Source organism: Acinetobacter sp. YH12064 (assembly GCF_013419735.1).
GTDB lineage: Bacteria > Pseudomonadota > Gammaproteobacteria > Pseudomonadales > Moraxellaceae > Acinetobacter > Acinetobacter amyesii.
Window position 1 is genome coordinate 1 of sequence record NZ_VOZP01000004.1, and the last position, 230,686, is coordinate 230,686.

Here is a 230,686-nt window from a genome sequence, read left to right on the forward strand (position 1 = left end):
TGTTCAAATGGCGATTCAGCGTTTAATTGGTTTTGGGAAAAAAGAAGAGTTTAAGGAAATTTTGGCAATTTTAAGAAAGCAGAATCCTGATAGGATAAGGGTTCTGTGAAATTTGTCGTGTACAGAGTTAAACGGATTAAGGTACTTTTGCCTGCACCACTGTAGCCAATTAGACCGAAAATACAGCCATCTGGAATGTCCAGATTAATCTGATCCAGTGCTGTAACGGTTTGGCCTTTTAGCTCAAAATGCTTGGAGATATTTTTAAATTGGATCATAGCGTCAAAAAAGGTTCAGAAATGAAAAAACAGGCAAAGTAAACTTTGCCTGTTTATTTGAAGAAATTATATTACTATTTTGCTTCAGTGAGGTAGCTAGTTGGTTTGTTTACATCAATTTTAGTACCACCAAAATGTTCATCGATGTAAGTTTTAACTGCTGGAGTGTGATAAAGCGCGCCTACTTTTTGTAGAACTGGGTCATTTTGACGGTCAGCAGCAACAGCAAGAATGTTCACGTTCATTTTTGTACTTTGGTCGATTGGCTCATAGTAAACTGCATCTTTCAGTACGTTTAAACCACCTTCCATCGCAAGGGTATTACCCAAAACAATCGCATCAACTTCGTCTTTAACACGAACCGCAGTCGCCATTTGAATTGGTTTGATTACGATTTTTTTCGCATTTTCAGTTATGTCAGCAGGTGTGCCTTTTACATCGTCAAAATCAGCTTTAAGTTTGATTAAGCCAGCAGATTGAAGTAGCAACAATGCACGTGATTCGTTTGCGCCATCATTTGGAATCGCAATTGTTGCACCAGTTTTGAACTCTTCAAGTTTTTTGACTTTGCTTGAATAGATACCCATTGGCTCTAAATAAGTAGTCGAAAGCGGTGCGATTTTATCTTTATTATTGTCATTAAACGCAACCATATAGGCATATGACTGGAATGCATTAACATCAATTTCTTTGTTCGCTACAGCAGTGTTCATAGACACATAGTCAGTAAAGTTTTTCACTTCAAGTTTAATGCCAGCTTCTTTGGTTTCAGGAAGCGTAGCAATATAGCGCCAAATATCAGCATCTGAACCAGTCGAAGCCATGGTAACAGTTTGCACTTCTGCAGTGTCTTTTTGTTGTGCGGCGTCAGTTGCAGGAGCTTCTTGTTTACCACAGCCTGAAAGGCCCACAGATAAACCGAGAACTAATCCTAGGAGCTTTTTCATATATTCACCCGAGTAAATTTATAAAATTAATAAATTCACAAATCATATTATGGAGAGATTTACTTAAGTCTTTTATCAGACAGGCTGATAGATGCTTAATAATTTAAAATGCTACACAGACTTATACAATTAGATCTGAGTCTATTTCCAAATGGGAAAAGATAGCCATTGCAAGCTGCTGTAAACAAAAGATTTAATAAAGCAAATCTCTATATTTCGCTAGGCATCATATCAATTTTTTATTATTCAATATAGTGATTTAAAAAGTTATGCTTAGCAGCAAAAATGTATATGGAATATGTTTAATTAAATAATTTAATAAGTAAAAACAATATATTATTTATAATTAAACTATTTAAGTACTTCATTTGTAGAAATTTAGGTCTATATAACAAATTTTAAAATGTATTGCTGAAAAAATGATAAAAATGAAATAAGTCCTGTCATACACAAAATTTGTAACATTCATATGTGAAAATAACGGAGAGCTTCAATCTAATCTGCATTGAAATCTTTATTGATATATTTGAAGTTCAACTCTGATTCATGGTTTTTCAAAATCTTAGATCTAAATCTGAGGAAGATTGAATCCGCTACAGCAGTTTAAGATGGGCTGATTAATAATTGATCATAATAAATTGCTATGTGCGGCACGCTATGTTAAATCAGTTTGATTTCGTCTCATTTGTAAAAAAGCCTACGGTTCATTATGGTGGTAGATCGGTGAGCCATGTTTAAAAAATGGAAGATGATAGCCAAAAAACTATCGCTGTATTTTTGATATCAGAACAACCTATGACGTTTGAGGTGCATGTGAAAGAACGTGTTGAAATCACATCGGGGTAGTGTGTTGTGCAAATTGGGGAGCAGGTCGAGTTTGTTCAATATACTTCTGGCGAAAGCTTTATTGTTCCACAAGATTCTATTTTTAAAGTGCAATGTACTGATGTCGTTGATTATGTATGCCATTTTGATTAAGCATGCTTAAACAGTTTGGAGTTGCTTTAGCATTGTGACTTATGATTTTTACTTCCAAAGCCATAGTAATTGATATGTTTAGAGTTTAAACCCCGCATTTAGCGGGGTTTTTTATATGATTTAATGAATGAATTAGCTTTCTTATACGAAATCCTGTAGTTACTAAAATTAAAGAATTTAACATCACCTATAACCACTGTTTGGCAGAGTTAATGTGCTTTGGTTTTGCTGTGAATAATTATTGAATTAGCAAAATGGAATGTGCAAATAATCACTGCGCTGAATTTCATAGAGTACATGACGGTTTAATGGATGATCCGCTGGTACATGCAGATGATTAAATTCACGGACTTTTTGCATACCAATGCGTTGCATGACATGTTCTGATGATGTGTTTAAGCTTGCTGTAAAGGAAATAACTTTATCTAATCTTAAGTTTCTAAAAGCATGCTTGAGTACAGCTTTTGCACCTTCGGTGGCATAGCCTTGATGCCAATATTTTGGCAGTAGTCGCCAACCAAGTTCAGGGGCATCAGCTATTTCGAACTCGGGTGGATGTACGTGTAAGCCGATAAAGCCAATAAATTCGCCAGTGGCTTTAAGCTCGACGGCATATAAACCCCAACCACGTGTTTCTATTACATCGCGTAGGCGTTGCATAAATGCAATGGCTTCGGACGCATCAAGTTTGTTAGGGAAATAGCGCATGACGTCGTCATCTGCACACATTTGGATAAATGGGGGAGTGTCGGAGTCTTTCCATTGGCGGAGGATGAGGCGAGGGGTTTGGATAGGAATCATCAGCAACTGAATTATCATTAATAAGCTTAAGTCCTTGACATTATAGTATATAAAGAGAAAAATAAATTTTATTTAAAAATAATCAAAAATGAGCTCATTTAACCTTTTTAAAATGTTTATAGTTTTAATTTCTGTAGGTTTGATTTCTTGCTCAAATACAGAAAATCTCGAACCAGATTTTCAATTTTTATTGGCTAATGAGCCTAACTAGGTTGAAGTAAAAAACGAGTCAGCCTATTCCGATCTAATGATCACAGAATATATGGATATCAGTACTATAAGTAGATGGACCTATAAAGAACCATTAATTATTAGAACAAAAACATCCTATAGAACGATAGGAGGAATAAGTACTGAGGATAGGGATGAAATAATCTATTCGTTAGTTGAATGTTTTAATTCTCGTTCGGCAACTGTAAGTAATGAGGTTGTACTAATGATTCCTAATTCGGAGCCAATTATTCATTCGAATCGTTATTTGATACCTGACTATAGTTTTGATCTATCTGATGAAATTTGGCAGCAAATTCCAAAAGATACCTCCATATCAACTTATTGCTCTAAATTAAAAAAAACTAAAAAACTCGATGACTTTGTAAATAAAACTCAAGAAAAATTGGGTTGGATACCTATACGAATTGAAAACTCACCAAGATATCATTACTTAAATATTAATGATTTAGATAAGATTTCTAATTTTGTGCCTTTTAGATTGGAGGTAAAGGTTTATAAAGTAGAAGAATACTTAGACAAAACATCTACATCAACGACTTATAGTGTGATATTTGATTGTAAGAATCATCGCATGGCTATTTGGAATAAAACGCTTAATATGAATGATTTTGAATATAAACCTAGCCCTAATCCAATAGTGCTGGAAAAATATAATTACTTTAAGGATTTAAGTGAGATTGATGACTGGCAGCTTATAGATACCGATAGTTTTGTATATAAGGAAAAAATATGCCAAAAATAATGGAGAGACCTTTAAAACCATATGTAGAAATAGTTCCATTGATTAAGTAAGGCAGATATTTTTGAATAAATATTTATGTTTATCTCAAAAAAGCATAAGCAATACTTAGTGTTAGATAAGTAACGAATAAAGTAGTTTATAATATTTAATTTTTTTATTTAGGATTACCAAATACATATAGTTCTAAAAAAACCCCGAACGAATCAGGGTTTTTATTTAATTCGATGAATGATTAAGCATTTTCACGTGCAATCGCACGGTAACCAATATCTTTACGGTATTGAACACCATCAAAAGTCACTTTTTGGCAAAGCTCGAGCGCTTTTACTTGCGCTTCACCAATCGTATCACCTAGTGCAGTCACGCAAAGAACACGACCACCAGCAGTCACAATATCACCATTCTCAAGTGCTTTAGTACCAGCATGGAACACTTTCGCATCCGCCATTTCAGTGTCTAAACCAGAAATCACATCGCCATTGCTAGACGTTTCAGGGTAGCCCTTAGATGCAAGTACAATACCTACAGTCTTACGCTCATCCCATTCAGCTTCTTTTGGTAAGTTACCTGCAATGCCAGCTTCAACCAAATCAACTAAAGATGATTTTAAACGCATCATGATTGGCTGAGTTTCAGGGTCACCAAAACGACAGTTGAACTCGATCACTTTAGGTTGACCTTGTTCGTCAATCATTAAGCCTGCGTATAAGAAACCTGTATAAACATGACCGTCTTTTTTCATACCTTCAACGGTAGGACGCATCACTTCATTCATGGTTTTTTCAAATACGTCAGCAGTCACAACAGGCGCAGGAGAGTAAGCACCCATACCGCCAGTGTTTGGACCTTGGTCGCCTTCAAATATGCGTTTGTGATCCTGTGAAGTTGCCATCGGTAATATGTTGTCGCCATCAATCATACAAATGAAAGACGCTTCTTCACCAGCAAGGAATTCTTCGATTACTACACGTGAGCCTGCATCACCAAATTTGTTGCCTGCAAGCATGTCATCAATTGCATCGAATGCTTCTTGATTGGTCATGGCAACGATCACGCCTTTACCAGCAGCAAGACCATCAGCTTTGATCACGATCGGCGCACCATTTTTTTCAACAAATGCTTTCGCTGCATCTACTTCTGTAAATACATCATAGAAAGCAGTTGGAATGTTGTGGCGTTTTAAGAAGTGCTTAGCAAATGCTTTAGAGCCTTCAAGCTGCGCTGCAAATTGAGTCGGACCCCAAATTTTAACACCAGCTTCGCGGCAAGCATCGACTACACCATTGACTAGTGGTGCTTCTGGACCAACCACGATTAAATCAACTGCATTGCTTTTTGCAAAGTCGATAATCGCAGCATTGTCTAAAATATTTAGTGCAACATTTTCGCATTTATTTTCAGTTGCAGAACCCGCATTGCCCGGTGCTACAAATACTTTTGCAACTTTATCATCTTGTGCGATTTTCCATGCTAATGCATGTTCACGACCGCCATTACCCAAAACTAAAATATTCATCGGTTCATACTCCATGAATCGAAAATGACATAAAGTCCTCAACCCGAAAGCAGGAGAGGACTTTATGCAAGATTATAAATCTAGTGTATTAAGCAAAAAACTGTGCTTAATTGTCATGATCACGTTGCCAACTTAGTGACGGAAATGACGCATGCCAGTGAAGACCATTGCAATACCCGCTTCATCAGCAGCAGCAATTGTTTCTTCATCACGCATAGAACCACCCGGTTGGATAATGCATTTGATACCCGCTTTCGCAGCGTTATCAATGCCATCACGGAATGGGAAGAATGCGTCAGATGCCATTACCGCACCTTCAACCACTAAACCAGCATGTTCAGCTTTAATTGCAGCAATACGAGCAGAGTTAACGCGGCTCATTTGACCTGCGCCAACACCAATGGTTTGACGACCTTTTGCATAAACAATAGCGTTAGACTTAACGTATTTCGCAACTTTCCAAGCAAAGATCATGTCATCAATTTCTGCTTCAGTTGGTGCACGTTTAGTCACAACTTTAAGGTCATCTTTAGTGATCATGCCTAAGTCTTGGTCTTGAACCAACAAACCGCCATTCACACGTTTGTAATCTAACTGAGCTTTACGTTCAGTAATTGCAGGAAGCTCGCCGCATACGAGTACACGTACGTTTTTCTTCGCGCCAGTCACTTCAAGCACGCCTTCAGCAACGCTTGGAGCAATGATCACTTCAACAAATTGACGGTCAACAATGGCTTGCGCAGTTGCAACATCTAATTCGCGGTTAAATGCAATGATGCCGCCGAATGCAGATTCAGGGTCAGTTGCATAAGCAAGGTCATAAGCCGCTTGAATGCCGTCTAAAGATACTGCTACACCACATGGGTTTGCGTGTTTTACGATGACACATGCAGGCTTAGCAAATGATTTTACACATTCAAGTGCTGCGTCAGTGTCTGCGATGTTGTTATAAGATAATTCTTTACCTTGAAGTTGTTTCGCAGTAGAAACAGATGCTTCAGTTGCTGTGTCTTCTACATAGAAAGCAGCAGATTGATGCGGGTTTTCACCGTAACGTAAGTCTTGAACTTTGTTCAATTGAGTATTGAAAGTACGCGCAAATTTATCTGCTTGACCTTCTTCCTTACCTACGCGAGCGCCTAAGTAAGATGCAATCATGCCGTCATACTGTGCACTATGTTCAAATGCTTTAACTGCAAGGTCAAAACGGGTTGCATGTGATAATGCGCCTTCAGCTTTTAACTCTTCAACAACAGTTGCATAGTCAGATGCATTTACTACGATACCTACAGATGCATGGTTTTTCGCAGCAGCACGAACCATAGTCGGACCACCGATGTCGATGTTTTCAATCGCATCATCAAGTGAGCAGTTCGGTTTAGCAACTGTTGCAGCAAACGGATAAAGGTTAACAACTACAAGATCGATTGCATCGATGTTGTGTTCAGCCATCACAGCTTCGTCTAGACCGCGACGAGCTAAGATACCACCATGAATTTTCGGATGTAGCGTTTTTACACGGCCGTCCATCATCTCTGGGAAACCTGTGTGCTCTGAAACTTCAACTACGGCAACATTATTGTCTTTCAACAATTTGTATGTTCCGCCAGTAGATAAAATTTCTACCCCTAGAGCAGCAAGTTCTTGTGCAAATTCAACAATTCCAGTCTTGTCAGACACAGAGATTAAAGCGCGTTTAATAGTCATGATCTTCGTCACAGTTTTCAAGGAACAGATTAAAACAAAATTAGCAAAATGCAGGTTAAAAAAAATGCCTGCGGAAGCCGCAAGCATTTTATCATTTATTCACTCATTAAACCGTGAGCTTTCAACTTTTTACGTAAAGTACCACGGTTTAAGCCGAGAATCTCAGCAGCGCGGGTTTGATTACCACGTGTATATTCAAGAACTACAGATAGAAGAGGCTTCTCCATTTCCGCCAGCACCATATCGTATACCTGAGATGGTTGCTCGCCTTGCAATTGTGCAAAGTAATGGCGAACTGCGCGATCTACGTGAATACGAAGAGCGACATCAGATTGTGCAGTAAAAATAGGAGATTTGCTATTCATGCGAATTAATCCGAAAAATCAAATATCACTTGGGTAAAGTGATTTGTTAAAAGTGGTCTATAAACTTGAATGAACTCCGTTTTAGTTCCTAATGCGGAGTTCTAAAACTTGTACATTACTTGTAGCTTGACACAACTCGCAAAATTGTTCGAAAAATAAGCGTAACAATAGATTAATAATTGTTACAGCCTAAAAAACAAACAAAAAATCTACTCAATACGCAATAAATATTAAAGCGCACGGTTGGGATTGTATTTGTTGTGAAAAATTAGCGAGGAGTTTGCAGCACAAAGCTTTCGTGGCGCGTATCATACCATTGTCTAGGAAAAAGTGAGCAAGAAAACTGCATTTTTTTTATGTTTTTTTTACTTTTTTAATAGTTTTTTCCAATATTAGGGGCGAATCAACTCAATTGAAGAATTATCGAAGCTCTTGCGTGCAATTGGTAGACTAAATTGGAATTTAAAAGGACTACTTTTTGGGATCCGTTGGATGCCATGCAGACTTTTGTCCAAATACTCTTCAGGTAAAAGCGTATAGTTTGCTATTTCAGTACCATTTTCTTTTAGTGAAATTTTCATATTGGGTAAGGCAAGGCTACGGTCATGAAAATTGATCATTTCACCTGTAAAACGTGTTTCATTATTTCCAATGCTACGAATTTTGACTTTTTTGGTACTAATTAAACTGTAATGTTCCTCTAGACGTGAACAATTGAATACATCACAGACCGCAGTAAATGCAGCACCCATCACTGGACTATTTTTTAAATATTGAGGATTGAACCAGAAAAACTGGAATATAAGTGCACCAAATAAGAAAGCATTAATACAGAACCACATAAAATAGTTCAGTGGGGTACGTTTTTTATCTTTTTCAGCCTGTTCTGCCCAATTTACAGCAGGAAGGTTGCCGATCGGTTCGGTGCTGAAATAATTTAAGTTATTTAAATAAGTTTTTAGATCGATATTAGAGTTTTCGACTTTTTGATCAAATAGTTTTAATAAATGGTGGGTTGGTGTTTCTTCAACAGTCACTGGTGTAAGCGTATTATTAAATTCGCTGACATTAATAATAGTATTGGAGTTTTTTTGCGGTGCATTTTCTTGCTCAGGGGTAGAAAAAGACAACGCTTTATCTACCACCAAATGAGACAGTGCATTAAAAGATGTAGAGCACTTTGGGCAACAAACCATGCCCTGAGCGACAGTAAGCTGCGGAACAGTTACTTTATATGTTGTAAAACAAGTTGGGCAGTTAGTTAATTTGTCGCTCATAAGTACACATTTTAAATTTTAATACTGTTGGCGTTTACCCGAAATTCGGCACCATGTTTCGTCACGTTTTTCTACGTCTAATATATCAAAAAATTCAGAATAAACACTAGAAACATCAGAAACTTGCTCTTCAATTACACCTGCAAGTGCGAACTCTCCCTCAGATTTAATTAAAGTTGAGAATTCTGCAGCCAAGGCCATTAGAGGGCCTGCAAGAATATTGGCAACAAACACATCGGCTTTTTGTCCAGCGAGCTCTTGGTTGAACTCTTCAGGTAGGCCTACATACAGATTTTCGAGTACACCATTCAATTCGGCATTTTGTTGTGTTGCTAAAACCGCTTGTGGGTCAATATCAGTGGCATAAACTTTTTTTGCACCCAAAAGTAAAGCGGCAACACCTAAAATACCAGAACCACAACCGTAGTCGATTACGATTTTATCTTTAAGGTCAACTTTACCTAACCATTGTAGGCATAAGAATGTTGATGCATGGTTACCAGTACCAAATGCCAGACCTGGGTCTAGTTTGATGTTTACGGCGTCTGCTTCTGGCGCTTCCATCCATTCTGGTACGATCCAGTATTTTTCACCAATTTGAATAGGCTCATAAGCATCCATCCATGTGCGTTCCCATTCTTGGTCTTCAATGAATTCGCTACGCATTGGTGCTTCAGGAAGTTGAGCTTTAATAAATGTTTCTAATGCAGCAACATCAATTTCTTCATCATCTTCTTGTGCATAGATACCAGTAACGATCACTTTATTCCAAAGTGGTGTTTCACCTGGAAGTGGTTCAAGTAAATCCTGATTTTCTGCATCATCTAGCGTGACACTGACTGCACCTAAAGAACTGAGCAGCGTTTCAGTGTAATCAACTTGAGCTTTTTCAACAGTAATATGAATTTGTAACCACTTCACGGACATAACCTAAATGAGTTTTATAAAAAGCTATTGTAACGGAACTCGGCAACTTGCAGCTAGCGATTATCAAAATTGACAAAAAATAAAAGGATGCAAGTGGCATCCTTTTAAGTTTTTAGCGCCTTAACTTTTAATTGTTTCTGTTGTAGTTGTCGAGAGCGGTGCAAAACGTGTAATCAGGAAGCCAAATACAGCGGCAAAGATGTACATAAAGATTGAATAAACCGCCGCAGGCATTGCGACGGCTGAGCTTGCCATCACTGTTAAGGCGATGGTCATGGCTAGCGTGCTGTTATGAATACCGATTTCAAATGCACATGCACGTGCCTGAGCACTATTGATGCCAAATAGTCTCGGAACAAAATAACCGATACATAAGCTAAAGATGCAGAATAGAACCGTTGCTAAGCCAACTTGGGTTAGATAAGCCGCAATATTATGTCGTTCAGAGTAAATAGCACCGATAATAATTAAGATGAGAAAGACCACAGCAAAGATACGGAGTGGTTTATGCAGTTTCTCAGTTAGTTTAGGTGCATAGTGACGAAGTAACATACCTATACAGACGGGGATGATAATGATGCCGAAAACTTGGAGGATTTTTCCAAATTGCAGACTGATTTGTTGGCCTTCTTGCATGAAGTGCATGATCGAAAAATTCACGATCAATGGAAGGGTTAATGCTGCAATGACAGAGTTGATGGCGGTCAGGGTAATATTTAAAGCCAAGTCACCTTTAAATAGATAGCTAAATAAGTTCGCTGTACTACCACCAGGTGAGGCTGCGAGTAGCATCAAGCCGACAGCAAGCAGTGGTGGTAATGCTAACAGTTTACATAGTAGAAAGGCGATACCGACAAGCAACACGAGTTGGCAAAATAATGCGATCAACACGGCTTTAGGATGTTTGGTGACACGTGCGAAATCTTTGGGGGTAAGTTCTAGCCCAAGCCCGATCATAATAAAGGCCAGTGCTAATGGCAAAAGAACCGTAATAATTCCAGAATCCATCGTATTTATTCTCCTTGAGCATATTTAATGGTTTTTCACCAAAGTCCTTATGGTGATTACGTTTGAAAAATAGTTTAGGTTTTCACTTGTTGAATTAGGTGGCTGCCACGGCGTGTCAAAATAAAACCAAATAAGGTTGCCAATAAATACATAAAAATAGAATAAACACCGGCAGGTATTGCGACTGTGGTGTTTTCAAGCACACTCAGTGCGATGGTTAGCGCGATACTGGTGTTATGAATACCAATCTCAAAGGTACACGCACGAGCCTGCTTTTCAGGCACATCCGAGAGGAATGGAATTAAGTAACCCAAAAATAGTCCACTGAAACAGAGTAAACAGGTTGCAATGCCGACGCTGGCAAAATACGTAATAATGTTGGATTGTTCACGCAAAACTGCGAGTGTAAAGATAAGAATTAATAAGAAAATAGATAACATTCGCATCGGTTTGTTGATGTGATATGCAATGGTCGGAAAGGAGTTGCGAATAAACATACCGAAACATACCGGTATCAAAATAATCAGAAATACATGTGTGATCTTATCAATAGGCATGCCAATACTGGTACTTTCACCAACAAAATGCAAAATGGATAGGTTGACAATAAACGGCAGTGTAAAGCACGAAACAACTGAGTTAATGGCCGTTAAGCTAATGTTTAATGCAACGTCACCTTTATATAGGTAGCTGAATAGGTTTGCTGTGGGGCCGCCGGGTGAAGCCGCAAGCAACATGAGCCCGACCGCGAGTAAAGGGGGTAACTCAAGCAACTTACACAGGAAAAACGCAATGCTGGTCAGTAGAATAAGCTGAGTAAATAAAGCGATGAAAATAACTTTTGGATAGCGTCCAACGCGTAAAAAGTCTTTGACTGAAAGTTCAAGTCCCAAACCCATCATCATAATGGCTAAAGCAATGGGTAGAAAAAATGCAAATAATCCCGAATCCATGGAATTTCCTGATATTTTTATCCTTATAGTGTTTTTGAGTTTATCTCAGTTTAATAAATAAGCAATAAATAAAAGCGAGTAAAAACTGATGTTTTACCCGCTTTATTTTTGATCTGTTAATTGGTCGATATTTTCATCGACAACTGATTATTTAGGACGAGGAGGAGTAAACCCTAAAGCACATTTTCCTTTAATTTCTTGTCCATTAATCGTTGCAGTAGTGGCTTTTGCATCTGCACTACATGTGCTTAATAATTCGGCTTCTTCGCCATGAAGATTTGCATTTTTGGACGAGCTAAAAAATTGTGGTTCGCAAGTACCATTCCAGATAATACCGCGATAGGCAAATGATACTTGAGCGCCTTGGCTTTTACCTTTACAGACTTGTTGATATCGCTGTGCATCATACACTTTCTCAACTTTATCATTGGCTGAGGCAGCAAGTGGTGATAAACATAAACCACATAAAACCGTGGATAGCAAAATATTCTTATTCATGCTTATAGTCCTTATGATTCTCATGGGATCTATAACAGAATAAAAAATCATCAGAATAAAACAACAATCTTCGAGTAACATTTGCTTGAGAAATGTATATTTTTATGTGGAATATGCAAAGTATGTATGTTCATAAAGAAATATATAGGCACAAAACAGTAGCCAATAACAATAAAATCGAGTTAATCAGTCAACTTATCGATGAATTTTTGCTATAATCTTCCGTCATCCTTTTTTAATCTCCTTTACCACTATGCATTATCCTAAAGTTTACGATGTCATTGTTATCGGCGGCGGTCACGCGGGTACTGAGGCAGCTCTTGCTGCGGCACGTATGGGTCGACAGACTTTACTCTTAACTCATAATATTGAGACTTTAGGGCAGATGAGCTGTAACCCAGCCATTGGTGGTATTGGTAAATCACATTTAGTACGCGAAATTGATGCGCTTGGCGGTGCAATGGCATTGGCTGCTGACAAAGGTGGTATTCAATTCCGTATTTTAAACTCACGTAAAGGTGCAGCAGTGCGAGCGACTCGTGCCCAAGCTGACCGTGTACGTTTTAAAGCTGCGATTCGTCATACTTTAGAAAACCAGGCGAATTTGGATATTTTCCAACAAGCCGCTGATGACCTTATTGTTGAGGGCGACACTGTAAAAGGTGTGGTTACTCAGATGGGTATTCGTTTTGATGCGAAAACTGTTGTATTGACTACAGGGACATTCTTGGGTGGTGTGATCCACGTAGGTCTAAATAATGCTTCAGGTGGTCGTGCGGGCGATCCTCCTTCAATTTCATTGGCTGCGCGCCTTCGTGAATTGAACTTACCTGTAGGTCGTTTAAAAACTGGTACACCACCACGTATCGATGCACGATCAGTTGATTTCTCTGTGATGACGCCACAGCCGGGTGATTTCCCATCTCCGACTATGTCGTTCATGGGTGATGCGTCGATGCATCCTGAGCAAATCAATTGCTATATCACACATACCAATGAGAAAACTCACGATATCATTCGTGGTGGCTTAGACCGTTCACCAATGTATACCGGTGTGATTGAAGGTGTGGGTCCACGTTACTGCCCATCGATTGAAGATAAGATTCATAAATTTGCTGATAAAGATTCGCATCAAGTGTTCTTGGAACCTGAAGGTTTGGACACACATGAGCTTTATCCAAACGGTATTTCAACTTCTTTACCATTCGATGTTCAGTTTGAATTGGTTCGCTCGATTCGTGGTATGGAAAATGCGCACATTTTGCGTCCAGGTTATGCGATTGAGTATGACTATTTCAACCCACAATCATTGAAATTCTCTTTAGAAACCAAATCGATTAATAATCTGTATTTTGCAGGTCAAATTAATGGTACAACAGGTTATGAAGAAGCGGGTGCGCAAGGTTTGCTTGCAGGCTTAAACGCAGCACGTCGTGCATGGGATCAAGAGCAATGGACACCAAAACGTGATGAAGCGTACATGGGCGTGTTGGTTGATGACTTGATTACTCTCGGTACTAAAGAACCGTACCGTATGTTCACGTCACGTGCGGAATACCGTTTGATGCTTCGTGAAGACAATGCGGATCAGCGTTTAACAGCAATTGGCCGTGAAATGGGTCTGGTGGATGATGCGCGTTGGGATTCGTTCTGCCAAAAAATGGAAGCTGTTGAAACTGAAAAAGGTCGTTTACAACACCTTTGGGCAGCGCCAAACAATCCACTAGGCAAAAAATTTGTTGAAATGACAGGTGATGATCTGTCTAAAGAAACCAATGCGATTGATTTGCTCAAACGTCCAAATATCAACTTTGCGCAAATTGCAGAATTGACGGGTTCTGAAGTTTCAGCATTTGTGGGTGAGCAAATTGAAATTGCTGTGAAATATGCAGGTTATATTAACCGTCAGCAAGAAGACGTTGCGCAAATGAAGCGTTTGGAAGATACGCGTATTCCAGCTGATTTTGATTATGATGTCGTTTCTGGTCTTTCACGTGAAATCACCATGAAGCTGAAAAATGTATTGCCTGAAACATTGGCACAAGCAAGTCGTATTCCGGGTGTTACACCTGCGGCTGTTCAATTGGTGATGATTACCATCCGTAAGAATAACCAAGCGAAAAAATCTGCATAAGATTTTGAGTTAAATAAAAAACCCGCTCAGTTGCGGGTTTTTTATTGCCAATAAATTATTGGCTGTTGGTATTTGATCGGATTAAATGAATATTTTGATCATCATTAGTTTTAGCTATGGTTTGATTATTAAAATCTTTCATAAACCTAAGTGATTGATAATTAATTATAAATACAAAAAATAAGATCTAAAAACTATTGATATACAAAGTTTTAGGTCTTAATGGTGGGCTTTGGGTCGTGTGAATTCCGACCTTTGTAGTGGTATTTATTTTACCCAATAAAGCCGAAACTTCAGGGCATGGCGTACAAGTGGGTTTACGCTACATGAATGGAGTTCGATTATGGCAAATCAACAATCGGGAAAAATGCAAAAATTTCTAACGGTATTTTTGTGTTTCTGGGTAGCATTTTTTGAAGGTTTTGACCTGCAAGCGCCCGGTATCGCAGCAAAAGGAATCGCAGCGACATTTTCCTTAGATCAAGTGCAAATGGGCTATGTGTTTAGCTTAGGTGTGTTTGGTATGTTATTTGGCGCGTTCTTTGGGGGGCGTGTCGCTGACTATTTGGGGCAGAAGAAAGTCCTAATGTTGTCGATTTTTATCTTCGGTGTATTTATGTCGATTACGGCAGTTGCACCAAGTATTGAAATTTTATATATCGCACGATTCTTTACAGGTTTAGGTTTGGGTGCTGCGATGCCAACGATGATCTCGGTGGTGGGTGATGAAGCGACGGATGCTAACCGTGGGCGCTTAAATAGTTTGATGTACTGTGGCTTACCCGTAGGTGCAATCTTTGTTGCTGGCTTGGGTATTGTTTTTAAAGATATCTCATGGCATACACTATTTTTAATTGGTGGTTTAACGCCTTTAATCTTGATTCCATTCATGGCGATTATCTTAAAAGATAAGCGTACAGAAAAAGTTCAGGCAGAAACCAAAGAAGCTGTTCCAGCGATGGGGCAAATCCTGTTTGCTGAGCAGCGTTATAAATATACATTGCCGCTTTGGCTGAGTTTCTTCTTTACCTTAATGGTGAACTATATTCTGATCAGTTGGTTGCCTAACTTGCTTATGGAACAAGGGTTGGAAAAGCAACAAGCTTTTATGATCATGTTGATGTTCCAAGTGGGCGCAGTGATTGGTACGCTGGGTTTAGGCTACTTGCTGGATCGCCTAAAATTATGGCAAATGGCAGTGATTATCTATTCAGGTTTGTTTGTGGCATTGTTTGTGCTGTTTACAACAAATTCCATTCCTGTACTCATTGCTGCAGGCATCATGGGCGGAATTTTCTCTACAGGTGGTCAATCGATTTTGTATGGGATCTCTCCAATTTTCTATACACCAGCTGGGAAAGTGACAGGTGTGGGAAGTGCAATTTCATGGGGACGTTTGGGTGCAATGACAGGTCCATTACTTACAGGCAAGATTTTGGCGCTAGGTCTAGGAACGACAGGTATTTTAATTGCAAGTGCGCCGGGTATTGCTTTGTCGGCTATCGCGGTGGCTGCATTGTCAGCCTATAAATCATCCCTCAAGAAATAATCGAAATCAGTCATATTTAAAGGAGCTACGGCTCCTTTTTTATTGAATAAATATCTTTAGCTGAAACTAAGTTTTGTTAGAATAAATCTAATATTCATGAATAAATTTACTTTTATGTCTTATCAATTGATCGAACTTGATATTTCTCCTTCAGATAACATTCAGTGTCCACATTGTCAGCAGCAAGTGATTGATTGGTCAGAAGAGCAGTATGTACAGCCATGTGAGCATGTGCTGTTTATTGCAATGGATATTGGTTTTGAGTTTATTACCGATGAATTTGAGCAAACCATGCAGCATACAGTCGATGACTTGCATGCCAATGATGATCAGTATCATATGTTTACTGAAATTACCGCCTCAAGTTTCCCTGAGTTTCTGATTTATAAGTCTGACTTGGGTGTGGAAGGTTATTCACGTTATGTCGGCTTTACGGCATAAAATATTGCTAAAAAATCTCTAAATAAAAAAAGCCAGTCAAGTGACTGGCTTTTTTAATGTTAATCAAAAAAATTAACTTTCTAATTCTTCTTCGACATCATCTTCGGCACTGTCCATACCGAGTTCTTTAAGTTTACGGGTTAAGGTATTACGACCCCAACCTAAAAGTTCTGCTGCATGGCGCTTACGCCCACGTGTTTGCTGTAGTGCAGCATTGATGAGGGTGCGTTCAAACATTGGTGTGGCAATGTCGAGAATTTTCATCTCACCGTTTTTCAGTTTTTGTACGGCCCATTGACCAAGTAATTCATCCCAATGATGCACACCGATGCGATCAATCCCTTGAGCAGAAGGGTTGCCATCTGTACCTTGAATTGGAATCTGTTTTAATTCAGACGGTAAATCTTCTGGATAAACTTCACGGCCTGTGATCATAACCGTTAACCAACGACAGGTATTTTCAAGCTGACGCACATTACCTTGCCATGGCAGTTTTTGCATGTATTCTTGCGTTTCAGGACGCAGAATCTTCGGACTTACCCCAAGTTCTTTACCTGCACTTGCAAGGAAATGCTGTGCAAGCATCGGAATATCTTCACTACGATGTGCAAGTTTTGGAATATGAATACGAATCACATTTAGACGGTGGTACAAGTCTTCACGGAAGCGACCTTCATGTACTAACTTTTCTAAGTCTTGGTGCGTTGCTGCAACGATACGGACATCCACCTTGACTGGGATGTGACCACCAACGCGGTAGAATTCGCCATCCGCTAAAACACGCAATAAGCGGGTTTGGGTTTCAAATGGCATGTCGCCAATTTCATCAAGGAAAAGAGTCCCGCCATTGGCTTGTTCGAAACGCCCTTGACGCTGCGTGTTGGCACCGGTGAAAGCGCCTTTTTCATGACCAAATAATTCAGTTTCGATCAAATCTTTTGGAATTGCTGCCATATTGAGCGCAATAAAAGGCTTATTGCCACGTGGTGAGTGTTTGTGCAACGCATGCGCAACCAATTCTTTACCCGTGCCTGATTCACCATTAATTAATACAGTAATGTGTGATTGAGAAAGACGGCCAATGGCGCGGAAGACTTCCTGCATAGCAGGTGATTCACCAATAATCTCTGTAGATTGAATCGGTTGAACGGTTTTTGCAGATTCTTGTTGTTGTAATTTGGCAATATGTAAAATTGCACGGTTTACAAGTGCTAAGGCTTCATCAATATCAAAAGGTTTTGGTAGATATTCAAAAGCACCCGTTTGATAGCTCGACACAGCAGATTCTAAATCTGAATGTGCGGTCATGATAATTACAGGTAAGTCAGGGTGGTTGCCTTTGACTTTACCTAAAAAGGTCAGTCCATCAATACCCGGCATACGGATGTCTGTCAAAATAACATCTGGCGCATCGACACTTAACTGATCTAAAGCGGATTGTGCTTCTTCAAAACTGGTAACATCAAAACCTTCTTCTTTGAATGTTTTTTCCAGCACCCAACGCATGGCGCGATCATCATCGATGACCCAAATCTTATTACGCGACATGATCTGACTCCCAAGGTAAATATAGGCTAAATACTGTTTTTCCAGGAACTGATTGGCATTCAATCATTCCGTTATGTTGATGCATAATATTTTGTGCAATGCTTAGACCGAGACCTGTGCCTTTCGCTCGTCCTGTCACTAATGGGTAAAATACGGATTCTAATATTTCTTGTGGGACACCTGGTCCATTGTCCTCGATATCAATGCGTACCGCAGAGCGTTTTAATACACCGTTGATGGTGACTAAACGTTGAATACGTGTGCGCAAAGTGAGTTCTGGTTGGTGCTCAACAAAGAACTCTTTGTTTTCCGTCATTGCCTGAACGGCATTAACACTGATATTCAGCATGACCTGAATCAATTGATCACGATCTGCGAAAACATCCGGTAAAGAAAGGTCGTAATCACGGGTGATCTTAATTTTCTTCTTGGTTTGGTTGACGATCAGTGAACGAACACGTTCAAGGGGTTCATGCACATTGACTGGCTCGTAACTTGGCAATTGTCTTGAACCCAGCATGGTGTCAGCAAGATTTCTTAATCGATCCACTTCACTAATAATAATGTCGGTGAATTCACTGTACTTCGGATCATTTAAGCTACGCGCTAAAAGTTGTGTCGCCCCACGGATACCACCAAGTGGATTTTTAATTTCATGGGCAACACCACGAATCAGTTGTCGTGCGACTTGATGCTGTTGAATCAGGTTTTCTTCTTTAGAGATTTTCAACATCCGGTCGATTTGATTGAGTTCAATCAATAGCAACGGGTGGTAGGGTTTGCCAGAGTTGAGTTGTGACACGGTGTAATCAACATGAATGTCTTTAAAGTTGACATTAATCGTTGCTTCTCGGCGCGTATAGTGCTGGCCAGAAGTTAATGTATTCATTAATGCATCATGCGTATTGAATTCATCATCGGGCATATGGAGTAAATTTAATACAGGCTGACCTGATGCACGAAGTAAGCTGATGTCAAAAAGCGCTTCACATGATGAATTTAAATAAAAAATATTCAGGTTGCTATCGACCAATAAAATGGCAGTGGTTAAATTATCCACTAAAAGCCGGTAATCAATCGTCATAGTCTGATCCATTAGCGAGAGGTTCCTGTCTTAAAATGGCGCAATGGCATCTTCATAAAGCAAATCGTTCAATCTAATAAGGTTCGAATTGATGCAAGTTATGCAAGATATAAGCCAACTATTTCAGAAATACGCTAAGTTTTGATGCTTATTTGAATAAATGCGCTTATTTAAGACTTTAAATAAAGTGTATAGCTGATTAAAAACAGGCTGTAAATCTAAAATGCATTAAAATGGTGCAAATGAAATTATATGGATGAATTTATAGCATTATTTTGGTGCGTGATATAAAGAGTGGCCTTTTCACCTGTTTTTATGTTTTGAAAAGACATACAATACGCGGATTATAGTGGAGCGCAGATTCATGAAATCCCCCAAAGTCGGTTTTGTTTCTTTAGGTTGTCCTAAGGCATTGGTAGATTCCGAACGAATTTTAACTCAGTTAAAGACTGAAGGTTATGATGTAGCATCAGATTATGATGGTGCCGATTTAGTAGTTGTAAATACCTGTGGTTTTATTGAATCTGCAGTACAAGAGTCGCTAGATGCCATTGGCGAAGCGATGAGTTCAAACGGTCGCGTAATTGTGACTGGTTGTTTAGGTAAAGACGAAGACAAAATTCGCCAAATGCACCCAAATGTCTTAAAAGTGACAGGTGCTGCGGCATATCAAGAAGTGATGGAAGCTGTGCACGAATACGTGCCTGAGCCACCGAAACACAATCCGTTTATTGATCTAGTACCTGAACAAGGTATTCGATTAACACCAAAACATTATGCTTATTTGAAGATTTCAGAAGGTTGTAACCATCGTTGCACATTCTGCATTATTCCGAGCATGCGTGGTGATTTGGTTTCTCGTCCAGTAGGTTCAGTATTGACTGAAGCTCAAGCGCTGAAAAAAGCAGGCGTAAAAGAAGTCCTTGTGATTTCTCAAGATACATCGGCTTATGGCGTAGACACCAAATACAAATTGGACTTCTGGAACGGTCAGCCAGTTAAAACCAAATTCTATGACATGTGTGAAGCATTGGGTCAATTGGGTATCTGGGTGCGTCTGCACTATGTATATCCATATCCACATGTGGATGCTGTGATTGACTTAATGGCACAAGGCAAAATCCTGCCGTATTTGGATATTCCATTCCAACATGCAAGTCCTAAGATTTTAAAACTCATGAAACGTCCTGCGCACAGTGAAAATACACTAGAGCGTTTAAAAGTTTGGCGTGAGAAATGTCCTGATCTTGTGATTCGTTCTACATTTGTTGTGGGCTTCCCGGGTGAAACTGAAGAAGACTTCCAAATGTTGCTTGATTGGTTAAAAGAAGCGCAGCTTGATCGTGTGGGTTGTTTTACTTACTCACCAGTTGAAGGCGCGACTGCAAATGATTTGCCAGATCATGTGCCTGAAGAAATCAAACAAGAGCGTTATGAACGTTTCATGCAAGTTCAGCAAGAAATCTCTGCTGCGAAATTGCAAAGTCGTATCGGTCAGAAAATGACAGTACTGGTGGATGATCTTGAAGAAGAGTTCCCAGTTGCTGTTGCGCGTTCTTATGCAGATGCACCTGAAATTGATGGTAATGTTTTTGTTGAAGATATCGATAAGTCAGTGATTAAAGCAGGTGATTTACTTGAAGTAGAAATCACAGATGCAGATGAATATGACTTATTTGCAAAACTAATCTCGGTTAAGTCTGCTTAAACGATTCATTAAAAATAATTGAAATTAAATAATTCGGAGTTGATGATGCTTGATTCTAAAAAACCACGTTTTGGTCGCATCCTGCTTAAGCTTTCAGGTGAAGCTTTAGCGGGCAATAAAGAGATGGGTATCGATGCACAAGTGCTCGATCAAATGTCACTCGCAATTGCGCACCTTGTTGGTTTGGGTGTTCAAGTGGGTATCGTTGTCGGTGGTGGTAACCTTTACCGTGGTAGCCAATTACAAAAAGATGGTTTGGTTGGCCGTGTAACAGGTGACCAAATGGGTATGTTGGCCACTGTGATGAACGGTTTGGCACTGCGTGATGCTTTGGTACGTCGTAATATCAAAACTCGTCTAATGTCAGCTTTACCCATTGGTGCAGTAGTTGAATCATACTCTAGCCGTGATGCTATTCGTCATTTAACTCGTGGCGAAGTTTGTGTATTTGTCGCAGGTACGGGTAACCCATTCTTTACGACAGATACAGCAGCATGCTTACGCGGTATCGAGATTGAAGCCAATCTTATCCTTAAAGCGACGAAGGTTGATGGCGTATACAACAAAGATCCAAGTAAATATGAAGATGCAGTGAAATACGATGCATTAACATTTGACCAAGTTTTAGATGAAAAACTGGGTGTGATGGATTTAACTGCGATCTGCTTATGCCGTGACCACAACGTTCCACTTCAAGTATTTGATATGAACAAATCAGGTTCATTACTTTCAGTGGTAATGGGTGAAAAAGAGGGTACTCACGTTACTAACTAATGTACGTGGGCCCTAAAGCTCTTTATACTACAAGCTATTTTAGAATTTACATCTTTTCGAATTAAGTTAGGAAGATCACATGATTAACGATCTTAAAAAAGACGCAGAAGACCGTATGAATAAATCTCTAGATTCTCTAGAGCATGGTTTTGCCAAAGTTCGTACAGGCCGCGCGCACCCATCAATTTTAAATGGTGTTATGGTTCCTTACTATGGCTCTGATGTGCCATTAAACCAAGTGGCGAACGTGGGTGTAGAAGACTCTCGTACTTTACTTGTTCAGCCTTTTGAACGTTCAATGGTTGCTGCAATTGATAAAGCAATCCGTGAATCTGACTTGGGCTTAAACCCGATTACTGCTGATGCGATCCGTGTTCCTATGGCTGCATTAACAGAAGAAACACGTAAAGACATGCAGAAAATTGCACGTAACGAAGCTGAAAATGCAAAAGTTGCGATCCGTAACATCCGTCGTGATGTTTTGGGTGATATCAAAGCATTGTTGAAAGAAAAAGAAATTTCTGAAGATGATGAGCGTCGTGCGGGTGATGACATTCAAAAAATCACAGACAAATTCGTTGCTGAAGTTGAAAAACGTCTGGCTGCAAAAGAAGCTGAATTGATGAAGGTCTAAGTTTTAATGACCTCATCTGAAGAAACTTCCCGTCTTCCAAAACATGTTGCCATCATTATGGATGGCAACAATCGTTTTGCCAAAAAGAATCAAATGCAAAAAGGTGAAGGGCATCGTTCTGGAAAGGACATCCTAGATCCCATCGTTGAACATTGTCGTAAAAGAAATATCCAAGCACTGACGGTTTTTGCTTTTTCGAGTGAAAATTGGAATCGTCCTCAGTTTGAGGTTGATTTGTTGATGGCTCTTCTTGAAGAAACCATTCATGAACAGTTGCCACGCATGGAAAAATTTAACATTTCCCTACGTTTTATTGGTGATCGTTCTCGTTTATCTCCTAACTTACGTGACTTAATGTTGCAAGCTGAACAAAGGACTGCTAATTTCGACAGCATGACTTTAACTATTGCAATTAGTTACGGTGGTATGTGGGATATGACACAGGCTGCAAAACAAATCGCAGCAGATGTTTTAACTAACAAAATAAATCTTGAAGCAGTGGATGCTGAAGTCTTTGGTCAATATGTCAGTTTAAGTGATCTACCTCCGGTAGATTTGTTAATTCGTACAGGTGGTGATTTCCGTCTTTCGAACTTCTTGCTTTGGCAAGCTGCGTATGCAGAACTTTATTTTACCCAGACATTATGGCCTGAATTTACCATTGAAGAATTTGATGACGCACTAGCAGTATTTGGTGGTCGTGAACGTCGTTTTGGTAAGACCTCAGAGCAGATTCAACAAGAGCAGTTTGAGAATAAATAAATGTTAGAGCGGATAATAACCGCATTGGTACTGGTTTCAGTTGTATTGAGTTGCATGTTTGCAACCGAGTCTAAATACCCAATGCTTGTGCTGATGATTATTGCATCAGCTGTCGCGGGTTATGAGTGGTTTAAACTCATGCCGCGTAATACACAAAATGTGATTAAACCTTTCGCTTGGGGCTATGGTCTAGTCACTGCTATTCTTTCAGCACTAGCATTGCATTTTACAGATGTTGCATTACTGCTTTGGGCGGCTTCGATCTTTACTTGGATCTTAAGTGTCTATTGGGTGAAGTCTTATCCTGATTACGATAACTGGTATAACCCGAGTCTCAGTGGTATTGGTTTAGTCTTAGTTCCTGCTGCGGTAACTGCTATTTTTTCTGTGTGGATGAACTCACCGTGGTGGCTCATGTATCTGTTCCTTTTGGTATGGGGTGCAGACAGTGGTGCATACTTCGTGGGACGTAAATTTGGTAAGAAAAAACTTGCACCAGATGTGAGCCCAAATAAATCGATCGAAGGTTTATATGGCGGTCTATTCACTGCAATGCTAATTGTTATTGTTGTTGAAATTATTTATCTTGATTTAAGCATCGCTGAACATATTTTATTTTTAATACTTTCAGTAATAACAGTATTTAGTTCAGTACTTGGTGATTTATTTGAATCGATGATCAAGCGTCGTGCAGGGATCAAAGATTCTGGTCGTATTCTTCCCGGACATGGTGGTGTGCTGGATCGTATTGACTCGTTGCTTGCTGCAGCACCTATCTTTGCGGCAGGTATGTATGTTTTAAAATTAATTGGCGTAGATTTATAGATGTCACAATCTGTTTGTATATTGGGTGTAACAGGATCCATTGGTCAAAGTACTTTAAAGATTCTGCAACAGCACCCCGAAGAGTATTCAGTTTTTGCAGTCACTGCACATAGCCGAATTGTTGAACTTGTCGAAATATGCAAACAATATCGACCGAAAATCGCAGTTGTTCCATACAATAAAGTGGATGAACTGCGCCAATTACTCGTAGCTGAAAAATTAACTGATATTGAAATCTTGCATGATGAAGCCGGATTAATCGCAGTAGCAGAACATCCACAAGTTAATGTGGTCATGGCCGCTATTGTCGGTGCAGCAGGGTTGCTACCGACATTGGCTGCTGCGAAAGCGGGTAAACGTGTCTTACTTGCAAATAAAGAAGCGCTGGTGATGTCGGGTGACATCATGATTCAGAGCGCACGTGAAAATAATGCTTTGTTACTGCCGGTCGATTCTGAACATAATGCAATCTTCCAATGCTTGCCTGAAACTTATCTACAAGGTGAGCGTCATGGTCAGCCAAAGCTGGGTGTCAAACAAATCTTACTCACCGCGTCTGGTGGTCCATTTTTACATCATAGTTTGGAACAATTACAAAGTGTGACGCCGGCCCAAGCCTGTAAGCATCCAAATTGGTCGATGGGGCAAAAAATTTCTGTTGATTCTGCAACACTAATGAATAAAGGCTTGGAATTAATAGAAGCCTGTCATCTTTTTGCAGTTGAAGAACAATTTGTAACAGTTGTTGTCCATCCACAGAGTATCATTCATTCAATGGTTCAATATGTAGATGGTTCGACTTTGGCACAAATGGGTAATCCTGATATGTGTACGCCTATTGCTCATGCATTAGCATGGCCGAAGCGTATTCAAACACATGTGCCTCCATTAGATTTATTTGTTCATTCACAGTTAAACTTTGAACAGCCTGATATACAGCGATTCCCAGCGCTAAAATTAGCACGCCAAGCCATGAAGGCAGGTGGCTTAGCTCCAACGATTTTAAATGCAGCCAATGAAATCGCCGTGGCAGCATTTTTGCATGAGAAAATTGGCTTTACTCAAATCCCTCAAATTGTGGAACATGTGTTGGGGCAAGTTGAAAACTCAGCTGCAAATAATATTGATGTTATTTTGCATGCAGATAAATCGGCACGTATGGTTGCTGAAAAAGCAGTATTGAATTCAGGAAGTTAAGACATGAATGCCTTGTTTATGATTATTGCAGCAATATTGCTACTTGGACCGCTGATAGCGATTCATGAATTTGGGCATTATTTCGTTGCACGTAAACTGGGCGTAAAGGTTTTGGTGTATTCGATTGGTTTTGGCCCAACACTGCTCAAGTGGACGTCGAAGAAATCAGGTATTCAATATCAACTGTCTGCATTGCCACTCGGTGGTTATGTCAAAATGTTGGATGAACGCGAAGGTGATGTCGCAGCAGAAGACTTACCAAAAGCATTTAACCGACAACACCCTTGGAAACGTATTGCAATTGTTGCGGCAGGGCCACTCATTAACTTGGCTTTTGCAGTAGTGTTGTTTTGGATTTTATTTTTACCAGCTCAGGAACAGCTCAATACGCGCATAGGTAAAATTTTACCGAATACGCCAGCAGCGGCTGCGCAAATGCAGTCTGGTGATAAAATTACTGCCGTAGATGGCACTCAAGTATCCACTTGGGAGCGCTTGAATTATGCCTTGGTTGATCGTGTAGGTGAAACTGGCAATATTCAAATTCAAGCTGAACGAGCAGGGCAAATTCAAAACTTCAGTTTACCTATTCAAAGTTTCTTACGTGATCAAACTCAGTCACCACTCGATGTTCTAGGTTTTACACCGTATCGTCCTGAAATCCCTGCAGTGGTTTCAAAGCTTAGTGAAGATGGTGCAGCAATACGCCAAGGGATGCAGGTGGGTGATCGAATTGTTTCGATCGATGGCGTAAAAATGAAAGACTGGTTTGATGTTGTACAAGTTGTACAAGCTTCTCCAGAAAAGTTACTTAAAATTGATGTTTTACGACAAAATAAAATTGTGCATTTAAGCGTGATGCCGCAAGGTAAGCGTGACCAAATGGGTAAAGTCACAGGGCTTTTAGGTGTACAAAGTGATCCGGGTAAAGTCAATATTCCAGCCGAATACAAACAAACCATTCAATACACGCCTGTAGAGGCGATGGGCAAAGCGGTAGAAAAAACAGGTCAGATATCTAGTATGATCCTGAATTCTATTGTAAAAATGGTGCGTGGTTTGGTTGGTTTAGATAATTTATCTGGTCCGATTACTATTGCGAAAGTGGCTGGACAAAGTGCTGAGATGGGGTGGCAAACTTTCATTTCATTTATGGCACTGATGAGTGTAAGTTTGGGTATTTTAAATTTACTACCGATTCCTATGCTCGATGGCGGTCATTTAATTTACTATTTTATTGAATTAATTCGTGGTAAACCTGTTTCTGAACAAATACAATTGGTTGGATTAAAAATTGGTATGGTATTGCTGGGTAGCATGATGCTACTGGCTCTATTCAATGACATTATGCGTTTATAAGAACGTTATACGAAATAAATTAACAGCGGAAAAGATTGGCATGCAGCACAAACATTTATTTATGCCATTGGCACTGGTTAGTGCTATGGCCGTAGCACAACAAGTATATGCAGCAGATGATTTTGTAGTACAAGATATTCGTGTTGATGGCTTAGTGCGTTTAACTCCTGACAATGTAGCCGGAATGATCCCATTCTCCGCTGGTGATCGTGTCAATGATCAAATCATTTCAAACTCAATTCGTAGCATGTTTGCGTCGGGTTTGTTTGATGATGTGAAGTCTTCACAAGTCGGTAATACACTTGTATATACAGTGGTTGAACGCCCAGTAATTTCTAAAGTTGAGCTAAAAGGCAATAAACTTATTCCTAAAGAAGCCTTGGAAGAAGGCTTAAAGAAAATGGGTCTGTCCGAAGGTGAAGTTTTAAAGAAATCATCTTTGCAAACGGTTGAAACTGAATTAGAACAACAGTACATGCAGCAAGGTCGCTACGATGCTGATGTCAAAGTGATTACAACCGCTCAACCGAATAACCGTGTCAATGTCTTAATTGAGTTTGAAGAAGGTCAATCTGCCAAAGTATTTGATATTAATATCATTGGTAATACGGTCTTTAAAGAAAGCGAAATTAAACAAATTTTTGCATTAAAAGAAAGTGGTTGGAACTCGATCATTTCTCGTAATGACCGCTATGCACGTGAAAAGATGGCTGCGAGTTTAGAAGCTTTACGTGCGATGTATCTCAATAAAGGTTACATCAACTTCAACATTACCAATTCAAGTCTGAATTTGAGTGAAGATAAAAAACACGTCTTTATCGAAGTTTCGGTGGATGAAGGTGAACAATTTAAGTTTGGTGAAACCCATTTCTTAGGTGATACGCTTTATACGCAAACAGATTTAAACGCTTTAAAACTTTATAAAGATGGCGATTTATATTCACAAGAAAAAGTGAATGGTGTGAAACAACTTTTACTTCGTAAATACGGTAACGCAGGTTACTACTTTGCAGAAGTGAACATTGTTCCTGAAATTAATAAAGACACCAAATTGGTTGATTTAAATTACTATGTGAATCCGGGTCAGCAAGTCACTGTTCGCCGTATTAATTTCACAGGTAACTCGAAAACAGCTGATGAAGTTCTACGTCGTGAAATGCGTCAAATGGAAGGCGCATTAGCAAGTAACGAAAAAATTGATTTGTCTAAAGTGCGTTTAGAACGTACTGGTTTCTTTAAAACCGTTGATGTTAAGCCTGCACGTATTCCGGGCACGCCAGATCAAATTGATTTAAATGTAAATGTTGAAGAGCAGCATTCGGGGACAAGTACTTTAGCTGTTGGTTTCTCACAAAGTGGCGGTGTAACTTTCCAAGCAGGTTTGAGTCAAACCAACTTCTTGGGTACAGGTAATGCAGTTTCTATCGATTTGTCTCGTTCAGAGACTCAAGATTATTACAACCTCAGTGTAACTGACCCATACTTCACTATTGATGGGGTACGCCGTGGTTATAACTTGTACTACCGTAAAACCAAGTTAGATAACGACTATAACGTTAACAACTACGTCACTGATAGTTTTGGTGGTGGTATAAACTTTGGTTATCCGATCGATGAAAACCAAAGTATCAGTATGGGTTTGAATATTGATCAAACTGATGTAACTACAGGCCCATATGTATCTACGTATGTCCGTGACTACTTACTTGCTAACGGTGGTAAAGCTACAGGGAAAGGTTCTTACTGCCCAAAAGATGCTAATGGTGAGTCTCAAAATACTGTACCTGTTTATAATGATAAAAACGAAATAATTGGTTATAAATGTGCTGTTGAAGAAATTACTTATGACAATGAATTTAAAGGTGATTTCTTAACTTATAACCTTAACTTAGGTTGGTCGTACAACACCTTGAATCGCCCGGTATTCCCTACATCGGGTATGTCACACCGCGTCAATGCCGAAATTGCATTACCAGGTAGTGATGTTGAATATCAAAAAATCACTTACGACGCACAAGCTTATTTCCCACTAGGTAAAGACTTTGTGTTACGTGGTTACGGTAAGTTAGGCTATGGTAATGATTTACCATTCTATAAAAACTTCTATGCAGGTGGTTTTGGTTCAGTACGTGGCTATGACAACAGTACTCTAGGGCCGAAATATCCTGGTGTGTATTATGATGCGCAAAATCAGGTTGACTACGATCCAGAAGAAGTCGGTGGTAATGCTTTAATTCAATTTGGTACTGAATTGGCTTTACCTGTGCCATTTAAAGGCGATTGGGCGCGTCAAGTTCGTCCAGTATTGTTTGCTGAAGGCGCACAAGTATTTGACACTCAATGTGACGTTCCTAAATCTAGTGAAGACCGTCAATACTGTAAAGATAACTACGGCTTTGATATGAATAACATGCGTTATAGTGTTGGTGCAGGCTTTACTTGGATCACGATGATTGGTCCAATTTCACTGAGTTATGCATTCCCACTGAATGACAAAGCTGGCGATGAAACAAAAGAAATCCAATTCGAGATTGGTCGTACGTTCTAAGTAGGACCCTTCTGGGAATAACAAAATTACAGGTTGATAAGATGAATAAATTATTTGCTGGTTTGGCGGTATTGGGTGTGTCGTGTTCTGCTGTGGTACATGCAGCGGGTTACGGTGTGGTTGATTTAGAAAAGGTTGTGGATCAAAGCACTTATCTAAAACAACAAAATGCTCAAATTCAACAGCAGTTGAAACCACAAACCACTAAAATTGAATCACTGGCTAAAGAGCTGGAAGCAATGCAACAGAAAGCTCAGCAGGGTGGTGATAAGTTGACTGCTGCGCAAAAGCAGCAAATGGGTCAACAGTATCAAACTAAACTCAAAGAGCTGACTGATTTACAGCAAAAAGTTCAAGCTTCGGTTCAAGGTAATATCCAGTCCTTAAATCGCACGATGGATAGTCGAATCAAGCAAGTTGCAGAACAATTGCGCACAGAAAATAAGTTAGATGTTGTTTTGAATAAAAATTCAGCACTTGCGTATGACCCTAAGTTTGATTTAACTGATAAAATGATTCAAAAGGTTAATGCAATTAAATAATCAATGAATTCTCAAAAATTCAGTTTAGAAAAGCTTGCTCAACTTGTTCAAGGTCAATGTATTGGCCAGCTAGACTTGCAATTCAGCGGAATGGCAAGTTTGGAGAGTGCTCAACCACATCAGCTTGCATTTTTAAACGCAGATAAATATCTGAATGAAGCTCAACAGTCTCAGGCTGGTGCGCTGATTGTGACTGCAGACATGCAGTCACAAATCCCTTCACAGCAAAACTTCATTGTCGTATCCAATCCGTATCTGGCTTTCGCTATTCTAACGCATGTTTTTGAAAAGAAATCTGTAGAAATAGGAATTGAAAGTACTGCCCAAATTCATCCTTCCGCAATCATTTCTGATACTGCTTATATTGGGCATTATGTGGTGATTGGTGCGAATAGTGTGGTGGGTGAAGGAACGCGCATTGAATCACAAGTGAAGATTGATCATGGTGTTGAAATTGGTAAAGATTGTTTTATCGATTCGCATGTGACGATTACTGGTGAAGCCAAGTTAGGTGATCGTGTACGTATCCATGCAAATACGGTGATCGGTGGTGAAGGGTTTGGTTTTGCACCTTATCAAGGGAAATGGCATCGTATTGCTCAATTAGGTTCTGTACGCATCGGGAATGATGTGCGTATTGGTTCAAATTGTAGTATCGACCGTGGTGCTTTAGATGACACAATTTTGGAAGATGGTGTCATTATTGATAACCTTGTGCAAATCGCGCATAACGTCAAAGTTGGTGCAAATACGGCAATGGCTGCGAAATGTGGTATTGCCGGTAGTACAACTATTGGCAAAAATTGTGTGCTAGCAGGGGCTGTTGGTATCGTAGGTCACATTAATATTGTAGATAATGTGACAATTACCGGTATGTCAATGGTCACAAAAAGTATTTCCGTTGCTGGGAGTTATTCTTCAGGTACGCCAATGCTTGAAAGTGGTTCTTGGAAAAAGGCAGCAATCCGCTTTAAACAATTAGCAGATGTGCCATTGACCCAATTGGTCAAACGACTTGATCATATGCAGTCTCAAATTGAGTCCCTTGAATCAACATTTAAATTGCGTAAATAATTATGATGACAGAGTCGAATACCCCAGCTTTCACAAAACCTGAATTACCAATGACTATTCAGACTATTCGTGAATATTTGCCACATCGTTATCCGTTTTTATTGGTTGATCGTGTTGTTGAAGTGACTGACAACGGGATTGTAGGCTATAAAAATGTAACGATTAATGAAGAATTTTTACAAGGCCATTTCCCTGAATACCCAATTATGCCGGGTGTGCTGATTGTTGAAGCATTGGCGCAAGTATCGGGTATTTTAGGTTTCATCATGAATAATGAGAAACCTTCAGCGGGTTCGCTGTTCTTATTTGCTGGTGCAGAGAAGGTTCGATTTAAAAAACAAGTCGTTGCAGGCGATCAACTTGTATTAAAATCGGAATTAGTGATGCAAAAGCGTGGCATTTACAAATATAATTGTGTTGCCACTGTAGATGGCGTAGTCGCAGCAACCGCGGAAATTATGGTTTCGCATCAGAAAACAGAGACAGCATGAGCAATAACGAATTAATTCATCCTACCGCCATTATTGACTCATCAGCAGTAATTGCTCCGGATGTGCAAATTGGACCATATTGTATTATTGGTCCTAAAGTCACAATTGGAGCGGGCACTAAACTGCATTCACATGTTGTGGTGGGTGGTTATACCCGTATTGGTCAACATAACGAAATTTTTCAATTTGCCAGTGTTGGTGAAGTTTGCCAAGACTTGAAATATGCTGGTGAAGAAACGTGGTTAGAAATCGGTGATTATAACTCGATTCGTGAACACTGTAGTTTACATCGTGGTACTGTTCAAGATCAGGGTCTAACTAAAGTTGGTAGTCACAATTTATTGATGGTGAATACACATATTGCACATGACTGTGTAGTAGGTGATCATAATATTTTTGCTAATAACGTCGGCGTTGCAGGCCATGTCCACATCGGTGATTATGTCATCGTAGGTGGTAACTCTGGTATTCATCAATTCTGTAAAATCGATTCTTACAGTATGATCGGTGGTGCATCGCTTATTTTGAAAGATGTACCTGCTTATGTCATGGTATCTGGTAATCCAGCCCATGCTTTTGCAATGAACATTGAAGGTATGCGTCGTAAAGGTTGGTCAAAAAATGTGATTCAAGGTTTACGTGAATCTTTTAAATTGATCTATAAAGATGGTTTAACGACAAATGAAGCGATTGAGCGTATTCGCACTGAAATTTTGCCTGAAGTGGCAGAAGCGCAATTGTTGATTGACTCACTTGAGCAGTCTAAGCGCGGTATTGTGCGCTAAATGCTGCGAATAAAAAAAGACACCTTATAAGGTGTCTTTTTTTTGCGTTAAAAATAGGACTATTTTTTAACAAAGCCTGCTTCTTCAGATTTTGGATACTTTTGGATAAGCTTGCTTTTGAGCTGCGTTGCTAAACTGCTATTTCGATCGACGTCTTTTGCAATGCTATACAGTTGATATAACGCTCTAGGCGCACGGGTCGACTCAGGGTATTGATCTACTACGATACTATAGTTCTTTTTCGCTTCCGCGTAGTTGGTCGGTTCAACAGCAAGGTTGAACTCAGCTAGCCAAAAATATGCATTGCTAATATAGACACTGTTAGGATTATTCTTAATAAAGTTTTTCATCGGTGCAATGGCTTTTTTCGCACCACCTTGTTTGTATGCATCTAAAGCAACGGTATATGCCGCTTTCTCGAGCTCAAGTGAGTCACCACCTGCATTTACAGGTTGGTTTGCAGATGAGCTTAATGTTGCTTGGGTCGTAGGTTGTTTAATAGGTGTAGGCGCTGTATTAGCTGTTACTGGGTGCAGTACCTTGTTGGTTATCCTCCGCAGCCTCTGTGTCTTCACTTGGATCTACTTTTTGTTGGAGTAGTTCTAAACGTTGATCTAAATCTGCATAGCGGTTTGTAAGTTCACTTTTTAATTGTTCGATAATATTGTCTTGCTCTTCCATTTTACCGCGTAAGCTACGCAATTCATTTTCGAGCTGTTGGTTCTTCTGCATAAGCTGCCAATTCAAATTGGTTGGAATAGGGGTAGAGCCAGCACCTGTTTGAATGGCCGTATTATTTGCTGTATACACAGTGCCATTATTAGCGCCACTCAAACCACGAGATTCAATTGGAATATTGGCAAATAATGCACCTGAGCAAGTCAATGTAAGGGCACACAATACATGCTGTTTAAACATCATAAAAATTCCATGTAGTTACAAGCATGTCCGTATAGAATAGTTTTATTACAGACAGCTTTAGATAAAACGATAAGCACATTAAAAACGCCAAAGATCTGAATTGCAATAAGCTTTTACAATCTTGCTGTGTATTAAAGTAAAAATATAGTGATGCAGTTTCACGTTTTCTACATCATCGACCATCATATTGATTTATAAATAATCAAACAGTTTTTTCTATTCAGGAATTCTTGGTTTTAGGCTTGCATGTTTATTAAAAATCTCTATACTCTGTTCTTGCAATGGTAGCCCTGCCGGTTACTTCGCAATTGTACTCTATAAACCCCGCCAGGACCGGAAGGTAGCAACGGTAGTAGAAATATGATGTGCCGAAGTCTTGCTGGTAGGGTTGCCACCAGTTTCAACAATAATAAATTAAACGTCCTCTCATTTTTTCAATCCTAGATTCTTCTTTATTTTAGTTTTATTAATTCTTCATTTAGATCTATATCTTTGTTATTCGTCATCAAATTCTTTACGTGCAATCACTTTAAAAATCGTATCGAGATCAAAGCCTCGATATTGCAAAAAACGTATTTGTTTGGCTTTTTGTTTTGGATCACGTTCAACAGCTTTGCCAAATTTTTTTATTTTGAGCTGGTAGGCTTCATTGACCCAATCTGTTTCTTTTAATTCATCCTGAATTAATTCACTGTCTACTTTTTTATTTTTTAACGCGAGCTTTATACGATTAGGGCCTTTACCTTTACGTTTTTGACTCGATAGCACCATCTCTGCTACACGTTTATCGCTTTGATAGTTCTCACGTGCGAGTTCTTCCACCAAGTGTATGACTTCTTCACGACTATCCGCATAAAGTGCTAATTTTTCGATTAAATCCGCTTTTGAGTATTCTTTACGTGTGAGTACTGCAAAAGCGTACGAGCGTAGACGAGAGCCGCGCAGTCCTGGTTTTTTTTCAGCATGAACATCTTTACCATTGGTGTCAAAATGCAACGCAGTGTGATCGATCACCGAAGTATTGTCATGTGAAATGTCAGTTTGTGCAGCATGATTTACGCAGGTAGTTTCTTCAGCTTCTGCAAACTGTTGTTTCAGTGCTTCATAATCAAGCAAGAGTGGAAAATGGTCTTTAGTCATGGGGTCATTTTAATACAAATTTTGAGTGCAAAACAAAACGCCCCGTAGGGCGTTTCGTCTGCTATTAAAGTATGCTGTAATTAAGCATCTAAAAAGTCTGGTTCTTCTTCGTCTTTGTCTTCTACAGGTGCTGTACCCGTAGTCAGAAGTTGTTCACGAATCAGTTTTTCGATAGTTTGCACAAGTTCAGGGTGTTCTTCTAAGTGGCGAATGGTATTGTTTTTACCTTGACCAATCTTGTCACCTTGGTATGAATACCAAGCACCTGCTTTTTGAACAATTTCTTGTTGTACTGCGAGGTCAACAAGCTCACCTAAATGGTTCACGCCTTTACCATAAAGAATTTGGAAAATCGCTTCACGGAATGGAGGAGCCATTTTGTTTTTCACAACTTTCACTTTGGTTTCTGAACCAATGATTTCGTCGCCTTCTTTCACTTGACCAATACGGCGGATATCTAAACGTACAGACGCATAGAATTTAAGTGCATTACCACCAGTTGTGGTTTCTGGGCTACCAAACATTACCCCAATCTTCATGCGGATTTGGTTAATGAAGATCACCATACAGTTCGAACGTTTCGCATTACCAGTAATTTTACGCAGTGCTTGGCTCATTAGACGAGCTTGTAAGCCCATATGTGAGTCACCCATTTCGCCTTCAATTTCGGCGCGAGGGGTCAGTGCAGCTACAGAGTCGACAACGATCAGGTCAATGGCACCTGAACGTACCAGCATGTCTGCAATTTCAAGTGCTTGTTCACCATTGTCTGGCTGTGAAACAAGTAAGTTATCAATATCTACGCCAAGTTTACGTGCGTATTGAGGGTCTAATGCATGTTCAGCATCGATGAATGCACAAGTACCGCCAGCTTTCTGACATTGTGCAATAGCTTGTAATGTCATAGTCGTTTTACCAGAAGATTCAGGACCGTAGATTTCTACGATACGACCTTTAGGCAAACCACCAATACCTAGTGCGATATCTAATGTTAAAGAACCTGTAGAGACAGCTTCAACTGCCTGTACGGTATTATCACCAAGACGCATAACGGTGTTTTTACCAAACTGCTTTTCAATTTGGCTTAAGGCCGCATTTAACGCCTTGCTTTTATTATCATCCATCTTACAACCTCAATACGATGTCACGAAACAATATACTCAAGTGGATGTATTCAGTTTAGATCTGTTCCACGAGGGTATAGTGACAGAAATCATCCTTTTGTTCTATGAAAATCACAACAGGTGCGACATGTTGTGACGCTTTAACTTAATCATCATTATAAGACCATTGCTGGTCAAACTGTTGATCATTTTCTCTTTTAAATTTACCAATATCTCGACGATCTTTTTTACTTGGTCGATGATCTGGCCGAGCTAGATTATGCAACTTTCTTTGGGATGCGAGCAATTCCCGTTTTGCAATACTGACCTCAGTTTCATCATAAAGCAGCTGAGCGGTGGGGGCAGGCCCACGAACATCCGACAGTGCTTTCACCACCACGGTTTTTTTCTCAAGGCCTTGGGCAATGGTTAATTCCATGCCTACACGAACTTCACGAGAAACTTTAACGCGTTCGCCATTATGATGAACTTTACCGCCTTCAATCGCATTTTTGGCAATAGAGCGTGTTTTAAAAAAACGTGCAGCCCACAACCATTTGTCTATACGCATACCAACCGCATCTTCGGCTAGATTTGATTTACGCATATTTTTTCTGTTCCTCGGCTTGCTCAATCATTTGAGCTTCTAAAATAGGGATTAAATCTGTTAATGCGGACAGCATTGGGTAATTGCAAGTCTCGCGAGGCGCTTTGGCAGATGAAGGCTGCTGAATCGAATAGAGCTGTTCAATCCCAAAAAGTTTTGCACCATTGAGCACTTTTTCTGTGTCATCAATGAAATAACAGTTTTTTGCATCGAAGAGATGTTTGCTTGCTAATATTTGCCAAAACTCAATAAACTCTTTGGCATGACCGAGAGTTTCTGAACTGACGATAACATCAAAATAATCACGAAGACCGGTTTCTTTAAGTTTGAATTGTAAGCCTGCAAAGTCGGCATTGGTTGCAAGCCAAATAGGATAGCCATTTTCTTTTAGATACGTGAGTAGCTCAATGCAGCCTTCGCGTTTAGCCACTTTGGCTTTTTGTTCTATTTGCATTGCCAAAACATCAACGCCAACTTGTGACGTCCAAAAGCGAGAGGAGTACCATTTTAGGGTATGATTATGTTGTTGATAAAAACTAAATAGCGTTTGCTTGCTTTGTTCGAGTGAGCACTGATGCTGTTCAGCATAGCGAATTGGCAGCAACTCATTCCAGATAAAATCATCATAAGCAAGATCGAGTAAAGTACCGTCCATATCGAAAATTATAGTCGGTTTTTGCATTCAAGATTCTCCAAAGATTTTCAAAGTTTAACAAAGCATATAGAAAAGCTTTAGATTCAATGAAATTGCTCAACTTTCGCGTTTATTAACGATGATCAAATAATTTCAAAGTTTAACAAAGTTATTTACCTTTCAAGAAAAAATATGTACATATGTGTGTACATATTTTTGCTCTGCTTGAATATGTACAGAGTATAAAGTATTTGGACTGGAAAATTTAAATGTCTTTAAGTGATAGTTGGCTAAAATCAAATAATGGGAAACCGCGAGAAAAAGTCGAAGTTGTAACAGATAGAGATGGTTTGTCAGTCAGAATATCCCCAAAGGGAAAAGTCGTTTTTCAATATCGCTATCGTTTTGGTGGTCAAGCCAAAAGACTAGATCTAGGTACATACCCATTATTAGGTCTAAAAGATGCTCGTGCTCAGGTTCATAAATATAAAATTGAGCTAGATCAAGGCAAGGACCCAATGCAACTTAAGCTAAAAGGGGAAAGCGACTATCTGAAGCAGCTGACCGTCAAAGAAATATGTGACCTCTGGTTTAATACAATTGCCGTAAATAAAGTCTCAAAAGAATATGATTTAAGGGCATTTGAAATTCACGTTTATCCACGTATAGGTCGTAGAATTTGTGACGATGTCACCCTACAAGAATGGTCATCGCTATTATTTGAAATTACAGATGGTGCTAAAACGGTAGCAGTGAAAATACTTGGTAATCTCAAAATGATTATGCGCTGGGGGTGTGTACACGGGAAATTAATGAATCAGCCTATTCAGCATCTTAAAGCAGCTGATTTAAACGTAAAGAAAGTGAAGCGTTCCCGTTATCTTTCAGAACAGGAAATATTCTGGGTGGTGCATGCTTCTCTGAGATCCAATGCCATATCACCAAAAAACAAAGCCATTATTATTATGCTACTGTTCTTTGGCTGCCGTGTATCAGAATTAAGGCTGGCCAAGAAATCTGACTTTGATTTTCAGGAAATGATTTGGCATGTACCACCAGAGAATCACAAGATGGGGGACCGTACCCACAAGCCGATTATCCGACCCCTCATTCCGCAAATTGTGCCATTCATTAAGTATGTTTTTTCACTGTCGCCTGATAGCTGTGAATATGCTTTTCCAAACTTAAAAGGTAAAGCATATACGAAGCTTTCAAAAAGCTTTCAAACAACAATTCCACCATACGTGAATGACAATGTGCGTAAGCGATTTGAAGTAGAGATGCAGCATTGGACTATGCATGATTTGCGCAGGACGATGAGAACACATATATCCGAATTAGCGCCACCGCATATTTGTGAAATTATGCTGGGTCATGGGTTACCTGCTGTATGGGGAACCTATGATTTACATGAATACATGGATGAACAGGCGCAGGCTTATGAGAAGTGGTTCCATAAACTCTGCACCATATTGAACAATCACGAGCGTTTCGATATTAAAGGCTGTATTTCTAATGACTCAAGCAACCCTTTACTTCTTTCCCAAGCATCTACAGCCTTGATGCCATAGCGACTACATGAGCGCCCATGTGCTTTGATCAATGGCTCTGGAAAATCCTGTTTATCACGCCAATTGATCAAAGTGCCTTTGGTAATACCGTAGCGCTTCAACAAATCAGGCGTTGAAATATATAATCCCATCAAGACACCTCCTTTAAAATTTGTTTCACTGATTCAAGAAAATCCTCAGAAATACATTCATGTCCTATATCTGTATCTTCGCCGTTGGGATCCATCACACCACCTTCAAAATAAGGGCCTGGGCTTGAAGGCGAAGAATAAATTCTTTGCCATTCTTGAGCCATAATTTAAGAAAAAGCTCATAACGCTTTTGAGCGGCACCATTCATGTTTCCTGCATTATCAATCTTCAAACCAGGCTTATTTGCTTTAGTGAAAACAGCTTCACCAACAATTTTATTAATTACGCATTGATATCCATCACTTGCTAAAAACATTGTGAAGGCCGGGACTAATGATTTAGGACAAATCATGAGCTCACCTCACTTGCTTGATTCTCCAGCTCGAAGCGACGCTTTTTAACATAGTCCATTAACTTTGGTTGTATTTCAGGACTACGCGCGGAAACATCAATTTCCAAAGCATCCAATGCAGTTAAGTCTGGTGCATTCTGAATCTGAACCATCAGTGAAGGGGGAGTTTTAATTTCAGCTTCTGCAGGTGCAAGCTCACGTAGGCGCTTATGAATAGCATCCAACAATGGTTTACGCTGTGCTTCTGTCCAGTTGCGTGTATAGCCGGTAAGGGCGGTGGCTTCCCTTGGTGTTTTCGCATTTGTAGCACGGCTTAGTAGATCTTTTAAAAGATTTTGATATTCATCATCTGTTGATTCACTAGCTAACTTATTTTCCGCTACTAACTTTTCGGCTTCAACCTGCAAACGTTTGAGTTCTTCAACACTCAAGTTATCAGCGGTATGTTCTGGCTTAGGTGTATATTGCTCAGGATCTAGTTCAAGCAGCTTGACCTTAGTTAACTTACATAGGTGCTGAGTGTGTTCACGTTCTAAATGACCATTTGCCATGAACACCGGACGTAATGCCAAGACTGCTTCGTTGGTGGTACATGCATTAATTTGCATAGTGAACTTTTCAACCAGTTTCAATGGATCTGTTTCAATCTCTTCAACTGTAGATTGCTCTGATGTCTTTTCTTCCACATCATTTGAAGTTGAATTTTGAACCTTATCCGACTCATCAATTTTAGATTTACGTGTTCGTTTTTTAGATTGCTCCGGTATCTCAATAACATTGGATGCACGATATACACGATCAAATAGCTTACAAAAAGCTTCGGCTTGTAACTTTGCATTTTCCAAATCACGCTGGGCAAAACCTCGAGCAATCGATTGATTCAAAATTTCATGGCATACCACATATTTATAGTGATGAATTTCACCGCTGGCCTGGACAATATAAATATCATCATCAACCTGAACTTCATCCAGCTTAAGAGGTTTAGTAAAGGTGATACCTGCAACTTCTATAGTTTCAATTTTGATGCAGAACTCATAACCCTCTTTAGCAAAAATTGTCGCTGGAAATTGATCCAAGTCATTAAAATCTAACATGTCACCAATTGGGCGACACATAACATGTTTGCCAGCCATTAGTGCATCGTATGCATTTTGACTATTTAAAATTATCATGCTGACCAACCCTCCATATCTGCCTTTGCCTGACATGCATTCAAAATATTTTGCTCATATTTAGTGCCCTTAAAGTATCCAGCAGGGTATTCTAGATCTGCTGCAACTTGAGCACTTTGAATAGCTTGTAGTGCTTTTTGGTAATCTGACTCTAGTAAGGCTTCATGCTCATTTTGTAATTGCTGCTCAGATTGTTGGTTGGCCTGGGCTTTTTGCTCAATGACTCTTCTGATGCCTGCACAGGTTTCCTCAAAGACTTGCTGACGTACATCCTGAAGACTATTTAGTTTTCGCTTTGCACAGTATTTATCAATATCAATGCCAGCTTCTGTCATGAGTTGCTCAAGTTCTAAAAACTGATTGCCGTTGATAGTTGAATCAGCGGATCCTGAGGAAAGCCATTGAGCTAATTTGACACCTGTTTGCTCGGTAATCTGTTCAGGTTGAATAAATAAGCCAGTACGATCTTTTGTAGCTACTGCATAGTTATCGCCATGGGTAATATCTAAAACAGTAGTGAACTCATACTCAATGCCATCACGCTGTTCAGACTTTAGACCTAACTTCTCGACCTTTTTCTTACCGCCACCTGCATCAACTTGCACGGTATCCATTTTGCTGCGCATGGTCACAATCACGTTGATACTCGAGTGAAGCATGGCATCAATAAATTTGCGGTGTTTAGGGGTAATTTCACTCCAAGCACCCCACGTATTCCCTTTAAATTTACCTTTGCCTAGAGCATCAACCATTTCTAAACAGCCACCTACACCTGACCATTCATGTGTGATGCTATCTAAGATAACAGTGGTGTAACCTGCATTTTCTGCAGCTTGAATTGCCGCAATGAATTTATCAGGGGAATATGGAGGTTGTAGGTTAGCACTGTCAAAATCCATAACATCTGCATAGAGTTCAGCGCTACTATTTTCAGTATCAACTACAGCTACTTTGCCGCCCATTCCTTTAGCAATCAGAAGAGCACCTAAAGTTTTGCCTGCACCTGTTGGACCAGCTAATGCTAGGCGTAACTTTGCATTTTTACGTTCAGCTTTTTTGAAGAAAACAGTCATCACACTTCTCCCAACAAACGATTTTTAATCATGTGCTGCACCAACATTTCATTGATGTTGCGGTGGTCGTTGTAGTCCGTGAAGTCGGGGAATGGGTTGCCGTATTCATCGGTGATGTGGTCTACAGAGAGCTGGGTAATTTCAGCGGTATCAAATTCACTACCGGGTACGCCGTAACTGTCCTCAAATGGTTCAAAGTCAAAGCTTACGTCTAGGGTGAAGTTATCTAAACGGATAACAGCACTACCTGAAGTTTTAGAAGTGAGTTCCATTGCTGCGACGGTAGTAACTTCAGGAATGCTTTTGTGAAGTGCTTGAGTATTGGCAGCATGAGGCTTATAAGCGAATGCCAATGCACCGATTGTTACGGTTGCAGCGACAAGTGTTACCTTGAGGCTATTGAAAGGGGTTAAGGTTTTGTTCATACTTATCTCGCAGTTTGCAAAGCACATCAGGAGTTAAGAGGTCTGGTGTGCTTTTTTGTTGTCTGATGAGATGAATACTACTTTAAGTAGAATTATTGTCAATACTTTGTAGAATTATTTTCTACTTTTAATAGTTTTGCTTTGTGGTAGGCAAAAAAAACCCACCGTAGTGGTGGGTTGAAGGCTATAAATTTTTTTCCGATTAGAGTTCGTAAATTTGCTAAATGGAAAAAATAATATTATTTATCATTGGTTATTTTAGTTATTGCTACAGTACTACCAGCTGTTGTTGCAGCTGTTGTACTAGCTATTACAATTTTTCCACCAGCTATACCTTTACCTCCAATAGAAATAGCACCACCTCCAATTTTTGCTAATGAAGCATTAACTAAAGGAGCTCCGGTTAATTTACTAATTACAGCGCCTGTTGTTGCTGTTTTTCCTAAAACGCCTGATTTTGCTATAACTGCTGCTATAGTAGGGGCGTATATATATGAAACACCAGCTGAAAGGACAGTTGTAGTCGCAATGGCTGTACTTTTTACAGGGTTTTCTTTAGTATAATCGATTGTTTTATAAATTTTTTTTTCCGCAGACCATGCGGCATCTTTAATAGAACATTTTAAATCATAGATTTTGCAATGCAAATTTGACACATGAAATTGCAAGGAATCAAAAAAACTCATTTGAGCAGCCTCTTTTGTAGAATATTTTTTATACCATACCAAATAATAAAGTACAATATTAGTGTACTTTATTATTTAAATTTACTTTTGATGTATAATTGATAAATTATTTTGTGGTTTAAGTTATGAATAGTGAAATTAATACATCTGTAGATGCTGTACTTGGTTTAATTCTTTCAAACATTAGAAAAGATAAAAAAAAATCTCAGGATGAAGCTGCTTTGTTTATAGGAGTAACAAAGCAAGCTATTTCAAATATGGAAAATGGTCGATCTCGATTTGCAGTTGTTCAGGTTTATCAACTCTGTGCTTTCTACAGTGTAGAGCCTTGCAAGGTTTTTAATGCTCTAGATGAGGCATTAAAAAATAACGAGGTAAATGTTATTGGAGTTGCTGGGGAGAGTTTAGCCTTTATAGGTCACAGTATAGTTAGTAAGAATGACGCTAACACTAATGATTTAACTAATATTGGGGCTTTAGTTCAACCACTCATTGCAGGCGTTGCTTTAGCTGGTTTTTTGGGTTCTCGATTTATGAAAAAAGTTAAAGAAGCAAGTCAAGATGATCAACTAGAATAATTGTAAGGTTCAGTATTTTAAAGGGGGGCCACAATTAACTTAATACAATAATTTCGAGATCTTATAAAGACAAAAATAGATTATCAAAAGTCGTTTCACTAAACAGCGCACTGGAACGGCTTTTTGTGATTATTTATGTTTTACGTCTATTCTTTGATCTTAGCTCTTTAAGCTAAGTTTGTTTGTGTACTTATTCGATAATAAAAAACCTCTGCTGGGGTGGGTTAGATGAAGCTATGCTAAGCTCTCACTGTCCCTAATAAAAATATGAGTATTTATGTTCAAATTCTACTCTTTAATCATGATTGGCTGTACAACAGTGATGACGTGTCATGCGAATGCTGATCAATCAACTTTTGATGAAAATGTGCAAGTTAGATGGTATGAAGCTGTTAAGCATTATGATGATGTTATGAAAAGAGCAAGCATAGCCAAACAAGAATACGACAATTGCCAGAAAAAAATAAATTGTGATGCAGTTAAAGCAAGAACATCTGATGCGTATTATGCAAAAGTTATCGCTGATGCCAAAGCAAGACTAGACGCTGCAGAACGCGATCTTTATCCTAAGATAGAAAAAACTGATGCCGGAAATGGCCAACAAACGTTAACTTCTAAACCTTAGTTACATTGAATATTATATTTCGATTTGTATGAGTCGAAAGCATTCATTAGATCTTTAGAATGGTCTGTTTCATGAGTACCCTCAAGCTTGATCATTAAAGGTTTGTATTCTTGTTCATATGCAGTAGGGAAGTCACTACAAATAATTTGCTTACGAAGCTCATTTTCTGTTGCGGGACCCACCAATTGAGCTTGATACCACATAAACTTTGAATCAAGTTCTTTATACTCCAGTAGTAATTGTTCACGCTCAGGACCTAGCTGCTCAGGCTCATAGCAGCCAAAAATTCCAAAAGTGATTAAACATAAAAATGAGATGGTTTCCATAGGTTCAAATTCTTCTAAGTTGTGGCTAGTCTAGTAGGGCACGTGATAAAAGAAAACCCACTTTAATGAGTGGGTTTATCAGGTCAACTTTCTCGATGTAAAAGTATTTCATGTATATAGTTGAAGATTTCATTTCCATTTAAAGAAAGAGATTTGTCGAAACATTTTGTTTGCAAAAAACCTTTCCTATTTACTGTTAAGTCAATAGTTTTTATTAAATTTTTAATATTTAAGCTTACTTTATTAATTAAAATTTTTTGATTAGCAATTAAATCTTCAGAATCTGATATTGCATTTTCTGTGGAAAAAATTTCTAAGTTTGCATAGGATCTATGATTAATACTTAATTTTTCAACAGATATATATTTTATATCACATTGGTATTTATTAAAAAAATATTGAGAAGCGGCATTTAAATTTACTATTACTGCTTCGATTGTATAACCAACCCCTACAATTTGTGATAGTAAATTAAAAAAATTACGTACAGATCTTGGTGGGTTTGAAAGTGCTAAATAACTTTCTTCCTGGCTTTTAAATATTGCAAAATAAATATTTTGATAACTTTCATATTCAATTACTTTTTTTTCACCATCAGGCGAAAAAAAAGTAATTTTATTTTGTATCTTTTCATAAGTTTTAACTTCTAATAAATGGCTATTAAAAGTAGTTATATCAAATGAAAATTTTTTGTCCTCAAAGTTTTCAAGGGCCAGATGTAAGTTTCCAATGCCTTTGGGGATTTTTATTTTATACAGATATATTTTATGCATATCACACCTCGGTAGAAGTGATTTTATTTAAACTACGAATAGCAGCGAAATAGATCTCTCGGTTCATTTTCATAGTTTCAGTCAACGAGCATTGTTCAATTTTATCATTATTAGTTTTACGACCTTTAAGATAATAAGAGAATCCTGTACATTCATCAGGTTGTAAAAACTTTGCCTCAAAAACAAAAATATCCTCATCATTTTCAACTGAACGAGATTGCCAAATAACTCTATAAATATGGAAACCTTTAGCTAAAAGCGTGTCTAACTCTGGCACATCCATTAAACCATGCCCACTGAAAGATGCTTTTCTAATAGAGGCTACTGAAGTAACTATGCTGGGAGGATCATCTGTAGATGAGCTTTCCTTTGTTACATAAATATCTAGCACAGTATCATAATCAAATTCAGAAATGTCTCTAATTAAAGTATCAAAAAATTGTTTCCTTAGAATATTATCAGTTATTCCTAACAATTCGATTTTAGTTTTTGATGGTTTTGAGAAGGAGTCAGAAATTGCATCAATAACCTGTGATTCAACTAATTGCCCTAATTCCTTTGTGTTTGGAAATTCCACATAAAGTGAGTTTGAACCATCAACAGGTTTGATATAAATTGAGGCCTCTTTTCTTTCTCTACGATTAAAGGCATTTTTAGTAAAATCATAAACAGAATAATTAACGGTAATTTGTCTTGATTTAGTACCATTTCTCTTATAAATAACCTTGTCGATATCTATTTCTTCTTGTTTTTCAATATCTTGTGTTATTTTTGTTTCAAGTGCATCTAATTTTCCCAATATTTGCCTGTTGTTAAGGCTGTCAAGGTTATCTATAACTAGGCCGGAAACGGCAGCACTACGTTTATTCTCTGTCGCTAATGAGGCTTCAATGAGATGATAGTCATAGCTTGAATGAAAAAATGATGAAAACTCTTTTGCTAATAATTCACGGGATGTGTTTTTCCCATAAATAATTCCCCGCTTAGCAAATAAATATGCCACTTCATCATTAGTTAAAGCTCGATTTCTATTAAGAGTCCCGAAAAGATCAATATCATTAGGGTTTATAAATGAAAATCTTGAAAAATTCATGAGAGATCTCTAGCCCCATTTAAAGGTGACGGTAAGAATTTCTTTTCTAGGTTTACGATTTGATTAAATGTTAACTGGCCATCTGAAATGGGATTTAATCCATTAACACTCCAAGTTTTATTATATTCAATTAGAGCATTATTAAAGTTCTTTTCAGCATTTTCATCTGGGTTTAAATGAATCTGTCTAATATTTACTTTTTTCTGATTATTAAACATTTGATATCGAGATAGTTGATCTATTAAAAATAAAAACTCCTCATGTGACCCCCCATCCAATCTATAGTACACAATAAAACCAGGTTTAAATTTTATTGGCTCACCACTATCGTGATTTTCCTGTTCTGTAGCAAAATTACCTATTATGAGATAAGGTCCACACAAAACCTCAACAGTAGCTGGAAATTCAATTTCCTCACCTTGTGTTCTATGTAATTCCAAATTAGGGTAATAAAAATAATAATTTTTACTACCTAAAGGAAATTTTTGTGATCCTCTAAGCCCATTCAGATCCTTTATGATTGTCTGCATATATACAACTACAGTTGGATCCATAATATGAACAAATTGATTAGGATCAATGTGTAAATTTTCTACATTTAGTGTTGATCTTCCACCTCTATGCGCTTCAGGTTCAAATTTAGCCACAACATTTAATTTCTGAAGAATGTCTTGAGAATAATCTCCATCATAATTTAATAGAAATAATAATCCTCTAACTTCACCACTAAAATCTGGATTAGAAAAATCTACACGCCATTGCTCATTGTCTCTTGCACAGGCAATTGATTGACCAAGTGATTTTAAGGCTTCTCTAAGTTTTGAGGGGGTTAGAGAAGGGCAACTATAACTTTTTAAATCACTGTAAAAAAAGATTTGCTTACCTGTATACGGATGAATATATGAGAAAACTAGATCAAGTGGGTGTTTATCATATTGTCCATCTGGGAAGTGTCTTTCTACATCCTGACATAAATAGTCAGTATTCTCCAAAGTATCTGAGTAAGTTTTCCATTTAAAAAACTTCAACATTTTTTTAGATTCTATTTCTGCAATTTTTGCAGTAGATGCTGTTTCTACCATTTCTACCCCCAATTTATTAAAAATCAAACATCCCTATACAACCCAACAACTTTCCCAACCAACTTGCAACCATCTTCTAAAGCAATGGTTTTCTCTGGCCAGTCGGGATTCAAAGGTTGCAAATACATATTCCCGCTCTCGACAATAAGCTTCTTAAACGTCGCTTCACTATCGCCTTGGCAAGAAACAATAACTAAATCACCTGTTTTTAAATCTGTTATTTGAAAGTCAGGATTTACATAAATCTTATCGCCAGGCCGAAAGTCGGGGAGCATTGACTCACCAACAACTTCCAAACCATAGCCATTCTTTCCGCATTTAGGGTTCGGCGGTAACCATTCTTCAAACTGAGTACCTGCGGGAACAGAATCTACAGTGGTCCATGAGCCAGCTTGCACCCATGAAATAACTGGAACTAATCGACCTGCAACTGGAAAAGGGGCCGTTACATTTGGTTCTAAACCAGTGCCATGATCTAGATAACTAATATCAACATTAAATTTGTCAGCAAGAATTTGCATTTTTTCTTCACGTGGCTTTGCAATACCAAGCGTGTATCTACGAGCCATCTCATACGTCACATCAATAGCATCTTTCAACTGATTAACAGTTGTAATAGGAGATCCTTCCTTATCCATAAGGCCTTTAAGTCTTGATGCAAATTCAAGATATTTTGCTGTCTGCACTTTGGATTTCTTTCCATTTTCTACCAATGGTAGAAGTTTACCTCGTATTTTTAGTTGCACCAATTCTATTTTAGGTAGTATATTATCTTCTACTTTAAGTAGTTTTAATGAGTGCATTATGTCAACTCCAAAAGATGCTTTAGAAAAAGCGATAAAAATTGCTGGCAATAAGTCTGCATTAGCCCGTGGATTAGGCATAACACCTTGGGCTCTAAGTAAATGGAACTTCGATAAAATTCCTGAAGAACGTTGTTTGCCAATCGAAGAATTAACTAAATCTAAAGTTAAAGCTGAGCAATTGCGCCCAGACATTAATTGGACTTTCATTCGTTCTACTAAAAATAGTAATAACCCAGCCCTCCAATAACCACGTTCAAAGGACACCGATATGAACATATTGGATGCTGCTTACAACACTGTTCACGACTACCAAGGTGGAGCGAATGCATTAGCGCCACGAATGGGCATAAAAAGCCCTGCGGTACTGAACAGTAAAGTGAATCCCAATACGGAAACACACCACATCACCTTGCTTGAGGCTTCAAAACTTATGGAGCTGACAGGGGATTACCGAATTCTGCAAAGACTGAATGCTCAACACGGAAAAGTGGCCATCAACTTGCCATGCATACCCGAATGTCGAGATACAGCGCTCACAGACCTAGTACTGAGTATTGGAATGGGTGGTGGGGATATATGTGCGCAGTTCAAAGAAATGATGGCAGACGGTCGGATCACTCGTGGTGAAGCGATAGATATGTCAAAGGTCATTCACATGCTGCACGAGATCTTGGCAGAGCTAGAAATGCAAATAAACAAATGCGTCGAGCAATAAAAAAGCCTGATCTCGAACATCAGGCTTCCAATTCAAAATATGACGGAATCACATATGAATATGAAATCTAATTTACCACAAAACAAAGGCATACGCACAGACAAAAATGCCGACTACCTATCGGGCGACGTCGTGGTCTTCACTGATCCAATCAAACCAGACCACTTGATGACCGTACACAAAGTACAGAGTGATGGCGTACTACTGGATGGAAATCACAACTTTTCACTGAGCCATCTAGTGCGACCGGCAACAGTTGCAGAGGTCTTGGCCAAACGTCGATTGACTACTGCTGAACAAGCGCTTGCGGAGGTTCCATGATCACCAACAAGGCAATTAAAAAGCAGCCTGAGCATAAACACCTGCAAGGCGTTCAGAGTTGGTATGACCCAGCGCTTCGCACCTTAAATGGACTAATTGATATTCGTAAGGCCAACTTACGCAAGATTAATCGTGATGAAGCCAATGCTGCAGTCACACGTGATGAGTTTATCGAAATGCTCACCAATCAACATCGGATCTCGGCCTGGTATGCCGGTGAAATTATCTCAAGCTTACTGCGTTCAGAAATGATTTTGATGTTTGGACGCTTTATATGGATTAATGAAGGTGGTGTATGACGAATGTAGAAAAATACATATCCACTTATGTAGATATTGAAATCGAGATTGACGATGTACTCGAATTTATTGGTAGTGCTGAGGAGGATGAAAAAGACAGAATTCTGGTAGCTTTGGGTAGGCACAACGAATGCGGCCAACTTGTTGAAATGGATACTGAAACACTTAAGTATCTTATTGATCAAGCTAATAAATTTGGCATAGAGGACATGCTTGATCAACTTAAATGTGAAGGCATGCGTGTAGGGGCTTATTTAAACCCTAAGGCGGTGGTTGAATGAGCCATATTCTGTCACTACGTGGCACAGGGCAACCTATTGCCTATTTCCCCAAGCTGGGTAAATACATCGGCTGTGTGAAGGCAGGAATCTTTCTTGGCCAAATGGTTTTTTGGTCGGATAAGACTGATAGCCCATTAGGCGTGTACAAGACTTCTGAGCAAATTGAGGAAGAAACTGGCTTGTCATATCGAGAACAAGTGAGTGCTCGAAAGAAGCTTGTTGCCTTAGGTTTAATCTCAGAAACATACAAGCGTTTAGATCATCGTTTGTACTTCAAATTTAACGAAGAACGCTTTGACGAGTGGCTTTCAGAGATGATTTTGGCGAACTCACAAAATGTAATTTCCCCAACTGACGAAAGCGCAGTTCGGGAGCAAACAAAAGCGCAATTCGTTCCTACAGAGAATACAACAGATATAAACACACACAGTAACGCGCACGTTGAAAATCAAAACGTGGATTCGTGGGCACCAGATCTTGAGCAGCTGGCATTCGCTTTGAAAACCACAAAATATTCTCAACGAGTTTCTGAAATTCTTGGCATGGCAGATTTTCAATTCCATCTTGGGAACTTCAACGCTCACCACGAAAATAATCACCAGATCACGAACAACCAAAAACTTCGCAAGTTTGCACAATGGATTTTTCAGGAATTTGAAAAACAATTGGCCAAAGCTGAACGTGAAGCAACAAAAACGAAAAACCATACCACTGAAAAACAAAATTCTCGAAACGTAAATGATGCTTGGGGTGAAGTACAGCAGTATGCACCTGCAAGTGATATCGACTGTGGAGGACTGCTATGAACGCCTCAATTTTAAATGCGCAGATCCAGTTGAGTTCTGAATACTGTGAAACACACCGAGCTCAAAAAGTCATAGTTGGTCGTACTGCAATTTGCAAGCAATGTGCAACTGAAATATTGAATAAAGCCCATCAGGACCACGAGATTGAGGTAAATCGCATGGTTCGTGAAAAGCATTTTGAAGGAGCTAAGTTACCGGCTCGTCATGCAAACAATGGCTTTAGAGACTATGTGATTAGCAATAACGGACAGATGAATGCAAAGCAGCAATGTATGTCGTTTACCAGTGATTTCAAGAAAGACATAAAACGCAATTTAATCATGGTTGGCCGTACTGGTACAGGTAAAACACATCTAGCGTGTGCCGTTGCTAGAAATGTCTTGGAGAATCGTAAGTACGCTCGTTACATCACATCTGAAGATATCGCCAACGAAATTGCGAATGCTTGGAAAAAAGCCGATGACAGTGAGGCTAATGCAGTACAGCGCTTCGCTGACTATGACTTGCTGATTGTAGATGAATACGGTTTGCACGACCGTCATGAAAATAGACTTCAGTTGGTGCACAAAGTTTTATACGAACGTTATGACCAGGCCAAACCAACCATGCTGATTTCAAATATGACAATTGAGGATTTGCAAAAAGATCTGGGTGATCGTCTTTGGTCTCGTTTTCAACATGATGGCCTGGTCACAGTGGAATGCAATTGGGAAGATCAACGTGTAGGAGGTGCTTCATGAACACCTCATTCGTTAAAAAATTTGAAGAGATTAAAAACGTACTTGTATACATCGCATTTTCTACTGCTGAGGTGACTGCTTTAGAGCTTGAGGAAAACGTGACTGATTGGGGCCGTTGCCAATTAAATTTACATCTTAAAAAACTTGTTGAAGCTGGATATCTACAGAGTAATGGCAAGCAAGCAGAACGTGCTTATACCGCTACTGAAAAAACAAAGCAGTTATTTGGAGTGAAGTAGTGACCAGCTACTCAATTGCTGAATACAAACAAATGATCGGGGGTGCCAAACCTAAAAGAGGTACCAAGAGACCTAAGGTTAAAAGTCAAAAGGTACCCAATGAGTTTGAATCGAAACTGGCGCTGGAGCTCAAGGCATTAAAGATAGATTTCGAGCAAGAGTTTAGGTTCCACCCGAGTCGTAAATGGAGAGCTGATTTCCACCTAAAGGGAAGAATGATTTTGATTGAGGTTGAAGGTGGTATTTGGAGTGTTGGAAGGCATACAAGGGGTAAAGGGTTTATCGGTGATATGGAGAAATATAACGCGGCAACAATGCTGGGTTATCAGGTAATACGATTTAGTACAGAGCAAGTGAAGTCAGGTTTAGCAATTCAGCAGATTGAGAAGATGGTAGGGGATTTGGGATGAATGCAGCGGTAACAATTATGCAGTCGGTAGATTGGACACGTTTTGATTTAGAGGGATGGCTGTACCAGTTCGGGGCTTGGATGAATTCTGTGTCAGGTACTTGTGGGAAAACCGTCAATCCTATTGCAGTGGCTATGGATCAGGCCGTAGTGAAGCAGAAAATCAAGAAACTTACGGAAGAGCAAAAGAAAGAAATTATAGCCGCTCATTTCTTATCTGAAGCTCAGCCAAAGTTATCTCGCACTAAAATAACTTGTCAGATTGATGACAATGAAGCTCGCGCAGTGCAGCGTTTAATATTGGATATGCAAGGTCAGTCAGAGGTGTTGGATGAATGGCTTGATGCCATCATTTGTCGGTATTTTTATGGGAATTCATGGTCTGCTATGGCAAATGAAGAACGTACACAGATGGATGCTCGCATGGATGTTAAGTGTGGCCTGGCGGCGTTACATGTGCGGTATGGGTTTATTAGAATTTGACTTTACTGCAATAAGTTATTAATTTTTATATGTCTTTTGGTTGTTGTAAAAAGGGTATTAATGGAAATTAATGAGGACATTATTGCAGGCTTGCTTAAATCATCCCATCTATTGGAAGGGCAATTTATCTTTCCAATTACGTCAACTCCATTGTACGACAATTCGCCAAAGATTAAAGCTGCGGACTCATTGGGATTCATTTCAATGGAGCATGCTGCAAGTTTAAGATTCTTAATTGCGCATGCGAAGTGCAATACCTCTGCATTTGCATTGTTTAGGCTACAGTATGAGGCTTTGGTAAAGGGCTTTTGGTCATTATACGTAGCTAATGATGAGCAGTTAGACTTAATTGTTGGCGAATTGAGTAATGAAAGGGCTGAAAGAAACAATAAGGAATTGCCTTCTATTTCTAAAATGCTTATTGAGCTTAAAAATGCAAATTCACCAGCTCAACAAGCGATTGAAATGTTAATTCAATTTAAAGAAATTTCTTGGAAAGCATTAAACTCTTTTGTTCATTCGGGAGTGCATGCTGTTTATAGAAGTAATAATGGTTACCCCGATGAGCTTGTATTCACGATCGTTCGACAGTCAAACAATTTAATGCATCTGGCTACATATATGCTAGCTGTTATCACTGGTGATCAAAGAGTTATTGAAAATGTAAAACAGACTGCTAAAAATTTTAGAGACTGTTTTCAAGAGTGATATTGACCCTGTACAAGCGATATGGCATATTTCTGTTATAGTGGACGAAGTTATAGTAATTCACTAAGTTTAAAAGCTCGCCAAATGGTGGGCTTTAATTTTAAAAGAAGGGTGTAATATTTTGGAAAACAACGAGCTTGAACAAAACCCTCAGCAAGAAAATAATCAATCAAACTCTATTGTTGATACTATAGGTCACGCAAACCCGGTGGATGTGATCGAAGTCTTGGTAGAAGCAGGAAAGTCTGTTGTTAATACAAGTAAAGATATTATTTCGAGTATTGTTGACAATATCGATATTAATTAATAACTCAGAACAAATTTTAAGCTTAAAAATTGATGTACATTGATTTCTTACCTGCAAATTATAAGTTATAAATTTATGAAAAAAATATTAGTTGGTCTTGTTAGTTGTTTAGCTGCTTTTGCCAATGCTACAACTTTAGATTGTGAAAACAGTTACCCATTATTTAAAGAAATAATTCAGAAAAAGTCAGATGCTGAGAACACTGGTGGTATAGATGATATACATGACTATATTCAGCATTATGATTACACATACATATTTAGTAAAAATCATCCAGATAAGCAATTTTGGGTAGATAAGCATTTGTCTTTTGCAAAACCTTCCTGGAGTAACAATGAATGGATAAGTAGAAGGGAATATAGTAAAAGAATTAAAGAAATTGCTAAGCACAATGTCAAAGATTCTTCAAATCCTTACATCCATGAGTTGTTACCATCTAAAGCTAATCTTTTAAGTAAGTCTGGTGAAATTTGTGTGGTGCCAGTTCAGGCATTTCTTGAGGTGGAGGTAGATGAAGGAGAAAGTCTAAATACTTCAGGAACTGTTGTGGTTGAAGCTATGCTAATTGATCATATTTTTGTGCGAGATATCAATGACAATAAGTGGCGTGTTTTAGCGTTTAATCGATTTATCACAGATAATGATTTTAACGAATTTTTCCCAGATATGCCTGATCATATAAAAAATGAATTAAATGATGGGATTGTTGAAGCGCAGGAAGCAGAATTAGTAGATTAAGTATTGAAAAACTTAAGCTAAAAAATTAATACAGCCTCCTTCTGGAGGTTTTTTTATAGCTCAAAATTATGGACGTTGAAAAATACAAGGCTCTAACCAATAAAAAGCCATACAAGCTCAAACTCCGCACCAAGCCATTACCTAAAGCTTCGGAAAGGTACTTGGAAGCATTTGATCGATTGAAAGAAATATTGAATCGAATGGAAATCAAGTACGAAGAATATTTTCATTTTAAAACGACCAAACACTGGCGTTTTGATTTTCATTTAATTGAGCATCGAATTTTAGTTGAGATATCTGGCGGACCTTGGTCTGGTGGTCGCAGCGGAAAATTAGCAAATAAAGGCTGGAGCATGGATCGCTATGATGTCGCAGTTGATATGGGATACACCGTTGTGCGCTTAGAATCGGCTAGCAGATACAAGATAGATGAGTCTGGCCCACTACAGATAGAGGCTAATCTTGCATCGCAGTGGCTAAAGAATTTGAAGAGACATGCTTTTGATTAAATTTAATCGTTTGGTATATTTTACCATTCCAAGTATTAGCAAAACCTAGCAGAATACTCGGAATAAGTATTCCCCAATACCTGTTATTTTAATACCCACAATTTTCCCCAAAGTTGTGGGTTTTTTTATGGGTGCTTTATGGAACAGATCAGACCATTCCCACCGACAGACTTGATTGATCAAGCTGGGGAAGAGGACGCTATACGTCTAGCGCCAGCTCCGGATCTAAAGGCCTGGGTAATGCAGAATTGGTTAACCTTGGGTAGTGATTTGCATAATCCAGACCATGACCATATTGCTGAGCTGATTCATGATAGTGAAGAGTTTTTGGCATTTGCGTGGGCATCGTCTGCTGCAATGGCTAAAAAGCGCATGGTACTCGGTCAATGTGAAAAAGTGATGTTTAACCAAGGTGGGTGGAAGAAAGCTCGTCAAGAACAACAAATGCGAGACTGGTTTGGCTTTGTACCTCAGTACTTAATCACGATTGATGCTGCATTTTGTGAGCAAACCTCTGATCGTGAATTCTGCCGTTTGATTGAACATGAGCTTTACCACATTGGGGTTGAGCGCGATGAAGACGGTGAGATCATTTATAGCGATGTAACTGGCTTACCCAAGCACTACTTAGCTGGCCATGATGTTGAAGTTTTCTTTGGTGAAATACGTCAGCACGGAATCGATAGCTCAGTACAACGACTATTGAATATTGCTAAAAATGCTCCATTTGTATCGGAGACAAACATTGCAGCGTGTTGCGGAAACTGTGTGATTAACTGAGCCGAAAGGCTCTTTTTTTTGCCTATCTTGCGACACGTAGCGACACAAAGAGGAATTTATGGCAACACTTAAAGAGCCTGTGAAAATTTTTATAATTCAGTCTCTTGCTTGCCGTGACACCCCTCAAGAAGTCGCGGATCTTGTGAAGCAAGAGTTTGACCTGATTCTCGATCGATCTCAGGTGGCTTTGTACGATCCAACCAAGCGACGTGGGAAAAACCTAAGCAAGAAATATGTCCAATTGTTTGAGAAAACCCGTCAGGATTTCGATGCAGGATTAATCGATATTCCAATTGCGAACAAGTTCTACCGCTTGAAAGAAATCCAAAAGATGTATGACGACTCTGGGAAGAACAAAGTCGCAAAACAAAAGTTATTAAAGCTTGCACATCAAGAAACTGATGGCAGGACAATTCGTCAGGAGCACACTGGTAAAGATGGTGCTGACTTGGAAATCAAAGTTATTCGAGAGTTTATAGATTAGAAGGATTCCACTGTGGAGCTTAGAATCAAAACTCCACGTTGGTCAAAACCTTGGTTTAAGACAGCACGATATAAGGGTGCTCATGGGGGGCGTGGATCAGGTAAGTCACATTTTGTAGGTGAGCAGCTGGTAGAGGAATGCGTCATTGATAAAGATCTTCGCGCTGTATGTATTCGTGAGATTCAGAAATCGATTAAGTACTCAAGTAAGCAGCTTATTGAGGACAAGATTAAGGCTCTAGGCGTATCACATCTGTTTGATGTGCAACGTGACCTAATCAAGCGAAAGGGTGGTGAGGGAGTAATTCTTTTTCAGGGTATGCAAGACCACACAGCTGATTCAATCAAATCCCTTGAGGGTTTTAAAATAGCTTGGATTGAAGAAGCTAATAGGCTTTCAGCAAAATCCCTCAGACTATTACGTCCAACAATGCGTGCTGAGGGGTCACAAATTTGGGCGACATGGAACCCCGAATCGAAAGACGACCCTATAGATGATTTTCTACGTGGTGAGTTTGCACCTGAAGACTCCATCGTTATTGAAGTTAACATCAACAACAACCCATTTGCTCCGCAAACACTGTTGGACGAATACGAGGAAGATCGTAAGCGTGCAATTAGGATGCAGGCTGCAGGTGATGAAAATGCATGGCCTATGTTTGAGCATGTTTGGCATGGTGCTTACCTTGAATTTAGCCAGGCCATTATCTTCTCTGGTCGTTATGTGGTTGATGAGTTTGAACCTGATGCTGACTGGACAGAAGTGTACTACGGTTCCGATTGGGGGTTCTCACAAGATCCAACAACACTAAACCGTATTTTTATTCATGACGATATTCTCTATATACGTAATGAAGCTCATCAAGTGGGTTGTGAGATTGATCATCTTCCGAAACTTTTTGATGAAGTGCCGGGCGTACGTACTCACGAAATCAGAGCTGATAATTCGCGACCTGAAACTATTAGCTATATGAAACGCCAAGGTTTCAAGATTAAGGCAGCAGACAAATGGCCTGGATCTGTAGAAGACGGTGTGACGTATATGAAGAAATTCAAGCAAATCATTATTCACCCTGATTGCCCTGAAACAGCTAGAGAGTTCAAGTTGTATTCATACAAGGTCAATCGTGCAGGTGATGTACTGCCGGATATTTTGGATCTCAACAACCATCATATGGATGGTATTCGCTATGGCTTACAGCCATTGATTAAGGGTCGAAGCAGCAAAAAACCTGCTGGTGCAGGTAGTCGAACTTATTGATAAGGAAAACACATGGCAAAGTCTAAAAAAGACAAAGCGTCAAAGAAGGCTTTGTCTCTTGGCAACCTATACACTCAAGAAGCGGTAACGCGTTTTTTAGTTAATTTTGGCAAGCAACCAGATACCGATGAGGTGCTTCGTAAGGCTGGCATTACACGTCACAGATTACGAGTATTGCTAGATGATGATGAAGTTGCCCAGGCGGTTGAGACTCGCATAGATGCACTACTGGCTACACCGCTAAGAGTTGAACCAAGCGATACAGATGAGGCCGAAAAATTAACACTTGTTCTCAAAGAATGGTTTCATGAGATTGCAGCCGGTTCTTTGAATGCCTTGTTTTTTGGCTATTCGGTTCAAGAAGCTGTTTATGAACTTAAACCAGAGGGTTACATCGGCCTGGAATGGATTGGTGAAAAGCCAATGCAATGGTTTGAACCTAAAAATGATGGTCGACTAATTTACCGTCAGGAAGGGACTGCTAATGAGCAGGAGGTCGATCAAGTATTTAAATTCTTCCTAACGCGTCGTAAAGCTTCATATGAACAACCTTATGGAAAAGCATTGCTAGCAACACTGTATTGGCTATTTTTCTTTAAGCAGAATGGATTCAAATTTTGGGCTAAATTCTTAGAGCGTTTTGGTACGCCAATTCTTTTAGGTAAATGTAAAGATACCGAAACTGAAGACATGAATAGAGCATTATTAAATGCTCATGCTCAAAGTGTATTGTCGATCGATGCTGAAGACGATGTTCAGGTACTGGGTACATCTGGTGCGAGTGGTACTGCTGGAGCTGCGTTTGAGTCTTTCAATAATCAGCTTGTACGACAGATTCAAAAAGTCATCTTAGGGCAAACACTTACTAGTGGGACTGATGGTGTTGGTAGTAGGGCATTAGGTCAAGTCCATGAAAATGTAAGGATGGATAAACTCAAATCTGACATTCGACTGGTTACGCCTACTTTGCAAGCAGTGGTGAATGCGCTATGCGCTCTAAATGGTTGGGGTGCGTATGAGGTTATGCTCGGTGAAAAACCTAAACCACTCAATAAGGATCAAGCCGAGCGTGATGCTCATCTTAAGAATGCTGGTGCAAACCTAACGCCACAGTATTTTCAGCGTGAGTACGGGCTTCAGGATGGTGATATCGCTGAGTCAAACCAACCTTTTCTAAACACCCAATTCTCAGCTATACCCAAACATGCATTTAGCTTTAAAGCCCAGGCCAATAAACTTTCAGCTGAACAGCAAGAAGTTGAGGAATTAACCGATGGCCAAAAGGATCTGCAGCTTTTAAGTAATGAGCAGATTAAGCAGCTTGTTGCTGAGTCGGATAGTCCCGAAGGCCTGGCATTCAATTTAATGCAGTTGATTCCGTCTGTATCTGAATCTCAGTTTAAGGCCAATTTAGATCAGGCTTTATATGCTGCAGATGTATTGGGGTATGCGACAGCAGCCAAGGGGAAATAGATGCAACCAGTCACATTCCTTGAAGCGCTTCAGTACGCGCATGACAAAAAGATTGTGCTACCTGATGAGTTTTACTCAATGGACTTAAAGACTCGGCAGATGGCGACAACAGTGAGCTTTCTATCGAGTCTTGAGCAAGTTGAGACAGTGATTAAGTCATTGAATAGGACTTTGGCCAATGGTGGAACGTTTAACGATTTTCAGAAGTTGATTGAAGAATCAGAGATCATTCTACCTAAGCATTATCTAGATACCGTATTTCGTTCTAATATCCAAAGTGCTTATGGTCATGGGCGATGGCAGCAGCAGAATCGAAATAAAGCCAAACGTCCTTACCTGATGTATTCGGCTATCGATGATAGTCGTGTACGCCCAGCACATTTGGCATTGAATCGAATTGTATTGCCGATTGATCACCCATTTTGGCTGACACATTATCCGCCATTAGGATTCCGTTGCCGCTGTACTGTTATCGCACTCACAGAGGCTCAGGCACTCAAATACGGTATTACCCCGGAGGATAAGTTGCCAGAAGTTGCTGAGGCATTGGACTGGTCATCGCATCCTTTGCAATTTGGTGATCTGGAAGCGTTGGTTGATAAAAAGATCAATGTGTCAGTACTAGATAAGGAATACCTATTCGAGCAGAAAGAAGTTATCAAGGCTGAATGGACTGCATCGAAAAAGCTTACGAGTTTATTTGCTCCTATGGATGATAAGACTCGGGACTTATTCGATACGGTGGCCAATACAGTGATTCCATTAGATCCTTCGATTCGACCAAGTGCTATTCGTACTTTCTTGGATTACGTACAAGGCAATGACCAGGCCATTACAGGCTATTTGAATAGCAAAACCTCATCCAAGGCTGACCAAGTGCTTAAGCAATGGTTGGTTCAGGATATGGAAGCGATTCATGTTGTAGCTAAAAACACCTCAGACGTTATTACCGGCACAACCACACTGGCTTACGCAGCTTCACTTGAAGTGGGTAAGGTGGTGACATTGGATGCACCAATGCTTTTGGCAGGTCAGTCAAACATCATGATTCAGATTGAAAATGCGAGTGGCCTGGGGATTGATCTTGAAAAGTTGAATGCTGGTGAAGGTGTCTTGCTACCTTTAGGAATCTCTTTTGAAGTTGTTTCGATAGAGATGATTGAAGGGGTGATGGTTTATAAATTGAGAGCTTTAATGAACTGATTATATGTATTAGATTAAGGCACCATTTTTTATTAAAAATAATATGGAACTTATTTTAAAAACACTAACAGTACTTGCTTCGATTATTGGCCCTTTAGTAATTGCCTTTTGGAACAATCGTCATTTATCAAAGAAACACACGAAAGATGAATTTGAAGAAGATGTAAAAATTGCTGAAAGATTTGAGGAAATTCATCAATCGAAAACTTCTCATTTAGTTAAGGACCGACTTGCTCAGCAATTATTTATGACTAAGAAAATCACGTACTTTGAGGTCTTATTTTTTTATCAGTACAGTGATATGGAACGATGGATTAAAGATTACATTCGATTCAAAGACAAAGTGAAGTTAATCCAAAACAGTAATGGCAAGATAATAAAAATTCACCATCCTCATTCCAGATTAAAGGTATTTGGTTTTGCTGCTGGTTATATTGTATTTGTAATTTTAGCTCTTCTGCCGTTTCTATTTATCAATTCATTTATTGAAATCTATGAAAGTCAGATGGCCTCGAAGCAATATTTAGTTGTTTTCAATATGATGGCGTGGCCAATTCTATTTGGAATGCTAGCCTTAATATTTCTAATTGAAGGAGCAAAATACAATGAAATCAAACGTTTCATAGACAAGTTCGAGAGTAATGCAATTAAGGTTTAATAGAGAATTACACAAAGCCGCCCACGAGGGCGGTTTTTTTATGGAGCATGAAAATGCCAGATCCAAATGAAGAGCGATTGAAGTATCTATTCAATGCTGCAGCTATTGAAGTCCCGAAGGCTGAAGAGGGGCAAAAACGAAAATTTAAAGGCACTGCTTATGCAGGTGGCCGTGTAGATGGTCATTGGTATTGGGGCCGTTCTGGTGTGGTCTTTGATCTTGATGGGATTGAGATTGATAAGCCAGCAGCCTTACTTGAAGAACACTTTAGCTCAAGTCGAATTGGTGTTGTTCAGACAGTAGATACAAACGGAAAGATTGATGTTTCAGGCGATTTTCTTACGAATGCTAAGGCGCAGGAAATCGTTCAGGACTCTGATGATGGCTTTCCATTCCAGATGTCAATGATGATTGATCCTGGATCTATTGAAGAAGTCTCACAAGACAAGACAGTCACTGTGAATGGTCAAGTATTTGAAGGTCCTATCACAATCTTCCGTCAAAACCGCATTCGTGAGTTCACGATCTGCTCGACTGGTGCCGATCGCAATACCTCAATTAAAGCCTTCTCAGGCAAAGCCAATCCAAACCCAACCAAAGAGGACACCGACGTGACCGAATTAGAAAAAGCCCAAGCCGCATTAAAGCAGGCTGAAATTGATCGTGATGCAGCTCAAGCCGAACTTAAGAAGTTCAAAGCCGATAAGCGTGAAGATGACATCAAAGCACTTGAAACTGCGTTGAATAAGCAATTCAGTGCTGAAGAAAAGAAATCCTATACAGATATGGATGATTCTGCATTCGCATTTATGGCACAGCAATTAAAGCAATTTTCTGCAGGTAGCCAGCAACCACCATCTGGTCAGCAACAACAGCAGATCCCACCGCAATTCGCACACTTATTCACTCATCAAGCGAGTAGCAATCAAAGTGGGCAACAAGGCAAAGGCGATCAGCAAGGTACAGCCTTAGATTATGCGTTTAACCAATTTGCTGCAGCGCAACAAGGAGCAAAAAATTAATGGGAACCATTACTCAAACAATCACGACTACACAGCTTGTAGTGGGTGATGGCGTTCGTACAGAAAACGCCAAAGTAAAAACGGCGACTGCATATAAACGCGGTGATTTGTTGAAGGTGGCTACAAACAACCTCGCAGATCACCCCGTGGTAACAGAAGGTGTGGTTGGTGATTGGAATGCCATTGCCAATACAGATATGACTGTGGAGCAGGCTACGTACCATGCAGCCAATGGTCTGGAAATGCCAATTTACGTACAGGGTGCATTTGATATTGCTGTGGTAACTGTGAATGGTACGCCGTTAACGGAAGCTCAATATGATGCGGTACGTGCCCAGGCCTTAATTAACAAAATTGAACTTCGTAAAGTCGTGGGGAAATAATCAATGAGTCAAACTTTTACATTTCAGAACGCTCCGGTTGAATTACTGGATGTACCTCAGTTGGTGTTATTAACGGATACTACTCAGAAGGTAGACACGTGGTTAATGGATCGCTTCTTTCCTCAACGTGTCTCGTATACCAAAAAAGAAGTTCCTGTAGGTGAGTTAAATACAGCGACACCGCTTGCACCATTTGTAACGCCTACAGCTGCTGGTCGCCAAATTAAAGTAGGTGAGTCTGGTAACGTTAAATTCGTTAAGCCGGCATATTTAAAGCCGATGATGACAGTATTTCCAAGCGATGTTCAAAATACCGCACTGATTACCCAGTTGCGTAAATTTGGTGTGATTGCCACAGGCTCAAACCGTTTAAGTGATGCAGATCTATTGCTGATTGACCAAGCACAAAAGGCTTTATATTTACGTCAATCGATTGAAAACCGAAAGTTGCTGATTGCCCGTGATGTATTGCTATATGGCAAGACAACCTTCGCTTCTGCTGACTTCCCAATGTATGAAGTAGATTATGAGCGTAATGCAGCTTGTACATTTGCTCCATTGATCAAATGGGGGCAGGTTGGTGCAACAGCGGTTAAAGATATCCAGACCATGATTGATCTATCAGTGGAACATTCAGGTACTTCTCCAATAATGGCACTTACAACATCTAAGGTGTACAACACTTTAATTAAAGATCCAGAGTTTAAAGAGAAGTTCATTGCACCATATGCGGGTATTAGTGTTCCTTTAACTCCAACCTTTGATCAAATGGATAAACCGCAGTTCCGTGGTACGGTCGACAACATTGAAATTTGGACGTATGACGTTCAACACAGTATTGGCGGCGGTACACCGGAACGATTTATTCCAGAAGACTTCTTTGGACTGATCTCTGATGCTAATGGTTGGATCGCTCACTGTGCTATCCAAAACGTAGAGGCTTTTGGTCAAGCTCTAGAGTTCTATCTAAGCCAATGGCAAGAAAAGAACCCTTCAAGCATTCAAATGCTTGCTGAATCATCTCCACTGGCGATTCCAAACAATAAGAATGGCCTGGTAGGCGGTCGCGGGTTCGTATAAGGAAATTATTATGACGAAGTACATTGCAAAGCAGTCACTTGGACCTTTTCGTCCAGGCCAAGAAATCACAGGGCTTGAAGCTAAACAACTTCAGGCCCTTTTAGCATCTGGGGCTATTGAAGAAGAAAAAGCTCCAGACGAACCTAAAGCTGATGGTTCAGCTGCACGCTTAGCTGAGCTTGAAAAAGCTAATACTGATCTTATTGCAGCAAATAAGTTGATGACTGATGAAAAGGTCAAATCAAATCAGGAGAATGGTGAGCTTAAAGCGAAGGTTGCAGAGCTTGAAAAAGCATTAGCTGCATCTGAAGCTGCCCTGAAAAAAACAACTGCCGAAGCGAAGAAGGCTGCTTCAGAAGCTAAGTAGGTGACCTATGTATGCGACTAAATCTGACTTGGTAGCGCGATTTGGTGGTGAGTTGGAGCAATTGTTAATGATGCTACCCAATGTCACTGCTGTAGAAGATGCAATTCAAGACGCGACAGAGGAAATTAACGGTCACATAGGTGGCCGTTATTCTTTGCCGCTACCTAACGTGCCAAGTAACTTGAAACGTATGGCATGTGATATTGCACGCTATCGCTTGTATTTCCAGCAACCAACGGAAGAAGTCCGAAAGCGCTATGAGGATGCAATCTCATTCTTAAAGCGCGTGGCTGAAAACAAGGCGCATTTACAGATCCAGTCTGAGGAATCGGACGAGATTATTGATGATGAGCCTACAAAGAAGCCAAGTACTTTACCTATTGGTAGTACTTATCGTGGTGGGGTATTTGGTGATGATGTCTTAAATATGATGCCTAGCATCAAGTGAGGCTGATATGTCAGGCGTAGCAATTACCATTGAGGCAGATGGTGAGTCTGCTGTGATGCAGGCTTTGGAGCGCTTATCTAATTTCGATCAAAGCAAACCAAAGCTGTTTGATGCGATTGGCCATTCTGTCGTGAGTAATATTCGTGGTCGGTGGGCAAATGGAGAGGGCTTAGAAGGAAAGTGGCGTTTATCAGGTCGAGTCACTCGTAAAGGTGGTACCACTTTGCGTAATACATCAAGACTCATGAATTCTATTACCCATAATGTGCTGCATGGTGGTGTAGAGATTGGGACAGATGTGGAGTATGGCGCAATTCATCATTTTGGAGGTGAAATCCATTATGAAGCGCGTATGCGGCGCACCTACTTTCGACAAAATCAACGCACCGGCCTGGTTGGCAATAAGTTTGTACGTAAAGCGCGTTCCAATTTTATGCAGGAAAGCATGAGTAAGGCTTATAAGGTGAATATGCCGCGTAGACCATTCCTAGGCCTAACCGAAAGCGATGAATTGCAAGTGATGGATTTTATTGTGGAGCATTTAACAAATGACGGATGAAGATAATTTCTTTGCTGTGCGAAGTGAAATTGAAGAAAAGCTAAAAGAAATTCCTGATTTCAAGGAGATCTATACACCGGCTAATTCTGCAAAAGTAACAGAGCTCTCACAGGTCACACCAAATGCTCAAATTTATTATCGTCGTGTACGTAAGTCAGATGATGTTGGGCGATCTGCAATGATGAGTTTGGGGCAGCAATGGGAAGTCACAATTTGCGAACGTCATGCTGCTTCACAGCAAAAAGATGGCTCGGCCGTATTAGATCGTGTAGGCAAGTTAACGATGAAAGTATTAAAGCTTTTATCAGGATGGAAACCTAATTCGAGTAATCGACCACTAAGCATGGTTGCAATCGAAGAAGATTATTCACCAACGTGTGTATATATCACCTTGGTGTTTGAATCAAAAATGTTTGTATAGGAGCCATTCATGGCAAAACAATATAAAGCCCGGCAACCCGTCGGGCGTTTTTCTGCCGGCGATATTGTTGGTGGGCTGACAGAGAATCAAATCAGCAAATTACTTGCAGATAAAATCATTGAAGAAGTGAAGCCATCTGCTCCAAATAAACCCGCTAAAGAGGTAAAAACCGATGGCTAAAAATTATATTTCACTCCAAGGTAAATTCTATTTATCTGAGATTGCAAATGGTGTTGCAGGTGCGATGCGCCATATTGGTAACGTGCCTGAATTTGAGCTTGAAATTACAACTGATCAGGTTGAGCACACAGAAAGCACATCCGGTCAACGTACAACAGACTTTGTGCTTACAAAGACCACTGGTGTGAACTTTTCAGGACAACTTGAAGAAGTGGATGATGCTAACCTTCAGTACATCCTTTCTGGTATGAAGTCAGAAGTTGCTAGCGATACAGTGACGGATCAAGCACTGGGTACCGTGAAAGTCGGTGAAGAAATTAAGCTCAACGGCTATAGCCTTACAACAGTTTCGTTTAAAGCTGGATCTGCAGCTATTGATGAATCGAAATATGAGCTTGATGCTGTGTTTGGTACCGTGATTTTTAAAGAAACGATTGCAGAGCCAGTCACGGCTACTTACACCACTGGTGCAGTAAGTCACACCACCATTGCGAGTGATTTCAATAAAGAATATGAATTGTTCTTTAAAGGGATTAACACTGCAACTGGAGACAGTATGGCTATTCGTTTATGGCGTACTAAAAAATCACCAGAAACTACATTCCCATTAATTCATGAAGACCTTGGCCAATATGAAATTTCAGGTCAAGCCTTATCTGATGTGACCAAAGGAACGGATGCAACACTCGGTCTATATGGCCACGTTGTGACAATTCCGAAAGCTTAAACCTATTCAGGCACAAAGAACTCCACGGCGCATAAGCGTCTTTTTTTGTGCCTGAGTTTTAGAGATTCAATCATGAATGATTTCTTTTTAGCGAATAATCGCTCGATCACAATTAAAGTGCTTGCCAATGATGTGGAAGTGAAGCAGCTGCAGATGCAAAACTTTGATATCTGGTCACCGATTGCATCAGTTATTCGTGACAGACTAAAGCAAAGTGATTATTCAGATTTAATCGGCGCAGGCCTGGTTAAAGATTATGGCGCGCATGTATTTCAACTTTGCTCAATGTGTACAAACACTGAAATAGAGACGCTATTAGATCTCGCTGAATCAGATCCGTTGGAGTTTAGCCATCTTCTTAAACATGTGATCGAAGTAAATGGTGCATATTTCAATGAAGACATTAAGCCAGGCCCTAAAATTCGTAAGAAGAAAGGTGGTGTTGAACAAACTTGGTTTGATTCATTCCAGTACTTGATAGCTTATGGCCATCGTCATGAAGATATTCTGCAAATGACCTATGGGGCTTTTATTGGCTACTTAAAAGCGGCTGAAAAGTATCAACGCAACCGTGGTAAGTTTGATTCGAACATTATTCGGGCAGCTCACCATGCGGATAAAAAAGACTTTATAACGTTCCAAGATGAGCTAAGTAAACATTGAGGTAAGTTACTATTTTCACTTAATATGTGATCAATAATTATATATTGAGGGTGTTGGGGTGAAAAAGTTAGTTTTAATATTGGCTCTATGTGTGTCTGCACAAGCATTTGCAGTAGATATGAGAGCACTGCGTGGTAGCAATGGTTTTGTTGAGCTTGGCAACTCGGAAGCTAGACTAAAGGATGTGCTAGGGCAACCTGAATCTGTAGATCGTCAAGTTGTGCACGACCGCAACGGATGGCCACATAAGGGCACAATCTACATTTATAAAGTTGATGGGCAGACCTACACCATTACTGTTATTGGTGGCAATGTTTACAAGATTAATTGGGAGCGTTGATAGTGAGCCTTAAGGTTTTAATTGTAGCTGCTGTATTAATTGTTGGTGGATTGTTTTATTTCATAAATGAGAGCAATAAAGCGGATGTTGAAAGGTTAAAACAAGCTGAGGTTGCACATCAGCAGAAGCTGGAGAAGGAAAAAGCTGCGGAACTAAATGAGCAATATGGTGGCTCCCCAATTAAAGAAGAAACTATTAATAAGATTGTTGATGCTAAGATGGAAATAACAGTGGAGGTTACTCCACAGCAAGCACAAGAGTTAAATAAAATTATTCTTGAGTGGACAGATGCAGCAACTGTAGCTGGTGCCACCAGTAGAATTGCATTATCTCAGCCCGTGGCAAAGCTTCAGGAAATTAAGAGAAATATTTCCATAATGAAGTTTCAGGGATGTGCAGAATCCACGCGCTTACTTTATGCTGATGCTATGACCACAAATATTGATGCATATCTTGAATTTATGAAGGGTAAAGAATATGAATTTAAGGCGGCATCACTATTGACTGATTACAGTAAGCAGTTGGAAATGGCTGAAAGAGAGAAGAAATATTGCACAATATTGCAATAATAAAAAAGCACCCTAGGGTGCTTTTTGTATATTTGATATATACCCACCGTTGAGTGGGTTTTTTATTGCCAGAAATTTGAGGTTGCCATGTCCGGTAAAAATCTTACTTTTAAATTAATCCTTGATGGTGATAGCAAAGGTTTGGTAGCAGCTGCAAAGCAGTCTGAAGATGTTACTAAGAAAGTATTCGAAACCATTAGAACTGAAGCAAAGAATGTTCAAGTGGATGCATTGGTTGGTGAGCTCAATAAAGCCACTAAAGAAATTAGCAATCTTGGTGATAAGAGCACGGTAAGTGCAAGCCAGCTTCGTGATATGTCGCTGCAAAGCCAACAAATGATTGGAGCATTGAATACTGAGCTTGTAGGTGCCCAGGCCGAGCTTGTTGAACTATCACAAACAAAAGCTACGCCGTCAGATATTCAAAATGCCGTTAATCGTGTTGCTGACCTTAAAGCATCGATCCAAAGTGTAGAGGCTGCATTTGGTATTTATGAAGCAACTGCCACCGATGCAATGGTTGGTGTAGATAAAGCCGCAAGTAAAACTATTTCTGAAGTTCAAAAATTTACGTCAGTAGATTTAACCAATATTGTTTCTGAAGCTCAAAGCGCCACTCGTGCAATTGACAGTATGGGTGATGGTGCCGTTGTTTCAACAAAAGAGGTGGAGCGAATTGGGCAGTTAGGTGCAACTGCAATAGATGCACTACAAAAAGAATTAACTTCGGCTAATGTGGCCTGGAAGGCTTTGGCGGATTCATCAGATGATGTTTCGTTGGAAGAATTAACTACCGCGAAAACAAAGGTATTAGCTTTAGAACAAGCGCTAGAATTAGCGGAAACATCGATGCATGAATTTAGTCAAGCATCGCAACAAGCCATTCCTGTAGTTGATAGTTTGGATCAATCAATTGGAAATGCAAATCAAGAGCTAAATGAGACTGAATCAGCATCTCAGCGTGTATCAAATGAAATACAAGGTTTAAAAACAGGTTTTACAGCGCTAACCGGTGCGCTTGCTGCACTTGGGATTGGTACATCTGCAATGGAAATTGCTCAAACTGCGGATGAATATAAAAATCTATCTGGGCGTATTAATATTGCGATTGGGGAGCATGGCAATCTACAAAAAGCCATGGATGATGTAAAAAACGTAGCAATTGCGACTAATTCAAATTTAACAGCTACAGGTGACTTGTATTCTCGACTAACCAAGATTGGTCAGGAAATGAAATGGCCTCAAGAGCAGGCTTTAGCTCTTACCGAAACTATTAATAAAGCAATTCAAGTGGGCGGTGGATCGGCGGCATCTAATGAAGCAGCTATTACACAGTTAAATCAAGCCTTAGGTTCTGGTGTTCTACGTGGTGATGAATTTAACTCCATGATGGAGCAATCACCACGACTGGCTCAAGCATTGGCCGATGGTTTAGGAGTGACAACGGGTAAGCTTCGTGAGATGGCAATTGAGGGGCAGCTTACTACTGATGTCGTAACCAAGGCGTTACTCAGCCAATCTGAAAAAATCAGTGCCGAGTATGCTAAATTCCCAGCAACGATTGGTGCTGCTATTGAGAACCTGAAAACAGCCTGGACTGTCTACATCGGTGAGGCGGATGCTGCTTCAGGGGCGAGTGAAAAAGTTGCCAATGCGCTGAAATACGTGGCAGAAAACCTCGATACAATTGTTTCCACTTTAACCTTAGCTGGTCAGGCCTTTATTGCCTATAAGGCCCTAAATATTGCAAGCGTGTTTCTTGATAAAGCTGCAGGTGTGAGAGCAGCATCTACAGCGATTGCGCAAGAAACAACAGTAGTGGTTGCAAATACACAAGCTCAAATTGCGAATGCTGCAGCTACACGGGGTGCAGCGACTGCCAAAACCCAGCTTGCCACCAATTCAGCGGCTGCAGGCACATCGATGGCTGCTACTGGTGGTTCAGTTATGAATCTCATTAGTCGACTGGGTGCATTGGGTATAGCGATTACAGCGATAGGTGTTTTAATACCAACAGTTGCAGTTCCTCTTGGAACGGCAATTGGTGAAGGGTTAGCTAAAAGTGTTGAAAAGGCTGAGATGGCATTTTCTAATCTAGGCAAAGCCTCAGAAGACAAAAGGTATTTAACAGCAATTCAGGAGTTGGAGTCAGCAACTAAAACGGAAGCTGCTCAAGCCAAGGTTGCAGCAGAAATTAAAGCGGAGCAGGCTGCTGCAGCTGAAAAGGCACGAGACAAAACCTATCAACTAACAGAAGAATGTAAAAAATTAATTGCGCAGTTTGATGAGTTAATCAAAAAAGGTGAGCCAACTAAAGAAGCGTTGGAAAAAATATCCAATGCTATGAAGTTTGATTCAACTAAAGGGATTAATGATTCGGTAACTGCGCTAATCGCTCTGCAAGAACAAGGAAAGATCACCAGTGAAGATCTTCAGTTAAGGCTTAGCCAGGCCTTGGATGGTAAAGATCTGTTGGTCTTTGAAACTAATGCTAAAGCTGCATTTGCAGGCACATCCAAAGAAGCAGAAAAAACAGCAGCATTAACTGAGGCTGTGATGAAAGCCTCTTTAGAGCGTACAGGTTTAAGCACTGAACAATTAAAAGGCAAATTTTCTGCAACATTCCAATCCGCCGCTAATGATGTTCAGAGCATCATTGGTAACCTTGATCAGTACAAACAAAAGGGTATTGATACAGGTCTGGCATTATCCGCAAATCTTAATAAAGCAATTGATACAGCTCAGACACGTGCTGAATTGGATTATGCGAAAAGCAAACTGATTGAACTTGAAAAGCAAGGCTTAATTACTGGTGAGCAGGTCGCTCTTGGTTTAACTAAGATTGAGCAAAAAGCCAAACAATTGCCGGCAGCATTAAATCCAGTTCAAGCAGCCTTTAGTGCACTTGGGATACAAACTAAAGAGCAATTAAACGATGCTGCGACAAGTGCTCAGCGTAATTTTGATGTAGTGAGTAAAAGTGGTCAGGCCACAGCTGATGCCATTAAGCAGGCTTATACTCAAATGCTCAATGCAACTATTGCTACAGGCGATAAAGCTGAGATTGCAATAGCTCAAGCCAATGCAGCTTCACTTGGATTAGAAGTGCAAATTGATTCATCAGGTAAAGCATCAGTCAAAAGCTATGGTGAACTTGAAGAATCAATTCATCGTGTACGCCGTGCTTCTAGTAGTGCTGAAGATGGATTTCGCAACCTTGGCCAAACTGGTCGCGATGAGGCTGATTCGGTTAGAAGTGCGTGGGAAGAAGCCGTTAGTGCTGCTTCAAGCGGTATGCATGAGACTCGAAAAGGTACCAAAGGTAAGATGGCTAAAAACGCCGAGGATATTGAAGCTGAACTTAAGGCTATGGGATATTCGGATGCGGCTGCTAAACAGTATGCAAAAGATATCTATGAAGGGACCAAGGGTGTAAATGGCTACAAATCGTCAGGCTTTGGCTTTTTTGGTGGGTTAAGCAACGTGGAGCAAGTGAATGCAGAGTTAGAGCGTATGCAGCAATATGCGCCGAATAATGTGTCTACCAAGGCGAGTGGATTAGGCTCTTCATCAAAAACCATTTCCTATGAACTTAAATTGGGTAATGAGACTGTGCAATTAACAGGATCGGCTGAGAGTCAATCAAGCCTTGAAGCGATGCTTAAACAGTTGGGTACATTGAGTAAATCAACATGAAAATAAAACGCATCTCAACATCAGAAACCGTCTCAATTGAAGACGGTTTTTTTTGGTCTGATGAATTTAGCTGGAAAGCCAAAGAACAGTCTTTGGAATATGCCATGGATGGCACACCCATTATTCAAGAGGGCACCAAGCTTTCAGGTCGGCCAATCACTTTAGAGCCTGCTGACAGTGGAATGGGGTGGGCTTCATTAGGTGTTGTCCGTAAGTTGCAGGCCTGGTCGGTACTCAATGAGCAGTTTCAGATTCAATTTGAATGGGCGCATGACACACGTAGTTTTAACGTGGTTTTTAATCATGTTGATGGTGCTTTAGAAGCCACACCTGTGAAAGGTATTCCACCTGTATCACTTGATGATCCTATGAATTTAACGCTCAGATTTTGGAGTGAGTAATGCCAATTGAAACCAAAGATTTAGTGATCTACCACGCTGAACGTGACACCGATAATGCTGATGGTGGTGGGAAATATAACGGTCAGATTGTGGCAGACGGTTTAAGTAATAACTTGTTCAATGACATATCTGAACTAGATCGTACAATCGGTGATGTATCGATGCGTAAGATCTTCCCAGCTGTGACCACGAATGATACTGACTTACTTATGGGTGCCACAGTATTTGTATCTGAGCTTCCCGAGGATCCAAATGTGTCAGCATTATTATTCAGCACTGAGTCATGGACCGACGAACGCCAGGCCGCACAAAACCGAGTCGAAAATTACTTAGCCAAAGGTGGGCAGATAGCAGGAACGCCTCTCGACACACATTGGCAGGGTATGTCATCACTGCAAGTCGTTATGTTTCCGCAAGAAACTGAATCCAGTGTTGGTGATACGATCGTGTTGATTTCAGATGAAGGGAAAGCGCTACAATTTGAACAGTACGTGCGAATTACTAAGGTTGATACCCGCACAGCAGTGATGGTAATCGATGGTAAAAATGTCGAATACAAAGTTGCGACCTATCAAATCAATGATCCATTAGAACGTGACTTTGTAGGCTTGTCAGCACGTCAGTGGTACGCCGGTAATACACCGTCCAAAACGGTTCTTCGCGATACGCTTGTTGCTGATACTGGTTTGTATTATTCATCTACTCAATTGGCATCTGATGCAAAAGTGGGTGAATACACGGTTAATGCGGACTCAATGTTTACTCAATTGATCCCATCTGCACAGAGTGAAACACCGATCATTGATGTCAATGCTGCAGGTGAAAGTGTTGTGTTGGTGCCGGGCAGTGATGGATTGATTACAGTGAACTATGCATCACAAGTCGTGAGTGAAAGTCAGAACTTATATATCGGTTCTGCGGTGATGCCTAGTACTGTGGCATTTACCATGCAAGGCCAATCCATTACAGACCAAGGTGGGCTCTTAAAGAACTCACTTGGTACGCAAGTTGGTACGATCGACTATCAGCGTGGTCTGGTGAAATGGACCTCAGCAGCACCAACTGGAACCATGAGTTTAAACATCACATTTAAGCCTGCGGCTGCACCGAATCAGTATTATCAAAGCAGCGCTATACCAGTGACTCAGAATAATCAGAGTACAAACTGGTCAGGTGTGTTAATTCCGATTCCTGCACCTGGTGCATTGTCCATTTCCTATATGGCTCAAGGTAAGTTTTATGAACTTAAAGACGACGGATCTGGACAGTTAAAAGCAGCAAATAGCTCCTTTGGTTCAGGCATGATCAATTACGAGACAGGATCATGGCTTTTAACTGCAGGCGCATTGCCTGATGTAGATAGTGTAATTCTGCTGAATTGGGGAACACCGATTGTCACGTTTGTACGCTCAAATTTGAGTGTTGAAAAAGCTGCCTTTGAGTTTGATCTAGGACATCCAGGGGTATTACCGGGCGTGACGATTAATTGGTTGCTTGAAGGGGAAGCCAAAACGGCAACATCCAATGCTCAAGGAAAATTTACTGGTGATGCTATGGGCTCAATTAATTATGCATTAGGCACAGGCAAGATCATCCCAAATAAGTTACCGCAGAAATCGACAACTTTTAATGTGATCTATAACTTCGGTACTTCGCTTACACAGACGAAAAATGATGTTGTACCCGATGCTAATCAGAAGCTTGTTTTCACAATTGGTACTGGCTCAGCCATTCAGCCGAATAGTGTTGAGTTAGAAATTCCAGTGTCTACTGAGACAGGAAATTTTGAAACCAATGTATTGCTGACAGATGTGCCGGTGACTAGTTCATTGGGGAATTTAGTGAATAGTCGTGGTGCAATTCAGGGTTCAATTAACTATACGACAGGATTGTGCGAAATCACACCGCAAACGGTTTACAAGCAATTTATTACTAAATTTGAAGCAGCGGTTACCTACGGTACGGCTTAGGGGATTTTTATGGCTTTTTATAGTCCACAAACATCAAGTATTGTTGGTAGTGAAACCACATTAAAAGCATTTAATACTGTGGATGTTCAGGTGCGCTATCGTGATACATCGGGTTCAAATTCGGCTACGCACACGATTACTGCAGACAAACTAAAACTAGACTTATCTTCCGGTTTTGATGAGCAAATCCTAACTGGTTCGGCCCGTTTCAAGGTTGGGAGCGATACCTTTTTAGACCGCTCTGGTTTGCTGTATCGCAATGTGGATCCTGCCAACAACTCAGGAATTCAATCAGGTGTTATTCAATATGGAACAGGTATTGTCGAAATTGATAGCTGGACGCCGAATGCAGACAACAGTATTCAATTGCAGTCATTGACCACGACAACGGATTTGCCACCGGTCAATAAGATTGCCTTTCGTACACCAGTGATTCCGCTGCGAGTACAGTCACTGACTGTCGTTGTTGGGACATTGGAGCATGGTCAGCTCACTTTGACTGCTGATGAAAACGGGGTGATTGAGACATCCCGTGCTCATGGCAAAGTGAATTGGGATAACGGTTTTGTGCAGATTTATTTCTACACCAAAACTGAAGTTACAGTTGATAATCGTGCGGAGTTAGAAGCTGAAGACTGGTACGATCCATTGCTTGAATATGAAGAAGCAGGCAAGACCTATATCAATGTACCAGTATGGGTAGATGCTTCAAGCGTGCGCTATAACGCGATTGCTTATACCTATCTGCCGATCGATTCTAAATTGTTGGGTTTATCTGCTACGCGCTTACCGATTGATGGGCGTGTGCCAATCTTTCGAGTCGGTGGTATTGGTATTGTCAGCTCAACTAAGTCGCAAGAATTACCAAGTGTGATTGCTGGTACGACCTATGACTTAAATGATCAGCGTATTGCGTGGTGTGAGCTTGAGGATGCAAACGGCGTGAAAGTCAGTTATGACTTGTATACCGTGGATTATGATTATGGCCGTGTCACGCTTGGTGGTGATTTTACGCGGTTAGGATTGGTTGAACCATTAACTGCAAAATATCGTTATCAAGATATGGGGCAAATTCGTGATGTTCAAATTAATGGCCAAGTCACTTTTACCAAGCCTTTGACGCATAACTATGAGGCCGACAAGACGATCGTTGGATCAGCACTGGTCATCAATGATATGCAAGCGCGTTATACCAAGAAATTCGTGCAGCAAACCTGGTCTAATCAATGGTTGGATGAACCGACAGGTACGCTAATTAGCGCAAATTACAATGATGCGCTATATCCTATTCAGGTCACGAATAAAGGCGCAATTCAAGAGCGTTGGTATATCCAGTTTACTGATGGGACAAATTTTAAATGCGTTGGGGAATACACGGGACAAATTGCAACAGGTACCACTAATGCCGATTTTTCACCAATTAATCCTGTCACCAATGCTCCTTATTTTTTGATTAAAAAAGAAGGTTGGGGAAGCGGTTGGGTCAATGGTAATGTTCTACGTTTTAATACGGTAGCATGTAATTTCCCAGTGTGGGTGATTCGCACAGTAAAACAGTCTGAACCTGCTGTAATTTCGGATTCATTCCAAATTATGCTTCGTGGTGATATTGACCGCGTTATCTAAAATTCAAATATGGCCGCTTTATGCGGTCTTTTTTATGAGTAATACAAATGGTCGCGAGTACAGATATTAAATTCTATGTGCATACCAATAATAATGCACCGCAATTGCAAAATGCTTATGGCTCGATGATTAATGTGCTGGATGCTTGTTTAGTTGATGGCATCAATGTTGGTACGATTTCATCATTAACAGCATCAGGAAAAGTAGTTACAGCCATATTTAGTTCTGCCCATAGTTTGATGCAATACCAAGTGATTAAAATCACAGGTGCAGCGCAGTCAGAGTTTAATGGTGAACATCGTATTTTAACTGTGCCAAATGCTCAGAGTGTGACCTTTGAGCTTGCCACTACGCCAAGTGCGACAACAGCTACAGGTACAATCACTGCATCATTACCACCACTTGGCTGGGAAAGGCCTTTTAGCAGTACCAATGCAAATGGTGGTGGCAAGGCTGCATACCGATCCACCAATCTACTATTACCAAGCCGCCCATTCTTGCGTGTGGTGGATGAGCTTGATCCTTCCTACACGGCAACTTACGCCAAATATGCAAAAGTCGGCATTGTAGAAGATATGACAGATATTGATACGATGCTTGGGGCGCAAGCGCCATTTGATGTTTTAAATCCTGATAAAAATTGGGCAGGAACAGGCTCAGGCACAAGTGCAATCAATGGGTGGGCGAAGTGGTTTTATGCAATGGGTGGAAGCGAAATACAAAAAGCTTCAAAAACAACAACACCAGGTAGTGGGGTGCGGGCCTGGGTTTTAGTTGGAGATGGTGATACTTTTTATGTGTTTAATAAATCACATATAGCTGCTAATAATTTATTAAACCCGAATGGGTTTGGTAGATTAAAAAATCTTTCTAAAATTGGTGCTTCACCCTGGTTTTTAGTAGCACAAGATGACTACACAGGCGCAAACACAACTGCATACGCGGGATTTACCCCACTAACAGCTTCCAATACTGATGCAGCTTTAATTACCTATATGTTGCGCAACTATAAAAATGAAGCCATACCATCAATTGCGAGAAGTTTTACCATTACTGGTATAAACCAGGCATCAGGATACTCAACAACTATTAGCGATCCAGGTGAAAATATTGCCGCATTTAGTAGTGAATATATTTTAGCGGAAGATCAAAAAATTCCTCGTGGCATAGTCCCTATTTTAAGGTGGCTTCATCAAAGACAACCATATACACACCTACAACCCATGATAGATGATGGACATATGAAATTAGCATGTGATTGTGTGTCTTATACATATCAAGGACAGATTCTTTTTGACTTGGGGGAATTATGAATATAGATCACAATCTTAAAACCACTATTTACGCTGCTAATCAAGCTCAATCATACACTGGTGGAAAAATAGCAGGTCAGGTAAAGAAACTAGGCTTGGCGTACCCGTGTTTTGTTAGTGTTCATGAGCGTGTTGGGCGAAAATTGCTAGAAATTAAACAAACAGACAGGCATGGCAATTATTATTTTGAGAACTTAAATCCCGGGTTTAAATTTATTGTCATGGCAGTCGACCATGCAAGTCGGTTTAACGCCGTCATTCAAGATAACGTGGTGCCAAAATGAATACACCATCAATCCCAGCAAGCCTTGCAATGCTTCAAGCATTAGCGAATTATTTAGATCAGGGTAGCTCCAATGCTACCCTGATTTTTTATGACGATACAAAACCAGCATCAGTTGATATTAATGCAAATAGTTCAGCAAAACTTCTAGTTCTTGAGCTTCAAAAACCATGCGTTAAAGCAATAAATAAAAACAACATTGAGCTCTTTGCTTCAAATGCGGGTATTGCCACAAAAACAGGCACAGCAACATGGGCTAGAGTTTTTAATGGCGAAGGCTCTGCTGTATTTGATGTAAGTGTTGGGACAGATATTGTCTTGGACAATGCTGATCTTGTGATTGGCTCAAGCGTCAAACTTGACGTGATTTACTTAAGCCCGCAGATTTAAAATGAGGTGGTAAATGTCTGACTACACGCCACCAGATGCTTTTAATGTTGTTTTAAATTTTAACCAAGAGCTAAAGTCAATTGATTCTCACAATTTGGTTTTAAATTTTGGTGCTGAAGACGGTTTTAATTACGCCAACATTAGTATCGATTTAGCATTTCAAGTCAGTGCTGTTGGTACAGTTGAGCCTCCTATTGATGTGCGTGGATCAGCAAACATTCCTGTCAACACAGCACTGCTTTTCAGCGCTCAAGGCACATTTGATATTAATCATATTTTAGGTATTTCAATAAACCTGAGCGCACAGTTCGAAAAGGCTGTTGCAAGCTTAAGCGTGGTGGAAATACCGTGGTCAAAACCAATATTAAGAGTCTCAAATGAGGCTCTTTTTTTTGATAAGAGTTTAGTGGTCTCAAGCATTTCAAATGTTGAATTTAATGAGGCGACATTACTGAGCAAAGCTGTACGAATACTACATGAGAAAGCTACTGGTCTAAGCTCTGATGCTTATATGGTGTGGGAAGAAGGCGATAAGCGGTTTATTCATCAACGCTCTGTTCACCAAGACACGATCAAGCTTCGTCACAATCGCGCATCAAAATGGCAAGAAATGATTCGCAGGCGCAAGCAATTCACCTATTCACATGAAGTCGCTGAGCAATTCGATAAGCGCTTTTCATTTGAATGGGATAAAGGCTTAGAGATTATCACCAAGTCAGAATTGCCTTGGGATAAAGCCAAATCCATACATTATCGCAAGCATCCGATTCAACCTTGGCCAAAGCCAGAAACACCTGAATATGTGGGTCATGGAAACCTCAACTTCATTTGTTTATGTACTGAAGTTGATGCTCACAATGTCATTTTAAATTTTGGTGCGGATGATTGTATTCCGGCCCTACAGAAGAAAAACTGGTGGTATATCGTGAATAATTTAAGTGCAGAACGCTTAGATAATGGTGAGCCGATTAAAGTCATTAACGGCACTTATAACTGTAGCCGTAGTACGTGGTGTTGGTCATATTCAATTACCGTGGCACATACGGAGAAAGAAAAACTACAACCGCTAAATGACCAACCGGTGATTTTAAAATTAATGATCAATGGCTTTGAACATCATGTGTTACTTGAGACTGAAACAGAAACGATTAAGTTTGCGAATAAATCTTATACCTATGATGGTCGAAGTGTAACAGCACTCAATGCAGCGGATTACGCAGCAAAACGATCATTTATTCAAGATAATGAGCGAACGTCTGTACAGCTCGTCCAAGCAGAAATTGATCGATCACAATCTGGTACCGAGCTGGACTGGAAGTTGATTGATGACGTTGGTTGGATCGTACCGGTTGAGAGTCTGAGCTATGCAGAACTGGCACCAATGGACGTGATTAAACAAGTGGTCGAAGCTGGCGGAGGTTTCATCTATAGCCAAAAATCAGGTAATACGCTTTCAATCCTGCCTCGTTATAAAAAGGGCTATTGGGATGCGATGACTGTGGACGACTACGATATTCTGATAGCGCCAAGTATCGTGATTCAACAAACCATTGAGCAGAACAAGGATTACATCGCTGCCTACAATGCCATTAATGTCGTGAATAGCCGAAGTGGTAATAGTTTGACTGTGAAGCAGCGTAACACTGCAGGTGATATTCCGCTTGAAGCCGCGACTAGCCCAATGTTTGATGTCGTGTCGGGTGCAAGCTTTGGCAAGATGGAGTTAATCAAAGCCAATATTCAAGAATTCCACACCTTGTCAGGTTTACCGGTCTCTCAAGAAATTGGAGAAATGCTGCCGGGTAAAATCGTGGCATTCCACGGACAGTGGTGGGGCGTTGTTGATTCTGTGAGTGGTTCGTTTAGTCATGGCAAAGTGACTGAATCCATCAAAGTGGAGCGCATACATCGTGAGTAATCCATTATTTGAACTTCGTAAACTGTTGAATCCAACTCATTCAGAATTAATTGGAACAATCATTTCTGCAAGTCATCCTGAATATCGTGTTCAAGTGAATGGAGGATCTGGACCAGTGCTTTGCACAAGCGGGACAGCCTACAACATTGGGCAACGTGTATTCATTTCAAATCAACAAATCTTACGGCCAGCTCCATCAGGTCAACACAGTCAGATTGAAGTCTGAATCATTGAAACAATGGCACCGAAAGGTGCTTTTTTATTGCCAAAAATTAGGGGGGACGACATGTCCGAAACGACAGCAGCGGTGGCAGAAACATCAGCTGCAGCTTTGGGTTCAAAAGCAACAGTGACCGGAGGAGCAGCAAGCTTCGCCGGTTTTTTTATGGGCATTGATTGGATGGGGTGGGTAGGTATAGGCGTTGCCGTGTTGGGCTTACTCATTAATGTTTATTTCTCATGGCAACGAAATCAGCGCGAAAAAGAAATTCACGAGCTTACAAAGCGAAAATTAAACAACGAGTGTAAAACAGAGGTGGTAAATGAAACTAATCGATAATTGGAAACAGGCTTGGAAACTCAAGTCAGTACAAGTGGGCGCATTAAGCGCCTTTTTTTATGCCCTGATTTTATTCTCAGAGCAGTTTTTAAATGTCTGGAATGTTATTCCACAGGAACTAAAAAACAAGATTCCTGAAAACATTGCAGAGTGGGTAGGTCTCTTTATTGGTGTGGCCACAGTGCTTGCACGTCTGAAAAAGCAGCCTGAACTACACGATGTAAATCAATTTGTAACAATTACAGCAGGGCATAGCAACTCGGATCCGGGTGCAGTCGATGGCAAATACAAAGAAGCTGAGTTAGTGAGACAATTCCGAAATGCAGTGACTCATTATTTGCGTGAAGCTGGATTGCAGGTCAAGACCGATGGAACAGGTACCAAGAATGACCCATTGTCCGCTGCGGTAAAGTTGATTCAGGGCTCAAGTGTTGCGGTTGAATTCCACATGAATGCTGCGGCATCAAAACAGGCCAATGGGATTGAAACGATTGCTTTACCAAAAGACAAGAAGTTGGCTCAAGACTTATCCAAAGCTGTAGCAGATGCACTAGGCGGTCGCTTACGTGGTGATAATGGTTGGATTGATCAAAGTAAATCTGCACGTGGTCGCTTGGCATACGTGAATGCTGGCGGTTTAATTGTAGAACTTGGTTTTATTTCAAATGAAGTTGAATTGGCAGCATTTCAGGTGCGCTATTGGCTTGCAGCAAAAGCTGTAGCCAAGGTTTTAATTGAATATGAAAACCGGAATTAAAATTTTATTGCTGTGCACTCTTCTTTCTGGGTGCACAGCTCATACGATTTCAACGAAAGTTCATATCACTGTATGTGTGCAGTGTGTTAACTAAGAGCCCTCGGTCTCCGGGCTGAGGGCTTATTATTCACTTTCTTTTGAATCAGTCATCGAGTGATTTTTCTTTACGTACTCTCCAACACTTTCTTTCGAGCAAGCAGTTAAAACTAATGTTGATAACAATAGAGCTAAAATGATTTTATGCATGTTGTTCTCCATTTTTTTTGAGATTGAGTGATAATTTAATATATGAAATTATTCTAAATAAAATAATAAGTCAATATCTTTTATAATTGTAAGTTATTGATGTGTTTGATAAATATTGATTTAGATTATTATAACTGGGTCGATGTTTTAATATAAAAAATTAATACTATATTGAATGTTATAGCTATTTTAGCTTTAACATATATTGACTTATTTATTATACTTAATTTATTTTTAACATCCCCTCCACAGAAAAATAGTTCTGTGTCAATCGATTACGACTCATTGACCATCTGCGGTTTGGCAACATACATGGTCCAATCGCAAGAATTTTATCTCCAAATTTTTCCTTCACATCTTCTAAAGATGACTGCAGTTTTTCATCCACTTCAATGGCATCCAAATCTGCCAGCAAGTCATGAATGTAAGAGGCTTTAGGCTCAATACCCGTTAATATCACGCCACATTTCTTAAATTCAATTCCTTCTTTATATATCTCATTGATCCGCTTCATTACCGCTTTTATCATGACTGCAGCTGAATCTGTAGGCTCGGCAAATCCAATACTTACGGACTTATTATAAAAAGGGCGCTCCTTATCAAAAGGATTTGATTGCGCAAAAGCAATGACGCATCCACAAAGACTTCCATCTTCACGCAGTCTTTTAACTGCAGATTGTAAATAAGCACTCATGGCTTCTTTCAAAGAATCCAAATCAGTTACACGTTGGCCAAAAGATTTGGAGCTAATAATTTGCTTTTTGCTTGGTTGTGTCTGTTCCAATTCGATACATGCGGTACCAGTTAATTCAAGAACAGTCCTTTTCATCACAACTGAAAACTGTTGTTCAATATATTGAGGATTTGAAAGCGCTAGATCCAAAACAGATTTAATGCCCATTGCTTCAAGTTTCTTGGAATGCTTTCTTCCCACGCCCCAAACTTCCGACACATCAATATCATTAAGTACGTATTCTTTAATGCATGGATCCATTTCAACGAAATTGCAAATCCCATTGAAGTGCTTATTTTTCTTTGCTACATGGTTTGCCATTTTTGCTTCAGTCTTAGATCGACCAATTCCAACACATACTGGTAGGGCAAGCCATTTCCATAAAGTATCTTTAATATTTTGAGCAATCTCATTCACATCTTGATTCACGTACGACGTGAGATCAGCAAATGTTTCATCGATAGAATATTGTTCGACATCTTTTTCAGAGACGAAGCATTTAATTGTATTTACGAAACGTCGACTCATTTCCGCATATACAGCGTAATTGCTAGAAAGGACCTGCACGTTATGCTGTTCAACAATGTCTTTAATCTTAAAAAGGGGAACACCCATTTTAATACCGAGATCTTTAGCTTCTTGAGAGCGCGCTACGGCACACCCATCATTATTAGAAAGCACGATGACAGGGCGGTTTCTAAGTTTAGGTTGGAATAAACGCTCACAACTTACATAGCAATTATTGATGTCAATGAGCGCAATAATTCTATCCTGAGCACTCATTTGAACTTCTTAATTACTGATGTCACAACACCCCAAACCTCAAAAGTTTGACCATCCATAGGGTGGATGTCTTTATAATCGGGATTTTCGGCTTTAAGCCAGCACCCTAATGCATCTTTAATTAATCTTTTAACAGTAAATTCATTATCAACAACAGCAATGACAATATCTCGATGTTGCGGTTCACGACTACGATCGACAATCAATTCATCATTAATGTCAATTCCAACATTAAGCATGGAAAGCGAATCAACTTTAACTATAAATGTTGCGTCTGCATTCTTAATAAGGTGCTCATTCAAGTCGACTTTTCGGTCGATATAATCTTGAGCTGGGGATGGGAAACCAGCTTGAACGCGCTCAAGTGCAAGTGGAATTTCAAGATGTGTAATTGGGTCAATTTGACGAATATTTGAAATTTCTACTTCATTTTTAGGTTTGCTGAGAAAGTTTTTGATCTCTAAAATACGGGACTCTGGCACACGAATAACTTTCGTTGACTCTAACTTTTTTCTCCCAGAGCCAACTCTAAAGCCCCCATGTGATATGATCTCAGACATAATAAACTTGATAAGTGTTACAGATATCAAGATTTTAATAATTGCTCAGGTAGATTTCAAATTTATAAAATTAAGTAAAATCAATAAGAAGTCAGAATAAGTCGCGCTGCGGCTTGGTTTCAGATAAACGGTTTTTAGGAAAAGTTACAAACTCATCTGGCATTTCAAAGAAAAATTCATGAGCTTCTTCAAAGTTAGTATTCAGCCAATCTTCTCTATATTCTTCAGGTATAACGATAATGCTGCGCTTTTCATCCTGTGGGGCATGAAACTGTTTCATGAAAGGATGCTTATCTGCATTGATCGTGAGCATGCTCATTGAGCGAACCTGCTCACCATCGATCATTGCACTTTCATATATTGCGGCCACAGTAAAAGGCATACCATCTTCTCGTGCTATGCCGTACCAGTGCGGTTTCCCGTTGATATACTTTGGCTCATATATAGTTTCGACTGGAATTAAGGCAAACTGATTTTTATGCCAAGCGTTCTTGAAACTCGGCTTTTCAGCAACGGTCTCAGTTCTAGCATTATATGTATGTCGGCCGTATTTAAGCTCTTTGGCCCATTTAGGGATCATGCCAAACTTCGCACTGCGCCATTCAATATTACCCTTATTGCTAAAAACTAAAGGTGAGTTATAAGTAGGGAAGATCTCATCATGGAATTCAAGTTGAGATGGCTCTGGTAGATTTAATAGAAAAGCCCGGTCACGCTTTATCGCTTCAAAGTTTGAGCACATAGACTTCTCCTTTCATTTTAATTATCATCCTTGCACAAATAATAACCCAAAAGAATAAAAAATGATTTCAAAGCAATTCAAATTAATGAGTTCAGCATTGGCAGTGTTAGGTGTGGCTGCATTTATCTATTTCCAATATCAAATGCGTCCTGAAGTACTTGGGGGATATAAAGATGGAACTGAGCAGTATTTTGGATATCGCTATGCACGTTATAATCAACTTAAATCTGCTGATCAATGTGACGATGAAAAAGATGATCTTGAGATGAATGTGAATGCAGAATTTATAGAGGGATGCATCGGGTATTTTAGAAATAAATGAAAACAAATATTCTTTAATAGTAGTATTCAATTAAAAAGCCCTCAAATGAGGGCTTTTTATTTTTCTTCATGACGATCATGTGTTGCTACCACTTTATTAGTAATAGTTAGATTATATAATTTCAAAGTATTAAATTAGTACTTTTTGCTTATACTTAATCAGAGCAGATAATTAAATGTGTACAAGATTGTGTACATAAAAACTTATTTTAGAGTATTTTTTATAAATAAATATTTTAAATTAATGGTTTATTGAGCTATCCGTCCATATCGAAAATGATCGTCGGCTTTTCTGAGTAATTTGGCATATAAAGGTATTCTATGTTTAAAACAACAACAGCACCGCAAGACCCACTGATTTTGCAGTTGGTTCCCATTGTGACACAAGCTTGCGAAATTTTGCGAGAAGAATATCGGCGTTATTGCTCAGGTGCAGATTTTGATGTTGAACGTAAAAGTGATGATTCACCGGTAACGCAAGCTGACTATCGTGCAAATAGCTATATTACTCAAGCATTATCCAAAGTTTCTAACTTGCCTGTATTGTCAGAAGAAGGTGACAAGTCTGAACGTATGCAATGGCAAAAATTTTGGCTGCTTGATCCTTTGGATGGTACCAAAGAGTTTTTACATAAAAGACCTGAATTTACCATTAATCTGAGTCTGGTTGAGGGTGCTAATACTACCTTTGCCATATTGGCGATCCCCGGGGAATACAGCGTATATATTTGTCCCTTTGAGGGACTGCCGCTGAAATATGATAGCCAGTCAACCACATGGTATGAATATGTTCAAACCTCTGTAGAGAATGTCGTACACGTTGGCTTGAGTCAAAGTGCTAAAAATAAGCCGATTTATAAGCACTATCTAGACGCTTTAGAAAAACTTAGTCCTTATCAGGCATACCATGCTGGTAGTGCATATAAGTTTTGTATGATGTTAGAAGATCGAGTGGATATTTACCCGCGTTTTCATCCTACCTGTGAATGGGATACTAGTGCTGGACAATGTTTAATCGAGCGTATTGGTGGTGGATTGATTGATTTTAAAGGTCGCGCATTTCTATATAACCAACGCACGACTTTATTAAATGGTGGATTTATTGCATTTAAAAATGCCGAAATGAAAGAATTGGCCTTAAATGCTTTGGCAAACATGCCTGACAAAACTTGAGCTAAATCGGGTTCATGCTATAGTGTCTGCACACTCCGTTAAATCTCCTGCATTTAAGAACTGTCAATTATGGCCCTAGATTTGCTCCCACCGAGTATGCTGAAAGCAATAGACTTATTGCCGGATGAAAAGACGCCTGTAACTTTGTTTACACGTCATTCCATTCGTGAAGTTGTACAAGGACAGGGGTTGGCTGGTTATGACTTGCAACTGACCCATCAAGGACGTGATTTAGCCGAAGCGTGGGGCAGCTATTTGGTTGAAAATACCGATCGTGTTATTCAGCACTGTATTTCGAGTCCAATTCAGCGCTGTGTGGATACGGCAGCATTGATGATTCAAGGTGCAGATAATGTCACGATTGAGCCAAATACCCACCATATAGAAATCATTGAACAAGGATTATTGGTCGAGCCGGGAAGTTTTGTGCTCGATATTAAAAAAGCAGGACCATACTTTCAAAAGCAAGGTGCTTTAGGTTTTATCAATAGTTTCGTAAATAATGCTTTGCCGGGGATGAAACAGCCTATTCATGGGGTGGTAGATGTATTGGAGTTGATTTACAACACTCATCCAACCAATGATTATGGCCTGAGTCTAGCGGTGAGTCATGACACAATTTTGGCTGCGATTCTTGCCATTATTTCAGGTAAAAATATCGTGACACGCGAAGACTGGCCGAAAATGATGGAAGGTTTATTTGTTTGGTTTGAAGGAGATGTATTCCTTGAATCTAAACTGAAATGGATTTGGCGTGGTGAACTAAATGAATTAAATATTCGTGAATTTCAGCAAGCTGAACAGCAACTTTAAGAAATTTTGCTAATAATAAAAAATTTATAAAAGGCATCCATGTGCGGATGCCTTTTTTATCTGTTTCAGTATTTCATTAAATAAAAGATTAAATATTGGCTTTAATTCGTGCAGGGTATTGATTTAAATCAATACTTGAACCGTCGTCACTATAAGGCCAGCGACTAGTATTGACAGGGAGATGTTGTTGGTGGATTCGACTGTATTTTTCAGCGGCAATCAATGTCGCAATGTCATGATCCTTAATGCTATACGCTTGTACGATTTCAACTGGATATTGTGTGCGTTCAAAAAATTCAGCTTCTGTTTCCCCTTGATGCAGTGCAAAAATACGTTCTACAGCTGGTAAGTACACACCATATGCTAACCATGAGTCTACGCCTTGAGAGGCTTGAATCTCAGCGGTCGATTTCATATTTGAAATGACTTTACCTAAAGTGTCTTTTTCACCTTTCGCTGTAAAATATTCAATATATTGATGTTCTGCTTCTGCAAATTTTTCTAATGATGGCAAAAATTGGTTAATTGACATTTTCATCCCTCTTTTCATTTGTACAGCAATGGCTGCCTAGGATGAAAATTAAAATACCATAAAAAATATATGGGATTAAACCATTTCTTAAAATTTTATTTACAAAGTTTCTAAAAATATCCTGACAATTTCTGTCGGGAATATACGATTGTATTAACAGGTCTACATCTTAATTTTAGTTGAAAAGTGAAGTACCTGTCACATTAATAATGATTCTACCAATACAAAATATTTAGATTTTATTTGAATTGTTAATAAGTGACAAAACACGGCAATTGAATGATTAAAAAAAAGAAAATAGCATTAAATTTGTTGTAAATTATTGATTTATATATTTTATGTAAGTCTCTTTATTGGATTCTTTTGTGGCTAATTGGGGAATAGTAGTGAAAAGTGTGATAGATTTTTCATATAACAAATTATCAATTTGTATTGTGTCATTAATGTTAGTTGCTTGTGGTGGTGGAGGCGGTGGTGATAGTTCAAGTGGTTCTGCATCAACTGCAAATTATCCAGAACCGACTCAAGACATAGTCGATGATACCAGTATTGGCTTTTATGACTACGATGCAAATGATGCTGTTCGTGAAATACGAAATGATTTAGTCGGCAACTTTTCAGCGCAAGTTCAATTTGGTCAAAGTCATGTCGTCGATCCGAATGCGAACGAAGCCAAGAAAATGCCACGGTTAACCAGTGAAAAAGAAGCGCTGCTTATCGTGACGCCAACACTTGATATGCAAAACATCAAGCAACTCAAAGTGGAAATCTATCAAAACAATCGCTTAGTGCGCACTGCGACATTGGATGATCCAACGCAGATGCCTGTTTCAGATCAGAGTGGGCAAAGAGGTCGTCCAGATGTTGGGTACAGTAAACGCGCGTGGACCACGAAACTCAATTGGGATGAAGTTAAACCCGGTCTAAGATTAAAATTTATCGATGCAAATAAAGCCAGCGGTGAATTGGCTGAGGATAAAATCGATTTTGCTGCACCAGGGGAATTGGTTTTAAATAATATCCGTGTTGGTATGTTGGCAGATAAGCCAAATTCTACCGGCCACTATATGCTACTAGAGCCTGAAAAAGCGGGCACAGATTATTTCCAAACCATTCCTGCAGCAGAAATGACGGTTGCACAATATAATGATATTCAGTTAACACGTGCAATGGTATCTTCAGGTGTTATTTATGACAGTAAAAGTGCCGGAGATGGTGGTGTTTATGCAGGAGACATGCGTGAAGATGTCGGTAAATCAACCTTTAGTGTTGGTATAAACCTTGCTAACTGGGGTATTACCAGTGCATCTATGGCCAATCAAAGTCAGCCACAATTAACCCAAACAGTAGTTGTCCATCATACGAAGGGGAACTATGCCAATGGTGTGCATACTCATGGACTGAGTGGTGGTAATGGCATGCTCACGCTTTATGATTCTGTAGGGAATGAATTTAGCCATGAAATTGGCCATCACTATGGTTTAGGACATTACCCTGGTCAGGTAGGTGACAATCTATTTTGGGCTGCACATCATGCGGACAGTGGATGGGGTTATATTGCCAATCGCAATATGATGCGCGGAAATCTATCATGGACGGCGACATGGAAGTGGGATGGAGCGAATGGTATCCCAAATTTTAAAAATTTGTTTCCGTACGGAAAAGATGCCATGTCCGGCGGGTATCCTGATAGTAATGTATCACGCTACACACACTATACGGGTTACAGCACATTCCTGAAAATTCAACCACACTTTGACCGTTATGTCTGGGATGAAACATCACCTACCGGCTACAAAAAGTGGAATAAAACCACTCGTGAAATGGAAGTCGCTCAACCGAAGATGCCAAATTCTACGGCTCCGGTTTGGTATAGCGCAGATCAAAATTATCCACGACCACGGGTCTTTGGTCAGCCCGTAATTACCATTTTAGGGGGCTATGATCCAGTCAATCAAGTTGGTTTGTTGTATCCTGCTGCACGCTCAAACTGGGGTAATGTGTATGACTTAAATGCCGCCAATACCGCTTTGGATCAAGCGGCATGTTGGTTGAATGTGCAATACACGAATAAAGTCAACAATATTGCTTTAGCACCTGTACGACTAGGTAGTAATGCCAATAAATTGCATGTCAATTTAGCTTTGGCAGATCAACCACAGAAGGTCAATTTATATTGTAAAAAAGCAGGTGAAGAAGCCAAGTTATTAGCAAATATTGATATTCCAGTCTACAGCACAGCGATCAAGCCGGCCGTCAAAATTGGACGTCAGCATGGTTATAGTGCATTGCGTGCTATCGAACTTCCTCAATTAGAAAGTGCTTTGGAGGCGCAAGCTGTAAATGCTGTTGTTGCACTAAATCCAACTGAAAAAATGCTGTATGAGTCATATAAAAATGACAAGTCATTGATGAATAGTGTGGCGCGTCAGCAATTAACCCGTTATGAATCGCAACAAAACACCGCATACCGACTAAATCGATGGATGAATGTGTATGCTCAAGACCTAACCAATCAAGTACCTGAGGCGCAAAGCGCACTCGACGCATTTATGACAAAGCTTTCAGTATCTCAGGAAGGTTTGTTCGAGCAGGCGACATTGATCAAAAATGGTAACAACTGTTTGAAATCTGAAACCTTAACTGATGGAGCATTAAATTTATACATCAGTGGCCCAAGCGGATGCACTGCAGATGAAACTGAACAGTGGGTATATGATGCCATTGGTCGTATACACAGTAAGTCAAATCCCGATCAATGCATAACAGGCAACGGTGGTTCAGCTAAAGTGACGCTAGAACGCTGCATGTTAAACCAAACCAATCAAATTTGGACCATGGACCCTGTGACTACAACGATTCGTCAAAGTGGTCAATGTATGGATTTAAATACGGGACGTTTGCAAAATAACCGTGCGGATTTAATTCGATATAGCTGTACCAACGGTGGCAATCAACGTTGGACAAATTTGACAGCAAGCCAAAACTTATTATGGACATATTTATCAGCGACGAATATGAAGCTGATTAATAAATAATCTGTAGATAGAAAAATAAGGTCCAATAAGGACCTTATTTTTTTGCTTTTAAAAATCAATAGGCACAAAAAAAGCCCTAAAAAGGGCTTTTTTCATCGCAACAAATTAGTTAGCTAAAGCTTTAACTTGTGCATTTAAACGGCTCTTATGACGAGCAGCTTTGTTTTTATGGATGATGCCTTTATCAGCCATACGATCGATAACAGGAACAGCTTTTTTGTAAGCTTCTGTAGCGACAGCATAATCACCAGCAGCAATGGCAGCTACTGTGCGTTTAAGATAAGTACGAACCATAGAACGTAAGCTTGCGTTGTGTTGACGTGCTTTAACGTTTTGACGAGCACGTTTTTTTGCTTGAGCAGAGTTTGCCACTCGTGCACTCCTTGAAATAGATTGGTCTGGGCGGGCTGAAATTACATCTGAAAACCAACATCAGAAGAACTATCACCAGCCCGTAAACAAGTGCCATATTGTGATTAAACTAAGCGCTTAAGTCAAGTCTTGACATGCTTTGACAACATTTTAGATGCAGAAAAATTTTAAAGAAAACGTTAGATTAGTCTAAAGTGATTGAGATTGTATGAAAAATGACTAAAAGTATAGAGAATGCGATTGTCATCGGAGCAACAGGATTGGTCGGGCGGGAATTGGTTCGTCAGCTCAGTCAAAATGCAAGATGTAAGAATATTACGGCTGTGGTACGTCAGCGTGACCATGAACTGAATGGACTGGCAAAAGTTCAACAAATGGTGATCAGTGACTTTCTTTCTCTGACTCAGGATGATGTGAGAGATTATAGTCATGCCTTTAGTTGTTTAGGCTCGACCATTAAAAAAGCAGGGTCTAAAGATAATTTTTATCAAATTGATTTTAGCATCAATGCGCATTTTGCTGAATTATTAGAATATACAGATACACAATTGATTATTGTCAGTGCTATGGGCGCTGACGCCAATTCCGCATTTTTTTATAACCGAGTCAAAGGGGAATTGGAATATTATTTAAAAACCTTAAAGTTAAATCAACTTTCGATATTAAAGCCTTCGCTGTTACTTGGTGAGCGTAATGAATCTCGACATTTAGAGGATGCGACACAGAAGCTCTATATGCGCTTTTCGCATTTTGTACCTGACCGTTTCAAGTTTAAGCCAGTGACAGCACAGCAAGTGGCTCATACTATGGTCGAGGCGGCACAAACTCAGACTGAAAAGTTCGAGATTTATGATAATTTACGCATACTAACAATTAAATGAGGGAAATACCGTGTCTACAGTTCCATTCGTCACTTGTGATTTACTTGATGATCATCCAGATAAAGAATTACAAGTGGTGATCCCATCAATGGATGGTAAATTCTTTCAAAGTTATGGTGCACGAAAAAGTTTTGGCGGTCAGGTGGTGACGGTCAAATGTTTTGAAGATAACTCTCGTGTTAAAGAATTATTGGCAACCGATGGTACGGGTAAAGTATTGGTTGTGGATGGTGGTGCGTCGATGCGCTGTGCCTTGATGGGTGATATGATTGCTGAATCTGCAGTCAACAATCATTGGAATGGTGTCATTATTTACGGCTGCGTGCGTGATGTTGATGCGATTGCAGAACTTGATTTAGGTGTGCATGCTTTGGCTGCGATTCCACAAAAAAGTAACCGCAAAGGCGTGGGTGAAACAGATATTCCATTAAGTTTTGGTGGTGTAAACATTCAGTCTGGTGATTTTATCTATGCTGATAATAACGGCATCGTTGTTTCAAAAGAGCAATTGGTTGCTTTATAAGCGTATTTGAATTTTTAGTCGTGGAATGAAAGCGTAATTCTTGCTCATACACGACGATATAAATGTGAAAAAGAAAATACAAACATCAGCTGAGGACTCTCGGCTGTTGTATAAAAATACCAAATAAAAAAAGAAAGGAAAAAGTATGTTGTTGCATCAATTAAAAGTGGCGCAAGCGTTGCTCTCAGGCGTAGCAGAAGGCGGACGAGGTACAAATGGGACGCCTTATCCGAAACAACCTGAAAAAGCCCTTAAACTGTACGAATTTGAAGGGTCTCCCTATTGTCGTCGTGTACGAGAAGTACTAACCACACTCAATTTGGATTATGAGGTCTACCCATGTCCCAAAGGGGCTAAAAAGTACCGTTTAGACGTGCAAAAATTGGGTGGAAAACAGCAATTCCCTTTCTTGGTGGATGACAATACTGGGGATCGTTTGTACGAATCTCAGCAAATTATTCATCATTTATTTAAACATTATGGCAAAACAGGTCAGACTCCTAAGAAATATGCCAGTTATCCTAAAATTCCGTATGTTGCTTATGTTGGAACCTTAATTAATGGGGCTCAAGGCGTGTGGGTGCAGCGTAAAGTTATCCATCGTGATGCTCCAAGTCAACTCTTAGAACTATGGGGCTTTGAAGCGAGTCCGTATACACGCATCGTACGTAGCGCATTGTCTGAAATGGAGCTGGCATATACTTTTCATAATGTGGCTAAGGAGCGTTGGCAAGATCAGGGATTAGCGATAATGCGCTTAAAACCTGGTAAATATGTACCTCTAAAAGGTGGTAAGCGTGAACAAGTGTTAAAAATCATGGGGAACAATATTCAAGTACCATACTTGAAAGATCCTAATACTGGTGTAGAACTTTTTGAATCTGAAAAAATTGTGCAATATCTGAAAAAGCAATATTTGAGCTAATCTCACTTAAGTTTAAGCTAAGTGCTGTGTATAGTCAGACTGATGGCTATACACATGTTGTAATGATAAGTGGGTCTAAAATTAGAAGAAAAATGCATCATAATTACGCAAATTGAATTAGAATAAATTGTTAAAAATAAGAAATTTACTTAATTACAGGGATATCCTAAAAGGATTAAACTCGTTAATGTAAAAGACATTTCATTTTTCGGGGGAAGTAAATCATGTCACCACAAGAAGTCATACTACCCGTACCGGTGCTTGTCGTTGAAGATGAGGAAATTATTCAATTACGTTTACGTCAAATTTTGACGGAGCTGGGTTACAAGCGTGAAGAGCTTATCTTCACCAAAAATGTTAAAGAATCTATTCAAGCCGTAGAGACCCAACCGATATCCTTAGCCTTAGTTGACTTAGGTTTGCCTGATGGTAGTGGTATCGAAATTATTGAAAAAATACGTTCCCTCGAAAGTAATACCATGATCTTGGTTGTCTCTGCATGGAGTACACAAGAAAGCTTATTTGCTGCGATTAAAGCAGGCGCAACAGGCTATGTATTAAAAGAACGTGATGATGCTGAAGTACTTTTATCTATTCGGAGTATTTTACGTGGTGGGGCGCCGATTGACCCATTTATTGCACGAGAAATCCTCAAACAAATATCTGAAGCTGAAGCACCAAGTCCAGAACAAACAGTCGCCGATGAAGCAGACTTAAACCTGCTGACCAGTCGTGAAAAAGAAATTTTATGTTTGGTTGCTCAAGGTTTGAGTAATCGTGAGATTGCTGAACAGCTTTTTGTATCGCGCTATACCGTAGAAAGCCATATTAAACATATTTACCGAAAACTAGCCGTAACGAAACGAACAAAAGCCGTGAGTACAGCAAGATCTATGGGTATTTTATAATGCGTAAAGGAGGATATTTTTTATTATTTATCCTCTGTTTAGTATGGGGGACCTTGAGTCATGCAGAGCAAGTTTTCCCTGTAAATGATCAATGTAATGTAACTGTGAATAGCATTTCACGGGTGAAAACACCATCCAATCAAGAATTACTCAGAACGGGATGGAAAACCACACAATTACCTGATCGTTGGAAAGAAGATAAAGACTGGGAAGGTTATCAAGGTGGTGCTTGGTATAAACTAGACTGGTCTTGGTACTGTAAAAATAATGCCCGTTTGGCAGAACCCATCGTACTATATATTGATTATATCATTAATACGGGTTCAGTCTTTCTGAATGGCGACTTGCTGTGGACCAATAAAAATCTTCAAGAACCGATTTCTAAAAGTTGGAATGTTGCGCGCTATTGGATTTTACCGATAAGTGGAATCAAACATGATCATAATGAAACTTTGATCTATGTGTATGGTTACTCGAGTTTAAATGCTGGCTTGGGCCCAGTAGTATTTAACAATGTAATGGCAACGGTTGAGCAAGCTGAAAAAACAACGTTTACACGTCGGACCATATTACAGTTAAATATTTTTCTTTCTGGGGTCTTGGGTCTAATTTGCTTTATTATTTGGTTGATGCGTCCTCGTGATACCAGTTTTGGCTGGTTTGCGCTTTCAACAGTGTTGTGGATTTTATTTCTCAGTAATGCTCTGACTACTGAAACCTTTCCATACCCAGATTCGGTTTTTTCTGCCAAAGCTAATCTGATATTTGTAATGCTGTACTTTCAGTGCTTTAGTATCTATATCTTGCGCTTTCTTGGGCGTAAGTTTCCACGAATAGAACTGTCATTTACTATGTTGACTGCTGCACTGATTGGTGTAGTGTGTATCTGGCCATTTGAACAAAATGCAGATATTTCGAGCCTTATTTTCTTTTTATATTGTGCATTCTTTTTTATCACTTACCTCTATCTGTGTAGAATTAGTTTCAAAGAACGAAGAGGGGACTATATTTTATTAGCAATCTGTTTGACTGCGATAATTGTGATAGTCATAGCTGACATCACGGTCTTGGTACTCTTTCCAAAAGAAAATTTTACACCTTTATCACCCTTTACTTCACCGATTATAACCTTATTTATAGTGGTGATCTTGGGGGCGAGACTCAATCGAAATATACAGAAAATTGAAAAATATAATGATGATCTGGCATTTGAAGTTCAGAAAGTCAGTGATGAACTATGTAGTAGCTTGAATGATAAACATCAGCTTGAACTGAGTAATGTACGCCTGCAGGAACGGATTAAATTATCGCATGATCTGCATGATGGTCTGGGCGCATCCATTGTGCGCTCGATGATCTTGGTTGATCAGTGTGAAAGTAATATTCCAAACAGACAGTTCTTGTCGATGTTGAAATTATTGCGCGATGATTTAAGGCAAATTATTGATAGTGGATCATCTTTGGACAGTAAGGTGCCAGATTCACCCTTGCTCTGGATTGCACCTGTTCGACATCGCTTTAGCCAGTTAATGGATGAAGTGGAAATGAATGCCAAATGGTGCATTCCTTCGCAGTGGGCGATCAAACCAACGGCAATTCAGTGCCTAACTTTAATACGAGTGATTGAAGAAAGTCTGACCAATATTGTGAAACATAGCCAAGCAAATCATGTCAATGTGACGCTGTCACAATTCGAGAATGGCGCATTGTTATTAACTATTGAAGATGATGGCGTCGGTTTTGATGTTGAGAGTGTTTCAAATCATGGCATGAGTATCGGTATGAGAAGTATGAAAATGCGTGTGGAGCGGATAGGTGGGAATTTCAAAATTCATTCTCAGCAAGGCTGTACCATTATTCAAACAGAAATTAATTTAAAATCAGCTGCGTAAAATAATATGTTGAAATAATAAAAATGATGATCAATTCGATATTAAGTCATCTAAAGCGCATTGCATTCTTCTGCTGTGTCACTTTTATAGCAGCTTGTGGTTCGCAGGATCATGCGCCTAAACCAGGTGAGTATGGGCAGATTTTGTTCCAGCATGCGGTGTTAAGTACTGAAGAAATTCAAAAATTACTCATTGAAAATCAAAGCGATACAAATACATTAAACACTAAAAAATTTGCAGTGTATTACACGGCGACATCGAGCCAAAACCCATATCGTGCAGTCTTGTTGGTCAGAGGTAGGGCAATGACCAGTGGTGAGGTATCTGTAAAATTTCAAATTGATAACTACAATGCCGCTATTCAACAAACCTCAAGCAATCTTATGCAAATGGGTGCAGGTATTGATCAGGTTGAACGATTAGAAACATTGGATGCAGGACAAGAATTTACTTTTGTTATGGACGGTGCGCCTTTTTCAGTCAATGCTGCCAATGATCCAAATAGTATGACCAGTCAACTAAGTTTATTTGAGTCGAGGAATGTGGAGTTTCAAAGTATTGAATTACAAATTTGGCAAGGCAAAGGTAGTCAATACGGTGTAATGCGCTATCTGTGGTTTATTGGATTTGTGTTGTTGATAGTATGGGTTTATCACGTCATCGTGGAAAAAAAAGCCGATCAAGTCGAAGATTTTTTAAATCGTAGAAAGCGAAAATAATGCTATTCAGCAGTATAAAAAGGGAGCATGACGCTCCCTTTTTATTGAGTTTATTCAGCTTCCGTTGGGACGAGCATCAGCACAGATTCATTTAATAGCATGGCAATATCCTCTAAGATATCAGCATCATATAAAGATTCGTCTAGCGCTAGACTTTGGCCATCGGCAATGGTTTTTAAATGCACTGCAAATTCGTCTGAGATACAGATTCCTTCGCCATTTGCCCAAAACAAAATATCACCGTCTTGCTCTGTATATAGTAAGCGTGAAGCCGGTTCTAACATGAGTTGATAGCCTTGATCTAAGGCCTCTTCAAGATCACCAGTGCCGATTTCTTCGGCTTCAGGAATATTGTCAGGATATTTAGGTTCTGACATTAAGCTCATGATTGCATCTTCAAGTACGGTTGAATTTTGCAATTGTTCAAATAACTTTTCTTTTAAATACTCAAGTTCATTTTCAGTCACTTGGCCAATCGCACTGATTTGGTCACGTAAAATGTCAGTTAATGGATTTTTAAGTAGAGGATTGTCTGTGAATTTGTCTGTCACTCGATCCATCATTTCAGTGACATTTGGCATGCGGAAGCCAAATGAATAGGTCAGACATTCATCTTCAGCTACGCCATAGTGTGATAGGCCTGGTGGCACATAAAGTAAGTCGCCGGGAGCAAGCACTTCATCAAAATGTACATCCATTTCTGGCAGTAACCGAAGTGGTTGACCTTCTACAAATGAAGTATCTGCATCACACATCTGACCCAATTGCCAACGGCGATGACCATAGCCTTGTACGAGGAAGACATCGTAAAAATCAAAATGTTGTCCGACAGAGCCGCCTTTTTGTGCATACGACACCATGATGTCATCACGACGCCATTGCGGAATAAATGAAAACTGCTTCCAAAGCTCGGCTAGGTCAAAAGAATAATGATCGACAGCTTGAACCAATAAAGTCCACAGTTTCGGCATTTTTTGAAAATCGGCTTTAAGTAGTGGAGAAGATTTTACTGTCCATTGGTTAGGATCACGATCTTTTTGTTTGATGAGACGTGCAGTGACGTTATCTTCTAAAGCCAATTCAAGAATGTCTTTGGGTTCTAGTATATGGGCAATTTCAGGGAGTGCATTTCGAACCAATAATGGTTTTTTCTGCCAATATTCGGCAAGGAATTGTTCAGCGCTGATACCGCCGAGGATGTCAAGAGAATGAGCCATAGCTAAATACATACAATTTCAATGGATATATTGTCCCTTGAACTATATGAACTCTGCAAGTAATGCTGTTTTAAAAACTTGAGTTTTATTGAAAGAGAGCCGTTTAGTAGATTATTTCAACTAGTGGGCATGATTGTTTTTGATACATTGGATATTTTAATTGGTGAATAAACAGCTCAGATCGGAGCTATTTTTAGCACGCATTTAACCTAAATTTCTTATACGAAATACGAACTGTTAGGTTTCTATCAAATCTCTAAGCTTTCCACCAAGAGCGTTCTTCATCTGAGAGCATGGAATCTCGTCGATCTCGATCCTCAACTTCTTGAGTGAAAGCAGGAGTACTACGATGACGTACCATTGCATAGAATACTTCACGTGCACCCAGCTCAACGTCTATATTGAATCCATCTATTTGTGCAAAAGACCAAGCAGATGGCTCAGGCGCCATTCCCATATCCGTATATAAACTGATAGACGAATCTGCTCCATATTCTAATAGTATTTCAGCTAATTCTGGCTGTTGAGCAAGTACTGTATCTGTTAAAGCATTAGCCCCGTCAGGGTGATGTAAATCAGGATGAACACCCTTATCTAATAGTAATTGCATCATTTCTTTCACATGACTGAGAGAAATTGAGTTGGTATTATGATGATCAGGAAAAGTAATATAGTCATTCCATGCTGAAATAAGACAGCTCAAGATCGATTGTTCAGAGCAAAACCTATTTAGATTTGCTCCATCGTTCAGTGCCTGATTAACCATCGTGATATCAAGTTGATTAACTGCTTTAAATAGGGCTTTATCGTGAACACTTAAAGAATGCTCAGCCTCCGCCCAATTGAGATAAACCAACTCTGGTTCAGACAATTCTGTAAAATAGCTTTTGATTTCATCCCAACTGAAATTTAAAGGCTTCTCTGATAAAGTAGGAAAATTGTTATTTTTTATCCATTCTTCAACTTTATAGACGATTTCATGATTAATTTCATCTACATCAAGGACAACAATATAATCCATCTGAGATTTTGATGTGCTAGTTGATGCTCGAACAGTCTTACGACAGAATTCAGTCACTGTGATTTCGGGTTTAGATTTTTCAGTAATATCGAACAAAGCATAACGAAGATGGTTTCGACTTAGCCCATGACGTTCAGAATGAAAAACGATACGTCTTTCTCCAACTCTATCTCCATCAATAAAGTGATGTGCATCATAATCGGGATAGCGTATTCGTGTTAGTTCAGTTGCTTTATTATAAACTTCTCTAATAAACCATTCCTTAGTGGTGAATACTCTTAAATAGACCTTCGTTTTATCCCCCTCAATTACAATATCAAAGTGGTTACTATTTTTTGCTGTTGGATTAGGTAGATATTGAATAGGCTGAAAATGTCCAACTTTTTTTTCACCAAATAAAATAGACCAAGAAGATCTAATCTTTTCTAAATTAAATAATCTTTCAGGAGAATGTTCTCTAGTCCAAATGTAGGCATGTTTCTTTTCATTTATCATTTTTATAAAATACCCTATTCATAACAATGTTATAGGAAAATATTATTCTTTATACGTTCTATTAACAATCACTTTTATTAGAGTGGCGACAGAATGTGTCGTGATAAGGATTTTAATATTTCCCTAAAAATTTATTATAATTTTAAGATGATAGAAAGCAATTAAAAAAGATAAAACCGAGCACTTTAGCTCGGTTTTTTTATGAGAAGTTGAAAATTAAGGCACTAAAATTTTTAATTCACGCAAAATATTGCAGAGTTTAATCATCGGCATACCCATGAGTGTAGTTTGGTCTTGCCCGATCATTTCTTCAAATAAGCTAATCCCTAAACTTTCACATTTAAAACTGCCAGCGCAGTGTAACGGTTGTTCAACCTGAACATAACGTTCAATTTCAGGCAAGCTCAGTTTGCGAAATTTCACTTTATAGTGCTCGACAAGGGTTTGTTCAAAACCTGTCGATTTTTGTTGGACACTGAGTGCCGTACTGAAATAAACGATTTTGTCAGAATTGGCTTGAAGCTGCTTAATGGCTTTTTCATCGCAAAGCGGTTTACCGATAAAAATATCTGGTGCGCCTTCGCGCCATGCGACTTGGTCAGAACCAATCACAATCGCGTCTGGGTGTTGGTTTGCAATTGCTGAAGCTTTTTCAAATGCCAGCCGCTTTGCTAACTCATCAGCGTGGTTCTCACCACGAGGTGTTTCGTCTATATCTGGTACGATTGAGAGGTAATCAATCCGTAAACGGTCCATCAGGTCTTTACGGGTTTGGCTGCTAGAAGCCAAAATGATTTTGGAAGTACTCATTACACTGCATATTCCATAAGTACATCAAGCGGTACATAAGACAGCACCGCTTGGTGACACGCTTGTATTTTAATAGGTGGGGCAAATCCTTCTTGATACGCTTCCACCCAGCGAGTCACACAGATACACCAGAAGTCACCAGGTTGTAGTCCTGGAAAACCAACTTCGGGTAAGGGTGTGATTAGGTCATTGCCAACTTTTTGGGAAAAGTTTAAAAATTCAGATGTCATTTGTGCACACATCGTATGCTGACCAAGGTCTGTTGTTGCTGTATGGCAAAAGCCATTTCTAAAATATCCGGTAATCGGATCAAAACAACAGCTTGCCAAGGGTTCGCCTAAAACATTTAAACGATTAATATTTGGGTCTGGATGAATCGACATAAGCGCTGAATCTTTATAAGGCTTTTCGCTATCATAACAAAACTTTGGCTCGACATAGCTTTTCTGCAAAAGAAGCTAACGTTTTTCTGCATAATCATTTAAAATCGTCGCGTTTTGATATCAATAAAAGAGAGTAATGCATGAACTTTCAGCGTATGACTGACCTAGATTTGGCGGGTAAACGTGTTCTGATCCGTGAAGATCTTAACGTACCAGTTAAAAATGGCGTGATTACAAGCGATGCACGTTTACGTGCGGCGTTGCCAACAATTAAAGCAGCTTTAGAAAAAGGTGCTGCTGTAATGGTGTATTCACACTTAGGTCGTCCTGTTGAAGGTGAGCCTAAAGCAGAACAGTCTCTAGCACCTGTAGCCGCTTATTTAACAGAAGCTTTGGGTCAAGATGTTCAATTGATCACTGACTATTTGGATGGTGTTGACGTTGTGCCAGGTCAAGTGGTTTTACTTGAAAACTGCCGTTTCAACGTAGGTGAAAAGAAAAACAATCCTGAATTATCTGCTAAATATGCAGCACTTTGTGATGTTTACGTTATGGATGCATTTGGTACGGCTCACCGCGCAGAAGCATCGACTGAAGGCGTAGCACGTTGTGCAAAAGTGGCTGCTGCAGGTCCTTTACTTGCTGCTGAGCTTGATGCACTAGGCCGTGCACTTAAAACTCCTGCAAAACCAATGGTTGCGATTGTTGCAGGCTCAAAAGTTTCTACTAAATTAGATGTATTAACTTCACTATCTGACATCTGTGATCAATTGATCGTGGGTGGTGGTATTGCCAATACATTCTTAGCTGCTGCAGGCTTCAATGTTGGTAAATCACTTTGTGAAAATGACTTGATCGATACAGCAAAAGCCATTGCTGCAAAAGTATCTGTACCACTTCCAACAGATGTTGTTGTTGCTGATGCTGCTGAAATTGATTTTGCAGACTTCCTTGGTTCATTAGCTGCAGCAAAAGCTGTTGTGAAAAAAGTTGAAGATGTAACAAACAACGACATGATTTTGGATGTAGGCCCTGAAACTGCAAAAGCATTTGCTGAGATTTTGAAAACTTCAAAAACTATTCTATGGAATGGTCCAGTAGGTGTGTTTGAAGTTGATCAATTCGGCGAAGGTACAAAAGCATTGTCTTTAGCGATTGCAGAATCTGAAGGCTTCTCGATCGCGGGTGGTGGTGACACGCTTGCTGCAATTGATAAATATGAAGTTGCAGACAAAATTGGTTACATCTCGACTGGTGGTGGTGCCTTCCTTGAATTCGTCGAAGGTAAAACACTTCCTGCTGTAGCAGCGCTTCTTGACCGTGCTTAATTTAGTATTATCAATAAGATAATACAGTATTAAAAAAGGTTGGCTTCGGTCAGCCTTTTTTTATGGTCCATTCATTTTGCCGTCATCAAAGTGCAATATTTCTGCAATAAAATTCATCGCAACACCTAATTCGCAGTAGTAGGAAACAACGATGAACTTAAAACTTGCACTTGCTGTACTTTTAATCGCACCATTAACTTTGACAGCTTGTGCTAAAAAAGAGTCTGCACCAACGGAATCAGAAGCATCTGCTGTTGCCGTAGACAATGCTCAAACAACGCCAGAACAACAAAAAGCCATTGATGAACTTGATAAGCCAGTATTGGATGAAAAGAACCAAGATGTTCCTGCTGAAATTGCAAATGCACCTGCAGACGAAGCAACAGCTGACGCTGAAACAGCCGCTTCAGCAGCAGCAGCTCACTAAGATTGTTGTCTTTATTTAAAAAGTCCCTGCAAATGCAGGGATTTTTTTTTAAATAGTGTTATTTGTTGCTGAATTGAAATGATTGAGCATGTAGAATATGCGGCATTACCTGGGAGGATATTATGGCTCTTATTTCATTGCGCCAGCTCTTGGATCACGCCGGCGAACATGCTTACGGCGTACCAGCATTCAACGTAAACAACTTAGAACAAATGCGTGCAATTATGCTTGCGGCAGATGCAACAAATTCACCTGTAATTGTACAAGCATCTGCGGGTGCACGTAAGTATGCAGGCGCTCCGTTCTTGCGTCATTTGATTTTGGCAGCAATCGAAGAATGGCCACATATTCCTGTGGTTATGCACCAAGACCATGGTACTAGCCCTGATGTATGTCAACGTTCTATTCAACTTGGCTTCTCATCAGTGATGATGGACGGTTCTTTAGGTGAAGACGGTAAAACGCCAACTTCATACGAATACAACGTAGACGTGACTCGTCGTACTGTTCAAATGGCACATGCGTGTGGCGTTTCAGTAGAAGGCGAAATCGGTTGTTTAGGTAGCCTTGAAACTGGTATGGCTGGTGAAGAAGATGGTGTAGGCGCTGAAGGCGTACTTGATCATTCTCAGCTTTTAACTTCAGTTGAAGAAGCGCGTTCATTTGTAGCTGATACCAATGTTGATGCACTTGCAATTGCAGTGGGTACTTCACACGGTGCGTACAAATTTACTCGCCCACCTACAGGTGACATCTTAGCGATTGACCGTATTAAAGAAATTCACGCTGCGTTACCAAATACGCATCTTGTAATGCACGGTTCAAGCTCTGTGCCACAAGAATGGTTAGCTGTAATTAATGAATTCGGCGGTAACATCGGCGAAACTTATGGTGTTCCAGTAGAACAACTTGTAGACGCAATCAAACACGGTGTTCGTAAAATTAATATCGATACTGACTTACGTCTTGCTTCTACAGGTGCTATGCGCCGTATGATGGCTGAAAAACCAGCTGAATTTGACCCACGTAAATTCTTCTCTGCAACTGTTGATGCAATGAAACAAATTTGTATCGATCGTTATGAAGCATTTGGTACAGCGGGTAATGCTGACAAGATTCGTCCAATTTCTTTAGAGAAAATGGTGAGTCACTATAAATAATTTGTCTTGAGATAGATTATTTTTGAAGAAAAGCCCACAATTAAGTGGGCTTTTCTTTGATTTGAACTTAGAAAAATTGCTTTAAATACAACTCAAGAATAAGAGCGTGTCATGGAATTGATCTTTGCTGCCGCGATTTGCAGTGTTCTCGTTTCAGTAATTCTAAAACTATGTCGTGATCGGGGTTTTAACCCTGCACAAATGATCACATGGAATTATGCATCTGCGAGTATTTTATGTTTTCTATGGTTTAAGCCGGATCTAGCTCATATTTCGATTAATAAAACGCCGTGGGTTTTAATTGCGGCTTTGGGTGTATTACTGCCGACGATTTTTTATTGCTTAGCACGCTCACTGCAAACAGCGGGTATTTTAAAAACCGAATTGGCTCAGCGCTTATCTGTTGTGCTTTCTCTTAGCGCAGCCTATTTTATTTTCAGTGAATATTTTAATGCCATTAAGCTCATTGGTATCGCACTTGGTGTACTTGCGGTATTGCTGATTTTATTTTCACAGCGAAAGGGAAGCATTGATGGAAAGCAGGGTATTTTATTTTTATTGAGCGTTTGGGCAGGCTATGCACTGATTGATGTGCTATTAAAATTTGCTTCAGGTTTGGGCATGCAGTTTGCGGTGACTTTAAATTTGGTGTTTATTTGTGCATTTTTACTTTCGAGCATTTATAACATCGTACAGCACGGCAGTTTGGGGCAGACCAAAAATATCCTCGCTGGATTGGGCTTAGGTCTCTTGAACTTTGCCAATATCGCACTGTATGTGAAAGCCCACATGTTGCTTAAAGACACACCTGCAATCGTGTTTGCTGGAATGAATATTTTGGTCGTGGTTTTAGGTGTGGTTGCGGGCCTCATCATCTTTAAAGAAAAATTGAGAGGCGCAACCGTCTTTGGTTTGATTGCAGGGATCATGAGTGTGGTTTGCTTAGCATATGCCATGTCTGTCTAAGATAATTTTTAGCAAAAACGATCGGGTGTTGTAGTAAATCATCCCATTCAGCCACACCCATGAGCAGTCCTTGATCTCGACAGGTTGAACACTCAGGGCAGTGATGATCTGTATATTGATAAGTATGCAGATACATTTGATGGCAATGACCGCATTCAAACTTCATCGGCATTTGTAGTAAATATGACATGTCCCACCTCTGCTTGAATTGTTGTTTTGATTCAAATTATTCAGCAAAGTTCAGACCAATTTAAAAATATTATATTTTCAGATTGTTACTAAATATGCCGTTATTAAAAAAGCCCTCGATTTGAGGGCTTTTAGTTTTAGATGCTTAGTTAACGTGTGAGTTGTTGAAAACGTTGTAAGGTGTTTTTAAAATAACATTTACCCACTGCAACGGGGTGTTTTAGGAAATCTTGAGTTTCAATTGTGCCTTGTAATTGACCCGGTTGTTTACAGTTAGGGCAGTTTGGATAGCTATGGAGCATATCGCCCGCATATTTTTGTAAATAAACCGTATTGCACGCTTCGCAATGAAATTTCATGGGTAATTTTATAGCTGTAGGCATAGGGAGAGACCTGAGTATATTTTGAGCAGAATATACTCGATAATTGTTTAAATAATAAGTCCCGAAATGACAAAAAAGAGGCAAAATTACCCCTTTCGTCGGTTTTATGGAAAGCTTAAAGATGTGTAAAAATTTCTTCAGCATTTAGACGTGATTTAGGTAATTTCGCATTGAAATCATTTTCGCTACGATAGCCTAAAGTCATCAGTACAGAAGGAATCAAGTTTTGTTCAACTAAGCCCAATTCTTCAGTGATGATCGCTTCGTCAAATCCACCAATCGGTGTTGCATCCACACCTTCAATGCCTGCTGCCAAAAGCATTTGACCTAAAGCAATAAATGTTTGGTTTTCAGCCCAACGTTGAATATCACCTTTTTCATTACGATAATAATCGACATAACCTGTACGGCTGTCTTTTTGACCTTGTTTGGCTTTGTCATCTTTAAAGCGACCACTACGATCATCCTGATTTAAAAGATTATCTAAATGCTCTGCAGTGATGTCTGCTTTAGTACAGAATAAAATCGTATGTGATGAATCTAAAACTTTTGGGGCATTGTAGGCATATTTTCCTACTAAGGCTTTGGCAATGCGTTGTTTGGCTGCATCATGATCTGCAATAAAAAAATGCCAAGGCTGAATATTAATGGAAGATGGTGTTAAACGGAGTATTTGTAATAAACGCTCAAATTGTTCCTGTGGAATTTTTTTGGCAGGATTATATGCTTTCGTGGTATAGCGTTGTTTTGATACGTTTAACAGATCCATCGAATATCTCCAGATATAGTTTGCTGTAGTTTAGCGGATAAATGGCCAAATGGTCTAAGGAGAAAATTTTCCAAAGATAGATCTTAGTCGTATATGCTGGACTCAATGGCTAAAAATTAACAGATTTAAGCTGTATGAAGTGCGAATTAGAGTTATATAAAATCATAAGATAGATAAATGCTATTGGTAGTTTTTGCCAAAAGGCGTTTAATCAATTGTAGTTAATCATAGTTTAAGCATGAGACAGCAGCGATGGATTACACCAATCATTTCAAGAAAAAATTAAAAACCGAACAGCAGATTGGTTTGTGGGTCGGTTTAGCCGATGCTTATGGTACTGAAATAGCTGCAAATGCAGGTTATGACTGGTTGCTAATTGATGGTGAGCATGCGCCAAGTGACTTGCGGACGACATTGTCGCAACTGCAAAGTATTGCTGCATATCCTTCGCAAGCTGTGGTTCGACCTCCAATTGGTAGTGTGCAATTAATCAAACAATTGTTGGATATCGGTGCGCAAACCTTGCTCATCCCTATGGTCGAAACTGTTGAACAAGCTCAACTTATGGTTAAGGCAGTACGTTATCCACCCGACGGTATTAGAGGCGTTGGTGCAGCATTAGCACGTGCAACACGTTGGAACAGTATTCCTGACTATTATGCAAATGCACATGAAAATATCTGTTTACTGATTCAGATTGAGTCGGTTGAAGGGATTAAAAACTTGGATGAAATATTGAAAATTGATGGCATCGATGGGGTGTTTATTGGTGCAGTAGATTTGTCGGCGACGATGGGTTATCAAGGGAATCCGAATCATCCTGAAGTACAAAAAACCGTGATTGATGCGATTCAGCGCATACGTAAGGCGGGTAAAGCTGCAGGTATTTTGTCGACACAACATGATGTGACTCAGAAATATATCGAGTTAGGCACAGAATTTGTTGCCGTGGGTGTCGATACCAGTGTGCTCATGAATTCGTTACGTGAACTTTTATCGAAATACAAAAATGATACCCCAGTAACGAAAACAGAAGGTGGTTACTAAGCGATACAGCCTTCGTTATATTATTCACTGTATGGGTAATTAATTTACTCGATGGTTAAAATTTTAATTCAATAATTTTAGCAAAAGTAGTGGCTTAGAGTATATGTAAACTCTACTTTTGCTAATCAAAGCACAATATTGTATACTTCTGCTTAACTCGAAGCGGGTAATGTTCCTGCTTATCTTTTTTATTTAGCTGATTGTGATTTATCTGTATTCAAGCTTCTGACTTGAATCTTATCTTTGTAACTACAGAATTATTATTCCAAACCCGATTGATTAATCTCTTTGTTCTGTCACAAAAAGCTCACATGTTGAGTAAATCTTTTGAATATTTTAAATACTTGGCAAACTGCCAAAGCTGTAAATGGCGATGAAATTAATGTGAAATTGGTGCCTTTGAAACGTCAACAAAATACCAATGCTGGTTTAATTTGGGTTGATGTTGGGCAAATGATTGAATTAGAAACAGGCGAGACATTTAACCTGAATCTAGATGGTAAAAGCTTCTATACTGGCCCAAACCAGCTATATCGCTTAGCCTGAAAGCAAAAAACAGCAGATCATCTGCTGTTTTTTTTCCTAAAAAAGCGGCTTAAGCCATTTCAAGGAGTTGATGCTTGTTCAAAACTTGAGCTTGGTTTTTATATCGGTATTGCGCCGCACGGTGGTTGTCGGGCAATTTCGCGCCTTGGCCGAAGAGTTTTTCACGCAAGGTTTCGTCAGCATATTCTGTTTGATATACACCACGACGTTGTAATTCTGGTACCACGTATTCCACAATATCTTCAAAACTCTTATGCGCCAATATGTAGGCTAAGTTAAAGCCATCGATACCAGTGTACTCAATCCACTCCTGTAAACGGTCTGCCACGGTTGCTGGAGAGCCGACAATAACAGATCCGTTACCGCCGACACTGGTCCATTTTGCAATTTCCTCAATCGTCCAAATTTTATCAGGATCTGCCTCTACATAAGATTGCAGCATAGATTGAATGGCATCGGTTTGAATGTATTCCACTTGATCTGTTGGTTTAAACTGAGAAAAGTCGACACCTGACCAGCCAGAAGCCAGGGTCAAGCCGCTGTCATAGCTGCCATATTGCTGATATTCACGGAACTTAGCTTGGGCTTTTTCATCGGTCTCATCAACCACTATGGCCAGCATGGTATAGATCAGGACAGAATGGGGATCTTTGCCTTCTTTCACTAAATTATGCCGAATACCATCTGCCAGCTTTTTTACAGCAATTTGAGTTGGTGCAGAGATAAAAACACATTCCGCATTTTGACTTGCAAACTGTTGTCCGCGTGCGGATGCGCCAGCTTGATATAAAACCGGTGTACGCTGGGGTGAAGGTTCGCAAATATGAATGCCAGGAACTGTAAAGTATTTTCCTTCATGTTGAATTGGATGCACTTTACGGTGATCGGCAAAAATCCCTTTTTGCTTATCGCGTAGCACAGCATCATCTTCCCAAGAACCTTCCCAGAGTTTATAGAGGACCTCTAAATATTCATCTGCGATATCATAGCGGTTATCATGGCTGACTTGGGTTTTCAGACCTAGATTTTTAGAGCCACTTTCTAGATAAGAAGTCACAATGTTCCAACCTGCACGGCCTTTCGTTAGATGATCCAAAGTACTCATACGCCTTGCGAAAGGATAGGGGTGCTCAAATGAAATTGAAGTCGTGACACCAAAGCCTAAATGTTTGGTGACGGCTGCCATTGCGGGAACAATTTGCAAAGGATCATTCACTGGCACTTGCACTGCGCCAGTCAGCGTATGTTCAGCAGAACCATGATAGACATCATAGATACCCAAAACATCTGCTATAAAGACACCATCAAATTTTCCGCGTTCTAAAATTTTAGCTAAGTCGGTCCAATATTCTAGGTCTTTATATTCTGTAGAACGGTCTAATGGATGACGCCATAGACCGGGTGACTGATGTGCAATACAGTTCATTTCAAAGGCATTGAAGCGAATATTTTTAAACATGATTTTTTACTGGGTTATTTAATCTCTTGCATAAGAGGGTATATAAAAATACAGCTGCATTTATTAATAAAAAGTCAAAAACAAATCTGAATAAATGCTAATCATAATTTTTGAATATTTCATATATTCATATGGATAAGCAGATATTTTTTTTGTTTGGTACGGCTTATAAAGATTTTGTTTGACAATTAAAAATGTAAATTCTATGTCATGAAAACTGATTTGTTTTGATGATAATTCTATAAATAATCAAAATAAAAAGTGCTAGCTTATTTGAATAATATCTAAACTGAGCATTTTAATAATGACTTCAAAAATTGAAATTAAACTAAAAGAGGCGCAAAACATTCCGCGCGATTTCTATCAATCTAGTGGTTTAGCGCATATTATTCGATCTGATCAAGAAGCTATCGAGGTTGCTGAACAATTAGCTGTGGAATTTACAAAAGAATCAGCTAAACGCGATCATGAACGCCGCTTACCTTTACAGGAAGTACAGCAATATTCAGCATCAGGCTTGTGGGGCATTACTGTACCGCGTCAATTTGGTGGTGCAGGAGTGAGTTATAAAACCCTTGCAGAAGTGGTCAAAATTATTTCTAGTGCAGACTCATCCCTAGGACAAATTGCTCAAAACCATTGGGTCTTTGTCGAGCATATTCGTTTGGATGCAAATCCATCACAGCAAGAGTTTTTCTTTGATCAAGTCTTACAAGGTAAACGCTTTGGCAATGCATTTTCAGAAAAAGGTTCCAAAACAGTTGCAGAATTAACAACAGCCATTGAGTTTAAAGATGATCATGCGCTCATTAATGGTCAAAAATTCTTTGCAACAGGCGCTTTGCTTGCACATTGGATACCTGTTGTTGCTGTGAATGATGGAAAGCCTTATGCAGCCTTAGTACCCCAGCATACGCCGGGTTTAACCATTATTAACGACTGGAGTGGTTTTGGACAAAGAACGACAGTCAGCGGTTCTGTACTGTTAGACAATGTCAAAGTGGATTTAAATCACATTGTACCCATTCATCAAGCTTTTGAATGTCCAACTGCTGCGGGCGCTATTTCTCAATTCATTCAATCTGCTGTCGATGCTGGTATTGCGCGCGGTGCGATTAATGAAACGATTCAATATGTGCGCCAGCATGCACGTCCTTGGATTGATTCGGGCTTAGAAAAGGCGGTGCAAGATCCGTATACGATTGCCAACATCGGCGAGTTGAAAATTAAACTCCGAGCTGCAGAGGCAGTGTTGGCTTTGGCGGGTGAAGCGATAGACCGAGCCGTAGAGAACCCAACAGAAGAAACGGTGTCAGAGGCAACACTACTGACAGCAGAATCTAAGGTCCTGACGACTGAAATTGCGTTACTTGCGGCGAATAAACTATTTGAACTCTCAGGCACACGATCAACGTTGTCTGAGCTGAATTTAGACCGTCATTGGCGTAATGCGCGCACGCATACTTTGCACGATCCCGTACGTTGGAAGCTGAATATTGTAGGCAACTACTATTTAAATGATGTACCACCGCCGCGCCATGCTTGGAGTTAAGAGGAGAAGATTATGACGATTCAAAATAATAAACAGCCCTTATCTTTAGGTGCTGACTATGATCAAGTGGCCGCTAAGTTCCGTCCGATTTTTCAGAGAATTGCAGAAGGCGCTTTGGCGCGGGAACAAAATAGGAAACTGCCGTATGATGCAATTTCATGGTTAAAACAAGCTGGATTTGGTGCGGTCCGTGTACCCGTGGCTTTTGGCGGTGAAGGGGTTTCACAAAAACAGTTGTTTCAGCTGTTAATTGAATTGGCTAAGGCCGATTCTAATGTTGTACAGGCATTAAGAGGTCATTTTGCTTTTGTAGAAGACCGTTTAAATGCGCAAAAAACACAAGATCAAACAGTTTGGTTTAAGCGCTTTCTGCAAGGCGATTTGGTCGGTAATGCTTGGACAGAAATCGGAAAAGTTGAAATTGGAGATGTTGTTACCCGAGTTACTGAAAATGCGCAAGGTCAGCTAAGGGTCAATGGTCAAAAATACTATTCTACCGGAACAATCTTTGCAGATTGGATCGATCTATTCGCTTTAGATGAAACAACGAATCAACATGTTATAGCTGCAGTTTCAACACATGACGCTGGCATACAAGTATACGATGACTGGGATGGCTTTGGCCAAAAAACCACAGGCAGCGGCACACTGAATATTCAAGATGTCAGCATTGATCGTGATCATATTTTGCCGTTCGATCAGCGCTTTAAATATCAAACGGCGTTCTATCAGATCGTGCATTTGGCAACGCTGGCAGGTATAGCACAAAATGCTGTGGACGTTTTCAGTAATGAAGTCCGTGAACGCACACGTATTTACAGCCATGGTAATGCTGATTTAGTTCGAGATGATGCACAAATTTTACAAGTGATTGGTAAGGCGTCGGCACAGTCTTATGCAGCTGAAGCAATTACAATTCGTGCAGCAGAAGCTTTGGATGTCGCATATTTAAGTCATTTTCAGTCTGATACCCAGTTGGATCAGCAAGCGAATGACCGTGCGGAGCTTGAATCCTCTAAAGGGCAAGTGGTCATATCAGAGTTGGTACTAAATTTAAGTAGTGAGTTGTTTAACGCCTTGGGCGCTTCAGCAAGCTCGACAACTAAACAGTTAGACCGCTTTTGGCGTAATGCTCGTGTAGTGTCATCGCATAATCCACTTATTTATAAACAGAAAGTCATTGGTGATTGGGAGATTAATCAAACGCCGCTACCATATGTATGGCAAATTGGTAATAGTCCAGCAGTTAAGCAACCTGTCATTGCTGCTTAATTAATATCTGAAGATGTTCACTGTGGATGAAAGTAAGTCCATAGTGAATTCCTTGTGAAATTATTTTTAAGTTTAAACTTTGTTTTTTTTAAGATTTTAAATGACGCTAATCTGCTATATGTAGGATGCAGTTCAATTGATAATCTGTTGAGATAGTCTGGTAAAAGGCTATGTCTTGATATCTGGATGTATTGTTTTAACCAAATATGACGGCAGGTTTAACTAAAGCCTAAGGGTTAGTAAGACCATTTTTTTAATTTTAAATCACTCACAGATGGGTTTTCACCAACCTCTAATATTTGAGCTTGTTCTGCGCGCCAGTCCCCTAAAACGATACGTAGTTTTCCATGCACATCATGTATTTGGGGCCGGTGGGTATGTCCATGAATCAGTAGATCGGCATGCTCTAAAGCTTTTTCTACAGCTTCGGCATTTACATCCATGATTTCATAAGATTTAACTTGCTTGGTTTCTGTACTTTTTTTGCGGAAGCCATTGGCGATTTTTTGTCGAATGCTAAGCGGTAAGCTTTTTAAGAAACCTAAAAGCAAAGGATTACGAATCACTTTACGAAACTTTTGGTAAGACACATCATCGGTGCAAAGTAAATCGCCATGTTCGAGGCGAATTTTATAGTTGCCAATGTGGAGATAATCAACGTCTTGTAATAATTGACCGTGAAATTTATTTAAAAACTTTTGACCCAATGCAAAGTCACGATTACCCACTTGGAAATAAATTTGATTTCCCAAAGAAGTAAAATCTTTAAGCGCTGCAATGATTTCGTCTAACCAGTGAGCAGTAAAGTCATCACCAATCCAAGCATTAAACCAATCACCTAAAATATACAGCTGGGTATTTTGAGTTTTGTATTGTTCTAACAAAGCTAAAAACCCCCGAACGAGTCGAGGGTGTTCAGGTGACAAATGTAAATCAGCGATAAACAAATAGGTCACGAATCTTTTCCTTATTCTAAAAATCCCTCCCAGCCTCCCTTTAGAAAAGGGAGGAGTTCCGACATTTATTTCATATTGAAACTCCCTCCTTTATTAAAGGGACTTGCGCAGCAATGCTACTCAGGGAGGATTTAAAAATTACTCAGAAATGATTTTAGCTGATTCGATTACAACGTTCTCTAGAGGAACGTCTGCGTGGTAGCCACGGTTACCAGTGCGAACGCTTTTGATTGCGTCAACAACGTCAAGACCTTCAACTACTTTACCAAATACTGCATAGCCCCAACCTTGCGCTGTTTTACCAGTGTGGTTAAGGAAGGAGTTGTTTTTAACGTTAATGAAGAATTGAGCTGAAGCAGAATGAGGTGCTTGAGTACGTGCCATAGCGATCGTACCAACATCATTGCTTAAACCGTTGTCAGCTTCGTTTTCAATAGAATCACGAGTTGTTTTTTCTTTGAAGTTTTCATCCATGCCGCCGCCTTGGATCATGAAACCATCAATAACACGGTGGAAAATCACGCCGTCATAGAAACCATCGCGAACATACTGTAAGAAGTTTTCAGCAGTTTTAGGTGCTTTTTCAGTGTTAAGCTCAAGAACAATACGACCTTTATTGGTGTTTAATTCGACTTGAGGAAAACTCATTGTGTAATCTCCTGTACATGGACATGAAAGCCATGGGTTTTTTGGTTGTGAGAAGCATAAGCAAACTGTAAACTACAAGGCAAGTAAAAACGTTACTTTCTTTGTTAAAAATAAAGAAAAGCGTTTTAATTATCCTAATTTTATCTTTATAGAAGTGATTTTATTACCATGAAGCCAAACGATGTTGTTTCATCCCTGCCTAACAATCCGACAACCAAGAACAATGCCCCTGTCGAAGCTGCGCAGCAGGAACAACAGCCAGGCTTAGATTTTGTACGTCAAGTCATTACAGATGATTTATCTGCAGGTCGTACCGAACAAGTTGTAACACGTTTTCCACCAGAGCCAAATGGCTACCTACATATTGGTCATGTAAAAGCTATTTGCCTAAACTTTGGTATTGCTCAAGAATTCGCAGGTCTATGTAACCTCCGTTTTGACGATACAAACCCGGATGCCGAAGAGCAAGAGTATGTAGACGGTATTGCCAATGACGTGAAATGGCTAGGTTTTGAGTGGAATGGCGAGCCACGTTATGCATCGAGCTATTTTGATCAGCTTTACACTTGGGCAGTTCAATTGATTGAACAAGGTGATGCCTATGTGGATTTGCAGAGCCCTGAAGAAATCAAACTAAACCGCGGTAATTTTGTGGAGCCGGGTAAAAACTCGCCGCAACGTGATGCTAGCGTAGAAGAAAACTTAGCGCGTTTTGAACAAATGCGTAATGGTGAGTTGGGAGAAGGTCAGGCAGTACTACGTGCCAAAATTGATATGACTTCACCTAACATCCATATGCGTGATCCTATTTTGTATCGTATTTTGCATTCTGAACATCACCAAACTGGTGATAAATGGAAAATGTACCCAATGTACGACTATGCGCATCCATTATCAGATGCCATTGAAGGGGTTACGCATTCACTGTGTACACTAGAGTTTGTTGATCACCGTCCATTCTATGACTGGGTTGTAGAGAAAGTTAAATCACCATCTGTACCACATCAGTATGAATCAAGCCGCCTAAATGTAGATTACACCATTACCTCTAAACGTAAATTACGTAAATTGGTTGAAGGTGGTTTTGTGAATGGTTGGGATGACCCACGTATGCCTACCGTTGTGGGTATGCGCCGTCGCGGCTTTACTCCAGAAGGTCTACGTGACTTCTGTAAACGTGTAGGTGTAACGAAAGTTGATGGCAGTATCGTAGATGTTGCAATGCTTGAATACTGCATCCGTCAGTCTTTAGAAAATACTGCTTCGCGTGGCATGGCTGTGTTGAATCCACTCAAAGTGACTTTAACTAACTTGCCTGAAGCAATGGATTTGGTACATGCACGTCATCCTAACGTTGACATGGGTGACCGTATCATTCCGTTGACTCAAGACATTTACATTGATCGTAAAGACTTTGAAGAAGTTGCGCCTAAAGGCTTTAAACGTCTTATTCCGGGCGGTGAAGTGCGTTTACGTCATGCGTATGTGATTAAGTGTGATGAAGTGATTAAAGACGAGAACGGTGAAGTGGTTGAATTGAAATGTTCAATCGACCCTGAAACTTTAGGTAAAAACCCTGAAGGCCGTAAAGTGAAAGGTGTTGTACATTGGGTTTCTGCAAGCAAGGGTATTGCTGCGGAAGTTCGTATCTACGACCGTTTATTCACTGAATCAGACCCTGAAGTGGGTGATGACTTCCTTGCAAACTTAAATCCAGAATCACTTAAAGTGGTTCAAGCGGTCATTGAGCCTGCATTGGCAGAAGCAAAACCTGAAGATCGTTTCCAATTTGAACGTGAAGGTTACTTTGTTGCAGATCAGTTTGATCATACAGCTGAAAAACCAGTGTTTAACCGCATCTTAGATTTGAAAGACAGTTTTAAACCGGGTAAATAAAATCTTAGTTTTTAAAGGGATTCATCTTTGAATCCCCAATAGGTTAAGATCAAGTAGGTTAAGATTAAGCTCAACTTCGGTTGGGCTTTTTTCATGCTTGAGATGGTTCATTAAGGCAGTACAGAGGGGAAATAAGTGATCATTCGAAATAAAAATAATAGCTTTAAACTTTTATTTGCATGGCATGGCACGATACTCCCAAAAGTCATGCCTGCGTTGGCTATCGTCGTGAGTTTGTCGGCGATTTTGGTGTATCTAAGCGCTGCACACTACCTGAATACGCCTGAAGTTCCAGCCATCGGATTTACCATCTTTGGGGTGATTCTGTCGATTTTTTTGAGCTTTCGAAATACTGCCTGTTATGACCGTTGGTGGGAAGGGCGCAAGCTTTGGGGCTCATTGATTGCCAATACACGCCACATGATTCGTGATAGCCATGTCCTTGAAGATGAGCAAAGAACCGTGTTGATGTACCGCATCATGCTGTTTTGCAATTTGTTACGTGATCGCTTACGCTATGAATCACAAGATATTGCACATTTTAAAGACGGCGTAGCTTTGACGGATCAGCAATGGCAGCAATGCCGAGACAATATCAATGCACCACAGTATTTACTTGAAATTATTCAAAAAGATTTAGTCAAAGCCTATAAGCAAGGTCAGATTACAGACATTATTTACAGCACGCTCACACGTCATACTGTAGAGATGGGTGATATCCATGCAGGCTGTGACCGTATTATGACCACGCCATTACCATTTTCCTATTCGGTGCTTTTACATCGCGCAGTGTATTCATTTTGTCTGATTTTGCCATTTAGCCTAGAGGCCAGTTTAGGGATATGGACACCTGTCATTGTGGCTTTGATTGCATATTTATTTTTAGGTTTGGATGCGTTAAGTGCAGAACTGGAAGAGCCTTTTGGCTTGCAGGAAAATGATTTACCGCTGGACTCGATTGTACGAAACATTGAGCGTGAAATGTATAGCAGCTTAGAAGTTGAACTTCCGCCGCTGATTAAGACTTTTAACAGTAATTTAAGATAAATTCTTGGCCTAATTTTCAGATAAATTCGGCGATACGTACCAAGCATATTGATGCTGAAAATAATCGTCCAAGTGTCGCATAAAAGCCTGTACTTTAGGCGGAACAAAATGTCGATGCGGAATTACCACATAGATTGCAGTACTTTGAACAGGGATCTTGGGTAGAACTTGGATAAGCTGGCAAGATTGTAAATCTTCATCCACATGCCAGATGGAGTGGTTTGAGATGCCTAAACCTGCAAGTGCTGCTTGGCGTACGCCTTCACCTGAGTTGATATGAACTTGTCCTGAAACAGGTATATTTATGTTGTGTTGATCTTGGACGAATGTCCAAAGCTGCGAAACACCCTTAGGGTATTTCTGTAAAATGCATTGGTGTATAGAGAGCTCTTCTAGGGAGTGAGGTTCGCCATGTTGTTCGATATAGCTAGGCGAGGCACACAAAATACGACGGTTTAAGCTGAGCGGTTTAGCAATCAGTGATGAGTCTTCTAACTGTCCAATACGTATCGCAACATCTAAACCTGCAGAGACCAAATCTAAATTTTGATCGGTCTGTTCAATATCCAAAGTCAATGTTGGATGCAACTTGGCAAAGGCTGCAAATACTGGCCCTAAGATACGATTACCAAAAACTTCTGAACAGGTGATTTTTAATACCCCACTAAGTTGTTGTGGTTCAGGTTGAAATTGGCCTAGCAGAGAATTAAATTGTTCGAGCAAGGGAAAACCTTGTTGCAATAAAACAGCACCTTCCTGTGTTAAATGTAGTTGCCGTGTAGTGCGATGAAATAGGCGTAGCCCTAAACTTTGTTCGAGTCTGTGTAGACGGCTACTAGCGACAGAAACAGAGAGATTGGCCTCTTTAGCGGCTTGACTGATTGAACCCAGTGTCGCCATTCGTGTGAATAACTCGAAATCTTCAGTTAGCATTATCAATATAATCAAGAAAGTCTTTCTTGATATTCAGGGTTTTTCTGATAAATATCTGTGCATATTCTGTGTATAAATCAAACACAGGAAATATCTATGAACTATCACAATCTAGGGCAATCTGGCTTACAAGTTTCAGAGTTCGGCTTTGGTGCAGGTACATTTGGCGGGCAAGGCCCAATTTTCTCTGCATGGGGGCAAGCGAGCTTAAATGAAGCTCAGCGCATGATTGATCTCTGTATTGATCAAGGTGTGAATTATTTCGATACCGCAGATGCTTATTCAAATGGTGCCTCTGAGCAGATGCTCGGTGCATTACTTCAATCAAAACGCCAAGAGGTGATTATTTCCAGTAAAGTGGGTATTCGATTGAATGATGGAATCAATCAAGGTGGATATTCTAGAAACTATTTAATACAAGCCGTGGAGGCGAGTTTAAAACGGTTAGGCACAGATTATATTGATGTGCTGCAGCTGCATCAGTTTGATAGCACGACGCCACTTGAGCAGCTGATGCGCAGTTTAGATGACTTGGTACGTAGTGGAAAAGTTCGCTATATCGGTGCATCGAATTTTTCAGGCTGGCAGCTTATGAAAGCACAGTCGATTGCCCAACAGCATGGCTATGAAAAGCTAAGTGTGCATCAAGTCTATTATTCTTTGATTGGACGTGACTATGAATGGGAGTTGATGCCTGCGCAGCATGATCAACAGATTGGTGCAGTGGTTTGGAGTCCGCTGGGCTGGGGGAGATTAACAGGAAAATTTGATCGTGAGCATGCGATTCCAAAGCAAAGTCGGCTGCATGAAACAGCACAATTCGCACCGCCAGTTCGACATGAAAAGTTATTTGCAGTGTTAGATGTAATGCAAGAAATTGCCATGGAAACAGGGCACTCTATCCCGCAGATTGCATTGAATTGGCTGAAAACCAGACCGACTGTGTCTAGTATTTTGATAGGCGCACGCAATGAACAGCAACTGTTGGATAACCTTGCGGCGAAGGAATGGTCATTAAGCGTAGAGCAGTTAGCCCGATTAGACGCAGTCAGTGCAGTGTATCCACCTTATCCATACTATCCCTATTGGAATGGGCAATTTACAGAGAAGAATCCCACGCTAGTGACATCAGCCTTTATTTCAGAACATACAGCAGAATAGGGCAATAACAATTCAGTGGTAGGCAATGATCAGTTCTCTGTGCTATCACTGAATAAAATTAAAATATGAAGGAATGCTGATGAGTGTCGTGATTGAAACCCAGATGTTAATTCGTAAGTCCATCAATATCGTATTTAATGCTTTTGTTGATCCTTTAATTACACAGCATTTTTGGTTTAGTGCATCCAGTGGCTATTTAGAAGAAGGTAAAACCGTGCAATGGACTTGGCAAAAATATAATGCAGTCGCCAATGTAGACGTACTGAATATTAAGGAAAACCAACTAATTCAAATACAGTGGGGAGAACCAAAAACTCAGGTCGATTTTATTTTTGAGCAAATTAGCCCGATGGAAACCTATGTCCGCATCAAAAATTCAAAGATTCCTCTGCAAGGTCAGGCATTGATTGATTTTATTATTGATAGTACAGGGGGTTTTACAACGGTTTTGGATGCAGCCAAAATTTATTTAGAACATGGCCTGCAAAGCAATTTGGTTGAAGATAAATTTCCACCTTTTAGCAATGCGAACTTTTAGTAATGTGAAGCGTTACCAAGATTAAGTATTACATCTGATACGCGGTAAGCAAAATCTTGTGTATTGGCACAGGATCTCTAAGTAATGTCTGATGTATTGAAATTTGATAAAGCCACAGTTCAACGATGCTGTAGTGGATTAACGATTTTTATGTTCTTCACGCTTTAAATAGGTATAAACCGGCATTTGCATTTTGGCTTTTTCGCGCAGTTTCTTTTTAATATAGAACACCAGTGCAAAGCAAGTAGTGGTGACGGTCAGCATCATACTGCTCATAAAACTCATCAGAGAACTGACATAGCCAATCGTGGTGAGTCGGTTCATCATACGGAACACTTGAGGACTACTTTCAACGCCGGTAATAGCCCATGTGCATAAGTGTTCACAGTTATTAATAATCAGATGATAGTTGTTTTCATGCATGCGAGAGCGCATACGACGCACCACTTTACGACCTTTAAATTTTGGATTGCTATATGACTGAACGATAATTTTTTTGCCGTGGCTGAATTTTTCGATCGAAGTCATTTCAATTGGATGTTTTTTGAAAAGGTGTGCAAAACCAGAGTAGTGAATGACTCTACCGCGGCCGGCATATATGCCATGATGGCTATAACCGAAATGTTTAACAATCAGATGTGTTCCAAGAGGAAAACCATCTTTCTGCACATGCATGAATTTACCAGTCCTACTTTAAATCCGAATTATTTTTAAAGATTAGTCTACTTTTAATCTGTGAATTAATCGACTATTTTAGCGATGATTTAGCTAAAATTTGTTCGATTTTTAACGTGCACTATGGATAGGGTCATGCTTGGTCTTCAATCAACCTCAATGTTTAAAAAAATGCGCTTTATGATGCTGCTCGGTCTGATTTTCTCACCGACTATTTCCTATGCCAATATTCAAGCGAAACGTGTCAGTCAGCCCATTGCAGTGGATGTGGTTGAAATTTCGGATTTGAGTAAACTAGAGCTCTATTTATATGATGCAGAGCAGCAGCCATATCGAGACCTACAGCGTTTAAAGCAGTCATTAGCGCGTAAGTGTAATACGATGAACTTCGCAATGAATGCAGGGATGTATCATGCAGATTTAGCGCCTGTTGGTCTTTACGTTGAAAATGGGCTGCAGAAAAAAGCCTTGAATCGTGCAACACGAGGCTTTGGTAATTTTTTAATTCAGCCGAATGGTGTTCTGGCATGGAATGACAAGCAAGCGGTGATATTAACTACACAAAAATATGCTTCCACAGATTTTAAGGCACGTTATGCAACGCAGTCAGGTCCAATGCTGGTGGTAGATGGAAAAATCAATCCAAACTTTATCCCACAGTCAGATTCATTGAAAATCCGCAATGGCGTGGGGATCAAGAACGGCAAGTTGTATTTTGTGATCAGTCGTGAAGGCGTGTCGTTTTATGCATTTGCACAATATTTTAAGCAGCAATTATCGGTTAACAATGCCTTATATTTAGATGGATCTGTGTCTAGTGCAGATATTCAAGCATTGAATAGACATGATTCAAGTTTGAAACCTTTAGGGCCAATTGTAGCGTATACAACAGCATCTCAATGCAAACAATAAAAGCCCGAATAATCGGGTTTCATCTGTACAGTGTTTAGATTGATAGAAACTACTGTTTATTTGCCGACTAAACCTAAAAAGGTACTTTGGGTTTGGCACATTTGAATGGCTTGTTCTTTAGATTGTTTTTTAATACTTTCTTCAAACTGTTTTTTCTGTTCTTTGATTTGTTCTTCGTTTAAGCCCATTTGTTTCGACAAGGCTTCGAGTTTATCCCAGGATTCTTCGCATTCTTTGGGGATTTGGCTACAAGCACTTAGACTAAGTATACAGCAGGTAACAAGGCAATTTGTTAATTTATTCATGTGCATTCCTTTAGTTTTTATATCAATGCTGTTTAGAGGTCATCTGCCTCTAATTTAGTGCAATATTAGGTTTTATTGTCGTGTGTTTAAAAATTAGACATCACTGAGTTGCCTTGGAGCATAGCATAAAAGCTGTAAATAGCGATGTGGCCAATCCACAAAACCTGATCTGTAAATAAGCGGCATATTTTTGATTAGACTAAAAATGAAAAAGGCACTCTGTAAAACAGAATGCCTTGTTTGAACATTGAATGTTCAGACTCTACTGTAGAGGTAGATGTTGGATTTCATTTAATTCCTTACGGCTATAACCGCGCGAAGCGAGTACTTTTTTAATGCCGAGGATAACATCTTCATCCGTTGCCTTTGTAAGAGCAGCAATAAGCTGTTCATTGGTTTTACAAGAGCAATCATTTTCAACACAGGCAATTTGATTCTTATGCCCGTTTTGCTGTTCTTTAGCGAACAACTTATGCCAAAAACTCATAGAGCCTTCATTTGCGACCTAACATAGGACGAAATATAACCAATCCAATAAATAAAGCAAGACTACTAAAGTGATATTTTAGCCAGTTGAATGATCATTTTTTCGATTAGACTTTTAGAATCTTTGCCTAATTGATATAAAAAGGCATCCATTACACCGCATGTGGCGAGAAAATAAAGCTTTTTTGGTATATAAAAAAGGAGCTTTTAGAAAGCTCCTTTTATGACAACAACATGACTTGAAATAATTTGTTTAAATCTTCTCAAGAAACACACCAGACTCTACATGGTGTGTATAAGGGAATTGATCAAACAAGGCAAATTTACTGATTTTATGCGTTTGTGAAAGCAGTTTAAGATTGTCATGTAAAGTATCTGGGTTGCATGAAATATAGATAATGCGTTCAAAACGTTGCAACAGTTTTAGTGTTTCATCATCGATACCTGCACGCGGTGGATCGACAAATACCGTATCGAAGTTATAGCTTGAAATTTCAATCTCAGCTTCTTCAAGGCGGCGGAATGTACGTTCAGCATTGTAGGCTTGGGTAAACTCTTCAGCTGAAAGACGAGCCACTTGGATATTATCAATACCATTTTGCTCAATATTCCACTGTGCTGCATAGACTGAAGACTTGGCTAATTCTGTTGCCAAAACGCGATTAAAGCGTGTTGAAAGAGGCAGCGTGAAATTACCATTACCACAGTAGAGCTCAAGTAAATCTTTGTCTGAGTGATCCGCAACCTGACACGCCCATTCCAGCATTTTTTGACATACGCCGGCATTGGGCTGCGTGAAGCTACTTTCGATTTGTTTGTACTGATATTTACGGTCAAACACTTGGAGTTCTTCAATCACATAGTCATCAGTCAAAATCACGCGCTGACCACGACTACGACCATAAATCTTGATATTGAGCTTTTCAGACAGCGCTTTGGCAGCAACTTCCCATTCAGCATTGAGCGGGCAGCGGTAAACCAATGAAACCAGCATTTCACCTTTCAGCGTTGCTAAGAAATGAACTTCAAATAATCGGCTAGATAAGATCTCCTGTGCCTTGAGTTCATTTAATAATACGGGCATTAAATCATTAATGCTTTTATCTGCAATCGGGAAATCTTTAATTTCGACAACTTGTTTTTCATTGTCTGCATTGCGTTCAAACATTGCATAGAACATATCATTTTCAGTATGCCAAATTCGGAATTCCGCTCGCATACGAAAGTTTTGTTCAGCAGAAGGAAAAACTTCTAAAGAGGGAGGGTTGTATTCTGAAAATTGAGCCGTAATGCGGGCAACTTTGGCATCAAGTTGTTGCTGATAAGTTGAAGTCATATGCAGTAAAAAATCGCAAACATATTAAAAAAAGTCATGTTAGCAAAATTCACCTTATAAGACTAAATTAATTCCACTTTTGGCTGTATTTATCTGTCGAGAAAATGAGTCTGAATGCGCTAAACAGAATATTTATCTAGGGGTAGTTAAAAAAACGCTCAATCTTTATGGAACATTCATAAAGATTGAGCTAAGTGAGGAACTGATTAGTTGGAGTTCAATTCAGTGTTTAATTCATTGTCATTAAGCTGGCATTACCACCGGCTGCCGCTGTATTGACACTGATTGCCCGTTCAATCACGAAACGTTCTACAGGGATGTCATATTGGCCTGAAGCTAAATGCGTAATGCCAATAATTGCACCTTCACGAGAAGCGATAACCTGTTGAATCTTTAATAACTCAGTTTGTTCACCATGGTGTAAAACCGCATCAAAATTGCCATGATAAATATCCGTGATCACTTTAAATTGGTCCACGAGGATTTTTGGCATGCTATTTAAGTGTTTCAACACAAAAGTATTGTCTGCAAGTACCACAGGCTGACTACCCACCGATAAAATCGCAGCAATTTGATTCAGTTGATCTGCATCATTATTAGCCAATGAAAGCACACCTTTACGTGCCAAAATGGCATATTGGTTGTTTTCACCAGTTGGGCCTTGCAGTTCAAAACTTTGTCCTGCAGCTATGGCCTGCGGTGTTTGAATAGCAATGCCTGAAAAATGTTGCTTCGCCCAAGTGTTAAAAGCTTCATATGCAGGGAAATGTGCAGCTTGTGTTTCTGCCTGAGCCGCATAAGGTGTAGCCAATTTTTTCTCAGAAACTTGATGCATTAAACGGTAAAGATATAAAGGACCGCCCGCTTTTGGACCAGTACCTGATAAGCCTTCGCCGCCAAAAGGTTGTACACCGACCACTGCACCTACAATATTACGGTTAATGTACAGGTTACCGACTTCTGCATGACCGATGACTTTTTGAATCGTGTCATCAATACGTGTATGCAAGCCCATGGTTAAACCATAACCTTTGGCATTAATTTGTGTTAATAGGTTTTCAATCTCACCATATTTGTAGGTGATTAAATGCAATACTGGCCCAAAAACTTCGCGTTCTAAATCATTTAAATTTGGCAGTTCAATCAAAGTTGGTGCAACGAAGGTTCCCGTACTTAAGGCATTGCTATCAGCATTAAACATGATTTGATGTACTGGATAGCCTTTGCTACGCATCTTCTCAATATGTTTTTCAATATTTTGCTGTGCTTCAAGGTCGATCACTGGGCCAATGTCAGTTGCTAAAAGTGCAGGATTTCCGACACGAAGTTGCTTCATCGCACCTTGTAACATGGTACGGACAACGTCCACATTATCTTCTTGTACACAGAGAATACGTAGGGCAGAACAGCGTTGACCGGCACTATCATAAGCTGAGTTAACGACATCCAATACCACTTGTTCTGTCAATGCAGATGAGTCAACAATCATGGCATTCTGACCGCCAGTTTCAGCAATCAAAACCACGCTTTCGCCAAATTGGTTTAAGCGCTGTGCCACGGTTTTTTGCAAGATACGTGCGACTTCCGTTGAGCCTGTAAACATGATGCCTTGGATACGTGAGTCCGCGCTGAGTTTGGCACCAATCGTTTCGCCACGTCCAGGAAGGAGTTGCAATACATCAAACGGAACACCTGCTTCCCATAAAATATGTACAGCTTGAGCAGCAATTAGCGGTGTTTGTTCAGCAGGCTTGGCAATCACGGTATTACCTGCAACCAAGGCTGCAGCAATTTGACCTGTGAAAATTGCAAGCGGGAAGTTCCACGGGCTAATGCACAGCACAGTACCTAGGGGTTCAATTTGCGTATTTTCAGCTAGATCAATCATTTGAGCCGCATAATAACGTAGGAAATCTACAGCTTCACGGACTTCAGCAATAGCATTGGCATAAGTTTTACCACTTTCACGTGACAACAACACCATGAGAGATTGCAATTGTGCTTCCATCAAATCTGCCGCACGGTTTAAGCATGCTGCACGCTGATCTTTGTCTAAAGTTTTCCATGAAGCTTGGGCATTTACAGCATTATTGAGAGCGATTTCCGCTTGCTCTAGACTAGCTTCACTGACACTGCCGACCACATCACTACGGTTTGCAGGGTTTGTAATGTTGATACTTGCAGTATGAATTTCTTCTAAATTAGCGCCCATTGCACTAGCATGCCACTGGGTATGTGCATGCTGTACTGCCGTGGTATTGAGCTGAGATAAGTCACGATCATTGGCTAAATCGAGTCCTTTTGAGTTGCGACGTTCTGTGCCATACAAATCTTGCGGAAATGGGATAGAAGGATGCTTCGCTCCAGTGATACCTTCTTTTTCAGCCGTCGCTAATATCGTCTGTCTTGGATTTTCAATTAAATCTTCAATTTTTAAATTTTTATCTGCAATACGGTTGACGAAAGAGGTATTCGCACCATTTTCCAGTAAACGTCGAACCAAATAGGCCAATAAGGTTTCATGGTTACCCACTGGTGCATAAATACGACAAGGCACACCCAGTTTGTTATCAGACTTCGAACCCACCACTTGTTCATAGAGGGGTTCACCCATGCCGTGAAGGCACTGGAATTCATACTGGCCTGGATAGTAAAGCTCTGGCTGTGCTAATTGGTAGATCGTAGCAACGGTTTGCGCATTGTGTGTTGCAAACTGAGGATAAATTTGCTCAGGTGCTGCTAAAAGTTTTTTAGCACATGCAATATAAGACAGGTCGGTATGAACTTTGCGCGTAAATACAGGATAGTCACTCATACCTTCAATTTGCGCTTTCTTAATTTCGCTGTCCCAGTATGCACCTTTCACTAAGCGGATCATTAAACGTTTTTGACTACGCTTAGCGAGGTCAATAATATGGTCGACCACATAGAAACAGCGCTTTTGGTAGGCTTGAATCACAAATCCAATACCTTTCCAGTCTGCTAATTTGGGCTCAAAACACAGGCGCTCAAGTAGTTCCAAAGAAATTTCTAGGCGGTCAGTTTCTTCAGCATCAATGTTTAGACCAATATTGTAATGCTTGGCTAATACAGCAAGTTCAAGCACTTTGCCATAAAGTTCGTTATGTACACGGTCGATCTGTGAGCGTTGGTAGCGTGGGTGTAGGGCAGATAATTTGATTGAAATACCTGCACCGTTATAAACATCCTTACCTTCAGAAGCTTGTCCAATCGCGTGGATCGCATCGGTATAGTCTTGATAATAACGTTCTGCATCAGGTTCAGTTAATGCTGCTTCACCCAACATGTCATATGAATAGCAGAAGCCTTTATCTTCTAAAATTTCTGCATGTTTAATCGCTTCATTGATGGTTTCACCTGTAACAAACTGTTCGCCCATCATACGCATAGCCACGTCGACAGCTTTACGGATAATACCGCGACCACTGCGTGCTAAAATACCGGTGAGTAGGCTAGACAGACTTTTTTGTTGAGGGGTTTCCATCAGTTTGCCCGTCAGCATTAAACCCCAAGCAGCAGCATTTACGAACATGAGGCTACTTTGGCCAACATGATCTTTCCAGTTACCTTGGTTGATTTTATCTTTGATCAGTAAATCACGTGTTGCTTTGTCTGGAATACGGAGTAGCGCTTCAGCTAAACACATGAGCGCGATGCCTTCCTGAGAAGACAATGAAAACTCTTGTAGCAAGCCTTGTACAATGCCTGCTTTACCTGTACCGCTTTTACGTTCACGTAATGAATGGGCTAAGTCAAAAGCCAATTGTTGAATTTGATCGCTGATCGGGGAAGCGATTTCGCTGTGTGCTAATAAGTTTTCAATGCACTCAGTTTCAGCACGACGCCATGCTGTATTAATCGATTGTTCAAAGCTATTCTTGTCTTTAAATTCAGTGATGTAGTCATCGCTTCCCGTGACTTCAAATACTTTTCCATTCATGTTTCAATTTTCCGTGTCAAAGTTCTATGACGAGCAAATAAATCTTGAGCTTGATCCTTTATTTAATTTATCATCACAGAATATTTAGCGAATAACTCACTATAGTTTTAATAATATTTAGAGAAAAATTCAGATGAGTAGCCCATATTTGAGCTTAGACCGTATAGATATTCGAATTTTAGAGCTGCTGCAAGAAGATGGAAAATTGTCCAATATTAAGCTTGCAGAAATGGTGAATTTATCACCCACTGCGGCGTTGGCACGTGTGCAAAAATTATCGAAAGAAGGCTTTATTTTAGGCTATGAAGCACGTTTAAATCCGGTCTTACTCAACAATGGATTTGTGGTTTTTGTGGAGATTTTACTAGATAAAACCACGCCCAATGTATTGGAAGATTTTTCGGATGCAGTACGTCAAATTCCAGAAATCGTAGAATGTCACATGATCAGTGGTGGTTTTGATTTTGTAGTGAAAATACGCTGTGCAAACATGGAAGAATTTAGAAAAATTTCAGGGCAGGTGCTTTGGCAATTACCTGGTATCAAGGAAACGCGTAGTTATCCTGTAATGGAAGTAATTAAAGAAAGTATGCAAATTAAACTGAAACCTGCGGCTCGGCCGAAGTAGCTAATCATCAATAATTGAGTACTAAAAAGGGGCATTTAGCCCCTTTTTTAGTGTCAAAAATTTTAGATTTCAGACATTTCTTTTTGATATTGCGCTTCGGCTTTTTCAAAGCGTTCAACCACATCCGCCTCTGGTGCTTTGCCCAATAAGCTCACCACAACGATACTGATCGCAGAGAAAATAAAGCCTGGAATGATTTCGTATAAACCAAGGTGGCCTAAGTAGTTTTTCCACACGATGACAGTCACAGCACCTACGATCATGCCAATGATTGCTCCGTTAAGCGTCATACGTTTCCAAAGCAATGAAAGAATAATCAGTGGGCCAAATGCAGCACCGAAACCTGCCCATGCATAAGCCACTAAGCCTAAAACTTTACTTGCAGGGTTCATTGCAAAGGTGATTGCAAATACGGCAATTGCCAAGACCATCGCACGTCCAATCCAAACCAATTCTTTTTGCGATGCGTTTTTACGAATAAATCCTTTGTACAAATCTTCCGTCAAGGTTGTTGAACACACCAATAACTGACAGCTAAGTGTGCTCATCACTGCAGCTAGAATTGCGGCTAAAATAATCCCTGCAATCCACGGATTGAATAGAATTTTAGTCAATTCCATAAATACCGTTTCAGGGTTAGCATTAACGACGCTTGCTAGTTCTGGGTGGACTTGGAAGTAAGCAATACCGATATAACCCACTGCTACAGCACCGCCTAGACACAGGATCATCCATGTCATACCAATGCGTCGTGCATTCGGAATGGATTTAACAGAATCGGCTGCCATAAAGCGAACCAAAATATGCGGCTGACCAAAATAGCCTAAGCCCCATGCCATGCTGGATAAAATCGCAACTGTACTTAAACCTTCAAATAAATTAGAAGCTTGCGGACGAGCTGTTTCCAAAATAGCAGCAAGATTTTGACTGTTATCACCTAAAGCAAGGTAGGCGATGATCGGTGTGATCAGCAGTGCAAAGATCATCAGACCCGCTTGGAAAGTATCGGTCCAACTGATCGCTAAGAATCCACCAATACAGACATAGCTGATGGTTGCAATGGCACCAATCCACAGTGCTGTTGTGTAGTTCCAACCGAATAAACTTTCGAAAAGTCGTGCGCCAGCCACCATGCCAGAAGCACAGTAAATCGCAAAGAACACTAAAATCACTACAGCTGAAATGATACGTAAAATCTTTTTACGGTCTGCAAAACGGCTTGTGAAATAATCGGGCAGGGTCAGGGCATTATTTTGATATTCGGTATGAACACGCAAGCGTCCGGCAACGATCAGCCAGTTCAACCAAGCACCGATAATTAAGCCGATTGCAATCCAAGCTTCAGAAAGACCAGATAGATAAATTGCACCAGGGAGACCCATGAGTAGCCAACCACTCATGTCGGATGCACCTGCTGAAAGTGCGGTCACAACACTTCCTAAACTTCGTCCACCTAAAATGTATTCGTCAAAGTTATGCGTAGCTCTGTAGGCATACAAACCAATGGCAAGCATTGCAAGAATATAAAAAATAAAGGTGACTAATGTCGGGTTTAAATGGCTCATAGGCGGTTCGTCCTTAATGAAAGCAAATCATCTCTGTCCTAGATGAAAATTTGTACTTCTGTCGTAAGTCGCAGATTCAAGCACGATTTAAAAATTACACTCTGTAACCTTTAAGCATATTTTATGTATATTTTGTGTAAACACTATTTTTTCTTATTACAAATCGAATTTTTTATTGTACTGCTGAAATGTTGTCCAGAAGGGAATTTAAATTTTGTTAAGTAAATCTACCTAAGACTTTTCATCACAAAAAGAGAACTAATGAAAATAGGTAAAAATTACACAATGTTACATATTGAACAAGAAATGTGCATTTGAAATATTTGGTTGCAAATGTGCATCACATCATCTGTAGTGAGATGATTTGAACAGGTCGAATATGAGGTATGCACAGTCTTGGTGCGTAATTAGAGGGAATGCGCAGTGACAACGGTTCAAATGGAAAAAACGAGAATAGAGCATGATTTACTGGGGGATAAGGCAGTCCCGCAGTCATGTTATTACGGCATACACACATTGCGTGCCATCGAAAACTTTCAAATATCAAAGCAGCATGTCGGACAAAATTTAAACTTTGTACGCGCTATTGCTCAGGTAAAAAAAGCGTCAGCAGAAACCAATTATCAATTTAACTTAATACAAGATGATATTCGCCAAGCGATTCAGCAGGCGTGTGATGCATTGATTGATCATCCAGAACAATGGTCGGATTCATTTCCAATTGATATTTATCAAGGTGGAGCAGGCACTTCTATTAACATGAATGCCAATGAAGTCATTGCCAATATTGCCCTTGAGTCGCTCGGAGATGCTAAAGGTAGTTATCAACGGATTCATCCCAACGACCATGTCAATAAGTCACAATCGACCAATGATGTCTATCCAACAGCGCTGCGTCTAGCGACATATAGTGCTTTTGATGCTTTATTTGTAGTGCTAAATCAACTTATCGGAAGCTTACATGTTAAAGCTGATGAGTTTAAACATGTCATCAAAATGGGGCGTACACAGTTACAAGATGCTGTTCCGATGACTTTGGGGCAAGAGTTCCGAGCATTTGCAACATTATTAAAAGAAGATTTAAAGTTGATTGAGCAAAATCGACAGCTTTTATTGGAAATTAATTTAGGTGCGACGGCAATTGGTACTGGCGTGAATTCTCCTGCGGGTTATGCAGCGAAGGCCGTTGAAAATCTAGCTCATTTGACTGGTTTAAAATTGCAAGGTGCAGAAGACTATGTCGAAGCAACCAGTGATTGTGGCGTATTTATTTTATTATCGAGCTGCTTAAAACGTTTAGCTGTCAAACTTTCTAAAATCTGTAATGACTTACGTCTTTTAAGTTCGGGGCCACGAACAGGTTTAGCGGAAATTCGTTTACCTGAGTTACAAGCAGGTTCGTCCATTATGCCTGCAAAGGTCAATCCTGTGATCCCTGAAGTGGTCAACCAAATTGCATTTCGAGTGATGGGTAATGATTTAACCATTACTTTGGCTGCGGAAGCAGGGCAATTACAATTAAATGTCATGGAGCCGGTGATTGCATTGTCCATGAACGAATCGATTGAGCTTTTGGTGAATGCAGTGAAAACATTAGACAGCAAATGTATTCAAGGCATTCAGGCAAATGAGCAAGCATGTTTTGATGCTGTGATGCGTAGTGTAGGAATCGTGACCTTACTCGATCCATATTTAGGTCATGCAAAATGTGATGAAATCGGTAAGCAATGTATTGCCGAAAATAAAACCATTCGCCAAGTGGTTTTAGAGCAAGAGCTGTTAACTGAAAGTCAATTGGATGAAATTTTCTCGATTGAAAATCTAGTTTCTGAAGTGACACCATTTAGTATGCCACTCGCTCAAGTGAGTTAAATGCTTATTTAGGACTTTTAAATAGCTAAATGGTGGGTAAATGACGAAGGTTAATCCTTCGTTTTTTATTTGAAGAAATTAGTGGTAAATCTAGAAAACTAATCTGATGGCAGTGATGTTTTAGGTTTATAAAAGTAACTTAATTTCTAAAAGAAAGTATTGGGTTGAAAATAAAATGCTATATTTGCTTAAGATCGTAATTATAGTTTTATATATAGTCATGAAGGTTTGGATGAAAAATTTAGCTTGTAGATCAAGTCAGAACAGCTTTAACTTGCCCAAATAAGGACGTAATCGAAGTACAATAGGTTTTTTATCATGTTGTAGATAGTCAGATGTTTAATAAGTTAGTCGATTTATTCAAAGGCGCTAAAGAGTCGCCTGAGCAACTTTACTTAGAACAACACCACATTCAATATGATGAAACTCAGGGCTATATCATTGAAGGCGTAGTTTTAAATACTTTGTCTGAACGTATGGAATATTTGTCGAATAGAAAAATGACAAATTTCGATGATTTAAAACAGCTCTATGCCACTGCAATGATTATCAATGAAAAAATAGACTTGGAAATTGCAAGTCAACGCTTTGTTGCACGATTAGGCAATACTGAAGAAAATCTGTTGCAGTTTAAACTCTATGTCAAACTATTGAATGATTATTATCGTCAATTCATCCGTGATCGTAAGTAAGTGAATGGACTGCAGTGTTTGAGTTTGATGGGTGCGTTAATGGTACTCATCAAGAGAAAATTCAATCGCAAATCCATATTGGTTAAAACACTGTATATAGTTGCTTAAATCTCGGAATGTAAAAAGCATCGTGTTAATATGATCACTAAGTGATTAAAACATTAAAAGCTATTTACATCATGTTCCAGCAAGAAATTTCACAACTCAATCTTAAACAGCTCAAAGCTGGCGAAAAGCGGTGGGTCGGAAACTTACAAGGCTCATCTGCTGCATTATTATTTAAAGAAATTAGCAAACAATCGAAACAGTTGTTTGTGATTGTTGCACGTAATAATCAGCATCTCGGGCAGTTAGAAAGTGAGCTGGAATTTTACGGAATTAAGCCGACTATTTTCCCTGATTGGGAAATTTTACCTTATGACCGACTGTCGCCACATCAAGACATCGTTTCTGAACGCTTGGCGATTTTGTCTAATATGCCACAGCAAGGTGTGTTGTTGGTTTCAGCAACAACTTTAGCGCAGCGAGTTGCACCTGCATCTTGGGTATTAGGTGAACACTTTGATATTAAAGTGGGTCAAAAATTTGATATCGAACAACAAAAATTAAGATTAGTACAAGCGGGCTATCACTTGGTGGACACCGTTTATGATCATGGTGAATTTGCAGTACGCGGTAGCATCATGGATATTTACGCTTCGGGACAAAGTTCACCGATTCGTATTGACTTATTTGATGATGAAATCGATACCCTCAAATTCTTTGATCCTGAAACTCAGCGAACCACCCAAAACTTAGATCATTTTGCGGTTTTACCTGCAAAAGAATTTCCATTAAAAGAAGCGCGCTCACTGTTTCGTGATCGATATGCGGAAAATTTTCCGACGGCAAATCCAAAGAAAAATCCAATTTATCAAGATGTACAAGATGGCATAGCTTCACCGGGTATTGAGTTTTATTTTCCGTTGTTCTTCTCTGAACAAGCCATGAGAGAGCAAAGTACGCTATTTTCGTACTTATCTGAGAATGGCATTGTCATTACAGATAAAGCTATTGATGACACATTGATTCAGTTTTGGTCGGATATTGTGCGTCGTTATGAAGACCGCCGTCATAATGTCGACCAACCGATTTTGCCGCCAGAGCAGATTTTCCTACAACCAAATCAAGTGTTAGAACAATTAAATCTCTGCCGTCGTATCGTGGCTTCGCCTGAGGCTTTTGATGAACGCAATGGCGTGATCAATCTTGCAGCGGAGATTCCACCCCGTTTACCTGTCGATCCAAAACGTGAAAAGCCATTTTCTGCTGTTAAGCAATATATCGATGCGGCAAATTATCCAGTGCTTTTGGTGGCTGAAAGTGCAGGTCGACGTGAAACCTTAAAAGATGCGTTGCGTCCGAGTTTGGGAGATATCCCGACGGTCGAAAGTTTTGATGATTTTATGCATTCTATGCATGCGATTGCGATCACCAATGCGCCCTTAGATCGTGGTTTATTGTTAACTGACAAGCTCAGTGTAATTTCTGAAAATCAGCTTTATGAACACCGTGTGGTTCAACGTCGTCGTAAACGCCAACAGGAAGTATCAGAAGAGTTCCTTGTTCGCAGTTTAACCGAGCTCAGTATTGGCGCTCCTGTGGTTCATATTGATTATGGTGTGGGGCGATATGCAGGTTTAATTACCTTGAGTATCGATGACCAAGACCATGAGTTTTTGCAGTTAGACTATGCCGATGCAGCTAAGGTGTATGTCCCTGTAACAAACCTGCATTTAATTAGTCGATATAGCGGTGGTGACCCAGATCTAGCACCATTACATAAATTGGGCACAGATGCATGGTCTAAAGCCAAACGCAAGGCTTTAGAGCAGATCCATGATGTGGCGGCAGAACTTTTACATATTCAAGCCCGTCGTCACTCGAAGCCGGGTTATGGATTTGAACTGGATCAAAGTCTCTATATGCAGTTTGCCAGTGGCTTCGCCTATGAGGAAACTTTAGACCAAGCCAATGCTATTGAAGCGACACTCTATGACATGCAACAAGCGAAGCCAATGGATCGCTTGGTTTGTGGTGATGTCGGTTTTGGTAAAACAGAAGTGGCCATGCGTGCTGCATTCGTGGCAGTACAAAATAACAAACAAGTGGCTGTACTTGTTCCAACCACGTTGTTGGCGCAGCAGCACTACGAGTCTTTCAAAGACCGTTTTGCGGACTGGCCTGTACGTATTGAAGTCCTATCACGCTTTGGTTCATCAAAATCACATACCAAAACCATTGAAGACCTCGCAGAAGGCAAAGTGGATATCGTGATTGGCACACATAAAATCTTGCAGGAAAGCGTGCAATTTAAAAATCTCGGTCTCATGATCGTGGATGAAGAGCACCGTTTTGGTGTACGTGATAAAGAGCGAATTAAAGCCTTACGTGCCGATGTTGATATGCTAACGCTAACTGCAACGCCTATTCCACGTACGCTGAATATGGCTTTTAGTGGTATGCGTGATCTATCTATTATTGCAACGCCGCCTGCACGTCGACTTGCTGTGAAAACCTTTGTACAAGAGCATACTGGAGATTCGATCAAAGAAGCCATCTTGCGTGAATTGCTACGTGGTGGACAAGTGTATTTCTTACACAACGAAGTCGAGACCATTGAACGTACGGCAGAAACCTTACGGGAATTGGTTCCTGAAGCACGTGTTGCGGTTGCTCATGGTCAAATGCGTGAGCGTGAACTAGAGCAAATCATGCAACAGTTCTATCACAAAGAATATAACGTACTGGTGTGTTCAACCATTATTGAAACTGGGATTGACGTGCCAAACGCCAATACCATTTTGATTGAGCGTGCAGATAAACTTGGACTAGCGCAGTTGCACCAACTACGTGGTCGTGTTGGTCGATCGCACCATCAAGCCTATGCTTATTTACTAGTGCCTTCGCTCAAAGGTCTAAAAGGTGATGCTGAAAAACGCCTAGATGCCATTTCTCGTGCATCGACTTTGGGTGCGGGTTTCATGTTGGCTACAGAAGACTTAGAAATTCGTGGTGCAGGTGAGTTGCTGGGTGAACAGCAAAGTGGCTCAATGCAAACCATCGGTTATAGTCTATATATGGAAATGCTTGAAAAAGCCACCAAAGCCATTCAAAAAGGCAAAACACCTAATTTTGACTCACCATTATCATTAACGGCTGAAATTAGCATGCATATGCCAGCCTTAATTCCAGATGATTATTTAGGTGATGTACATCAACGGTTATTGTTCTACAAACGCATTAGTAATACGGATACTCAAGAGAAACTCGATAACATTCGTATGGAGTTGATCGATCGTTTTGGCTTACCACCACAAGCAGTTAAGCAGTTATTCTCTGTCCATCAGTTGCGTTTAAAAGCGGAACAATTGGGTATTACTAAAATTGATATCAGCTCACATGGCGGCAGTATTGAGTTCTCGCCAGATACACCAGTTCAAGCCATATCCATCATCCAAATGATGCAAAAGCATCCGACTTTCTTCCGAATGGAAGGTGGACAGCGTCTAAAAGTGATGGTCATGCTCGAAGAATATGACAAACGCATTCAATTTATAAATGACTTATTAGACAGTTTACTGAAGGAATTAGCGCCAAATCACTAGATTTGGCGTATAAATTGCTTGTTTAGAATGAGTAGATTTTTATGCGTGTTTTTTCTATAGATGAAACGCTTGATTTTTTTGAAAAATTTATTAGAGTCATAAGCAAGCAACGTTTTATTCAAATGCGGTTTATTTGTAATGAAACGTTCTGTACTGAATATTCACACCCATAAGGATGTGATAGTATTAGCCATCATTCTAATTTTGCATCATTTATAAAGATATGTTTAGTTTACATCCACAACTTGCTCAAGATACGTTTTATGTAGGCGACTTTCCTCTGTCAACATGTCGTTTGATGAATGATATGCAATTCCCGTGGCTTATTTTGATTCCACGTGTTCCGGGAATTACAGAGCTTTATGAATTAAGTCAGGCAGACCAAGAGCAGTTTTTACGTGAGTCAAGCTGGTTATCAAGCCAATTGTCACGTGTATTCCGTGCAGACAAAATGAATGTAGCTGCATTGGGTAATATGGTTCCACAATTACATTTTCATCATGTTGTTCGTTATCAAAATGATGTGGCTTGGCCGAAACCAGTTTGGGGTACGCCAGCAGTTCCTTATAACAATGATGTCTTGGCACACATGCGCCAAACACTGATGCTTGCACTACGTGGTCAAGGTGATATGCCTTTTGATTGGCGTATGGACTAATCCCGATTTACGGACAATATCAGGATAGTAGAAGAATGAGTGTCCGTATGGGGGCGATCGAGTGCCGTTAGACAATTTAATCAGCAAAGAGCCTAAACAGTTTGAATATTTTCATCGTTTGATGGGATATATCATGCTGTCTTTGGTGATTGTTGTCTATCATTACACTCAGCCAGATACGCAATATCAAATCTATATTCCTGCATTTTTATTTTTTCTGATTTTAGTCGTTCCTAAGTTTTCTCATTGGTTAATTTATCGATATAGCAATCAAGTTAAGCGTAATGTGCTTTTTCTGATCGATATCATAGTAATTGCTGTACTGATGTCTGCAGTACATTTAAGCCTTGTTTTAACTTTTCTTGCGGTCTTTGCGCTGCTATATACAACCATTTATAACAAAATTAATTTCTTAATGATGTCCTTGGCAGGAATTGTAGGCGTCACTGTATTTTATTTGTGTAATATTTATGTCTTTGGTTTTCAAGAATATTTTGAGTCAACCAGCAGTGAGTTAACCGTTCTAGGTTTTTTGTGCCTTATTACATATTTCAGTGTGGGGACGTTTTATCAACACACCCAAGTTCAGTCTTTGAGCAATAAAAAGAACCATTATTATGATCAGATGAATCGTTATATGGAATTCGCCAATCAATTGAGTCGTTATGCACCAATGCAGCTTTGGCAATCGATTATGAAAGGTGAGTCTGAGGCTAAAATCGAATATAAACGTAAAAAACTCACGATTTTCTTTTCAGATATCCAAGGGTTCACAGAACTTTCTGAAACATTAATCCCAGATGATTTAGCATTTCTACTCAATGACTATTTGAGTCATATGACTGAGATTGCCAAACAGTATGAAGCGACTGTCGATAAATTTATGGGGGATGCAATTCTAATCTTCTTTGGTGATCCACATAGCCAAGGCGTAGAGCAGGATGCAAAAACCTGTTTAGAGATGGCAATGGTCATGCGTCAGCAAATGAAGTTGCTGCGTGAACGCTGGATTAAAATGGGTTATCCGCCGCTACACATTCGTATGGGTATTTCTACAGGGTATTGCCACGTTGGGAACTATGGTGCAGCTCACCGTATGGCATATACCATCGTGGGTCGTGATGCGAATTTGGCTGCACGATTGCAAAGTGCGGCCGAAGTCGATGAAATTTTGATTTCAGACGATACGCATCATTTAGTGAAAAATGACTATTTATGTGCACCTAAAGCACCGATCTTCTTAAAAGGCATCAAAGGCCCAGTACGTACTTGGCAAGTGATGGAAAAATACACCTCACAGAAAACAGATTATCAACGTTGGTTCGACTACGAATATAAAGGCTTTAATCTATTGTTGAACTTAGATGAAGTACAAAACTTTGAATATCCTGAACTAATACATGTTTTAGAACGTATGATTAAACGCTTACAAACTCAGCAAAAAATGACCAACTCTGCTGGTATTGTTAAACTGAATTTAGAAGACGAAGTGATCGAAGAAGTCAAAAAAACTGAATCTCACTCTTAATTTCACATATACATTATAAAAATTAGATCTAATCGTATTGCCTTAAATTGTAAAAATAACTCAATTCATTCTTTTATCAAAACGTCTTCTTTTTTTGAATTCTTGAATACATTTATGCATAAAATAGCCAGTTACGATGAACTGGCTTTTTGATTATAGAAAATTATCTATAAATTAATGATTTTCTGAAGCATGGTTGATGGTGTATTTAGGAATTTCAATTTCTAAATCTTCATCTTCAATTTTTACTTGGCATGACAGGCGAGAGTCTGGTTCTAATCCCCAAGCACGATCGAGAAGATCTGCTTCGACATCATCCATTTCATCTAGACCATCAAAACCTTTACGTACAACCACATGGCAAGTGGTGCACGCTTTAGACATATCACATGCATGCTCAATTTTGATGCCGTTTTTTAACATGCTTTCGCAAAGGTTAGCATTTGATTCGACTTCAAACTCAGCGCCGTTTGGGCAGATTGTTGCGTGAGGCAGTACTTTAATACGTGGCATAACCTTGACCTATAAATTAATTTGAGTTTGACCAGTCATCGAGTTTTGTGCCTTTCAATGCGGCATCAATGTGCTGATTCATACGAGCTGCAGCAAATGCATCACTATGTATTTTAAGCTGTTCTACAGCATGTTCAATAGCTTTGATATCTGTCGTTTCAAGTGCAGCATCTAAAACACTGCGTGCAGAAGTGAGGGAACTGTGTTGCTCTTGGCTGAGGAGTTGAGCATCCACTTTAAGTGCTTGATCAAGTGCTTCAAGTTCACGTTTTGCTTCAACCTTGGTTTCTTGAAGATGACGTAAGTTTTTATCTTCTTCAGCAAACTTATAACCATCAATCAGTAAGCGTTCAGTATCGGCATCAGATAAACCATAAGAAGGTTTGATGTCAATTTGGGCATGCACACCAGAGGTAGTTTCTTTAGCTGAAACCGTCAGTAAACCATCTGCATCGACTTGGAAAGTCACTTCAATGCGCGCTTGACCCGCAGTCATTGGTGGAATACCACGAAGTACGAAACGACCTAGACTACGGCAATGTTCAACTAGATCACGTTCACCTTGTACAACATGAATCAACATCGCTGTTTGACCATCTTGATAGGTTGTGAATTCTTGGCGACGAGCCACTGGAATAGCTGTATTACGCGAAATAAGGCGCTCAACCAAACCGCCCATGGTTTCTAAACCTAAAGAAAGCGGTGTGACGTCTAAAAGCAATGAACCATCTTTAGAGTTACCAATAAGCTGGTTCGCTGTAATCGACGCGCCAATGGCCACAACTTCATCAGGGTTAATAGTGCAGAGCGGTTCTTGATTGAAGACATCTTGAACAGCTTTTTGTACAGCATACGAGCGGGTAGAACCACCGACCAATACCACATTTTGTATATCGCTGAGTTCAAGCTTGGCATCACGCATGACACGTTTACAAACGCTGATAGTTTTATCCAAAGCAACTTTGATGATGGATTCAAAAGTAGGGCGGTCTAAAGTCAATGATTGATCAAGAACTTTAAGCTCTACAGATTCAGCCTCGGTTAGAGCTTCTTTTGCTTTACGAGCAGAAACGATGAAATGGGCATATTCAGCATCATCTAAAGTTTCAATATTCAGTTGTTTTTTTGCCCATTTTACAATCAGACGGTCTAAGTCATCACCACCAAGCGCCGTGTGGCCACCCGTTGCTAGAACTTCAAAAACGCCTTGAGAGAAACGTAAAATTGAAACGTCAAAAGTACCACCACCCAGATCATAGATCACATAGTTTTGATCATGTGCAAGATTGGTGTCTTGGTCTAAGCCATAAGCCACTGCAGCAGCAGTCGGTTCATTTAATAGACGTAGTACATTTAAACCTGCAAGCTGAGCCGCATCACGCGTTGCTTGACGCTGTGCTTCATCAAAATAGGCAGGCACAGTAATGACGGCACCATTTACTGGATTATTTAAGCTGCTTTCTGCAAGGTCTTTAAGCTGTTTTAAAATTTCAGCAGAAATTTCAACGGGTGTTTTACGACCTTGTGCAGTTTCAAAAGCAGGCATTTCATTCGCTTCACCGACTAAGTTGTACGGGTGTTGGAATTTGATATCTGCTTTAGAGCGACCCATAAAGCGTTTTACAGAAACGATGGTGTTTTTAGGATCAGTCGTTAAGAATGCCTTTGCGTCGTCACCATATTGCGTAGTGGATTCGCCATAGTGTGCAATAGATGGGAGTAACACACGACCATGTTCATCGTTAAGCACTTTCGCTTTACCAGAAAGTACCGTGGCTACTAAAGAGTGTGTAGTCCCAAGATCGATACCAATTGCGATGCGGTGTTCATGCGGCGCACTTGATTGACCAGGTTCTGCAATTTGCAAGAGAGCCATGTGTGTTACATCCTTTGAACGTCAAATATAATAAATAAATTAAAAATCATCGTCTAAATCAAAGCTATCGTCGTCTAAGAAGCGATCTTCAGCTTTATCGATATCAGCCATTACTTTTTGGAAGAAGCGTAATTTACGTACGGTATCACGTGCTTCAGCCCAGTCTTCGTCGTCATAATCAATTTTAAATTCACGAACCAAACCGTCAATCCATTGCTGAACTTCAGTTTTAAGTGAAGTGAGGTCATCAGCAGAGCCTGCCTCATCTAACTGTTCACGAATTTCTAAGGCATCTTGTAGGAACTCAAAATCACTAATCGATTGATCAAGGTGATAATCTTGTTTTTTGAGACTTAAAAGATATGCAGCGCGGCTATCAACATTGGATAAAGCTTTAAATGCTTGATTAATCTCACTAGATTTTATCAGGGCTAGATCTTTGTCTTCGGCTTTATCTGGATGATATTGTTGCTGCAACTTTAAAAATTCAGCTTTTAAAACTGCTAAATCAATATCGAGTGCTACAGGTAAGTTAAACAACTCAAAATGATTCATGGGAGATGGTGTCCGCAATAGAGGTGCAAAAAGTGTTGCTTTAAATGCAATTAAAACAGTGAATTGTACACTGTTTTAATGCGAAAAAGGAGCGTGGAAATGGCTTAAACCGTAAACGATTCGCCGCAGCCACATTCGCCTTTTTTATTTGGGTTATTAAACTCAAAACCTTCGTTTAAACCATTTTTCACATAGTCCATCTCCATACCTTCAAGATAAACTAAGCTTTTTGGATCAACGAATACTTTTACGCCAAACTGATCGAATACTTGGTCATGCGTGTCAATATCATCGACAAACTCAAGTACATAAGCTAAACCAGAACAGCCAGAAGTTTTCACGCCAACGCGAATACCTTCACCCTTACCGCGATTCTTGATGTAATTGCTGATATGAGTTGCAGCATTTTCAGTTAAATGAATCATGAAAACTCCGTTAATCTTTTAAAACACGTAAACAATTAAGCTTTTACTTTCTTGCTACGGTAGTCTTCTACAGCAGCTTTGATTGCATCTTCAGCAAGTACAGAGCAGTGTACTTTTACTGGTGGAAGTGCAAGTTCAGTTGCAATATCAATGTTCTTAATTGCTTGAGCTTCATCAAGAGTTTTGCCTTTTAGCCACTCTGTTACTAATGAGCTAGATGCAATTGCTGAACCACAACCGTAAGTTTTGAAGCGAGCTTCTTCAATTACGCCGTTGTCATCAACTTGGATCTGTAGACGCATAACATCGCCACAAGCTGGTGCACCGACCATACCTGTACCAACGTTTTCTGCATTTTTGTCTAAAACACCAACATTACGAGGGTTTTCGTAATGATCAATTACTTTTTCGCTATAAGCCATGATGCTTCTCCAAACCTCGGGGTCAGCCTTAAGATTAATATGGGGGTGAAATTACGTTAATCAATGAGATAGCCTTAAAATAAAAGCTATCTCACCGGGATGAATTAGTGTTCAGCCCATTCTACAGAATTAAGGTCGATACCTTCTTTGTACATGTCCCAAAGCGGTGAAAGATCACGTAGTTTTTTAACTGCTGCTTTGGTAATTTCAAGTACGTGGTCAATATCGGCTTCAGTGGTGTATTTACCAAAGCTGAAACGAATCGAGCTGTGAGCCAATTCGTCTGAAAGACCCAATGCACGAAGTACATAAGATGGTTCTAAAGTTGCTGATGTACATGCAGAACCAGAAGATACTGCGCAATCTTTAAGTGCCATCATTAACGATTCACCTTCAACAAAGTTAAAGCTGACGTTTAGATAGTTTGCAACGTTGTATTCTGGGTGACCGTTCAGGAAGACTTGTTCAAGATCTTGCAAGCCATTCCAAAGTTTGTCACGAAGTACACGAATACGAGTTTGTTCAGCATGCAGGTTTTTGCCGGCAAGTTCGAATGCTTCGCCCATACCCACGATTTGGTGAGTCGCTAGCGTACCTGAACGCATACCACGTTCATGACCGCCACCGTGCATTTGCGCTTTAATACGTACACGTGGTTGACGACGTACATAAAGAGCACCAATACCTTTAGGACCATAGATTTTGTGGCCAGAGAAACTCATCAAATCAACTTTCATTGTTGAAAGATCAATTTCTACTTTACCAGCAGCTTGCGCAGCATCTACATGGAAATAAGTTTTGTTTGCACGAGTCAATTCACCGATTGCAGCTACATCTGTAGTTGTACCGATTTCATTGTTCACCATCATCAAAGATACAAGAATTGTATCTGGACGAAGGGCAGCTTGAACCATTTCAGGTGTAATTAAACCAGTTTTTGCTTCTGGCTCAAGATAAGTAATTTCGAAGCCTTCTTCTTCAAGCTCGCGGCAAGTATCAAGAATTGCTTTATGTTCAATTTTACTTGTAATAATGTGCTTGCCTTTAGATGCATAGAACTGAGCAATACCTTTAAGCGCAAGGTTGTCAGATTCAGTAGCACCAGAAGTCCAAACGATTTCGCGTGGATCAGCTTTTACTAGATTAGCAACTTGTTCACGTGCATATTCTACTTTTTCTTCTGCCTGCCAGCCGTAAGCATGAGAACGAGAAGCTGCATTACCAAAAGTACCGTCAAACGTTAGACATTCCATCATACGTTCTGCGACTTGAGGGTCTACAGGTGTAGTTGCTGCATAGTCAAGATAAATAGGACGCTTCATGTCAAATACCTGTAACCGATAAAAGGGCTGAATCAAAGTTTGCTGAATTTTGACGAATTGATACGGTTTGAACGTTATCGCGTGCTACAAGGTCAGCAAGGGTGATTTTTGCAAGATAATCGGCAATGTGGTGGGAGAGTTCCTGCCATAAATCGTGAGTCAAGCACATTGCACCATTTTGGCAGTTGCCTTTGTGGTCACAACGGGTTGCATCAACTGTTTCATTTACAGCTTCAATAATTTCCAAAACAGTGATGTCTTCAGCACTACGAGCAAGGTGGTAACCACCGTTTGCTCCACGGATGCTGGAAACTAAGCCGTGACGCTTTAATTTTGCAAATAACTGCTCAAGATAGGCCACTGAAATGGTTTGACGAGCTGCAATTTCTGCAAGAGTGATCGTTTGTTCAGTTGGCTGCAAAGCTAGATCAAGTAGAGCAGTCACTGCGTAGCGACCGCGAGTTGTTAAGCGCATGATTCGATACACATGTTAAGTCTAGATATGCAGATTTTATGAATCCTGACTAAAATAGTCAAGTTTTTTTGAGATTGTTTATTTGTTTTATTTTGTCTGAAAAATTATGTATTTATTTGAACCACACATTATACACTAATAACGTTATTAAAAGAATAGATATTAGACTAAAAGCGATATTAATCCGCTTTTGACGACGTTCGATACGCTTAATACGGTTTTTGTATTGTTTAACTTCAACTTGTAGCGTGTTTATTTTAGAGCGTTGCTGTTCAATTTTTTCTAAAAGTGGGGCAATACGTTTTTTAGACGCAACGATATCGTTTTCTTCGACAGGTTCAGACAGCCAATGTTTCCAGTCAGATAAAATTTTCGGCACACTAAATAAAGAAACCAAATCACGAAATTCATCTTTTAAAACCACATCGCCATCGATACGCATGGTTTTGATGCTCTTACGATTACCAAATACAAAAATTTTCACCAAATCCATTAGTGTCGTGCGGACATCAAGGTCGATGGCTTTATCTGGAGATTTAGTGTCGAACAGAATGCCGTGCTCAGTAAACTGAACATAAAAGTCAAAATAAGGGATGTAGCTATTTATTTTTAGTGCGACTTTTTGATCAACAAATTTTTTAGCTTGTAATGCTACAACGCGGTCATGTTTTAAAATGAAGGTAAAAATCGTTTCTAAAACAATCAGGGTCATAGTAAGCAACAAATGTGGTTGAGCTTGTGTTTGTTGCGTATCGCTCATAAAAAAATGTCCTTGTTAAAATCTGAAAGCACTGGAAACTGAGCGTCCTGCTCTAGAGGAACTTAGAATATACCAAAAATTTGGTAATTCACTAGCTTTGTAGAACAGTTTAATCAATCTATCAAGTTATATGTTTGCTATTATGTTGTTAAAATGAAGAATCACGTGTTGATGTGCACATAAAATAATCAGGAGAAGTGCGGATTATGGAAAATACAGAAAGCATAATTGACGATGCACAGGAAACATCAGAAAAGCTGGCTAAACCTCGGGTACGTAGTCATTCTGATCGTCGCTCTAAAATGGATTTTCGTAAATATACCAAACAGATTTGGTTGGCTGGATTAGGTGCTTTTTCACGTGCTGAGGGAGAGGGAAATAAGCTTTTTGACTCTTTAGTCAAAGTTGGAGAGGAGCTTGAGTCCAAAACGATTGATATTGCAGATCAAACTGTCGAAAAAGTTTCAGAAAAAGCCAAGGAATCTGTAACCGATACGAAAGATAAGGTAGAAAAAATTTTAGATAATGGTGTTAATCATTCTTTAAACCGTTTAGGATTAGTGACTGTAAAGGATTTACAGCACTTAGAAAGGCTTATACTTCAATTACATACTAAAGTTGACCAATTGGCCGAAGAAAATGCCCAACTGAGGGCCGAAATATTAAAAAAACACTAACTTTTTTAATATTATCGAATTTTCAAGGTTTTTTTCGTCAAAAAATTCTATAAAAAGAGGTTGAGGAGTATTGCGTTTAACCCTAAAGCATTGCTATAAAGGCGTTATGGCGTTTTATACAAATTCTTGAACCTTAAATAAACGATATTAAGAGGACGTAATTTTCATGAATAAATCAGAATTAATTGATGCAATTGCCGAAAATGGGGGATTATCTAAGGCCGATGCCGGTAAAGCTTTAGATGCTACAATTGCTGCAGTTACCAATGCATTAAAAGCTGGTGATACAGTTACTTTAGTTGGTTTCGGTACTTTCAGCGTAAAAGAACGCGCTGCACGTACTGGTCGTAACCCACAAACTGGTGCGACTTTAGAAATCAAAGCAAGCAAAGTTCCTAGCTTCAAAGCGGGTAAAGGCTTGAAAGATTCTGTAGCTTAATCTTATTAAGCACATGAGACGCGCCATAAATTGGCGCGTTTTTTATTGGTAAATGTGATTAATTGATATATCGCATTCATTCATCTCGGGTTTTCGGTTAAAATTCACCGCAAATAAAATATTGGAATACTTATGGAATCGTTTCGTAAAGTCATTAAGGGTTGGCTGGGCAAGGTCTTGCTCGTTTTGTTTTTGACCCCTTTAGCACTTGTAGGTATTGAAGGATATTTTAGTGGTGGATCTAAAGATGCAGCAAAGACTGTAAACGGTACTGAAATTTCTCAAAAAGAACTCGAAGCACTGACGAACTCATTAAAAGAACAATATCTTGCATATGCTCAGGGTGATGAAACATTATTGAATCAAAATTTCATTAGCAATAAAGCGATGGATACTTTGGTTTCACGCCAATTGCTATTGCAACAAGCTGATAAATTAGGCATTAGCTTGAGTGATGCACAAATTGTGCAAATGATTCATCAGCAGCCAAGCTTTCAAGTCAATGGTCAATTTTCTGATGAAGCGTTTGCGCGATACCTCGAATCGATTGGTATGACAAATCGCACATTCATTGATAATTTACGTAAAGACCATGCTTTAAAAATGTTGTCTACAACATTTATGGAATATGCATTGGTGAGTAAGCTTGATATCTTGCAAATTGCGAACTTACAAACGGAACAACGTAGTATTCAGTTGGCGAGCATTAATCTTGAAAATTACAAGAAAAATGTAAAAGTATCTGATGCTGAAATTGCCGCTTATTATGAGCAGCATAAAAACAAATTTAAGCAAGCAACTAGTGTTGATGCAGATTTTGTCGTATTAACACCTGCCAATATTACTGCACCTGTAGAAGCTGCAACTGATGCTGAACTGAAAGAAGCGTATAACAGCTTTGTTGAGAATGCACAGAAGTCAGTTAAACCTATCGTTAAGCACATTATGATCACTGCGGACAATCGTTCAGATGCCGAAGCTAAAAAACTGGCTGAAAGTGTTCAAGCTAAAATTAAAGCGGGTTTAAGCTTTGACCAAGCTGCTGCGCAATTCTCTGAAGATCCTGAATCTAAAGTAAAAGGTGGTGAACTGGTTGCTTATGAAAAAGGTGTATTTGGTGATGCATTTGATGCAGCAGTTGAAGGTGCTCAAGCTGGTCAAGTGACTGCTCCAGTGAAAACAGACAGTGGTTATCACTTGATCGAAAAAGTGGCGCCAGCTGTAAAAGTGGCTTCATTTGAACAAGAAAAAGCTCGTCTGCAAGCAGAAGTCGCTGCTTCGAAAAAAGCCAATGTTTTTTCTGACACTGTAAACAGCCTCAATGATATGGTTGTGAGCAGTGATGCCCTTGATGTCGTGGGTCAAGAAGTGAAAGGTGTAAAAGTTCAATCATTGAATGGCTTAACATTAGCATCGCAACATCCAGTTTTAAGTGATGCAAACGTCAAAGTTAAATTGTTTAACGATGATGTTAAAAATGGTGAACGTAATGTTTCATCTAGCATTCAGTTGAAAAACGGTGATGTAGTTTGGGTAAAAGTGCGTAACTATCATGCTGCAGGTGTTCAAACCTTAGCTGAAGCGAAAGCGCATGTGAAAACTCAGCTGATTGAAAAGAAAGCGTTTGATGCTGCAAAAGCTCAGATTCAAGCGACATTGAAAGAGTTTGCTGCAAAACCTGCTGCTTCAGTCGCGAAAGGCAATTTAAACTTTGAAAATGCGGGTACCTTCACTCGTGCGGATGGTTTGTTGAAACGTGAAATTCAACGTGCTGCATTTAGCGTAAAAGCGCCGAAAGCAGGTCATTGGTCTGTTACTACAACCAATCTACCAAATGAGTTGGTTGTAGTTGCTGTGACTGCAGTGAATAAACAATCTGATGCGGCATTAACGGGTGAGCAGTTAGATGAGTTAAAAAAACTTTATCAACAGCTTCGTGGTCAGCAAGAATTTGATGACTACACACGTTATCTAAAAGATCATGCCAAAATTAAATAATTAAGGCAGCTTTAAAAAAACCAGCTTCTGAGCTGGTTTTTTTTGACTTAAATTTACAGATATAATTTTTATTTAAAAGATTTGGCAAATGAAATATCGACTCTAGCATCGTAGATTGGTGTTCTCAAAAAAATAATATGAAGACGAAATAACTCATCACGACAAAGGATTAAGCGGATGATATCTCTGTATATGCCTCAATGTAAACGTTTAAAGAATCCGTTATTGCGATGGATGGATCATTTTTTAAACACATGATACAGATGCTACTAACGATTTGCGTTGCCAGTAGTATTCAAGCTGCAGAACTAAACTTTCAAAATGTTCTAGAGCAGGAAAGAGCTTGGGCGGGCTTGACCAGTAAAAAAGTCAAAAATAATGAAATCGAATGGACATACAGTGAAGGCGGAAATCCACAAAAACCGACGCTGTTGTTGCTGCATGGTTTGTCAGGCACACGTGATAATTGGAACCGCGTTGCCCGTTATTTAACGGCCAACTATCATGTCATTATTCCAGATCTGCCAGCACATGGAGAAACTATTGTCGCAGATCAATTTGATCTATCGATTCCAAATTTAACTGAAAAATTACGACGTTTTATTGATGCTGCAAAGTTAGATCCAAATTTACATATCGCAGGGCATTCGATGGGTGGTGCAATTGCCATGCTCTATAGTGCTCAGTATCCCTTAGAAGTGAAATCTTTATTGTTGGTGGATTCGGCAGGTGTCTTTAAGTCGAGCAATACAGCGTATCTAAAAGATACGGCAAAGCTTGCAGAGCTAGTGGTCAGAAAAACTGGTGATTTTGATCGCGTGATGAAGATCGTGATGCAATCCCCGCCTTTTATTCCACAAGAATTAAAAATTGGGCAAGAAAAGTTGATGATAGTTCAGTCTAAACAAACCAATAAAATGGTGGAGCAACTGCAAAAAATGGCGACCTTGTATACGCCAGAGTCCTTTGCTTTGGCTGCACGAGGCATTGATGCACCTGTGTTTATTATCTGGGGGAAGCAAGATCAGATTATCAATGTTGAAGTGGCAGAAGAACTGAGACGCTTATTTAAAAAAGCCGAAAAGCCTCTGATTTTAGACCATGTTGGTCATATGCCTATCTTAGAAGCGGAGCAGTTAATGGCGCTGCCATATTTAAAGTTTCTTTCAACTGTTCAATGAATCAAATCGGTAAAGTGTGTGAAAAAAAGCGAGAAATATCTCGCTTTTTTAAACTTAATTAGACACTTTGAGTCGATTTAAGTTCGTACTTTAATTTCATAGCCCGTGTATTTACGAATATTGATCACACCGGTATCCAAAATCAGATACTGACCTTTAATCCCTTGTAATTTTCCTCGAATAATTGGTGTTTTGTCCAAATTATGCGATTTGATTTTTTCAGGATATTCATCTACTGGGTAGATAAATTGGCGTGGCAATTCATCTTCTAGTAGTTCAACGGTTTCATTAAATTCTAAATTTTGGCTAAATTCTTCACGAATGGTCTGAATTTTTGGTGCGAATTCTTCTACCAATTGGTCGCGAATTTCGATTAGGTCGATTGGATCTGCTTCACCTTTGAGCAATTTACGCCAATCGGTTTTATCGGCCACTTGCGTACCAAACATGACTTCAAGCTGACCAGATAAACGACGTGAACCAACTTTCATAATAGGCAAAGCTTGCGTCGCACCTTGGTCTAGCCAACGTGTAGGCATTTGACCAAGTCGAGTAATCCCAACTTTTAAGGCACTCGAATTGGCTAAATAGACAATATGCGGTTGAAAGCAAACTTCATGGGCAAAATCATCTTCACGGCAAGTCCCGAGATGATAATGACAGGTTTCAGGCTTCATAATGCACATATCACAAGAAGCCTTAGTCTTCATGCATTTGAAGCAATGACCTTGTGAATACGATTTAGGCGTTTTTGCACCGCAAGAAATGCAGTAGATATTTCCCGTGGCTTCGATTTCAATTTCTTGGCCAAGGCTAAACGGAAGATCAACTTCTGAGCGATCTAGAATAAATTTATACTCAACATTTGCCTTGTGTGTATGTTGATCAGTTACACTAAGGTCTTTAAGACCTGCATGCATTTTATGGCAAATGCCTTGTAGTTCCATACGAATACTCACTTCATTATTAAGGATGCGGTCAATGGCTGAACAAAATGTCATCACTTCTATGCTAGACGATTTGTCAAAAGAGCAGCCCATTTCAACCGCCATCTGTATTGGTCAGGATCTTGAGCAATACAATCAATTTCATCCAATTCAATGGCAACATTTTAACGTAACTGAGTTTTTAAATCTGCCTTTTACCCAGCGTTTTGACCTTGGATTTGTGATTCTTGATACTGAAATGATGTTGAGTTTGGATCAGCAGCAGAAAACTCAGATGTTGGTAAAATTGCGTGACCTATTTGCCAAACGCATCGTGGTGGTGAGTAAGTTACACGATGAACAATTATTACGTGCTTTAGGCTTTACTCAGCTCATTGATAAAACCACGCATGAAAGTGATTTTGCTTTATGGCAGTTTAATATTTTGACTTATAAACATATTCCAGATTGGTTTAACTCTAAATTTTGGGCAAATCCTGAAAACTGGGATAAATTCCGTTGGTAACAAATACTTAGCCTGCGAGAAATTGCAAAAATTAACAAACATTTATGATAAATCTGTGTTTTCCCACGTATGCTGTAATTAAGTTTATCTAGGTTTCACTGGGAAAAATAAAATGACAAATTTAAATAATATTGTTGAGATTTTAGCAAAGCAGGCCCTTGGTGGTGCAAACAATCAAAATCAACAAGGTGGTTTGGGTGGTATTTTAGGTTCGGTGCTGGGTCAATTGGGCGCAAATGCAGGCACTCAAAATACCCAAACCAATGCTCAAAACCAAGCGGGTGGTTTGGGTGGAATTTTAGGCTCTGTGTTGGGCCAACTGGGTGGTGCAGCGCAGCCGCAGCAACGTAGTAGCGGTGGTAATGCATCAACCATTTTAGTAGCAGTGTTACCTCTGGTGCTGGCTTGGATTCAAAAACAAGGTGGCCTACAAGGTGCTTTGGATAAATTACGTGGACAGGGCTTGAGCAGTCAGGTTGATGATTGGGTATCTACAGGCCCTGGTGATAATGCTGCTGTGACTAATCAACAAGTACAAAATTTATTTGATGATGCCGAAGTGGAGCAAGTTGCACAAGAAACACAAACTCAGAAACAAGATGTATATAGCGCAATTTCAAGGGTATTGCCGCAAATTATTGACTCATTGACGCCACAAGCTGGACAAACCAATCAGCAAGAAGCGAATGCTGATATTCAACAAGTGATGAATTTGGTCTCAGGTTTCCTGAAGCGTTAATCAAAATATCGATTTAGGTATTTTATTGAATACAAGCCAGTGAACACTGGCTTTTTTATGATTTGAAAAATGATAACAATGTGACGCTAAGATGGATTAAATAAACGGTTCGACACACTGATTTTTTTGCCAATATAGTGTGATTTTTTTTGACGAATCAAAATGATTTTCGACTGAAATTCTAACTCACCAAATTCTGGCTCAACTTGCACATAATGTAGTTGACCAAACTCATCACGCACCCGCGCTTGAGCTGAAAAGCCGGGACGGGCATTTCCACTTGAAATTGTGGCTAAACGACCCAGTAGGTTAACGGTTTGTTTTTTATATTTGGGCGGGACAACCTGATCCAAACAATGAATCATAAATACCGTAAAGAATATGGCAATGATCAACGCAGGTAAAATTAAATAATAAGCGGGAACGAATTGACCTTCTTTGGCGTGGATGCAAAACTGAAGTACATAGCCTGCAAAGCTAAAATTCATCAGTAAAAAGAACAAAATCAGAGACTTGGAAAATTTGACATTCAATAATGCCAACTCTTGTATGCGCTGAGGGGCAATTCTTTTTAAAACTTGGCTAGGACTAATATTGATATAGTAGCCAATGGTTTCAACCATGCCCAATAACAGTACGGCCAATAAACTTAAATGAAAGGGTATTAAGTTATAGTCTGTTAAAAATGCGGACATGGTTGTATTCCAGTGTTTATTCTTCTGTGAGGTAGATTCCACCATCAGAATGCACGTTAATGTTCACTTTTTCAAGGGCTTGACCTTGGCATGGACCAGAAATACATTCCCCAGATTCGACCATAAACAGGGCGCCATGTGTTGAGCACTCAATAAATTCTTGGTCACGATCTAGAAACTGATTTTCTAGAAACTCAAGTTCTACGTGCAAGTGTGGGCAGTTATTTTGATAAGCGTAAAACATGCCATCACGTTGGGTGATAAAAATCGTTTCACCTTCAGGCGTTTCGAATGATCGTGCTTCACGTTCTGGCACATCATCCGTCATGCAAATTTTAAACATTAAGCACATTCCTTTTGAAATGATTGTAAAAGCTGAGCATAGTCTTCAACTGCTAGGCGTGGACCAAACTGAGCCACAACTTCACTTGAAATCAGGATAGCAAGTTCAGCAGCCGTTTGATAGTCATGACCTGCATTCAGTGCATATAGGAAAGCACCAGCAAATGCATCACCTGCACCATTGGTATCTACTGCGGTAACTTTACGACCTGGCACGGTAAATGTTGCTGCTTCATTATGGATTAAGGCACCTTTGGCACTTAATGTAATGACAATGTGTTTGCTTAGTGATTGCAATTTAGCAAGTGCAGCATCTAAATGATCTGTTTCGGTGTACATTAGCGCTTCTTGTTCATTACAGAACAATAAGTCCACGCCATCATCGAGTAACTCATCTAAACCTTGACGTGCATATTGCACCATTGCTGGATCAGATAAGGTCAATGCAATTTGTACACCATTGGCTTTGGCGATTTGACGTGCTTGTTTTACCGCTAGGCGTGCGCTGTCTGATGTAGAAAGATAACCTTCGATATATAACCATTTCGCAGTATTTAAGTTGCTAAAATCAATTTGGCTATCAGTTAATTCAGCAGTAATACCGAGGTAAGTATGCATCGTACGTTCAGAATCAGGGCTGACCAATACCATACATGTGCCAGTTACACCTTCACTGATTGATTGAGTTGCAGTTTGGATGCCAGCGTCGTTTAAACCATTTAGGTAAATTTGACCTAAGTCATCATTGCCGACACGACAACCATAAAATGCAGTTCCGCCTAAAGCACTAAAAGCAACCGTAGTATTTGCTGCAGAACCACCAGAAGCTTGACCTTTATATTCTTGAGTCGCTTTTAGATTGTTATAAAGGGCTGCTTGAGTATCACCATCAGTCAGTTGCATCGTACCTTTTTGCAGATTGTGTTGAATTAGGAATTCGTCAGAGACTTTAAATTCTTGGTCAATAAGTGCATTACCAATTGCAAAAAGGTCAACAGTTGCCATGTTGTATAATCACATCAAAAAATGAAAGTGCTAAGTTTACACGAATGCTCAGGATTGCTGTAGTTTGTTGAAGAAAATTCAATTAAAGGACAGGTGTGTATAAAAATCGGGCAAATCCATTATATTTTTACATTTTTTTTGAATTAGTTGCCGTTTTAATCAGCTTTGCTATTGTGCAAATCGAAAAATTTTACTTTTATAGAGCTATAGGGTGTTCAGACTGAATCAAGATGATTTGGTCATCATAAATAGATAACAGATTAAAAGTGTGAATATATGGAAATTACGATTCGTCCAGCAGAGCAACTTCCTGCTCAAATCGAAAATATTGCTGCTTTGGCGCAGCATGAAGGCTATACATTTATACACCGTTTAATTGAAGAATATCAAAGTGGTAAAAATCGTTTTGACCAAACGGGTGAGCAATTATTGCTTGCTTATGATGGCGATAAATTGATTGCTTGTGGCGGTTTAAATCAGCAATGGGGTGATACTGGTGTAGAAGAACGGATTGGACGAGTTCGCCGTTTCTATGTGCATCCGCAGTACCGTCAGCATGGCGTGGGTAAGCAGCTATTGGTGGAATTGGAAAAGGGTGCAAAAAAACACTTTTCTGCACTGTGCTTAAATACTGAGCTTAAAAATGCTGCCAAATTCTATCAAAAACAGAATTATGTCTATGTCGAAAGTCATCCAAATTATAATTATTTTAAATATCTGGTTTAGTTTTAAATACCAAAATAGACTCTAAATACTGTAAATGAAGCATCCGATATCGGATGCTTTTTTCTTGTGATAATTCTAAAAAAGAGCGCCTTATTTTAAGCAAAGTTTTAAGCAAAAATTCATTTTAGTTATCGAAGATATAAGCATCAAAATAACTGCATAGAGTGAAGTATATGCAAGTGCATGAGCTACAAAACTATGTTAAAAAAGTCCCTGAGATTACCGCACTGTTTTGGTTGACCAAAATTTTTGCGACCACCTTTGGTGAAACCAGTGGTGATGCATTGTCCATGTCCTTAAATTTGGGCTATCTACTCAGTACCTTTATTTTCGCAGGCATATTTATCAGTTTGCTGTATTTTCAAATACAGTCCAAAGTCTATAAACCTTATTTATATTGGGCCACGATTATTGCCAGTACAACGGTCGGTACGACTTTAGCGGATTTTGTAGATCGTTCTTTAGGGATTGGCTACTTGGGTGGTAGTTTGCTGTTGCTGAGTTTGGTGCTCATATCGCTTTTTAGTTGGTATCGAGTCGAAGGATCGATCAATCCAAGTGTAGTGAATTTGCCGCGAACACAGATCTTTTATTGGTTGACGATTACATTTTCTCAAACATTAGGTACGGCTTTGGGGGACTGGACTTCCGATAGTGCAGGATTAGGCTATAGCGGTGGCATTTGGCTATTTGGTGGTTTAATTCTATTGATGGCATTGTTGTACTTTTTTAGTCGGGTCTCAAAGACGATTTTATTTTGGGCTACTTTTGTATTGACACGTCCATTGGGCGCAGTTGTCGGCGATTTTTTAGATAAGCCAATCAGTTCAGGTGGATTGGATTTAAGTCGCTTTATGGCTTCCTTTGTATTGCTGTTGGCGATTGTGATTTGTGTCTATTGGTCAACTCGAAATGATAGGCAATCCATAAAACCAGTCTAAATGTTTTAGTGCGAAAACAAGTGATTTTTAAAATTAAAGTTCAAGTTGATTAAAACAGTTGGAAATGTCGTTTCGGTGAATCTAGTTGTGATTTTTTAAGGTATACTTTGCCTAATTTAAATGAATAGATTAGGAGCACACATGACTGTAGATGTCACTGAAACCATTTCTCAAACTGTACATCCCGCGTTTCAGTTGATTCGTCAACATCATGTTGAAGCTTTAGACATTTTAGTGTCTGAATATAAACACAAAGTGACTGGCGCAGTGCATTATCACTTAGCCACAAACCATGATGAAAATGTATTTTTAGTTGCCTTTCGTACGCAGCCGATGGATTCAAAAGGTGAGGCGCATATTCTTGAGCACACGGCACTGTGTGGCTCAGAAAAGTTCCCTGTACGTGACCCATTCTTTTTAATGATTCGTCGTTCCCTCAATACGTTTATGAATGCGTTTACCGCAGCGGATTGGACGGCATATCCATTTGCAACGCAAAACAAAAAAGATTTCCAAAACTTGTTAGAAGTTTATATGGATGCTGCTTTTGCTGCGAATTTGAACCCCCTTGATTTTGCGCAAGAAGGGATTCGTATTGAGCTAGAAAATGGCGAAGCTGTATATAAAGGCGTGGTATTTAATGAAATGAAAGGTGCAATGAGTTCACCTTCAGATCAGTTGTATCACCAACTTGCACATCATTTATTCCCAGAAACGACATATCATTACAACTCAGGCGGTGATCCGAAAGACATTCCTGACTTAAGCTATGAAGAGTTGGTAAGTTTCTACAAATCACATTATCACCCAAGTAATGCGGTGTTTATGACCTTTGGTAATGAGCCTGCATATAATTTACAAGAACAGTTTGAAACGCTTGCTTTGTCAAAATTTGAAAAAGGTCAAACGCTATATTCAAAACCTGAGCGCCGCTTAACTGCGCCTGTAACTGTAACTGAAACGTATGCAGTTGATGCTGAAGACCTCAAAGACAAAACCTATCATGTGCTTTCTTGGTTATTGCCTGAAGCAAGTAATATCAAATTACGTTTAGGGATGCGTTTGGTTGAGGGGGTATTGCTTGAAGATTCTGCTTCGCCATTACGTCATTACTTAGAAACCTGTGGTTATGCACAGTCTACTGGTCCATTCATGGGCGTAGATGACTCAAACTATGAAATGACGTTCTACTGTGCAATTCAAGGTTCCAACCCTGAGCATGCAGAACAATTTAAAAATGGCGTGTTTAAAGTATTAGAAGACGTTGCGGCTAAGCCTGTTGACCCGGCTTTAGTTGAGGCGATTTTGCATCAAATTGAATTGCATCAGCGTGAAATCAATGGTGATGGTACACCATATGGCCTAAGCTTAATTCTGAATGGTTTAAGCAGTGCGATTCACCATTCAGACCCTGTGGATGTCTGGGATGTGGATACGGCCATTGAACAAGTGAAGGAAGAGTTGAAAGACCCAATGTGGTTATCTAACTTAATCAAAACCTACTTGCTTGACAATCAACATCGTGTGCAATTAACTTTGGTTCCAGATGCTGAAAAAAATGCGTTGGAAGCGGCAGCAGAAAAAGCACGTTTAAAAGAAATTGTTGCGAACTTAACTGAAGCGCAAAAAGCAGAGATTATTGCGCAGACTGAAGCACTGAACATTCGTCAAGATACCCCAGATGATTTGAACCTATTGCCTAAAGTAGGTTTGGAAGACGTTCCTGCACAATTACAGATTGTACAAGGTCAATTACGCGAAATTATCAGTAATGGCTTGGATACGCCGTTAAATCTTTACCATGCAGGCACCAATGGTCTTTATTACCAACAAGTTTTGATTCAGATTCCTGATGAAGTGGTGCAATCGCCGTATTTCAATCTCTTATCGATTTTGATGGGTGAAGTTGGTGCAGGTGAATACGACTACTTAGAGCTACAACAGTTGCAAACAGCTGTGAGTGGCGGTTTAGGTATGGGCGCATCGCTGCGTTCAAAAGTGGACGATAAAGGTCAAATTAGTGCTTGGCTAACGTTGACCACTAAATCATTGGTGAATAATCTTGAAGCCATTCGCTTATTGAAATTGGCTTTTGAACAGCTACGTTTTGATGAGAAAAACCGTATCGTAGAGTTATTGCAACAACGTAAAGCACGTTGGCATTCACGTGTTTCTGGCTCTGGTCATAGCTATGCAATGCAAATTGCAGGTCGTCAACATAGTGCATTGGCGTTACGTGATTATCATAATACAGGCCTAGGCGCGCTGAACTGGTTGTCAGAACTTGTCAGCAAAATTGAGCAAGATGACACTGCTTATAATGCCTTGATTGATGAGCTTAAGTTAATTCATAACCGTTTGCTTAAAGCACCAAAACAATTCTTGGTGGTGTGTGAAGAACATCATTCAGACCGATTGGTTGAGGAAGTTCAAACCATTTGGGATAAAGTGGCGATTGATGATAACCCACATGCTTTAACTCAAGTGAATTTTGCAGATAGCAACAATGACGAAGCTTGGCTCATTCAAGCCAATGTTCAGTTCTGCGCTTCAGCATATCCTGCGGTGGAAGTGTCGCATCCTGATGCAGCACCTTTAATGATTTTGGCGGCTTATTTGCGTAATGGCTTCTTGCATAGCGCGATTCGTGAAAAAGGTGGTGCTTATGGTGGTGGTGCAAGCTATGACGGTAATGCATGTTCATTCCGTTTCTATAGCTACCGTGACCCACGTTTAGCTGAAACGTTTAAAGATTTTGACGCAAGTGTGCAGTGGCTACTGAATGCTGAACAACAACCGCATCAGCTAGAAGAAGCGATTTTGGGTCTAATTGCCAGCATGGATAAACCAGGGTCACCAGCGGGTGAAGCTATTACAGCTTGTTATGCTTTATTGCATAAACGCACTCCAGCTTTCCGTCAAATGTTACGTGAACGTCTTTTGAATGTGACTTTGGAAGATCTAAAACGTGTTGCTGTGGCGTACTTGGTTGAACAACAACCGACAAAAGCTGTGGTTGCACCGGTGGCTAAGCGAGATGCTTTGGTTGAGCTTGGTTTCGAAATAAAACAAGTGAATTAAAACAAAAAAGGGGTTTTTATGGCGTTCAAATCTCTTGAGCGTACGACATTGCAACTGAGCCTCATTGCGCTCAGTTCAATGTATGTCAATACTGTAAATGCACAAAATGCGGAAGTGGCTGTTAAACCAGCTACCGCTGAAGCATGTGTGGCACTTGAGTCAAATGCAGAGCGATTATCGTGTTATGACGCTTTGTTTAAAGTGCAACCTGGTGAAAAAGAAATGTTGGTTTCTGAGCGCCAAGCCGCCCAAGAAATTAAACCTGAGCCGACTGAAAAGCTGACTTTGAAAGAAAAAGTCAGTCATGCGTTTACGGACCGTTTATTTGCTGTAGAAGCACCGAACCTCAATCCAAATCTTTCATTATTGGATAGTCGTTGGGAGCTTTCTCCAGAAAGTAAATTGGGAACATGGAATATTCGCGGCTATCAACCTGTGTATTTAATGCCGGGATATTGGACATCGGATAAAAATGAACGTCCATCAAGCCCGAATGAAAACAACACGGTACAAGCCGATCAGGAACAAAACCTGAAATCGATGGAAGCCAAGTTCCAATTGTCATTAAAAACCAAAGCTGTTGAAAACTTATTTGGTGATAATGGTGATATCTGGTTGGGCTATACCCAGTCTTCTCGTTGGCAAGTCTATAACGAAGATGAATCTCGACCATTCCGTGAAACCAACTATGAACCTGAAGCCAGTCTGGTTTTTCGTACCAACTATGAACTCTTGGGTTTGAACTGGCGTATGCTGGGCTTAACCTTTAACCATCAGTCTAATGGACGTTCTGATCCCTTATCGCGGAGTTGGAACCGTGTCATGTTAAATCTTGGCTTTGAACGTGACAATTTTGCACTGATGTTACGTCCTTGGTATCGTTTCGAAGAAGATACCAAAGATGATAACAACCCAGATATTACCGATTATGTGGGACGTGGGGATTTAACAGCATTTTATCGTCATAAAGATCATGACTTTAGTTTAATGTTACGTCATTCACTGAAAGGTGGTGATGACTCACATGGTGCTGTGCAGTTTGATTGGACTTTCCCAATCAATGGTAAATTACGCGGCACAGTTCAATTGTTTGATGGCTATGGTGAAAGCCTGATTGACTATAACCATCGTGCAACCTATGTCGGTGTCGGTGTGTCATTAATGAATTGGTTCTAATGCTTCGCAAATAAAAAACCACGCTACGGCGTGGTTTTTTATGGCTGAGTGAAAATGTACAAATCAACCGATTTGGATCTCAGAAGGCGGGTGTTTTAAACGACTCTTCTTCGGTGTAGCAATCAGATAAGCTAGTGTTAAGGGTCCAAGGCGGCCTGCGAACATTAATAACATCAGGGCGACTAAACTGGCGGGTTGTAAGTCACTGGTAATGCCACGAGATAGGCCTACTGTACAGGCAGCGGACACTGCTTCAAAGAGTAAGTCTAAAAAGCGTTTGTCAGGTTCGAGTAGCAATAGACTGAAAAAACCAATGAAAATCAACGTCACTGTAATGAAAATCACTGCTAATGCTTTGAAGGTCGTTTTTTCTGAAACAGAATGGTTAAACACACGCAGTTCGTCTTCACGTCTTAAAAAACTGACCACACTGAGTACAACAATAATAAACGTCCCGACTTTGATGCCACCAGCTGTACTGAGAGAACCACCACCAATAAACATCAGTAACATCGTTACGAGTGATGATGCATCGCTCATGCTTTCCATAGGTAAGCTGTTAAAACCCGAAGAGCGCGGAACAGTTGCATGGAACCACGCGTTGAGGGCTTGGTCACCAAGTGACATCGTGGCTAGGGTAGCCGCATTATTGGCTTCTAATAACCAAATGGTGATGAAGGCAAAGACATTTAAGCCTGCAATGGTCGATAAAATCAGCTTGCTATTGGTACTGAGTTTTTTCCAACTTTTATTGCGCTTAATGTCCATTAGTACCAAAAAGCCGATACCCCCAATAATATAAAGCATACTGATGGTAAACGTAATGAAATAACGGTCAGCAAAGCTCATTAAACTATTGGGAAATAATGAAAACCCACCATTATTAAATGCTGAAACACTATAAAAGGCAGCATAAAACAGGGCCTGGTTAAAATTGTATTCTTGCATCCAAGCGATGGTCAAAATAACCGTTCCCACCATTTCAAAAAATAGCGAATACAGCAGTACGCCTTTGATGGTCATGGTCACTTTGGCAAGGCTGGTTTGTCCAATAGTTTCTTGAGCCATAATTTGTTGTTTTAGCCCAATTTTAGGGGACAAACTCATAGCGGCCAATATCGCAAAGGTCATAAAGCCGAGACCGCCGCATTGTAGTAAACCCATAATCACGACTTTACCAAACACAGTATAGGCTTCGCCGACATTTACAACCGAAAGTCCTGTAATGGTTACGGCTGAGGTCGCTGTAAAGAGGGCATTGATCCAACTTAAATCGCCATGATGTGAATAAGGGAGTTTTAACAGCAAGGTGCCAATGATAATAAGCCCAAGAAAACCCAATGCCAAAATACTGGGTGGGCTGAGATTAATGGTATTACGCTGTTTATTGTGCAGTTTCATGTTTTTCTACTGTCATCTTGCGTGATTATGTACAAAAGGAGCAAGACGCTGATTACAAAGTTGCTTTAAAGTGTTTAGCCAGTCGACGTAAATGTTCGAGTAAACCTTCAACCACTAAAATATCGCCTGTTTGTAAAATCAGGTTCGGATCTAAACTATATTGAAGCTCGGTGCCACGTTTATGCAAAATCGTCTTCACTTCTGGGACATGATCCATAATTTGATTTAGACGCGTGCCTTGTTGTGATTCTTTAATTTCAACTTTCACCAAATAATGATCATCTTCGAGTACCATGTAGCGGCTCACCATTGGATAACTCAGTGACTGGGCAACACGGACACCCATATCTTCTTCAGGATGGATGATTTTGCTGATGCCTAAATGGGTTAAAATCATGTGATGCGCTTTGGACTTGGCTTTGGCCCAAATTTTATTGATCCCCATGTTTTTAAGATGGAGCACACATAAGATGCTGGCTTCAATATCTTCACCAATTGCGACAACGACGGCTTCACAATTTTGAATATTGAGTTCTTGTAAAACGTGCTCATCTGTTGCATCAGCAATCACTGCATGGGTCAGTTGGTCCGAAATACTTTCAACAAACTTTTTGTTGCTATCGATTCCAATGACATCGTGTTTTAAACCCATGAGTTCAGTGGCTACAGTTGCGCCAAAACTTCCTAAGCCAATCACAGCGAATTGAGCCATGCCGTATTCCTAAATTATTCTAAAGTTATTGAATATGTTGATGTTAGCTTGTTCAGCCTAGAGCGGCTATGAAAATTTACATAATCCATCTAAACCGAAAAGCTTTAATTTTTAATTTCTTCAGCGTTTTGATAGGCATAAAGTTCAGCAATATTGGGGCAATTATCCATAACCTGTTGATATTTAAAAATTTCATAGCCTAGTTTATTTTTTAGAATATATTGAAATTGATGTTGATCTTCTTTAATGACTTTTAGAGTGGCTTTACGAACAAGCTCAGAATTGTTCTTTAAACGGTTTAAGCCATCGCATGAAAATTCACGGATGATGGCTTGAACAGGTTCTGGAGCAGTTTGATCACTTAGCTCATCAAAGCGAATATATACAATGTAATTTGGATATTGATTCAACATTTCAGCCTGCGCGGTATAGCCGTAAATATTTTCTAGATTTTGCGTACGTAACTGATTTGGAATTTGTTTCATACTTTGACGAATCTTATCTTCCTCTTGCTTAAGTTGATAAGCCGGATATGCATAAAAATATCCACCTAAACCCACAATGGCGATCATAAATAAGGCATAAATATTCAATTTTAATTATCCATTTTTTTATTTTCAATGGATTATAGGGCGTGGTGAATTTAACAACAATGACAGCGTTGATGAATTAAATTAATGAATATGTTTATTTTGATGTAGAAAAGAATTGATGCAAATAAAAAAGCTGGAATCTAGATCCCAGCTTTTTTATAGAAGTTTTATTTATTTCAAGAAACGTTGATAACCGAGGTTATTGGTAATCTCAACATATGGATAGGTAATATTTTCCAATGTTTCAATTAAACCATCTGGGTTTTGTTTCGCATCCGTTGCTTCCATACCCACCAATACACGACCTTCAGCAGCACCGTGGTTACGGTAATGGAATAGGGTGATGTTATGGGTCGGACCAAGACGTTCTAAGAAAGTCAGTAGTGCGCCCGGACGTTCTGGGAATTCCACGCGGAATAGGCGTTCATTTTCAATGTCTGCATGTCCGCCAATTAAATAACGGATATGAAGCTTAGCGACTTCATCATCAGAAAGATCATCTACATCGTATTGGAATTTTAAAGTTTCAAAAATTTCCTGACGTTCTTTCTCCCCATTTTTGAGACTGATTCCCACAAAGACTTGAGCAGCAGAAGAATTACTAGCGCGGTAGTTAAATTCAGTGATGTTACGGCCTTGTAGTGCGCGGCAGAATTGGAGGAATGAACCTTTTTCTTCTGGAATGGTCACAGCAAAGATCGCTTCTTTGCGTTCACCCAGTTCAGTACGTTCCGCAATGTAGCGCAGACGGTCAAAGTTCATATTGGCGCCGCATACAATCGACACCATATTTTTGCCTTCTAGACCATGCTCTGCAACATACTTCTTGATACCTGCAAGCGCCATTGCACCAGATGGTTCAACAATGCTACGGCATTCATCAAAGGTATCTTTAATCGCTGCACAGATTTCATCTGTATTTACCAGTACAACTTCACGCTCAACAATTGGGCCTGAGTTATCTGATTTTTGTAGCTGAATCACTTCAAATGGTTTTTCACCAATTTGTGCAACTGCTGTACCGTCGGCAAATAAACCTACAGATGGCAGAATGACACGTTCATTGGCTTCAAATGCTGCTTTTAAACATGCTGATTCATCATATTCAACAGGAATGACTTTAACGTGAGGTGCCACATCACCTAAGTAAGCGGCTACACCGGCAATGAGACCGCCACCGCCCACAGCAACGAAGACATAATCCACATCACGCCATTGACGCAAAATTTCGTTGGCAATGGTTCCTTGACCGGCCATAACGAGTTCGTCGTCATAAGGTGGAATAAAGGTCATACCTTCATCTTTTGCACATTGGATTGCGTATTTATTGGCTACGTCAAAAGAATCGCCATGCAGAACCACTTCACCGCCTAAGCGTTTAACCGCTTGTACTTTAATGTCTGGTGTGGTTTTAGGCATAACGATAATGGCGCGAATACCCAACTTTTTACCAGATAACGCCACGCCTTGAGCATGGTTACCTGCAGAAGCAGTAATAACGCCACGTTCCAACTGAGATTTCGGTAATTGACTAATACGGTTGTAGGCACCGCGTAGCTTGAAAGAAAAGACAGGTTGTAAATCTTCGCGTTTAAAGCGAATGTTATTGTTTAGTTTTTCACTAATTCGTGGCGCTGCTTCGAGTGGGGTTTCGATTGCAACGTCATAGACCGTTGCCTGTAATATTTGTCGAACCAAACGAGACAGCATGTTAATTTTCCATCTAACAGTTTAAAATAAGCGTTCATTGTAACAAACACCCGTACATTTGGGCTGTAAAATCAGCAACAAATGTCAAAAAATAGTTGAGCCAAGTTATGAGTCTGTATGCTACCCAAGATGAAAAGAAACAAGCTGCCGCAAAAGCTGCATTAAAGCATTTGCCAAAGGGCGGTATTTTGGGTGTAGGTACAGGAAGTACTGTGAACTTCCTCATCGAATTATTGCCAGAGCTTCAACTCGAAGCTGCGGTTGCCAGTTCTGAAGCAACTGCACAACGTTTGAAAAAATTAGGCATTGAAGTGGTTGATATGAACCATGTTGGTGGTTTAGATGCATATGTGGATGGCGCAGATGAAATCGACCGTCATATGCACATGATTAAAGGCGGCGGCGCTGCGTTGACTCGTGAAAAAATCGTGGCGTCTATTGCGAAAAAATTCGTTTGTATCGTAGATGATTCTAAATGGGTTGATCAGTTGGCACGTGAATTTCCGCTTCCTGTAGAAGTGATTCCAATGGCACGTTCTGCTGTTGCTCGTAAAATTGTCTCTTTAGGCGGCGACCCTGTGTACCGTGAAGGCGTAGTAACTGATAACGGTAATGTAATTTTAGACGTACACAACTTAAATATCTTAAATGCTTTAGAGCTTGAAAAGACTTTGAATGACATTCCGGGTGTAGTGTGTAACGGTATCTTTGCATTAAACAAAGCAGATATTGCTGTTGTTGCGACCGATAACGGTATTGAAGAGCGTACAGCGGTTTAATCTATAGAAAATTTAATTGTAAATTGAGTTTCGATTTATATTAAATTTCTAATGGAAGTTCCCTCTCCTTTGAGGAGAGGGTTAGGGAGAGGTCAATTTAAAAGTCCCCTCATCCTAACCTTCTCCCTAAGGGAGAAGGGACTCCTAATATATTTTTGAAAATATTTAAAATTCAATTTTATGCATTATTAATAAGCTTCTAAAAAGAATAAATGACACCAAACCTTCCTGAAATTCAAATCACTCGAAAATTACGTGCCACACGCTTAAGATTGCGAGTAGAACCAACTCAAATTAAATTAACAGTGCCGCAATTTTGTACACAGCGCCAAGTGCAAGATTTTCTGAAACAATCAGAACAATGGATGATTGAGACATGGCAGAAGCAGCAGGAAAAAGCAGGGCTGCAGGATCGAAGTCTGCCAATAAAATTAAAGTTATTTAATTTAGAACAACCGTTAATGGTTGTTTATCAAACGCAAAAACATTCATTTATCTTGGATGACGAAAGCCATCAACTATTCATCAGTGATCGACAGCCTGAGCAATATTTAAAAAGCTTTGTGATTGCTTATGCCAAAGAGTATTTACCAATTTATTTAAAGCAAGTGAGCAGTGAAACAGGCTTGAAATATGGTGAGTGCTCGATTCGTCAGCCCAAAACGCGCTGGGGAAGCTGTTCAGCGCGCCATGATATTATGCTGAATAGCGCATTGGTGCTGTTTCCAGAGCAAGTTGCACGATATGTGGCTGTACATGAGTTGGCACATACTAAACATTTTGACCATAGTTCAAATTTTTGGGCTGAAGTTCAAAAACATGATGTTAATTTTCAGCAGCATCGGAAAATACTAAAAACGACGCCAATGCCTTGGTGGTGGATTAAATAAATATTTTAAAATGGTAAATCGTCGATATCCTCTATTTTTACATCTGCGTGTTGTGAAATTTCAAAAAGTAATTCATCTGAAATATCTTGATATGTCGTAATTGCTATATAAGGTCTATCAAGTTTATCTTTTGAAATATGAATGTCTTTAACATCGAAGGTAATTGTTATCATTTGAATAAATTTATCAAGATTATGTCCAAATGTGTCTTTTCCTAAAGTAATAAATTTATGGAAAGATAATTTATTTATCTCATTTTTCAGATTTTTGTTTTGTGTGCGAGAGTTATGTGCCCTGAAAGAGTTAGGCTGTTTGCTAAAAATAGCTTCTTTTAAACTATTGATGTCTGACCTCAATATATTAAAAAACTCTTTTTCTTCAAAAGTGGACGAGTCTTGAAGTGTTGCAGGACTTGTAATTGATAAAAGTTTTATTATTGAATTAACACTTTTACCTTCATTTACAGCAGATGTAGTTTCCTCTAAGACTTTTTGAATTGATTTTTGGTCGGACAGAACATCACGATAATCTAAACCGTTTCGATATTCTGTGTAACGGAACATATTAATGTCAAAAATTTTAGGAGTACCAATTTCCTGAACTAATATGGTTGGTTTATCAAACGCTTGCCTTAAGCCTAGTTCAAACAGTACATTGGGATTGCGAGTGCTTAAATCACATATTGCCATAGGAGATTCTAGTAGTTTTTGCAAAATATCTAAATGAATTAGATTTGCTTGGGTAACATCATCTGCACGAACAGGTTTATAACCAGCTGCTATACAAGCAGGTGCGAATATATCTTCATATACTCGCTTGAAGTGACCATTTTTATAATCAGGGTGGTCAGCAATAGGCATAATGATGAAACAATCATTATTAGTTTGCGGTGCTTGTTGGGGTTGTTGATGTATGTTTTTTGTCATGATTTAAGCGGTTATAAAATTATATTAAGAGTATAAAAGAAAAAGATTATTTTTAAATAGATCTGTTTTATTGAATTTTTTGATTGTTTCTATTTGATTTTAATATTTTTATTACTAAAACAAAATTCAGTCAAATACCCTCCAAAACAGTTCAGAAATCCCCAACTTCCTGTCATACTACGCAGTCATCAAATGGATACTTTGAATAGAGGTAATGAGCGTGATTTCAGTAGGTATTGTCGGCGGTACAGGTTACACAGGTGTTGAATTACTGCGTATTTTACTGCGACACCCAAATGCGGAAGTGAAAGTTTTAACTTCGCGTACTGAAAATGGCCGCCGTGTGGATGATATGTTCCCAAGTTTGCGTGGACATACAGACCTTTGCTATTCGGATCTAAATATTGAAGAACTAAAACAATGTGACGTTGTATTTTTTGCGACGCCGCATGGTGTAGCAATGAAACACGCAGAAGAGTTAGTTGCTGCAAATACTAAAGTGATTGACCTTGCTGCTGATTTCCGTTTACAAGACTTAGCTCAATTTGAAAAATGGTATGGCCTAGACCATGCTTGCCCAGAATTATTAAAAGATTCAGTTTACGGTTTGTCTGAATTAAACCGTGAAAAAATTCAAAAGGCTTCAGTGATTGGTAACCCAGGTTGTTACCCAACAACTGTTCAGCTCGGTTTAGCGCCAGTATTAAAAGCTGAAGGATTAGTGAAACCTGAAAGCATTATTATTGATGCAAAATCAGGTGTGTCTGGTGCAGGTCGTAAAGCCAGCCTGGGTATGATCTATTCTGAAAATGCAGATAACTTTAAAGCTTATGGTGTAGCGGGTCACCGTCATCATCCTGAAATTGTAGAAGCCTTAGAAAATATTTCAGGTCAAAAAGGTGTGTTTAACGAAATTTTATTCGTACCGCATTTAGTACCGATGATTCGTGGCATGCTCAGCACTATCTATATTGATTTAACAGACGCAGGTGCTTCTGCGGATTTACAAAGCATATATGAACAGTTCTATGCTAATGAGCAGTTTGTAGATGTTATGCCCGCAGGAAGCTCACCTGAAACACGTACTGTGCGTGGTGCGAACCAATTACGTATTGCGATTTGCAAACCTCAGCCGAAAAAATTAGTGATTTTGGTGGCTCAAGACAACTTGGTGAAAGGTGCAGCAGGTCAAGCCGTACAAAATATGAACTTGATGTTTAGTTTTGCTGAAAATGCAGGACTTCAAGGCATTGGTTTATTACCATAAGAAACGATTTAAAACTTCACACACATTTAAAACTGGATTTAAATGTGTGCCTTGAGTGAACTAAAAATAAGAGATGATGATGTCGAATACAGAATCTAATTTCAAGTCAGAACCTGAAAACAGTGAAAAAACGCCTTTTATGAAGACGAATATGCCACTGGCGATTGGTGCAGTTGTACTTGCATTGAGCAGCGGTTTTCTCGGATATAGTATCGGTCATCGTCAGGGCTTAACTGTGGTCGGATATGATGCAGATGCAGAGCAACTTGTTGATGTAGTGCAAAAGCAAAAAACTGAATTAGCAGGCCTGAATAAAAGTTTGAATGCGGCAATCCAAGAGCGTGATGTCGCTGTAAGTAATTCAAATGATTTATATTTGGCTGTTAAAAAAGCACGTGATGATCAAGAGTTAACAGGTAATTTGGGTGTTTTGTATCGTGAAGTATTGCGCCAACGTGGTGGTATGCCGCTTGCAGTACAACATTTAGCGATTAAACCATTACCTGAAAATGCGTATGAATACCAACTTGATCTCGTTCAAGTAAGTCCGTCAAAAAGTAATGTATCTGGAAGTGTTGAGCTGCGTCTAATTAAGGGTACAGAAGTACTTGTAGTGCCTTTAGAAGACAAAAACTTTAACTTTAGCGAAAGTGAGCGACTCACTGGACGTTGGACCATGCCAAAAGGCTTTAGTCCAGACTTTATTGAAGTGCGTTTAAGCGGTTCTAAACCCGTTATTCGCCGTTTTAGCTGGTCGAAAGGTCAGCCTGTTGAAAATCAATCTGCCTTCCTTTCAGAAATTCCTCAAACTGAAGCAAGTGCAAACTAAGTGTGAAACCTAAATCCTATGCGAACCAATAAGCGTCAAACGTGTTTATCTGACATTAAAAATTCATTTTACCAATCTGGTTTAGTGGACTGGCATCTAAACCCGACTCTCAGCCAAGGTACGCAGGATGATGGTGATTCAGACATTCAAGTATTGACTGCGCCACCTGAGTTAAAGCGTCCTCCTATGTATGCTGTCGTTTTAATGAACGATGATTACACCCCAATGGACTTTGTAATTGAAATTTTACAACAATACTTTGCTTTGAATCTTGACCAAGCCACTCAAGTAATGCTAACTGTACATTATGAAGGAAAGGGTGTTGCAGGGGTTTATCCGCGAGACATCGCAGAGACTAAAGCAAATCAGGTCAATAATTACGCTCGGTCGCAAAGTCATCCATTACTTTGTCAGATTGAGCCAAAAGATTAATAAGGGGATTACATGCTCAGTCGTCAATTAGAAGTATCACTACGTTTGGCTGTCAGCATGGCTCGTCAAAAGAGACATGAATTTTTGACGGTAGAACATTTATTATTGGCTTTACTGGATAATGATTCCGCTGTTAATGCATTGAAAGCATGTGGCGCAGACATTATTGTGCTTCGCAAAGAACTTGAAGAATACGTAGAACAACATACCCCTAAGCTTGGCGAAAATAGCGATCAAGCACCACATCCTACAGAAAGTTTTGATCGCATTTTGCAACGTGCAATTTTCCATGTGCAATCGAGTGGTAATGACCGCACTGTAGAAGGTGCAGACATTTTAGTTGCGATGTATTCAGAGCGTGATTCATTTGCGGTGTATTTACTTAAACGCCATCAAATCAACCGTTTGACATTAACGCAGTATTTGTCACATGGCACACGTAAAGATGAAGTCCAAGCCGAAGAAGAAATCGAAGAGCTCGATGGTGAAAGCACCACGTCTTCAAATTCTGGCCCATTAGAGCTTTATACGACCAATCTCAATGTTGAAGCTCAAAAAGGCAAAACAGATCCACTGATTGGTCGTGAAAAAGAGATTGAACGTACAGCTCAAATTCTATGCCGTCGCCGTAAAAACAACCCACTTTTGGTGGGTGATCCGGGTGTAGGTAAAACTTCGATTGCTGAAGGATTGGCTTGGCTCATTGTAAATGGTAAAGCACCTAAACCGCTTGAAAATGCAGAAGTGTTTAGTTTAGACATTGGTGCTTTAGTCGCTGGAACTAAATACCGTGGTGATTTTGAAAAGCGTTTAAAACAACTGCTAAATGCCTTGAAGAAAAAGCCCGAAGCTATTTTATTTATTGATGAAATTCACATGATCATCGGTGCAGGCTCAAGTATGGGTAGCACGATGGATGCATCGAACCTCATCAAACCAGCTTTGGCGAATGGTACTTTACGTTGTATCGGTTCAACGACTTTCCAAGAATACCGTCAAGTTTTTGAAAAAGATCATGCATTATCTCGTCGTTTCCAAAAAATTGATGTCAATGAACCATCTATTTCAGAAACGATTGATATTCTGCGTGGCTTAAAAGGCAAATTTGAAGAATTCCATCATGTGAAATACGAAGATCAAGCGTTGGTTTCTGCGGTTGAACTATCAGCGAAATTTATCAATGATCGTTTCTTACCTGATAAAGCCATTGATGTGATTGATGAAGCTGGTGCGCAGCGTCGTTTAAAAGCTGAGCAAGATGATACAGTCATTTCAGTTGAAAACATTGAAGATATCGTTTCGAAAATTGCGCGTATTCCACCGAAAACTGTCTCTAAAGATGACAAGAGCGTTCTTGAAAATCTTGAACGTGATCTGAAACGTGTGGTGTTTGGTCAAGATGAAGCGATTGAAGCGCTTGCATCTGCGATTAAATTATCTCGTGCAGGTCTTAAAGCGCCAGATAAGCCAGTGGGTAATTTTGTCTTTGCAGGTCCTACAGGTGTGGGTAAAACTGAAGTCACTAAGCAATTGGCGAAATTGTTAGGCGTTGAACTTGTACGTTTCGATATGTCGGAATACATGGAACGTCATGCCGTATCTCGTTTAATTGGTGCGCCTCCGGGTTATGTAGGTTTTGATCAAGGTGGTTTGTTGACCGATGCGATTCATAAAAATCCGCATTGCGTACTTTTACTAGACGAAATTGAGAAAGCACATCCAGATGTCTTTAATTTGTTACTTCAAATTATGGATCATGGTTCATTAACGGATAACAATGGTCGTAAGTCTGACTTCCGTAACGTCGTGTTAGTACTGACTACCAATATTGGTGCAGAATCAATTTCACGTGTGAGCATTGGTTTCATGGATCAAGATAACAGTAATGATAACCAAGACGCGATGAAAAAAGCCTTCTCTCCAGAGTTCCGTAACCGTTTAGATGGTGTCATTCAATTTAAAGCATTGCCAACAACCGTTATTGAAAGTGTGGTTGATAAGTTCTTAACAGAGCTTCAGGCACAGTTAGATGATAAGAAAGTGGTTCTTGAAGTTGATCAAGATGCACGCGAATGGATGGCCGAGCAAGGATATGATCGCTTGATGGGCGCGCGTCCAATGCAGCGTTTAATCCAAGAGCATTTGAAAAAACCGCTTGCTGAAATGATTTTGTTTGGTGAACTTGCGGAACATGGCGGAAATGTTGCTGTTTCAGTGAAGAAAGAAAATGGCAAAGCTGTGGGCTTAAAACTCGAAGTGTTTGAAGACCAAACCGCTGAACCTGCTTAAGCAATTTATTTAACAAAAACCCGTGCTTGCACGGGTTTTTTATATTTATTCGACGCTAGATTTGGGTTTCTCAATGATGGACATACCATTAACAAAAGTGCTGACCACATTTGGTTTATTTGCACTGACAGCACTGATGGAAATTTTAGGCTGTTACTTCCCATATTTGATTTTAAATCAGCAAAAATCGCAGTGGTTGTGGATTCCAACAGCGCTTGCATTGGCTACATTTGTTTGGTTGTTGACGTTGCATCCAGCAGCTTCGGGTCGTATCTATGCAGCCTATGGCGGAATCTACATTTTCTCTGCATTGCTGTGGTTGCGTTTTGTCGATCACGTAGTTCTAACACGTTGGGATATGCTAGGTGGCGTCATTGTGTTGGTGGGCGCAGCTGTGATTGTATTACAGCCTCAAGGTTTAATTCGTTAAGTTAAACAATGCAAAAGTTAAACCAAGAGCTGTAAGAAATTAGATATTTATTTAAATTTGCACTCTGTATTTTTAATGATAATTTCGTATTGATTGCTACCCGAGCTTAGATCCATTTCAATTTTATATGGACTAACACGTTGAAATTGATGCTCGAATAGTAATTCACAGTTTTGGAGTGAATTATGCTTGATGAGTTGCTTCACCTTATGTTCACCGACTGATTGTTCAAATTGCGCAAAATCAGGGGTAGTGATAATACCATCAATTTCAATCTTATCCGCTTCAATTTCCATTTTTTCCATCAACATATTCTGATCAACTTGATAGGGAAGAGTGCGTGAATCTTCATCACTAATGGCAGCCAGTATTTCGTTTAAACCTGTTTTATTTTTAATTTTAAAATTGCTATCTAAAATCTGATTTTTCACCAAGTATTGATCTAATTCACTTGGTTCACCAGCAAAGCTAAAAGTAGATAAGCTCAATCCAAGAGCCAATAAGCAAATATTTCTTAAACGCATAATCTTAATCACTTATAAAAGTTATGGTTTTATTAAAGCATGCAAAAACAAAAAAAGCACCCGAAGGTGCTTCATTTATCTAAGTAAAACCTTAGTCTTTTTTAAGATTTTCGTTAATTAAGAATTCAACAAGTGCTTTTTGTGCATGTAAGCGATTTTCAGCTTCATCCCAAACCACAGCATTTTTGTGGTCAAGCATATTTTCAGAAATTTCTTCGCCACGATGCGCAGGTAAGCAGTGCATAAATAGGCAGTCAGCGTGAGCAAGATCCATCAGGCGTTCATTCACTTGATAATCAGCAAACGCTTTTTCACGAATTTTTTGCTCTTCTTCTTGGCCCATACTTGCCCAAACATCTGTCACGATTAAATCTGCATTAACTGCAGCATCTTCGGCAGAATCAACAAGTTCCACACAGTGTGCAAATTCAGATAGAAATTCTGCTTTAGGTTCATAGCCCTTAGGTGCAGCGATTTTTAATTTAAAGCCCCACATATGAGCAGCTTCAATATATGAGTTACACATATTGTTGCCATCACCAATCCAGGCAACCGTTTTACCTTCAATAGAACCACGGTGTTCAACAAATGTTTGAACATCGGCAAGTAATTGGCAAGGGTGGTGATCATCTGTTAATGCATTGATGACAGGAACTTTTGAATAAGAAGCAAAACGTTCAACAATGTCATGACCAAAAGTACGAATCATTACAATATCAAGCATGCTTGAAATCACGCGTGCAGAATCTTCTACTGGCTCGCCACGCCCTAATTGAGAGTCGCGAGATGAAAGGAAAATTGCACTACCACCAAATTGGCTCATTCCTGCTTCAAACGATACACGTGTACGGGTGCTCGATTTCTCAAAAATCATGCCCATGACTTTACCAACGAAAGGTTGGAAAACTTCATTGTTATGCTGTTTGCGCTTGAGTTCGATACCGCGCTGTACAATTTGATTAAGTTCTAAAGTCGATAAATCGCGTAAAGTTAGAAAGTGACGTAGAGCCATTGTTACTCCACAATAATTGCTGAATCAAAAAACAAAACAACAATTAGTTGTTGGTTGGTTAGAGAAAAAGGAATCGATTAATATACTATAAGAGAGGTAAATTGCAAAAAATCTAGCGCTTTTGGTGACCGTCTAGGAAACGATCGACGCAATAACTGATGTAATTGATGGTTTCTTGATCATTTTCATCAATGGTGATGCCCATGAGAACGCGCCATTCTAAATTTCGCAAAATTCCAAAATAAAATTGAGCCGAAAACAGCGGGTTTTCACAATACAGCAAACCGTGTTGATGCGCTTGATTTAAAATTTCTGCAACGGTGTTCTGAATTTGTTTTGGGCCTTGCTCATGAATATAACGTGCTATTTCAGGATTACGTCCTGTTTGTTCTAAGACTAACCGCATAAATGCCGCATTTTCAGGCATCACGATATGCTGATGAAAGTCACTTAAAGTATTGATGAGATAAGCACGAATATCGGTGTCAGGGCTCACCGTAAATGGTAGGCAAATATCTTTGAAAAATAAGCAGCGACGATAGTCACAAATGGCCTTAAATAATCCGTCTTTATTACCAAAATATTTATAGATTGACGCTTTTGAACCACCCGCATGGTTCACGATGTCATCTAATGAAACTGCATCAAACCCACGTTTTAAAAAAAGCTCCGTAGCACTTTCTAAAAGCGCAACACATCGTTCATGTCCGCGCCGCGTTTGTGGCTGGTCATGCGTTAAAGGTTCAATGTGTATTAAATCTTGCATAAAGTGATAATATTTAACAAAAAAAGAGCTGATTTGACGATAATTATAGCAAAAAATTCAGTACTTTTCTGCTTTGCTCATAAATAAGGGATCTTTGACTAAAGAATAACAACAGATAGGTGACAAGTGAAATATTTGACTAAAGTTTTAGAGTTAATATTCTACAAAGCCATAGAGTTGGAAAAAAATATGGATATACTCAAACTTCGAAAATTAAAGTAAATGCCGTGGAAAGGAATATGACACAACAAACGTCTGCAGGCTTAAGATTTAGACAAGCATTGGAAATCGAAAAACCATTACAAATCATTGGCACAGTAAATGCCTATGCAGCAATGATGGCAAAAGAAGTTGGCTATAAAGCCATATATTTATCTGGTGCAGGTGTTGCGAACTATTCATATGGTTTACCTGACTTAGGCATGACCAGTTTAGATAATGTTTTGGAAGATGTTCGTCGTATTACTGAACGTGTAGATACGCCATTGCTTGTCGATATCGATACAGGTTGGGGCGGTGCATTTAATATTGCCCGCACTGTGAAGCAAATGATTGCTGCGGGTGCAGCAGCGGTTCATATCGAAGACCAAGTGGCACAAAAGCGTTGTGGTCACCGTCCGAACAAAGAAATTGTGACGCAGCAGGAAATGGTTGACCGTATTAAAGCGGCTGTCGATGCAAAAACTGATTCAAACTTTGTAGTGATGGCACGTACAGACGCATTACAAAAAGAAGGTTTGCAAGCAGTGATCGACCGTGCATGTGCATGTGTAGAAGCAGGCGCAGATGCGATCTTTGCTGAAGCGATGACTGACATTACCATGTATAAAACAGTCTGCGATGCAGTCGGTGTCCCTGTACTGGCAAACATTACAGAGTTTGGTGATACCCCTTACTACACCAAAGAAGAACTAGGCGAGCAGGGTATTGCAATGGTGCTTTACCCATTATCACCAACACGTGCAATGCAAAAAGCGGCACTCGAAGTAATGCATGCGATCCGCAATGACGGTACACAAGTCAATGTACTAGATAAAATGCAGCAACGAAAAGAACTCTATCAATTCCTCGATTATCACACTTTTGAAAACACCTTAGATAAATTGTTCACTGAAGGAAAATAAAAAATGGCTGAAGGAAAAGTACTCACGGGCGCAGGACTGCGCGGACAAGTAGCTGGTAAAACTGCATTGTCAACTGTAGGCAAAAGTGGTGCGGGCTTAACCTATCGTGGTTATGACGTTCAAGATTTGGCAGAAAACTGTCAGTTTGAAGAAGTTGCGTATCTCATTTTCTTTGGTGAATTGCCAACAACAGAACAACTAGCAGCATACAAAGCCAAACTCAAATCATTGCGTCAATTGCCGCAAGCATTGAAAGAAGTATTGGAACGTATTCCTGCTGACTCGCACCCAATGGACGTGATGCGTACAGGCGTTTCAATGCTCGGTAACCTTGAAACTGAAAAATCATTCGATGAACAACAAGATGTTGCAGACCGTATTTTGGCAACGCTACCTGCGATCATCTGCTACTGGTATCGCTTCAGTCATGATGGCGTACGTGTAGAAGAAAACACCGATGATGATTCAATCGGCGCTCAATTCTTACATTTACTTCGTGGCGAAAAACCAAATGAATTGCATGAGCAAGTGATGAACGTGTCACTGATTCTGTATGCAGAGCATGAGTTTAACGCTTCAACATTCACAGCGCGTGTATGTGCATCAACATTGTCAGATATGCATTCATGTATCACAGGTGCAATTGGTTCACTTCGTGGCCCATTACATGGCGGTGCAAATGAAGCAGCAATGGAAATGATTGAAAACTGGACGTCTCCAGAAGAAGCTGAGCGAGAAATGCTAGGCAAACTTGAGCGTAAAGAAAAGATCATGGGCTTTGGTCATGCGATCTATAAAGACAATGACCCACGTAATGGCATTATCAAGAAATGGTCTGAACGCCTAGCAAAAGATGTCGGTGATACTGTACTTTATCCTGTATCAGTGCGCTGTGAAGAAGTGATGTGGCGTGAGAAGAAATTATTCTGTAATGCTGATTTCTTCCATGCATCTGCATATCATTTCATGGATATTGCAACTAAACTGTTTACGCCAATTTTCGTGATGAGCCGTGTAACGGGTTGGGCAGCACACGTGATGGAACAACGTGCGGACAATCGTATTATTCGCCCAAGTGCGGACTATACAGGTCCGGAATTACGTAAAGTTGTGCCAATTGCAGAGCGTTCTGCAGCATAATTTTAAGTGTAATAAAAAAGCCTCAAAAGAGGCTTTTTTATTATTTGTTATTTAATTTAACAATCTATTTGGATAGTAAAACTGGATCTTCAACGCTATATCCTGTTTCAAATGGAATCCCTAGATATTTAACAGTTACTAAATAAAAAGGCTTTTGCACTACACGATAAGTTTTAGAGATTTTTAAACCTTCTTTATAGGTCTCAGCCTTTTGTACAGCGCTTTTATACTGCGAATTTTTAACACGATATTGATAGGTCCATTTATCAATGGTTTCAGTGGGGTCATACCATGATTTTGCAGTGCCATTCATGGTTGTTAATACCTGTATTCGAGCATTATTGTTATTTACAGGTGTTAACTTGACTAAACGTTTTTTTATTTTCGCGATTTCTTTATCAAACTGGGTGCTGTCTTGATCGTAATCAATCCGTTTTGTCTTTGGATTAATATACAAAGACTTCACTGTAATTAATTGCGTCGGCTTTTGGCTATTTAATTGATAATAATATAATTGTGGTAAACGACCACGACCATCTTCAAAATGACGCATTAAATAGATTTTTTGATCTTTTTTATCAAAACCTAAAACCTCAATGGTTTGAGGGCCGCCTACCGTCGCGAAAGCAGAGCAGGACAGTAGGGTGCTAATTGCGAATGCATTGAAATGACGTAGCTGCATTTTCTTGTCCTGATAAGTAAATTCCTTAATACAGTATGCGATGCAAAATGATATTTAAATATGAAGATTATGTATGTTTTATTCTGCATTTAAGATGTCTAATACACTGTGAGCAACATTTTCAGTTAACTGATCTAGGCGTTCTAAAGCCGTACCTAAAATAAAATAGTGATAATTATAGATACGACCGTCATGTAAGATTGAAATATAAAATGTACCTTCGGGTTTTTCTACGGTTGCACTGCCACCAGGTTTGAGTAATCCAGTGCAGGCCACCACAAAGTCCGCATGTAAAAATAGTTGTTGTCCTTGCTCAGCCATCGCTTGAGTCACTTCTGCGGATTCGGCTGTAAATTTTTCTATTAGTAGAGGATCTACTTTTAAAATTTCACGCTTGATTGATGGATCATAGCTCACTAGTCCACCTAATAAGATATCTGCACCACTATTCTTATAAATTGAAAATTGACTACATAAATAACCAGAGCTTGCACTCTCGATAAACGCGATAGTCATGGATTTTTGTTCTAAAGCATCGCAACACTGTTTAAGCATGTGCTTACCCCAAAGTAGAATGGTGAATGATCATTAGTATTCTTAAAATTTTAGCATTGATTTCGCTCGCCTGTAATTTCACTAAAAGTCTAAGTTGGTACTGTGTGTGTTGTGGAATTCACGAAAATAGCGTGATTGTTTAGAAGCTGTACGAAAATATGAAATAAAGGTTTCTTCGGAAGGAAAACGATGTTAAAACTTAAAATAAAGAGCGTAACAAAAGTAGGTTTATTTCAATGAAAACGACTGTTAAATATGTAGTATTAAAAAGCCTAGACTATCAATTGGGCACGCCACTTTTTCAAGAAGAATTAGACGCAGATAGCCTGTATTTTGATCAAATTCCGGCTGTAATTCAGTATCAAAATCATCAATTCAAAGTGAAAAGCAAAGAGTTAAAGCGAGTTTATTTGGCGGAAGAAAATGAAGACATGCAAACCATTATTGTGAAAGTACTTGCCGTTTAATTTCGATCAATTTGTAGTATTAAAAATACAGTTCTCATTGAGTTGGGAGCTGTTTTTTTTGTATTTGACAGACTCAAATTTATATATAAATCTAGATTTAAAGGAGATATGTATTTTTAATGACCACTTGATCGTGTCGTCTTCGCTATTCGACTAACAGCTATTTAATCCCCCAGATATTATTTAGTATAATTTATCTGTTTTTTCATGGGGGGAAGAAATGATGGACTTATTTAAATTTCTAAAAAGCTTTAATACAACGGGCACTTATCTTTTAATTTCAACGATTTCGCTAGTATGCTTAGTTGTGTATTTCTATTTTATTAATCCAAAATGATCTAAGTTGGTTACCAACATCTTTGGCTTTAAATAAAAAGCTTAGTAAGTAAAACTACATAGTTAAATTTTTTATCAAAAATATTGATATAAATTTTTGAATAAATTTAAAATAGAGCTAATGGTTTTAATTCATTTGTGTATGGGTAAAGCCAAAACGATAGCAAGGTTTTTCTATGCAAGATTTTATGAAAGAAGAAGCGCCACGTACGAAAGATTTTGGACGTAGGTTTGTTCATCTAGGAATTATATTGCGGAATAAGACCTTACCGGTAGGTTTGTGCAACAAAGCCTTTAACGATATAAAAACTTTAATTTTTTAAAATTGTAAAAAAATAACTTTTAAGACTTTTAGGTTATGTATTTTAATTAAACTTAACAATGGTTTAGCTAGATATTTAAAATGGATAAAATTAATATCTTTAATTTACATTAATTTTTTATTTTTTTTTTTATTTCGCACTTTTTAAATTTATACAATTTAGTTAGATTTATAGAACAACAATTCTAAATCGAGCAATCAAAATGCCCAATCTATATGATCATCATGTTTTAAGGCAGATCTATGATTTTATAGTCGAACGGGAAGGATTCGAAAATTAACACCCTATAACCAAGCTATGGAGTTTTTCAAAGAACTTTCTCAAGGAGATCAATCGGACGTCATACAAACGGAGCCAAATATCCTTTATGGAAAATTTGGGAGCATATCTAAAATCAATCTTAGATTAGTACCCTTATTTCGAGAAAAGGATAAGTTCTTAAAATGGGCTTATGAGCAACTAAACTAACTAAATAACTTACTAAGTATTACTAAAGAGTATGAAATAACCAACTCAAACATTAGGAATAAAAAATGACTAACAATGCCAGTGGTATAGTGAAATGGTTCAATGAAGGTAAGGGATTTGGATTTATACAATCTGATAGTGGTGAAGATTTATTTGCACACTACAGTGAAATAAACATGAGCGGCTATAAAGCACTTAAAGAAGGCCAGCGTGTACAATTTGAAATTACTCAAGGAAAAAAAGGCCGACAAGCTAGCAATATCACAGTTATGTAAGGCAACTGTGTTGGGTTGCTAACCGCAGTTAATAAACATAAAAAATTTAGCCGTAAAAAATTTTTGAGGTTTCTCCATATGCGTAAAAGCTTCAAAATACTTATTACAATATTTCTATGTAGTTTAATCGTTGTCTGTTTTGTGGTTCATAGACAGAACACGGAAATAAGGTTAAGTGAAATGGAACGACTGGTTAAATAATATTTAAGCTCTTAAATTTAAATAATTAATTTAATATATCAGGGACCCTTAAAATGTTACAACTTCTAAAATGCTTGGTTGGTATTCATGGTGAGATGGTTACACGAAAGTGCTTTGATGGAAATTTAATTTTTTTGTCAGAGTTGTTTAAAAGTAAAGAAATAACGACTCAAAATAATTTAAAGTTTCAGAAAATCCCGCTAGGAAGTAGCGGGATTTTTTTGGTGACTATATGACAGACAAAGTACAGGCAAAACACGACTTAGAAATTTACATAAAGTATTGCAATGATTATCACACAAATATTGGATAGCTAGCAGGAAGAGAATATAAAAATCACAAATATAAATAAAATTGAAATAATTTTAGGTGAATATTAATATATCTGATATAGTGTGTTTGATCGAATCCGTAAGCGGAACGGTAGTGTTTGAGTTGTTAACGGAATTGCGTATTCCCTCCATTCTGATGTTCAAGCATCAAATTCAAACAGTTAACGCATAGCATGAATTCGCGTCATGCCGATCAAGGGAAGCCTGCAGCTATCCGTGGGTTTTCCTTAAATCATATTTTTAAGATAATGATTTAATTTTTATATCTTTTCTTAAATTTCATAGCTACTGTAAATATCATAAGTTTAAATTTTTCTTAAGTGAACAATCTCCAAAATTAAAGTTGGTTTTATTTTTAATACTATTCTGTTTACAAAAGCTCATTATATGAGTCAATAAATGAACATATCTAACGGCTGGACTACTGCTTCAGCAACTAACGGTGATGAAATTCGAGTGAATATTATTCCGTTAAAAAAAATTCAAAGCAATTTGAATGGTAAAACCTTAGTTGAAGTTGCTAAACAAGTTGTCCTAGAGTCAGGACAAAAGCTAACTTTAAATATTGATGGTAAATCTTTTTATACTGAACTAAATAAACTATATAAATTGTATTTTTAAACATTCACTCTCAAACCTAAACAGTTTAGAGCTAAATTTTTTAATTAAATTATTTATAGATTAACTATTTATTTTCTTAATTTTTGAAGAACTCTAAATTAAATATTATTAAAGGAAATTATTATGTCAAATTTAACTACAGGTACTGTTAAGTGGTTTAACGATACTAAAGGCTTCGGTTTCATCGCGGCTGATAATGGCGAAGAAGTTTTTGCTCATTTTTCTCAAATCATTTCAGGTGGTTTCAAATCACTTGCTGAAGGTCAGCGTGTACAATTTAGCGTATCAAAAGGTCAACGTGGTTTCCAAGCGAGTGAAATCGTTGGGATTGATGGCTAATACATGGAAACTTTATTAAACAAAGTAATGTTAGATGTGGTTGATCAACATGGCGCTGTCTATACACTAGAAGCTATGTGCGAAAAGTCATCTGATGAGCCAAATAGTTTTGGGGATTGCGTCCGTTATCTAAATATAGATGATGAAATAATTAAGCCTAGCTTTGATATGCATTTCTACAGTGATAAAACTGGAAAAATATTTAAGTTATTTTAATTTTTATATGCAATTAAATTAACCTCCTCCGGGAGGTTTTTTATTGGGTGAAATATGGAGCCTGATGTATATAAAGCGCTAACCAAAAAGATACCTCCCAAAAAGAAACCACGCACCAGGCCATTACCTAAAGCCAGTGAAAAATACTTTGAAGCATTCGAGCGACTAAAAGAAATATTAGACCAAATGGAAATGAAATTTGAGGAATACTTTCATTTCAAAAGTACCAAACATTGGCTTTTTGATCTTCACCTTATTGAATACCGAGTGTTTATTGAAATTGCTGGTGGTCCGTGGTCCGTGGTCGGGTGGTCGTAAGGGTAAACTAGCAACAAAGGCTTGGAGTATGGATCGTTACGATCATGCTGAAGAATTGGGGTATCGATTTCACAGGTTTGAATTAGCTGATATCAATATGGGGCGTGCAACGGTCTGGTTAAAAGCTTTAAAAAAAGATGAATTATTATAAGTTAGATATTTCAAAGCTTATTGTTTCAGGATGTTTGATTACTTTAACTTTCTCATAATATCCGTTAGTTTTGGATTTCAACCTTAACAATTATGAGAAGAAAGTCATGAATAAAAATTTTGAATTACATGTTTTAAGCCAGATTTATGATTTTCTAATAGAGCGAACTGAACATTCACAGCAAGGTTTGCATAACAATGTTCTTGAGTTTTTTAAAGAACTGAATTTAGGTAATGACAATGATTTTGAAATTGTTGATCCTAAAAAGATTGCGGGTAAATTTGGAGCAGTGAGTTTTATTCACTTAATCAATGTACCAAACTTTCATGATAAAGATAAATTTTTAAAATGGGCATACACGCAGTTGAATCGATAGTTCATATCAATATGCTTTAAAGATATATTTTGAATACATATTTTGATTAAAGTGTTTTATAATTTACTGGCTCATATCAGCGCAAATGAATTGGGTGAAGCCTCACATGTATATGTGGGGCTTTTTTCATTCAATTTATGGAAAATGTGAATGATCGAATATTACAATCTTTATCTGATTATTACCTTAATATGAGGGATATTTATCACTTTTGTGCGTAATTGCAAAATAAAACAAGAACTTGATTCACATAGATCTAACAGTTGTATCCTCATATTTAAGGATTATTGGTTATATTGAATATGCTTGTTAATTAATCAATATTTACAGCAATTTCTAAACTGATAATTACTTAAAGGGAATATGAATGTCTAATTTAACAAACGGTACAGTGAAGTGGTTCAACGGTACAAAAGGTTTTGGATTTATTGCTTCCGATACTGGTGAAGAATTATTTGCACACTATAGTGAAGTACGAATCGATGGCTATAAAGTACTAGAGGAAGGTCAGCGTGTAATGTTTGAAATTACAAATGGCAAGAAAGGCAAGCAAGCCAGCAATATCCAAATTCTCTAAAAAAATATTTACTAAACATGTAATGACATGTCATGTCTTGACCCGTCAATAATTGACGGGTTTTTGTCATTAATTGCCATTAAGTTTTAATATTTAAATGCTTAATTTAATTAAATGAAAACTACATGATAAGAGCAATAAAAAATGGCCTTTACAAGACTACAAGTACTGATTGGCGGACTAATTATAAGTGTGTTGATTTCTTCTGTGTGGATTTACCATGAAAAGAAGAAACAACGACGGGAAGAAATTCAAAAAATCATCATCGAAGCTAGAGCAGGATTAAGTCACGCTCAATAATAGGAGCTAAACTTGGAATACTTTAGACCATTCCCACCTTCAGATCTGATTGATCAGGCCGAGGAAGAAGACGCCATACGTCTAGCACCAGCACAAGAATTATTGGCCTGGGTGAAAGATAATTATTTGAATGTAGGGATAACTTCATAATCTAGACAATCATTAATATATGAAAATCTTTATTTAAAGACTTTCTTATTATTTATCTCATCAATGATTTTCATAAATTTACACAGTAATCGTCATGCTTTGTTAGTGTAGAGTTTTAACAAATATATAGGCCTAAAGTATGAAAACGTTAGCCATTATAAGCGTGGTATTCGTATTGGGGCTGGTAGGTTGCCAGCAAAAAGACAGCAATGAAAATGAAGAGACGACAACACCTCATACATTTGATAAAGACTAACTTCCTCCAATGATTATTACAGCAGATATGAAAAAACCCTCATTAAGAGGGTTTTTTTAGGATTAGGGTTTTAAGCTTCAATCCAATTATCTTTAACTTCTTGAGAGTCTTTAGTCAGTACAATTTTATTGTCTGTAATTTCACCAACCCATGAAACTGGAATTAAGTGGTGATGACCATCACCATGCTTAGTCAGTTTAATTTGATCCGAACCTTGCAAGTGGTCTACTTCACCAACTTTAGTCCCACATGAAGCAATTACATCTGCATGGCTCTTAATATTTTCAACATTAATAGTAGTCATTAGAATATTATCCTCTTTCAATGTGAGTGAGCATTCAGCCTATCGTAAATAGACGCTGATATCAGGGATTGAAATAGAAGGGATACAAAGGGCCTTATATTCTTACGTTCATGGCCAGATAAATTACATTGTATTATTTAGAAATAAGTCCCCATGATGGGGACTTATTGGATTATTACTTATGCTTAGTCTTAATCAGATCTGATAAATCAAAACCGATGGATTTTGCATAATCTAAGTATTCATCAACAGTGGCCTGGTCAGGGTTAGCAGTTCTGCTGAGTACCCAAAGATATTTTTTATTTGGTGACCCAACTAATGCAGTTTGATAGTCATCATCAATTTTTAGAACCCAATAATCACCACGGCCTACTGGCAACCAACGAATTGCTTTTGGTAAAAAGCTCACTTTAAGTTTCGAGTTGGCTGGCGCATTCTGAACATATGCTTCACCAATTGATTGGTTAAGTTTGCCGTCTGCACTATAGCAACTATTATCTACTTTCACGTTACCATTTTCATTTAAAGAATATTTAGCAGTGACGTTGTAATCACATTTTTTCTGGAAATATAGCGGCTTACGTGCAATTTCATGCCATGTACCAAGATATTTATTTAAATCTACCTTTGATACCGCTTGGACTTCCGTAGTGTTTGCATTTGCAGTTGAGAGCATTGAACCAGCTATAAGTACTGCACCACCAGCTAAAAGGAGCTTACGGGTTTTTGAATTCATGTTATAAGCCTACTTTAATTTGAAAGTGAATTAATTACTATAAATTGCTTTTAAGGTCATTTTGTTTTTTTATGTATTAAGTATTTGATCTTTAATCATTGTTTAACTTTTCAAGTTTTATTAATCCTTTTACTACCATTTTTAACAGATAAAATAATATTACTTATATAAGCCCAAAAACTAAGTGAAAAAATGCTTACATTAAGCAAAATTATAATTACTTTCTAAGAACTCACTTACTTCTAAAGCACTTCAAGAGAGTATTGAATAAGAAAATTAATTGACGAAATAAATAGTTTAGTAATGGTCTTAATTTGCTTTACTACTTAATATTGGATTATATATCTAAAAATATGATAACATGCTCAAACTCTAAACAACGGCTTTGAACGAGTCAGCTTTAAATTTTCAAACGAAAATGAAAATGCCAGCACTTTTCAATACAAGCCTGTTTCTTTCGCAAGTAGCGGATATCTCTTTGATCAATTTAGATCTGTCTTACAAATAAAACGGAATAGGGAAGGTATGTCTTCATTGAAACCGTCATGGTATTCCAATGTGAATCCAAATGTGTTTATTAGCACAGTTGTTATTATCGGCATTTTTATTGCCATTGTATTTTTAGCTCCCAATGCTTTTGATTTAATAACTAAACAACTGAATCAATGGGTTACAAACTCATTCAGTTGGTTCTATGTACTATCTGTAGCCATTTTTCTCTTAGTGCTTATTTATATTGCCTGTTCAAATATGGGTAAAATTAAACTTGGTTTAGACCATAGCCAGCCAAAGTTTAGTAATAGCTCTTGGTTCGCTATGCTATTTACAGCTGGTATGGGCATTGGCTTAATGTTCTTCGGCGTCGCGGAACCAGTGATGCACTATGTTTCACCTCCAACTGGTGAACCTGAAACAATTCAATCAGCGCAGCAAGCCATGCGTGTAACATTCTTTCATTGGGGACTTCATGCTTGGGCAATTTACACAATTGTTGGCTTGGCGTTAGCTTACTTTGCATATAGACATAATCTACCACTAAAAATTCGCTCTGCTTTATACCCGCTCATTGGAAAGAAAATTTATGGTCCAATTGGAGATGGTGTGGATACTTTTGCGACCATCGGTACAGTATTTGGTGTCGCAACGACATTAGGTTTTGGTGTAACCCAAATTAACTCTGGCTTAAATTATTTATTCGGAATTGAATATTCAACGACGACGCAGCTTATTTTAATTGTCATTGTTACAGCTATGGCATCTTTATCTGTATTTATAGGCTTAGACAAGGGTATTAAACGATTATCAGAGATTAATCTGGGCTTAGCTTTAGTGCTGTTGCTATTTGTATTTTTTGCTAGTTCAAGCATTTTTATATTGCAAACGACTATCCAAAACACGGGGCAATACATTTCAAATTTGTTCAATATGACCTTTAATTTATATGCCTACCAGTCTGATGGTTGGATCGGTGGTTGGACAATTATGTACTGGGCATGGTGGATTTCATGGTCGCCATTCGTAGGTATGTTTATTGCGCGTGTGTCTGAAGGACGTACTATTCGTGAGTTTATTGTAGGGGTTTTACTTATTCCAACAGGCTTCACGCTGATCTGGATGGGAGTCATGGGGAATGCTGCACTCTATAGTATTTTAAATGAAGCGAACACCTCGCTGATTTCTGCAGTGCAACGAGATTCATCCGTTGCGTTATTTGAATATTTAGGGACTTTGCCATTCTCAGGCTTGATGAGTTTTGTTGCGACTATACTGGTTATGCTATTTTTTGTGACGTCGGCAGACTCAGGGGCTTTAGTTACAGACTATCTAACTGCAAAATCTGAAAACTCTCCAACTTGGCAGCGATTGTTTTGGACAACGTTAATGGCTGTACTTGCGATTGTTTTGTTGTTCGCTGGAGGTTTAGGTGCTTTGCAATCTGCAACAATGTTGAGTGCATTACCATTCACCTTCGTAATGCTTTTAATTTGCTGGGGCTTAGTCAAGGCTCTACATTTAGATGCAACCAAGATGCAAGCATTACAGGATGCGCGTATTACGCCTAGAGCAATTCATAATCCGAGAAGTTGGCAGCAACGTTTAGGATTGATTATGCATTATCCGCATACACGTAAAGAAGTTGAAGATTATATTGAAAAAACGGTAAGCCAGGCATTTTTAAATCTACAGAAAGAGTTTAAGCGTCGTCATTTAGATGTGACAGTAAACACGATAGATGATGGCTTGCAGCTACGTGTAAACCATCAAGATGAGATTAACTTTATTTACCAAGTGGTTGTTCAAGAAAAAAATACACCAAGTTTTATGACTGATTCAGATGAAATTACGCAAGATTACCAAGCTGAAGTGTTTTTGAGGGAAGGTGGTCAAAATTATGACATCATCGAATGGACGCAAGAAGATATTTTGCAAGATGTTATTGATCAATACGAACGTCATCTACATTTTTTAAATCTAGTTCGAACCAAGAACCAATAGATAAAAAAACCGCCCAGAAAGGCGGTTTTTTTATTCATAGTTAAATTAGGCCGGTATAGAAGCAACCTTATCTTCACGGTCCCAATAACGGTGATTCTGTATCGCTGTTTTAAATTGATCACTGACATCTTTGAAACTTTGTGAAGTGAAAAGCGCAGCATCTTGAGTCAGATTAAGCTCTTTAATTAAAGCCTCTTTATCACCCAATAAAACTATAGGTTTAAGATGCTTAAATGTTTCTAAAACATAGTGTTTAGCTACACCATCATTCAAGAACTCATCTAAATTATTACCATCAATAACAACGACAGCATCGTAGGTGACTGAAGGTTCGCCATTCTGACGTCCATCAACTGCAATTTCTTTACCATCGTTAGATTTCACCGGCGCTGCATTAGGGGCTAAAACTTCAACTACAGCGCTTTCTGAATCGCCCCAAGTCTTAATTGCATCGATAGAGGAAGCATTAGCACCGTTGTGTACCAACAGAGCAATTTTTCGTTGCTTAATATTAGATGCAGGGTATGCCAATGTACTTAAGTGATCAGATTTAGCGATGGCAGCTTTCTTAACCGATTTACTTTGCTTAGTTGGAGCATCTAACCCCAATTCATTTGCAACAAATTGAGCTAAATCCAAGTCAATATTTGCAAGCACCTCATTTACGACCCGTTCCCTAATTTCAACAGCTTTCACTTTTGAAAGTTCAAATGCATAGGCATCCTTTATATGTTGCTGTTCGTGCTTAGCAAGACTTTGGTAATGCATGGTCGCTTGCGAGAAATGATCTGCGAAGCTTTCTGGTCGGATTCTTAACTTGCTGCCTTGGATTTCTTCAGGATGGGTCCGAAATGCATGCGGATCATTATTAGATTCTCTAGGCCAATTTTCATCTACAGAGTTAGGCTCATAATTCGCTTTACCTTTATAAACTTCATGGTTTGCATAGCCGCCACGTCGATTAGTATGGAAGGGGCAGACTGGTTTATTAATTGGAATTTGATTAAAGTTTGCAGTACCTAAACGGTGCAAATGGGTATCTGTATAGCTGAACAAACGACCTTGTAATAAAGGGTCATTACTAAAATCAATTCCTGAAACAATATTGGCTGGACTGAAAGCAACTTGCTCTGTTTCAGCAAAGAAATCATCTGTATTTCGATTTAGAGTAAATTTACCTAGTGGAGTAATAGGTACGAGCTCTTCAGGTACCAATTTTGTAGCATCTAAAACATCAAAGTCCCATTGAGCCGCTTCTTCTTCAGTAAAGATCTGTGCCCCTAATTCCCACTCAGGATAATTGCCACGTTCAATGGCATCCCATAGATCGCGACGATGGAAGTCGGGATCTTTACCATTAAGCTTTAAGGCCTCATCCCAAACGACTTGGGCAACACCTTGTTTCGGTGTCCAGTGGAATTTAACCAAATGCGCCTGATTATCTTTGTTAATTAATCTGAAGGTATGTACACCAAAACCTTGAATCGATCGTAAATTCCGTGGGATAGCACGATCTGACATCACCCAGGTTGTCATATGAGAGGCTTCGGTATTTAAAGAAATAAAATCCCAAAAAGTATCATGCGCAGATTGACCGGTTGGAACTTCATTCGGATCTTCAGGCTTTACAGCGTGGACAAAGTCAGGGAACTTGATTGCGTCCTGAATAAAAAATACAGGAATGTTATTACCGACTAAATCGTAGTTTCCATCTTCGGTATAAAACTTAATGGAAAACCCGCGTACATCACGGACTACATCAGCTGATCCGCGTCCGCCTTGCACTGTAGAAATTCTGACAAAGATTGGTGTTGGATTTTGAGTATTAGTCAAAAATTTAGCCTTAGTCCATTTTTCGTTGCCTTCATAAGCTTCAAAATAACCATGCGCTCCAACACCACGAGCATGCACTACACGCTCAGGGATACGTTCACGGTCAAAGTGAATTAACTTATCTCGTAAGAGAAAATCTTCTAACAGAGTAGGACCAGTCTGATTTATTTTTAAGCTATTTTGATTGTCAGCTACAGGTACACCCAAAGATGAGGTCAGTGTTTTGCCTTTAGGGTCTACATATGCCTCTTTTTCAAACTGATCAATTTTAGGATTATTTGATTTTTTCATGAGCTACATCCCTTTGTCTGATGTTATTTAGTACATGTGCTAGATAAGGTTTTGCTATTGCATAAAGCTAATATAGACAATAAAGATGCTTGGCAAAATTAAAGTAAAAAATTGTCTATTTTACGTTCAATCTGATGATTGATTGGAGCTACTTTCACAATAAAAAGCAGATTCAGCCCAGCGGTCACATTTGCAGCGGGGGCACTGAGCATTTAGAGAACTAATAAATTGTGTTTGACCACACAGCATGCACGAATAGTATTTTTTGGAATCAAAACGCTGTGCTTTTTGGTAGTGATCAGGAAAAATTGGTAGTCCCCATTTGATATTATCTTTGGCATAAGGGATTACACTTAGACACCCATCTGTTTCAAGTAAGGCTGATTTGACTTGCCCTAAGTGTTCTATTTTGTTTTGCCTTAACTCAGCAAAAAATTCGTCATATGAATACTTTTCCTGTTTGATATCTTCAACAATCAATAAGCCATCTTTGACGATATACATTGGCCTACCTTCTAACATGGTTTCAAATGAATCTGATTTCATGATGAGGTAAGTAGTTAATCTATATAGAAGAATAATGACTGCAAACACAATGAGTGCTTGAATGATGGGGATATCATCATTAAACATGGGATCGCCAGCTGCAGAACCCAAACTTAAGATAATTGCTAACTCAAATACTGAAAGTTGCCTGACACCTCTTTTACCTGAAAATCTTAAAAAAATAATAATTAAGATAAACATAATGATGCATCGGAAAATAATTTCCAATGCAAAAGTAAAAGAAGTGTCATGCAGAATTATTTTTATGAAGTCCATGCTTAATACATTTTTTGAATTTTAGTTTATAAGTTGTTGTTTACATCTTGTCCCAAGCATCCTTAATTGCATGCTTAGCATGTTCCCATTTCAAGCGAGAATCTGCTTTAAACTCTTCCCATTTGGTTTGTAAATCCGGCTCAGAATCTTCGAAACGCGCATTTTCACCGTATAAATGACGTTCGCGCTCACCAAGCTCATAAGCTGACCTTAGATCACGGTCATAATCTATATCTGGCACTTCGCGTTGCAGATCCCCATAGTACGGTCTATTGGAGTAATCCGTGCGCCAGTCATGATGTATTGGATGTTCATTTTGATGGTCGTTCATAGTAATAACTCCGATAAATTATTTAATAAATTGCAAAAGTAGTGATCCCTGAGCTACTTCTGCAAATAAAAATTAATGTTGTTACTTTGACTATTGGTCTTGCTGATCATTCTGCTGACGCTGTTGATCAGATTGCTGATTTTGTTGGCGTTGGGGTTGCTGCTGCTGTTGCTGACCATTCTGCTGACGCTGTTGATCAGATTGCTGATTTTGTTGGCGTTGGGGTTGCTGCTGCTGTTGCTGATCATTCTGCTGACGCTGTTGATCAGACTGCTGATTTTGTTGGCGTTGGGGTTGCTGCTGCTGTTGCTGACCATTCTGCTGGCGCTGCTGATCAGATTGTTGATTTTGTTGATGTTGGGGTTGCTGCTGTTGTTGCTGATCATTCTGCTGACGCTGTTGATCAGACTGCTGATTTTGTTGGTTTTGAGGTTTTTGAGTATCGCCACGTTGGTGCTGTAAGCGAGTATCATTATTTTGATCTTGGTTATAATTAGACATAATACTGTTCCTTTAAAGATTAATTAGATAATCTACTCAATTACAGTAGATCATTTATTATTAACATGAATATTGCTAATATGATTATTAAAGATGTTACATAATCTTTATTAAGTTTCAATTTGTTTAAAAGTAATACTTTGGGGGTTGTTTTATATACATAAATAGTTATTTTTTAATTACATGAAACTAACAATAATAATTTTTTAATATTTTAGTGAGTGACTTGCATAGAGCTTTATATAGTATTTTTAATTTTTTGATAGGCTTACCTTTAGTTAAAATTTCGAAATTATAAAATTTTTTCTTAAAATAAATGCAATAGAAAAAAGTACCTACAGGTTTCTTTTTGTTTTCGGATCCTCCACGCTTTAAAAGTCCAGTGCAAGATATATAAATATCTGATTTGAATAATTTTTTTCCATTTACAATCATTTGAGTGGTTACTTCTGGGGATTCAGCAGTATATTTATCTATAAGTGATTGTTTTATATTTAAAATACGTTTCTTGAATAGTAAGTCATAACTAACAATAGAACCATCCAGAAGTATTCCAGAGTTTTTATCTTGTGAAATTCTATATGCTAAATAACCTGCACTCGCACTTTCAAATAGCGTTATCGATAGGGATTTTTTAGAAATAAAGTCAAAAATTGATTTCATATAAATTATCCTATGAATATTTTATAAAAGAATCATAATTGATATTTAAATATGAATATGTGAATTAAGTCACATCAAAAAAATGTTACTTTTTAAAAACTTGTTAAAAATTATGCTAAAGGTGTGTTTTATATATTAAAATTTTTAAAATATTACATTGCGTTAAATTTTATTAAAAAAAATTAACAAATACTACTTATTTTCTGAACTATGGTTAAGAAGAATCATTTACCGCGTGAGAATTATAATGCCTACAGCAGTAAAAGAAAGAATCTTAAATTTAATAACCAAAGATCATCAGAAATATTTCGAAATTGTTGAGTTCTTCTTAGATGCTTCAATACCTAATTCTGCCAAAGAATTAAAGGCATTTAAGGTTTTAGAGAATGAAATTATAACTCTCGAACACATTGATGAGATGCCAAATGAGATAGACCATCTTGTCGATTGGATTCATCATAATAACCGTACACAGTGTGAATATTATAAAGAATATCTAGATAGAAGAAAGCAAGGTGGAGGAAGAGAGTATTTTTCATCAGTTAGTAAAGCTTATGAGTTTTTATACAAGGTTGCACCCACAAAAAAAGTGGATGGTTCATGGCTATATAGCTTTACTCAGTATTGGAATGATCCAGTATTTAGAGATTTTATTCAGATATATTTAGAGGAACTTGGTCTCGGTTCAGAAAAAGCCAATCACGTGAGAATGTACGACAACCTACTACTGGCACATGGTTTGAATCAACTATCTTTAAACTTATCTGATGCCTATTACCATCAGGCAGCAATACAGCTTGCGCTTGCATATGCACCTTCAGAGTTTATACCAGAGATAGCAGGTTTTAATTTAGGCTATGAACAACTTCCTTTACATTTGCTAATTAGCAATTACGAGTTAAAAGAACTTGGAATTGATGCACACTATTTTAATGTTCATATCACGATAGATAATTTTGATAATGGGCATGCGCACCTTGCGACCAATGCCATTAAAAAACTTGCTACAAGGTACAGATCTAAAGAAGAGTTCATTCGTAAACTCAAAATCGGCTATCTCCTAAATAACAAAGGAATGAGTTCAGTTCAGATAATTAAAAATTTAAGCACTGAAAAGATGGTGCTAGAAATATTTAAGAAAAAGGCGATCGTTGGTAAACACATGCATAGCAATAAGTGCATGTTTAATAATAAAACAACGAATGAATGGCTGTCTGAAGATGATAGTGTTGAAGAGTTTATTTTTGAACTTGTCCGTATGGGCTGGATAAAATTGAATCGACCACCTGAAGAGAGTAGGTTTTGGCAGATGATTCACGACGAAGACGGTAAAATGTTTGGAGTGTTTAATGCTGTTGAAAAAACTTTTATTTATGACTGGATTGCAGGTAAATCAGTAGATTCCAAACAATATCAAGTAAATAATGAGTTTGTAAAAAACTTCCTAGAGACCAATTCATTTAGTTATTTAGCGAACCATGAAATGGCTGAGCTTAAGAAACAATTTGATGGAAGTACGAATACAGGATACAAGATCAACAAACTTCTAAAGTATTTAGCACCTCATATGCATCATCAAGAAATTGGTTTATGGAGTACCCAGCGTATCGTAGAGAGTTTATTTCCATCTCTAGCCAGCCAATAAAATAAATACTCCAAAAGATTTATAACTTTCATCGTCAAAAATAACCGCCTTCGGGCGGTTTTCTTTCATGCGAAAAACAGTGATAAAATAGTGAAAATTAATGAGTTTTTAAAGCAGTCTACAAAAAATCAAAAAAAATATTTTTTTTGCAATTTGTAGACTCATTTGTAGACTGTTGAGCTACAAATACAGCCAAATGAGTGCAATCTTATATAACCATTAACTTATTTAAGTGTTTGAAAATACAAGTGAATATAACCAAATGCAATCAATTCCAATCTATTCCAAACTCGGTGGATTCTACTTTTTCTATTATTCGATAGTGGGTACATTCATGCCGTATTGGAGTTTGTATCTAGAGGATCAAGGGTTTAATTATCAAGAAATAGGTATTTTATCTTCGATTGCAATTGTCACACGTTTTTTTGCACCGTTTATTTGGGGGTGGATTGCAGATAAATCCGGCAAGCGCATGCTTTTAGTTCGAATCGCAACATGGATGGAAGCCTGTATTTGGTTTCTGATTTTTATAATTCCCAACAGTTTTCAATCTGTTGCATTACTCATGCTGGTTTTTAGTTTCTTTCAAAATGCTATATTGGCTCAGTTTGAAGGAGTAACTTTATTTTGGTTAGCTGAGCGGCGTGCAGAACTTTATGGAAAAGTCAGAAAATGGGGATCAGTTGGCTTCATTGTTGGGGTATTTGGAATTGGGGCTTTGCTAGAAATAATACCTGTTTCAATGCTGCCTATCATGTTGTTATGCATTGCATTTCTCGCATTTATTTGGTCATTTACGATTAAAGAGCCCGCTACTGCACCATCTTCACAGAAAAAACTTGAACCACTTTGGCCTATCTTAAAACGACCAGTTGTAGCGAGTTTTTTTATCATTGAATTTTTTCTGCTCTTTTCGCATGCACCGTTTTATAGTTTTTATAGCAATTACCTTATGCAGGCTGATTTTTCGACGAGCCAAATCGGTTTTTTATGGTCTGTCGGAGTCATTGCGGAAATCATTATGTTTGCCTATGCCAATGTCTTTTTTAATCGATATTCTTGGCGTAACTTAGTGCTCATTTGTTTGGGGCTAACAGGGATGCGATGGTTGATTGTAGGCTTATATCCGACGGTGTTTATCACTCAATTTGCTGCGCAAACGATTCATGCCTTTAGTTTTGGATTATTCCACTTAATCGCTATGCGAATCATTTTTCAAAATTTTACCGCAAGTCAACAAGGGCGTGGTCAAGCGCTATACAGTACCATGTGGGGCTTAGGTGTTGCGAGTGGCAGTATTTTAGCAGGTCGATATTGGGACCTGCTTTCGGGACCCGTTATTTTTATGATCGCAGGACTGGCGGTTATACCTGCCATGTTTTTGGTCGTGGGCTTGCCTAAAACGAACCAAAAGCCAGCTTGAAACAATTCAGTATATTGAAAAGTCTCAATGGACTAAAATCACTTGATTACGGCCGAGTTCTTTAGCTTGATATAATGCCTGATCGGCTTGATTAATCATACTTTGCAAACTTGGAGCATTGGGCAAAGACTGATGAATCAGACCAATACTCACCGTAATATAAATCGTATTTTGTTCATCAATGATGATAGGTGTAGTTTCAAAGACTTTTCGGATGCGTTCAGCAATACCTTGAGCTTCAGTTGCAGCAATGTTCGTGAGTAATACACTAAACTCTTCTCCCCCAATTCGTGCAAATAAATCAGTTTCACGTAAATTCTTACGCACAATACTCGAAAATTCTTGTAAAACTTGGTCACCGACATAATGCCCATATTGATCATTTAATTTTTTAAAATGATCAATATCCATCATGATAATGGAAAAGTTAAGCTGAATTTGGTTTTGTAGGTAAAGTTCACCTTGCTCGAAAAAATATCGACGATTCATCGCATGAGTCAAACTATCATGATTTGCAAGGTATAAAACCTCTTTATAAAGTTCGTGTCGATTTCGGCTAATAATACAAAGAATCAACGGCGAGAGAATCAGCATGGCTAGGCCTATACGAACTGAAATTGCTGTCGATAAATAGGCTAATGAAGAATCGTGTAAGTAGAACGCATTTAAATTGTAATAGGTCGCTAAAATTACCACTGCATTAATTAGGGATAGGGTAAATAAGCGATAGGTTAACGCTGCCCAAATCAAAGCCGCCAAAGGGTAGAGAATTGCCCCTGGACCTGCAGAAACGGCTGTTAAAAATACGCAGAAGACAACTGCAATAGCCGGAAATATTTTATTGATATGAAAGCTTTGATGTCTTCTATCTTTAAAATAAAGTTTAAGATCGGCCAGTTTAGGAAAAGACAGAATAAGTGGCAATATAATCAGTGCATTTAATATTTCTGTAATCCACCACATACCAAAATCAATCGACAATCGATCGGTCGACATAAACGTGTTGGGTATATAAGGCACAGTGAAAATAGCAAAAAGAGCACCTGCAAGGCATCCACCACAGGCGATGATGACAATCATGGTCAGAAAGGTGAAACCTTTATTATAGTTTTGATAGTTCACCTGAAAATATCGCATAAAAAATAGCGATACAATGCTGTTGGTTAAATTTGAAAAAGTGAGAAATAGGGTGAGTTGGAAATAATTGCCCGTCACTAAATCTGCGAGCATATAACCAGTAAATGCACCTAACCATCCCCCTAGATTACTGAGTTTGGGAAACCTTAAAAATAATGCTAACAATACTGCATTCGCAGGCCAAAAAATCGCTAAATAGCTTAATGGGCGGGTGAAAATACCGATTAAGCAGCAGCAAAGAATAACTGCAGCGACTATTACAAAAGCCATGCTGTGGCGTGCATTAAGCGGAGCAAGACTATTCGAATGCAGTTTCATTAGCTTATGTAAGCCTAGGTTAAATATGGGAGAATTCGTTTTTTTCGTATATTAAACGATAAAAATGATTTTATATTATTTTATTGTAAATAGTGTGATTTGTTTGGCATTTAGCTGATTTGTAGTTTCGTTAACGGAGATTGATTTTCTGGATAAAGATGAAAAATGATTGTTATGAAAATGTGATAAACCGCGGATTTGTAAAAAAATGTGTTACTTTAAGAGCATGATTTATATGACTGATTAAATGTATGAAAATAGCATATCTTACAGTTTTACTCATGTTGAGTTCATCGTTGGTGATGGCGGCAGATAATAAGAATACAACTCAAAATTCAGAGGCTAAAAATCAAGTTGAAGCGGTGAATAGCTTTAGGGTGACAACACGTTCTGAATTGGTCGGCTTATGGGGTATGGAAATTCCGACCAACAAAAAGTGCGTCGAATATTATAATTTTAAGAGCAATAATGATGTAGTGATCAAAAGTGGTGAAGAGTGGTCATCTGGGGTATATGACTATCAACCTGCGCAAGATCCGAATGTGCAAATTCCAGCACTGATTTTACAAGTGAAATATGACAATAATCAGATGGATTGTTCGGGCAATATTCAAGATCAAACCGGCGAAATTTCACAGTACTTTGTAAAGTGGAAAAGTCCATCGGTTATTAATTTCTGTGCCAATGATCAGGCTCAGCAGTGTTTTGCGACATTGCGTCGAGTTTTGCCTTAAGCATGACTATAGATCTTTCTTATGAAAATAAAAAACCACTCATTTGAGTGGTTTTTTTGACGCTGAAGATTTATTTATCTTCATGTCCTTCGACTTTCTTCAATAAATGCTTTTCAAGATAGTGAATATCCATAGCTTGTTCGCAGAAATTTTTATCTTGAAGAATCAAATCTTTATGAAGCGGAATATTGGTTTTCACGCCAGTTAAGATAATCTCTTCTAGAGCTTGTTTCATGCGCGCAATAGAGGTTTCACGATCTTTACCATGCGCAATGAGTTTTGCAATCATTGAATCATAGTATGGCGGGATACTATATCCTTGATAGATATGAGAATCTAGTCGGATACCTGCGCCGCCCGGTGCATAGAAATGATCGATTTTGCCCGGTGAAGGCATAAATGTAGATGGATCTTCTGCATTAATACGACATTCAATCGCATGACCTTTAAGTTGAATATCTTCTTGTTGAAGATCCAAACCTAAGCCAGCAGCAATGCGTAATTGTTGCTCGATAATATCCACACCAGTTACTTGCTCAGTAACAGGATGTTCTACTTGTACACGAGTATTCATTTCAATAAAGAAGAATTCACCTTCTTCAAATAAGAACTCAAATGTACCAGCACCACGGTATTGCATTAATTTACAAGCATTTACACATGCTTCAAGAATATGCGCACGTGCTTCTTCAGGTAAACCCGGTGCAGGCGCTTCTTCAAGCACTTTTTGATGGCGACGTTGCAATGAACAGTCACGATCATAAAGGTGAATTGCATGGCCATTACCATCTGCAAGAACTTGCACTTCGACATGGCGTGGCTTTTGAAGGAAACGTTCCATATAAACGGTATCGTCACCAAACCACATTTCCGCATCACGCTGAGCAGCTTGTACAGATTCGAGTAGTGTGTCCACACGTTCAACGATACGCATACCACGACCACCACCACCAGAAGCAGCTTTTACGATCAATGGGAAGCCAATTTCTTTGGCTTCTGCCAATGCATTGTGAATCGTTACAGCATGGTCACAACCCGGAACAGTCGGTACGCCGGCTTTTTTCATCGCAATAATGGCAGAAACTTTGTTCCCCATTAAGCGAATGTGTTCAGGACGCGGACCGATAAAGATAAAACCTGAGTTTTCTACAATTTCAGCAAACTCAGCGTTTTCAGATAAGAAACCATAACCTGGATGGATGGCATCTGCACCGGTGATTTCAGCCGCTGTAATAATGGCAGGGATATTGAGATAACTTTCGCTGCTGGCACCTGGTCCAATACACACTGCTTCGTCACAGAAGCGTAAGTGCATTAGGTCTTTGTCGGCATCGGAATAAATCCCTACGGTTTTAATTCCTAAAGTTTTGCAAGCGCGGGTGATGCGGAGCGCAATCTCACCACGGTTTGCAATTAAAACTTTTTGCAACATTGTGATTCCCCGTGGTCTTAAGCGCGATAGCGGAATAATGGTTGACCGAATTGGATCACTTCGCCATTTTTAACCAAAATTTCTTCAATTACACCGCTTTGAGTTGCTTCAATTGGGTTCATGATTTTCATTGCTTCGATGATACCGAGTGTTTCACCAGCAGATACAGTTTGACCAACTTTCACAAATGGTGCTTCACCTGGATTTGGCGCAGCATAAAATACACCAACCATAGGAGACGGCTCAACAGCACCACGTGGTGAACGAGGTGCAGCAGGCGCAGCGGCAGGCGCAGCCATAGCAGGCGCAGCGGCAGCAACTACTGGATTGCGACGAGTTAGAGCAATCGATTGATCGCCTTCTTTAACTTCAATCGCCTGTAAGTCAGATTCAATCATCAAATCGATGAGTTTCTTGATTTTACGGATATCCATGAACAGTATTCCTAATTAAGATTGAGAAGTTGGTTGAATTTTTTCGATGGCGAAGTCTAGTGCTGCGGCATAACCTTTTGCACCTAAACCACAAATAACGCCAACGGCTTTATCAGATAGATAGGAGTGATGTCTAAATGCTTCGCGAGCGTGGACATTTGATAGATGTACTTCGATAAACGGAATGGCTACACCAAGAAGGGCATCACGCACAGCAACCGAAGTATGTGTTAGGGCTGCTGGGTTAATAATGATGAATTGAACGCCTTCTTGTTGCGCTTGATGAATTCGGTCGACGACAGCGCCTTCCCAATTACTTTGGAAAGTGTCGAGAGAAATGGAAGCGTTTTGAGCCTGTGAAATCAGTTTTTGGTTGATATCTTCAAGTGTCAGATAGCCATAAACTTCGGGTTCACGTTTTCCCAGTAAGTTGAGATTCGGTCCATGAATGACCAAAATGGTCGAGCTCATTCAGCCTGCTCCAATAAAAAGTTGCAAATTTACTTTGCAAGATACCTGCAAAGTTTGCTCATTATGGCATAAAATTCCACATTTTTTTTATAATTTCTTTGAATTGACGTGAAAAGCATGTGCCGAGAATGGGCTATATAATGCGAACTTTGCAGAGAATTGGCAATGTTAAAAGATTACATTTTTATCATTATATTGTAGGACATCATTTTAAACCCAATTGGCTAAAACTTTTGATATTTTTTGTGTAAACTTGCTTTATCGTGGTGCGTACGTTTAGCAATAACCAGTGCGAATGATCTAAAAGGTGTGCTGATTTGTGTATCCATCTTATAGATCGTCAATTGAACAGCCTACGCATGCATAGTCGTAAAGATGGTATTTATACAGCGACTTAAAAAATTCTAAGGTTTAACTTATTTTACGCGTAAAGGAATCTAAATTGTTCTCAGTTTTCAATCGAGTTATTTGAAAGAATAAATCAGGTTTGTGTGCTAAGTATATAAAAATTAAAAGATAGTTACTTTTTCTATGGTTTATAAAGCATATTTCTAGGCCAATGAAATTTTTTTCATAGATGATAGGGCTCAAGCTAGATATTTTGTTTGCCTTAGCGAATTAAATATTCTGTGGGAGCATTTCCTTGGAAGTAGGTAGCTTTAGATAAGCTGAGCATCTATTGTGTAGCTAGATGAAATTTTATAGTCCTCTATATAAGCGTATTAACCATCCTGTGTATTTTCTAGTCAGTGTTTTGAATGTATGAAGCGTGCAAGGCATTGACGATTTCTTTCATAAATCATGTAAGTTTGGAAAATCGGGTATTTGTCCAAATTTGTACAGGTATTGGCAAAAGTTAAATCTGTGGTGGTAAAGAAGCTTGCTGTTTGCATGCTGATTCTATTTTTTATTCGTCTATTACTGTGTTTGAACGGTATATGTCTTGAATTAAGTTTCCTTTCTTTTAGTTTATACCTTTAGGTGGAATCTACCGCGAGTCTTTTACTATAAATGAATCGATAAATAAGGCTTGAATACTTTCACACGGAAAAAATTTATCTATATACGTGTAATTCACGGTAGAATGCCCGAAACCTATATGGCCTGAGAACAAACATGGCAAAACATACGCAAAATTCATCACCTTTGGCAGAATTGATTGCAGAACAAAAACTTTTATGTGAAGAAGTGGGTTCTGCATATGTAGAAGTGCAAGGCGATGATGTAATTGCTGTGGCTGTTCATACCTTAAATAAAGATCCAATTGTTGGTATTCGTAAGCCTGCAGAAGGTGATGAAAATGTCAGTTGGTATATTTATGGTGGTGAGCTTGAAGGCGCAGATAACTTTGAAACAATGACTGTGCGTAAACTGCAAGATGTTGTGCCTGAAGTGCTACCGTATTTAGCTTTGGATGTAGGCTATCGTTTTATGATAGATGCTGATGATTATGAAGATGTTTGGAAAGAAGGTGATGAGGCTTAATTTATGCATCCTCCATTGATGTATAAACTTCATGTCTTTATTTTCTCTGTGTTTACTGCTTCTTTATTATATGCAAATGTGAATGAAGCGGTTACTCCACAACTGACTCAAGCTGAATATAATGCTCAGATAAAAGCATATACTGAGCAAATTAATTCAACCAAAGCTATTTTGGATGATCCTGCATCTACAGCAACGGGTCAGCAGCAAAATCAAGCTTTTTGTTTAAGATTGAATGTATATCGACAGATTTTAGAAATTTCTCAGCAAAACTCAGCCCTTGAAATGGCCAATCTAATGCGAGTGGCTTCACAACATTATTTACTACAACAGCAACAGAGTATGCAGTCATCTGGCTTAAACGAAAGTGCATTTTGTTCGAGTCCTACAAAATAAATTGAAACGTAAATTTTTTCTACTATTTTTAAAACTCTAGCCTCACTTTCTTTCATTTTGTTCTATTTTTCAAAATTCTAAATAATCTAATATTTTAAAATTATTACAGCATTATTCACTATAAGTGCAGTTTCTAATAATATTAGAAATTGAAAATGCAGATTGTCAGGAAATGATATGAAATATGCTTAAAATGATAAGTCCATCACATTATTATGATCAAGTTAGAACGATTTATATGCAACAAACATCCCTGGTCCTGTTGCATAGGTCAGTCCTAATACATCAACTTGTTGATGTCGTTCTCTTTTAGCCACTGAATAAGTGGCTATTTTTTTTGTGAAAAATTAAATGCTTAATCAGATTATAAATCGAATTTGGATAAAATTTAAATTTTTCATGATGTGGCATCCCCATACATTGACTCATATACGACATTCTTTTCGAGCAATACAATCAAATGATTTAAGCATTTTGAATTTTTATCAATGTCTTCTCAGGATGACTGATGGATAAATAGACAAATATTGCGAGTATGATAAGATGATTGAACACATTATTTTTGATGTTTGAGGAGTTGTTACATGACAGCTTATACTTCAGTAATGAAAGCAAGCCAATATGAGGACGATATGATCCCGAGCCTTGCTATCCATGCATTTCGCCATGCTTTTGAACAAGCAAGTGCGTCATCCACTGTGGTTTATGTAAAAGGTCTACAACTGGTTCAACGTCTGCAAAATGGTCAAGAAGTACAAATAAAAGATGTATCAGCCGATTTTGTACAAGTGGATGATCTACCAAAAATCTTAAAACGTAAAAAGAAAACAGAGGAAATTGTTTAATACATGCCTCCACAACCTCGCATTAGAATGTTCGCGGGTCCAAATGGTTCAGGTAAAAGCACAGTTAAAGAATATTTATTGCCCCATCATATTGGGGCATATTTAAATGCGGATGAACTCGAAACTCAACTGAAACATTCACACCGGCTCAATTTGTTGGATTACCATTCCGCTTTAAAATCCGAAGCATTAATTGACTTTCTATATACGAAAAAACGTCCCGCGAATGGAGAATTTATTCCTCTATTAGCACGTAAACCTCAGATATTAGATCAGTGGAAAATTGAGTTTCGTCCAGACCAGATTGACTCATATCTTTGTGCAAGAATTATCGATTACATTCGTTTGCAGTTTTTAGAACTAAAAATTAGTTTTACTTTTGAAACAGTGATGTCCCATATTTCCAAGGTGGAATTTCTACGCGAAGCAAAAAGAAAAGGCTTTAAAACCTATCTGTATTATGTTTCCACTATTGATCCTGTTATCAATATTTCACGTGTTCAGTACCGAGTGAAAACGGGTGGACACGGAGTGCCAGAACAAAAAATTCGCGAACGTTATTATCGAAGTATGGATCTGTTAATGCAGGCGGTAGAAGCAACGGATCGAAGTTATTTATTTGATAACTCTGCCGATGGACAGCATGCTTCTTTCATTGCGGAAATTGAACAGGCTGAAATTTTAAAGATGAATTCAGGTATTCAGCGTTTACCGTGGTGGTTTGTAGATAAGGTGCTTAAAGAGTTTGAGCCAAATTAATGTCAACTGAATATCATATAAAACAAAATAACAGGATGAACCTATGCAAAATAACGACTATGAATTACAACAACATTCAAACTCATCTCCATTAGATCAAACTAATCTTGATCAAGCCATTGAGCAGCAAGCTGAACAAGAACAGCAAAAAAATAGTACATCATCTGATCCTTTATCTTCTCTAGATTTGACTGACTTAGCTGAAATTGGTTCGAATATTATAGAATTGGGTTCAGATGCTTTAATGTGGGTGAGCGATGCACTCAGCGATATCAGTATTGATCTATAAATTATCTATTATTTCAATTAACTTCATAATAAACAGCCTATATTGAAAAATCTCCGAGGATATATTTCGTGATTTTTCAAGTTTATAAATTATTTCTAAATAAATTAATCAAACACTCTTGAAACGTTGAATTTTTCAATCAGGAAAGGCATGTCAGAATGAATATTTAGACTGGCGGCAGTTGGTTACTTCAATAAAATAGCCTAAGTATATAATAGATTTTAGAAACGCATGTGCACGCAGATCACTTAACCGCTTCTCAATATTTAAAACAAGTTCTTGGTGGTAAAATTGCGATGAGCCATAACATCAAGATTGTGCAAGAAACATTCAGCGCCATTTATAATTTTGATGTGAAATATTTTAATTCACATCAGTCTTTTGATTATTTATTTGCAGATCATGAGGCATTTAAAATCGGTGAGTTAAATGCCTATAACATTCCAACGCCTGGACATACACCTGCTTGTCTGAGCTATGTTGTTGTTGGTGATGCTGTGTTTGTCGGTGATACCTTATTTATGCTTGATTATGGCACAGCACGCTATGATTTTCCCAAGGGTAGTGCGGCAGAATTATTCGACTCTGTACAAAAGATTTATCAGTTAGCACACGAAATGCGCGTGTTTTTATGTCATGACTATTTACCAGAAAACCGGTCAAAATACTGCTGCGAAAGCAGTGTGCATGCACAAAAACAACAGAATATTCATATCCACGTTGGTACGAAAAAAGAAGATTTTGTCACAATGCGAACTCAGCGTGACGCAAATTTGGCTATGCCAAAACTGATTTTACCTGCAATACAAATCAATATGGATGCAGGTAAATTTCCAAAACCAGAAGGGAATGGTATTCGCTATTTAAAAATTCCTTTTAATCACTTTAAATCTGCAAATTAAAGACAAAGAACCTTTAGGTTGAATGCGGTTGGCTATTTCACTTAATAAAATAGCCTAAGCAAGTTAATTAATTGACACCTAAAAATAGCCTAAGTAAGATTAATAAGTTTTAACTGTCATTTGATTTCACTCATTCAACTAGGCATCATTATATCAACATAGCAAAGTATTCAAAAATGATCCTAAATTACGAATATCATCAAAAATTAGAAAGCGAAACGCACCCGCTAGTCTTTATTCACGGTTTATTTGGAAGCCTCAGTAACTTAGGGATGCTTGCCAGAGCTTTTCAAAATTCACATTCTGTCATTCAGCTTGATTTACGAAACCATGGTAAATCACCTCAAAGTACAGAAATGAATTATCGTGAGATGGCAAACGATGTACTCGAAACATTAGATGCGATTGGCATCGATAAGTTTTCAGTGATTGGCCATTCCATGGGAGGAAAGGTCGCAATGCAATTGGCTTTAATCTCAGAGCGGGTAGAGCAACTTGTTGTATTGGATATCGCGCCCTTTGCATATCAGGAACGTCATCATGATGAAATATTTAAAGCTTTGATTGCTGTACAAAATGCACAAATTCAATCTAGACAGCAAGCGGTTGAAATTATGCGTGAGTATATTCATTCAGATATGGTGATACAGTTTCTACTCAAGTCTTTTAGCAAAGCACAATGGTTGTTTAATGTAGATGCGCTGTATAAACAGTATGACCAGATTATTGGTTGGGAAAGTATCGGAAATACTTGGCAACAGCCTGTATTATTCATCAAAGGTGGAGAGTCACCTTATATTTCAAAAGCGGAACATACCAATGCGATTGAACATCAATTTCCACATGCGAAAATTGTAGAAATAGAAGGTGCAGGCCATTGGTTACATGCAGAAAAAACAACTGAAGTTATAGAGAAAATACAAAATTATTTAAATTAATACGGTGTGCCTTCAATTATATTTTGAAGGCAAAACATCGAAATATTACTCAATCGAAATGTTATTGGCTTGAAGCTGACCTTCTGAGGTCAGTTGTGCGGCCATCTCTGCAGTTTTTTTCAGGCCTGGCATACGATATTCTGTATGACCATAATCTTGAATAGATTTCCAGCGTCCGCCCCATGTTAAACCAACAGACTCAGCGGCTTGACCATAAAGTTGATAACCACGCATAGCCCAAGGGTCTCGTTCAGTAATGACCACTTTGCCATTGCGTTTAAAGGCGACATCAGCTGCTAAACCAAACTGATGATAACTTTGGAAACCACGGGCACGAGTGGTATTTTTATTGGTGGCTAAATTATTTTGACGTTCAGGACTACGATAACCTTCAAGCAAAACCATTTCATAACCATGCTGTTCACGCATAATTTTAAATACCATTAATAAGCGCTGCTTATAACGAGGGTTCATTTTATGCCATTTACGATCTGCTGAAGGCACATCTGTAGAATATGAATGCGTATGTATATCTTGAACTTCTGGATTGAAACTTGAGGCCATAACAGATGGCTGCTCAATCATTGCTGCTTCTTCAGCGATCGCTTCTTGAACAAGATATTCTTCAACCTCAGGAGGCGCATCTAAAACCTGTCCATCAAGCATGGCGTAAATTTGTGGGTCGACTTTACGCAAATAATCAGCTTCCACTTTACTTGCAGTAATCGGGCGAGTAAAAGCAAATAATAAAATACTGGCAAACAGTAAGAAGCCTGCAAATAAAATCCACCATTGTTGTAAATGCCAGTGTGATTGAATTTGTTGTGGTGCTGCTGCATAGTTCAGTTCATAAGCAAAATTTTTGGCGTGCTGAATTCTTTTTTTACTTTGTGGAATGATTTGAAAGAAAAAATCCTGAACTTTAACTCTGAGTTCATAAGAAAAACAAAGCACTGTCACCAGTGCTAAGACAAAGAAACAACTAACCAAAAAGATGATCATGGGGAAACTGTAGCGCTCACAGTCGCATTAGCAGTGTTTGTTGCAGCAACCACTTTCGGACGTTTGGTTTCAGAAATTTGCGTTCCACCCATCGGTTCTTCAAAGTATTCTTCTTCTTTTGCTGCTTTCGTAGAAGGCTCTGTAGGTTTGGTCACCTTAGCTGTTGTTGGCGCAGCTTTTGGTTTTACTAATGTAGTTGGAATATGTTGTTTAACGGTTGTTGTAGCAGCTACAACAGGGCGCTGCGGTTGGGTAATTTCAAAAGGCGAACGGTTATTCGCTACAGCTTGAACAGGCTGAGTCACTTTAGCCGTATTGCCATGATTGAAAGCCGTAGCTAAATCATTCGAATATAAACCATTATCCTGATCTTTTTCGTCCATAGCATGAACGCTTTGCAGTGCTTTTTCAGCTGAAGATTGCTCATTTTCACTTTGACGGGGTGCAGTGGTTGCTTCAGTTTCAGCTTTATCTTCAGTTGGGGCAGAAGTAGTCATTTCTGTATTTGCAGGCTGATCGTCAGAACTTAGATAAAAATATCCCAGGCCAGCAACAATAATGACCGCTGCACCAACAAGAAAGCCAATCGCAGCATGAGCTAAAGGCGGTAAATTATTCTTTTGAGTCGACTGTAAAATTCTAACGTTATTCGATTTTTCGTTTGCCATGGTGTCTAAGTCTTATGGTAAATGAATGGTGATATAAGCCTGTTCCGATGGTGCAGTTATGACATTTTGATATTGTGATAACGCCTGATTATTTTGACTGGATAACATATATTTCAGTCCACCAAATGCTAATACAGCAAACAATGCCCAAAAGATAATGATCCAAAAAAATGGTAATTCACGGTGAATAATGTTTTTAATTTGATCCGGCAGTGCCGCGAAAGGCGAAAACGCCTTTTTACCTTTCATATAATCAATTTCATCACCGACACGTGCAACGAGTGAATTGAGCATTTCAATCGATTCAAGTCGGTATTTACCATGAAAACCAAGGAGCATGCAGTAATGATAAACTTCAAGTGCTGCTAAGCGATCTTTATTCTTAGAACGAATTTGCTCTAAATTTTCAAAAAAACGATAACCTGCTAGCTGTGAACCAAAAAGACTTAATTGCAGTGGATTCATCATCCAATTGTTTTGTAAATCAAAAAAACGTGCATCTTGTTGGGTGACAATGGTTTCATCTAATAAAGCGCAATAGGCATATTTTGCGTCCGTGATATCTTCATTGCTGAATTGAAGCTTACGGGCTTGGCTTTCAAATCGGTTTAATAGATCCATAATTTTTGTCCTGAAACTTTCAGGGCTGGATGGAACATATTGATTTTTGAGTAAGAATACGATGTAAAAACCATCATGCAGTAGATCAACTAAATTGGTTGAACTGTTGATTTTCGGTTCAGCACTTGGTTTTGAAGAGCCTAATCCAATTTGACCGTCGTCAAAAAGTGAAGGGGCATTATTTGAAATATTCATGATTGCTCCTTAACCATTCATCACTGCAATAAGTTCAATCGAGATATCTTGGAAGCCAGCTGGTATGTAAACGCAGATCGATTCAGAATCAAGCATACGCTGATACAAATCATTATTTGGCTCAATTTCAAAATAACTCACACCTGAACGAACTGGAATTGCTGTTGGCACTTGCATCATATGTTGCAATGGAACAGCAGGTAATGCTGCCATGACACGCTGTTCAACATCAACGGTATTACCGACTTTAAAGCGCAGTGGTACATAAGAAATAATGTCATGTGTAGGCATCACACTACTTGAAACAGCTAAATACAGGCGCGAATCGCGAGTAATTTTGTCACTTTCAAGACTGCCCACCCAGTAGGATTGACGGGTTTCTTTCAAGTTAATACTGATATATCGATTTGAAATAATCGTATCGAGCAACTCACGTAAAATCACATCTAATTGAGCAAAACTTTCTTGCAAATTATGATGTTGATACTGTGGGAGTTGATCTACTTCATAAGCTGTAGAGAAGGTGAGTAAAGAACCTGTCAGACGCAATAATTCAAAATACAAACGTTCAGGATGAATCAGTGGATATTGCAATAAATGATTTAAGGTCGCATGTGCAGTATTCAGCGCATTAACCAACCAAAATGAAACGATATCACCAGAACGGAATTCAATTAACTTTTGTTCGTTTTCACGATTATTCGATTGAATAGTTTTAATTTTAGCTTTGATAATATTGAGCGTTCGTTTAAGCCCAGTAATCAGTGAATCACACGAACTAATATGTAATATTGGTGGGATAAATTGATAATCTAAAACAAAATTACCTGAACTTTGGCGCTTAATTCGGCCTATAGGCATGTAAAGAAAACCATCAAGATTGTGCTGTGGTTCTTGGCCTAATTCAAAGATTTTAAACTCTGCACGGCGGCGTAATAAAGTGATTTCAGCAGCCGTCGCATCTGTAAACAAATCATGAGTTTCAGTCAAATGTGAATGATAGCGACTCGATTGGGTATTTTCTTCAAAATTGACGTTTCGTTTATTCGGTTGAACAATCGGTAATGCTAAATAAATTTGCATTTCACCGCGTAAATTTAATGAATCAAGTAGTACAGGCTCAGGTAATAAGTCTTGTGCAGGTGCTTGATAAATCTCACCATCTTGCCAAATCATTTCGACTTTATTCAAAGCTAACGTGTTGGTACTGAGTTGCGATTCATCAAAAATTAAACTTTGAATACCATAAGCGAACGGTATTGTTGCGCGAACCGTATGGTTTAAACGCTGTTCATGATAAGCATCTTGTAATTGAAAGTGTTGCGGGCGTAAAAATAATCCTTCACCCCATAAAATTTTTTCTGCTTTAAACATTGTTTTTACCAGTCGCTATTCGATTCATTACTTTGTTGCTGAACACCTAACATTTCTTGTACAGCTTCAAGAGGGTTTTCATCCTTAATCACATGAGTTAACCATTCATGTAGAGGCATTTGTGACCATTTAATGGTTTTTTGCAGCATATAACTGACAGGGCTATGCGGCTCATTCACTTGAAAATAGTCAGCAATATCTTGCAAGACTTTCATGGCTTGTTCACGGTTTTCAAGATGATTTTGCACTTGAGGTTTAAACTGCTGTGTATGCTGTTGTTGTATTATTTGCATATCATTCTGCACGGAAGTTACAGTGGAAAGTGTCTGGCTTTCAATTGGAGAATTTGATTGAACCTGTTCAGCGCTCGATGAATTGATAAAAGCATCTGCTTTATAGATTTTTTTTAAGCTCAAGTGAATCATTTCGATTTGAGAGTCAATGCCAGCAAAGCTTGGCGCATCTAAACCCATCAAATCATCAAGAGTCGTTTTTAAGTTTTCCCAATGGTTTAAAATATCTAAAAACTGTTGGTAATACTGGTATTGAATTGATTTTGACGTATTGAACAAGGCATGTTCAAACTGTTCCATACCATTAAAAGACTCTTCTTGATCATCATCTTCATTGTTGGATTTACGTCTTTGGTTTTGAACATGAAGTAGTCGATCATAGTCGGATAGGGAATAAGCTGCCGCGCCATGAACGATTGAAACTGATTTAATTAATGTTGGGATTTGATTAATTATCCCTTGTAATAGCCCTAGACGTTGATCAAGGTCATCATCTTCAATTTCAGGATGAAGTTGTAGCCAAAAGTCTTGCAAACTTTTTTGTGTAAGTTCAATCCCTTTGGCAATCCCTTCGAAACCATGAATGTGAGTCCACGCTTCAAGCAACCAACCATATAGGCGAATATCTTTTGTATGTTCGCGAAGTAGATCTGACGATTTTTGGTGCACAAAGCCCCAATCTGCCTGTTTTGGTTCTGCAATCCAGTCGCCTTGATCCAAGAGCGGGTCATCTTGTGTTTTAGCTTTTTTAATTGCATGAAAATCATTTGAAAATGAAAAATCACTACCGCAAGGTAAATCATCCGTAATCGGTTGCAATAAAGCGTCGAGCTCTAAACTCATATTCTACATCGTTCCTAACTTATGCTTCTAAGGTTTTAGTCTTTTTGCTGCTGCGTTTTTTCGCAGGTTTACTTTTAGGATCTAAAACATAAATAATTTCATCGTCTTTGACATCGATTTCAATGACTGATGGAATCTTTTGTTCACTCATCGCCATCAACAATTCAGTGGCTAAAGCAGGTAAGACCGTCGCATTTAAAATGTTGTCGACATTACGCGCACCACTATCGACCTCAGTACAGCGACTTAATAATAATTCGACTAAATCATCGGTATAGCGTGTTTGCGTACCATATTGTTTTTCAATACGCGCGGTGATTTTGCTTAATTTATGCTGAATAATGCGTACGAGCAGATCATCGTGCAATGGGAAATACGGCACGATACGCATACGACCTAAAAATGCCGGCTTAAATTGTTTATATAAAGCTGGTTTTAATACATCTAGAAGTTCTTCTGCTGACGGCCATTCTTCTACTGGCTGATTTAAACAAGCCTGCATAATGGCACTTGAACCTGCATTTGAAGTCAATAAGATCGTGGTATTTTTAAAGTCAATGACACGACCTTCACCATCTTCCAAAGTACCTTTATCGAATACTTGGTAGAATAGCTCTTGAACATCGCTGTGTGCTTTTTCAATCTCATCGAGCAAAACCACACTATATGGATTTCGGCGAACTGCTTCTGTCAGTACGCCACCTTGGCCATAACCGACATAACCTGGAGGAGCACCTTTTAAAGACGAGACGGTATGTGCTTCTTGATACTCAGACATGTTAATGGTGATTAAATGAGACTCACCACCATATAACTCGTTTGCTAACGCAAGTGCAGTTTCGGTTTTACCCACACCACTTGGGCCAACCAGCATGAAAACGCCTTGAGGTTTATTTGGATCTTCCAATTTTGCCTTGGAGGTTTTAATGCCTTGTACCAGTTGATGCAGTGCATAATCTTGACCCATCACACGTTGTTCTAACTGTGCTTCAAGCTTCAAAATTTGCTGAATTTCATCATTCACCATTTTACCAACAGGGATGCCGGTCCAGTCTGAAATGATTTCATTAATAATTTGAGCATTTACACGTTCAAAAACCAGCGGCGTTTGACCTTGTAAAGTTGCCAGTTGGTTACGAATATTGCTTAAAGTTTCAATATTTTCTGGTTTTTGCTCGGACTCTTGTTCAAGCGTTTTAATCTGTTGAATGATTTCGAGTTCTTTTTTCCATTGCGTTTCTGTTGACTGAATCTCTTGTTCAAGCGCGGATATTTGTGTTTTTACACTTTCAATGCGTTCGTGGTGAATCGGAATATTCTTATGTTCATTTTCAAGAATCGCCAATTCAAGCTTCAAATTATGTAATTGAGCTTGAAGTTGATCCAATTTTACAGGTTGTGCATTTTGCGTTAACGCAACACGCGCAGAAGCTGTATCTAAGACACTAATCGCTTTATCAGGCAATTGACGGCCAGTGATATAACGGTGCGAAGCATGGACTGCAGTAACGATAGCTTCATCGTCAATTTGTAAATTGAAATGTTTTGCCATCACTGGAATCATGGCACGCAGCATATCGATTGCGACTTCTTCAGTCGGTTCTTCAACCTGAATTACTTGGAAGCGTCGGCTTAATGCGGCATCTTTTTCAAAATACTGCTTATATTCAGCCCATGTAGTTGCGGCAATGGTTCTTAACTCACCACGTGCAAGCGCCGGTTTTAACAGGTTTGCTGCATCATTTTGACCTGCTTGACCACCCGCACCAATCAACGTGTGTGCTTCATCAATAAATAAAATGATTGGATGTGCAGAGGCTTGAACTTCATGAATGACTTGTTTTAAGCGATTTTCGAATTCACCTTTAACACTGGCACCCGCTTGTAGTAAGCCCATATCTAAAGTATGAATGCTGACATTTTTTAAAGCATCTGGAACTTGGTTGGTTGCAATTTTTAATGCAAGACCTTCAACAACGGCCGTTTTACCAACACCAGGCTCACCCGTTAAAATCGGATTGTTTTGACGACGACGCATCAAAATATCGAGCATTAAGCGGATTTCAAACTCACGACCAATCACAGGGTCAATGCCACCATTTTTAGCTTTTTCAGTAAGATTAATGGTGTATTGGTCTAGAGCTGGTGTTTTAACTGGCGTAGTTGCATTCGTTTGTGCTGCTGATTTTTCATCTGGTGATGCAGTTGCTAAATCTTCATTTTCAATGCTCTTTAGGCAAAGATCTAAAAATTTATGTTTAATCGTATCGATAGGTAATAAATCGAAAAGAGAAGAAGCTCTTACTGCAATTTGGTATAAATCTGGCGCGGTAAGGAGCGCAACAAGTAAATGACCACTACGAATTTGTGGATCTTGTTCAGCAGATGCTAATAACCAAGCTTGTTCAAGTAAGCGCACAATGGATTGGGCAAAAATAGGAGTGCGCGTATTTCCTTTTGGAAGTTGAGCAATACTTTCTTTGAGGTCATCTGCCAAACCATCTGCAGAAACTTTGTATTTTTCTAAGAGTATTTGAAGGTCATTTTTATTGTTATAGGTTAATAATTCGAGTAAAAAATGTTCAATTTCGATTTCATAATTTTGCTGTGAAATACATGTATTGGCTGACTTTTCGAGTGAAATGCGGGCGTGAGGTGAAAGTTTAGTAATTAAAACTTTTAAATTATTCATAAATAACTCATCAAATTTAGAATCCACAGTACAAAATTTTACAAGTTTGACTGTGATCTCTTTTTTCTTGCTATAAAAATAAAAACTTTAAAATCAACACATTATATATTATTAGTGTCTTGCTTTAGGCGATATAATACAGACTAAATAAAAAAAGGAAAAAGATTTTTTTATAAAATGAAACAAAAAAAAACAAATAGTCAACAAACTTTGGAGTATTTGGCACATTTTTGTATTGACTCTATGTGCTTATTTTTTGTTAAATCTGCAGCATATTTTTAATTTTGATAAATGAAGAGAAAACCCGCGGGAAAATAAGTGGTGATTTCTCCACATAAATTAAGTTTTAGCACGTAGAAATACAGAGGCAATTTTGAATAAATTTAGTGTTTTATTACCTATAATTTTAGCAGCCAGTTTAACACAAACCGTTTTTGCAAAAGATAAAGCGGCATCTGTGAAAAAATCCTGTTTAAAGGATTATCCACTGGCAGTAGGTGATACAGATCCAGAGATTATTGGTTTTTATAATCAGTTATGTGACAAAAAAAATAAGAAAAATGAGAACTTAAAAAATGAAATTTTTGTAGATATTGCCAAAAAATATCAAGCTAATGGTTACAATTTAAAAGCATTGCAAGCGGTCAATCTGCTGCGAGAAAAGAACTATCAGTCGCCTGAACTTACTGATGTTACTTTTTTAGCAGGTATCGCTATTTCTTATAATGCGCTGAATCATATGCGGAGTAATGAAAATCGTACTCTAGATGAACAGACCTATTCTCCTGCCAAAGTGTTGTCGGATAATATTCGTTATATTCAGCCGACGATTGATAAATCTACGTCTGCTGCAGCAGATGTTCGTGAAAAAAGTACAGAATCTTCGAGCAATGTGAAATCTAAACAGACAACACCAGCTAAAAAACGAACCAATACAGCGTCTACCAAGTCTAAACAAACGACTACAGCAGCAAGCAAAAAGAAAACTACCACGACAGCAAAAACGCAGACTACAGCGAAAAAACCTGCTGCCAGTGGTTCACCTTTCGATACATTAAAAAATAAATAACAAGGAAAAGCACTCATGGCAAAACGTGAAAGTGTACAGAAAAAACTTCAACGAATTCGTCCTCCTCGTGTTCAATTGACTTACGATGTTGAAGTTGGCGACGGTAAAGAAATTAAAGAATTACCATTCGTTGTAGGGGTGTTAGGTGATTTCTCAGCGGCATCTGAAGTAGAGAAAACCAAATTAAAAGACAAGAAATTCATTAATGTTGATTTAGATAATATTGATGAAGTCATGGAGTCTTTAGCGCCACGTGCTAATTTTCAAGTTGAAAATACCTTGACTGAAGATGGTGGAAAAATGTCGGTAGATCTTACATTTAAGAGCATGGCCGATTTTACTCCTGAGCAAGTTGTACAACAGGTTGATCCACTACAAAAGTTAGTTGCTGCGCGCGAGCGTCTGTCTGACTTGCGTAATAAAATTTCAAATAATGAACGCTTAGAAGATTTATTGGATGAAGTGTTACATAACACTGATCAAATTCGTAAGTTGAGCGTGGAGGCAGAAAATGAGTAATTATAATACTGCTACTGCTGCAAACGTTGAAGCAACCGAAGAATATTCACTTTTAGATTCAATTGTCGAACAAAGTCGTATCGCGCGTACAGATCAAGAACATGATCGTGCAAAAAGTTTGATTGGTGAACTTGCTAAAGAAGTGATGGCAGGTACCATCACCGTTTCAGACAATATGACTTTATCAATTGATAAGCGTATTGCTGAAATTGATGCGTTGATTTCATCTCAGTTAAGTAAAATCATGCACCATGCTGAATTTCAAAAAATTGAATCGACATGGCGTGGTTTGTATTATTTCTGCCAAGAAACACCTTCAAATTCTTTAACAAAAATTCGTATGTTAAATACGACGAAAAAAGAATTGATTAAAGATTTCCAAGGTGCGACCGATTTTGACCAAAGCACGTTGTTCAAAAAAATCTATGAAGAAGAATATGGATCATTCGGTGGTGCGCCTTATGCAACATTGATTGGTGACTTTGAGTTTGACCGTACACCATCTGATATGTATTTGCTTGAGCAAATTTCACATGTCGCGGCGGCTGCACACGCACCGTTCATTTCGGCTGCAAGCCCAAATATGTTGGGTCTAGAATCTTTTACTGATATTGATCGTCCACGCGATGTTTCTAAAATCTTTGAAACCGCTGAATATGTACAATGGCGTTCATTCCGTGAAAGTGATGATGCACGATATGTTGCATTGACAATGCCACGTGTATTGGGTCGTTTGCCATATGATCCAAAAGAAGGTATTGCCACTGAAGGCTTTAACTTCGTTGAAGAAGTTTCCGGCGAAAACCATAATGAATATTTATGGATGAACGCGGCTTATGCCTTTGGTACACGTCTAACCAATGCTTTTGATATGCATGGTTGGTGTGCTGCGATTCGTGGTGTAGAAGGTGGTGGTTTAGTTGAAGGCTTGCCTGTCCATACGTTCAAAACCAATGATGGCGAAGTGGTCTTTAAATGCCCAACTGAAATTGCCATTACTGACCGTCGTGAAAAAGAACTGAGTGATCTTGGTTTTATTCCGTTGGTACACTGCAAAAATACGGATTATGCAGCATTTTTTGGTGCGCAATCGACGCAAAAACCTAAAAAATATGATAGCGATACAGCAAATGCCAACTCTGCATTGTCTAGCCAGATCCAATACATCATGGCAGTTTCACGTATTGCACATTATTTAAAAGCAATGATGCGTGACAAAGTGGGTAGTTTTGCATCAGCGGGTAATGTTGAGACCTTCTTAAATGAATGGTTATCGCAATATGTATTACTCGATGATGGTGCATCTCAAGAAGCTAAAGCTCAGTATCCATTGCGTGAAGCTTCTGTAAAAGTTGTAGAAAATCCAGCTTTGCCTGGTCACTACAAATCTGTGGTTTTCTTAAGACCACATTTCCAGTTGGATGAGTTGTCAGTTTCATTACGACTTGTGACCGAGTTACCTCAGTCCTCAAATTAATTTTGGGTCAACACTATAATAACTTTAAATAAATAGGTATTCAGAACAATGAAAGATATATACATTCAATTTCGTGGTAAGTACAAAGTAGACGGCGAATCTCGTGATGCAGAGCACAAGAGTTGGTTAGAAGTTAACTCTTGGACGCATAACATCCGTCAACCTAAATCTGCAACTTCTTCAAGTGTGGGTGGTCACACCGCAGAACGTGTAGAACATTCTGACATGGTTTTTGTTAAAGATTTAGATGCGACAAGCCCTAAACTTTGGGAAGCATGTTCAGCAGGTTATACATTTGATGAAGTTCAAATTGATTTTTACCGTGCGAATGGCGACAAACGCATTAAATATCTTCAAATCAAACTGAAACATGTGTTGGTTTCTAGCGTGACACCAACTGTAAATGATGAAGGTGTTCCACACGAATCATTTGGTTTGAAATATGCTGCAGTAGAGTGGACATATAACCAACAAGATATTAACGGTACTGCGAAAGGTGCTGTAACTAAGAAGTGGTCATTATCTAACAACACTGCTTCATACGCAGCGTAATAGATGGATTCAGATAGAGGCTTACTTGGGTAGCCTCTATTTTCATTTTTTTAAATATTTATAAGAAGATATGAATCTCGATCAGCTTTATCCTTATGGTTTTAGAACGACTTTATTTGACCGCTTATTACCAGCAGATGCTCAGCAGACTCAAGGTCTGTCTTTGCAAGAACTTCGTGAATCTGTTGCTTCCGATTTAGAGGATCTCCTCAATAGTCGGGTGGCAAAGTTAGATGAACTGATTGATGACTTTCCATTAGCAAAAAAGTCTATTTTGCAGTTTGGCATTATCGATTTTGTGGGCTTATCGACAGCAAATCCATCGGATCGTGACAAAATTTGCCAGTCTATTGAACAATCGATTACTGCACATGAACCGCGTTTAAAGCAGATTCGAGTCGAAATGCTCATGGATGGTCATAATATGGGGGCACTATGTTTAAGTATTCAAGCATATTTAAATATTCATCCTTTATATGAACCGGTTATTTTTGATGCCTTATTAAAACCAACAACACAACAATATGTTATTTCTCCAAGAGCTTAATGAAGTGGGTTATCTGTGATTGAAGAGCTGTTACCGTATTACGAAAAACAACTACAGGAATTTGGACAACAGTCCCGTGAGTTTGCCAGTAAATATCCCAAAATCGCCCAACGTTTGTCTTTAAACCAAGAACAAATAGATGACCCGCATATTGAGCGTTTAATTCAAGCCTTTTCTTTAATTTCTGCACGGATTGATAAAAAACTTGCAGATAGTTATGACGTTTTTACCCGATCAATTTTTGAGGTGATGTTTCCTCAATATTTAAAACCATTTCCTGCATGTTCTGTGGTGAGCTTCGAAGATATAAATAAAATTAAGCAATTAACAGATCGACACGTTATTCCAAAGGCGACCAGTCTAAAAGCCAAAAGTACGCGTGGTGTTCAATGTGAATATCAGACGGTACAAGAAGTCACATTATTACCGATTCAATTAAAACAGTTCCATTTTAAAACTCACCCATCGGCACATATGCATTTAAATCAAAATGCCACATTGAGCTTAGGATTTGAAATTTTTTCGAATAAGCACGCTTTACTCAAAAATGAAACTTTGCCGATCTTTTTAGACGCTATTTCTAATTTTCCTTTGCAGGTTTTAGATAGCATTTTTAAATCCACTACAAGTTTTTCGATTCGTGTGGGGCAGCACATTTTTGATATTGCCAATCCATTTGAAATTATGGGCTTTGATGAAGTTCAAAGTGTTCTACCTATCGATCAACATACGCATCATGCATATCGTTTATTGATGGAATATTTTTGTGTTCCTGAAAAATTCAATTTTTTAAATCTAAATCTAGATTTCATTAAGTTTTTAAGTTTAGAACATAGTGAATTTGATGTTCAAATGCACTTTAAACTCAATTTAAATGATCAAGCAGCGATTCGAAATTATTCTGAATTAAATGCTGCAAATTTTAAATTGTTTGCTACACCAATTGTTAATCTTTTCAATAAACAAGCAGAGCCGCAAAAGATTAATCATAAGCGAATGGAATATCCATTGGTGACAGATGCACACCATCCTGAATATTTTCAAGCCTATAGCATTTTAAAAATGAATATGGTGCGTGAAAAAAGTAACCAAGATGAAGTGTATTATCCGGTACTGCCTTTTTTTGCAATGAGTCATTATCATCAGGATAAAGTCCAGTTTTTTTATAGTTTAAATCCGCAGCAGATGAAGAATAAACATCAGGAATTAAACTATTCAATCATATCTCGTGCTTTAGACCCACATAGTACTCAGTCCGATTTTATTAGTACGGAACTACTATGTAGTAATCGTGAGTTACCTTACGAAAGTTATAATAAAGATCAGAATGCATTAACACTGAATGATAGTAATTTGGCCCGTCGTGCTCTGATGCTCAAACGACCGTCGTTACCGTATTATTTTGAGCAAAATAAACAAGAACAGTGGCGGGTCATTTCACATTTATCTTTGAATAATATGTCTTTAATGAAAGGCGACGCGGTCTCTCATATTAAAGAACTTTTGGAATTGTATAATTTACCTAAATCGAAAGAAAACCAAATTATTATCGACTCCATAAAAAATATTCAGTTTTCTACCACACAGAAACTTGTAGATAGTAAACCGTTTCCATTATTTGTCAGAGGTTTAAAAGTACAGCTCGATATCGATGCGGATATATTTAGAGGGCATAGCCTGTATATATTTAGTCAATTGCTAGCCCATATCTTTAATTTAAAAGTCAATATGAACAGCTTTGTCGATGTCTCGGTTTTTGATGCAAATAGTCAACAGGAGTTATACCAATGCGTGCAGAACGTTGGTGGCAAGAAAGCTCTGTAATTGACGGACTTTTCCAAGAACCGAAAGCCTACGAGTTTGTTCAAGCTACTCGTTTGTTAAGACATGCACCTTATGGAGCAGCTCAAGTCCATTGGGCCAATGACTTTGAGTTTAATAGTTCACTTAATTTGAACTTCCCGAACACTGAAATTGAAAGTTTAGAGTTCAACGATGAGAAAGTTGAACTGACAAATTTAATGGTGGGTTTAACGGGTATTCAAGGTGCATTACCTTATAGTTATACCAATAAGATTAAGCTCAGCGGGCGACATCAGCGACACGAAACACAAAAGTTTTTAGGGCTGTTTAATCATAAATTAACAGCACATTATGTTGATGCCAGTTTAAATTATCATTTACCTATTCGTTATGAAATCGAGCAGGATAATCACTATCTTGATATTTTACATGCATTAAATGGTTATATCAGTAGCCAGCATGATCAGCCAGATTTAGATGATTATTTTGCTGAATTCTCAGGTTTAATGCAGGGGCAAAACAATACAGCTTATGCATTAAAAACCATGCTGAATTGTATCTTTAAGCAGAAATTTGATATTCGAGAATTTATCCCTGAAACTTTTGTATTTGAAGAAGATCAGAGAACATGTTTAGGTGGATCTCAGCCGAGCTTATTGGGGCTGAATACTTTTTGTGGTGAGAAGATTCAACAGATTGACGAAAAAATTGAAATCGTGATTGGACCTTTAAATCATGAAGATTATTTAACATTTTTACCGAATCAGGCACGCAGCCTAAAATTAAAACAAATGATTCAAACTTGGTGCAGTCCAACATTAATGGTGGATGTGCGCTTAATTTTACAAAAAGAAGAAATAAAACCGGTGTGTTTAAATTCTTTGAGCGGAATTGGTTTAGCTCAGGGAGCATTTTTACAGCCGAATAAACAGGTCGATAATACAGAAACCTGTTATGCCTTAATTGGGAATTTATAATAATGCTGAAATTAATAATTGGAACCTTTAGTACGCTTTTTGTTTTGTGTACTGCTTTCGTGATTTTTTACTGGCGAGATACAGGCTATGACCCGACAGCTTTTGATCTGATCACCTATTTTCTACTTCTTCCTGTCGCTTTATGTGCAATTATTTTGTCGCCTTATTTGCTTTACAAGGGCATTCAACATCAAAAAGAAAAAAAACTTGAAGCTGAAAAACGTGCAGAAGAACAAGCTGAGCAACAACAACTTGAGGCCATTGAACAAGCAAAACCGAAGCCTATTGATGTACAGCAATTTCGTTTAAATGTTTATTCTTCAGCGGCTTGGCATAGTTTTGGTGAAAACGAACAAATTATCCAAGATATTCAACAATTCAAAAGTCCTGAACTCGATGATAAGTTATTTAATGCATACGGTTTGCCTGTTCTTTCATTTCGAATCAAAGATTTAGATGAACTCACTAATGAAGAAGCAGATGATGAATATAGTGCCATCACCATGCGTGAAAAACGAATCCAGTCACTTATTCAGCAACAACTAGAGCAACACGTTGAAAGTCTATTTTTAATTGCAGAGCATCTGAAGCAATCAGCACTCTTTTATGATAGTGAATTGGCATATCAGTACCGTATGCATCCGGGTTGGGTGGATCCAGATTATACGCAAGATGAACATCCAGAACATTTGGCGAACAATGCACAGCAAGTTTCACGTCTAAATCGTATAAATGTTCATATTTTGCTTGCTGATAATTTGATTCATCAATGGAATGATGATTATGCTCAAATTATTCAGCAATATCTATCTGACGGATTTTCGATCATTCACGAACAAATTCATATCGAGCCACATTTTATCGGCACTCAAGTCGCTTATTCAGAATGGTTAAGCATTTTAGAGATGATTTCAAAACAAAAGTTTGAAGTCAGTTTGATTCTGAATGCTGACTCTGAAATCGACCAAGAATGGATTGATGAAAAGATGTGGTTACAAGAAAAATACATTGCTGCAGAGTTTGCATCGAGTTGGTGTTTGGCTGCTTCAGACGTTCAAGTTCGAGGTTTAACTCCAAATAAAGTGCTACAAGTGGTGGCACATGAGCCTGAGTTGAAACGTAATTTAGAGCTTAAAGCACTGAATAATTTAGATCAGTATGATCAAGAACAACCCTTTTTATTGATGTTAGATGATGCAACAGATATGAAAGTGGTGAAAAAATTACAGCATAAATTTAATGAAACCGCGATTGAAACCTATCATTTTTTATATACAAAACAGAATCTTGGAAATACCCAGCAATTGGCAAAAATTTTTGGATTCATGTTGGGTATGCACTTGCCAGAAGAGTTAACTGCCATGATTTATAGCACAGACCAAGAATCGACATTTGCTTTTATTCAAGCATTTTCAGTAGAAGATGAACTTGAACAAGAAACTGTTTAATTAGAATTAAGACGAAATTGAGAACATTGTGAACACACTATTTTATACGATCCTCGGTTATGTTTGGCAGTACGTCACCAATCCTAAAGCGATGGTGGCTTTGTCATTTTTTGTGGCCATTGTGGCTATGCATAATTCGATTCCACAAAAGACTTTTTACATTGTGGTTGCTGTTTATATTCTCGGATTAATTCTGTGGGGTATTTATGAATTAGTGCAGCATTATCGTCATAAACAGCAAGGCGAAGAGCTGGCTGAGGCGATTGCCAAAGATAATGAAGCTGAATACGGCAAACAAAAGAATAAAGAAGAACTTGCGCTGATCAATCAGCAAATGAAAGAATCGATTCAACTTATCCGTAAATCAAAACTTGGCGACAAAAAGGGAAATGCAGCGCTATATGAATTACCTTGGTACATGGTGATTGGTAACCCAGCAGCGGGTAAAAGTTCAGCGATTTATAATTCTGGCCTTAGATTTCCATTTGAAGAAACCCATCAGAAAATGGTGTCGGCAGGTCTAAGTGGTACTCGTAACTGTGATTGGTTTTTCTCTACAGATGGTGTGTTACTCGATACCGCAGGTCGATATTCAGTTTATGCCGAAGACCATTCAGAATGGTTAGGTTTCTTAAATATTCTCAAGAAAAACCGTTCTAAAGCACCAATTAACGGTTTAATCGTGATTGTTTCTGTGGCGGAGCTTGTTAGTCAAAGTCCTGAAAAATCAATCAAATTAGCCAAAAACTTACGCGCACGTATACAGGATTTGACGGAACGTTTAGAAATTTTTGCGCCAGTGTATATCGTTTTTTCAAAAATGGATTTGATTGCTGGCTTTACAGAATTTTTTGATTGTTATGATAAAGATGAATTTGATCAAGTTTGGGGTGCAACACTGCCTTATGATCCAGACTCATCTGAGCATGCCGTTGAGATGTTCGAAAAGCATTATTCAATTTTATACGATGGTTTGAAGAGCGTCAGTACTACGCACTTGAGTCGTCGTCATTCGCAAAATATTTCTCCAAGTGTAATGACATTTCCACTTGAGTTTAAAAGTTTAAAGCCAGTGTTAAAAACTTTTATTGGTACGTTGTTTCAAGACAACCCTTATCAGTTTAAACCGGTATTCCGTGGGTTCTATTTCACCAGTGCGTTACAAGAAGGTGTGATTGAAAGTCCAATGACCGAGCAAATCGCTGAAGATTTTCATTTGGTGAAAAGTACGGATAGTGAGTTTGGCATTCCTACGAATTCTGTTTCGCAAGATCATGGTTATTTCTTAAAAGGACTATTTTCAACCGTCATTTTAAAAGATAAAAATCTGGTTAAACAACATATTAATCCTGCACGTAAACGTCAGCGCTTTATGGCATTTATTGCTGCATTGTTATTGGTTGCTGTGGTGCTTGGGTTGTGGGTTTGGTCGTATCGTAATAACCAACAACTCGTGGCGGAAGTTCAGGCAGACCTAGATAAAGTTGTGCAAATGGAAAGCCGTAGCGGAAGTGAACTTTCAACTCAATTGGATGCATTACTGATATTACAAGGGCATTTACAGCAGCTCGATCACTTTGATGAAGATCGTCCATTAAAATACAGCTTTGGTTTATACCAAGGGAATAAAATCCGTGAAAAACTTAAAGTTGAGTATTTACGTGGTATTCAACAAATTGTATTGGCACCATCTCAGCAAAATATGGCGCAGTACTTACAACGCGTTAAAGCCAATGAAGCGACGTTGAAAGAAAATCACGTCAATGTGCAAATCACTCAAGCTGTGAAATCAAATCAGCCCTATTTAGAACCATCAGATACTAACCCTCAGGATGCATATAATGCACTGAAGGCTTATTTGATGATGAGCAATCATAAATATATGGAATCGAGCCATTTGAGTGACCAAGTTACTCGTTTCTGGCGTTCATGGTTAGATTCAAATCGCGGTCAAATGCCACGTGGGGAAATGATTCAAAAAGCTGAACAAGTTTTATCTTATGCGATGACTTTAGCTGCTGATCCTGCGTTCCCGCAAATGGAATCTGATCCTTTATTAGTTGATCAAACACGTCAATTATTGACGGCTGTTACTATGGGTATTCCTGCACGTGACCGCGTTTATAATGAAATTAAAATGCGTGGTTCGGTACGTTTCCCTGCAGTAACTGTGAAGCAAATTTTAGGTGAAACAGGCCAAAACAGCATGTTAGGTAGTTATGCCTTGCCGGGTATTTTTACTTACCAAGCATGGAATGATTATGTAAAAGATGCGATTAACCAAGCTGCGAATAATCCGACAGATACCCAAGATTGGGTACTCAATACCAATCGCTCTGATGACCTGACGTTTAGTGGTAGTCCAGATCAGATCAGTAAACAGTTAACCGAACTTTATAAGCAGGAATATATCGCTGAATGGCGTAAATTTTTAAATGCTGTGCATTATGGCAAAGGTGCAGATGTTGCTCAGCAGTCACGTTTTATCGATATTTTAGGTGAACCTGAGAATTCGCCAATTCGTAAAGTGGTGGACCGTATTGCGAAAGAAACCAGTTGGGATAATCCAATTGTTCAAGCAGAACTGGCTGCGCCTCAGAAAGGTTTTATTGCGTGGTTTAAACGTAAAGTCCTCAGCCGTGATGATGCGCAGCAGGCACAGCAAGTTGCTTCTAAAGCCGGTCAAGGTGTTATTGCAAAAGAGTTTGATGTGTTCTATCAACTAGTTCGTAAGCGTGATGATCAGCAAAACAAATCTATTTTAGATGAATACATGCTGTCTTTGAGTCAAGTACGTAGTAAGTTCAATGATTTGAAGAGTGGCGGTGATATGGGACCTGCAAGCATGACATTGGTGAAACAAACCATCAATGATCAAAGCTCTGTCTTTAATAGCACGCAAAAATTTGTGGATGAAAAAATGTCTGTGGGTCTGAATGAATTAGACCAGCAGTTGATTCAAAAACTCTTTATGCAGCCAGTGACCCAGTCATTTGAAGTTCTGTTGATACCTGCTCAAAACGAAATAAATAAATTATGGGCAATGCAGGCGTATCAACCATTTACAACCAATCTTGCGCCTAAATATCCATTTAATAGCAATGCCACTTTACAAGCGACCAGTAATGAAATTAGCCAAATTTTTGGTGAAAACGGAAGTATCGCTCGCTTTGTAAAAGAATATTTAGATCCATTGGTGATTCGTCGTGGCTATACCTTAACCACGAAAACATGGAAAGATTTGGGCATTGGTTTAAATCCACAATTCGTAGCGAATTTCCAACGCTATGTTGCGCCAAGTAATGGCGTTGCTACAGGGGAATTGAGTCAAGCAGCACCTGCGGCAACCAATCAATCGAACTTCCAGTTCTTCCCATTAGAAAATACACAGTTGCTTTCATATACCATTGATATTGATGGTCAGCGTATGGTGTATGAAAACGGTGTTCAGCAATGGGTGAACTTCGTTTGGCCAAATAAAGGGGCAATTCCGGGTGCACGTATTACTGCAATTGACTTGGAAGGTCAAACGCATACGATTTTTGATGAGCCGGGTGAATATGGTATTAACCGATTGGTTGAAGGCGCTCAGCGTACACAAAATGGTAATTCATTTGAAATGGTGTGGCGTAGCAAACAAAATCCAAAAGTGTTTGTTAAAGTGAATTTCCGTTTAATTAGTGGTAACGCATCTGGCCCAACTACAGGTTCAGGCTATTCAGGTATGACTCTTGTTGATCAAGTGGTGACGAATAAAGGTGTTCGTGTCGTCGCAGCGCAAACGATGCCTGCAGGACAAGCGCCTGTAGCTCCAGCGACTTCACCGATGAGTGTTGTACAAGGAACAGCAACACCATGATGATGAATTTAAAAATGAGAGCGGTGGCATTCGTGCAAAAGAACAAGGAGTGTGACGATGTATGAAGTGAGAACGACACCGCTGTATTATGGGAAATGTCCAGCTCGTGGTGACTTCTTAAAGAGCCGTGAACAATATTCACTGATTCAGTTAATCGATCAGTGGATCACGGAGGCGCTTGAGTTCGCTATGCGTTCAGACAATTTTAATGCAGCGTATAACTCACTGCCTTCATTAGATTTCTTTATTGCCAGTCCAAAAGATAAGCGTTTTTTGGTTGCCAATTTGATTAGTAGTGAAGACAGTTCAAAGCGTCAATTTCCAATGGTGCTCGCTCATCTGCTAGAAATCGATGATCCTTTCGATAATATTTTGTATGCACCATATCGTTATAAACAAACCTTAATTGACTTATATCAGCGTAACCGAGTGATGCGTTCTATTCGCGATCCCGATATTTTGCTCGATAAATTAGGCAAATTGAATAACGAAATCCAAGTGTTCGGGACAGAAGAAACCTCTTCTTTTTATGAGCATCATACGTTGCATTCATTTGCACGTTTATTGAATTTTACGCCTTATCAGTTGGCGCAAAGCATGATTGGTCTCGGTTTGCTGCTACAACCGATTATTCATCAGGGCACGTCTCGGTTGAATAAAGTGTTGATCTTACCGATCAATAATATTAGTTACTGCTATGAAATTGCGGCTTTTTGGGTCAATTTAATTAGTCGTTTTGTCGAAAACCAAGATGCTGAGTTACTCATTGGCATCCTACACAGTGATTCACCTGTTTTACTATTTGGTTTTCAAGGTGCTGATATTACTGCACTCAATGATGTTTTTACCCAAAATATGCAAAGTGATCATTGGGTTTCCCTGATCGATGCCAGTTGGATTGATCCTTATCTTGAACAAAATGCAGGCTTAGCCGTTTTGGAACAGTCTTTGAGTGAGCGTCAGATCAGCCTTATTCATGGCATTAAACTTTTTAGACAGACTTTTATAGAAGAATAATGATGCAAAGAATCTTACCAATGTTGCCCAAATTTATTGCGAGTGTATGCATTTTAGGTTGTTCGACTTTGCTTTGGGCAGAGCCTATTGTGATTGAAGGTGCTGTACCGAATGAAGCAACCAAGCAAGAAATATTAAATAAAGCCTATTTGACCTATGGTCAGGCAAATGTGGTTGATAAAATTCAGGTTCGAGCGGTTACAGCACCTAATGGTTGGGGTAATAGCGTAAGCCAAATGATTAATGACGACTTAAAAAAAGTAAAACAGGGGAAACTCTCTGTACGCGGAACGCAAGTCGATTTAAGTGGAAAGATGTCAAATCAAAATGATATCCAACCAACGACCACCAAGTTTCAGTCTTTGGTCACAGCACCTTTTCGTTTCAATGCACAGCTTTCTGTCAATCAGGCTGAACAGGCCATTATTGATGCGGCTTTACGTAATCGTATTATTGAATTTGAATCTGGAAGCGCGATTTTAGCGCCATCTGGGGTACAGATCTTAGATGAAATGGTTGTCGCACTGAATCGCGTCGGTGGGAAAAAAGTACGAATTATTGGTCACACAGACAGCTCGGGGAATCCTGAGAAAAACTTAAGTTTAAGCCAAGATCGTGCTAATGCAGTTAAAAACTACCTGATTTCAAAAAATATTGCAGCGGCGAACTTAAGTACTGAAGGGATGGGCTCAAATAAGCCTGTAGCAGACAATGCTACGCCTGAAGGTCGTAAGAAAAACCGTCGTATTGAGTTTGAAGTACTGTAACTATTGTAACTACAACGGCTAATGCGACGAATGAACCCAGTGTATCTAGACTGGGTTTTTTTATACCAATTGACTCAGTCGATTATTTGATAACTGAAAACGACATTTTTTAAAGCAGCAGAGCGAAAACAAAATAGGAACATATTTTGAATTGGGATGATGCTATTAATTTTTGCATTTTATACCACTAAAGCATTCATATTTTGAGTAATAAAACAGTGGATTCTAAAATCAATTAAGGTTAAAACATAAGAATCAGTTTTGGATATGCGTTTCATATCTACGGCTTTCAACCTTGTCGATGAAGAATAATCACTTTTGACATGGTGCAAAGTTTTAAAAAATCTGCAGGACAGTGCGGAAAAACAACAACTCAATATGGATGAATGTGGGAGCAAAGAATGCTTGGTAATATGATGTTTAAACCGCTTTTGATTAGTAGCATGATTGAACATGCGGGTCGCTATCATGCGGATAGTTTAGTCATTTCAAAAAATACAGACTCGACGATTACGAAAACCACTTGGGGTGAAGTCCATAAAAATTCAAAACGATTTGCTAATGTTCTTGCATCTCTCGGTTTAAATTTAGGGGATCGTGTTGCGACGATCGCTTGGAATAACCACCGTCACTTAGAGTCTTGGTACGCTATTTCAGGTAGTGGTTATGTCTGTCACACCATTAATCCACGTTTATTTCCAGAACAATTAATTTTTATCATCAATGATGCCGCAGACCGCGTGATGTTATTTGATAAAACCTTTTTGCCTTTAATCAAAGCAGTAAAACCTTTATTAAAATCTGTTGAACATTTTATTTGTTTAGATGCACCAGATGCAGCAATTATCGAAGCGGTACCAGAAGTTAAATTTTATGATGAACTCATCGCGGCGCAATCTGCAGACTATACATGGCCAGAATTAGATGAATTATCGGCTAGTTCGTTATGTTATACCTCAGGTACCACAGGCAATCCGAAAGGCGTGTTGTATAGTCATCGTTCAACAGTCTTACACAGTTATGCGATTTGTATGCCGGATTCATTAAATATCTCAGCGCGAGATATTATGATGCCCGTTGTGCCGATGTTCCATGTCAACGCATGGGGTACGCCATATGCTGCGGCAATGGTGGGATGTACTTTAGTGCTGCCAGGCCCAGGTTTAGATGGAGCAAGCCTGACGCAAATGATTGATGACTATAAAGTATCCGTTGCATTGGGTGTTCCAACGATTTGGCAGGGTTTGATTAATGCTGCGCAACAAGCGGGTAGTCAGCTTGAAAGTTTAGTGCGTAATGTGGTTGGTGGATCTGCTTGTCCTCCTGCGATGTTAAAAGTGTTTAAAGAACAATTTAACTGTGAAACGATTCATGCTTGGGGAATGACCGAAACCAGTCCATTAGGTTCTTCAAACCAATTTAAAGCCAAACATTTGTTATTATCTGAAGAAGAACAATTACAAGTACGATTGTCACAAGGTCGTCCACCATTTGGGGTCGATTTACGTATTACCGATGAAGAAAACGGTACACACGAAGTTGCACGTGATGGCGAAACGACGGGTAATTTACAGATCCAAGGGCATTGGATTATTGGCAATTACTTTGGCAAAACAGAATCTGCATTAACCTCAGATGGTTGGTTTGATACCGGGGATATTGCAACCCTGAACGAAGATGGTTTCTTAAAAATTAGTGACCGTTCAAAAGATTTGATCAAATCGGGTGGTGAATGGATTTCTTCTGTTGAGTTAGAAAACTTGGCTATGGGACATCCTAAAATTGCAATGGCAGCAGTGATTGCAGCGACTCATCCGAAATGGGATGAGCGACCTGTTTTGATTGCAATTAAAAAGCCAGATGTCGATTTATCTGATACAGAAATTTTGGATTATTATGCAGATAAAGTTGCTAAATGGCAGGTGCCAGATAAAGTGATTTTCGTGGATGCTATTCCTTTGAGCGGAACAGGTAAAATGCTGAAAAAAGATCTACGTGAGCAATTTGGTGCTGTACTACTTGAAAGCTAACTTACTGTAAGTTACCAACTAAATATTGGTAAAGAGCAAAACGCAAAGGTAACATGCCTTTGCGTATTTTTATAAAAACTTAAATTTTGATAAATACCATATTCTTAATATGAGGTTTTTAAATAAAATTTTTTCAATGAATCCATAACCAAGTTCAATGAATAATCTAGCCGTGTTAGGTCGCATTCAATTCAATAAAAGCGTAAATTGATGAGGCATCCACCGTTAAACCACCTTTCTTATGTTTCCAGTTTGGATCTTATTCACTTTAATGGCTGCTTTTATGCAGTCATGGCGCAATGCATTTCAAAAACAACTCAGTACCACTGTTGATGTGTATGGTGTCACCCTTGCACGGTTTATTTTTGGGCTCCCATTTGCCTGCATTTATTTATATGTGCTGTACCAACAACAGCCTGTGACTCAGGTGACCACATTTACAACTATGTTTTGGGTCTATGTGGTGATTGCAGGACTAAGTCAAATTTTAGCGACGATTTTAATGGTCTTGCTTTTTAAACAAAAGAATTATGCCATTGGTGTTGGTTTAGCGAAAAGTGAAGCGATATTTGCGGCCATTGTTGGGGTGATTTTCTTAAGTGAACATTTAAGTTTATTTGGTTGGATTGGTGTTTTGGTTGGTGGTGTTGCCGTTTTTCTTTTAAGCAAAGGTTCTCAACGACAAAAATTATCTCTGCCAACGTTATGCATCGGTGTAGGGAGTGGATTAAGTTTTGCCATTACCTCTTTATTGGTTCGTGAAGCCAGTTTAGAGCTAAGTGATTTACCGACTTTGCATCGTGCGGCGTGGGTATTGTTGAGTGTAATTGGCTTTCAATGTGTGATTATGCTGCTGTACCTCAGTCTATTTAGCCGCAAAACGCTCATTGCCATGTGGGAGAGAGTCGGTCTGACCTTTCGCGTTAGTGTCTGTAGCTTTCTAGCATCGTTGGGCTGGTTTACTGCCATGAGCATGCAAACGGTTGCGATTGTTAAAACCCTAGGTCAAATCGAAATATTATTTAGTCTATTAATCTCTGCCTTTTTCTTTAAGGAAAAACTCGCAAGAACTGATCATTGGGGTTTAGCCTTAGTGGTGATTGCGGCCATTATGGTGATTTGGGCTTAATGTGTGCTTTAAACATTCATGAAAGCAAATAGAGGCCGAATTTAAGTCAGTTTTTCGAATATATTTTTAATTAAAATATGGGAAAAATTAATGTTTACTAAGATATTTATCATGGAATTGTTTATGATTTAAAAGATGATTAAACTTTGAACATGATTGAAAATGCTCAAGTTGTTCAATTTATATATTTATTTTTCTAATTTTAGCGTTAAATTTATTTTAATTATTTTTTATTTATATTGCCAAAATAAACAATGTATTGATGGGAGGGCTTAAATTTGGAAATACTCATACAAACATTATCCTTCCCAGCATTGTTAACGATTTTAGCTTCGGCTTTAGGCTGTGGATTGCTCATCGGTTTGGAGCGTCAACGTAACAACAATTTAGACAGTGAACAGAGCTTTGCCGGTTTACGCTCATTTACCATTTGTGCATTGTTAGGAGCACTGTGTTTTTTAATCCATTTAGCTGTTGGTGTGCTCGGTGCAATTGTCGTCAGTATGTTTAGCTATTATGGATTAAGCCAACAAAAACAAGATATTGGCACAACCACAGAACTTGCTTTTGTTATGACCTATTTAATCGGCGCTGCTTGTGTTTTTAATATTCCATTGGCTGCGTGTTTGGCTGTGGTGCTGACCCTCATATTATTTGGAAAAAAAGGCTTACATCATTTTGCAGCACATTGGATCAAAGACTATGAGTTAAGAGATGGGGTCTTTTTACTGGCATTGATCCTAATTGCCTTACCTTTAACTCCAAATCAAGCCTATTGGGGTTCAGTATTAAATCCCTATGTGATTTTAAAATTACTGATATTGATCTTGGTGGTGCAGTCATTAGCACACATCGCCAAGCGGCTTCTATCTTCTGATAAAGCGATTATCTTATCGGCCTTGGCATCAGGTTTTGTGTCGAGCACAGCAACAATCGCAAGCTTAGGCATGGAAGTACGAGCAGGAAAAGCCAGTGCCAAAAGTAATGCAGGGGCAGGACTTTTTTCATGTGTTGCGACATTGGTTCAACTTTTGATCATTGTCCTTGGGGTGAGTTTTGCTTGGTTTAAAATATTAGTTATACCAAGTATCATCGGCATCTTGATATTGGTCCTTGCTGCGTTATATCTGATTTATGGCTCATCTCAAGTTCAGCATAATAAAGAGTCAGAACCTGAAATGCTTCGTGTAGAGGCGAATGAAACAGTGCCGTTAGAAAATACTGATAGTCGAATGTTTAGCTTAAAACAGGCGGCAATCATTGCCATCACGCTTACTTTGATCCAAGCACTTGTTTATGGATTAAATCTCGCTTTAGGTGATAAAGGCTTAATTTTAGGGACATTATTAGCATCACTCTTTGAAGTCCATGCAGCTATGGCAACCGTGGTGATGCAAGGTAATATCGACAATTTAACATTGGTTTATGCTGTGGTGATTGGATTATCAGCCCATGCGATTTCAAAATGTGTGAATGCATTTCTCACAGGTGGATGGAAATATTTTCTATATTTTGCACCAACACAGTTACTTCACATGCTGTGCCTAATCGCGGTTTTGTTATTCAGTTTAAGATAATCAGAGGCAATTAACTGCGCCATATTATTCATGACGCAATTGCATTAATTTTGCTTTTATTTGTGGCCAACTGGTTGAAATCCAACATACCAGCGAACCTAATGTCACCAAAATGGCACCATGCCAAAAACTTAAACTCAGTGGTGTCTGTAATATAAACATTGAAATAACCGAAGAAAAAATCGGACTAAAATACGATAAAGTCACCAATATCGTAATATTGCCTTTTATAATACCTACATTCCACGCTGCATAGCCCAATGCAGTCACGATGGACACGATTAACATATACATACCGGTATGTAAGTCTACGGTAGGCATTCGCGGAATACCGTGAAATATCAACATTTTTAGCCATAGTACAATGGTAATTACGACGAAAAAGAATGAAATAGGGTTATGTCCATGACTGTATTTACGTGTAATCACACAGTAGAGTGACCATAAACTCGCGCCCATAAAAGCAAGAAAATAGCTTAATGGATTGGACTGAATGTTGGTAAAGACTGTAGACCAATTAAAACTTCCGTTAACAGTTTGGATTAAAATAATGCCGCCCAAACTCATGACTAAACCAATGATTACGAAGAAGTTAAACTTTAATTCTTTAAATAAGATTAACGCGGCAATTGTCAGACTCGGCCATAAATAATTGACCAAACTGATTTCAATCGCTTGTTGAGCTGTTTGAGCCAAAGCAATGGCATACGAAAAACACAACTCATAAATCACAAATAAAAGGGTGGCGTATATCAAAAATTGGCGCGGAACCAGTTTAAGGTTTGGAATTTTAAATAAGAGCAATAGAATAATTGCGCTCAAGGTATACATAAAGAGCACAGCAAGATCAGGGCCAATACTGAAACTAATTTTCTTAAGTAAACCAACAATAGAAGACCATTGTAAGATTGCACTGAATCCAATCAGCGTTGCAAGATTTTTGGACATGATTGCTCGAAGATTTCGCAAATAGCGAATGAATTTTTAATTTTTATTATAGTCTTTATTCAGTTGTTTAGTATAAGCGTGAAATTATCAAACTCTATTTAATTAAAAAGATTTAGAGCTCGTCGTACGTCAAGAGCAGCATGGCGATGAACTAGGTTTAGGTTCTGGTTTATTAACACAAGATTTAAAACTTGGACAATGTATTCATGCCTATATTCGTGCGAATCCAAATTTTGACTTAGCAGAGGGCGTTAAGTCGGTAATTATGATTGGCAATGGCTCAGGAATGGCGGGTTTGCTTTCACATCTTAAGCAACGTGTCGCAACGGTGCACTATCAAAACAGGTTTATTTATGGTGAACGTCAACATGCTTTTGATGCAATTTTTGCTGATGAACTACATGAATTACAAAGCCAAGGTAAAATTGCAGAAATCGATCGGGTATTTTCTCGTGATGGATTTGCTGAAAAATATTTGAATGACAATTGCATATTGGATGTACAACATCTACTTTAAATTTAGCTGAAGTAACTTTTAAACGTATTGAAAAATAACAGCTAAAAGCGATAATTCATTAAATGACTCTTTTAAGAAAGTTTATTTTCTTTGACGGAGGAAGTTTAAGGATTACTTTTATAAAGAGAACAACATGCTAAAAATGATCATACGCCCAGCCTGTGTAGAGGATGTTGACGGAATCGCGGCAGTCATTGAACCATTTGTCGATGATGTTATTTGCAGTGAAGAAGGTCGTGAGCGCTTTAAGCCCCACATGCTCAAACATATTTTTGAGCGTGATTTAATCCATTATTTTGTTGCTGAAATAAATCAAGAAATCGTTGGCAATGTAGCTTATGTGCATCCTGCACATCTCATGCATTTTTTCTTGAAACCTGAATATCATGGCCAAGGTTTTGGACGTCAAATGTGGGAGTTTATAGAAAGCGAAATAATGCAGCATGAGCCTGAGCATATTACGGTAAATTCGAGTTTCTATGCTTTAGAAATTTATAAAAAATTTGGCTTTGAGATTGTAGGTGAATTAACTCAGCAATGGGGAATTCACTACATACCTATGAGAAAGCAGGTAACTAAACCTATAAAACATTGAAAAATATTAAATCTTATTTAAAAATCATTATCGTGGGGTGCCATTAACCAAAGGCTGGGTCAAGGGTGAAGACATTATTTGTCCATATCATGGTTTACATTATAACGGCGCAGGAAAGTGTGTAAAAATTCCCGCACAGCCAGAGCTGACTCAAATTTCAGAGCGTTTTTCATTAACTAAATTTCCAGTTGTATTGAAATATGGATTGGTGTGGACCAGTTTATTTAACCGAGACGAATCTACGGCCAATTTTCCAGATTTAGACACGTGGGATACCGAGCAGCACCAATCTATATTGCCACCTTATGTAGATATTGGAGGTTCAAGTGGGGGCCAGCTCGAAGGCTTTATTGATGTTGCACATTTCGCATGGGTGCATCATGAAAGCTTTGCAGACCGTGAAAACCAAAAAGTGCAAAAATATTCGACAGTGCGTACAGACTAAGGACTACATACAGAATATCTCAGTGATGTGAGTAATTATCCGCATGGCTTACAACATTTAGCGCCAGAAGATTTTTTATGGAAAAGAACATTTGATGTCTATCCGCCATTTTCAGCAATTTTAACCATCGATTTTCCTGAAAATGGGGTGTTGAAAATCTTAAATGCCTGTTGTCCTGTATCGCATAATAAAACCCGTTTATTTGTGCCTTTAACTCGTAATTTTGATACCACAGGAGATTTACAAGCGGTCTATGATTTTAATGCACAAATTTTTGCTAAAGATCAGGACATGGTGGAAAGTCAAAAACCTGAGGAATTGCCACTGGATATCAGTATGGAGGCGCATTTCGAAGCAGATCGCTCATCCACAACGTATCGTCGCATATTAGCCGAATGGGGGCTAAGTAAACGTTATACCGTTTAATTTTATAGTCGAATAATTTCATTCTAGGTTTTCATACAAAAAAAGCGACTCAATGGAGTCGCTTTTTGAATTTTTACACTAAGGATTAGTTTACACGTATCCATGTTTGGCTGCGTCCAAGCGCAGATACACCAATATAGCCACGACCATTCAAAGTCTTGCCGTCATTCGACATTTTGGCATTGAAGCTATAGGTTTTACCATTTTTCGGGTCAGTAATTTTACCGCCGTCATAGGTATTTTTACCGGTATTTTTCAAACCATTGACGATTTGCACACCGAGTAATGGTTTATTATGAAATTTACCTACACATTTTTGGCAGTTTTCTGCTTCACCTGGGGTGAGTACATCAACGATTTTTGCAGATAAAACGCCATTTGAGGTTTCGTTAAATTGAACTACAGATAAAGGTTTTTTGGTTTGGTCATCGATGGTTTTCCATTTAGTACCATGCAATGGATCAGCAGCCAAAGCTAAGCTAGACACCAGTGACAAACCGATTAGGCTAAGAGTTGTTTTTATCATTTTAGAACCTCTATTGAATATAGTAAGAGATGTGCATTCCTGATCTTCCAAAAGGTGGATACACAAGACTTGGAAAATTACAAAGCATCAGCCTTGCTGTCTTCAAGGGCTATATTCACAAAAAAATAAGTATATATTGTGGATTTTATATACTGATTTTGAATATCTAGAATCTGGATCGTGTAGAAAAATAGAATAAATGTTGAGCTTTGTTTATAACATTTGGGGTTTGTATCACTTTTATAAATATCAAACGCAGTTTGAATTAAAAGAATTGGAGCTACAATCCGTAAAAAAGTAGGAGCTAATAGGCTCATTTAAGCTTTCATTTTTTATTGTAATCATGGTGAATTACATTCATTTGATTTTAAAAATAACGCTAAAGTGCTATGTATAGCATTCATATTTTAGAATTAAATAAAATCATTTCATTCATAGATCAGATCTCGTTAAGCTTGTGCTATGAATAATACGAAAATGCGGCTTGATCACTGAACTGGATTAAGTATGTATAGGA

General features: G+C 38.9%; 236 protein-coding genes, 1 other RNA gene and 5 pseudogenes. 149 read left to right on the plus strand and 93 right to left on the minus strand.

Translation table 11 applies throughout. From position 1 onward, the window contains the following. Positions 1-128: 128 nt before the first annotated feature. Positions 129-278: pseudogene (locus tag FTU13_RS04740) on the minus strand (ATP-binding cassette domain-containing protein); the annotation flags it as partial. Between the two features lie 74 nt (positions 279-352). Beyond that, entirely contained in the window at positions 353-1,225 is an 873-nt protein-coding gene (locus tag FTU13_RS04745) for a MetQ/NlpA family ABC transporter substrate-binding protein (protein ID WP_111883768.1), read from the minus strand. An 852-nt stretch (positions 1,226-2,077) separates the two neighbouring features. On the opposite strand from FTU13_RS04745, the gene FTU13_RS17610 reads away from it, so the two are divergent. Further along, positions 2,078-2,203, plus strand: coding sequence for a pyrimidine/purine nucleoside phosphorylase (locus FTU13_RS17610; protein ID WP_373423884.1), 126 nt, complete (start codon positions 2,078-2,080; stop codon positions 2,201-2,203). Positions 2,204-2,449: 246 nt separating this feature from the next. Here FTU13_RS17610 and FTU13_RS04755 read toward each other — a convergent pair whose 3' ends face one another. Next, positions 2,450-3,004, minus strand: a complete 555-nt coding sequence (locus FTU13_RS04755; RefSeq protein WP_180127984.1) for a GNAT family N-acetyltransferase — start codon at positions 3,002-3,004, stop codon at positions 2,450-2,452. A gap of 262 nt (positions 3,005-3,266) precedes the next feature. Between FTU13_RS04755 and FTU13_RS04760 the strand changes: the two genes are divergently transcribed. Then, complete coding sequence (locus tag FTU13_RS04760; protein ID WP_180127930.1) at positions 3,267-3,980, plus strand: hypothetical protein; 714 nt, start codon at positions 3,267-3,269, stop codon at positions 3,978-3,980. Positions 3,981-4,212: 232 nt separating this feature from the next. Here FTU13_RS04760 and purD read toward each other — a convergent pair whose 3' ends face one another. From purD to FTU13_RS04800, 8 genes are all read right to left on the minus strand, one after another. After that, positions 4,213-5,496: a phosphoribosylamine--glycine ligase gene (gene purD, locus FTU13_RS04765; protein WP_180127932.1), complete on the minus strand. Its 1,284-nt coding sequence runs from the start codon at positions 5,494-5,496 to the stop codon at positions 4,213-4,215. 132 nt (positions 5,497-5,628) lie between these two features. Further along, positions 5,629-7,203 (minus strand): bifunctional phosphoribosylaminoimidazolecarboxamide formyltransferase/IMP cyclohydrolase, encoded by a 1,575-nt coding sequence (gene purH, locus FTU13_RS04770; RefSeq protein ID WP_180127934.1) that lies wholly within the window; start codon positions 7,201-7,203, stop codon positions 5,629-5,631. Between the two features lie 95 nt (positions 7,204-7,298). Further along, entirely contained in the window at positions 7,299-7,568 is a 270-nt protein-coding gene (gene fis / locus FTU13_RS04775; RefSeq protein ID WP_001086304.1) for a DNA-binding transcriptional regulator Fis, read from the minus strand. Positions 7,569-7,960: 392 nt separating this feature from the next. Then, positions 7,961-8,845 (minus strand): DUF3426 domain-containing protein, encoded by an 885-nt coding sequence (locus tag FTU13_RS04780; protein ID WP_180127936.1) that lies wholly within the window; start codon positions 8,843-8,845, stop codon positions 7,961-7,963. A gap of 18 nt (positions 8,846-8,863) precedes the next feature. Then, on the minus strand, positions 8,864-9,766 hold the full coding sequence (gene prmA / locus FTU13_RS04785; protein ID WP_078188734.1) for a 50S ribosomal protein L11 methyltransferase: 903 nt from the start codon (positions 9,764-9,766) through the stop codon (positions 8,864-8,866). Between the two features lie 126 nt (positions 9,767-9,892). Continuing rightward, on the minus strand, positions 9,893-10,780 hold the full coding sequence (locus tag FTU13_RS04790; RefSeq protein WP_180034778.1) for a bile acid:sodium symporter family protein: 888 nt from the start codon (positions 10,778-10,780) through the stop codon (positions 9,893-9,895). Positions 10,781-10,854: 74 nt separating this feature from the next. Beyond that, on the minus strand, positions 10,855-11,733 hold the full coding sequence (locus FTU13_RS04795) for a bile acid:sodium symporter family protein (RefSeq protein WP_180094476.1): 879 nt from the start codon (positions 11,731-11,733) through the stop codon (positions 10,855-10,857). Positions 11,734-11,880: 147 nt separating this feature from the next. After that, positions 11,881-12,231, minus strand: a complete 351-nt coding sequence (locus FTU13_RS04800) for a hypothetical protein (protein WP_078188731.1) — start codon at positions 12,229-12,231, stop codon at positions 11,881-11,883. A 253-nt stretch (positions 12,232-12,484) separates the two neighbouring features. On the opposite strand from FTU13_RS04800, the gene mnmG reads away from it, so the two are divergent. The 3 genes from mnmG to FTU13_RS04815 all read left to right on the plus strand — a co-directional run bounded on the left by mnmG (position 12,485) and on the right by FTU13_RS04815 (position 16,355). Beyond that, complete coding sequence (mnmG, locus tag FTU13_RS04805; protein WP_180027015.1) at positions 12,485-14,365, plus strand: tRNA uridine-5-carboxymethylaminomethyl(34) synthesis enzyme MnmG; 1,881 nt, start codon at positions 12,485-12,487, stop codon at positions 14,363-14,365. 343 nt (positions 14,366-14,708) lie between these two features. Next, positions 14,709-15,914, plus strand: coding sequence for a 3-(3-hydroxy-phenyl)propionate transporter MhpT (gene mhpT, locus FTU13_RS04810; protein WP_078193539.1), 1,206 nt, complete (start codon positions 14,709-14,711; stop codon positions 15,912-15,914). Positions 15,915-16,028: 114 nt separating this feature from the next. Beyond that, positions 16,029-16,355, plus strand: coding sequence for a hypothetical protein (locus FTU13_RS04815; RefSeq protein WP_078193710.1), 327 nt, complete (start codon positions 16,029-16,031; stop codon positions 16,353-16,355). Between the two features lie 72 nt (positions 16,356-16,427). Here the strand turns inward: FTU13_RS04815 and glnG are convergent, their stop codons facing one another. Both glnG and glnL read right to left on the minus strand, forming a co-directional pair. After that, the gene (gene glnG / locus FTU13_RS04820) at positions 16,428-17,903 is read right to left on the minus strand and encodes a nitrogen regulation protein NR(I) (protein WP_180127938.1); all 1,476 of its coding nucleotides are present in this window, start codon (positions 17,901-17,903) and stop codon (positions 16,428-16,430) included. Next, complete coding sequence (gene glnL / locus FTU13_RS04825; RefSeq protein ID WP_078193537.1) at positions 17,893-18,999, minus strand: nitrogen regulation protein NR(II); 1,107 nt, start codon at positions 18,997-18,999, stop codon at positions 17,893-17,895. The genes glnG and glnL overlap by 11 nt, the downstream gene beginning before the upstream one ends. Positions 19,000-19,351: 352 nt before the next feature. Between glnL and rimO the strand changes: the two genes are divergently transcribed. From rimO to lpxA, 12 genes are all read left to right on the plus strand, one after another. Further along, positions 19,352-20,695, plus strand: a complete 1,344-nt coding sequence (gene rimO / locus FTU13_RS04830; RefSeq protein ID WP_111883759.1) for a 30S ribosomal protein S12 methylthiotransferase RimO — start codon at positions 19,352-19,354, stop codon at positions 20,693-20,695. A 45-nt stretch (positions 20,696-20,740) separates the two neighbouring features. Continuing rightward, positions 20,741-21,469 (plus strand): UMP kinase, encoded by a 729-nt coding sequence (gene pyrH / locus FTU13_RS04835; protein WP_078193535.1) that lies wholly within the window; start codon positions 20,741-20,743, stop codon positions 21,467-21,469. Between the two features lie 79 nt (positions 21,470-21,548). Continuing rightward, complete coding sequence (gene frr, locus FTU13_RS04840) at positions 21,549-22,103, plus strand: ribosome recycling factor (protein WP_111883758.1); 555 nt, start codon at positions 21,549-21,551, stop codon at positions 22,101-22,103. A 6-nt stretch (positions 22,104-22,109) separates the two neighbouring features. Next, the gene (gene uppS, locus FTU13_RS04845) at positions 22,110-22,865 is read left to right on the plus strand and encodes a polyprenyl diphosphate synthase (RefSeq protein WP_078193534.1); all 756 of its coding nucleotides are present in this window, start codon (positions 22,110-22,112) and stop codon (positions 22,863-22,865) included. Beyond that, entirely contained in the window at positions 22,866-23,690 is an 825-nt protein-coding gene (locus tag FTU13_RS04850; protein WP_078193533.1) for a CDP-archaeol synthase, read from the plus strand. Beyond that, positions 23,691-24,887 carry a 1-deoxy-D-xylulose-5-phosphate reductoisomerase gene (gene ispC, locus FTU13_RS04855; protein WP_180127940.1) on the plus strand — a complete coding sequence of 399 codons (1,197 nt, stop codon included), beginning with the start codon at positions 23,691-23,693 and terminating at the stop codon, positions 24,885-24,887. A gap of 3 nt (positions 24,888-24,890) precedes the next feature. Further along, a complete protein-coding gene (gene rseP, locus FTU13_RS04860) occupies positions 24,891-26,246 on the plus strand; it encodes an RIP metalloprotease RseP (RefSeq protein WP_180127942.1) in 1,356 nt (451 codons plus the stop codon). 85 nt (positions 26,247-26,331) lie between these two features. Then, positions 26,332-28,794 (plus strand): outer membrane protein assembly factor BamA, encoded by a 2,463-nt coding sequence (gene bamA, locus FTU13_RS04865; RefSeq protein ID WP_373423558.1) that lies wholly within the window; start codon positions 26,332-26,334, stop codon positions 28,792-28,794. 41 nt (positions 28,795-28,835) lie between these two features. Then, entirely contained in the window at positions 28,836-29,336 is a 501-nt protein-coding gene (locus tag FTU13_RS04870) for an OmpH family outer membrane protein (protein ID WP_180127944.1), read from the plus strand. A gap of 3 nt (positions 29,337-29,339) precedes the next feature. After that, positions 29,340-30,410, plus strand: coding sequence for a UDP-3-O-(3-hydroxymyristoyl)glucosamine N-acyltransferase (lpxD, locus tag FTU13_RS04875; RefSeq protein ID WP_180127946.1), 1,071 nt, complete (start codon positions 29,340-29,342; stop codon positions 30,408-30,410). A 5-nt stretch (positions 30,411-30,415) separates the two neighbouring features. Beyond that, positions 30,416-30,901 (plus strand): 3-hydroxyacyl-ACP dehydratase FabZ, encoded by a 486-nt coding sequence (gene fabZ / locus FTU13_RS04880; protein WP_171263789.1) that lies wholly within the window; start codon positions 30,416-30,418, stop codon positions 30,899-30,901. After that, positions 30,898-31,686 carry an acyl-ACP--UDP-N-acetylglucosamine O-acyltransferase gene (lpxA, locus tag FTU13_RS04885; RefSeq protein ID WP_111883752.1) on the plus strand — a complete coding sequence of 263 codons (789 nt, stop codon included), beginning with the start codon at positions 30,898-30,900 and terminating at the stop codon, positions 31,684-31,686. Before fabZ ends, lpxA begins: the two co-directional genes overlap by 4 nt. A 59-nt stretch (positions 31,687-31,745) precedes the next feature. Here lpxA and FTU13_RS04890 read toward each other — a convergent pair. Further along, a pseudogene (locus FTU13_RS04890) lies at positions 31,746-32,607 on the minus strand (YbgF trimerization domain-containing protein). A gap of 291 nt (positions 32,608-32,898) precedes the next feature. On the opposite strand from FTU13_RS04890, the gene ffs reads away from it, so the two are divergent. Further along, positions 32,899-32,995, plus strand: an RNA gene (gene ffs / locus FTU13_RS04895) — signal recognition particle sRNA small type. Positions 32,996-33,102: 107 nt separating this feature from the next. Here the strand turns inward: ffs and FTU13_RS04900 are convergent. The 4 genes from FTU13_RS04900 to FTU13_RS04915 form a co-directional block, all read right to left on the minus strand. Continuing rightward, complete coding sequence (locus FTU13_RS04900; RefSeq protein WP_180127948.1) at positions 33,103-33,747, minus strand: regulatory protein RecX; 645 nt, start codon at positions 33,745-33,747, stop codon at positions 33,103-33,105. Between the two features lie 80 nt (positions 33,748-33,827). Continuing rightward, on the minus strand, positions 33,828-34,871 hold the full coding sequence (recA, locus tag FTU13_RS04905) for a recombinase RecA (protein ID WP_078193524.1): 1,044 nt from the start codon (positions 34,869-34,871) through the stop codon (positions 33,828-33,830). A gap of 145 nt (positions 34,872-35,016) precedes the next feature. Next, on the minus strand, positions 35,017-35,457 hold the full coding sequence (locus tag FTU13_RS04910) for an RNA-binding S4 domain-containing protein (protein ID WP_168377604.1): 441 nt from the start codon (positions 35,455-35,457) through the stop codon (positions 35,017-35,019). Further along, positions 35,450-36,139: an HAD-IA family hydrolase gene (locus FTU13_RS04915; RefSeq protein WP_218955135.1), complete on the minus strand. Its 690-nt coding sequence runs from the start codon at positions 36,137-36,139 to the stop codon at positions 35,450-35,452. The genes FTU13_RS04910 and FTU13_RS04915 overlap by 8 nt, the downstream gene beginning before the upstream one ends. A 221-nt stretch (positions 36,140-36,360) precedes the next feature. Between FTU13_RS04915 and FTU13_RS04920 the strand changes: the two genes are divergently transcribed. Continuing rightward, the gene (locus FTU13_RS04920) at positions 36,361-37,662 is read left to right on the plus strand and encodes a site-specific integrase (protein WP_180127950.1); all 1,302 of its coding nucleotides are present in this window, start codon (positions 36,361-36,363) and stop codon (positions 37,660-37,662) included. Here FTU13_RS04920 and FTU13_RS17425 read toward each other — a convergent pair. From FTU13_RS17425 to FTU13_RS04945, 6 genes are all read right to left on the minus strand, one after another. Next, entirely contained in the window at positions 37,572-37,793 is a 222-nt protein-coding gene (locus FTU13_RS17425) for a hypothetical protein (protein WP_168377601.1), read from the minus strand. The genes FTU13_RS04920 and FTU13_RS17425 overlap by 91 nt on opposite strands. A 94-nt stretch (positions 37,794-37,887) precedes the next feature. Then, the gene (locus FTU13_RS04925) at positions 37,888-38,145 is read right to left on the minus strand and encodes a hypothetical protein (protein WP_180127952.1); all 258 of its coding nucleotides are present in this window, start codon (positions 38,143-38,145) and stop codon (positions 37,888-37,890) included. Next, positions 38,142-39,320 (minus strand): hypothetical protein, encoded by a 1,179-nt coding sequence (locus tag FTU13_RS04930; protein ID WP_180127953.1) that lies wholly within the window; start codon positions 39,318-39,320, stop codon positions 38,142-38,144. The genes FTU13_RS04925 and FTU13_RS04930 overlap by 4 nt, the downstream gene beginning before the upstream one ends. After that, positions 39,317-40,393: an ATP-binding protein gene (locus tag FTU13_RS04935; protein WP_180127955.1), complete on the minus strand. Its 1,077-nt coding sequence runs from the start codon at positions 40,391-40,393 to the stop codon at positions 39,317-39,319. Before FTU13_RS04935 ends, FTU13_RS04930 begins: the two co-directional genes overlap by 4 nt. Further along, the gene (locus FTU13_RS04940; RefSeq protein ID WP_257226735.1) at positions 40,393-40,746 is read right to left on the minus strand and encodes a hypothetical protein; all 354 of its coding nucleotides are present in this window, start codon (positions 40,744-40,746) and stop codon (positions 40,393-40,395) included. Before FTU13_RS04940 ends, FTU13_RS04935 begins: the two co-directional genes overlap by 1 nt. Before the next feature lie 311 nt (positions 40,747-41,057). Then, positions 41,058-41,504 (minus strand): hypothetical protein, encoded by a 447-nt coding sequence (locus FTU13_RS04945; protein WP_180127959.1) that lies wholly within the window; start codon positions 41,502-41,504, stop codon positions 41,058-41,060. A 125-nt stretch (positions 41,505-41,629) separates the two neighbouring features. Here FTU13_RS04945 and FTU13_RS04950 point away from each other — a divergent pair, with 125 nt between their 5' ends. Together FTU13_RS04950 and FTU13_RS04955 are read left to right on the plus strand one after the other, a co-directional pair. Next, complete coding sequence (locus FTU13_RS04950) at positions 41,630-42,082, plus strand: helix-turn-helix transcriptional regulator (RefSeq protein WP_180127961.1); 453 nt, start codon at positions 41,630-41,632, stop codon at positions 42,080-42,082. A gap of 277 nt (positions 42,083-42,359) precedes the next feature. Beyond that, positions 42,360-42,707, plus strand: coding sequence for a hypothetical protein (locus FTU13_RS04955; RefSeq protein WP_180127964.1), 348 nt, complete (start codon positions 42,360-42,362; stop codon positions 42,705-42,707). Here the strand turns inward: FTU13_RS04955 and FTU13_RS04960 are convergent. From FTU13_RS04960 to FTU13_RS04980, 5 genes are all read right to left on the minus strand, one after another. Continuing rightward, complete coding sequence (locus tag FTU13_RS04960; RefSeq protein WP_180127966.1) at positions 42,704-43,033, minus strand: hypothetical protein; 330 nt, start codon at positions 43,031-43,033, stop codon at positions 42,704-42,706. The genes FTU13_RS04955 and FTU13_RS04960 overlap by 4 nt on opposite strands. Positions 43,034-43,116: 83 nt before the next feature. Continuing rightward, positions 43,117-43,806 (minus strand): hypothetical protein, encoded by a 690-nt coding sequence (locus FTU13_RS04965; protein ID WP_180127968.1) that lies wholly within the window; start codon positions 43,804-43,806, stop codon positions 43,117-43,119. A 1-nt stretch (position 43,807) separates the two neighbouring features. Then, positions 43,808-44,899 carry a hypothetical protein gene (locus FTU13_RS04970; protein ID WP_180127970.1) on the minus strand — a complete coding sequence of 364 codons (1,092 nt, stop codon included), beginning with the start codon at positions 44,897-44,899 and terminating at the stop codon, positions 43,808-43,810. After that, entirely contained in the window at positions 44,896-45,981 is a 1,086-nt protein-coding gene (locus tag FTU13_RS04975; RefSeq protein ID WP_180161099.1) for a hypothetical protein, read from the minus strand. The genes FTU13_RS04970 and FTU13_RS04975 overlap by 4 nt, the downstream gene beginning before the upstream one ends. Positions 45,982-46,004: 23 nt before the next feature. Continuing rightward, positions 46,005-46,784: a LexA family transcriptional regulator gene (locus FTU13_RS04980; RefSeq protein ID WP_180063588.1), complete on the minus strand. Its 780-nt coding sequence runs from the start codon at positions 46,782-46,784 to the stop codon at positions 46,005-46,007. Position 46,785: 1 nt separating this feature from the next. On the opposite strand from FTU13_RS04980, the gene FTU13_RS04985 reads away from it, so the two are divergent. The 43 genes from FTU13_RS04985 (at position 46,786) to FTU13_RS05195 (ending at position 78,872) form a co-directional block, all read left to right on the plus strand. Then, positions 46,786-47,034 (plus strand): Cro/CI family transcriptional regulator, encoded by a 249-nt coding sequence (locus FTU13_RS04985; RefSeq protein WP_180128208.1) that lies wholly within the window; start codon positions 46,786-46,788, stop codon positions 47,032-47,034. A gap of 21 nt (positions 47,035-47,055) precedes the next feature. Further along, a complete protein-coding gene (locus FTU13_RS04990; protein ID WP_180089401.1) occupies positions 47,056-47,502 on the plus strand; it encodes a phage regulatory CII family protein in 447 nt (148 codons plus the stop codon). A gap of 54 nt (positions 47,503-47,556) precedes the next feature. After that, complete coding sequence (locus FTU13_RS04995; RefSeq protein ID WP_180128206.1) at positions 47,557-47,823, plus strand: hypothetical protein; 267 nt, start codon at positions 47,557-47,559, stop codon at positions 47,821-47,823. Next, on the plus strand, positions 47,820-48,122 hold the full coding sequence (locus FTU13_RS05000) for a hypothetical protein (RefSeq protein ID WP_180128204.1): 303 nt from the start codon (positions 47,820-47,822) through the stop codon (positions 48,120-48,122). Before FTU13_RS04995 ends, FTU13_RS05000 begins: the two co-directional genes overlap by 4 nt. Beyond that, a complete protein-coding gene (locus tag FTU13_RS05005; RefSeq protein ID WP_180128202.1) occupies positions 48,119-48,403 on the plus strand; it encodes a hypothetical protein in 285 nt (94 codons plus the stop codon). Before FTU13_RS05000 ends, FTU13_RS05005 begins: the two co-directional genes overlap by 4 nt. Then, a complete protein-coding gene (locus FTU13_RS05010) occupies positions 48,400-49,209 on the plus strand; it encodes a hypothetical protein (protein ID WP_180128200.1) in 810 nt (269 codons plus the stop codon). The genes FTU13_RS05005 and FTU13_RS05010 overlap by 4 nt, the downstream gene beginning before the upstream one ends. Further along, positions 49,206-49,949, plus strand: a complete 744-nt coding sequence (locus FTU13_RS05015) for an ATP-binding protein (protein WP_180128198.1) — start codon at positions 49,206-49,208, stop codon at positions 49,947-49,949. Before FTU13_RS05010 ends, FTU13_RS05015 begins: the two co-directional genes overlap by 4 nt. Then, positions 49,946-50,188, plus strand: coding sequence for a hypothetical protein (locus FTU13_RS05020; protein ID WP_180084044.1), 243 nt, complete (start codon positions 49,946-49,948; stop codon positions 50,186-50,188). Before FTU13_RS05015 ends, FTU13_RS05020 begins: the two co-directional genes overlap by 4 nt. Beyond that, positions 50,188-50,598, plus strand: a complete 411-nt coding sequence (locus FTU13_RS05025; protein ID WP_180128196.1) for a hypothetical protein — start codon at positions 50,188-50,190, stop codon at positions 50,596-50,598. Before FTU13_RS05020 ends, FTU13_RS05025 begins: the two co-directional genes overlap by 1 nt. Continuing rightward, positions 50,595-51,080 carry a hypothetical protein gene (locus FTU13_RS05030; protein ID WP_180128195.1) on the plus strand — a complete coding sequence of 162 codons (486 nt, stop codon included), beginning with the start codon at positions 50,595-50,597 and terminating at the stop codon, positions 51,078-51,080. The genes FTU13_RS05025 and FTU13_RS05030 overlap by 4 nt, the downstream gene beginning before the upstream one ends. 60 nt (positions 51,081-51,140) lie before the next feature. Continuing rightward, entirely contained in the window at positions 51,141-51,788 is a 648-nt protein-coding gene (locus tag FTU13_RS05035) for a hypothetical protein (protein WP_180128193.1), read from the plus strand. Positions 51,789-51,909: 121 nt separating this feature from the next. Continuing rightward, the gene (locus FTU13_RS05040) at positions 51,910-52,095 is read left to right on the plus strand and encodes a hypothetical protein (RefSeq protein WP_180115709.1); all 186 of its coding nucleotides are present in this window, start codon (positions 51,910-51,912) and stop codon (positions 52,093-52,095) included. A 75-nt stretch (positions 52,096-52,170) separates the two neighbouring features. Next, on the plus strand, positions 52,171-52,833 hold the full coding sequence (locus FTU13_RS05045) for a hypothetical protein (RefSeq protein WP_180128191.1): 663 nt from the start codon (positions 52,171-52,173) through the stop codon (positions 52,831-52,833). A gap of 68 nt (positions 52,834-52,901) precedes the next feature. Next, on the plus strand, positions 52,902-53,342 hold the full coding sequence (locus FTU13_RS05050) for a hypothetical protein (RefSeq protein WP_180128189.1): 441 nt from the start codon (positions 52,902-52,904) through the stop codon (positions 53,340-53,342). Between the two features lie 138 nt (positions 53,343-53,480). After that, entirely contained in the window at positions 53,481-54,122 is a 642-nt protein-coding gene (locus FTU13_RS05055) for a putative metallopeptidase (protein ID WP_180128187.1), read from the plus strand. A gap of 58 nt (positions 54,123-54,180) precedes the next feature. Further along, positions 54,181-54,606 (plus strand): DUF2280 domain-containing protein, encoded by a 426-nt coding sequence (locus tag FTU13_RS05060; protein ID WP_180084059.1) that lies wholly within the window; start codon positions 54,181-54,183, stop codon positions 54,604-54,606. Positions 54,607-54,618: 12 nt separating this feature from the next. Further along, positions 54,619-55,866 (plus strand): PBSX family phage terminase large subunit, encoded by a 1,248-nt coding sequence (locus FTU13_RS05065; protein ID WP_180128185.1) that lies wholly within the window; start codon positions 54,619-54,621, stop codon positions 55,864-55,866. Between the two features lie 12 nt (positions 55,867-55,878). Next, positions 55,879-57,339 carry a DUF935 family protein gene (locus FTU13_RS05070; protein WP_180128183.1) on the plus strand — a complete coding sequence of 487 codons (1,461 nt, stop codon included), beginning with the start codon at positions 55,879-55,881 and terminating at the stop codon, positions 57,337-57,339. Continuing rightward, a complete protein-coding gene (locus FTU13_RS05075; RefSeq protein ID WP_180128181.1) occupies positions 57,340-58,542 on the plus strand; it encodes a phage minor head protein in 1,203 nt (400 codons plus the stop codon). A gap of 43 nt (positions 58,543-58,585) precedes the next feature. Next, the gene (locus FTU13_RS05080) at positions 58,586-59,200 is read left to right on the plus strand and encodes a hypothetical protein (RefSeq protein ID WP_180128179.1); all 615 of its coding nucleotides are present in this window, start codon (positions 58,586-58,588) and stop codon (positions 59,198-59,200) included. A 53-nt stretch (positions 59,201-59,253) separates the two neighbouring features. Next, complete coding sequence (locus FTU13_RS05085; protein WP_180128177.1) at positions 59,254-60,222, plus strand: hypothetical protein; 969 nt, start codon at positions 59,254-59,256, stop codon at positions 60,220-60,222. Then, the gene (locus tag FTU13_RS05090; protein WP_078193411.1) at positions 60,222-60,605 is read left to right on the plus strand and encodes a hypothetical protein; all 384 of its coding nucleotides are present in this window, start codon (positions 60,222-60,224) and stop codon (positions 60,603-60,605) included. The genes FTU13_RS05085 and FTU13_RS05090 overlap by 1 nt, the downstream gene beginning before the upstream one ends. Positions 60,606-60,608: 3 nt before the next feature. After that, positions 60,609-61,685: a major capsid protein gene (locus tag FTU13_RS05095; protein ID WP_180128175.1), complete on the plus strand. Its 1,077-nt coding sequence runs from the start codon at positions 60,609-60,611 to the stop codon at positions 61,683-61,685. Between the two features lie 10 nt (positions 61,686-61,695). Further along, positions 61,696-62,052 (plus strand): hypothetical protein, encoded by a 357-nt coding sequence (locus FTU13_RS05100; protein ID WP_180128173.1) that lies wholly within the window; start codon positions 61,696-61,698, stop codon positions 62,050-62,052. Between the two features lie 7 nt (positions 62,053-62,059). Continuing rightward, entirely contained in the window at positions 62,060-62,500 is a 441-nt protein-coding gene (locus FTU13_RS05105) for a gp436 family protein (protein WP_180128171.1), read from the plus strand. Positions 62,501-62,507: 7 nt separating this feature from the next. Continuing rightward, a complete protein-coding gene (locus tag FTU13_RS05110) occupies positions 62,508-63,059 on the plus strand; it encodes a phage virion morphogenesis protein (RefSeq protein ID WP_180128169.1) in 552 nt (183 codons plus the stop codon). Next, positions 63,049-63,480 (plus strand): hypothetical protein, encoded by a 432-nt coding sequence (locus tag FTU13_RS05115; RefSeq protein ID WP_180128168.1) that lies wholly within the window; start codon positions 63,049-63,051, stop codon positions 63,478-63,480. Before FTU13_RS05110 ends, FTU13_RS05115 begins: the two co-directional genes overlap by 11 nt. Positions 63,481-63,489: 9 nt before the next feature. Beyond that, positions 63,490-63,660: a hypothetical protein gene (locus FTU13_RS05120; protein WP_168377671.1), complete on the plus strand. Its 171-nt coding sequence runs from the start codon at positions 63,490-63,492 to the stop codon at positions 63,658-63,660. Next, positions 63,653-64,387, plus strand: a complete 735-nt coding sequence (locus FTU13_RS05125) for a hypothetical protein (RefSeq protein WP_180128166.1) — start codon at positions 63,653-63,655, stop codon at positions 64,385-64,387. The genes FTU13_RS05120 and FTU13_RS05125 overlap by 8 nt, the downstream gene beginning before the upstream one ends. A 72-nt stretch (positions 64,388-64,459) precedes the next feature. Beyond that, positions 64,460-65,050, plus strand: coding sequence for a hypothetical protein (locus tag FTU13_RS05130; protein WP_180128164.1), 591 nt, complete (start codon positions 64,460-64,462; stop codon positions 65,048-65,050). 79 nt (positions 65,051-65,129) lie between these two features. After that, a complete protein-coding gene (locus tag FTU13_RS05135) occupies positions 65,130-65,390 on the plus strand; it encodes a hypothetical protein (protein ID WP_257226752.1) in 261 nt (86 codons plus the stop codon). A 2-nt stretch (positions 65,391-65,392) separates the two neighbouring features. Next, the gene (locus FTU13_RS05140) at positions 65,393-65,959 is read left to right on the plus strand and encodes a hypothetical protein (protein WP_180128163.1); all 567 of its coding nucleotides are present in this window, start codon (positions 65,393-65,395) and stop codon (positions 65,957-65,959) included. 87 nt (positions 65,960-66,046) lie between these two features. Further along, the gene (locus tag FTU13_RS17430; RefSeq protein ID WP_257226751.1) at positions 66,047-69,655 is read left to right on the plus strand and encodes a tape measure protein; all 3,609 of its coding nucleotides are present in this window, start codon (positions 66,047-66,049) and stop codon (positions 69,653-69,655) included. Next, a complete protein-coding gene (locus tag FTU13_RS05150; RefSeq protein WP_180128161.1) occupies positions 69,652-70,056 on the plus strand; it encodes a hypothetical protein in 405 nt (134 codons plus the stop codon). The genes FTU13_RS17430 and FTU13_RS05150 overlap by 4 nt, the downstream gene beginning before the upstream one ends. Beyond that, positions 70,056-72,026: a hypothetical protein gene (locus FTU13_RS05155; protein WP_180128159.1), complete on the plus strand. Its 1,971-nt coding sequence runs from the start codon at positions 70,056-70,058 to the stop codon at positions 72,024-72,026. The genes FTU13_RS05150 and FTU13_RS05155 overlap by 1 nt, the downstream gene beginning before the upstream one ends. 9 nt (positions 72,027-72,035) lie before the next feature. After that, positions 72,036-73,652, plus strand: a complete 1,617-nt coding sequence (locus tag FTU13_RS05160) for a hypothetical protein (RefSeq protein ID WP_180128157.1) — start codon at positions 72,036-72,038, stop codon at positions 73,650-73,652. A 47-nt stretch (positions 73,653-73,699) separates the two neighbouring features. Continuing rightward, positions 73,700-74,965, plus strand: coding sequence for a hypothetical protein (locus tag FTU13_RS05165; protein ID WP_180128156.1), 1,266 nt, complete (start codon positions 73,700-73,702; stop codon positions 74,963-74,965). Beyond that, complete coding sequence (locus FTU13_RS05170; RefSeq protein ID WP_180128154.1) at positions 74,962-75,249, plus strand: carboxypeptidase regulatory-like domain-containing protein; 288 nt, start codon at positions 74,962-74,964, stop codon at positions 75,247-75,249. The genes FTU13_RS05165 and FTU13_RS05170 overlap by 4 nt, the downstream gene beginning before the upstream one ends. Further along, the gene (locus FTU13_RS05175) at positions 75,246-75,638 is read left to right on the plus strand and encodes a hypothetical protein (protein WP_180128153.1); all 393 of its coding nucleotides are present in this window, start codon (positions 75,246-75,248) and stop codon (positions 75,636-75,638) included. Before FTU13_RS05170 ends, FTU13_RS05175 begins: the two co-directional genes overlap by 4 nt. A 13-nt stretch (positions 75,639-75,651) precedes the next feature. Then, complete coding sequence (locus FTU13_RS05180) at positions 75,652-77,556, plus strand: hypothetical protein (protein WP_180128150.1); 1,905 nt, start codon at positions 75,652-75,654, stop codon at positions 77,554-77,556. Further along, complete coding sequence (locus tag FTU13_RS05185; protein ID WP_180128149.1) at positions 77,549-77,782, plus strand: hypothetical protein; 234 nt, start codon at positions 77,549-77,551, stop codon at positions 77,780-77,782. The genes FTU13_RS05180 and FTU13_RS05185 overlap by 8 nt, the downstream gene beginning before the upstream one ends. Before the next feature lie 60 nt (positions 77,783-77,842). Then, positions 77,843-78,115, plus strand: a complete 273-nt coding sequence (locus FTU13_RS05190; protein ID WP_180115106.1) for a holin — start codon at positions 77,843-77,845, stop codon at positions 78,113-78,115. Further along, positions 78,099-78,872 (plus strand): N-acetylmuramoyl-L-alanine amidase, encoded by a 774-nt coding sequence (locus FTU13_RS05195; protein WP_180128147.1) that lies wholly within the window; start codon positions 78,099-78,101, stop codon positions 78,870-78,872. Before FTU13_RS05190 ends, FTU13_RS05195 begins: the two co-directional genes overlap by 17 nt. 123 nt (positions 78,873-78,995) lie before the next feature. Here the strand turns inward: FTU13_RS05195 and FTU13_RS17435 are convergent, their stop codons facing one another. The 4 genes from FTU13_RS17435 to FTU13_RS05210 form a co-directional block, all read right to left on the minus strand. Beyond that, the gene (locus FTU13_RS17435; protein WP_257226750.1) at positions 78,996-79,118 is read right to left on the minus strand and encodes a hypothetical protein; all 123 of its coding nucleotides are present in this window, start codon (positions 79,116-79,118) and stop codon (positions 78,996-78,998) included. A gap of 223 nt (positions 79,119-79,341) precedes the next feature. Continuing rightward, complete coding sequence (locus tag FTU13_RS05200) at positions 79,342-80,634, minus strand: Y-family DNA polymerase (RefSeq protein WP_180128146.1); 1,293 nt, start codon at positions 80,632-80,634, stop codon at positions 79,342-79,344. Continuing rightward, positions 80,631-81,194 (minus strand): LexA family transcriptional regulator, encoded by a 564-nt coding sequence (locus FTU13_RS05205; protein ID WP_180128144.1) that lies wholly within the window; start codon positions 81,192-81,194, stop codon positions 80,631-80,633. Before FTU13_RS05205 ends, FTU13_RS05200 begins: the two co-directional genes overlap by 4 nt. 91 nt (positions 81,195-81,285) lie before the next feature. Next, entirely contained in the window at positions 81,286-81,936 is a 651-nt protein-coding gene (locus tag FTU13_RS05210) for an SOS response-associated peptidase family protein (protein WP_180128142.1), read from the minus strand. 61 nt (positions 81,937-81,997) lie between these two features. On the opposite strand from FTU13_RS05210, the gene FTU13_RS05215 reads away from it, so the two are divergent. The 3 genes from FTU13_RS05215 to FTU13_RS05225 all read left to right on the plus strand — a co-directional run bounded on the left by FTU13_RS05215 (position 81,998) and on the right by FTU13_RS05225 (position 84,243). Then, positions 81,998-82,258 (plus strand): hypothetical protein, encoded by a 261-nt coding sequence (locus FTU13_RS05215; protein WP_180128141.1) that lies wholly within the window; start codon positions 81,998-82,000, stop codon positions 82,256-82,258. A gap of 320 nt (positions 82,259-82,578) precedes the next feature. Beyond that, on the plus strand, positions 82,579-83,430 hold the full coding sequence (locus tag FTU13_RS05220; RefSeq protein WP_180128139.1) for a 3'(2'),5'-bisphosphate nucleotidase CysQ: 852 nt from the start codon (positions 82,579-82,581) through the stop codon (positions 83,428-83,430). A gap of 69 nt (positions 83,431-83,499) precedes the next feature. Then, a complete protein-coding gene (locus tag FTU13_RS05225) occupies positions 83,500-84,243 on the plus strand; it encodes a histidine phosphatase family protein (protein ID WP_078188709.1) in 744 nt (247 codons plus the stop codon). Positions 84,244-84,331: 88 nt separating this feature from the next. Here the strand turns inward: FTU13_RS05225 and FTU13_RS05230 are convergent, their stop codons facing one another. Then, a complete protein-coding gene (locus FTU13_RS05230; protein WP_257227200.1) occupies positions 84,332-84,781 on the minus strand; it encodes a hypothetical protein in 450 nt (149 codons plus the stop codon). Between the two features lie 437 nt (positions 84,782-85,218). Between FTU13_RS05230 and FTU13_RS05235 the strand changes: the two genes are divergently transcribed. Beyond that, positions 85,219-87,813, plus strand: coding sequence for a M66 family metalloprotease (locus FTU13_RS05235; protein ID WP_180128136.1), 2,595 nt, complete (start codon positions 85,219-85,221; stop codon positions 87,811-87,813). 105 nt (positions 87,814-87,918) lie between these two features. Here the strand turns inward: FTU13_RS05235 and rpsT are convergent, their stop codons facing one another. After that, on the minus strand, positions 87,919-88,185 hold the full coding sequence (rpsT, locus tag FTU13_RS05240; RefSeq protein ID WP_078188707.1) for a 30S ribosomal protein S20: 267 nt from the start codon (positions 88,183-88,185) through the stop codon (positions 87,919-87,921). A gap of 215 nt (positions 88,186-88,400) precedes the next feature. On the opposite strand from rpsT, the gene FTU13_RS05245 reads away from it, so the two are divergent. From FTU13_RS05245 to FTU13_RS05270, 6 genes are all read left to right on the plus strand, one after another. Then, positions 88,401-89,066, plus strand: a complete 666-nt coding sequence (locus tag FTU13_RS05245; protein ID WP_180128134.1) for an NAD(P)H-binding protein — start codon at positions 88,401-88,403, stop codon at positions 89,064-89,066. A gap of 10 nt (positions 89,067-89,076) precedes the next feature. Next, complete coding sequence (gene rraA / locus FTU13_RS05250; protein WP_078193517.1) at positions 89,077-89,589, plus strand: ribonuclease E activity regulator RraA; 513 nt, start codon at positions 89,077-89,079, stop codon at positions 89,587-89,589. 145 nt (positions 89,590-89,734) lie between these two features. Next, positions 89,735-90,514: a glutathione S-transferase N-terminal domain-containing protein gene (locus FTU13_RS05255; protein ID WP_180128132.1), complete on the plus strand. Its 780-nt coding sequence runs from the start codon at positions 89,735-89,737 to the stop codon at positions 90,512-90,514. Positions 90,515-90,738: 224 nt separating this feature from the next. Beyond that, on the plus strand, positions 90,739-91,422 hold the full coding sequence (locus tag FTU13_RS05260; RefSeq protein WP_078188703.1) for a response regulator transcription factor: 684 nt from the start codon (positions 90,739-90,741) through the stop codon (positions 91,420-91,422). Then, positions 91,422-93,314, plus strand: coding sequence for an ATP-binding protein (locus FTU13_RS05265; RefSeq protein WP_180128130.1), 1,893 nt, complete (start codon positions 91,422-91,424; stop codon positions 93,312-93,314). The genes FTU13_RS05260 and FTU13_RS05265 overlap by 1 nt, the downstream gene beginning before the upstream one ends. A 23-nt stretch (positions 93,315-93,337) precedes the next feature. Then, positions 93,338-94,033, plus strand: a complete 696-nt coding sequence (locus FTU13_RS05270) for a hypothetical protein (RefSeq protein WP_180128128.1) — start codon at positions 93,338-93,340, stop codon at positions 94,031-94,033. A 50-nt stretch (positions 94,034-94,083) separates the two neighbouring features. Here FTU13_RS05270 and FTU13_RS05275 read toward each other — a convergent pair whose 3' ends face one another. The 4 genes from FTU13_RS05275 to FTU13_RS05290 all read right to left on the minus strand — a co-directional run bounded on the left by FTU13_RS05275 (position 94,084) and on the right by FTU13_RS05290 (position 97,959). Next, positions 94,084-95,250, minus strand: coding sequence for a cupin domain-containing protein (locus FTU13_RS05275; protein ID WP_180106500.1), 1,167 nt, complete (start codon positions 95,248-95,250; stop codon positions 94,084-94,086). Between the two features lie 256 nt (positions 95,251-95,506). Then, complete coding sequence (locus FTU13_RS05280; RefSeq protein WP_180128127.1) at positions 95,507-96,766, minus strand: hypothetical protein; 1,260 nt, start codon at positions 96,764-96,766, stop codon at positions 95,507-95,509. 216 nt (positions 96,767-96,982) lie between these two features. Continuing rightward, positions 96,983-97,576, minus strand: a complete 594-nt coding sequence (locus FTU13_RS05285) for a nucleoside triphosphate pyrophosphatase (RefSeq protein WP_078193512.1) — start codon at positions 97,574-97,576, stop codon at positions 96,983-96,985. Beyond that, positions 97,576-97,959, minus strand: a complete 384-nt coding sequence (locus FTU13_RS05290; protein WP_078193708.1) for a DUF2237 family protein — start codon at positions 97,957-97,959, stop codon at positions 97,576-97,578. The genes FTU13_RS05285 and FTU13_RS05290 overlap by 1 nt, the downstream gene beginning before the upstream one ends. A 140-nt stretch (positions 97,960-98,099) precedes the next feature. Here FTU13_RS05290 and FTU13_RS05295 point away from each other — a divergent pair, with 140 nt between their 5' ends. The 4 genes from FTU13_RS05295 to FTU13_RS05310 all read left to right on the plus strand — a co-directional run bounded on the left by FTU13_RS05295 (position 98,100) and on the right by FTU13_RS05310 (position 101,840). Next, positions 98,100-99,287, plus strand: coding sequence for a phosphoglycerate kinase (locus FTU13_RS05295; RefSeq protein WP_180128125.1), 1,188 nt, complete (start codon positions 98,100-98,102; stop codon positions 99,285-99,287). 151 nt (positions 99,288-99,438) lie between these two features. After that, on the plus strand, positions 99,439-99,714 hold the full coding sequence (locus FTU13_RS05300) for a hypothetical protein (protein ID WP_078193510.1): 276 nt from the start codon (positions 99,439-99,441) through the stop codon (positions 99,712-99,714). Positions 99,715-99,836: 122 nt separating this feature from the next. Then, on the plus strand, positions 99,837-100,874 hold the full coding sequence (gene fba, locus FTU13_RS05305; protein ID WP_078188695.1) for a class II fructose-bisphosphate aldolase: 1,038 nt from the start codon (positions 99,837-99,839) through the stop codon (positions 100,872-100,874). Between the two features lie 111 nt (positions 100,875-100,985). After that, the gene (locus tag FTU13_RS05310; protein WP_180128123.1) at positions 100,986-101,840 is read left to right on the plus strand and encodes an EamA family transporter; all 855 of its coding nucleotides are present in this window, start codon (positions 100,986-100,988) and stop codon (positions 101,838-101,840) included. Here the strand turns inward: FTU13_RS05310 and FTU13_RS05315 are convergent. The 3 genes from FTU13_RS05315 to nfsB all read right to left on the minus strand — a co-directional run bounded on the left by FTU13_RS05315 (position 101,800) and on the right by nfsB (position 103,181). After that, positions 101,800-102,030, minus strand: coding sequence for a hypothetical protein (locus FTU13_RS05315; RefSeq protein ID WP_257226748.1), 231 nt, complete (start codon positions 102,028-102,030; stop codon positions 101,800-101,802). The two genes, FTU13_RS05310 and FTU13_RS05315, sit on opposite strands and share 41 nt — an antisense overlap. A gap of 148 nt (positions 102,031-102,178) precedes the next feature. Further along, complete coding sequence (locus FTU13_RS05320; RefSeq protein ID WP_180128121.1) at positions 102,179-102,412, minus strand: hypothetical protein; 234 nt, start codon at positions 102,410-102,412, stop codon at positions 102,179-102,181. 115 nt (positions 102,413-102,527) lie between these two features. Continuing rightward, positions 102,528-103,181 (minus strand): oxygen-insensitive NAD(P)H nitroreductase, encoded by a 654-nt coding sequence (gene nfsB / locus FTU13_RS05325; protein WP_111883737.1) that lies wholly within the window; start codon positions 103,179-103,181, stop codon positions 102,528-102,530. Between the two features lie 252 nt (positions 103,182-103,433). Here nfsB and hpaI point away from each other — a divergent pair, with 252 nt between their 5' ends. Beyond that, a complete protein-coding gene (hpaI, locus tag FTU13_RS05330; RefSeq protein WP_180128119.1) occupies positions 103,434-104,228 on the plus strand; it encodes a 4-hydroxy-2-oxoheptanedioate aldolase in 795 nt (264 codons plus the stop codon). Between the two features lie 327 nt (positions 104,229-104,555). Further along, positions 104,556-104,774 carry a transposase gene (locus FTU13_RS05335; RefSeq protein ID WP_111883736.1) on the plus strand — a complete coding sequence of 73 codons (219 nt, stop codon included), beginning with the start codon at positions 104,556-104,558 and terminating at the stop codon, positions 104,772-104,774. Between the two features lie 49 nt (positions 104,775-104,823). On the opposite strand, the gene FTU13_RS05340 is transcribed toward FTU13_RS05335, so the two are convergent. Next, positions 104,824-106,233, minus strand: a complete 1,410-nt coding sequence (locus FTU13_RS05340) for an LLM class flavin-dependent oxidoreductase (RefSeq protein WP_180128117.1) — start codon at positions 106,231-106,233, stop codon at positions 104,824-104,826. Positions 106,234-106,537: 304 nt separating this feature from the next. Here FTU13_RS05340 and FTU13_RS05345 point away from each other — a divergent pair, with 304 nt between their 5' ends. After that, on the plus strand, positions 106,538-107,785 hold the full coding sequence (locus FTU13_RS05345; protein WP_180128115.1) for an SfnB family sulfur acquisition oxidoreductase: 1,248 nt from the start codon (positions 106,538-106,540) through the stop codon (positions 107,783-107,785). A 12-nt stretch (positions 107,786-107,797) separates the two neighbouring features. Then, a complete protein-coding gene (locus FTU13_RS05350; protein ID WP_180128114.1) occupies positions 107,798-109,057 on the plus strand; it encodes an acyl-CoA dehydrogenase family protein in 1,260 nt (419 codons plus the stop codon). Between the two features lie 236 nt (positions 109,058-109,293). Here the strand turns inward: FTU13_RS05350 and FTU13_RS05355 are convergent, their stop codons facing one another. Both FTU13_RS05355 and FTU13_RS05360 read right to left on the minus strand, forming a co-directional pair. Continuing rightward, positions 109,294-110,013 carry a UDP-2,3-diacylglucosamine diphosphatase gene (locus FTU13_RS05355; protein WP_180128112.1) on the minus strand — a complete coding sequence of 240 codons (720 nt, stop codon included), beginning with the start codon at positions 110,011-110,013 and terminating at the stop codon, positions 109,294-109,296. A 138-nt stretch (positions 110,014-110,151) separates the two neighbouring features. Continuing rightward, positions 110,152-110,661, minus strand: a complete 510-nt coding sequence (locus FTU13_RS05360; protein ID WP_078193500.1) for a peptidylprolyl isomerase — start codon at positions 110,659-110,661, stop codon at positions 110,152-110,154. A 168-nt stretch (positions 110,662-110,829) separates the two neighbouring features. Here FTU13_RS05360 and FTU13_RS05365 point away from each other — a divergent pair, with 168 nt between their 5' ends. Continuing rightward, on the plus strand, positions 110,830-112,557 hold the full coding sequence (locus tag FTU13_RS05365) for a glutamine--tRNA ligase/YqeY domain fusion protein (protein ID WP_078193499.1): 1,728 nt from the start codon (positions 110,830-110,832) through the stop codon (positions 112,555-112,557). Between the two features lie 135 nt (positions 112,558-112,692). After that, positions 112,693-113,604, plus strand: a complete 912-nt coding sequence (locus FTU13_RS05370) for a bestrophin family protein (protein ID WP_180128110.1) — start codon at positions 112,693-112,695, stop codon at positions 113,602-113,604. A 9-nt stretch (positions 113,605-113,613) separates the two neighbouring features. Here FTU13_RS05370 and FTU13_RS05375 read toward each other — a convergent pair whose 3' ends face one another. Further along, a complete protein-coding gene (locus tag FTU13_RS05375; protein ID WP_180128108.1) occupies positions 113,614-114,537 on the minus strand; it encodes a LysR family transcriptional regulator in 924 nt (307 codons plus the stop codon). A gap of 96 nt (positions 114,538-114,633) precedes the next feature. Between FTU13_RS05375 and FTU13_RS05380 the strand changes: the two genes are divergently transcribed. Further along, a complete protein-coding gene (locus FTU13_RS05380) occupies positions 114,634-115,698 on the plus strand; it encodes an aldo/keto reductase (RefSeq protein ID WP_180128107.1) in 1,065 nt (354 codons plus the stop codon). 79 nt (positions 115,699-115,777) lie between these two features. Further along, positions 115,778-116,236, plus strand: coding sequence for an SRPBCC domain-containing protein (locus FTU13_RS05385; RefSeq protein ID WP_078193495.1), 459 nt, complete (start codon positions 115,778-115,780; stop codon positions 116,234-116,236). A gap of 138 nt (positions 116,237-116,374) precedes the next feature. Here FTU13_RS05385 and FTU13_RS05390 read toward each other — a convergent pair whose 3' ends face one another. Beyond that, positions 116,375-116,911, minus strand: a complete 537-nt coding sequence (locus tag FTU13_RS05390) for a lecithin retinol acyltransferase family protein (RefSeq protein WP_078193494.1) — start codon at positions 116,909-116,911, stop codon at positions 116,375-116,377. 135 nt (positions 116,912-117,046) lie between these two features. Between FTU13_RS05390 and FTU13_RS05395 the strand changes: the two genes are divergently transcribed. Further along, positions 117,047-117,823 (plus strand): phosphodiester glycosidase family protein, encoded by a 777-nt coding sequence (locus FTU13_RS05395; protein ID WP_257226747.1) that lies wholly within the window; start codon positions 117,047-117,049, stop codon positions 117,821-117,823. A 56-nt stretch (positions 117,824-117,879) separates the two neighbouring features. On the opposite strand, the gene FTU13_RS05400 is transcribed toward FTU13_RS05395, so the two are convergent. From FTU13_RS05400 to putA, 4 genes are all read right to left on the minus strand, one after another. Continuing rightward, positions 117,880-118,128, minus strand: coding sequence for a hypothetical protein (locus FTU13_RS05400; RefSeq protein ID WP_180010125.1), 249 nt, complete (start codon positions 118,126-118,128; stop codon positions 117,880-117,882). Positions 118,129-118,390: 262 nt separating this feature from the next. Continuing rightward, positions 118,391-118,615, minus strand: coding sequence for a hypothetical protein (locus tag FTU13_RS05405; protein ID WP_078188679.1), 225 nt, complete (start codon positions 118,613-118,615; stop codon positions 118,391-118,393). Between the two features lie 252 nt (positions 118,616-118,867). Then, a complete protein-coding gene (gene trmA / locus FTU13_RS05410) occupies positions 118,868-119,950 on the minus strand; it encodes a tRNA (uridine(54)-C5)-methyltransferase TrmA (protein WP_180128105.1) in 1,083 nt (360 codons plus the stop codon). Between the two features lie 229 nt (positions 119,951-120,179). After that, the gene (putA, locus tag FTU13_RS05415) at positions 120,180-123,911 is read right to left on the minus strand and encodes a trifunctional transcriptional regulator/proline dehydrogenase/L-glutamate gamma-semialdehyde dehydrogenase (protein ID WP_180128103.1); all 3,732 of its coding nucleotides are present in this window, start codon (positions 123,909-123,911) and stop codon (positions 120,180-120,182) included. A 133-nt stretch (positions 123,912-124,044) separates the two neighbouring features. Here putA and FTU13_RS05420 point away from each other — a divergent pair, with 133 nt between their 5' ends. Next, positions 124,045-124,539, plus strand: a complete 495-nt coding sequence (locus FTU13_RS05420) for an Lrp/AsnC ligand binding domain-containing protein (RefSeq protein ID WP_180007830.1) — start codon at positions 124,045-124,047, stop codon at positions 124,537-124,539. 62 nt (positions 124,540-124,601) lie between these two features. Here FTU13_RS05420 and putP read toward each other — a convergent pair whose 3' ends face one another. Next, positions 124,602-126,104, minus strand: coding sequence for a sodium/proline symporter PutP (gene putP, locus FTU13_RS05425; RefSeq protein ID WP_078193488.1), 1,503 nt, complete (start codon positions 126,102-126,104; stop codon positions 124,602-124,604). A 423-nt stretch (positions 126,105-126,527) separates the two neighbouring features. Between putP and aspA the strand changes: the two genes are divergently transcribed. The 5 genes from aspA (at position 126,528) to FTU13_RS05450 (ending at position 134,501) form a co-directional block, all read left to right on the plus strand. Next, positions 126,528-127,976: an aspartate ammonia-lyase gene (aspA, locus tag FTU13_RS05430; protein WP_180128101.1), complete on the plus strand. Its 1,449-nt coding sequence runs from the start codon at positions 126,528-126,530 to the stop codon at positions 127,974-127,976. A 335-nt stretch (positions 127,977-128,311) separates the two neighbouring features. Continuing rightward, entirely contained in the window at positions 128,312-128,668 is a 357-nt protein-coding gene (locus FTU13_RS05435) for a hypothetical protein (RefSeq protein ID WP_078193486.1), read from the plus strand. Between the two features lie 179 nt (positions 128,669-128,847). Continuing rightward, a complete protein-coding gene (gene mfd / locus FTU13_RS05440; RefSeq protein WP_180128222.1) occupies positions 128,848-132,315 on the plus strand; it encodes a transcription-repair coupling factor in 3,468 nt (1,155 codons plus the stop codon). Positions 132,316-132,538: 223 nt separating this feature from the next. Next, entirely contained in the window at positions 132,539-132,973 is a 435-nt protein-coding gene (locus FTU13_RS05445; protein ID WP_067762788.1) for an HIT domain-containing protein, read from the plus strand. Positions 132,974-133,034: 61 nt separating this feature from the next. Next, positions 133,035-134,501 (plus strand): adenylate/guanylate cyclase domain-containing protein, encoded by a 1,467-nt coding sequence (locus FTU13_RS05450; RefSeq protein ID WP_180117315.1) that lies wholly within the window; start codon positions 133,035-133,037, stop codon positions 134,499-134,501. Between the two features lie 174 nt (positions 134,502-134,675). On the opposite strand, the gene fdx is transcribed toward FTU13_RS05450, so the two are convergent. From fdx to FTU13_RS05490, 8 genes are all read right to left on the minus strand, one after another. Beyond that, the gene (fdx, locus tag FTU13_RS05455) at positions 134,676-135,014 is read right to left on the minus strand and encodes an ISC system 2Fe-2S type ferredoxin (protein ID WP_078193483.1); all 339 of its coding nucleotides are present in this window, start codon (positions 135,012-135,014) and stop codon (positions 134,676-134,678) included. Positions 135,015-135,030: 16 nt separating this feature from the next. Beyond that, positions 135,031-136,890, minus strand: a complete 1,860-nt coding sequence (gene hscA / locus FTU13_RS05460) for a Fe-S protein assembly chaperone HscA (protein ID WP_180128099.1) — start codon at positions 136,888-136,890, stop codon at positions 135,031-135,033. A gap of 39 nt (positions 136,891-136,929) precedes the next feature. Continuing rightward, a complete protein-coding gene (gene hscB, locus FTU13_RS05465; protein ID WP_180034816.1) occupies positions 136,930-137,445 on the minus strand; it encodes a Fe-S protein assembly co-chaperone HscB in 516 nt (171 codons plus the stop codon). A 104-nt stretch (positions 137,446-137,549) separates the two neighbouring features. Next, positions 137,550-137,870 (minus strand): iron-sulfur cluster assembly protein IscA, encoded by a 321-nt coding sequence (gene iscA, locus FTU13_RS05470; RefSeq protein WP_078188668.1) that lies wholly within the window; start codon positions 137,868-137,870, stop codon positions 137,550-137,552. A gap of 35 nt (positions 137,871-137,905) precedes the next feature. Then, on the minus strand, positions 137,906-138,292 hold the full coding sequence (gene iscU, locus FTU13_RS05475) for a Fe-S cluster assembly scaffold IscU (protein ID WP_078188667.1): 387 nt from the start codon (positions 138,290-138,292) through the stop codon (positions 137,906-137,908). 104 nt (positions 138,293-138,396) lie between these two features. Continuing rightward, positions 138,397-139,614, minus strand: coding sequence for an IscS subfamily cysteine desulfurase (locus tag FTU13_RS05480; protein ID WP_180128097.1), 1,218 nt, complete (start codon positions 139,612-139,614; stop codon positions 138,397-138,399). Between the two features lies 1 nt (position 139,615). Next, the gene (locus FTU13_RS05485) at positions 139,616-140,089 is read right to left on the minus strand and encodes an Rrf2 family transcriptional regulator (protein ID WP_078188665.1); all 474 of its coding nucleotides are present in this window, start codon (positions 140,087-140,089) and stop codon (positions 139,616-139,618) included. Positions 140,090-140,201: 112 nt separating this feature from the next. Continuing rightward, complete coding sequence (locus FTU13_RS05490) at positions 140,202-140,849, minus strand: hypothetical protein (protein WP_180128095.1); 648 nt, start codon at positions 140,847-140,849, stop codon at positions 140,202-140,204. Between the two features lie 206 nt (positions 140,850-141,055). Here FTU13_RS05490 and FTU13_RS05495 point away from each other — a divergent pair, with 206 nt between their 5' ends. The 4 genes from FTU13_RS05495 (at position 141,056) to FTU13_RS05510 (ending at position 145,144) form a co-directional block, all read left to right on the plus strand. Beyond that, complete coding sequence (locus FTU13_RS05495; RefSeq protein ID WP_111883718.1) at positions 141,056-141,526, plus strand: phasin family protein; 471 nt, start codon at positions 141,056-141,058, stop codon at positions 141,524-141,526. 166 nt (positions 141,527-141,692) lie between these two features. Then, positions 141,693-141,965: an HU family DNA-binding protein gene (locus FTU13_RS05500; protein WP_078188662.1), complete on the plus strand. Its 273-nt coding sequence runs from the start codon at positions 141,693-141,695 to the stop codon at positions 141,963-141,965. Between the two features lie 132 nt (positions 141,966-142,097). Further along, a complete protein-coding gene (locus FTU13_RS05505) occupies positions 142,098-143,963 on the plus strand; it encodes a SurA N-terminal domain-containing protein (protein WP_180128093.1) in 1,866 nt (621 codons plus the stop codon). A gap of 254 nt (positions 143,964-144,217) precedes the next feature. Next, entirely contained in the window at positions 144,218-145,144 is a 927-nt protein-coding gene (locus FTU13_RS05510; protein WP_257226746.1) for an alpha/beta fold hydrolase, read from the plus strand. A 77-nt stretch (positions 145,145-145,221) separates the two neighbouring features. Here FTU13_RS05510 and FTU13_RS05515 read toward each other — a convergent pair whose 3' ends face one another. Continuing rightward, positions 145,222-146,091: a DUF2797 domain-containing protein gene (locus FTU13_RS05515; RefSeq protein ID WP_180128220.1), complete on the minus strand. Its 870-nt coding sequence runs from the start codon at positions 146,089-146,091 to the stop codon at positions 145,222-145,224. A 34-nt stretch (positions 146,092-146,125) separates the two neighbouring features. On the opposite strand from FTU13_RS05515, the gene FTU13_RS05520 reads away from it, so the two are divergent. Continuing rightward, on the plus strand, positions 146,126-146,596 hold the full coding sequence (locus FTU13_RS05520; protein WP_168378602.1) for a DUF6231 family protein: 471 nt from the start codon (positions 146,126-146,128) through the stop codon (positions 146,594-146,596). A gap of 112 nt (positions 146,597-146,708) precedes the next feature. Then, complete coding sequence (locus FTU13_RS05525) at positions 146,709-147,335, plus strand: YidB family protein (RefSeq protein WP_180128089.1); 627 nt, start codon at positions 146,709-146,711, stop codon at positions 147,333-147,335. A gap of 86 nt (positions 147,336-147,421) precedes the next feature. Here FTU13_RS05525 and FTU13_RS05530 read toward each other — a convergent pair whose 3' ends face one another. The 3 genes from FTU13_RS05530 to FTU13_RS05540 are packed head-to-tail and all read right to left on the minus strand — an operon-like array spanning position 147,422 to position 149,377. Next, complete coding sequence (locus FTU13_RS05530) at positions 147,422-148,030, minus strand: OB-fold-containig protein (RefSeq protein ID WP_180115747.1); 609 nt, start codon at positions 148,028-148,030, stop codon at positions 147,422-147,424. 16 nt (positions 148,031-148,046) lie between these two features. Beyond that, positions 148,047-148,373: a Rieske (2Fe-2S) protein gene (locus FTU13_RS05535; protein WP_078188656.1), complete on the minus strand. Its 327-nt coding sequence runs from the start codon at positions 148,371-148,373 to the stop codon at positions 148,047-148,049. Continuing rightward, complete coding sequence (locus tag FTU13_RS05540; RefSeq protein WP_180128087.1) at positions 148,373-149,377, minus strand: adenosine kinase; 1,005 nt, start codon at positions 149,375-149,377, stop codon at positions 148,373-148,375. The genes FTU13_RS05535 and FTU13_RS05540 overlap by 1 nt, the downstream gene beginning before the upstream one ends. A gap of 276 nt (positions 149,378-149,653) precedes the next feature. On the opposite strand from FTU13_RS05540, the gene FTU13_RS05545 reads away from it, so the two are divergent. The 4 genes from FTU13_RS05545 to FTU13_RS05560 all read left to right on the plus strand — a co-directional run bounded on the left by FTU13_RS05545 (position 149,654) and on the right by FTU13_RS05560 (position 155,301). After that, entirely contained in the window at positions 149,654-150,103 is a 450-nt protein-coding gene (locus FTU13_RS05545) for a GNAT family N-acetyltransferase (protein WP_078188654.1), read from the plus strand. Between the two features lie 173 nt (positions 150,104-150,276). After that, entirely contained in the window at positions 150,277-151,044 is a 768-nt protein-coding gene (locus FTU13_RS05550) for a hypothetical protein (RefSeq protein ID WP_180128085.1), read from the plus strand. A 141-nt stretch (positions 151,045-151,185) separates the two neighbouring features. Next, positions 151,186-154,125 (plus strand): insulinase family protein, encoded by a 2,940-nt coding sequence (locus FTU13_RS05555; protein ID WP_180128083.1) that lies wholly within the window; start codon positions 151,186-151,188, stop codon positions 154,123-154,125. 18 nt (positions 154,126-154,143) lie between these two features. Further along, positions 154,144-155,301, plus strand: coding sequence for a phospholipase A (locus FTU13_RS05560; RefSeq protein WP_180128081.1), 1,158 nt, complete (start codon positions 154,144-154,146; stop codon positions 155,299-155,301). 63 nt (positions 155,302-155,364) lie between these two features. On the opposite strand, the gene FTU13_RS05565 is transcribed toward FTU13_RS05560, so the two are convergent. The 4 genes from FTU13_RS05565 to ilvA form a co-directional block, all read right to left on the minus strand. After that, positions 155,365-156,702: a TrkH family potassium uptake protein gene (locus tag FTU13_RS05565; protein ID WP_168378596.1), complete on the minus strand. Its 1,338-nt coding sequence runs from the start codon at positions 156,700-156,702 to the stop codon at positions 155,365-155,367. Between the two features lie 52 nt (positions 156,703-156,754). After that, positions 156,755-157,414 carry a TrkA family potassium uptake protein gene (locus FTU13_RS05570; protein WP_078188649.1) on the minus strand — a complete coding sequence of 220 codons (660 nt, stop codon included), beginning with the start codon at positions 157,412-157,414 and terminating at the stop codon, positions 156,755-156,757. A gap of 104 nt (positions 157,415-157,518) precedes the next feature. After that, positions 157,519-158,007: a hypothetical protein gene (locus FTU13_RS05575; protein ID WP_180128079.1), complete on the minus strand. Its 489-nt coding sequence runs from the start codon at positions 158,005-158,007 to the stop codon at positions 157,519-157,521. A gap of 171 nt (positions 158,008-158,178) precedes the next feature. After that, entirely contained in the window at positions 158,179-159,717 is a 1,539-nt protein-coding gene (gene ilvA / locus FTU13_RS05580; protein ID WP_180023764.1) for a threonine ammonia-lyase, biosynthetic, read from the minus strand. Between the two features lie 107 nt (positions 159,718-159,824). Between ilvA and rpiA the strand changes: the two genes are divergently transcribed. Together rpiA and FTU13_RS05590 are read left to right on the plus strand one after the other, a co-directional pair. Further along, positions 159,825-160,496 (plus strand): ribose-5-phosphate isomerase RpiA, encoded by a 672-nt coding sequence (gene rpiA / locus FTU13_RS05585; RefSeq protein ID WP_078188646.1) that lies wholly within the window; start codon positions 159,825-159,827, stop codon positions 160,494-160,496. A gap of 212 nt (positions 160,497-160,708) precedes the next feature. Next, entirely contained in the window at positions 160,709-161,386 is a 678-nt protein-coding gene (locus tag FTU13_RS05590) for a SprT family zinc-dependent metalloprotease (protein ID WP_180128077.1), read from the plus strand. 5 nt (positions 161,387-161,391) lie between these two features. Here FTU13_RS05590 and FTU13_RS05595 read toward each other — a convergent pair whose 3' ends face one another. Beyond that, positions 161,392-162,312 (minus strand): hypothetical protein, encoded by a 921-nt coding sequence (locus FTU13_RS05595; protein ID WP_180128075.1) that lies wholly within the window; start codon positions 162,310-162,312, stop codon positions 161,392-161,394. Between the two features lie 214 nt (positions 162,313-162,526). Between FTU13_RS05595 and argC the strand changes: the two genes are divergently transcribed. The 5 genes from argC (at position 162,527) to FTU13_RS05620 (ending at position 167,559) form a co-directional block, all read left to right on the plus strand. Continuing rightward, the gene (gene argC / locus FTU13_RS05600) at positions 162,527-163,579 is read left to right on the plus strand and encodes an N-acetyl-gamma-glutamyl-phosphate reductase (protein ID WP_180084340.1); all 1,053 of its coding nucleotides are present in this window, start codon (positions 162,527-162,529) and stop codon (positions 163,577-163,579) included. A 79-nt stretch (positions 163,580-163,658) separates the two neighbouring features. Then, positions 163,659-164,408 (plus strand): hypothetical protein, encoded by a 750-nt coding sequence (locus tag FTU13_RS05605; protein WP_111883706.1) that lies wholly within the window; start codon positions 163,659-163,661, stop codon positions 164,406-164,408. An 18-nt stretch (positions 164,409-164,426) separates the two neighbouring features. Beyond that, positions 164,427-164,840, plus strand: a complete 414-nt coding sequence (clpS, locus tag FTU13_RS05610; RefSeq protein WP_078188641.1) for an ATP-dependent Clp protease adapter ClpS — start codon at positions 164,427-164,429, stop codon at positions 164,838-164,840. A 12-nt stretch (positions 164,841-164,852) separates the two neighbouring features. Continuing rightward, positions 164,853-167,129, plus strand: coding sequence for an ATP-dependent Clp protease ATP-binding subunit ClpA (gene clpA, locus FTU13_RS05615; RefSeq protein ID WP_078188640.1), 2,277 nt, complete (start codon positions 164,853-164,855; stop codon positions 167,127-167,129). A gap of 76 nt (positions 167,130-167,205) precedes the next feature. Beyond that, positions 167,206-167,559, plus strand: coding sequence for a YnfA family protein (locus tag FTU13_RS05620; RefSeq protein WP_180128218.1), 354 nt, complete (start codon positions 167,206-167,208; stop codon positions 167,557-167,559). 47 nt (positions 167,560-167,606) lie between these two features. Here FTU13_RS05620 and FTU13_RS05625 read toward each other — a convergent pair whose 3' ends face one another. From FTU13_RS05625 to FTU13_RS05635, 3 genes are all read right to left on the minus strand, one after another. Next, the gene (locus tag FTU13_RS05625) at positions 167,607-168,083 is read right to left on the minus strand and encodes a hypothetical protein (protein ID WP_180128073.1); all 477 of its coding nucleotides are present in this window, start codon (positions 168,081-168,083) and stop codon (positions 167,607-167,609) included. A 91-nt stretch (positions 168,084-168,174) separates the two neighbouring features. Next, positions 168,175-169,095 (minus strand): ornithine carbamoyltransferase, encoded by a 921-nt coding sequence (gene argF / locus FTU13_RS05630; RefSeq protein ID WP_078193464.1) that lies wholly within the window; start codon positions 169,093-169,095, stop codon positions 168,175-168,177. A gap of 112 nt (positions 169,096-169,207) precedes the next feature. Next, positions 169,208-169,861: a TetR/AcrR family transcriptional regulator gene (locus FTU13_RS05635; protein WP_078188637.1), complete on the minus strand. Its 654-nt coding sequence runs from the start codon at positions 169,859-169,861 to the stop codon at positions 169,208-169,210. A 239-nt stretch (positions 169,862-170,100) separates the two neighbouring features. On the opposite strand from FTU13_RS05635, the gene prpB reads away from it, so the two are divergent. Then, positions 170,101-170,985 (plus strand): methylisocitrate lyase, encoded by an 885-nt coding sequence (gene prpB, locus FTU13_RS05640; RefSeq protein WP_111883701.1) that lies wholly within the window; start codon positions 170,101-170,103, stop codon positions 170,983-170,985. 3 nt (positions 170,986-170,988) lie between these two features. After that, entirely contained in the window at positions 170,989-172,125 is a 1,137-nt protein-coding gene (prpC, locus tag FTU13_RS05645) for a 2-methylcitrate synthase (RefSeq protein ID WP_078193462.1), read from the plus strand. 64 nt (positions 172,126-172,189) lie between these two features. Here the strand turns inward: prpC and FTU13_RS05650 are convergent, their stop codons facing one another. Then, a complete protein-coding gene (locus FTU13_RS05650; RefSeq protein ID WP_180106444.1) occupies positions 172,190-172,807 on the minus strand; it encodes an aminotransferase in 618 nt (205 codons plus the stop codon). Between the two features lie 78 nt (positions 172,808-172,885). Then, positions 172,886-173,362, minus strand: a complete 477-nt coding sequence (locus tag FTU13_RS05655; RefSeq protein ID WP_168379808.1) for a CinA family protein — start codon at positions 173,360-173,362, stop codon at positions 172,886-172,888. Positions 173,363-173,598: 236 nt separating this feature from the next. Here FTU13_RS05655 and FTU13_RS05660 point away from each other — a divergent pair, with 236 nt between their 5' ends. The 9 genes and pseudogenes from FTU13_RS05660 to FTU13_RS05700 all read left to right on the plus strand — a co-directional run bounded on the left by FTU13_RS05660 (position 173,599) and on the right by FTU13_RS05700 (position 178,812). Beyond that, complete coding sequence (locus tag FTU13_RS05660; RefSeq protein ID WP_078190858.1) at positions 173,599-173,829, plus strand: hypothetical protein; 231 nt, start codon at positions 173,599-173,601, stop codon at positions 173,827-173,829. A gap of 1,192 nt (positions 173,830-175,021) precedes the next feature. Then, positions 175,022-175,231 (plus strand): cold-shock protein, encoded by a 210-nt coding sequence (locus FTU13_RS05665; protein WP_180102255.1) that lies wholly within the window; start codon positions 175,022-175,024, stop codon positions 175,229-175,231. A gap of 932 nt (positions 175,232-176,163) precedes the next feature. Further along, positions 176,164-176,385 carry a transposase gene (locus FTU13_RS05670; protein WP_067766975.1) on the plus strand — a complete coding sequence of 74 codons (222 nt, stop codon included), beginning with the start codon at positions 176,164-176,166 and terminating at the stop codon, positions 176,383-176,385. A gap of 123 nt (positions 176,386-176,508) precedes the next feature. Next, positions 176,509-176,724: a cold-shock protein gene (locus FTU13_RS05675; protein WP_067766972.1), complete on the plus strand. Its 216-nt coding sequence runs from the start codon at positions 176,509-176,511 to the stop codon at positions 176,722-176,724. A gap of 3 nt (positions 176,725-176,727) precedes the next feature. Then, on the plus strand, positions 176,728-176,940 hold the full coding sequence (locus FTU13_RS05680; protein WP_078193454.1) for a hypothetical protein: 213 nt from the start codon (positions 176,728-176,730) through the stop codon (positions 176,938-176,940). A 54-nt stretch (positions 176,941-176,994) separates the two neighbouring features. Continuing rightward, a pseudogene (locus FTU13_RS05685) lies at positions 176,995-177,409 on the plus strand (hypothetical protein). 106 nt (positions 177,410-177,515) lie between these two features. Further along, complete coding sequence (locus tag FTU13_RS05690; RefSeq protein ID WP_180128072.1) at positions 177,516-177,785, plus strand: hypothetical protein; 270 nt, start codon at positions 177,516-177,518, stop codon at positions 177,783-177,785. A 367-nt stretch (positions 177,786-178,152) separates the two neighbouring features. Continuing rightward, on the plus strand, positions 178,153-178,362 hold the full coding sequence (locus FTU13_RS05695; RefSeq protein ID WP_111883687.1) for a cold-shock protein: 210 nt from the start codon (positions 178,153-178,155) through the stop codon (positions 178,360-178,362). Positions 178,363-178,674: 312 nt separating this feature from the next. Further along, entirely contained in the window at positions 178,675-178,812 is a 138-nt protein-coding gene (locus FTU13_RS05700) for a hypothetical protein (protein WP_180127989.1), read from the plus strand. A 326-nt stretch (positions 178,813-179,138) separates the two neighbouring features. Here FTU13_RS05700 and FTU13_RS05705 read toward each other — a convergent pair whose 3' ends face one another. After that, positions 179,139-179,372: a DUF2171 domain-containing protein gene (locus FTU13_RS05705; protein WP_078193451.1), complete on the minus strand. Its 234-nt coding sequence runs from the start codon at positions 179,370-179,372 to the stop codon at positions 179,139-179,141. 175 nt (positions 179,373-179,547) lie between these two features. Continuing rightward, the gene (locus FTU13_RS05710; protein ID WP_180128070.1) at positions 179,548-180,108 is read right to left on the minus strand and encodes a lipocalin family protein; all 561 of its coding nucleotides are present in this window, start codon (positions 180,106-180,108) and stop codon (positions 179,548-179,550) included. Between the two features lie 525 nt (positions 180,109-180,633). Between FTU13_RS05710 and FTU13_RS05715 the strand changes: the two genes are divergently transcribed. After that, the gene (locus tag FTU13_RS05715) at positions 180,634-182,604 is read left to right on the plus strand and encodes a choline BCCT transporter BetT (RefSeq protein WP_180128068.1); all 1,971 of its coding nucleotides are present in this window, start codon (positions 180,634-180,636) and stop codon (positions 182,602-182,604) included. Between the two features lie 45 nt (positions 182,605-182,649). Here FTU13_RS05715 and FTU13_RS05720 read toward each other — a convergent pair whose 3' ends face one another. From FTU13_RS05720 to FTU13_RS05740, 5 genes are all read right to left on the minus strand, one after another. Then, positions 182,650-184,728, minus strand: a complete 2,079-nt coding sequence (locus tag FTU13_RS05720) for a catalase (RefSeq protein ID WP_180128066.1) — start codon at positions 184,726-184,728, stop codon at positions 182,650-182,652. 126 nt (positions 184,729-184,854) lie between these two features. Continuing rightward, positions 184,855-185,550: a DUF421 domain-containing protein gene (locus FTU13_RS05725; RefSeq protein ID WP_180128064.1), complete on the minus strand. Its 696-nt coding sequence runs from the start codon at positions 185,548-185,550 to the stop codon at positions 184,855-184,857. A 40-nt stretch (positions 185,551-185,590) separates the two neighbouring features. Continuing rightward, positions 185,591-185,881 (minus strand): hypothetical protein, encoded by a 291-nt coding sequence (locus tag FTU13_RS05730; RefSeq protein ID WP_218948340.1) that lies wholly within the window; start codon positions 185,879-185,881, stop codon positions 185,591-185,593. Between the two features lie 90 nt (positions 185,882-185,971). After that, on the minus strand, positions 185,972-186,382 hold the full coding sequence (locus FTU13_RS05735) for a hypothetical protein (RefSeq protein WP_180128062.1): 411 nt from the start codon (positions 186,380-186,382) through the stop codon (positions 185,972-185,974). A 189-nt stretch (positions 186,383-186,571) separates the two neighbouring features. After that, entirely contained in the window at positions 186,572-187,045 is a 474-nt protein-coding gene (locus tag FTU13_RS05740) for a CinA family protein (protein WP_180128060.1), read from the minus strand. Positions 187,046-187,292: 247 nt separating this feature from the next. Here FTU13_RS05740 and FTU13_RS05745 point away from each other — a divergent pair, with 247 nt between their 5' ends. Beyond that, positions 187,293-188,690, plus strand: a complete 1,398-nt coding sequence (locus FTU13_RS05745) for an iron-containing redox enzyme family protein (RefSeq protein WP_180128058.1) — start codon at positions 187,293-187,295, stop codon at positions 188,688-188,690. A 262-nt stretch (positions 188,691-188,952) separates the two neighbouring features. Further along, positions 188,953-190,113 carry an MFS transporter gene (locus FTU13_RS05750; RefSeq protein ID WP_180128056.1) on the plus strand — a complete coding sequence of 387 codons (1,161 nt, stop codon included), beginning with the start codon at positions 188,953-188,955 and terminating at the stop codon, positions 190,111-190,113. A gap of 24 nt (positions 190,114-190,137) precedes the next feature. Here the strand turns inward: FTU13_RS05750 and FTU13_RS05755 are convergent, their stop codons facing one another. Continuing rightward, on the minus strand, positions 190,138-191,520 hold the full coding sequence (locus FTU13_RS05755; protein WP_257226745.1) for a sensor domain-containing diguanylate cyclase: 1,383 nt from the start codon (positions 191,518-191,520) through the stop codon (positions 190,138-190,140). 299 nt (positions 191,521-191,819) lie between these two features. On the opposite strand from FTU13_RS05755, the gene FTU13_RS05760 reads away from it, so the two are divergent. After that, on the plus strand, positions 191,820-192,302 hold the full coding sequence (locus tag FTU13_RS05760) for a hypothetical protein (RefSeq protein ID WP_078190792.1): 483 nt from the start codon (positions 191,820-191,822) through the stop codon (positions 192,300-192,302). A 70-nt stretch (positions 192,303-192,372) separates the two neighbouring features. On the opposite strand, the gene accC is transcribed toward FTU13_RS05760, so the two are convergent. The 3 genes from accC to aroQ are packed head-to-tail and all read right to left on the minus strand — an operon-like array spanning position 192,373 to position 194,639. After that, positions 192,373-193,734, minus strand: coding sequence for an acetyl-CoA carboxylase biotin carboxylase subunit (gene accC, locus FTU13_RS05765; RefSeq protein ID WP_111885487.1), 1,362 nt, complete (start codon positions 193,732-193,734; stop codon positions 192,373-192,375). A gap of 17 nt (positions 193,735-193,751) precedes the next feature. Beyond that, on the minus strand, positions 193,752-194,168 hold the full coding sequence (accB, locus tag FTU13_RS05770) for an acetyl-CoA carboxylase biotin carboxyl carrier protein (RefSeq protein WP_078190790.1): 417 nt from the start codon (positions 194,166-194,168) through the stop codon (positions 193,752-193,754). 15 nt (positions 194,169-194,183) lie between these two features. Then, complete coding sequence (gene aroQ, locus FTU13_RS05775) at positions 194,184-194,639, minus strand: type II 3-dehydroquinate dehydratase (protein WP_078190789.1); 456 nt, start codon at positions 194,637-194,639, stop codon at positions 194,184-194,186. A 1,116-nt stretch (positions 194,640-195,755) separates the two neighbouring features. On the opposite strand from aroQ, the gene FTU13_RS05780 reads away from it, so the two are divergent. The 7 genes and pseudogenes from FTU13_RS05780 to FTU13_RS05810 all read left to right on the plus strand — a co-directional run bounded on the left by FTU13_RS05780 (position 195,756) and on the right by FTU13_RS05810 (position 200,253). Further along, the gene (locus tag FTU13_RS05780) at positions 195,756-196,124 is read left to right on the plus strand and encodes a hypothetical protein (RefSeq protein WP_078190788.1); all 369 of its coding nucleotides are present in this window, start codon (positions 195,756-195,758) and stop codon (positions 196,122-196,124) included. Positions 196,125-196,127: 3 nt separating this feature from the next. Next, entirely contained in the window at positions 196,128-196,520 is a 393-nt protein-coding gene (locus tag FTU13_RS05785; RefSeq protein ID WP_180128052.1) for a hypothetical protein, read from the plus strand. 584 nt (positions 196,521-197,104) lie between these two features. Next, positions 197,105-197,365 carry a hypothetical protein gene (locus tag FTU13_RS05790; protein WP_078193376.1) on the plus strand — a complete coding sequence of 87 codons (261 nt, stop codon included), beginning with the start codon at positions 197,105-197,107 and terminating at the stop codon, positions 197,363-197,365. Positions 197,366-197,368: 3 nt separating this feature from the next. After that, the gene (locus tag FTU13_RS05795) at positions 197,369-198,124 is read left to right on the plus strand and encodes a zeta toxin (protein ID WP_257226744.1); all 756 of its coding nucleotides are present in this window, start codon (positions 197,369-197,371) and stop codon (positions 198,122-198,124) included. 43 nt (positions 198,125-198,167) lie between these two features. Continuing rightward, positions 198,168-198,413: a hypothetical protein gene (locus FTU13_RS05800; RefSeq protein ID WP_180128050.1), complete on the plus strand. Its 246-nt coding sequence runs from the start codon at positions 198,168-198,170 to the stop codon at positions 198,411-198,413. Positions 198,414-198,631: 218 nt separating this feature from the next. Next, positions 198,632-199,315, plus strand: a pseudogene (locus tag FTU13_RS05805) (MBL fold metallo-hydrolase); the annotation flags it as partial. Between the two features lie 176 nt (positions 199,316-199,491). Then, positions 199,492-200,253 carry an alpha/beta fold hydrolase gene (locus FTU13_RS05810; protein WP_180128048.1) on the plus strand — a complete coding sequence of 254 codons (762 nt, stop codon included), beginning with the start codon at positions 199,492-199,494 and terminating at the stop codon, positions 200,251-200,253. 45 nt (positions 200,254-200,298) lie between these two features. Here the strand turns inward: FTU13_RS05810 and FTU13_RS05815 are convergent, their stop codons facing one another. From FTU13_RS05815 to tssH, 6 genes are read right to left on the minus strand one after another with little or no spacing between them, the layout of a single operon-like run. Then, positions 200,299-201,255, minus strand: coding sequence for a M15 family metallopeptidase (locus tag FTU13_RS05815; RefSeq protein WP_180128046.1), 957 nt, complete (start codon positions 201,253-201,255; stop codon positions 200,299-200,301). Then, complete coding sequence (locus FTU13_RS05820) at positions 201,252-201,923, minus strand: hypothetical protein (protein WP_180102271.1); 672 nt, start codon at positions 201,921-201,923, stop codon at positions 201,252-201,254. Before FTU13_RS05820 ends, FTU13_RS05815 begins: the two co-directional genes overlap by 4 nt. Positions 201,924-201,935: 12 nt before the next feature. After that, on the minus strand, positions 201,936-202,739 hold the full coding sequence (gene icmH, locus FTU13_RS05825) for a type IVB secretion system protein IcmH/DotU (protein ID WP_078190778.1): 804 nt from the start codon (positions 202,737-202,739) through the stop codon (positions 201,936-201,938). 9 nt (positions 202,740-202,748) lie between these two features. Beyond that, positions 202,749-204,113: a type VI secretion system baseplate subunit TssK gene (tssK, locus tag FTU13_RS05830; RefSeq protein WP_111885478.1), complete on the minus strand. Its 1,365-nt coding sequence runs from the start codon at positions 204,111-204,113 to the stop codon at positions 202,749-202,751. A 5-nt stretch (positions 204,114-204,118) separates the two neighbouring features. Continuing rightward, entirely contained in the window at positions 204,119-205,249 is a 1,131-nt protein-coding gene (tssA, locus tag FTU13_RS05835) for a type VI secretion system protein TssA (protein ID WP_180128044.1), read from the minus strand. Positions 205,250-205,268: 19 nt separating this feature from the next. Continuing rightward, on the minus strand, positions 205,269-207,941 hold the full coding sequence (tssH, locus tag FTU13_RS05840; protein WP_180128042.1) for a type VI secretion system ATPase TssH: 2,673 nt from the start codon (positions 207,939-207,941) through the stop codon (positions 205,269-205,271). Between the two features lie 373 nt (positions 207,942-208,314). On the opposite strand from tssH, the gene FTU13_RS05845 reads away from it, so the two are divergent. The 14 genes from FTU13_RS05845 (at position 208,315) to FTU13_RS05910 (ending at position 226,712) form a co-directional block, all read left to right on the plus strand. Next, a complete protein-coding gene (locus FTU13_RS05845; protein ID WP_111885475.1) occupies positions 208,315-209,010 on the plus strand; it encodes a hypothetical protein in 696 nt (231 codons plus the stop codon). 15 nt (positions 209,011-209,025) lie between these two features. After that, positions 209,026-209,529 (plus strand): type VI secretion system contractile sheath small subunit, encoded by a 504-nt coding sequence (gene tssB, locus FTU13_RS05850; RefSeq protein WP_078193364.1) that lies wholly within the window; start codon positions 209,026-209,028, stop codon positions 209,527-209,529. Continuing rightward, complete coding sequence (tssC, locus tag FTU13_RS05855; RefSeq protein ID WP_180050798.1) at positions 209,522-211,006, plus strand: type VI secretion system contractile sheath large subunit; 1,485 nt, start codon at positions 209,522-209,524, stop codon at positions 211,004-211,006. The genes tssB and tssC overlap by 8 nt, the downstream gene beginning before the upstream one ends. Positions 211,007-211,054: 48 nt before the next feature. Beyond that, positions 211,055-211,558: a type VI secretion system tube protein Hcp gene (locus FTU13_RS05860; RefSeq protein WP_078190771.1), complete on the plus strand. Its 504-nt coding sequence runs from the start codon at positions 211,055-211,057 to the stop codon at positions 211,556-211,558. Positions 211,559-211,628: 70 nt separating this feature from the next. Continuing rightward, positions 211,629-212,105, plus strand: coding sequence for a type VI secretion system baseplate subunit TssE (tssE, locus tag FTU13_RS05865; protein ID WP_180128040.1), 477 nt, complete (start codon positions 211,629-211,631; stop codon positions 212,103-212,105). Between the two features lie 15 nt (positions 212,106-212,120). Beyond that, positions 212,121-213,929, plus strand: coding sequence for a type VI secretion system baseplate subunit TssF (gene tssF, locus FTU13_RS05870; protein ID WP_180128038.1), 1,809 nt, complete (start codon positions 212,121-212,123; stop codon positions 213,927-213,929). Next, entirely contained in the window at positions 213,893-214,885 is a 993-nt protein-coding gene (gene tssG, locus FTU13_RS05875) for a type VI secretion system baseplate subunit TssG (RefSeq protein WP_180128036.1), read from the plus strand. The genes tssF and tssG overlap by 37 nt, the downstream gene beginning before the upstream one ends. Before the next feature lie 2 nt (positions 214,886-214,887). Beyond that, positions 214,888-216,333: a hypothetical protein gene (locus FTU13_RS05880; protein ID WP_180128033.1), complete on the plus strand. Its 1,446-nt coding sequence runs from the start codon at positions 214,888-214,890 to the stop codon at positions 216,331-216,333. A 28-nt stretch (positions 216,334-216,361) separates the two neighbouring features. Beyond that, positions 216,362-220,192 carry a type VI secretion system membrane subunit TssM gene (tssM, locus tag FTU13_RS05885; protein ID WP_180128031.1) on the plus strand — a complete coding sequence of 1,277 codons (3,831 nt, stop codon included), beginning with the start codon at positions 216,362-216,364 and terminating at the stop codon, positions 220,190-220,192. Between the two features lie 57 nt (positions 220,193-220,249). Beyond that, positions 220,250-221,209 carry a type VI secretion system-associated protein TagF gene (gene tagF / locus FTU13_RS05890; protein ID WP_168379476.1) on the plus strand — a complete coding sequence of 320 codons (960 nt, stop codon included), beginning with the start codon at positions 220,250-220,252 and terminating at the stop codon, positions 221,207-221,209. A gap of 20 nt (positions 221,210-221,229) precedes the next feature. Next, positions 221,230-221,976: an OmpA family protein gene (locus FTU13_RS05895; RefSeq protein ID WP_249679969.1), complete on the plus strand. Its 747-nt coding sequence runs from the start codon at positions 221,230-221,232 to the stop codon at positions 221,974-221,976. Positions 221,977-222,377: 401 nt separating this feature from the next. Continuing rightward, positions 222,378-224,006: a long-chain-fatty-acid--CoA ligase gene (locus FTU13_RS05900; protein ID WP_180128029.1), complete on the plus strand. Its 1,629-nt coding sequence runs from the start codon at positions 222,378-222,380 to the stop codon at positions 224,004-224,006. Between the two features lie 241 nt (positions 224,007-224,247). Further along, positions 224,248-225,135 (plus strand): DMT family transporter, encoded by an 888-nt coding sequence (locus FTU13_RS05905; RefSeq protein ID WP_180128027.1) that lies wholly within the window; start codon positions 224,248-224,250, stop codon positions 225,133-225,135. A gap of 278 nt (positions 225,136-225,413) precedes the next feature. Continuing rightward, positions 225,414-226,712 (plus strand): MgtC/SapB family protein, encoded by a 1,299-nt coding sequence (locus tag FTU13_RS05910; protein WP_180128025.1) that lies wholly within the window; start codon positions 225,414-225,416, stop codon positions 226,710-226,712. A 24-nt stretch (positions 226,713-226,736) separates the two neighbouring features. Here the strand turns inward: FTU13_RS05910 and yddG are convergent, their stop codons facing one another. Beyond that, positions 226,737-227,660: an aromatic amino acid DMT transporter YddG gene (gene yddG, locus FTU13_RS05915; protein ID WP_180128023.1), complete on the minus strand. Its 924-nt coding sequence runs from the start codon at positions 227,658-227,660 to the stop codon at positions 226,737-226,739. 265 nt (positions 227,661-227,925) lie between these two features. Here yddG and FTU13_RS05920 point away from each other — a divergent pair, with 265 nt between their 5' ends. From FTU13_RS05920 to FTU13_RS05930, 3 genes and pseudogenes are all read left to right on the plus strand, one after another. Next, positions 227,926-228,177, plus strand: a complete 252-nt coding sequence (locus FTU13_RS05920; protein ID WP_180128021.1) for a hypothetical protein — start codon at positions 227,926-227,928, stop codon at positions 228,175-228,177. Positions 228,178-228,319: 142 nt separating this feature from the next. Further along, positions 228,320-228,772: a GNAT family N-acetyltransferase gene (locus FTU13_RS05925; RefSeq protein WP_180079190.1), complete on the plus strand. Its 453-nt coding sequence runs from the start codon at positions 228,320-228,322 to the stop codon at positions 228,770-228,772. Between the two features lie 28 nt (positions 228,773-228,800). Next, positions 228,801-229,643: pseudogene (locus tag FTU13_RS05930) on the plus strand (Rieske 2Fe-2S domain-containing protein); the annotation flags it as partial. Between the two features lie 85 nt (positions 229,644-229,728). On the opposite strand, the gene FTU13_RS05935 reads toward FTU13_RS05930, so the two are convergent. Next, entirely contained in the window at positions 229,729-230,169 is a 441-nt protein-coding gene (locus FTU13_RS05935; RefSeq protein ID WP_078190743.1) for a DUF2147 domain-containing protein, read from the minus strand. Positions 230,170-230,686 lie beyond the last annotated feature (517 nt).

What these genes read in the sequence shown, in the direction of transcription:
- FTU13_RS04745 (WP_111883768.1), bottom strand. Translation starts at nt 1,225, where the DNA reads ATGAAAAAGCTCCTAGGATTAGTTCTCGGTTTATCTGTGGGCCTTTCA.
- FTU13_RS04755 (WP_180127984.1), bottom strand. Translation starts at nt 3,004, where the DNA reads ATGATTCCTATCCAAACCCCTCGCCTCATCCTCCGCCAATGGAAAGAC.
- FTU13_RS04760 (WP_180127930.1), top strand. Translation starts at nt 3,267, where the DNA reads ATGGATATCAGTACTATAAGTAGATGGACCTATAAAGAACCATTAATT.
- purD (WP_180127932.1), bottom strand. Translation starts at nt 5,496, where the DNA reads ATGAATATTTTAGTTTTGGGTAATGGCGGTCGTGAACATGCATTAGCA.
- purH (WP_180127934.1), bottom strand. Translation starts at nt 7,203, where the DNA reads ATGACTATTAAACGCGCTTTAATCTCTGTGTCTGACAAGACTGGAATT.
- fis (WP_001086304.1), bottom strand. Translation starts at nt 7,568, where the DNA reads ATGAATAGCAAATCTCCTATTTTTACTGCACAATCTGATGTCGCTCTT.
- FTU13_RS04780 (WP_180127936.1), bottom strand. Translation starts at nt 8,845, where the DNA reads ATGAGCGACAAATTAACTAACTGCCCAACTTGTTTTACAACATATAAA.
- FTU13_RS04790 (WP_180034778.1), bottom strand. Translation starts at nt 10,780, where the DNA reads ATGGATTCTGGAATTATTACGGTTCTTTTGCCATTAGCACTGGCCTTT.
- FTU13_RS04795 (WP_180094476.1), bottom strand. Translation starts at nt 11,733, where the DNA reads ATGGATTCGGGATTATTTGCATTTTTTCTACCCATTGCTTTAGCCATT.
- FTU13_RS04800 (WP_078188731.1), bottom strand. Translation starts at nt 12,231, where the DNA reads ATGAATAAGAATATTTTGCTATCCACGGTTTTATGTGGTTTATGTTTA.
- mnmG (WP_180027015.1), top strand. Translation starts at nt 12,485, where the DNA reads ATGCATTATCCTAAAGTTTACGATGTCATTGTTATCGGCGGCGGTCAC.
- mhpT (WP_078193539.1), top strand. Translation starts at nt 14,709, where the DNA reads ATGGCAAATCAACAATCGGGAAAAATGCAAAAATTTCTAACGGTATTT.
- FTU13_RS04815 (WP_078193710.1), top strand. Translation starts at nt 16,029, where the DNA reads ATGTCTTATCAATTGATCGAACTTGATATTTCTCCTTCAGATAACATT.
- glnG (WP_180127938.1), bottom strand. Translation starts at nt 17,903, where the DNA reads ATGTCGCGTAATAAGATTTGGGTCATCGATGATGATCGCGCCATGCGT.
- glnL (WP_078193537.1), bottom strand. Translation starts at nt 18,999, where the DNA reads ATGGATCAGACTATGACGATTGATTACCGGCTTTTAGTGGATAATTTA.
- rimO (WP_111883759.1), top strand. Translation starts at nt 19,352, where the DNA reads ATGAAATCCCCCAAAGTCGGTTTTGTTTCTTTAGGTTGTCCTAAGGCA.
- pyrH (WP_078193535.1), top strand. Translation starts at nt 20,741, where the DNA reads ATGCTTGATTCTAAAAAACCACGTTTTGGTCGCATCCTGCTTAAGCTT.
- frr (WP_111883758.1), top strand. Translation starts at nt 21,549, where the DNA reads ATGATTAACGATCTTAAAAAAGACGCAGAAGACCGTATGAATAAATCT.
- uppS (WP_078193534.1), top strand. Translation starts at nt 22,110, where the DNA reads ATGACCTCATCTGAAGAAACTTCCCGTCTTCCAAAACATGTTGCCATC.
- FTU13_RS04850 (WP_078193533.1), top strand. Translation starts at nt 22,866, where the DNA reads ATGTTAGAGCGGATAATAACCGCATTGGTACTGGTTTCAGTTGTATTG.
- ispC (WP_180127940.1), top strand. Translation starts at nt 23,691, where the DNA reads ATGTCACAATCTGTTTGTATATTGGGTGTAACAGGATCCATTGGTCAA.
- rseP (WP_180127942.1), top strand. Translation starts at nt 24,891, where the DNA reads ATGAATGCCTTGTTTATGATTATTGCAGCAATATTGCTACTTGGACCG.
- bamA (WP_373423558.1), top strand. Translation starts at nt 26,332, where the DNA reads ATGGCCGTAGCACAACAAGTATATGCAGCAGATGATTTTGTAGTACAA.
- FTU13_RS04870 (WP_180127944.1), top strand. Translation starts at nt 28,836, where the DNA reads ATGAATAAATTATTTGCTGGTTTGGCGGTATTGGGTGTGTCGTGTTCT.
- lpxD (WP_180127946.1), top strand. Translation starts at nt 29,340, where the DNA reads ATGAATTCTCAAAAATTCAGTTTAGAAAAGCTTGCTCAACTTGTTCAA.
- fabZ (WP_171263789.1), top strand. Translation starts at nt 30,416, where the DNA reads ATGACAGAGTCGAATACCCCAGCTTTCACAAAACCTGAATTACCAATG.
- lpxA (WP_111883752.1), top strand. Translation starts at nt 30,898, where the DNA reads ATGAGCAATAACGAATTAATTCATCCTACCGCCATTATTGACTCATCA.
- FTU13_RS04900 (WP_180127948.1), bottom strand. Translation starts at nt 33,747, where the DNA reads ATGACTAAAGACCATTTTCCACTCTTGCTTGATTATGAAGCACTGAAA.
- recA (WP_078193524.1), bottom strand. Translation starts at nt 34,871, where the DNA reads ATGGATGATAATAAAAGCAAGGCGTTAAATGCGGCCTTAAGCCAAATT.
- FTU13_RS04910 (WP_168377604.1), bottom strand. Translation starts at nt 35,457, where the DNA reads ATGCGTAAATCAAATCTAGCCGAAGATGCGGTTGGTATGCGTATAGAC.
- FTU13_RS04915 (WP_218955135.1), bottom strand. Translation starts at nt 36,139, where the DNA reads ATGCAAAAACCGACTATAATTTTCGATATGGACGGTACTTTACTCGAT.
- FTU13_RS04920 (WP_180127950.1), top strand. Translation starts at nt 36,361, where the DNA reads ATGTCTTTAAGTGATAGTTGGCTAAAATCAAATAATGGGAAACCGCGA.
- FTU13_RS17425 (WP_168377601.1), bottom strand. Translation starts at nt 37,793, where the DNA reads ATGGGATTATATATTTCAACGCCTGATTTGTTGAAGCGCTACGGTATT.
- FTU13_RS04925 (WP_180127952.1), bottom strand. Translation starts at nt 38,145, where the DNA reads ATGATTTGTCCTAAATCATTAGTCCCGGCCTTCACAATGTTTTTAGCA.
- FTU13_RS04930 (WP_180127953.1), bottom strand. Translation starts at nt 39,320, where the DNA reads ATGATAATTTTAAATAGTCAAAATGCATACGATGCACTAATGGCTGGC.
- FTU13_RS04935 (WP_180127955.1), bottom strand. Translation starts at nt 40,393, where the DNA reads ATGACTGTTTTCTTCAAAAAAGCTGAACGTAAAAATGCAAAGTTACGC.
- FTU13_RS04945 (WP_180127959.1), bottom strand. Translation starts at nt 41,504, where the DNA reads ATGAGTTTTTTTGATTCCTTGCAATTTCATGTGTCAAATTTGCATTGC.
- FTU13_RS04950 (WP_180127961.1), top strand. Translation starts at nt 41,630, where the DNA reads ATGAATAGTGAAATTAATACATCTGTAGATGCTGTACTTGGTTTAATT.
- FTU13_RS04955 (WP_180127964.1), top strand. Translation starts at nt 42,360, where the DNA reads ATGTTCAAATTCTACTCTTTAATCATGATTGGCTGTACAACAGTGATG.
- FTU13_RS04960 (WP_180127966.1), bottom strand. Translation starts at nt 43,033, where the DNA reads ATGGAAACCATCTCATTTTTATGTTTAATCACTTTTGGAATTTTTGGC.
- FTU13_RS04965 (WP_180127968.1), bottom strand. Translation starts at nt 43,806, where the DNA reads ATGCATAAAATATATCTGTATAAAATAAAAATCCCCAAAGGCATTGGA.
- FTU13_RS04970 (WP_180127970.1), bottom strand. Translation starts at nt 44,899, where the DNA reads ATGAATTTTTCAAGATTTTCATTTATAAACCCTAATGATATTGATCTT.
- FTU13_RS04975 (WP_180161099.1), bottom strand. Translation starts at nt 45,981, where the DNA reads ATGGTAGAAACAGCATCTACTGCAAAAATTGCAGAAATAGAATCTAAA.
- FTU13_RS04980 (WP_180063588.1), bottom strand. Translation starts at nt 46,784, where the DNA reads ATGCACTCATTAAAACTACTTAAAGTAGAAGATAATATACTACCTAAA.
- FTU13_RS04985 (WP_180128208.1), top strand. Translation starts at nt 46,786, where the DNA reads ATGTCAACTCCAAAAGATGCTTTAGAAAAAGCGATAAAAATTGCTGGC.
- FTU13_RS04990 (WP_180089401.1), top strand. Translation starts at nt 47,056, where the DNA reads ATGAACATATTGGATGCTGCTTACAACACTGTTCACGACTACCAAGGT.
- FTU13_RS04995 (WP_180128206.1), top strand. Translation starts at nt 47,557, where the DNA reads ATGAATATGAAATCTAATTTACCACAAAACAAAGGCATACGCACAGAC.
- FTU13_RS05000 (WP_180128204.1), top strand. Translation starts at nt 47,820, where the DNA reads ATGATCACCAACAAGGCAATTAAAAAGCAGCCTGAGCATAAACACCTG.
- FTU13_RS05005 (WP_180128202.1), top strand. Translation starts at nt 48,119, where the DNA reads ATGACGAATGTAGAAAAATACATATCCACTTATGTAGATATTGAAATC.
- FTU13_RS05010 (WP_180128200.1), top strand. Translation starts at nt 48,400, where the DNA reads ATGAGCCATATTCTGTCACTACGTGGCACAGGGCAACCTATTGCCTAT.
- FTU13_RS05015 (WP_180128198.1), top strand. Translation starts at nt 49,206, where the DNA reads ATGAACGCCTCAATTTTAAATGCGCAGATCCAGTTGAGTTCTGAATAC.
- FTU13_RS05020 (WP_180084044.1), top strand. Translation starts at nt 49,946, where the DNA reads ATGAACACCTCATTCGTTAAAAAATTTGAAGAGATTAAAAACGTACTT.
- FTU13_RS05030 (WP_180128195.1), top strand. Translation starts at nt 50,595, where the DNA reads ATGAATGCAGCGGTAACAATTATGCAGTCGGTAGATTGGACACGTTTT.
- FTU13_RS05035 (WP_180128193.1), top strand. Translation starts at nt 51,141, where the DNA reads ATGGAAATTAATGAGGACATTATTGCAGGCTTGCTTAAATCATCCCAT.
- FTU13_RS05045 (WP_180128191.1), top strand. Translation starts at nt 52,171, where the DNA reads ATGAAAAAAATATTAGTTGGTCTTGTTAGTTGTTTAGCTGCTTTTGCC.
- FTU13_RS05050 (WP_180128189.1), top strand. Translation starts at nt 52,902, where the DNA reads ATGGACGTTGAAAAATACAAGGCTCTAACCAATAAAAAGCCATACAAG.
- FTU13_RS05055 (WP_180128187.1), top strand. Translation starts at nt 53,481, where the DNA reads ATGGAACAGATCAGACCATTCCCACCGACAGACTTGATTGATCAAGCT.
- FTU13_RS05060 (WP_180084059.1), top strand. Translation starts at nt 54,181, where the DNA reads ATGGCAACACTTAAAGAGCCTGTGAAAATTTTTATAATTCAGTCTCTT.
- FTU13_RS05070 (WP_180128183.1), top strand. Translation starts at nt 55,879, where the DNA reads ATGGCAAAGTCTAAAAAAGACAAAGCGTCAAAGAAGGCTTTGTCTCTT.
- FTU13_RS05075 (WP_180128181.1), top strand. Translation starts at nt 57,340, where the DNA reads ATGCAACCAGTCACATTCCTTGAAGCGCTTCAGTACGCGCATGACAAA.
- FTU13_RS05080 (WP_180128179.1), top strand. Translation starts at nt 58,586, where the DNA reads ATGGAACTTATTTTAAAAACACTAACAGTACTTGCTTCGATTATTGGC.
- FTU13_RS05085 (WP_180128177.1), top strand. Translation starts at nt 59,254, where the DNA reads ATGCCAGATCCAAATGAAGAGCGATTGAAGTATCTATTCAATGCTGCA.
- FTU13_RS05090 (WP_078193411.1), top strand. Translation starts at nt 60,222, where the DNA reads ATGGGAACCATTACTCAAACAATCACGACTACACAGCTTGTAGTGGGT.
- FTU13_RS05095 (WP_180128175.1), top strand. Translation starts at nt 60,609, where the DNA reads ATGAGTCAAACTTTTACATTTCAGAACGCTCCGGTTGAATTACTGGAT.
- FTU13_RS05100 (WP_180128173.1), top strand. Translation starts at nt 61,696, where the DNA reads ATGACGAAGTACATTGCAAAGCAGTCACTTGGACCTTTTCGTCCAGGC.
- FTU13_RS05105 (WP_180128171.1), top strand. Translation starts at nt 62,060, where the DNA reads ATGTATGCGACTAAATCTGACTTGGTAGCGCGATTTGGTGGTGAGTTG.
- FTU13_RS05110 (WP_180128169.1), top strand. Translation starts at nt 62,508, where the DNA reads ATGTCAGGCGTAGCAATTACCATTGAGGCAGATGGTGAGTCTGCTGTG.
- FTU13_RS05115 (WP_180128168.1), top strand. Translation starts at nt 63,049, where the DNA reads ATGACGGATGAAGATAATTTCTTTGCTGTGCGAAGTGAAATTGAAGAA.
- FTU13_RS05120 (WP_168377671.1), top strand. Translation starts at nt 63,490, where the DNA reads ATGGCAAAACAATATAAAGCCCGGCAACCCGTCGGGCGTTTTTCTGCC.
- FTU13_RS05125 (WP_180128166.1), top strand. Translation starts at nt 63,653, where the DNA reads ATGGCTAAAAATTATATTTCACTCCAAGGTAAATTCTATTTATCTGAG.
- FTU13_RS05130 (WP_180128164.1), top strand. Translation starts at nt 64,460, where the DNA reads ATGAATGATTTCTTTTTAGCGAATAATCGCTCGATCACAATTAAAGTG.
- FTU13_RS17430 (WP_257226751.1), top strand. Translation starts at nt 66,047, where the DNA reads ATGTCCGGTAAAAATCTTACTTTTAAATTAATCCTTGATGGTGATAGC.
- FTU13_RS05150 (WP_180128161.1), top strand. Translation starts at nt 69,652, where the DNA reads ATGAAAATAAAACGCATCTCAACATCAGAAACCGTCTCAATTGAAGAC.
- FTU13_RS05155 (WP_180128159.1), top strand. Translation starts at nt 70,056, where the DNA reads ATGCCAATTGAAACCAAAGATTTAGTGATCTACCACGCTGAACGTGAC.
- FTU13_RS05160 (WP_180128157.1), top strand. Translation starts at nt 72,036, where the DNA reads ATGGCTTTTTATAGTCCACAAACATCAAGTATTGTTGGTAGTGAAACC.
- FTU13_RS05165 (WP_180128156.1), top strand. Translation starts at nt 73,700, where the DNA reads ATGGTCGCGAGTACAGATATTAAATTCTATGTGCATACCAATAATAAT.
- FTU13_RS05170 (WP_180128154.1), top strand. Translation starts at nt 74,962, where the DNA reads ATGAATATAGATCACAATCTTAAAACCACTATTTACGCTGCTAATCAA.
- FTU13_RS05175 (WP_180128153.1), top strand. Translation starts at nt 75,246, where the DNA reads ATGAATACACCATCAATCCCAGCAAGCCTTGCAATGCTTCAAGCATTA.
- FTU13_RS05180 (WP_180128150.1), top strand. Translation starts at nt 75,652, where the DNA reads ATGTCTGACTACACGCCACCAGATGCTTTTAATGTTGTTTTAAATTTT.
- FTU13_RS05190 (WP_180115106.1), top strand. Translation starts at nt 77,843, where the DNA reads ATGTCCGAAACGACAGCAGCGGTGGCAGAAACATCAGCTGCAGCTTTG.
- FTU13_RS05195 (WP_180128147.1), top strand. Translation starts at nt 78,099, where the DNA reads ATGAAACTAATCGATAATTGGAAACAGGCTTGGAAACTCAAGTCAGTA.
- FTU13_RS17435 (WP_257226750.1), bottom strand. Translation starts at nt 79,118, where the DNA reads ATGCATAAAATCATTTTAGCTCTATTGTTATCAACATTAGTTTTAACT.
- FTU13_RS05200 (WP_180128146.1), bottom strand. Translation starts at nt 80,634, where the DNA reads ATGAGTGCTCAGGATAGAATTATTGCGCTCATTGACATCAATAATTGC.
- FTU13_RS05205 (WP_180128144.1), bottom strand. Translation starts at nt 81,194, where the DNA reads ATGTCTGAGATCATATCACATGGGGGCTTTAGAGTTGGCTCTGGGAGA.
- FTU13_RS05210 (WP_180128142.1), bottom strand. Translation starts at nt 81,936, where the DNA reads ATGTGCTCAAACTTTGAAGCGATAAAGCGTGACCGGGCTTTTCTATTA.
- FTU13_RS05215 (WP_180128141.1), top strand. Translation starts at nt 81,998, where the DNA reads ATGATTTCAAAGCAATTCAAATTAATGAGTTCAGCATTGGCAGTGTTA.
- FTU13_RS05220 (WP_180128139.1), top strand. Translation starts at nt 82,579, where the DNA reads ATGTTTAAAACAACAACAGCACCGCAAGACCCACTGATTTTGCAGTTG.
- FTU13_RS05225 (WP_078188709.1), top strand. Translation starts at nt 83,500, where the DNA reads ATGGCCCTAGATTTGCTCCCACCGAGTATGCTGAAAGCAATAGACTTA.
- FTU13_RS05230 (WP_257227200.1), bottom strand. Translation starts at nt 84,781, where the DNA reads ATGAAAATGTCAATTAACCAATTTTTGCCATCATTAGAAAAATTTGCA.
- FTU13_RS05235 (WP_180128136.1), top strand. Translation starts at nt 85,219, where the DNA reads ATGTTAGTTGCTTGTGGTGGTGGAGGCGGTGGTGATAGTTCAAGTGGT.
- FTU13_RS05245 (WP_180128134.1), top strand. Translation starts at nt 88,401, where the DNA reads ATGACTAAAAGTATAGAGAATGCGATTGTCATCGGAGCAACAGGATTG.
- FTU13_RS05255 (WP_180128132.1), top strand. Translation starts at nt 89,735, where the DNA reads ATGTTGTTGCATCAATTAAAAGTGGCGCAAGCGTTGCTCTCAGGCGTA.
- FTU13_RS05260 (WP_078188703.1), top strand. Translation starts at nt 90,739, where the DNA reads ATGTCACCACAAGAAGTCATACTACCCGTACCGGTGCTTGTCGTTGAA.
- FTU13_RS05265 (WP_180128130.1), top strand. Translation starts at nt 91,422, where the DNA reads ATGCGTAAAGGAGGATATTTTTTATTATTTATCCTCTGTTTAGTATGG.
- FTU13_RS05270 (WP_180128128.1), top strand. Translation starts at nt 93,338, where the DNA reads ATGATGATCAATTCGATATTAAGTCATCTAAAGCGCATTGCATTCTTC.
- FTU13_RS05275 (WP_180106500.1), bottom strand. Translation starts at nt 95,250, where the DNA reads ATGGCTCATTCTCTTGACATCCTCGGCGGTATCAGCGCTGAACAATTC.
- FTU13_RS05280 (WP_180128127.1), bottom strand. Translation starts at nt 96,766, where the DNA reads ATGATAAATGAAAAGAAACATGCCTACATTTGGACTAGAGAACATTCT.
- FTU13_RS05285 (WP_078193512.1), bottom strand. Translation starts at nt 97,576, where the DNA reads ATGAGTACTTCCAAAATCATTTTGGCTTCTAGCAGCCAAACCCGTAAA.
- FTU13_RS05290 (WP_078193708.1), bottom strand. Translation starts at nt 97,959, where the DNA reads ATGTCGATTCATCCAGACCCAAATATTAATCGTTTAAATGTTTTAGGC.
- FTU13_RS05295 (WP_180128125.1), top strand. Translation starts at nt 98,100, where the DNA reads ATGAACTTTCAGCGTATGACTGACCTAGATTTGGCGGGTAAACGTGTT.
- FTU13_RS05300 (WP_078193510.1), top strand. Translation starts at nt 99,439, where the DNA reads ATGAACTTAAAACTTGCACTTGCTGTACTTTTAATCGCACCATTAACT.
- fba (WP_078188695.1), top strand. Translation starts at nt 99,837, where the DNA reads ATGGCTCTTATTTCATTGCGCCAGCTCTTGGATCACGCCGGCGAACAT.
- FTU13_RS05310 (WP_180128123.1), top strand. Translation starts at nt 100,986, where the DNA reads ATGGAATTGATCTTTGCTGCCGCGATTTGCAGTGTTCTCGTTTCAGTA.
- FTU13_RS05315 (WP_257226748.1), bottom strand. Translation starts at nt 102,030, where the DNA reads ATGTCATATTTACTACAAATGCCGATGAAGTTTGAATGCGGTCATTGC.
- FTU13_RS05320 (WP_180128121.1), bottom strand. Translation starts at nt 102,412, where the DNA reads ATGCCTACAGCTATAAAATTACCCATGAAATTTCATTGCGAAGCGTGC.
- nfsB (WP_111883737.1), bottom strand. Translation starts at nt 103,181, where the DNA reads ATGGATCTGTTAAACGTATCAAAACAACGCTATACCACGAAAGCATAT.
- hpaI (WP_180128119.1), top strand. Translation starts at nt 103,434, where the DNA reads ATGGATTACACCAATCATTTCAAGAAAAAATTAAAAACCGAACAGCAG.
- FTU13_RS05340 (WP_180128117.1), bottom strand. Translation starts at nt 106,233, where the DNA reads ATGTTTAAAAATATTCGCTTCAATGCCTTTGAAATGAACTGTATTGCA.
- FTU13_RS05345 (WP_180128115.1), top strand. Translation starts at nt 106,538, where the DNA reads ATGACTTCAAAAATTGAAATTAAACTAAAAGAGGCGCAAAACATTCCG.
- FTU13_RS05350 (WP_180128114.1), top strand. Translation starts at nt 107,798, where the DNA reads ATGACGATTCAAAATAATAAACAGCCCTTATCTTTAGGTGCTGACTAT.
- FTU13_RS05360 (WP_078193500.1), bottom strand. Translation starts at nt 110,661, where the DNA reads ATGAGTTTTCCTCAAGTCGAATTAAACACCAATAAAGGTCGTATTGTT.
- FTU13_RS05365 (WP_078193499.1), top strand. Translation starts at nt 110,830, where the DNA reads ATGAAGCCAAACGATGTTGTTTCATCCCTGCCTAACAATCCGACAACC.
- FTU13_RS05375 (WP_180128108.1), bottom strand. Translation starts at nt 114,537, where the DNA reads ATGCTAACTGAAGATTTCGAGTTATTCACACGAATGGCGACACTGGGT.
- FTU13_RS05380 (WP_180128107.1), top strand. Translation starts at nt 114,634, where the DNA reads ATGAACTATCACAATCTAGGGCAATCTGGCTTACAAGTTTCAGAGTTC.
- FTU13_RS05385 (WP_078193495.1), top strand. Translation starts at nt 115,778, where the DNA reads ATGAGTGTCGTGATTGAAACCCAGATGTTAATTCGTAAGTCCATCAAT.
- FTU13_RS05390 (WP_078193494.1), bottom strand. Translation starts at nt 116,911, where the DNA reads ATGCATGTGCAGAAAGATGGTTTTCCTCTTGGAACACATCTGATTGTT.
- FTU13_RS05395 (WP_257226747.1), top strand. Translation starts at nt 117,047, where the DNA reads ATGCTTGGTCTTCAATCAACCTCAATGTTTAAAAAAATGCGCTTTATG.
- FTU13_RS05400 (WP_180010125.1), bottom strand. Translation starts at nt 118,128, where the DNA reads ATGAATAAATTAACAAATTGCCTTGTTACCTGCTGTATACTTAGTCTA.
- FTU13_RS05405 (WP_078188679.1), bottom strand. Translation starts at nt 118,615, where the DNA reads ATGAGTTTTTGGCATAAGTTGTTCGCTAAAGAACAGCAAAACGGGCAT.
- trmA (WP_180128105.1), bottom strand. Translation starts at nt 119,950, where the DNA reads ATGACTTCAACTTATCAGCAACAACTTGATGCCAAAGTTGCCCGCATT.
- putA (WP_180128103.1), bottom strand. Translation starts at nt 123,911, where the DNA reads ATGAATGGAAAAGTATTTGAAGTCACGGGAAGCGATGACTACATCACT.
- FTU13_RS05420 (WP_180007830.1), top strand. Translation starts at nt 124,045, where the DNA reads ATGAGTAGCCCATATTTGAGCTTAGACCGTATAGATATTCGAATTTTA.
- putP (WP_078193488.1), bottom strand. Translation starts at nt 126,104, where the DNA reads ATGAGCCATTTAAACCCGACATTAGTCACCTTTATTTTTTATATTCTT.
- FTU13_RS05435 (WP_078193486.1), top strand. Translation starts at nt 128,312, where the DNA reads ATGTTTAATAAGTTAGTCGATTTATTCAAAGGCGCTAAAGAGTCGCCT.
- mfd (WP_180128222.1), top strand. Translation starts at nt 128,848, where the DNA reads ATGTTCCAGCAAGAAATTTCACAACTCAATCTTAAACAGCTCAAAGCT.
- FTU13_RS05445 (WP_067762788.1), top strand. Translation starts at nt 132,539, where the DNA reads ATGTTTAGTTTACATCCACAACTTGCTCAAGATACGTTTTATGTAGGC.
- fdx (WP_078193483.1), bottom strand. Translation starts at nt 135,014, where the DNA reads ATGCCACGTATTAAAGTACTGCCTCACGCAACAATCTGCCCAAACGGC.
- hscA (WP_180128099.1), bottom strand. Translation starts at nt 136,890, where the DNA reads ATGGCTCTCTTGCAAATTGCAGAACCTGGTCAATCAAGTGCGCCGCAT.
- hscB (WP_180034816.1), bottom strand. Translation starts at nt 137,445, where the DNA reads ATGAATCATTTTGAGTTGTTTAACTTACCTGTAGCACTCGATATTGAT.
- iscA (WP_078188668.1), bottom strand. Translation starts at nt 137,870, where the DNA reads ATGATTCATTTAACTGAAAATGCTGCAACTCATATCAGCAATTACATC.
- iscU (WP_078188667.1), bottom strand. Translation starts at nt 138,292, where the DNA reads ATGGCTTATAGCGAAAAAGTAATTGATCATTACGAAAACCCTCGTAAT.
- FTU13_RS05480 (WP_180128097.1), bottom strand. Translation starts at nt 139,614, where the DNA reads ATGAAGCGTCCTATTTATCTTGACTATGCAGCAACTACACCTGTAGAC.
- FTU13_RS05485 (WP_078188665.1), bottom strand. Translation starts at nt 140,089, where the DNA reads ATGCGCTTAACAACTCGCGGTCGCTACGCAGTGACTGCTCTACTTGAT.
- FTU13_RS05490 (WP_180128095.1), bottom strand. Translation starts at nt 140,849, where the DNA reads ATGAGCGATACGCAACAAACACAAGCTCAACCACATTTGTTGCTTACT.
- FTU13_RS05495 (WP_111883718.1), top strand. Translation starts at nt 141,056, where the DNA reads ATGGAAAATACAGAAAGCATAATTGACGATGCACAGGAAACATCAGAA.
- FTU13_RS05500 (WP_078188662.1), top strand. Translation starts at nt 141,693, where the DNA reads ATGAATAAATCAGAATTAATTGATGCAATTGCCGAAAATGGGGGATTA.
- FTU13_RS05505 (WP_180128093.1), top strand. Translation starts at nt 142,098, where the DNA reads ATGGAATCGTTTCGTAAAGTCATTAAGGGTTGGCTGGGCAAGGTCTTG.
- FTU13_RS05510 (WP_257226746.1), top strand. Translation starts at nt 144,218, where the DNA reads ATGATACAGATGCTACTAACGATTTGCGTTGCCAGTAGTATTCAAGCT.
- FTU13_RS05515 (WP_180128220.1), bottom strand. Translation starts at nt 146,091, where the DNA reads ATGGAACTACAAGGCATTTGCCATAAAATGCATGCAGGTCTTAAAGAC.
- FTU13_RS05520 (WP_168378602.1), top strand. Translation starts at nt 146,126, where the DNA reads ATGGCTGAACAAAATGTCATCACTTCTATGCTAGACGATTTGTCAAAA.
- FTU13_RS05525 (WP_180128089.1), top strand. Translation starts at nt 146,709, where the DNA reads ATGACAAATTTAAATAATATTGTTGAGATTTTAGCAAAGCAGGCCCTT.
- FTU13_RS05530 (WP_180115747.1), bottom strand. Translation starts at nt 148,030, where the DNA reads ATGTCCGCATTTTTAACAGACTATAACTTAATACCCTTTCATTTAAGT.
- FTU13_RS05535 (WP_078188656.1), bottom strand. Translation starts at nt 148,373, where the DNA reads ATGTTTAAAATTTGCATGACGGATGATGTGCCAGAACGTGAAGCACGA.
- FTU13_RS05540 (WP_180128087.1), bottom strand. Translation starts at nt 149,377, where the DNA reads ATGGCAACTGTTGACCTTTTTGCAATTGGTAATGCACTTATTGACCAA.
- FTU13_RS05545 (WP_078188654.1), top strand. Translation starts at nt 149,654, where the DNA reads ATGGAAATTACGATTCGTCCAGCAGAGCAACTTCCTGCTCAAATCGAA.
- FTU13_RS05550 (WP_180128085.1), top strand. Translation starts at nt 150,277, where the DNA reads ATGCAAGTGCATGAGCTACAAAACTATGTTAAAAAAGTCCCTGAGATT.
- FTU13_RS05555 (WP_180128083.1), top strand. Translation starts at nt 151,186, where the DNA reads ATGACTGTAGATGTCACTGAAACCATTTCTCAAACTGTACATCCCGCG.
- FTU13_RS05560 (WP_180128081.1), top strand. Translation starts at nt 154,144, where the DNA reads ATGGCGTTCAAATCTCTTGAGCGTACGACATTGCAACTGAGCCTCATT.
- FTU13_RS05565 (WP_168378596.1), bottom strand. Translation starts at nt 156,702, where the DNA reads ATGAAACTGCACAATAAACAGCGTAATACCATTAATCTCAGCCCACCC.
- FTU13_RS05570 (WP_078188649.1), bottom strand. Translation starts at nt 157,414, where the DNA reads ATGGCTCAATTCGCTGTGATTGGCTTAGGAAGTTTTGGCGCAACTGTA.
- ilvA (WP_180023764.1), bottom strand. Translation starts at nt 159,717, where the DNA reads ATGCTGTCTCGTTTGGTTCGACAAATATTACAGGCAACGGTCTATGAC.
- rpiA (WP_078188646.1), top strand. Translation starts at nt 159,825, where the DNA reads ATGAGTCTGTATGCTACCCAAGATGAAAAGAAACAAGCTGCCGCAAAA.
- FTU13_RS05590 (WP_180128077.1), top strand. Translation starts at nt 160,709, where the DNA reads ATGACACCAAACCTTCCTGAAATTCAAATCACTCGAAAATTACGTGCC.
- FTU13_RS05595 (WP_180128075.1), bottom strand. Translation starts at nt 162,312, where the DNA reads ATGACAAAAAACATACATCAACAACCCCAACAAGCACCGCAAACTAAT.
- argC (WP_180084340.1), top strand. Translation starts at nt 162,527, where the DNA reads ATGAGCGTGATTTCAGTAGGTATTGTCGGCGGTACAGGTTACACAGGT.
- FTU13_RS05605 (WP_111883706.1), top strand. Translation starts at nt 163,659, where the DNA reads ATGTCGAATACAGAATCTAATTTCAAGTCAGAACCTGAAAACAGTGAA.
- clpS (WP_078188641.1), top strand. Translation starts at nt 164,427, where the DNA reads ATGCGAACCAATAAGCGTCAAACGTGTTTATCTGACATTAAAAATTCA.
- clpA (WP_078188640.1), top strand. Translation starts at nt 164,853, where the DNA reads ATGCTCAGTCGTCAATTAGAAGTATCACTACGTTTGGCTGTCAGCATG.
- FTU13_RS05620 (WP_180128218.1), top strand. Translation starts at nt 167,206, where the DNA reads ATGGACATACCATTAACAAAAGTGCTGACCACATTTGGTTTATTTGCA.
- FTU13_RS05625 (WP_180128073.1), bottom strand. Translation starts at nt 168,083, where the DNA reads ATGCGTTTAAGAAATATTTGCTTATTGGCTCTTGGATTGAGCTTATCT.
- argF (WP_078193464.1), bottom strand. Translation starts at nt 169,095, where the DNA reads ATGGCTCTACGTCACTTTCTAACTTTACGCGATTTATCGACTTTAGAA.
- FTU13_RS05635 (WP_078188637.1), bottom strand. Translation starts at nt 169,861, where the DNA reads ATGCAAGATTTAATACACATTGAACCTTTAACGCATGACCAGCCACAA.
- prpB (WP_111883701.1), top strand. Translation starts at nt 170,101, where the DNA reads ATGACACAACAAACGTCTGCAGGCTTAAGATTTAGACAAGCATTGGAA.
- prpC (WP_078193462.1), top strand. Translation starts at nt 170,989, where the DNA reads ATGGCTGAAGGAAAAGTACTCACGGGCGCAGGACTGCGCGGACAAGTA.
- FTU13_RS05650 (WP_180106444.1), bottom strand. Translation starts at nt 172,807, where the DNA reads ATGCAGCTACGTCATTTCAATGCATTCGCAATTAGCACCCTACTGTCC.
- FTU13_RS05655 (WP_168379808.1), bottom strand. Translation starts at nt 173,362, where the DNA reads ATGCTTAAACAGTGTTGCGATGCTTTAGAACAAAAATCCATGACTATC.
- FTU13_RS05660 (WP_078190858.1), top strand. Translation starts at nt 173,599, where the DNA reads ATGAAAACGACTGTTAAATATGTAGTATTAAAAAGCCTAGACTATCAA.
- FTU13_RS05665 (WP_180102255.1), top strand. Translation starts at nt 175,022, where the DNA reads ATGACTAACAATGCCAGTGGTATAGTGAAATGGTTCAATGAAGGTAAG.
- FTU13_RS05670 (WP_067766975.1), top strand. Translation starts at nt 176,164, where the DNA reads ATGAACATATCTAACGGCTGGACTACTGCTTCAGCAACTAACGGTGAT.
- FTU13_RS05675 (WP_067766972.1), top strand. Translation starts at nt 176,509, where the DNA reads ATGTCAAATTTAACTACAGGTACTGTTAAGTGGTTTAACGATACTAAA.
- FTU13_RS05680 (WP_078193454.1), top strand. Translation starts at nt 176,728, where the DNA reads ATGGAAACTTTATTAAACAAAGTAATGTTAGATGTGGTTGATCAACAT.
- FTU13_RS05690 (WP_180128072.1), top strand. Translation starts at nt 177,516, where the DNA reads ATGAATAAAAATTTTGAATTACATGTTTTAAGCCAGATTTATGATTTT.
- FTU13_RS05695 (WP_111883687.1), top strand. Translation starts at nt 178,153, where the DNA reads ATGTCTAATTTAACAAACGGTACAGTGAAGTGGTTCAACGGTACAAAA.
- FTU13_RS05705 (WP_078193451.1), bottom strand. Translation starts at nt 179,372, where the DNA reads ATGACTACTATTAATGTTGAAAATATTAAGAGCCATGCAGATGTAATT.
- FTU13_RS05710 (WP_180128070.1), bottom strand. Translation starts at nt 180,108, where the DNA reads ATGAATTCAAAAACCCGTAAGCTCCTTTTAGCTGGTGGTGCAGTACTT.
- FTU13_RS05715 (WP_180128068.1), top strand. Translation starts at nt 180,634, where the DNA reads ATGTCTTCATTGAAACCGTCATGGTATTCCAATGTGAATCCAAATGTG.
- FTU13_RS05720 (WP_180128066.1), bottom strand. Translation starts at nt 184,728, where the DNA reads ATGAAAAAATCAAATAATCCTAAAATTGATCAGTTTGAAAAAGAGGCA.
- FTU13_RS05725 (WP_180128064.1), bottom strand. Translation starts at nt 185,550, where the DNA reads ATGGACTTCATAAAAATAATTCTGCATGACACTTCTTTTACTTTTGCA.
- FTU13_RS05730 (WP_218948340.1), bottom strand. Translation starts at nt 185,881, where the DNA reads ATGAACGACCATCAAAATGAACATCCAATACATCATGACTGGCGCACG.
- FTU13_RS05735 (WP_180128062.1), bottom strand. Translation starts at nt 186,382, where the DNA reads ATGTCTAATTATAACCAAGATCAAAATAATGATACTCGCTTACAGCAC.
- FTU13_RS05740 (WP_180128060.1), bottom strand. Translation starts at nt 187,045, where the DNA reads ATGAAATCAATTTTTGACTTTATTTCTAAAAAATCCCTATCGATAACG.
- FTU13_RS05745 (WP_180128058.1), top strand. Translation starts at nt 187,293, where the DNA reads ATGCCTACAGCAGTAAAAGAAAGAATCTTAAATTTAATAACCAAAGAT.
- FTU13_RS05750 (WP_180128056.1), top strand. Translation starts at nt 188,953, where the DNA reads ATGCAATCAATTCCAATCTATTCCAAACTCGGTGGATTCTACTTTTTC.
- FTU13_RS05755 (WP_257226745.1), bottom strand. Translation starts at nt 191,520, where the DNA reads ATGGCTTTTGTAATAGTCGCTGCAGTTATTCTTTGCTGCTGCTTAATC.
- FTU13_RS05760 (WP_078190792.1), top strand. Translation starts at nt 191,820, where the DNA reads ATGAAAATAGCATATCTTACAGTTTTACTCATGTTGAGTTCATCGTTG.
- accC (WP_111885487.1), bottom strand. Translation starts at nt 193,734, where the DNA reads ATGTTGCAAAAAGTTTTAATTGCAAACCGTGGTGAGATTGCGCTCCGC.
- accB (WP_078190790.1), bottom strand. Translation starts at nt 194,168, where the DNA reads ATGGATATCCGTAAAATCAAGAAACTCATCGATTTGATGATTGAATCT.
- aroQ (WP_078190789.1), bottom strand. Translation starts at nt 194,639, where the DNA reads ATGAGCTCGACCATTTTGGTCATTCATGGACCGAATCTCAACTTACTG.
- FTU13_RS05780 (WP_078190788.1), top strand. Translation starts at nt 195,756, where the DNA reads ATGGCAAAACATACGCAAAATTCATCACCTTTGGCAGAATTGATTGCA.
- FTU13_RS05785 (WP_180128052.1), top strand. Translation starts at nt 196,128, where the DNA reads ATGCATCCTCCATTGATGTATAAACTTCATGTCTTTATTTTCTCTGTG.
- FTU13_RS05790 (WP_078193376.1), top strand. Translation starts at nt 197,105, where the DNA reads ATGACAGCTTATACTTCAGTAATGAAAGCAAGCCAATATGAGGACGAT.
- FTU13_RS05795 (WP_257226744.1), top strand. Translation starts at nt 197,369, where the DNA reads ATGCCTCCACAACCTCGCATTAGAATGTTCGCGGGTCCAAATGGTTCA.
- FTU13_RS05800 (WP_180128050.1), top strand. Translation starts at nt 198,168, where the DNA reads ATGCAAAATAACGACTATGAATTACAACAACATTCAAACTCATCTCCA.
- FTU13_RS05810 (WP_180128048.1), top strand. Translation starts at nt 199,492, where the DNA reads ATGATCCTAAATTACGAATATCATCAAAAATTAGAAAGCGAAACGCAC.
- FTU13_RS05815 (WP_180128046.1), bottom strand. Translation starts at nt 201,255, where the DNA reads ATGATCATCTTTTTGGTTAGTTGTTTCTTTGTCTTAGCACTGGTGACA.
- FTU13_RS05820 (WP_180102271.1), bottom strand. Translation starts at nt 201,923, where the DNA reads ATGGCAAACGAAAAATCGAATAACGTTAGAATTTTACAGTCGACTCAA.
- icmH (WP_078190778.1), bottom strand. Translation starts at nt 202,739, where the DNA reads ATGAATATTTCAAATAATGCCCCTTCACTTTTTGACGACGGTCAAATT.
- tssK (WP_111885478.1), bottom strand. Translation starts at nt 204,113, where the DNA reads ATGTTTAAAGCAGAAAAAATTTTATGGGGTGAAGGATTATTTTTACGC.
- tssA (WP_180128044.1), bottom strand. Translation starts at nt 205,249, where the DNA reads ATGAGTTTAGAGCTCGACGCTTTATTGCAACCGATTACGGATGATTTA.
- tssH (WP_180128042.1), bottom strand. Translation starts at nt 207,941, where the DNA reads ATGAATAATTTAAAAGTTTTAATTACTAAACTTTCACCTCACGCCCGC.
- tssB (WP_078193364.1), top strand. Translation starts at nt 209,026, where the DNA reads ATGGCAAAACGTGAAAGTGTACAGAAAAAACTTCAACGAATTCGTCCT.
- tssC (WP_180050798.1), top strand. Translation starts at nt 209,522, where the DNA reads ATGAGTAATTATAATACTGCTACTGCTGCAAACGTTGAAGCAACCGAA.
- FTU13_RS05860 (WP_078190771.1), top strand. Translation starts at nt 211,055, where the DNA reads ATGAAAGATATATACATTCAATTTCGTGGTAAGTACAAAGTAGACGGC.
- tssE (WP_180128040.1), top strand. Translation starts at nt 211,629, where the DNA reads ATGAATCTCGATCAGCTTTATCCTTATGGTTTTAGAACGACTTTATTT.
- tssG (WP_180128036.1), top strand. Translation starts at nt 213,893, where the DNA reads ATGCGTGCAGAACGTTGGTGGCAAGAAAGCTCTGTAATTGACGGACTT.
- FTU13_RS05880 (WP_180128033.1), top strand. Translation starts at nt 214,888, where the DNA reads ATGCTGAAATTAATAATTGGAACCTTTAGTACGCTTTTTGTTTTGTGT.
- tagF (WP_168379476.1), top strand. Translation starts at nt 220,250, where the DNA reads ATGTATGAAGTGAGAACGACACCGCTGTATTATGGGAAATGTCCAGCT.
- FTU13_RS05895 (WP_249679969.1), top strand. Translation starts at nt 221,230, where the DNA reads ATGTTGCCCAAATTTATTGCGAGTGTATGCATTTTAGGTTGTTCGACT.
- FTU13_RS05900 (WP_180128029.1), top strand. Translation starts at nt 222,378, where the DNA reads ATGCTTGGTAATATGATGTTTAAACCGCTTTTGATTAGTAGCATGATT.
- FTU13_RS05905 (WP_180128027.1), top strand. Translation starts at nt 224,248, where the DNA reads ATGTTTCCAGTTTGGATCTTATTCACTTTAATGGCTGCTTTTATGCAG.
- yddG (WP_180128023.1), bottom strand. Translation starts at nt 227,660, where the DNA reads ATGTCCAAAAATCTTGCAACGCTGATTGGATTCAGTGCAATCTTACAA.
- FTU13_RS05920 (WP_180128021.1), top strand. Translation starts at nt 227,926, where the DNA reads ATGATTGGCAATGGCTCAGGAATGGCGGGTTTGCTTTCACATCTTAAG.
- FTU13_RS05925 (WP_180079190.1), top strand. Translation starts at nt 228,320, where the DNA reads ATGATCATACGCCCAGCCTGTGTAGAGGATGTTGACGGAATCGCGGCA.
- FTU13_RS05935 (WP_078190743.1), bottom strand. Translation starts at nt 230,169, where the DNA reads ATGATAAAAACAACTCTTAGCCTAATCGGTTTGTCACTGGTGTCTAGC.